The sequence below is a fragment of the Neokomagataea anthophila genome, assembly GCF_018122595.1.
Lineage (GTDB): Bacteria > Pseudomonadota > Alphaproteobacteria > Acetobacterales > Acetobacteraceae > Gluconobacter > Gluconobacter anthophilus.
Genome location: NZ_JAGRQH010000002.1, coordinates 113,161 through 343,846, shown reverse-complemented (window position 1 = coordinate 343,846; position 230,686 = coordinate 113,161). Strand labels below are relative to the sequence as shown.

The 230,686-nt window shown below is 53.3% G+C and carries 206 protein-coding genes, 6 tRNA genes, 1 other RNA gene and 1 pseudogene (2 of these 214 running past the window's edge); 139 read left to right on the top strand and 75 right to left on the bottom strand.

Annotated elements, in window-relative coordinates; all coding sequences use genetic code 11:
• Both KB213_RS04455 and KB213_RS04450 read left to right on the top strand, forming a co-directional pair.
• A protein-coding gene (locus tag KB213_RS04455; protein WP_211680958.1) for an autotransporter assembly complex protein TamA crosses the window boundary here: on the top strand, window positions 1-1,235 show its 3' portion. The gene continues 763 nt to the left of window position 1, outside the view; 1,235 of the gene's 1,998 nt are visible here — the last part of the coding sequence; the start codon falls outside the window, past its left edge; its stop codon occupies window positions 1,233-1,235.
• A complete protein-coding gene (locus tag KB213_RS04450) occupies window positions 1,199-5,440 on the top strand; it encodes a translocation/assembly module TamB domain-containing protein (RefSeq protein WP_249110217.1) in 4,242 nt (1,413 codons plus the stop codon). The genes KB213_RS04455 and KB213_RS04450 overlap by 37 nt, the downstream gene beginning before the upstream one ends.
• Window positions 5,441-5,531: 91 nt before the next feature.
• Here KB213_RS04450 and KB213_RS04445 read toward each other — a convergent pair whose 3' ends face one another.
• Window positions 5,532-6,095, bottom strand: coding sequence for a GNAT family N-acetyltransferase (locus KB213_RS04445; RefSeq protein ID WP_211680806.1), 564 nt, complete (start codon window positions 6,093-6,095; stop codon window positions 5,532-5,534).
• Between the two features lie 112 nt (window positions 6,096-6,207).
• On the opposite strand from KB213_RS04445, the gene KB213_RS04440 reads away from it, so the two are divergent.
• Complete coding sequence (locus KB213_RS04440) at window positions 6,208-6,687, top strand: YaiI/YqxD family protein (RefSeq protein WP_211680805.1); 480 nt, start codon at window positions 6,208-6,210, stop codon at window positions 6,685-6,687.
• Window positions 6,688-6,773: 86 nt separating this feature from the next.
• Window positions 6,774-7,133 (top strand): thiol-disulfide oxidoreductase DCC family protein, encoded by a 360-nt coding sequence (locus tag KB213_RS04435; RefSeq protein ID WP_249110216.1) that lies wholly within the window; start codon window positions 6,774-6,776, stop codon window positions 7,131-7,133.
• Here KB213_RS04435 and KB213_RS04430 read toward each other — a convergent pair.
• The 7 genes from KB213_RS04430 to KB213_RS04400 all read right to left on the bottom strand — a co-directional run bounded on the left by KB213_RS04430 (window position 7,125) and on the right by KB213_RS04400 (window position 13,890).
• Entirely contained in the window at window positions 7,125-8,075 is a 951-nt protein-coding gene (locus KB213_RS04430) for a TIGR01777 family oxidoreductase (RefSeq protein ID WP_211680804.1), read from the bottom strand. The two genes, KB213_RS04435 and KB213_RS04430, sit on opposite strands and share 9 nt — an antisense overlap.
• 287 nt (window positions 8,076-8,362) lie before the next feature.
• Window positions 8,363-9,355 (bottom strand): DUF6624 domain-containing protein, encoded by a 993-nt coding sequence (locus KB213_RS04425; protein ID WP_211680803.1) that lies wholly within the window; start codon window positions 9,353-9,355, stop codon window positions 8,363-8,365.
• A gap of 59 nt (window positions 9,356-9,414) precedes the next feature.
• Complete coding sequence (locus KB213_RS04420) at window positions 9,415-11,025, bottom strand: tetratricopeptide repeat protein (protein ID WP_211680802.1); 1,611 nt, start codon at window positions 11,023-11,025, stop codon at window positions 9,415-9,417.
• Window positions 11,026-11,036: 11 nt separating this feature from the next.
• A complete protein-coding gene (locus KB213_RS04415) occupies window positions 11,037-11,402 on the bottom strand; it encodes a response regulator (protein ID WP_211680801.1) in 366 nt (121 codons plus the stop codon).
• A gap of 4 nt (window positions 11,403-11,406) precedes the next feature.
• The gene (locus KB213_RS04410; RefSeq protein WP_211680800.1) at window positions 11,407-12,207 is read right to left on the bottom strand and encodes an SDR family NAD(P)-dependent oxidoreductase; all 801 of its coding nucleotides are present in this window, start codon (window positions 12,205-12,207) and stop codon (window positions 11,407-11,409) included.
• Window positions 12,208-12,372: 165 nt separating this feature from the next.
• Window positions 12,373-12,960, bottom strand: coding sequence for a CarD family transcriptional regulator (locus KB213_RS04405; protein WP_211680799.1), 588 nt, complete (start codon window positions 12,958-12,960; stop codon window positions 12,373-12,375).
• A gap of 54 nt (window positions 12,961-13,014) precedes the next feature.
• Window positions 13,015-13,890, bottom strand: coding sequence for a bestrophin family protein (locus KB213_RS04400; RefSeq protein ID WP_211680798.1), 876 nt, complete (start codon window positions 13,888-13,890; stop codon window positions 13,015-13,017).
• A 106-nt stretch (window positions 13,891-13,996) separates the two neighbouring features.
• Here KB213_RS04400 and KB213_RS04395 point away from each other — a divergent pair, with 106 nt between their 5' ends.
• From KB213_RS04395 to KB213_RS04375, 5 genes are all read left to right on the top strand, one after another.
• Entirely contained in the window at window positions 13,997-15,112 is a 1,116-nt protein-coding gene (locus KB213_RS04395; protein ID WP_211680797.1) for an S-(hydroxymethyl)glutathione dehydrogenase/class III alcohol dehydrogenase, read from the top strand.
• Window positions 15,113-15,127: 15 nt separating this feature from the next.
• A complete protein-coding gene (gene fghA, locus KB213_RS04390; RefSeq protein WP_211680796.1) occupies window positions 15,128-15,985 on the top strand; it encodes an S-formylglutathione hydrolase in 858 nt (285 codons plus the stop codon).
• Entirely contained in the window at window positions 15,982-16,755 is a 774-nt protein-coding gene (locus tag KB213_RS04385) for a ribonuclease T2 family protein (RefSeq protein ID WP_211680795.1), read from the top strand. The genes fghA and KB213_RS04385 overlap by 4 nt, the downstream gene beginning before the upstream one ends.
• A 95-nt stretch (window positions 16,756-16,850) precedes the next feature.
• Entirely contained in the window at window positions 16,851-17,231 is a 381-nt protein-coding gene (gene copC / locus KB213_RS04380; protein WP_211680794.1) for a copper homeostasis periplasmic binding protein CopC, read from the top strand.
• Window positions 17,232-17,249: 18 nt separating this feature from the next.
• Window positions 17,250-18,149 carry a CopD family protein gene (locus KB213_RS04375; protein WP_211680793.1) on the top strand — a complete coding sequence of 300 codons (900 nt, stop codon included), beginning with the start codon at window positions 17,250-17,252 and terminating at the stop codon, window positions 18,147-18,149.
• Here the strand turns inward: KB213_RS04375 and hisI are convergent, their stop codons facing one another.
• Window positions 18,150-18,566, bottom strand: a complete 417-nt coding sequence (hisI, locus tag KB213_RS04370; protein WP_211680792.1) for a phosphoribosyl-AMP cyclohydrolase — start codon at window positions 18,564-18,566, stop codon at window positions 18,150-18,152.
• On the bottom strand, window positions 18,563-19,414 hold the full coding sequence (ygfZ, locus tag KB213_RS04365; RefSeq protein ID WP_211680791.1) for a CAF17-like 4Fe-4S cluster assembly/insertion protein YgfZ: 852 nt from the start codon (window positions 19,412-19,414) through the stop codon (window positions 18,563-18,565). Before ygfZ ends, hisI begins: the two co-directional genes overlap by 4 nt.
• Window positions 19,415-19,566: 152 nt before the next feature.
• Here ygfZ and KB213_RS04360 point away from each other — a divergent pair, with 152 nt between their 5' ends.
• From KB213_RS04360 to KB213_RS04335, 6 genes are read left to right on the top strand one after another with little or no spacing between them, the layout of a single operon-like run.
• Entirely contained in the window at window positions 19,567-21,873 is a 2,307-nt protein-coding gene (locus KB213_RS04360) for a cache domain-containing protein (protein WP_211680790.1), read from the top strand.
• Window positions 21,870-22,664: an MlaE family ABC transporter permease gene (locus tag KB213_RS04355; protein WP_211680789.1), complete on the top strand. Its 795-nt coding sequence runs from the start codon at window positions 21,870-21,872 to the stop codon at window positions 22,662-22,664. Before KB213_RS04360 ends, KB213_RS04355 begins: the two co-directional genes overlap by 4 nt.
• 1 nt (window position 22,665) lies before the next feature.
• Window positions 22,666-23,412 carry an ABC transporter ATP-binding protein gene (locus tag KB213_RS04350; protein ID WP_211680788.1) on the top strand — a complete coding sequence of 249 codons (747 nt, stop codon included), beginning with the start codon at window positions 22,666-22,668 and terminating at the stop codon, window positions 23,410-23,412.
• Window positions 23,412-24,368 (top strand): MlaD family protein, encoded by a 957-nt coding sequence (locus KB213_RS04345; protein WP_211680787.1) that lies wholly within the window; start codon window positions 23,412-23,414, stop codon window positions 24,366-24,368. Before KB213_RS04350 ends, KB213_RS04345 begins: the two co-directional genes overlap by 1 nt.
• Window positions 24,365-25,144 carry a hypothetical protein gene (locus KB213_RS04340; RefSeq protein ID WP_211680786.1) on the top strand — a complete coding sequence of 260 codons (780 nt, stop codon included), beginning with the start codon at window positions 24,365-24,367 and terminating at the stop codon, window positions 25,142-25,144. The genes KB213_RS04345 and KB213_RS04340 overlap by 4 nt, the downstream gene beginning before the upstream one ends.
• Before the next feature lie 44 nt (window positions 25,145-25,188).
• Window positions 25,189-26,778 (top strand): Na+/H+ antiporter, encoded by a 1,590-nt coding sequence (locus KB213_RS04335; RefSeq protein ID WP_211680785.1) that lies wholly within the window; start codon window positions 25,189-25,191, stop codon window positions 26,776-26,778.
• Window positions 26,779-26,959: 181 nt separating this feature from the next.
• Here KB213_RS04335 and KB213_RS04330 read toward each other — a convergent pair whose 3' ends face one another.
• The 4 genes from KB213_RS04330 to bioB all read right to left on the bottom strand — a co-directional run bounded on the left by KB213_RS04330 (window position 26,960) and on the right by bioB (window position 31,655).
• Window positions 26,960-28,261 (bottom strand): ABC transporter permease, encoded by a 1,302-nt coding sequence (locus KB213_RS04330; RefSeq protein WP_211680784.1) that lies wholly within the window; start codon window positions 28,259-28,261, stop codon window positions 26,960-26,962.
• Window position 28,262: 1 nt separating this feature from the next.
• On the bottom strand, window positions 28,263-29,192 hold the full coding sequence (locus KB213_RS04325; protein WP_211680783.1) for an ABC transporter ATP-binding protein: 930 nt from the start codon (window positions 29,190-29,192) through the stop codon (window positions 28,263-28,265).
• A 127-nt stretch (window positions 29,193-29,319) separates the two neighbouring features.
• Window positions 29,320-30,606 carry an Hsp70 family protein gene (locus KB213_RS04320; protein ID WP_211680952.1) on the bottom strand — a complete coding sequence of 429 codons (1,287 nt, stop codon included), beginning with the start codon at window positions 30,604-30,606 and terminating at the stop codon, window positions 29,320-29,322.
• A complete protein-coding gene (gene bioB / locus KB213_RS04315) occupies window positions 30,603-31,655 on the bottom strand; it encodes a biotin synthase BioB (RefSeq protein ID WP_211680951.1) in 1,053 nt (350 codons plus the stop codon). Before bioB ends, KB213_RS04320 begins: the two co-directional genes overlap by 4 nt.
• A 150-nt stretch (window positions 31,656-31,805) precedes the next feature.
• Here bioB and KB213_RS04310 point away from each other — a divergent pair, with 150 nt between their 5' ends.
• The 12 genes from KB213_RS04310 (at window position 31,806) to KB213_RS04255 (ending at window position 46,186) form a co-directional block, all read left to right on the top strand.
• Window positions 31,806-32,630, top strand: a complete 825-nt coding sequence (locus KB213_RS04310; RefSeq protein WP_211680782.1) for an acyl-ACP desaturase — start codon at window positions 31,806-31,808, stop codon at window positions 32,628-32,630.
• Between the two features lie 90 nt (window positions 32,631-32,720).
• Window positions 32,721-33,362: a Dabb family protein gene (locus KB213_RS04305; protein ID WP_211680781.1), complete on the top strand. Its 642-nt coding sequence runs from the start codon at window positions 32,721-32,723 to the stop codon at window positions 33,360-33,362.
• 104 nt (window positions 33,363-33,466) lie between these two features.
• Window positions 33,467-35,557, top strand: a complete 2,091-nt coding sequence (locus tag KB213_RS04300; protein WP_211680780.1) for a M13 family metallopeptidase — start codon at window positions 33,467-33,469, stop codon at window positions 35,555-35,557.
• A 90-nt stretch (window positions 35,558-35,647) separates the two neighbouring features.
• On the top strand, window positions 35,648-36,379 hold the full coding sequence (locus tag KB213_RS04295) for a glycine betaine ABC transporter substrate-binding protein (protein ID WP_211680779.1): 732 nt from the start codon (window positions 35,648-35,650) through the stop codon (window positions 36,377-36,379).
• Window positions 36,380-36,442: 63 nt separating this feature from the next.
• Window positions 36,443-37,324: a class I SAM-dependent methyltransferase gene (locus KB213_RS04290; protein WP_249110213.1), complete on the top strand. Its 882-nt coding sequence runs from the start codon at window positions 36,443-36,445 to the stop codon at window positions 37,322-37,324.
• 8 nt (window positions 37,325-37,332) lie between these two features.
• Entirely contained in the window at window positions 37,333-38,070 is a 738-nt protein-coding gene (locus KB213_RS04285) for a hypothetical protein (protein WP_211680778.1), read from the top strand.
• Between the two features lie 77 nt (window positions 38,071-38,147).
• Window positions 38,148-39,092 carry an ACP S-malonyltransferase gene (gene fabD, locus KB213_RS04280; RefSeq protein ID WP_211680777.1) on the top strand — a complete coding sequence of 315 codons (945 nt, stop codon included), beginning with the start codon at window positions 38,148-38,150 and terminating at the stop codon, window positions 39,090-39,092.
• Between the two features lie 12 nt (window positions 39,093-39,104).
• Complete coding sequence (gene fabG / locus KB213_RS04275) at window positions 39,105-39,845, top strand: 3-oxoacyl-[acyl-carrier-protein] reductase (protein WP_211680776.1); 741 nt, start codon at window positions 39,105-39,107, stop codon at window positions 39,843-39,845.
• Between the two features lie 271 nt (window positions 39,846-40,116).
• Window positions 40,117-40,356 (top strand): acyl carrier protein, encoded by a 240-nt coding sequence (locus KB213_RS04270; protein ID WP_068170659.1) that lies wholly within the window; start codon window positions 40,117-40,119, stop codon window positions 40,354-40,356.
• Window positions 40,357-40,514: 158 nt separating this feature from the next.
• Window positions 40,515-41,798 carry a beta-ketoacyl-ACP synthase II gene (fabF, locus tag KB213_RS04265; RefSeq protein WP_068170663.1) on the top strand — a complete coding sequence of 428 codons (1,284 nt, stop codon included), beginning with the start codon at window positions 40,515-40,517 and terminating at the stop codon, window positions 41,796-41,798.
• A 90-nt stretch (window positions 41,799-41,888) separates the two neighbouring features.
• Window positions 41,889-42,917 (top strand): endolytic transglycosylase MltG, encoded by a 1,029-nt coding sequence (mltG, locus tag KB213_RS04260; RefSeq protein WP_408903720.1) that lies wholly within the window; start codon window positions 41,889-41,891, stop codon window positions 42,915-42,917.
• Between the two features lie 383 nt (window positions 42,918-43,300).
• Entirely contained in the window at window positions 43,301-46,186 is a 2,886-nt protein-coding gene (locus KB213_RS04255; RefSeq protein ID WP_211680775.1) for a TonB-dependent receptor plug domain-containing protein, read from the top strand.
• A gap of 198 nt (window positions 46,187-46,384) precedes the next feature.
• Here the strand turns inward: KB213_RS04255 and KB213_RS04250 are convergent, their stop codons facing one another.
• Window positions 46,385-47,215, bottom strand: coding sequence for a lipid-binding SYLF domain-containing protein (locus KB213_RS04250; protein WP_211680774.1), 831 nt, complete (start codon window positions 47,213-47,215; stop codon window positions 46,385-46,387).
• A gap of 85 nt (window positions 47,216-47,300) precedes the next feature.
• The gene (locus KB213_RS04245; protein WP_211680773.1) at window positions 47,301-48,101 is read right to left on the bottom strand and encodes an inositol monophosphatase family protein; all 801 of its coding nucleotides are present in this window, start codon (window positions 48,099-48,101) and stop codon (window positions 47,301-47,303) included.
• Window positions 48,102-48,367: 266 nt separating this feature from the next.
• On the opposite strand from KB213_RS04245, the gene KB213_RS04240 reads away from it, so the two are divergent.
• A complete protein-coding gene (locus KB213_RS04240; protein ID WP_211680772.1) occupies window positions 48,368-49,258 on the top strand; it encodes a glucosamine inositolphosphorylceramide transferase family protein in 891 nt (296 codons plus the stop codon).
• A gap of 129 nt (window positions 49,259-49,387) precedes the next feature.
• Here KB213_RS04240 and KB213_RS04235 read toward each other — a convergent pair whose 3' ends face one another.
• The 6 genes from KB213_RS04235 to KB213_RS04210 are packed head-to-tail and all read right to left on the bottom strand — an operon-like array spanning window position 49,388 to window position 55,391.
• Window positions 49,388-50,473: a glycosyltransferase gene (locus KB213_RS04235; protein ID WP_211680771.1), complete on the bottom strand. Its 1,086-nt coding sequence runs from the start codon at window positions 50,471-50,473 to the stop codon at window positions 49,388-49,390.
• 7 nt (window positions 50,474-50,480) lie between these two features.
• Window positions 50,481-51,329 carry a nucleotidyltransferase family protein gene (locus KB213_RS04230; RefSeq protein WP_211680770.1) on the bottom strand — a complete coding sequence of 283 codons (849 nt, stop codon included), beginning with the start codon at window positions 51,327-51,329 and terminating at the stop codon, window positions 50,481-50,483.
• Window positions 51,326-52,141, bottom strand: coding sequence for a sterol desaturase family protein (locus KB213_RS04225; protein WP_211680769.1), 816 nt, complete (start codon window positions 52,139-52,141; stop codon window positions 51,326-51,328). The genes KB213_RS04230 and KB213_RS04225 overlap by 4 nt, the downstream gene beginning before the upstream one ends.
• A 2-nt stretch (window positions 52,142-52,143) precedes the next feature.
• A complete protein-coding gene (locus KB213_RS04220) occupies window positions 52,144-53,250 on the bottom strand; it encodes an LptF/LptG family permease (protein ID WP_249110212.1) in 1,107 nt (368 codons plus the stop codon).
• Between the two features lie 48 nt (window positions 53,251-53,298).
• Window positions 53,299-54,447, bottom strand: a complete 1,149-nt coding sequence (locus KB213_RS04215; protein WP_211680768.1) for an LptF/LptG family permease — start codon at window positions 54,445-54,447, stop codon at window positions 53,299-53,301.
• Window positions 54,444-55,391 (bottom strand): metallophosphoesterase family protein, encoded by a 948-nt coding sequence (locus KB213_RS04210; RefSeq protein ID WP_211680767.1) that lies wholly within the window; start codon window positions 55,389-55,391, stop codon window positions 54,444-54,446. Before KB213_RS04210 ends, KB213_RS04215 begins: the two co-directional genes overlap by 4 nt.
• A 207-nt stretch (window positions 55,392-55,598) precedes the next feature.
• On the opposite strand from KB213_RS04210, the gene KB213_RS04205 reads away from it, so the two are divergent.
• Both KB213_RS04205 and KB213_RS04200 read left to right on the top strand, forming a co-directional pair.
• Entirely contained in the window at window positions 55,599-56,546 is a 948-nt protein-coding gene (locus tag KB213_RS04205; RefSeq protein ID WP_211680766.1) for a diacylglycerol/lipid kinase family protein, read from the top strand.
• Window positions 56,539-57,480, top strand: a complete 942-nt coding sequence (locus KB213_RS04200; RefSeq protein WP_211680765.1) for a hypothetical protein — start codon at window positions 56,539-56,541, stop codon at window positions 57,478-57,480. The genes KB213_RS04205 and KB213_RS04200 overlap by 8 nt, the downstream gene beginning before the upstream one ends.
• 45 nt (window positions 57,481-57,525) lie before the next feature.
• Here KB213_RS04200 and KB213_RS04195 read toward each other — a convergent pair whose 3' ends face one another.
• Window positions 57,526-58,683, bottom strand: a complete 1,158-nt coding sequence (locus KB213_RS04195) for a glycosyltransferase family 2 protein (RefSeq protein ID WP_211680764.1) — start codon at window positions 58,681-58,683, stop codon at window positions 57,526-57,528.
• A 202-nt stretch (window positions 58,684-58,885) separates the two neighbouring features.
• Here KB213_RS04195 and KB213_RS04190 point away from each other — a divergent pair, with 202 nt between their 5' ends.
• On the top strand, window positions 58,886-59,827 hold the full coding sequence (locus tag KB213_RS04190) for a metallophosphoesterase family protein (RefSeq protein ID WP_211680763.1): 942 nt from the start codon (window positions 58,886-58,888) through the stop codon (window positions 59,825-59,827).
• On the opposite strand, the gene KB213_RS04185 is transcribed toward KB213_RS04190, so the two are convergent.
• Both KB213_RS04185 and KB213_RS04180 read right to left on the bottom strand, forming a co-directional pair.
• Entirely contained in the window at window positions 59,802-61,193 is a 1,392-nt protein-coding gene (locus KB213_RS04185) for a sodium:solute symporter family transporter (protein WP_211680762.1), read from the bottom strand. The two genes, KB213_RS04190 and KB213_RS04185, sit on opposite strands and share 26 nt — an antisense overlap.
• 178 nt (window positions 61,194-61,371) lie before the next feature.
• On the bottom strand, window positions 61,372-62,514 hold the full coding sequence (locus KB213_RS04180) for a P1 family peptidase (RefSeq protein ID WP_249110211.1): 1,143 nt from the start codon (window positions 62,512-62,514) through the stop codon (window positions 61,372-61,374).
• 296 nt (window positions 62,515-62,810) lie between these two features.
• Between KB213_RS04180 and KB213_RS04175 the strand changes: the two genes are divergently transcribed.
• A complete protein-coding gene (locus KB213_RS04175) occupies window positions 62,811-63,233 on the top strand; it encodes a hypothetical protein (RefSeq protein ID WP_249110210.1) in 423 nt (140 codons plus the stop codon).
• Window positions 63,234-63,276: 43 nt separating this feature from the next.
• Here the strand turns inward: KB213_RS04175 and clpA are convergent, their stop codons facing one another.
• Together clpA and clpS are read right to left on the bottom strand one after the other, a co-directional pair.
• Entirely contained in the window at window positions 63,277-65,589 is a 2,313-nt protein-coding gene (gene clpA / locus KB213_RS04170) for an ATP-dependent Clp protease ATP-binding subunit ClpA (protein ID WP_211680761.1), read from the bottom strand.
• 133 nt (window positions 65,590-65,722) lie between these two features.
• Window positions 65,723-66,250: an ATP-dependent Clp protease adapter ClpS gene (gene clpS, locus KB213_RS04165; RefSeq protein ID WP_249110209.1), complete on the bottom strand. Its 528-nt coding sequence runs from the start codon at window positions 66,248-66,250 to the stop codon at window positions 65,723-65,725.
• Between the two features lie 212 nt (window positions 66,251-66,462).
• Here clpS and KB213_RS04160 point away from each other — a divergent pair, with 212 nt between their 5' ends.
• The 9 genes from KB213_RS04160 to KB213_RS04120 all read left to right on the top strand — a co-directional run bounded on the left by KB213_RS04160 (window position 66,463) and on the right by KB213_RS04120 (window position 74,891).
• Window positions 66,463-67,533 carry a D-alanyl-D-alanine carboxypeptidase family protein gene (locus KB213_RS04160; protein ID WP_211680760.1) on the top strand — a complete coding sequence of 357 codons (1,071 nt, stop codon included), beginning with the start codon at window positions 66,463-66,465 and terminating at the stop codon, window positions 67,531-67,533.
• A gap of 85 nt (window positions 67,534-67,618) precedes the next feature.
• Entirely contained in the window at window positions 67,619-68,422 is an 804-nt protein-coding gene (gene map, locus KB213_RS04155; RefSeq protein WP_211680759.1) for a type I methionyl aminopeptidase, read from the top strand.
• On the top strand, window positions 68,422-70,272 hold the full coding sequence (gene ggt, locus KB213_RS04150) for a gamma-glutamyltransferase (protein ID WP_408903719.1): 1,851 nt from the start codon (window positions 68,422-68,424) through the stop codon (window positions 70,270-70,272). The genes map and ggt overlap by 1 nt, the downstream gene beginning before the upstream one ends.
• 69 nt (window positions 70,273-70,341) lie before the next feature.
• Window positions 70,342-70,438: signal recognition particle sRNA small type (gene ffs, locus KB213_RS04145), an RNA gene on the top strand.
• An 86-nt stretch (window positions 70,439-70,524) separates the two neighbouring features.
• Window positions 70,525-72,627, top strand: coding sequence for a DNA polymerase III subunit gamma/tau (locus KB213_RS04140; RefSeq protein WP_211680758.1), 2,103 nt, complete (start codon window positions 70,525-70,527; stop codon window positions 72,625-72,627).
• A gap of 20 nt (window positions 72,628-72,647) precedes the next feature.
• Window positions 72,648-72,971 (top strand): YbaB/EbfC family nucleoid-associated protein, encoded by a 324-nt coding sequence (locus tag KB213_RS04135; RefSeq protein ID WP_211680757.1) that lies wholly within the window; start codon window positions 72,648-72,650, stop codon window positions 72,969-72,971.
• Window positions 72,972-73,006: 35 nt separating this feature from the next.
• Window positions 73,007-73,606, top strand: coding sequence for a recombination mediator RecR (recR, locus tag KB213_RS04130; RefSeq protein WP_211680756.1), 600 nt, complete (start codon window positions 73,007-73,009; stop codon window positions 73,604-73,606).
• 17 nt (window positions 73,607-73,623) lie between these two features.
• Window positions 73,624-74,370, top strand: a complete 747-nt coding sequence (locus tag KB213_RS04125) for an SDR family oxidoreductase (protein WP_211680755.1) — start codon at window positions 73,624-73,626, stop codon at window positions 74,368-74,370.
• A gap of 11 nt (window positions 74,371-74,381) precedes the next feature.
• Window positions 74,382-74,891 (top strand): GNAT family N-acetyltransferase, encoded by a 510-nt coding sequence (locus KB213_RS04120; RefSeq protein WP_211680754.1) that lies wholly within the window; start codon window positions 74,382-74,384, stop codon window positions 74,889-74,891.
• Here KB213_RS04120 and KB213_RS04115 read toward each other — a convergent pair.
• Window positions 74,888-75,439 (bottom strand): chorismate--pyruvate lyase family protein, encoded by a 552-nt coding sequence (locus KB213_RS04115; protein ID WP_249110208.1) that lies wholly within the window; start codon window positions 75,437-75,439, stop codon window positions 74,888-74,890. The genes KB213_RS04120 and KB213_RS04115 overlap by 4 nt on opposite strands.
• Window positions 75,440-75,452: 13 nt before the next feature.
• A complete protein-coding gene (locus tag KB213_RS04110; protein ID WP_211680753.1) occupies window positions 75,453-75,782 on the bottom strand; it encodes an FYDLN acid domain-containing protein in 330 nt (109 codons plus the stop codon).
• Between the two features lie 160 nt (window positions 75,783-75,942).
• Here KB213_RS04110 and aroA point away from each other — a divergent pair, with 160 nt between their 5' ends.
• From aroA to KB213_RS04080, 6 genes are all read left to right on the top strand, one after another.
• The gene (aroA, locus tag KB213_RS04105) at window positions 75,943-77,277 is read left to right on the top strand and encodes a 3-phosphoshikimate 1-carboxyvinyltransferase (protein WP_408903711.1); all 1,335 of its coding nucleotides are present in this window, start codon (window positions 75,943-75,945) and stop codon (window positions 77,275-77,277) included.
• On the top strand, window positions 77,277-77,909 hold the full coding sequence (gene cmk / locus KB213_RS04100) for a (d)CMP kinase (protein ID WP_068169648.1): 633 nt from the start codon (window positions 77,277-77,279) through the stop codon (window positions 77,907-77,909). The genes aroA and cmk overlap by 1 nt, the downstream gene beginning before the upstream one ends.
• Before the next feature lie 268 nt (window positions 77,910-78,177).
• Window positions 78,178-79,887, top strand: a complete 1,710-nt coding sequence (gene rpsA / locus KB213_RS04095) for a 30S ribosomal protein S1 (RefSeq protein ID WP_068169650.1) — start codon at window positions 78,178-78,180, stop codon at window positions 79,885-79,887.
• A 225-nt stretch (window positions 79,888-80,112) separates the two neighbouring features.
• Window positions 80,113-83,460 (top strand): glycosyltransferase family protein, encoded by a 3,348-nt coding sequence (locus tag KB213_RS04090; RefSeq protein ID WP_211680932.1) that lies wholly within the window; start codon window positions 80,113-80,115, stop codon window positions 83,458-83,460.
• A gap of 19 nt (window positions 83,461-83,479) precedes the next feature.
• A complete protein-coding gene (locus tag KB213_RS04085; RefSeq protein ID WP_211680751.1) occupies window positions 83,480-86,467 on the top strand; it encodes a glycosyltransferase in 2,988 nt (995 codons plus the stop codon).
• Window positions 86,468-86,544: 77 nt separating this feature from the next.
• Window positions 86,545-87,570, top strand: a complete 1,026-nt coding sequence (locus KB213_RS04080; protein ID WP_211680750.1) for a CgeB family protein — start codon at window positions 86,545-86,547, stop codon at window positions 87,568-87,570.
• Window positions 87,571-87,689: 119 nt separating this feature from the next.
• On the opposite strand, the gene KB213_RS04075 is transcribed toward KB213_RS04080, so the two are convergent.
• Entirely contained in the window at window positions 87,690-90,377 is a 2,688-nt protein-coding gene (locus KB213_RS04075) for a M16 family metallopeptidase (RefSeq protein ID WP_211680749.1), read from the bottom strand.
• Between the two features lie 137 nt (window positions 90,378-90,514).
• Between KB213_RS04075 and KB213_RS04070 the strand changes: the two genes are divergently transcribed.
• From KB213_RS04070 to KB213_RS04055, 4 genes are read left to right on the top strand one after another with little or no spacing between them, the layout of a single operon-like run.
• Window positions 90,515-91,048 carry a hypothetical protein gene (locus tag KB213_RS04070; RefSeq protein WP_211680748.1) on the top strand — a complete coding sequence of 178 codons (534 nt, stop codon included), beginning with the start codon at window positions 90,515-90,517 and terminating at the stop codon, window positions 91,046-91,048.
• A gap of 20 nt (window positions 91,049-91,068) precedes the next feature.
• Window positions 91,069-92,121, top strand: coding sequence for a glycosyltransferase (locus tag KB213_RS04065; protein WP_211680747.1), 1,053 nt, complete (start codon window positions 91,069-91,071; stop codon window positions 92,119-92,121).
• Window positions 92,122-92,162: 41 nt separating this feature from the next.
• A complete protein-coding gene (locus KB213_RS04060; protein WP_211680746.1) occupies window positions 92,163-92,576 on the top strand; it encodes an MliC family protein in 414 nt (137 codons plus the stop codon).
• 38 nt (window positions 92,577-92,614) lie between these two features.
• On the top strand, window positions 92,615-93,274 hold the full coding sequence (locus KB213_RS04055) for an HAD family hydrolase (protein ID WP_211680745.1): 660 nt from the start codon (window positions 92,615-92,617) through the stop codon (window positions 93,272-93,274).
• Here the strand turns inward: KB213_RS04055 and KB213_RS04050 are convergent.
• A complete protein-coding gene (locus tag KB213_RS04050; RefSeq protein WP_211680744.1) occupies window positions 93,271-94,392 on the bottom strand; it encodes a LacI family DNA-binding transcriptional regulator in 1,122 nt (373 codons plus the stop codon). The genes KB213_RS04055 and KB213_RS04050 overlap by 4 nt on opposite strands.
• A 178-nt stretch (window positions 94,393-94,570) precedes the next feature.
• On the opposite strand from KB213_RS04050, the gene KB213_RS04045 reads away from it, so the two are divergent.
• The 4 genes and pseudogenes from KB213_RS04045 (at window position 94,571) to KB213_RS04030 (ending at window position 101,383) form a co-directional block, all read left to right on the top strand.
• Entirely contained in the window at window positions 94,571-95,482 is a 912-nt protein-coding gene (locus KB213_RS04045; protein ID WP_408903718.1) for an MBL fold metallo-hydrolase, read from the top strand.
• A gap of 199 nt (window positions 95,483-95,681) precedes the next feature.
• A complete protein-coding gene (locus KB213_RS04040; protein ID WP_211680742.1) occupies window positions 95,682-97,265 on the top strand; it encodes a Hint domain-containing protein in 1,584 nt (527 codons plus the stop codon).
• Window positions 97,266-97,303: 38 nt separating this feature from the next.
• Window positions 97,304-98,929: pseudogene (locus KB213_RS04035) on the top strand (glycoside hydrolase family 68 protein); the annotation flags it as partial.
• Window positions 98,930-99,127: 198 nt separating this feature from the next.
• Complete coding sequence (locus KB213_RS04030; protein WP_211680740.1) at window positions 99,128-101,383, top strand: TonB-dependent receptor; 2,256 nt, start codon at window positions 99,128-99,130, stop codon at window positions 101,381-101,383.
• 89 nt (window positions 101,384-101,472) lie between these two features.
• On the opposite strand, the gene KB213_RS04025 is transcribed toward KB213_RS04030, so the two are convergent.
• On the bottom strand, window positions 101,473-102,927 hold the full coding sequence (locus tag KB213_RS04025) for a SulP family inorganic anion transporter (protein ID WP_211680739.1): 1,455 nt from the start codon (window positions 102,925-102,927) through the stop codon (window positions 101,473-101,475).
• Between the two features lie 287 nt (window positions 102,928-103,214).
• On the opposite strand from KB213_RS04025, the gene KB213_RS04020 reads away from it, so the two are divergent.
• Window positions 103,215-103,290: transfer RNA gene (locus KB213_RS04020), tRNA-His, on the top strand.
• 208 nt (window positions 103,291-103,498) lie between these two features.
• Here the strand turns inward: KB213_RS04020 and KB213_RS04015 are convergent.
• The 5 genes from KB213_RS04015 to minC all read right to left on the bottom strand — a co-directional run bounded on the left by KB213_RS04015 (window position 103,499) and on the right by minC (window position 108,594).
• Window positions 103,499-105,892, bottom strand: a complete 2,394-nt coding sequence (locus KB213_RS04015) for a TonB-dependent receptor plug domain-containing protein (protein ID WP_211680930.1) — start codon at window positions 105,890-105,892, stop codon at window positions 103,499-103,501.
• A gap of 363 nt (window positions 105,893-106,255) precedes the next feature.
• A complete protein-coding gene (locus tag KB213_RS04010; RefSeq protein ID WP_211680738.1) occupies window positions 106,256-106,603 on the bottom strand; it encodes a YidB family protein in 348 nt (115 codons plus the stop codon).
• Window positions 106,604-106,645: 42 nt separating this feature from the next.
• Complete coding sequence (gene minE, locus KB213_RS04005; protein ID WP_211680737.1) at window positions 106,646-106,927, bottom strand: cell division topological specificity factor MinE; 282 nt, start codon at window positions 106,925-106,927, stop codon at window positions 106,646-106,648.
• On the bottom strand, window positions 106,924-107,739 hold the full coding sequence (gene minD, locus KB213_RS04000) for a septum site-determining protein MinD (protein WP_211680736.1): 816 nt from the start codon (window positions 107,737-107,739) through the stop codon (window positions 106,924-106,926). The genes minE and minD overlap by 4 nt, the downstream gene beginning before the upstream one ends.
• A 117-nt stretch (window positions 107,740-107,856) precedes the next feature.
• Complete coding sequence (gene minC / locus KB213_RS03995) at window positions 107,857-108,594, bottom strand: septum site-determining protein MinC (protein WP_211680735.1); 738 nt, start codon at window positions 108,592-108,594, stop codon at window positions 107,857-107,859.
• Between the two features lie 127 nt (window positions 108,595-108,721).
• On the opposite strand from minC, the gene fzlA reads away from it, so the two are divergent.
• From fzlA to KB213_RS03755, 48 genes are all read left to right on the top strand, one after another.
• Window positions 108,722-109,390, top strand: coding sequence for an FtsZ-binding protein FzlA (gene fzlA / locus KB213_RS03990; RefSeq protein WP_068169687.1), 669 nt, complete (start codon window positions 108,722-108,724; stop codon window positions 109,388-109,390).
• A 68-nt stretch (window positions 109,391-109,458) separates the two neighbouring features.
• Window positions 109,459-110,649 carry a BaiN/RdsA family NAD(P)/FAD-dependent oxidoreductase gene (locus tag KB213_RS03985; RefSeq protein WP_249110254.1) on the top strand — a complete coding sequence of 397 codons (1,191 nt, stop codon included), beginning with the start codon at window positions 109,459-109,461 and terminating at the stop codon, window positions 110,647-110,649.
• A 48-nt stretch (window positions 110,650-110,697) separates the two neighbouring features.
• Window positions 110,698-110,934 carry a hypothetical protein gene (locus tag KB213_RS03980; RefSeq protein WP_211680733.1) on the top strand — a complete coding sequence of 79 codons (237 nt, stop codon included), beginning with the start codon at window positions 110,698-110,700 and terminating at the stop codon, window positions 110,932-110,934.
• An 83-nt stretch (window positions 110,935-111,017) separates the two neighbouring features.
• On the top strand, window positions 111,018-112,202 hold the full coding sequence (locus KB213_RS03975) for a DNA recombination protein RmuC (protein WP_211680732.1): 1,185 nt from the start codon (window positions 111,018-111,020) through the stop codon (window positions 112,200-112,202).
• Window positions 112,203-112,256: 54 nt separating this feature from the next.
• A complete protein-coding gene (locus KB213_RS03970) occupies window positions 112,257-112,979 on the top strand; it encodes a response regulator transcription factor (protein ID WP_408903717.1) in 723 nt (240 codons plus the stop codon).
• Window positions 112,966-114,384 (top strand): HAMP domain-containing sensor histidine kinase, encoded by a 1,419-nt coding sequence (locus KB213_RS03965; RefSeq protein WP_211680731.1) that lies wholly within the window; start codon window positions 112,966-112,968, stop codon window positions 114,382-114,384. The genes KB213_RS03970 and KB213_RS03965 overlap by 14 nt, the downstream gene beginning before the upstream one ends.
• Window positions 114,385-114,584: 200 nt before the next feature.
• A complete protein-coding gene (locus KB213_RS03960; protein ID WP_211680730.1) occupies window positions 114,585-117,752 on the top strand; it encodes an efflux RND transporter permease subunit in 3,168 nt (1,055 codons plus the stop codon).
• On the top strand, window positions 117,749-119,014 hold the full coding sequence (locus tag KB213_RS03955; protein ID WP_408903710.1) for an efflux RND transporter periplasmic adaptor subunit: 1,266 nt from the start codon (window positions 117,749-117,751) through the stop codon (window positions 119,012-119,014). Before KB213_RS03960 ends, KB213_RS03955 begins: the two co-directional genes overlap by 4 nt.
• The gene (locus tag KB213_RS03950; RefSeq protein WP_068169699.1) at window positions 119,014-120,606 is read left to right on the top strand and encodes an efflux transporter outer membrane subunit; all 1,593 of its coding nucleotides are present in this window, start codon (window positions 119,014-119,016) and stop codon (window positions 120,604-120,606) included. Before KB213_RS03955 ends, KB213_RS03950 begins: the two co-directional genes overlap by 1 nt.
• 106 nt (window positions 120,607-120,712) lie before the next feature.
• Window positions 120,713-121,147 carry a 50S ribosomal protein L11 gene (gene rplK / locus KB213_RS03945; protein WP_068169702.1) on the top strand — a complete coding sequence of 145 codons (435 nt, stop codon included), beginning with the start codon at window positions 120,713-120,715 and terminating at the stop codon, window positions 121,145-121,147.
• Between the two features lie 4 nt (window positions 121,148-121,151).
• Window positions 121,152-121,844: a 50S ribosomal protein L1 gene (gene rplA, locus KB213_RS03940; protein ID WP_068169705.1), complete on the top strand. Its 693-nt coding sequence runs from the start codon at window positions 121,152-121,154 to the stop codon at window positions 121,842-121,844.
• Window positions 121,845-122,167: 323 nt separating this feature from the next.
• A complete protein-coding gene (gene rplJ / locus KB213_RS03935; protein ID WP_068169709.1) occupies window positions 122,168-122,692 on the top strand; it encodes a 50S ribosomal protein L10 in 525 nt (174 codons plus the stop codon).
• Between the two features lie 67 nt (window positions 122,693-122,759).
• Window positions 122,760-123,134, top strand: a complete 375-nt coding sequence (gene rplL, locus KB213_RS03930; RefSeq protein WP_211680729.1) for a 50S ribosomal protein L7/L12 — start codon at window positions 122,760-122,762, stop codon at window positions 123,132-123,134.
• A gap of 244 nt (window positions 123,135-123,378) precedes the next feature.
• On the top strand, window positions 123,379-127,551 hold the full coding sequence (rpoB, locus tag KB213_RS03925) for a DNA-directed RNA polymerase subunit beta (protein WP_211680728.1): 4,173 nt from the start codon (window positions 123,379-123,381) through the stop codon (window positions 127,549-127,551).
• Window positions 127,552-127,631: 80 nt separating this feature from the next.
• Entirely contained in the window at window positions 127,632-131,948 is a 4,317-nt protein-coding gene (gene rpoC / locus KB213_RS03920) for a DNA-directed RNA polymerase subunit beta' (protein WP_068169719.1), read from the top strand.
• A 390-nt stretch (window positions 131,949-132,338) separates the two neighbouring features.
• Window positions 132,339-132,710, top strand: a complete 372-nt coding sequence (gene rpsL / locus KB213_RS03915) for a 30S ribosomal protein S12 (RefSeq protein WP_010502158.1) — start codon at window positions 132,339-132,341, stop codon at window positions 132,708-132,710.
• Between the two features lie 12 nt (window positions 132,711-132,722).
• A complete protein-coding gene (gene rpsG / locus KB213_RS03910; protein WP_211680727.1) occupies window positions 132,723-133,199 on the top strand; it encodes a 30S ribosomal protein S7 in 477 nt (158 codons plus the stop codon).
• 114 nt (window positions 133,200-133,313) lie between these two features.
• Window positions 133,314-134,504: an elongation factor Tu gene (gene tuf, locus KB213_RS03905; protein ID WP_068169725.1), complete on the top strand. Its 1,191-nt coding sequence runs from the start codon at window positions 133,314-133,316 to the stop codon at window positions 134,502-134,504.
• 116 nt (window positions 134,505-134,620) lie between these two features.
• A complete protein-coding gene (rpsJ, locus tag KB213_RS03900; protein WP_007282720.1) occupies window positions 134,621-134,929 on the top strand; it encodes a 30S ribosomal protein S10 in 309 nt (102 codons plus the stop codon).
• A gap of 10 nt (window positions 134,930-134,939) precedes the next feature.
• Window positions 134,940-135,623: a 50S ribosomal protein L3 gene (gene rplC / locus KB213_RS03895; protein WP_068169728.1), complete on the top strand. Its 684-nt coding sequence runs from the start codon at window positions 134,940-134,942 to the stop codon at window positions 135,621-135,623.
• 11 nt (window positions 135,624-135,634) lie between these two features.
• Window positions 135,635-136,249, top strand: a complete 615-nt coding sequence (gene rplD / locus KB213_RS03890; RefSeq protein ID WP_068169730.1) for a 50S ribosomal protein L4 — start codon at window positions 135,635-135,637, stop codon at window positions 136,247-136,249.
• Complete coding sequence (locus tag KB213_RS03885; protein WP_068169733.1) at window positions 136,246-136,587, top strand: 50S ribosomal protein L23; 342 nt, start codon at window positions 136,246-136,248, stop codon at window positions 136,585-136,587. The genes rplD and KB213_RS03885 overlap by 4 nt, the downstream gene beginning before the upstream one ends.
• Before the next feature lie 16 nt (window positions 136,588-136,603).
• Window positions 136,604-137,434 (top strand): 50S ribosomal protein L2, encoded by an 831-nt coding sequence (gene rplB, locus KB213_RS03880; protein WP_068169736.1) that lies wholly within the window; start codon window positions 136,604-136,606, stop codon window positions 137,432-137,434.
• Between the two features lie 16 nt (window positions 137,435-137,450).
• A complete protein-coding gene (gene rpsS / locus KB213_RS03875) occupies window positions 137,451-137,729 on the top strand; it encodes a 30S ribosomal protein S19 (RefSeq protein ID WP_011251962.1) in 279 nt (92 codons plus the stop codon).
• A 2-nt stretch (window positions 137,730-137,731) separates the two neighbouring features.
• Complete coding sequence (gene rplV / locus KB213_RS03870) at window positions 137,732-138,139, top strand: 50S ribosomal protein L22 (protein WP_068169740.1); 408 nt, start codon at window positions 137,732-137,734, stop codon at window positions 138,137-138,139.
• A gap of 3 nt (window positions 138,140-138,142) precedes the next feature.
• Window positions 138,143-138,820, top strand: a complete 678-nt coding sequence (gene rpsC / locus KB213_RS03865) for a 30S ribosomal protein S3 (RefSeq protein ID WP_068169746.1) — start codon at window positions 138,143-138,145, stop codon at window positions 138,818-138,820.
• A gap of 52 nt (window positions 138,821-138,872) precedes the next feature.
• Window positions 138,873-139,289 carry a 50S ribosomal protein L16 gene (gene rplP, locus KB213_RS03860; protein WP_068169748.1) on the top strand — a complete coding sequence of 139 codons (417 nt, stop codon included), beginning with the start codon at window positions 138,873-138,875 and terminating at the stop codon, window positions 139,287-139,289.
• Between the two features lies 1 nt (window position 139,290).
• Complete coding sequence (gene rpmC / locus KB213_RS03855) at window positions 139,291-139,524, top strand: 50S ribosomal protein L29 (protein ID WP_068169753.1); 234 nt, start codon at window positions 139,291-139,293, stop codon at window positions 139,522-139,524.
• A gap of 13 nt (window positions 139,525-139,537) precedes the next feature.
• The gene (gene rpsQ / locus KB213_RS03850) at window positions 139,538-139,807 is read left to right on the top strand and encodes a 30S ribosomal protein S17 (protein ID WP_068169756.1); all 270 of its coding nucleotides are present in this window, start codon (window positions 139,538-139,540) and stop codon (window positions 139,805-139,807) included.
• A gap of 12 nt (window positions 139,808-139,819) precedes the next feature.
• On the top strand, window positions 139,820-140,188 hold the full coding sequence (rplN, locus tag KB213_RS03845) for a 50S ribosomal protein L14 (protein WP_007282731.1): 369 nt from the start codon (window positions 139,820-139,822) through the stop codon (window positions 140,186-140,188).
• Entirely contained in the window at window positions 140,188-140,508 is a 321-nt protein-coding gene (gene rplX / locus KB213_RS03840) for a 50S ribosomal protein L24 (protein ID WP_068169758.1), read from the top strand. The genes rplN and rplX overlap by 1 nt, the downstream gene beginning before the upstream one ends.
• A 10-nt stretch (window positions 140,509-140,518) precedes the next feature.
• Window positions 140,519-141,082, top strand: coding sequence for a 50S ribosomal protein L5 (gene rplE, locus KB213_RS03835; protein WP_068169760.1), 564 nt, complete (start codon window positions 140,519-140,521; stop codon window positions 141,080-141,082).
• A gap of 135 nt (window positions 141,083-141,217) precedes the next feature.
• The gene (gene rpsN, locus KB213_RS03830; RefSeq protein ID WP_068169763.1) at window positions 141,218-141,523 is read left to right on the top strand and encodes a 30S ribosomal protein S14; all 306 of its coding nucleotides are present in this window, start codon (window positions 141,218-141,220) and stop codon (window positions 141,521-141,523) included.
• 12 nt (window positions 141,524-141,535) lie between these two features.
• The gene (gene rpsH / locus KB213_RS03825; RefSeq protein ID WP_068169766.1) at window positions 141,536-141,934 is read left to right on the top strand and encodes a 30S ribosomal protein S8; all 399 of its coding nucleotides are present in this window, start codon (window positions 141,536-141,538) and stop codon (window positions 141,932-141,934) included.
• 10 nt (window positions 141,935-141,944) lie between these two features.
• On the top strand, window positions 141,945-142,481 hold the full coding sequence (gene rplF / locus KB213_RS03820) for a 50S ribosomal protein L6 (RefSeq protein ID WP_068169769.1): 537 nt from the start codon (window positions 141,945-141,947) through the stop codon (window positions 142,479-142,481).
• Entirely contained in the window at window positions 142,481-142,843 is a 363-nt protein-coding gene (gene rplR, locus KB213_RS03815) for a 50S ribosomal protein L18 (protein ID WP_068169770.1), read from the top strand. The genes rplF and rplR overlap by 1 nt, the downstream gene beginning before the upstream one ends.
• A 12-nt stretch (window positions 142,844-142,855) precedes the next feature.
• Window positions 142,856-143,428, top strand: a complete 573-nt coding sequence (gene rpsE, locus KB213_RS03810) for a 30S ribosomal protein S5 (RefSeq protein ID WP_068169772.1) — start codon at window positions 142,856-142,858, stop codon at window positions 143,426-143,428.
• The gene (rpmD, locus tag KB213_RS03805) at window positions 143,421-143,609 is read left to right on the top strand and encodes a 50S ribosomal protein L30 (protein ID WP_068169774.1); all 189 of its coding nucleotides are present in this window, start codon (window positions 143,421-143,423) and stop codon (window positions 143,607-143,609) included. Before rpsE ends, rpmD begins: the two co-directional genes overlap by 8 nt.
• Before the next feature lies 1 nt (window position 143,610).
• Complete coding sequence (gene rplO / locus KB213_RS03800) at window positions 143,611-144,096, top strand: 50S ribosomal protein L15 (protein WP_211680726.1); 486 nt, start codon at window positions 143,611-143,613, stop codon at window positions 144,094-144,096.
• 126 nt (window positions 144,097-144,222) lie between these two features.
• On the top strand, window positions 144,223-145,596 hold the full coding sequence (secY, locus tag KB213_RS03795) for a preprotein translocase subunit SecY (RefSeq protein WP_211680725.1): 1,374 nt from the start codon (window positions 144,223-144,225) through the stop codon (window positions 145,594-145,596).
• Window positions 145,593-146,171, top strand: a complete 579-nt coding sequence (locus KB213_RS03790; RefSeq protein ID WP_211680724.1) for an adenylate kinase — start codon at window positions 145,593-145,595, stop codon at window positions 146,169-146,171. The genes secY and KB213_RS03790 overlap by 4 nt, the downstream gene beginning before the upstream one ends.
• A 241-nt stretch (window positions 146,172-146,412) precedes the next feature.
• Complete coding sequence (rpsM, locus tag KB213_RS03785; RefSeq protein ID WP_068169788.1) at window positions 146,413-146,790, top strand: 30S ribosomal protein S13; 378 nt, start codon at window positions 146,413-146,415, stop codon at window positions 146,788-146,790.
• Between the two features lie 50 nt (window positions 146,791-146,840).
• Window positions 146,841-147,233 (top strand): 30S ribosomal protein S11, encoded by a 393-nt coding sequence (rpsK, locus tag KB213_RS03780; RefSeq protein WP_007282744.1) that lies wholly within the window; start codon window positions 146,841-146,843, stop codon window positions 147,231-147,233.
• Between the two features lie 130 nt (window positions 147,234-147,363).
• The gene (locus tag KB213_RS03775) at window positions 147,364-148,383 is read left to right on the top strand and encodes a DNA-directed RNA polymerase subunit alpha (RefSeq protein ID WP_211680723.1); all 1,020 of its coding nucleotides are present in this window, start codon (window positions 147,364-147,366) and stop codon (window positions 148,381-148,383) included.
• A gap of 27 nt (window positions 148,384-148,410) precedes the next feature.
• Window positions 148,411-148,830, top strand: a complete 420-nt coding sequence (gene rplQ / locus KB213_RS03770; RefSeq protein ID WP_068169795.1) for a 50S ribosomal protein L17 — start codon at window positions 148,411-148,413, stop codon at window positions 148,828-148,830.
• Between the two features lie 328 nt (window positions 148,831-149,158).
• Entirely contained in the window at window positions 149,159-150,469 is a 1,311-nt protein-coding gene (locus tag KB213_RS03765) for an MFS transporter (protein WP_211680722.1), read from the top strand.
• Between the two features lie 94 nt (window positions 150,470-150,563).
• Entirely contained in the window at window positions 150,564-150,758 is a 195-nt protein-coding gene (locus tag KB213_RS03760; protein ID WP_211680721.1) for a DUF883 C-terminal domain-containing protein, read from the top strand.
• Between the two features lie 47 nt (window positions 150,759-150,805).
• Complete coding sequence (locus KB213_RS03755) at window positions 150,806-150,976, top strand: DUF1328 domain-containing protein (RefSeq protein ID WP_211680720.1); 171 nt, start codon at window positions 150,806-150,808, stop codon at window positions 150,974-150,976.
• A gap of 72 nt (window positions 150,977-151,048) precedes the next feature.
• Here KB213_RS03755 and KB213_RS03750 read toward each other — a convergent pair whose 3' ends face one another.
• The 4 genes from KB213_RS03750 to KB213_RS03735 are packed head-to-tail and all read right to left on the bottom strand — an operon-like array spanning window position 151,049 to window position 160,349.
• Window positions 151,049-152,548: an efflux transporter outer membrane subunit gene (locus KB213_RS03750; RefSeq protein ID WP_211680719.1), complete on the bottom strand. Its 1,500-nt coding sequence runs from the start codon at window positions 152,546-152,548 to the stop codon at window positions 151,049-151,051.
• Window positions 152,545-155,829, bottom strand: a complete 3,285-nt coding sequence (locus KB213_RS03745) for an efflux RND transporter permease subunit (protein WP_211680718.1) — start codon at window positions 155,827-155,829, stop codon at window positions 152,545-152,547. The genes KB213_RS03750 and KB213_RS03745 overlap by 4 nt, the downstream gene beginning before the upstream one ends.
• A 2-nt stretch (window positions 155,830-155,831) precedes the next feature.
• On the bottom strand, window positions 155,832-159,011 hold the full coding sequence (locus tag KB213_RS03740) for an efflux RND transporter permease subunit (protein WP_211680717.1): 3,180 nt from the start codon (window positions 159,009-159,011) through the stop codon (window positions 155,832-155,834).
• Between the two features lie 39 nt (window positions 159,012-159,050).
• Window positions 159,051-160,349, bottom strand: a complete 1,299-nt coding sequence (locus KB213_RS03735; protein WP_211680716.1) for an efflux RND transporter periplasmic adaptor subunit — start codon at window positions 160,347-160,349, stop codon at window positions 159,051-159,053.
• 290 nt (window positions 160,350-160,639) lie between these two features.
• Here KB213_RS03735 and KB213_RS03730 point away from each other — a divergent pair, with 290 nt between their 5' ends.
• The 4 genes from KB213_RS03730 to KB213_RS03715 all read left to right on the top strand — a co-directional run bounded on the left by KB213_RS03730 (window position 160,640) and on the right by KB213_RS03715 (window position 163,502).
• Window positions 160,640-160,927, top strand: a complete 288-nt coding sequence (locus tag KB213_RS03730; protein WP_211680715.1) for a CsbD family protein — start codon at window positions 160,640-160,642, stop codon at window positions 160,925-160,927.
• 65 nt (window positions 160,928-160,992) lie between these two features.
• Window positions 160,993-161,628: a DUF4339 domain-containing protein gene (locus KB213_RS03725; RefSeq protein WP_211680714.1), complete on the top strand. Its 636-nt coding sequence runs from the start codon at window positions 160,993-160,995 to the stop codon at window positions 161,626-161,628.
• Between the two features lie 132 nt (window positions 161,629-161,760).
• A complete protein-coding gene (locus KB213_RS03720) occupies window positions 161,761-162,408 on the top strand; it encodes a ribonuclease HII (protein ID WP_211680713.1) in 648 nt (215 codons plus the stop codon).
• Window positions 162,405-163,502: a site-specific DNA-methyltransferase gene (locus KB213_RS03715; protein WP_211680712.1), complete on the top strand. Its 1,098-nt coding sequence runs from the start codon at window positions 162,405-162,407 to the stop codon at window positions 163,500-163,502. Before KB213_RS03720 ends, KB213_RS03715 begins: the two co-directional genes overlap by 4 nt.
• Window positions 163,503-163,810: 308 nt before the next feature.
• On the opposite strand, the gene KB213_RS03710 is transcribed toward KB213_RS03715, so the two are convergent.
• The 5 genes from KB213_RS03710 to KB213_RS03690 form a co-directional block, all read right to left on the bottom strand.
• Complete coding sequence (locus tag KB213_RS03710; protein WP_211680925.1) at window positions 163,811-164,437, bottom strand: ankyrin repeat domain-containing protein; 627 nt, start codon at window positions 164,435-164,437, stop codon at window positions 163,811-163,813.
• Window positions 164,438-164,509: 72 nt separating this feature from the next.
• Window positions 164,510-166,552, bottom strand: a complete 2,043-nt coding sequence (locus KB213_RS03705) for a VWA domain-containing protein (protein WP_211680924.1) — start codon at window positions 166,550-166,552, stop codon at window positions 164,510-164,512.
• A 2-nt stretch (window positions 166,553-166,554) separates the two neighbouring features.
• Window positions 166,555-169,320, bottom strand: coding sequence for a DUF4159 domain-containing protein (locus tag KB213_RS03700; protein WP_211680711.1), 2,766 nt, complete (start codon window positions 169,318-169,320; stop codon window positions 166,555-166,557).
• Window positions 169,317-170,294, bottom strand: coding sequence for a DUF58 domain-containing protein (locus KB213_RS03695; RefSeq protein WP_346266661.1), 978 nt, complete (start codon window positions 170,292-170,294; stop codon window positions 169,317-169,319). The genes KB213_RS03700 and KB213_RS03695 overlap by 4 nt, the downstream gene beginning before the upstream one ends.
• Before the next feature lie 21 nt (window positions 170,295-170,315).
• Window positions 170,316-171,314 (bottom strand): AAA family ATPase, encoded by a 999-nt coding sequence (locus KB213_RS03690; protein ID WP_249110205.1) that lies wholly within the window; start codon window positions 171,312-171,314, stop codon window positions 170,316-170,318.
• A 193-nt stretch (window positions 171,315-171,507) separates the two neighbouring features.
• Here KB213_RS03690 and KB213_RS03685 point away from each other — a divergent pair, with 193 nt between their 5' ends.
• The 3 genes from KB213_RS03685 (at window position 171,508) to KB213_RS03675 (ending at window position 175,171) form a co-directional block, all read left to right on the top strand.
• Window positions 171,508-172,035 (top strand): DUF1285 domain-containing protein, encoded by a 528-nt coding sequence (locus KB213_RS03685; RefSeq protein ID WP_211680922.1) that lies wholly within the window; start codon window positions 171,508-171,510, stop codon window positions 172,033-172,035.
• 61 nt (window positions 172,036-172,096) lie between these two features.
• Window positions 172,097-173,374, top strand: a complete 1,278-nt coding sequence (locus KB213_RS03680; protein WP_346266660.1) for a CCA tRNA nucleotidyltransferase — start codon at window positions 172,097-172,099, stop codon at window positions 173,372-173,374.
• A gap of 42 nt (window positions 173,375-173,416) precedes the next feature.
• Window positions 173,417-175,171: an ABC transporter ATP-binding protein gene (locus KB213_RS03675; RefSeq protein WP_211680709.1), complete on the top strand. Its 1,755-nt coding sequence runs from the start codon at window positions 173,417-173,419 to the stop codon at window positions 175,169-175,171.
• Here the strand turns inward: KB213_RS03675 and KB213_RS03670 are convergent.
• From KB213_RS03670 to gpmI, 5 genes are all read right to left on the bottom strand, one after another.
• On the bottom strand, window positions 175,129-175,641 hold the full coding sequence (locus KB213_RS03670) for an RNA pyrophosphohydrolase (RefSeq protein ID WP_211680708.1): 513 nt from the start codon (window positions 175,639-175,641) through the stop codon (window positions 175,129-175,131). The two genes, KB213_RS03675 and KB213_RS03670, sit on opposite strands and share 43 nt — an antisense overlap.
• 16 nt (window positions 175,642-175,657) lie before the next feature.
• Window positions 175,658-176,575, bottom strand: coding sequence for a divergent polysaccharide deacetylase family protein (locus tag KB213_RS03665; protein WP_211680707.1), 918 nt, complete (start codon window positions 176,573-176,575; stop codon window positions 175,658-175,660).
• A gap of 80 nt (window positions 176,576-176,655) precedes the next feature.
• On the bottom strand, window positions 176,656-178,110 hold the full coding sequence (locus KB213_RS03660) for a S41 family peptidase (RefSeq protein ID WP_211680706.1): 1,455 nt from the start codon (window positions 178,108-178,110) through the stop codon (window positions 176,656-176,658).
• A gap of 125 nt (window positions 178,111-178,235) precedes the next feature.
• The gene (locus KB213_RS13095) at window positions 178,236-179,609 is read right to left on the bottom strand and encodes a murein hydrolase activator EnvC family protein (protein WP_211680705.1); all 1,374 of its coding nucleotides are present in this window, start codon (window positions 179,607-179,609) and stop codon (window positions 178,236-178,238) included.
• Window positions 179,569-181,116 (bottom strand): 2,3-bisphosphoglycerate-independent phosphoglycerate mutase, encoded by a 1,548-nt coding sequence (gpmI, locus tag KB213_RS03650; RefSeq protein ID WP_211680704.1) that lies wholly within the window; start codon window positions 181,114-181,116, stop codon window positions 179,569-179,571. Before gpmI ends, KB213_RS13095 begins: the two co-directional genes overlap by 41 nt.
• A gap of 175 nt (window positions 181,117-181,291) precedes the next feature.
• Between gpmI and msrB the strand changes: the two genes are divergently transcribed.
• The 3 genes from msrB to KB213_RS03635 all read left to right on the top strand — a co-directional run bounded on the left by msrB (window position 181,292) and on the right by KB213_RS03635 (window position 183,971).
• Entirely contained in the window at window positions 181,292-181,696 is a 405-nt protein-coding gene (gene msrB / locus KB213_RS03645) for a peptide-methionine (R)-S-oxide reductase MsrB (RefSeq protein WP_211680703.1), read from the top strand.
• A gap of 142 nt (window positions 181,697-181,838) precedes the next feature.
• Window positions 181,839-182,477, top strand: a complete 639-nt coding sequence (gene upp / locus KB213_RS03640) for a uracil phosphoribosyltransferase (protein ID WP_211680702.1) — start codon at window positions 181,839-181,841, stop codon at window positions 182,475-182,477.
• A 201-nt stretch (window positions 182,478-182,678) separates the two neighbouring features.
• Window positions 182,679-183,971, top strand: a complete 1,293-nt coding sequence (locus KB213_RS03635; RefSeq protein WP_211680701.1) for an NAD(P)/FAD-dependent oxidoreductase — start codon at window positions 182,679-182,681, stop codon at window positions 183,969-183,971.
• Window positions 183,972-184,247: 276 nt separating this feature from the next.
• Here KB213_RS03635 and KB213_RS03630 read toward each other — a convergent pair.
• Window positions 184,248-184,337, bottom strand: a tRNA-Ser gene (locus KB213_RS03630).
• 221 nt (window positions 184,338-184,558) lie between these two features.
• Between KB213_RS03630 and KB213_RS03625 the strand changes: the two genes are divergently transcribed.
• From KB213_RS03625 to KB213_RS03565, 13 genes are all read left to right on the top strand, one after another.
• On the top strand, window positions 184,559-185,038 hold the full coding sequence (locus tag KB213_RS03625; protein ID WP_211680700.1) for a Spy/CpxP family protein refolding chaperone: 480 nt from the start codon (window positions 184,559-184,561) through the stop codon (window positions 185,036-185,038).
• Between the two features lie 137 nt (window positions 185,039-185,175).
• Window positions 185,176-186,594: a signal recognition particle protein gene (gene ffh, locus KB213_RS03620; RefSeq protein WP_068168740.1), complete on the top strand. Its 1,419-nt coding sequence runs from the start codon at window positions 185,176-185,178 to the stop codon at window positions 186,592-186,594.
• 41 nt (window positions 186,595-186,635) lie between these two features.
• Window positions 186,636-186,992, top strand: a complete 357-nt coding sequence (rpsP, locus tag KB213_RS03615) for a 30S ribosomal protein S16 (protein WP_068168742.1) — start codon at window positions 186,636-186,638, stop codon at window positions 186,990-186,992.
• A gap of 31 nt (window positions 186,993-187,023) precedes the next feature.
• The gene (gene rimM, locus KB213_RS03610) at window positions 187,024-187,581 is read left to right on the top strand and encodes a ribosome maturation factor RimM (protein ID WP_068168744.1); all 558 of its coding nucleotides are present in this window, start codon (window positions 187,024-187,026) and stop codon (window positions 187,579-187,581) included.
• Window positions 187,578-188,282: a tRNA (guanosine(37)-N1)-methyltransferase TrmD gene (trmD, locus tag KB213_RS03605; protein ID WP_068168747.1), complete on the top strand. Its 705-nt coding sequence runs from the start codon at window positions 187,578-187,580 to the stop codon at window positions 188,280-188,282. Before rimM ends, trmD begins: the two co-directional genes overlap by 4 nt.
• Before the next feature lie 24 nt (window positions 188,283-188,306).
• Window positions 188,307-188,687: a 50S ribosomal protein L19 gene (rplS, locus tag KB213_RS03600; protein ID WP_068168750.1), complete on the top strand. Its 381-nt coding sequence runs from the start codon at window positions 188,307-188,309 to the stop codon at window positions 188,685-188,687.
• Window positions 188,688-188,848: 161 nt separating this feature from the next.
• Window positions 188,849-190,303 carry a 3-isopropylmalate dehydratase large subunit gene (gene leuC / locus KB213_RS03595; RefSeq protein WP_211680699.1) on the top strand — a complete coding sequence of 485 codons (1,455 nt, stop codon included), beginning with the start codon at window positions 188,849-188,851 and terminating at the stop codon, window positions 190,301-190,303.
• A complete protein-coding gene (leuD, locus tag KB213_RS03590; protein ID WP_211680698.1) occupies window positions 190,303-190,929 on the top strand; it encodes a 3-isopropylmalate dehydratase small subunit in 627 nt (208 codons plus the stop codon). Before leuC ends, leuD begins: the two co-directional genes overlap by 1 nt.
• The gene (gene leuB, locus KB213_RS03585; RefSeq protein WP_211680697.1) at window positions 190,926-192,035 is read left to right on the top strand and encodes a 3-isopropylmalate dehydrogenase; all 1,110 of its coding nucleotides are present in this window, start codon (window positions 190,926-190,928) and stop codon (window positions 192,033-192,035) included. Before leuD ends, leuB begins: the two co-directional genes overlap by 4 nt.
• A gap of 81 nt (window positions 192,036-192,116) precedes the next feature.
• A complete protein-coding gene (locus tag KB213_RS03580; RefSeq protein ID WP_211680696.1) occupies window positions 192,117-193,319 on the top strand; it encodes a pyridoxal phosphate-dependent aminotransferase in 1,203 nt (400 codons plus the stop codon).
• Window positions 193,320-193,335: 16 nt separating this feature from the next.
• A complete protein-coding gene (locus tag KB213_RS03575; RefSeq protein WP_211680920.1) occupies window positions 193,336-194,538 on the top strand; it encodes a pyridoxal phosphate-dependent aminotransferase in 1,203 nt (400 codons plus the stop codon).
• A 593-nt stretch (window positions 194,539-195,131) separates the two neighbouring features.
• Window positions 195,132-196,820, top strand: coding sequence for a M3 family oligoendopeptidase (locus KB213_RS03570; protein WP_211680695.1), 1,689 nt, complete (start codon window positions 195,132-195,134; stop codon window positions 196,818-196,820).
• A gap of 52 nt (window positions 196,821-196,872) precedes the next feature.
• On the top strand, window positions 196,873-197,163 hold the full coding sequence (locus tag KB213_RS03565) for a hypothetical protein (RefSeq protein ID WP_211680694.1): 291 nt from the start codon (window positions 196,873-196,875) through the stop codon (window positions 197,161-197,163).
• Window positions 197,164-197,214: 51 nt separating this feature from the next.
• Here the strand turns inward: KB213_RS03565 and KB213_RS03560 are convergent, their stop codons facing one another.
• Window positions 197,215-197,721, bottom strand: coding sequence for a thioredoxin family protein (locus KB213_RS03560; protein ID WP_211680693.1), 507 nt, complete (start codon window positions 197,719-197,721; stop codon window positions 197,215-197,217).
• 120 nt (window positions 197,722-197,841) lie between these two features.
• Between KB213_RS03560 and KB213_RS03555 the strand changes: the two genes are divergently transcribed.
• Complete coding sequence (locus KB213_RS03555) at window positions 197,842-198,198, top strand: hypothetical protein (RefSeq protein WP_346266659.1); 357 nt, start codon at window positions 197,842-197,844, stop codon at window positions 198,196-198,198.
• On the opposite strand, the gene KB213_RS03550 is transcribed toward KB213_RS03555, so the two are convergent.
• Window positions 198,199-198,630, bottom strand: coding sequence for a DUF423 domain-containing protein (locus KB213_RS03550; protein ID WP_211680692.1), 432 nt, complete (start codon window positions 198,628-198,630; stop codon window positions 198,199-198,201).
• 109 nt (window positions 198,631-198,739) lie between these two features.
• Here KB213_RS03550 and KB213_RS03545 point away from each other — a divergent pair, with 109 nt between their 5' ends.
• From KB213_RS03545 to KB213_RS03535, 3 genes are all read left to right on the top strand, one after another.
• A complete protein-coding gene (locus KB213_RS03545) occupies window positions 198,740-199,336 on the top strand; it encodes a DUF4142 domain-containing protein (protein ID WP_211680691.1) in 597 nt (198 codons plus the stop codon).
• Between the two features lie 121 nt (window positions 199,337-199,457).
• Entirely contained in the window at window positions 199,458-200,027 is a 570-nt protein-coding gene (locus tag KB213_RS03540) for a cob(I)yrinic acid a,c-diamide adenosyltransferase (protein ID WP_211680690.1), read from the top strand.
• Between the two features lie 281 nt (window positions 200,028-200,308).
• Window positions 200,309-200,935 (top strand): hypothetical protein, encoded by a 627-nt coding sequence (locus tag KB213_RS03535; RefSeq protein ID WP_211680689.1) that lies wholly within the window; start codon window positions 200,309-200,311, stop codon window positions 200,933-200,935.
• 52 nt (window positions 200,936-200,987) lie between these two features.
• Here the strand turns inward: KB213_RS03535 and KB213_RS03530 are convergent, their stop codons facing one another.
• A complete protein-coding gene (locus KB213_RS03530) occupies window positions 200,988-202,895 on the bottom strand; it encodes an OPT family oligopeptide transporter (RefSeq protein ID WP_211680688.1) in 1,908 nt (635 codons plus the stop codon).
• A gap of 93 nt (window positions 202,896-202,988) precedes the next feature.
• Complete coding sequence (locus KB213_RS03525; RefSeq protein ID WP_211680687.1) at window positions 202,989-203,594, bottom strand: hypothetical protein; 606 nt, start codon at window positions 203,592-203,594, stop codon at window positions 202,989-202,991.
• Window positions 203,595-203,718: 124 nt separating this feature from the next.
• On the opposite strand from KB213_RS03525, the gene ispH reads away from it, so the two are divergent.
• The 5 genes from ispH to KB213_RS03500 all read left to right on the top strand — a co-directional run bounded on the left by ispH (window position 203,719) and on the right by KB213_RS03500 (window position 206,542).
• Window positions 203,719-204,738, top strand: coding sequence for a 4-hydroxy-3-methylbut-2-enyl diphosphate reductase (gene ispH / locus KB213_RS03520; RefSeq protein WP_211680686.1), 1,020 nt, complete (start codon window positions 203,719-203,721; stop codon window positions 204,736-204,738).
• Window positions 204,739-204,744: 6 nt separating this feature from the next.
• Complete coding sequence (locus tag KB213_RS03515) at window positions 204,745-205,704, top strand: homoserine kinase (protein WP_211680685.1); 960 nt, start codon at window positions 204,745-204,747, stop codon at window positions 205,702-205,704.
• Window positions 205,697-206,143, top strand: a complete 447-nt coding sequence (rnhA, locus tag KB213_RS03510) for a ribonuclease HI (protein WP_068168806.1) — start codon at window positions 205,697-205,699, stop codon at window positions 206,141-206,143. Before KB213_RS03515 ends, rnhA begins: the two co-directional genes overlap by 8 nt.
• Before the next feature lie 98 nt (window positions 206,144-206,241).
• Window positions 206,242-206,317: transfer RNA gene (locus KB213_RS03505), tRNA-Asn, on the top strand.
• A 149-nt stretch (window positions 206,318-206,466) separates the two neighbouring features.
• Window positions 206,467-206,542, top strand: a tRNA-Asn gene (locus tag KB213_RS03500).
• Between the two features lie 36 nt (window positions 206,543-206,578).
• Here KB213_RS03500 and KB213_RS03495 read toward each other — a convergent pair.
• Entirely contained in the window at window positions 206,579-207,799 is a 1,221-nt protein-coding gene (locus tag KB213_RS03495) for an MFS transporter (RefSeq protein ID WP_211680684.1), read from the bottom strand.
• A gap of 71 nt (window positions 207,800-207,870) precedes the next feature.
• Between KB213_RS03495 and gpt the strand changes: the two genes are divergently transcribed.
• The 3 genes from gpt to KB213_RS03480 all read left to right on the top strand — a co-directional run bounded on the left by gpt (window position 207,871) and on the right by KB213_RS03480 (window position 208,624).
• Window positions 207,871-208,377, top strand: a complete 507-nt coding sequence (gene gpt, locus KB213_RS03490; RefSeq protein WP_068168813.1) for a xanthine phosphoribosyltransferase — start codon at window positions 207,871-207,873, stop codon at window positions 208,375-208,377.
• Window positions 208,378-208,427: 50 nt separating this feature from the next.
• Window positions 208,428-208,504, top strand: a tRNA-Pro gene (locus KB213_RS03485).
• A gap of 43 nt (window positions 208,505-208,547) precedes the next feature.
• Window positions 208,548-208,624: transfer RNA gene (locus KB213_RS03480), tRNA-Arg, on the top strand.
• Window positions 208,625-208,768: 144 nt separating this feature from the next.
• On the opposite strand, the gene KB213_RS03475 is transcribed toward KB213_RS03480, so the two are convergent.
• The 18 genes from KB213_RS03475 to KB213_RS03390 form a co-directional block, all read right to left on the bottom strand.
• Window positions 208,769-210,217, bottom strand: coding sequence for a M1 family aminopeptidase (locus tag KB213_RS03475; RefSeq protein ID WP_211680683.1), 1,449 nt, complete (start codon window positions 210,215-210,217; stop codon window positions 208,769-208,771).
• Between the two features lie 81 nt (window positions 210,218-210,298).
• A complete protein-coding gene (locus KB213_RS03470; RefSeq protein ID WP_211680682.1) occupies window positions 210,299-210,880 on the bottom strand; it encodes a nicotinamidase in 582 nt (193 codons plus the stop codon).
• Window positions 210,881-212,245, bottom strand: coding sequence for a hemolysin family protein (locus tag KB213_RS03465; protein WP_211680681.1), 1,365 nt, complete (start codon window positions 212,243-212,245; stop codon window positions 210,881-210,883).
• Window positions 212,246-212,329: 84 nt separating this feature from the next.
• Entirely contained in the window at window positions 212,330-214,372 is a 2,043-nt protein-coding gene (ligA, locus tag KB213_RS03460; RefSeq protein WP_211680680.1) for an NAD-dependent DNA ligase LigA, read from the bottom strand.
• Window positions 214,369-216,093 (bottom strand): DNA repair protein RecN, encoded by a 1,725-nt coding sequence (recN, locus tag KB213_RS03455; protein ID WP_211680679.1) that lies wholly within the window; start codon window positions 216,091-216,093, stop codon window positions 214,369-214,371. Before recN ends, ligA begins: the two co-directional genes overlap by 4 nt.
• Window positions 216,094-216,138: 45 nt before the next feature.
• Window positions 216,139-217,041 (bottom strand): outer membrane protein assembly factor BamD, encoded by a 903-nt coding sequence (locus tag KB213_RS03450; protein ID WP_211680678.1) that lies wholly within the window; start codon window positions 217,039-217,041, stop codon window positions 216,139-216,141.
• A 67-nt stretch (window positions 217,042-217,108) separates the two neighbouring features.
• On the bottom strand, window positions 217,109-218,128 hold the full coding sequence (gene lpxC / locus KB213_RS03445; RefSeq protein ID WP_211680677.1) for a UDP-3-O-acyl-N-acetylglucosamine deacetylase: 1,020 nt from the start codon (window positions 218,126-218,128) through the stop codon (window positions 217,109-217,111).
• A gap of 112 nt (window positions 218,129-218,240) precedes the next feature.
• Entirely contained in the window at window positions 218,241-219,812 is a 1,572-nt protein-coding gene (gene ftsZ / locus KB213_RS03440; protein ID WP_211680676.1) for a cell division protein FtsZ, read from the bottom strand.
• A 61-nt stretch (window positions 219,813-219,873) separates the two neighbouring features.
• On the bottom strand, window positions 219,874-221,265 hold the full coding sequence (gene ftsA / locus KB213_RS03435) for a cell division protein FtsA (protein ID WP_211680675.1): 1,392 nt from the start codon (window positions 221,263-221,265) through the stop codon (window positions 219,874-219,876).
• Entirely contained in the window at window positions 221,262-222,212 is a 951-nt protein-coding gene (locus KB213_RS03430; protein ID WP_211680674.1) for a cell division protein FtsQ/DivIB, read from the bottom strand. The genes ftsA and KB213_RS03430 overlap by 4 nt, the downstream gene beginning before the upstream one ends.
• Window positions 222,212-223,123, bottom strand: coding sequence for a D-alanine--D-alanine ligase (locus KB213_RS03425; RefSeq protein ID WP_068168838.1), 912 nt, complete (start codon window positions 223,121-223,123; stop codon window positions 222,212-222,214). Before KB213_RS03425 ends, KB213_RS03430 begins: the two co-directional genes overlap by 1 nt.
• Window positions 223,120-224,079: a UDP-N-acetylmuramate dehydrogenase gene (gene murB, locus KB213_RS03420; RefSeq protein ID WP_211680673.1), complete on the bottom strand. Its 960-nt coding sequence runs from the start codon at window positions 224,077-224,079 to the stop codon at window positions 223,120-223,122. The genes KB213_RS03425 and murB overlap by 4 nt, the downstream gene beginning before the upstream one ends.
• Window positions 224,076-225,509 carry a UDP-N-acetylmuramate--L-alanine ligase gene (gene murC / locus KB213_RS03415; RefSeq protein ID WP_068168844.1) on the bottom strand — a complete coding sequence of 478 codons (1,434 nt, stop codon included), beginning with the start codon at window positions 225,507-225,509 and terminating at the stop codon, window positions 224,076-224,078. Before murC ends, murB begins: the two co-directional genes overlap by 4 nt.
• A 52-nt stretch (window positions 225,510-225,561) precedes the next feature.
• On the bottom strand, window positions 225,562-226,659 hold the full coding sequence (murG, locus tag KB213_RS03410) for an undecaprenyldiphospho-muramoylpentapeptide beta-N-acetylglucosaminyltransferase (RefSeq protein ID WP_211680672.1): 1,098 nt from the start codon (window positions 226,657-226,659) through the stop codon (window positions 225,562-225,564).
• The gene (locus KB213_RS03405) at window positions 226,656-227,867 is read right to left on the bottom strand and encodes an FtsW/RodA/SpoVE family cell cycle protein (protein ID WP_211680671.1); all 1,212 of its coding nucleotides are present in this window, start codon (window positions 227,865-227,867) and stop codon (window positions 226,656-226,658) included. The genes murG and KB213_RS03405 overlap by 4 nt, the downstream gene beginning before the upstream one ends.
• Window positions 227,868-227,870: 3 nt before the next feature.
• Window positions 227,871-229,211, bottom strand: coding sequence for a UDP-N-acetylmuramoyl-L-alanine--D-glutamate ligase (gene murD, locus KB213_RS03400; RefSeq protein ID WP_211680670.1), 1,341 nt, complete (start codon window positions 229,209-229,211; stop codon window positions 227,871-227,873).
• A complete protein-coding gene (gene mraY / locus KB213_RS03395; protein WP_211680669.1) occupies window positions 229,208-230,299 on the bottom strand; it encodes a phospho-N-acetylmuramoyl-pentapeptide-transferase in 1,092 nt (363 codons plus the stop codon). The genes murD and mraY overlap by 4 nt, the downstream gene beginning before the upstream one ends.
• 17 nt (window positions 230,300-230,316) lie before the next feature.
• Window positions 230,317-230,686, bottom strand: partial view of a UDP-N-acetylmuramoyl-tripeptide--D-alanyl-D-alanine ligase gene (locus tag KB213_RS03390; RefSeq protein WP_211680668.1) — the 3' end only. Its footprint extends 992 nt past the window's final position; 370 of the gene's 1,362 nt are visible here — the last part of the coding sequence; its start codon lies off the right edge, out of view; its stop codon occupies window positions 230,317-230,319.

Sequence of the window (230,686 nt, the reverse complement as noted above, 5' to 3'; positions counted from 1 at the left end):
TGACGCATGTGCGGGATTCATTTTTGCGTCGGCGTTTGACGTTGCATGAAGGGGATTTGTATCGCCCGTCCACCATTGAAGCTGCTCGGCAAGACTTGGCGAGTACAGGTGTTTTCTCAACGGTGCAGGTGCATGACGCACCGCCAATTGTGACGTTGGGTAGTGGTGTGAGCCGCGTGCAAGGTGTGGCGCAGGCAATGCCGATTGATTTTGATTTTACGGAAGGCAAGCGGCACACGCTGTCCGCACAAGCGGGTTATTCGACCGATCTTGGTGGACGTGCGGGTGTCAGTTGGACGCATCATAATCTGTTAGGGGCAGCGGAGCAGTTGAAGTTGACCGCGCTCGTGACGGGGCTGGGTGGGTCAGCTCAGCAGGGGCTTGGCTATGATGTGTATGCGGATTTCAACAAGCCCGATTTTTTGCGGCGTGATCAGACGTTGAGCCTGCGGGTTGAGGCCATCCGCCAGCTTTTATACTCGTATCGGCAGACGGCGTTTTTGGCGCGTGCTGGTTTGGGGCGGCATTTGGGGAAATACTGGTTTGTATCGGCTGGGTTGATGGGGATGCAGGAGCAGATTCAGCAATTTGGTGATACGCGGCATTATTTCATTGTTTCGGCTCCACTCTCAGCAACGTATGACAGCACTGAGCTGGTGAACCCGATTGACCCGGCCACACATGGTATTCGGGCATCTTTGACGGCGACGCCATCGGTGTCGTTAGAAAGCAATACGTCGTTCTTCACGATTTTGACGGCGCAGGCTTCGACGTATTTTGACTTTGCGCGCTTGGGTCTGACTAAGCCGGGGAGCTCTGTGCTGGCCGTGCGCGGGATTGTGGGGTCCGTTCAGGGGGCATCAACCTATCAGATACCGCCAGATCAGCGGCTTTATGCGGGTGGTCCTGCAACGATCCGAGGTTTCCGTTATCAAGGTGTGGGGCCGCAATATGGCAACACGAAATATGCGATTGGTGGCACCTCAATGGATGCGGGGGCGGTAGAGTTCCGCCAGCGTTTGCCCAAAAATCTAGGTTTTGCGGCCTTTATGGATGCAGGGCAGGTGGGTACGGGCTCACGGCCGGGGCAAGGAACGTTACGCGTGGGGTATGGCGCTGGGGTGCGCTATTTCACGCCCATTGGCCCGGTGCGTGTGGATGTTGCGCTGCCCGTTAATCGGCCCGCGCAAGGGGATAAATGGGAGTTGTATCTTGGCCTTGGGGAGACATTCTGATGGTGCAGTATCATGAACAGCAGAATGTTGCCCAAGGGAAGAAAACTGTGAAACGCTCAATTTTGCGGCGTGTGGCCAAGCTGTGTGCGTGGTTGTTTGGTGGCGCGCTGGGCGTTGTAATTTTGGCGCTGGTTATTGTGCTGGTGGGCATTAATACAGGTGCTGGAAAGAGGCTTTTAGAGCGTAAGATTACGCCACTGTCGGGTGGGATGGTGACGTTGTCGGGGTTGTCCGGGACGTTGCCGTTAAGCTTGGCGTTTGATCATCTGGATGTGCGGGATAAGCAGGGGGTTTGGCTCGCACTGGACCATTTTGATGTTCATTGGTCTCCGCTGAGTTTGTTGCATAAGACGCTTCATGTGGATGCTGTGCGGATCGGGCAGATTCAGGTGCGACGTGCGCCAGTATCTGACACGACAAAAGTGCAGGCGGACCAATCGGCGTCTTCCTCCGGCGGGCTGCCGAATTGGGGTGTGCAACTGGACCAGCTTGCGGTTGATCGGATTGTGCTGGGTGCGGCCTTTACGGGGCATGAGATGGCCTTTGATGTGCACGGCCATATGCGTGTGGACACGCTGGCCCCTGTGGGGGGCGGGTTAAGTGTGCAGAACCTGCCAGTTGTGGATGCGGGCTTGAAGGTCACGCGTTTGGATGCACCGGGTCAGGTTGAATTCACGCTGGGAACGCCTGCGCGGCAGATTAAGCTGCATGTGAACGCGCATGAAGAGGTGGGGGGTGCGCTCCAGACCATCGCTGGGCTGTCGGTTTTAGAGCCGCTGACGGTATCCATTGGGCTGGATGGACCGCGTGATGCGGCAGCGTTAGTGACGCATGCAGCGGCAGGACCTGCGCAGTTGGATGCGACAGGAACGCTCGATTTGCTCGCGAACCGGTTGAACCTTCATGTGAAGGGTAATGCGCCAGCCATGACATTACGCCCCGGTATAGGGTGGAATAGTATTGCGCTGGATACTGTGTTGCATGGGCCATTTAAGGGGCCTTCTGGGCAAGGTGTTTTGGAAGTTGATGCGCTTTCTGCGGCAGGAGCGGGTGTGGATCATCTCTCCATGCATTTTGATGGGCAGGAGAATGCCGATCAGGCGCAGAGCTTCGCGCATTTAACCGCGCATATTTTGGGTTTGCGGATACCGGGAGCGGACCCAACGCTGCTGGCGGGCGCACCCTTAGATGCCGATGTGATGGCGCATCCTTTCGCGCAAGGCCGCCCGGTGGATGTGCATGTGACGCATCCGTTATTTACGGTGGGTGTGAAGGCTGCACTGGACCCGGCGGTGCAGGCGCATATTGTGGCGTCTTTACCGGATTTGGCACCTTTGGCTCGGCTGGGCCATGTGGATTTAGCGGGGAAAGCCGGGCTTGAGGCAGATCTTGCTTTGCCCAAAACGGCGCAAGATGATGTGCATGTTCAAGGGCAAGGCACGCTTGATATTGCCGGGGGACAACCCCAAGCGCTGCACCTGATTGGGCATGATGGGCGGTTTGCCTTTGATGTAAGCCAATCAACAGCGCGTGGCGTGACGCTGAAGCATGTTGGGTTGGATGGGCGTGCTCTGCATGTCTTGTTGGATGGTGCGTTAGGGGCTGATGCCGCCAAGACGCTAAATGCGCATTTGGCGTTAGGTTTGCCAGATTTGGGGCAGGTGGCCCCGGCATTGCATGGGCATACGGATGTAAAGGCCGATGTGAACGGGCCGTTGGCTGATTTTGCCGTTAAGGCGGGGTTGGCAGGCGATATTGGTGCGAATGATGTTCCCGTAGGGCCGGTGGCCTTGGATGTGGAAGCGCAGCATCTTCCGGCCCATCCGCAAGCGCATATTTTAGGCCATGGGACGTTAGACCGTGCGCCATTTGCGTTGGATACGCAGGTGCGGCGTGATGATGCGGGTACGTTCTACGTCACGCTTGATCGTTTGGGCTGGAATAGTGTGAGCGGTAAGGGTGCTTTGCGCTTGCCCGCTGGTGCGAAAGTGCCGCTGGGAGATCTGGACCTTGCCGTACGGAACCTTGCCGATTTTCGACGGATTACGGGACAAAATATTGGTGGGCATGTGGTGTTAGCACTGCATACGACGGAAGCTGCCAATGCGCCTGCACGCGTTACGCTCGGTTTGGATGGTGCACTCTCTGCACCGCAGGCGACGGTACGGACGCTGACGTTAAATGGCTTTGTGGATGATCCAACAGGGACGCCGATCCCGAATTTGGCGTTAAACTTAGTCGGTTTGCGTGTGCATCAGGCGGCCGGAGATATGACGGGTGGCTTGAAGGCAACGGTGCAAGGGCCGCAAACGGCGCTGGATATTAAAGCCTCAGGTGCCTTCCAAAACGTCATGGGTGCGCCTGCGTCTTTGAACACGGTTGCGCGGTTGAATGTGCCGGATAAGAGCGTGCAGTTGATGCGTCTTGAGGCTTTGGCCAAGGGAGAGCGCCTTGCGGTTTCGGGGACGTCGCTGATCCGCTTTGGTGAACGTATGGGCGTTGATCATTTGCACATGACGGTTGCACCGGCTGGTGTGGCTCCTGCTGTTTTGGATGTGCGTGGTGAGATCAAGCCGCGCTTGGCTTTGGACGCGACGTTAGATCATCTGACGCCAGCATTGGCTAAGCCGTTTGCGCCGGATTTGAATGCTCGTGGTGTGATTTCGGCTAAAGCGCATGTGACGGGGACGCTGGCAGAGCCAAGCGGAACAGTGGCGGTGATGGCGCAGGGGCTTCATATGGCAACGGGACCAGCAGCGTCTTTGCCAGCGGCAAATGTGCAAGCGAATGCTGTTTTGGTAGGGAAAACAGCGCGGATCGATACGCGGTTTGATGCGGGGTCACGTATTGGGCTGACAGCGAATGGTACGGTGCCGCTTTCTCCAACAGGTGCGCTCGCTCTAGCCACAAAGGGGCATGTAGATCTTGATATTGCGAATGCCGTATTGGGTGCGCAAGGCATGGAGACCCACGGGCAGGTGGGGCTGGATATGCATATTGCGGGGACGGCCCAGCAACCGCGTGCCAGTGGTACGGTGCATGTTCAAAATGTGAGCTTTAACAGCTATGCTCAGGGTGTGTCTCTGAGCGGGATTAACGGTACGGTTGTGGCTGCGGGTGATACGTTGAATATTCAGCATATTCTGGCGCATGCTGGGCAGGGAACGATTGCGGTGGATGGATCCGTGGGCGTTTTCCGGCCGGGTTTGCCGGTTGAATTGGCGATTTTGTCCCAAAACGCGACGCCGATTTCGAGTGATCTCATCACGGCAACGATTAATACCAATTTGCGGATTCATGGGCAGGCGAAGACACGTTTGGATGTGGATGGGCATATTGGTTTGCCGGCTGTGACGGTGAATATCCCAGATTCCTTGCCAGCTTCTGTGCCGCAGCTTGATGTCATTCGTCCGGGCCAAAAAGTCACGCAAGCGACGAGTGCGCTGGTGATTGGGTTGGGTATTGATGTGAATTCACCGGGGCAGTTCTTGGTGCGTGGCCATGGGCTTGATGCGGAGATGGCTGGTAATTTGCATGTAGGCGGTGTGAGCACGGCGCCTGTTGTAACGGGTGGATTTGACTTGCGGCGAGGGAACTTCAACCTTGCGGGGATCAATCTGACGTTTACGCATGGACGTGTGGGCTTTAATGGCGCGGGCGTTAATCATCGTTTGGATCCGACCTTGGATTTCCGTGCGGACCGCAACGCGAAGGGCACGCTGGCTTCATTGTTGGTGAGTGGGTATGCGAGTGCGCCGAAGCTGGACTTCACGTCCGTACCGCATCAGCCACGTGATGAAGTTTTGGCCATTTTGTTGTTCGGTACGGATTCACATTCACTGTCCACAATGCAGCTGGCGGAGCTTGGCGCTGCGGTGGCTCAGCTTGCGGGTGGGTCCTCTTTCGACCCCATGGCAAAGGTCCGCAATGCTCTGGGCTTAGACCGTTTGGCGATTGGTGGCGGTGGTGGTGTGAATAATGGTGGCACAAGTGTTGAGGCCGGAAAATATGTCATGAAAGGCGTCTATGTTGGGGCCAAGCAGGCTATGTCTGGTACGGGTACGCAGGCGCAGGTTCAGGTGGATTTGACCAAGCGCTTGAAGCTCAACACGACGGTTGGTACCGGTGGACAGGTAACAGGCTTTACCACGCCGGAGAATGACCCTGGGTCCAGCGTGGGGTTGTCTTATGGGTATGATTATTGAGTGTGGTCGGGGAGGTCAGGTGTGACCTGCTGCGGAGTGAATAATTATTCTTATGCATCTCCGTGCGCAGGCCATGTACCGTAAGGCGGCGTTAGACGGAAAGAGCGAAGAGTTCTTTCCGCATGCGGATCAATGGAACCGTTACCCCATTGACGTCAGCTTCAACCGTTTCAACGGCTACGTAGCCTGATGCCGTGTAAAGGCGTTCGCCGCTGAGGGTGGCCATTAACTCAACACTGGTGAAACCATGCTTCCAGGCGGCGTCTTCACAGCACTTTAGAATTAACTGGCCTACACCCTGACGTATGAAGGCAGGGTCAGTGTACATGGCCCTAATTTTTCCAGGGTCACGCTGTGGGTCGAGCAGTGCGGGGTTACGTAAGTCTGAACTATGGTCCCCGCCATACAGTGTCAGGCGTTTGCTCCATCCGCCACACCCCGCAATGGTGCCGTTATGCTCTGCAATAAGATATGTGCCGTCTTGAACTAATTGTGTATCGAGCCCCATGAATGTGTGGCTTGCCGCGATTTGTTCTGGAGTCAGAAAGCCAGCCTGCAACGTATCTATGGATCGTTGTATTAAGGTTTGGAGCGCTGGTAGGTCGTTGGGTGTTGCCCATCGGGTAGTGTATTCGTGGTGAGTACCCATCATCATGACCTTGAGCTTATGGATACTTATAATCGATGGTGAATTATGAGTGCGTGTCAAGCTCAATGGTGTACGCGTTGGATTTGCGCTGCGGGCGTTACTGCGTCATTTTAGGGGAATGACTCGCATTTTTATTGATTCCGATGCCTGCCCCGTCAAAGATGAAGTGTACCGTGTGGCGGGGCGCTACAATGTGCATGTTTTCGTCGTGGCAAATAGAATGATTGCCTTGCCTTCGTCGCCCTTGATTGAGCGGATTGTGGTGGAGGCTGGGCCGGATGTGGCAGATGACTGGATCGCAGAACGTGCTGAGAGCCACGATATTGTGATTACGGCTGATATCCCTTTAGCCGCCCGGTGTGTTGAAAAAGGGGCTTATGTGCTTGAGCCTAAGGGGCGGATTTTGGACAGTGATGCGATTGGTATGGCTTTAGCGATGCGTAATCTCATGACGGATCTGCGCTCTGCTGGGATGATAACCCCAGGGGCGAGTAGTTTTGGCAAGGCAGATCGTTCACGCTTTCTCTCTGCGTTAGACACGCTCGTGGTGAAGGCACGTAAGCCAAAAATTACGCCTGTTATGCCCTCTTTTGAGTGAGGGTTGCAGGGGAGAGCAGACAGTTTGTAAGCGTGATGGGTTACGGAGAGGTTTGTTTGCAGGCGTGAGGCTAGGAGTGATGTGGTATGCAGCACATGGAGCGGTTAGTTCTTTGGTATGATGGCGGCTGCCCTTTATGTCTGCGCGAGATTGCCTTGATGCGCCGGTTAGACCGGGGCAAGCGCATTGATTTTGTTGACCTGATGGGGGCGTCAGGTGCTTGCCCTGTAGAGCGCGCGCTTATGCTGCAACGGCTACATGCACAAAAGGGGGACGTGCTGTATTCTGGTGCAGCGGCATTCGCAGCGATGTGGCGGGAAATACCGTTATTACGCTGGCTGGGACTTCTGGCGCAAAACCGTATTGTGTTGTGGGTGTTGGAGTGGGGGTATGGGCGTTTTTTAACGATACGTCCGTATTTACAGAAAATGTTGCGTTTAGGATGATGTGTCTCTGTGGTTTGTAGCGGTCAAGGCATTGCTGTGATGCGCTGAAAGGCAGTCTTGGAGTGCAGGGCTGATCTCTGGAAACGCCCAGTGATAGCCTAGTTCTTCGAGGCGCTTTGGACGAATTTGTTGGCTATTGAGCAGCATGCTCGACATTTCGCCAAGGGTAAGTTTTAGGGCCATCGCTGGGATATTGATTTTAGCTGGGCGGTGTAATGCGTGCGCTAAGGCTTGAGTGAAGTCTTGATTGCGAATGGTTTGTGGCGCGGTGGCATTATAGGGGCCGCGGCAGCTATCACTGTTTAAAAGAGTGTCATAGATCCGAATAATATCGTGCAGATGTACCCAAGGCATCCACTGAAGGCCATTTCCGATACATCCACCAAGCCCGAAGCGGAATGGCGGCACCATGCGCCGTAACATGCCACCATGGGCGGTGAGAACGGGGGCTGTCCTTACTGTTACGACGCGGGCTCCGTATTCTTGTGCTTGTAGAGCAGCATTTTCCCACGCGCTGCAAAGAGCGCTACCGAAATCGGTATTCTGTGCGGGGCTATCTTCTGTGATGAGGGTGTCGTGCTGGTTACCATACCAGCCAACGGCGGATGAGGATAAAAAAAGTGCAGGTTTGTGCTGTTGGTGCTTGAGGAACGCAACGAGTTTTTGTGTGAGGCTGATGCGGCTTTGCCATAAAATGGCGCGCCGTTTTTGTGTCCAGGGTCGGTCTGCGATAGGGGCCCCGGCGAGATTAACGACGGCGTCAAACCCGGGGGTAGAGTTGTGGAGAGTTTTAAGGTCTGATGTGCCGTGTGCGCCGGGGCATAATTGCGCCACACGCTCTGGGGTGCGGCTGAGAATGGTAATGTTATGGCCTTTCTCAAGCCAGTATGCGCTGAGTGAGCGGCCAATGAGCCCTGTGCCGCCTGTGATAAGAATATGCATAGGGTGCTCTCCGGAGACGGGGCGGGTGTTTTTATAAAAGGGTGGGGCTCTCTTGAGGTTCCGTCATATGCGAAAATATTAGAGCATTTTTTTATATGCGCGCGGGTGAGAATGCCTAAAGCGTTCGAGAAAAATATTTTTCATTATTTGAAAAAGTGATTTTTATTTCATATTGTAGGGAGTTATTTCTGTAGAGATATCTATAAAATCCGAATGTATTAGGGAGTTTATAGTATAGTGATGCATACGCCCAGATTATGGCTGTGCGTATGCGTTGTGTGAGGCGTTCAGCAATGTGGCGGTAGGTAGGTGATATATTTTGCCTCGGACGGTAGGTCCATTTCTGCGCGACGTGCGTCGAGTGTTTTGGGATTTTGTGCGCCGGCATCGAGTGAGCTTGGGGCGTAATGGTGGTTTTGGCAGGAGAGTTGAGAGCCGTAATGTTGCTCTCCTGTTGTGGCGAGCATGACGCGGTCATACATCAGAGCGTAGTCGGGTTTGGATGATTTTCCGGCTTTGGCTAACGGTTCGATTTGCCGCAATGTCATGACTTGAAGGGCGGGGTCATCATCGGCGTGTTGGATAAATAACCATAATGTATTAGCGGTATGCGGGCCTTCCTTGAGAATGCCGCTCCAGCCTTTTGTTTCGAGAACGTGTCGTGCCCAGCGCGTATTGTCCCGGTCAACAGTATTGAGTGTTAGAAAGACTCGGCCCATGAGGGCTTTTCTGATGTCAGGGTCGACGCCAGAGAGTTCTTGAAAATCGTTAAGCATTGGGGCGCGCCATACTTGATCTGGGATGACGCGGCGGGCGGTTTGGTCGATGATATCGTCGGATCGATGGAGAATGTTGGTGGCGTTAACAGCGGCATCAATGGCCATTTTATAGGCTTGGAAATAAGGAAGGCTGCGCTGATAGGCTGTTTGAAACTGCTCCCATGTTTTAAAATCTTTGATATTATAGCGTGCATAGTCCACTTGGCTGCAAATATGGTCTTGGTAGGTTTCTTTTTTGAGGTGGGTGGAAATTCCAATCTTTTTAAGGGCAGTTTCTTCAGTATAGGTTGCCTCTTGTGAGCATTGTTTGAGGTAGTCTGTGATGCTGCTCCAATTCTTTATTTGCTCAGGCGTGGCTCCGGGGAAAGCACCGCGGGCGAAGCTGTAATCGCTCGTATCCAATGTGCCATTTTTAATGAAGGGCGTAATACTTGGCGGCGGGGAGGCCGCGCAGAGGAAAATGGTGAGAGAGGATAAAAGAAGCGCTTTATATTTTGGCATGATCGAATCTTTTTCGATATATTTTGAATGTGAAATTATAAGTACATTTTATCAGAACATTATAGTGTAATGCTGGTAGCGCCTTCATGAACAGCGCGGGTGAGTAATTGAGCGACACGCTCGACAACATCGCCCCATTCTTGAAATGTGGTTTGCCGGACAATGCGCATATTGGGGTACCACGGGCTGTCTTCACGGTCTTGCAGCCAGCGCCAGCAATTTGTGGTGCGGTCCATCATAATGACGGGTTTGCCTAAAGCGCCAGCCAGATGAACCATGGATGTATCGACCGACACGACAATATCCAATGCGGAGACGAGGGCTGCTGTGTCATCCATGTCAAAGCATTGAGGCATATAATTGGTAATGTGTCCGGGGAAGTCAGGGAGTTGGTAGGCGGGTTCGTCTTTTTGCAGGGAATAGAACGAGATGCCCTGCAACGCAGCAAGGGGACTGAGAGCTTTGAGTGGCATGGAGCGTTTCCGGTCCAGCATGTAGGCGATGGAGTTTTCACTGCGTACGCCACCACCCCAGACAAGGCCAACTTTGAGTTTGGTGTCGTGCTGTAGAATCTTTTGCCACTGGGCGGATTTGTCGGTGTGTGTGGTGAGGTACGGCACGGGGGCACCCATGACGTCTCGTGTGGCTGAAAAGGCGCGGGGTAGGCTAATAAAGGGGCAGTGATAATCGTATTCGGGGGTATCACCGCCGACTTGCACAGTGTCTACGCCTTCAATGCGTTCGCACAATGGGGCTAATGTGCGTGTGCCCCAGATATGGACGCGTGCGCCAGTGCGGATGAGAGGCGGAATATAACGGAGATACATCAGTGTATCTCCCAAGCCTTCTTCTTGTGTGATGAGGATGCGTTTTCCGCTTAGGTCGAGCGTTGGTGTAATGCTGGGTAGTAAGCGATTTTGAGGCAGGCTGGTGTGACCGGGAAGGCCAAAGCGCCATTCATGCTCTGCCCAGCCTTGGGCCATGCGTCCGGCTTTTAGCATGGTGATGGAGTGGTTCAGCCGTAAGGCTGGTTCGTTTGGTGCGAGGGCAATAGCGCGTCGGTAAATATTGGCGGCTTCATCTAGTCGGCCGATATTCGTTAAGGTGCAGGCGAGGTTGCAGAGCGGGGTCCATTGGTCGGGCGCGCGCTTATGCAGTGTTTTGAGAATGGCGAGAGATTCATCAAAGCGGCCAGCTTCGGAATACACCATGGCCAAGGCATTGAGGGTATTATCGTTATTCGGCCGACGGTTTAGGCTTTCTTTGAGCAGGTGTTCCGCCTCGGTCAGGCGGTTCAGTTCCATAAGAACGGTGGCTTTGGCTTCAAGTAGGCGGATGTCTTCAGGAGTTAGCGCTATTGCGGCATCAAGCAGGTGGAGCAATTCGGGGCGAAGGCGCTGGGCAATGGCCTGTGGTAAGAATTGTGCGATGGCGTGAGGCCCGATGGTAGGGCTTGCATGAATGAAGGCTGTTGCTGCCGGGCTATATTGGCCTGAGAGAAAAAGAGCATGCCCTTTTAGGGCGTATGTTTCGGCTGTGGCGGGTATAGAGCCGAGCAATATCAGTGCTTGTTCAGAGTTTTTGGCTGCAAGTGCGTCGTGGCACTGAGTGATAAGTACATTATTATTCGGGTGCGATGCAGTAGACGTTGATGAATTATGGTCTGTCATGCAAGCACCGCTTAGGAAGATGGGTGTGTTAACGCGTTTATAGCGTTGAGTACATCCTCTAAAGCGTAAGGTTTGGTGATGTGTTTCGCAAGTGGTGAAGAAGTATCTGGTACGGCATTATGGCCACTTATGTACACAACGGGAAGCAATGGATGTTGGTTTCGTGCTGTTTTTACGATGTCCGCACCAGTGCCGTCGGCTAGGTAGTAATCTGTAATAAGGATCTCGAAAATGGGGCCATCTTTTAAGATGGCCTCCACTTCTTCAAGGCCGGAGGCTTCAGTGATGATGAAGTCTTCGCCCTCAAGGTACTCTGTTAAACAGAGCCGAATAATGAAGTCGTCCTCGACGACAAGTGCCGTACGAGAAGACATCATAATTTTACGAAGACCAGTTTTTTTCGAAGTCACCGAACAGTGTCAGGCCGCCATCAACAAAGAGTGTTTGGCCCGTAATGTAGGTGCTGTCTTCAGCGGCCAAGAAGGTGATGGCATCCGCGATTTCGCGGCTTTCACCCGGGCGCTTCATCGGGATATGTGATGAAACGTTCTTGTATTGCTCTGGGTCGTTGATCCAGGACATGTTGATCGGGGTGACGATCGCGCCAGGAGCAACGGCGTTTACGCGGATGCCGCGGCTTGCGTATTCGAGAGCCAGTGTGCGGACGATGTTGTCCACAGCACCCTTGGATGCTGAGTAGCCGAGGTAGTGTGGCTTTGGAATGATTTGGTGAACGGAAGAGTTCACGATGATCACGCCGTGAATGCCGTTTTCGAGCCAGTACTTAATGGCTTCGCGGCATGGCAGCATGACACCGGTGACGTTGACGGCCATAACGCCCTCAAAGTCTTCCAGCTTGATGTCTTCTGATGGAGACGCGATTTGGTAACCAGCGTTACAGACCAGAACGTCAAGGCCGCCCATGCTTTCGATGCTGCTTTGCATCAGGCGTTTTACGTCTGCTTCTTTAGAGATATCGCCTGTTGCGATAGCGTGGTCACCGACGGATGCCTTTGGCAGCTTATCGCGGACAGCAATGAGCTTGTCTTCTTTGCGGCCGTTCAGGGCAACCTGAGCGCCTTCTTCAGCGAAGCGTAGGGCAGTTGCTTCACCGATACCCTGAGATGCACCTGTGACAAGAACTTTCTTGCCGGCGAAACGATCTTTGTAAGGGGCGGGCATGGTTTACTCACCTCATCCTTCAGCGTGGTTGATGTCCAAAACGGAGCGAAACCGTGACGGCTCGTACGGTCAACGCAACATCTGCGAACAGGATGCTATGAAAACCGTACTGCCGTATAATTTCAACCGGCTTAGTCCATTTTTACGCCTAAGAGGTGAAAGAAATCAGGCTGCCTTCATGGTTTTGTTGAGGTCGTCCAGCACAGCGGCGGGGTCTTTATTCTCAAGAACCGCGACTTCTGCGACAAAACGCTCTTGGGCTGCTTCGAACAATTTGCGCTCGGAGAAGCTGCCGTCAAGGCTATCAACATTGCGGCGCAGGTCACGCAGCACTTCAGCAATCTGGATCAGATCACCAGAGTTGATCTTCTCTTGGTACGCGACGGCGCGGCGGGCCCACATGCCTTTGCTGACATGCGGCTTACCCTTGATGACCGTCATTGCTTTTTCAACAATGTCCCGCGTGACGATTTTACGCAGGCCTGCTTTGCGTGCTTTTGCCAGCGGGATACGCAACGTCATTTGGTTGCCGGGGAAGGAGATCTGGATCATCTCAATTGCGGTATCCGCAACTTCGACCGTGCCGATCTTATCGACACGTCCTACACCATGGGCAGCGTAAACGATGGAGTCACCTTCCTGAAACGGGTCAGAAACCTGTTCCGGGTCGGACTGGCGAGCGGTGTTCTCGGCAGCGGCACGTGCCATTTCGTCGGTCATGCCGCCCTTTTGGGGGGTCTTGAACGTATTCATAAGGTAAGCCTATAGCAGAAAATCCACCTTTTGTCCCGGTTTTTCGGTGAGGCATTATGGCTGGACGCCACGTTGGACCGTGAAGGCTGCGCCGGGTTGTTCTCCAATGGGTTGAAGGAGGTCACGTTCAATAGTGCGGGCCATTGTGGCCATGGGTAGTGCATGAACGGACGCGTTGAACGGTTCTTGTAGGTCACGGCCGCTACGATCCAGCATCTGGAACAAAACGCCTATAATGCTGGAGCCTAAAGGCGTGATCCAGCCGAGGGTTTGCACAGCGGAAAGTGGCAGGACGATGCAAAAGAGATGCGTGGCGATTTCTGGTAAGAGAGAATATTGCACAGGTAGTGGTGTGTTGCGGATACGCTCTAATCCGCCTTGTGCGTTGGCAATATCGGACAGGATGCGATCAACGGTACCATGCACAGCGCCATCAATATTATGCTTTACGACTTCGTCCCGAACGCCAAGACCAATGTGATATAAAAGGGCATTCGGAGCATTTGTGCAGGAAAAGACGGGGGCTTTCATGCTATCGGGTAGGAGGCGAGCCACGTCTTCGCCTGTTGCTTCACCTCTAAGGGCTGCACGTAAGACGTGTGGGTATGCAGCCATGGCGCGGGCAAGGTCAGGGCGACCACCGAGGAGTGAGGCGGCTTCACGGCCGAAAGAGCGGCAGTTATTGGTGATGGCGCCCCAAAGGGTGCGGCCTTCCCACCAGCGGGCGTAAGCGGCGTTATTGCGAATACCTAAAAAGAGCGCGAGTGCTGACCCCATGAGTGAGATGGGAAGGGTTGGTTGTTCCATCCAATCTTGATGGTACACTTGGAAAAGGATGACGACCACCAGATCCCATAAGGCGAGGATAATGAGGGGTGGTAAGGTTTCTTTGAAAAGTTGGATCAAGCCGTAGCGACGCTGAACAATCATAAGACCCCTCCTCAAGGGTGGCATTATGGTGTGTATGTTATCGGAAGAATTGAAGGTTTGGCTAACAGCAAAGTTTTGTTGGCCTGTATGAAAAGGTGACAGGATTATGGACGTAACGGCAGCAATCGCCCTGAAAGCTGGACAACCGCTTGAGGTTGATACCGTGCAGTTGGAAGGCCCGCGTGATGGTGAGGTCCTTGTCGAAATTAAAGCGACGGGGCTGTGCCATACGGATAAGTACACGCTTTCTGGTCAGGACCCAGAAGGGCTGTTCCCTGCCATTTTGGGCCATGAAGGTGCGGGAATTGTGCGTGAGGTTGGGGCCGGTGTGAAGCATCTGAAGCCGGGTGATCATGTGATCCCGCTCTACACGCCGGAGTGCCGGGAATGTAAGTCTTGCTTGTCACAAAAGACTAATCTTTGCACATCTATCCGGGCGACGCAGGGTAAGGGGCTGATGCCGGACGGGACATCACGTTTTTCTTACCGCGGTCAGCCTGTGTTGCATTACATGGGGTGTTCGACCTTCGCGAATTATACGGTTCTGCCGGAAATCGCTTTGGCGAAGATCCGTCCAGACGCGCCGTTCGATAAGGTCTGCTATATTGGGTGCGGTGTTACCACGGGTATTGGTGCTGTTTTGTTTACAGCGCAGGTTGAGGCGGGCGCGACGGTGGTTGTGTTCGGCTTGGGTGGCATTGGTCTGAATGTTATTCAAGGCGCGAAGATGGTTGGTGCAGGCCGGATCATCGGGGTGGATTTGAACCCAGAGCGTGCGGCGATTGCCCGTCAATTCGGCATGACCGATTTTGTAAATCCGAAAGATCTTGGGCCAAATGGCGATCTTGTTGGGCATATTATTGAGTTGACCGGTGGTGGTGCGGATTACACCTTTGAATGCGTTGGGAACGTGACGCTGATGCGTCAGGCGCTGGAATGTGCGCATCGTGGCTGGGGTGTATCCTGCGTCATTGGTGTGGCTGGGGCCGGTCAAGAGATTAGCACGCGTCCTTTCCAGTTGGTGACGGGCCGTCGTTGGATTGGTTCAGCTTTTGGTGGCGCACGTGGGCGTACGGATGTGCCGAAGATTGTGGATTGGTACATGGATGGCCGCATTAATATTGATAGTCTGATCACGCATAAGCTGCCGATTGAGCGGATTAATGAAGGCTTCGACATGATGGCACGGGGCGAAAGCATTCGTACCGTTGTTGAATTCTGATTGGCGGAGGCTGTTATGACCGCAACCTCAACGGTTGAGACATTAAAGCAGCAGAGTTGCTGCGGTGGGTCCGTTCGGCTTTTAAGCCATGCGTCTTCTGCACTGGGCTTGCCTGCGCAGTTTTCGGTGTTTTTGCCGAAAGAAGCTTTGGAGGGGCAGCGTGTGCCTGTGGTGCACGTGTTGGCTGGGTTAACCTGTAATCATGAGACGTTTTTGATCAAAGCGAATGCTGTGCGTTTTGCCGCGCAGCATGGTGTTGCTTTGGTCGCGCCAGATACGTCACCGCGTGGTGCGAATGTGCCTGAAGAGGATGAGCGTTATGATCTGGGGACGGGGGCTGGCTTTTATCTGAATGCTACGCAGGAACCGTGGCGGCGACACTACCAGATGGCGGCTTATGTGGGGGAAGAGCTTCCTGCTGTGACGGAGGCACTCTTTCACTTTGATGGTGAGCGCCGTGGGATTATGGGGCATTCTATGGGGGGGATGGGCGCGCTGGTTCAGGCGCTAACATTCCCTGAGCGTTGGAAAACCGTTTCTGCTTTTGCGCCGATTGCGCAGCCGAGCGTGATACCGTGGGGTGAGCGGGCTTTTACGGCGTATTTGGGTGAAGATCGTGCACAATGGCGCGCTTATGATCCATGCGCTTTGCTTGATGCAGGGCAGTGCCACCCGGGTACGGTTTTGGTTGATCAGGGTTTGCAAGATGAGTTCTTGGATATCTTAAATCCAGATGCTTTGGAGTGCGCGGCGAAGCGTGCGGGTCAGAGTTTGGTGCTTCGGAAGCATGATGCGTATGACCATTCCTATTGGTTCATACAAAGCATGATTGAAGATCATATGGCGCATCATGCGCGGGGACTTTTAGGATGAAATGGTTCGTTTATGCAGCTCTGCTGTTTCTGGCGGGGTGTGTTGGACAAAATACAGTGCCGAAAGAGGCATCTTTGACGCCCCATGAACATGGTGATTTTCGGCATGATACTTTAGCGCTGACATGGCAGCCGGGTTTTTGCTTGCCAGACAAGCCGGGGCATAATTGCCTTGCGGATCAACCGCGTACGCCGTTGATTGGTCTGCATGGTTTGTGGGCATCTGAGCCGTCCTCTTTAGAGGCGCAGGGTATTCCTGTTCAGAAATGGTGGATGCAGGGCTGTGCATTACTGGGTGAGGCCGATGGTGCGTTGACGCTTCGTCCTGAAACGGCAGCCGATTTGGCGGCTGTTATGCCGCATTTTGAGCACCCGTTAGTCGTGCATGAATATACGAAGCATGTGCAGTGTTTTGGTTATCCAGCGGATGATTTTTTTGTGACGGCGATGTCGCTACGTACGCGTTTTGAGGCGTCTGCCGCTGGGCGTTATTTGACGTCTTTGGCGGGCTCAAAAGTGCAGAGAGATGATGTTTTGGCGCAGATTCAGCATCTTTCTGGTGTGACGGCCGAGCGTGGTTTGCAGTTTCAGTGCAGTAAGCGGGCGGATGGCGCTGCCGTATTGAGTCAGATATGGATGACATTGGATCCACAAAAGCTGGATTCTTTCCCGCAGGCGGGGGCTTTTATGTCATCACCTTTTGACCAAAATTCGTGCCCTGCCAGTTTTATCGTGCCGAGTTGGTCTATGGTGCCGGAAGCTGTGCGTTAACGAAAATTAAAAAACACATTCGGCTTTAGTTGGTACAATTTTGACCTATTCCCTTTGTGCAGAGGGGAAGTTGTTGTTGGAAAGAGTAGAAAACGATGTTGAAAAAAATTGCTTTAATTGGGGCCACAGTTTTGACATTGGCGACAGCACCTGCTGTGCAAGCTCACGCAAAACTGCTTTCGGAAACGCCGGCGATTAATGCCAGCGGAGCAGCGCCAGCGAACATTACGCTCAATTTTTCTGAAAAATTGGCTCCTGCCTTTTCACGTGTGACGCTGAAAATGGTATCTATGCCGGGTATGGATATGCCGACGCCGCAAGACGTTCCGGTGAAGAGCAGTGTTTCTGCTGATGGTAAGTCCTTGGTGGCGGTTCCGGCGGAAGCATTGAGTGCGGGTAAGTATGTTGTGGAGTATCGTGCTGTTTCGACAGATACCCACCGCGTTAAAGGTGACTATCTGTTTACGGTTCAGTAATCTGATATGAGTGGGTGGATGGACTATTTTATACGTTTTGGCCTCTATACAGCGCTGACGATGTGCTTTGGAGGTTCATTTTTTCTATCCACCTATTTTGATGATGTTAAGGACAGTAAACACTTCCTTTCTATCAAATATATCTTTTCATTTTTTTGTGCGGCAGCATTGATTTTCTCAGTGTTGCAAATTGTTATGTTGACCGTAACGATGGAAGATATTGCTTTGTCAGATATTTCTCTGGAAGCAATATTTTTCCTTTTGCAGCAAGGTGGTTACGATGTCTTGTTTACTTTGCGTTTTGTGGCGCTAGGCGCCGTTCTTTTTCTCTCTTTGCGTAAGCCTTCGTCAAAAGCGAACTGGTTCGCAGGTGCCTGTCTGTCTGGAATTTCGCTCATCACAATGGTGTGGTTAGGGCATGCGGCATCTTATGAGGTGAGTATTGGGTGGATGTTGTTGGTTGTGGACGCGATCCATATATTAACGGCAGCAGCGTGGGGTGGATCTCTTTTTGCTTTTTGTTGGTTGATTTTTGGTAATAAAGAAGCAGTCGTTTCCGAACGGATTTTAAAAAAGTTTTCGATTATTGGTTATGTGATTGTTGTCTTGATGTTGCTTACCGGGGCTGCGAACACATACTTTATGGTTGGTGGGGATATTGCAGATTATCTCCATCCTGATTTTTACGTTATTCTCATTTATATGAAATTAATTGCTTTTAGCATGATGTTGCTCTTTGCCTCTTTGAATCATTTTGTGCTTACTCCCCGCTTGGGAAGGGGGCTAGATGATGGCAGAGCAACGGAAGTGGCTGTGAGGCGTCTGCGTATCAGTGTGTTGTCTGAATATGTGTTCTATCTGGTGATTATGGCGCTGGTAGCGGTTGTGGGGGTGCAAAGCCCCACGCCGGATATGTGATTAGGATTTTGTTTGATAGAGAATATCGGGTGAAATCTCAGGGGCGCTGGTGTCTTGTAGGCCAGTTGGTGTGACACCGTGATAAAAGCAACTCCGTCGTCCTGTGTGGCAAGCCACGCCTGTTTGCTCAACAATAACGAGAAGAGCGTCTTGATCGCAGTCTAGGCGGGCTTCGAGCAGGCGTTGGCGTTGACCGGAGGTTTCTCCTTTGCGCCAGAGTTTTTGGCGGCTGCGGGACCAATAGCAGACTTGGCCGGTTAATAATGTTTCGGTTACGGCGTCTTTGTTCATCCATGCCAGCATCAGGATTTCTCCATCAGGGGCTTGGGCAATGGCCGCGATGAGGCCGTCTTTATCGTACTGTATGGCGTCACAGATAGTGTTGATGCGTTCGATTGGCGGGGGGGTGTAGCTCATGGTGATGGAGTTTCTTCTTGTGTGGATTGGGGACGTAATTCTGCGGGGAACCAATTGGGCCAGACAACCTGTACCGTTTCGCCATTGAGGGTAAGGGCGTCGCTGGACCATGCTTCACGGCGGAGCAGGGCGAGGGCCGTGGTTGCGTGATGGGAGCGTAATTCGCCAACATCTTTTCCGTTGAGCAGGATAGGGCCTGGGGTGGAAAAGGCTGTGCTGGGGCCGGTGATAGGTAGGATGCGGCGCTTGAGTACAGCGCGGTAATGGGTACGGGCGGTGAGCTCTTGCCCCATATAGCAGCCTTTGGAGAACGAAACGCCGTGGAGCACGTCCATATTCGCTTCAAGTGCTAATGTTTTTTCGGCTTCAAAATCGGTCCAGTCGGGGAGGCCGAGTGAGAGGCGACGGATGAGATAGGCCTGCGGTGTTTCGCCCATTATGTCACAGTCTGGAGTGATCAGTGCGCGCCATCCCGCTTGCTCTGTCCTTGGGTCTGGGGACGAGATGCTGTGTGGTGGTGGGGAGGTCCCGTCTGGGCCTGTGATGACACGGAAATCTGTTGTTAGGATACGAACATCAGCGCGAAGGCGGAACCGGGAGAGGCGCTTTGTTAAAGTTTCGGCATGCTCAGCCGGGCAGTCCATGAGCAGGCGTGGGGTTTCTTGTGTGGTGTCTTCATATAAGAAGAATTCACTAAGCCAGCGTCCCTGTGGTGTGAGGACGGCGCTCCATAGCGCATGACCTTGTGAGACGAGGGTCACATCGTTGCTCACCAAGCCTTGCAGGAAGGTGATGCGGTCTTGTCCTTCGAAGGCGAGGACGGCGCGGTCTGAGAGAAAGCCTGTCATAAGAATAAGACGTAGCGGATCGCTTCTGCGTCCGGCAAGTCATGAAGCGGTGAGGGGTGCTTGCGTGCTGTTCATCGGCGGGGAATAGTACAGCGATTATCTGTGATAGGGTGCGTTATTGCCCTTAAGCGTTAAGTAGAGCGATTCTTGACATGCCAGCGTCCGAAATTATTGACCCGACGAGTAACCCGGCAAGGAACCGCAAGCGGATTCTGCAATTTGTTGGGCCAGTTTTAGGCGTTATTTTGGTCATTGGCGGTATCGTCGCGATTAGTTTGCACAACTACCAGACTATGCGCGGTGGTGTGATTTCGCTCTCTCGTGATTTATTGCGCAGTCAGCAGCGTTATGTGACGGAAGAAGTGGAGCATTACCTTGCCCCGGCGTCAGATAGTGCCAGTATTGCGCCAGATATGTTTGATATTCCGGTTGATGCGAGTTCGCCCGACACATTTATGCTGTATGGCCGTTCGATGTTGGCGCATTTGCCGCAGGTGGATAGTTTTTATCTGGCGAATGATAAAGGCGAGTTTTGGATGGTCATTCGCCATAAGGGTGCTTATGATCAGACGCATCTGCAGGTTGAAAATGGGCAGAGTGTTTATCGCCATACTTATGTTGATCAAGCTGGGAACTGGTTAGGGACAGGCGCAGACCCAGGAGATCAAGGGACGTTTCGGCAGAGGCCATGGTTCGCGGGAGCAATGGCTAAGGCCGACCATCAATTGTATTGGACGGACCCTTACGCTTACTTGGCAACGCATCAGTTTATTATCACGGCGTCTATCCCGTTTACGACGAGTGACGGGCACCGGAATGTGTTCGCAATTAATATCTCTTTGAATCGTCTGACGGAATTTTTGAATTCCTTGCAGGTTGGTAAGAGCGGGCAGGCTGTGATTGTGGACCTGCAGGGACATGTCATTGCCGGACATAACGTTGCAGCTTTGTCGCAGAAGGACGGGTTTGATCCATCGCACCTTCTTTTGGACCCTGTGACGCAGCCCGTTTTTACGCGGGCTTTGAATGTGTATCGGGTCAATGGCTCAGGGGCCGGATTGGTACATGCCCGGAATAAGAATTACGTCACGATTGCATCGGCGTTGCCGATGGTGCACCGCGATTGGGTTTTGCTGCTTAATGCGCCGGAAAATGATTTCTCTGATTTTGCGCAAAGTGCGCGGCGGCGTAATTTAGGCTTTTCGTTGATTGTGGTGGCCTTAGCGCTGTTATTGGCTGTTGGCGTGATTTTTCAGGGGCGGCGAGTTGAGCAAATACGCGGTCTGTTGGAGCGAGCGCGGCATCGTGTGAAGTCTGAAAATGCTGCATTGTTGAGCTTGGCGCGTACACCAGATTTATTTTCGGCGGAGCATGATGTTCCAGCTTTGACAGAGATTTTAGCGCAACGAACATTGGCGCGGCGTGTGAGTGTGTGGCGCTTCCTGTCCGGCGGAGAGAGGCTGATCTCAGAGGACACCTTTGAGGCGGAGCATGATGTGCATGGGGCGGGCTTTACGCTTTCCCGTGCTGAGCATGATGAGTTTTTCTCTATGCTGTTGGAGGGGCATGAGTTTACGGTTGATGATGCTGGACGTGATGAAAAAACACGTAATTTCCAAAGGCTCTTTATGCGGCCTTTTGGTACGGCGTCATTGCATGCTTATCCCATCATTGCGAATGGGCATATTGTTGGTTGCATGATGTTGGAAGATGCTCGGTTAGCGCAGGGAGCGGAGCATATTATCGCGGTTGTCGGCGCGATTACTGGGTTGCGCTTTGTGCAGGCAGCGGAGGAAGAGGCGCAGCAGGGTATTTCGTTACCTCTGCATGATGATCATAAGGCGCAAACGCGTTTTGACGAAGGTTTTTTACTGTCCCCTGCAGGGCAGATGTCTTCTGTGCCGAGTGGTATTTATCCAGCTGTTCCGGTGGCAGTGATTTCGTTTGCAGAAACTTTTTCGGCGGACCGTAAAGCGGTAGAGCGCAGTATTGCGCTGGTCTCTGAGATTGGGGCCGTTATTCAGCGTATTGCGCAGGATGCGGGTCTCTTTTCAGTACAAGTGGTGAGTAATCGCATTGTTTTGATTGGCGGGTGCCGACAGGAGGTGGATGCTGTTGCGGCTATTCGCCTCGCGGATGCGGCTATTTTGATCCGTGAAGCCTGTTATGTGCGTCTGGCTCAGGCGGATATGGACCCTGTGTTCCGTATCGGTTTGGATATGGGGCCATTGGCGGTAGCTCAGTTGGGTAATGCGCCTTCAGTATTGAATTTTTGGGGGCGTGCGATTGTGGCGGCAGAGCGTTTGGCGCTGACTGCGCCAGATGCGGGTACCATTCAAGTGTCAGAAGATGCTTATACGGTGTTGAGGGAGCAATTTTTATTCCGTTCGCGTGGCATGTTCTTTGTGCCGGGGCGTGGGGCTGTACAAAGCTTTACGTTGGCGGGGCGCCGGGAATGATGCGTGTGCGGCGTATGTTGGCGGCAATTGGGCGGTTCACGCGTGGGCAAGCGCGTTTTTCGCTTATGGCGTTTGGTACGGGGTGGGGAGTGCTGCGTGAAGCTGTGATCCCGTCAACGTGGCGCCGGACGGTACGTATTGAATTTTGGAAAACGTTACAGCAAGCCACAAAGGGCGCACTGGTGAGTGTGCTGGTGACGGCGGCGTTGACGGGATTTGGTATTGTTGCGCAAGCGGTATATTGGCTTGGCTTTGCTGGGATCGCGCAAATGACCGGGTCTATTTTGTCGACCGTTCTGGTGCGTGAAATTGCGCCGATTTTGGTGGGTGTCATTTTGCTCGGGCGTTCAGGGATGTTGACGCTGACGGAGTTGGGCACTTTAACGATTGGCGGTGAAATGCGGGTCCTGAAAGGGATGGGTGTTGACCCGTTTTTGGCATTTATTCTGCCGCGTAGCTTAGCCATGATGGTGAGCGGTTTTACGCTTGGTATTGTGTTTAGTATTGCCGCGTTATTGGTGGGGTACATCGTCTGCCGGGTGGAGGGTGTGCTCAGTATGCCGGTCTGGACATTTTTTGATCAGGTTGTCAGTTCGGTGCATGCGGTTGATTATTTGTCTATTCCCGGCCGATTAATTTTAAGTGCTTTCGCGATTGGGATTACCTCGTGTTTGACGGGGGTGGATGCAACGGCAGATGATGACTTGGCCGCGTTATTGCCGCGAGGCTTTGCGCGGGGGATGCTGGCCGTTATGGGCATTAATGTGTTGTTCAGCGTGATGGTGGGATGAGATGAGCCGCAATGACGCAACGCAAAATGAAAGTACCGGGCGGGCTCATAGGACTGTTGGGCTGGACCCTGTTTTAGAACTGCAAGATGCGCGCCCGCGGTTTGAGGATGGGGGCTTGGCCGCGGTTCGGTATAATCTGCGTCTGAACCCGGGGGATTTGGTGCTGGTTGAGTGCCCAGACGCGCAGCAGGCATCACTTTTTGCAGATTTATGTGTTGGATTATTGCCTCTGGCGGCGGGGCATGTTCGCTGTATGGGGATGGATTGGCAAAGCCTTGATGAGCGGCGGCGTGCGGCGTTGCGTGGGCGTATTGGGCGTATGGTGGTTAATGGGGGGTGGGTTGATCTGCACGGGACCGATCTCAACATCCTCTGGCCGCATATGCACCATACACGTGTACCGACCGAAGTTTTAGCGCGGCGCGCGATTGAGTTGGGTATTCATTTTGGTCTGCCCGGTTTGCCCGTCAGTGTGCCGTCTAAATTATCAGGGTTAGATCGTTGTCGTGCGGATTGTGTCCGTGCCTTTTTGGGCGAACCTGCGTTGTTATTGTTAGAAAACCCGTTGGATGATGTGCCACTGTCTCTGTTGTTGGCCTTTTTATCGTCTTTGACGGAAGCGCGTGACCGGGGGGCAGCGATTGTGTGGATTACGCGAGGGGCATTCCCGGCGGGTGTCGGGCGGATTGAGGCGACATCGCGTTGGCGCCTGCATGACGATGGTCTTTTCTTGAAACGAGGTGCGTGATGTTTCGCCAGCGTCATACCGAAAATACGAAAATTTTGTATCGTAACCGTTATGCGGATGAGTGGGTTGGCCTGCTTGTTCTGATCTCGATCGCATTGTTCATCGCTGCGGTGGCTGAAGCTGGGGTTTTGAAGCAGTGGCTGACCCCTGAGCGCACTGTGCATTTTGTTTTGCCCGAAAGCGGTGTGGCGGGATTAGCCGTTGGGGATGATATCGAGGTGATGGGTGTGCGTGCTGGTTCTGTGCGGCGTGTCGATATGAATGCAACGGGCCGGATGTATGCTGAGGGTGAAATAGAACCGCAATTCGCCGCCTTTGTGCGGCAGGATAGTCAGGCTTTGATCCGGCATCGTTTTGTGGTGGCGGGGGCGAGTTATATCGCGATTACACGGGGGCAGGGCGCGGATTTAGATTGGGGTTATGCGGTGCTGACGGCAGGAGTGGAGCCTAACCCGGCGGATGTTGTGGCGCAGACGGTCAATGAAGTGCGCGCTCAGCTTGGTCCGATGCTGCACAATGTGCGTGATATTACGGCGCAGGTTGATGGCATGTTGGTTGATTTGCGCGCTGGGAAGGGGAGTGTTGGCGGTCTTATTGCCAAGGATGATACGCTCCGCCGTGCGGATCAAATGCTAGATGACGTGCATGTTTTGCTGACGAACATGAAGCCGATTGAAGGGCAGCTAGGGGGGGTGATGCAGCAGGCCAACCGTACTTTAGCCAATGCACGAGCCACGACGGATGCGCTGCGTAAGAGCATGCCACAAATCCAGCAGACGATTGGTCATGCGAATGATACGACGGCCGAATTGCCGGGTATGATTGTACAAGCGCAGGCAACGGCAGATTCATTGCGTAAATTGATGGAACAGCTACGCGGCTTGTGGATTTTAGGGGGGCATGGCAGCACGGGTGAAGGGCAGCAGCGCCTTCCAGCACAGGCGGTACGGCCATGAGATATTGGACACTTTTAGGGGCCTTATGTTTCGGTGCGTGCGCTTCTCATTCAGGCAGCGTGCCATTGCCGGATGAGCTGTATCAAACGGCGATGTCGACAGGGAAAAGTGCTTTTGAGCTTGGGCATCCTGAAGAAGCAGAGCGGCAATATCAGCAAGCTTTTCGCCGCGCGGTTGTGCGTGATGATATTGCGGCCTTGCATGATGCAGGGTTTAATTTAGCGACAACACAGCTTGAGCAGCATAAGCCAGCATTGGCATTAAAAACTTTGGATCAGCTTGGGGAAGCTTTGTTGTTGAGACAACAAGCCGCGTCTGCTGATCTGGCTTTGGTGCGTGCTGCGGCATTGTTGCAAATGGGGCGCGCTGGGCAGGCTTTATCGGCGGCACGAGGCGCGCAAGAAACAGGTATTGCCGAAGACCGGGTGCGTGCTGGTTATTTGGTTGGGCGTGCTGCGTTTTTGTTGAAGAAGCCAATGGTCGTGATGCAGGAAGCTTCTGCTTTATGCTCTGTTAAAGGGGTGGGGCAAAGCGCTGCAGATTGTCTTGATCTGCGGGTGCGCCACGCTCTTTTGCAGGGGGAAGGGCGTGCTGCTTTGCCGCAGGCAATGGCGTTAGTGGGGCAGCGGCGGGATGCACGTGACTATGATGGAATGCGAGATGCGCTGTCTTTGGCCGCAGATGCGGCGAGCCAAGCTGGTGATGTTGTGCAGGCGCGTTCTTTAAAACAGCGCTCCTTGGCCAGTCAGGCAGCGGCGGGGCGTGATGGCCCCTAAATGAAGGGGGGATTATTGAGTTATAGGGTGATGCGGGGGCGGTAATGTCAGACACGGCACGCTACGAGTTCTTTTTATTTTTATTAACGGTGACGCTGGTGTTGGAGCTGGCAGCTCGTAAGTTGAAATTGCCGCCTGCTGCGGCCTTTATTTTAGGTGGAATTGGCCTTGCTCTCTTACCCGGGGCGCCAAGCATTACATTCGACCCTGAACTTGTGATGTTGGTGTTTTTGCCACCACTCTTGATGAGTAGCGCATGGTTTACTGCATGGCGTGAATTTCGGCAGAATTTGGCAGGTATTTTGCTGATGGCCGTGGGGGCTACGGTGTTCACGACGGCCGCTGTGGGTTGGGCGGCGCATCTTTTAGTACCGTCTTTGCCTTTGGCGGCATGCTTTGCACTGGGAGCGATTGTTTCGCCACCAGATTCCGTAGCGGCAGAAGCAGCCTTAGAGCGTTTGTCGTTGCCGGGACGATTAACGTCTCTCCTGCAAGGTGAAAGCTTGTTGAATGACGCAGCAGGGTTGGTTCTGTTTCGCTTTGCGGTTGTTGCCGCACTGACGGGTGTGTTTAGCCCGATAGAAGCTCTAACGACGTTTTGTGCTGTTTCAGTCGGTGGTGTTCTCGCTGGGTTAGCGGTTGGGTTTATTGGGCGGTTTGCTATCCGGCGTTTGAAAAACAGCGATATGATCATCACGGCAACGGTTCTTCTGGCAGAAGCAGCCTATATTGGGGCAGATGTTCTTCATGTGTCTGGTGTGCTGTCGACCGTTGTGGCGGGGTTGGTTTTAGGGTGGCACCAGCATACGGATTTTGATGCCGCAACGCGTATTCGGGCACAGGCTTTTTGGAAGGTTCTGGTGTTTTTGCTGGAATCTGTTTTGTTTATTTTGATTGGGTTATCGCTTCGTGGGGTGTGGACGCGCTTCCATGGGGCAGAAGACATTTTGCACCACTTCATTTACCCCACGGCGGGCATGGTGGCGGTGATGATCGTCTCACGCTTTGTTTGGCTTTATGGGTGGGATGGTGTGACGACGCTTTTGCGTATGCGCTGGCCTGAACGTTTTGAACGCCCTTCTTTGGGGGTTTCAACGATTATGGGCTGGGCGGGAATGCGTGGTGTGGTCACGCTGACGGCAGCTTTGTCTTTGCCAGAGAATTTCCCTGGGCATGATCTGGCACTGATGTGTGCTTTTGCTTCCATTTTGGTGACTGTTCTTGTGCAGGGCACGACCCTTGGGTCAATTGTGCATTGGCTAAAGGTGAGCGGTGATTCAGAGCTGAGCATGATGCGTGAGAATGAAAATAAAGCGTGGATTGCCGTTGCAGATGCCCAGTTGAAAGCCGTGGAAGAAGCATCACGTCGGGAGGACGGCACGGAACGTCATCCGCGGATGCTGGAGCAGTATCGGTATCGGGCAAAGATTGTGCGTGAGTATGCTGCGGATGTAGAGCAGTATCGTCCAGAAGAGGTTGCGCATTATGAGGCCCTCTTGCGGGCGATACAGGCGGGTCGGCAGGAGATTATTCGTTTGCATCACTCTGGAGAGATACATGATCGCACATTGCGCGAGATGGAGCATGCTTTGGATATGCAGGAAATTTTTGCACTAAGCCAAGTGGAGCCATAGAGCTGTAGTGCTGCAGGTTGGTGGGTGAGGCTCTTTGAGGGATGAGTGCGTGCCCTTGCCTTGTTTGAAGGGTTGAAGGCGGGGGGAGTATGTCTGCTCGTAAGTGTGTGATCTTTTAGCATATGGTATTGGGCGCTCCCCTCTTATCCTCATGGGGACCAGAGGGGAGCGCCCAGACAGTTTAAGCGTCTCGGTTTTTTATGGCGTGGAGGAGGGCGGTTTTCATGCCTTTCCAACCGGATGCCGCGCTGTAGTCTAAAATGGAGTGGCGGAAGAGGCGGTTAATTAGCGGGACAAGAATGGCGCAGACGACCAGCATTTCTCCGCCCTGTACGATGAGTTCCCAGAGAGGCGCAGAGTTGAGCTGTGAGAGGTTCAAAAATGGCGTCCATAGTGGGATCCAGCGGAGTTGTGAAATGCTCTGCGTGGCGACGCCTGCGACGGTTAATTGCAATAAAATTTCGACCGGGAGGATGAGGGCCATCAGGACGGGGGCCAGCATGCCTTGTGCTTCGCGCGTTGTGTCACAGCGTACACCAACGGCGAAAGCAATCATGGCCATTAATGTTGCGCCGGTCAGGAAGAAGAATGGTGCGCCGATTAAGACGCGTGGTGTGAGTAGTGAAGCGAGGATAGGCGCGGGTTCGACGCCGAATTGAGGGCCGAAATGCGTGAGCAAGCTGATGCCGGCTGTAATCCACGTACCAAAAAGAAGGCACAGAGACATCAGCGCGGCGAGGAGTTTGCCGAGCATGATGTGATCAACGCTGACGGAAGAAAGCAGAGCTTCGAGAAGCTTGCCTGACCGTTCTTCGACCAAGGCTTGTAACAGCCATTGTGTGGTGAAGATGGTTGAGATGAGCAGCATTAGGGCGAGGGCAGTTGGCCCGATATTCCGCAGCATGTCAGCGGAGAGGCCGTGTTCTGGCAGGTGTAGGCCGATGCTGGGGGTGGCACCATTAATCTGTACGGCGATCTCTGGAGAGAGGCCCGCATCTGTCATGCCTTTGATACGCATATCATGCGCTAATGTGGCTTTGATGATGGTGAGTATGGATCCGGGGGAATGGCTGACCCAGATTTGGACATGGGGGTCTTGTGGAAAGGCAGCCGGGATGGCGACGATGTAGCCTTTAAACGGATGTTGGACGCTTTTTTCCGGCGAAATATAAGGTTTTAAGAGAGATGCTAGGTGGTCTGGTTCTGCTGCGGTGAGGGCGGCAGGGGGCGGGGTGATCTGTACGGTGGGGTCATCTTTGCGGATGGCGTGTTCCAGCGTGGAGGCCACAGTGCCGCTTTTGTCGAGGATGATGGTTTGTTCTGGTGCGGTGTCATGGATCAGGTGCGGCATGACGCTTCCCATGAGGAGAGGGAAGAGCGGCACGAAGACCACGGTGAGCCAGAAGCTTTTGGTGCGCAGGGTTTGCTGGAAATCGCGTAGGGCGATGAGCCAGATATACCGTAAAGAGGTGCGTGAGAACATGTTAGGCCGCCTGTGCTGAGGATGATGCGGCGTCTCCCGCAATGTGGATGAAGGCGTCATGCAGGCTCGGTTTGGGCTGCTCAAAGCCTTTGAGTGGGATGGCGTTTTGGGTGCAGTGCAGGAGCATATTTTCAGCGCTTTGACCGGGGGCGAGGGTAACGGCCCATTGGCTCCAGCCATCGTCTTCCTGCATGACTGGCGTTGCTTGTATGATGCCGGGCAGGGATGATGGGTCTGTGCGGGTTGTTAGGGTGATGGTGTTGCTGATCTGATGGAGAGCTTCTGGCACGGTGCCGTGGAAGCGTGTTTCGCCTCGGGCGAGAATGAGGATGCGGTCACTCAGGCGCTCGGCATGTTGCATAATATGGGTGGAGAAGAGAACGGCGGCACCGTTTTGTGCGGCGTTGGTAATTTCATGTTCCAGCAAGGTTTGATTGATCGGGTCTAGCCCTGAGAAGGGTTCATCAAGGATGAGCAATTTGGGCTGATGAATAAGAGCCGTGCCGATTTGGACTTTCTGGGCCATGCCTTTGGAGAAGTCCGATACCTTTTTGTTGCTTTCAGCGGTAAGGCCGAAGCGCTTGAGAATGTCTTGTGCGCGGGTTCGGGCTTCGCGTTGGGATAGGTTTTTGAGGCGGCCAAAATAGATCAGCGTTTCGAGGGCTGTCATATTACGGTAGAGGCCGCGTTCTTCTGGCAGGAAACCAATATTGGCATGTTGCTCTTTCTGAGCAGGCTTTCCGAAGAGCGCAATGGTGCCGGTATCGGGCCGAATGATGTCGAGAATCATGCGGAGGGATGTTGTTTTCCCGGCGCCATTGCCGCCGAGGAATCCGAATATTTCACCGGGACTTACAGAAAAATTTAGGTCTTTTACGGCTTGTTTAGTTCCAAAATTTTTTGAAACATTTCTTATATCAAGAACTGTCATGATGACCTCAAATAACAGGTGTTATTTGATGAGACTTCAAAAAATACAGCGTTTTGTCAATGTAACGAATTCTAACGAATTGGCCATATCGGGTCATTTTTGGGAAGGGGTGAACCTTCCCAAAAATTTAAGCGGCCGCGTGGCTCGCTTCGATAAGGGCGAGGCCCTCGGCAACTGAGACAAACTCGGAGCCACTATCGATTTTGTCTTCACCGAAGCGGCGTGTGAAGAGTGCGCGTACGGCGGGTACAAAAGAAGTGCCACCCGTGAGGAAGACCCGGTCAATCACTGGGTTTCCGGCCTCGGTTAAGGCTGTCTGAATGGCATCATCCATGCGCGTGAGGTCTGTTGTGATCCAGCGTTCGAAATCATCACGGGTGATGGTTTCATTGAGGGTAAACTGCCCGTGGGAGAAAGACAGTGTTGTCTGCTCCGCGTGTGACAGGGCGGCTTTTGCCTCACTGACTGCGCGATGCAGACCTTGAGCCGCTTGGTCATCAATCAGCCGGTACAAATGGCGCAGCGCCTCAGGTGCGGAAGATGTTTTGGCAACATCTTCAATGGCCCGCAGAGTATGCGGTGTGCGCATCATGGAGAGGCGATGCCAGCGCCCAAGATCCAAGAACCACTCTGGCGGTACGGGGAGAGGCGCTCCTCCCATGACTTTGTAAGTGGCATTTCGTCCAAGAGCGGGAGCGACGGCATGCTCAATGATGCGTGCGTCAAACTGATCTCCAGCGATGCCGACGCCAGAATGGCCGAGTGTTTGAACTCGCTGTTCCTGCGTGGGGTCAAAGCGCATGATGGAGAAGTCACTCGTGCCGCCGCCAAAGTCACCGACGAGTACGGTGGCGGGGCGGTCAAGGCGCTGCATGAAGCGCCAGCCTGCGCCTTCTGGCTCTGGGACGATGCGCGGTTTGGGGAAGCCCGCCGTCATGAAGCTGTTTTCAAGGCGCGTAATGCCGAGGGCATCATTCGCGCGCTCACCCGCGAAGCGTACCGGGCGGCCAATGGTGACGCTGGTCTGCTCAGGGGTGTATCCGGCTTTGTCCATGAGGATGCGTAGGAAGCGCGCGATGAGGTCTTCCAAACGCATGGTTTTCCCGAACAGGCGCGTCTCTTGGAAGGATGCCTGTGCGAGGTAGCTTTTCATGGACATGATGAGGCGGCTTTCGGATGGGTCATCCAAATAGGCCTCAATCGCGTCTTGTCCGATGGCTTCCGCCATAATGCGGCGACAGCCCTCTGTGTCTTGCCAGAGGCACAGTAAGGTACGGCAGGTGTCGCGTTCTTCTCCGGTTTCGAAGCGCAAAGGTATCGGGTGTGCGCCGTCCTCAGTAGCGAGGACGATCACACTATTACTGGTCCCGAAATCAATGCCGAGCCGGACGGGCTTGGGTGATGACGTCGTCAGGAGACTGCCTCCACTTGCTTAGAGCAGTTGTGCTCTGCTGTGGCATGTTCCGGTACGGCGGGGCGCTTGCTGCCCATTTCGGATTCGTGCTGCACCATTGGTGTCATGCCGAGTGTGCTGAGCAACTGGCGGTCACGATGTTCTGCGGGGTTTGGTGTGGTGAGGAGTTTTTCACCGCAGAAGATGGAGTTTGCACCTGCGAGGAACGCGAGGGCGTGGGCTTCATCCGTCATGTTTTCACGGCCAGCCGCAAGGCGGACATGGCTCTTGGGCATCATGATGCGTGCCGCGGCGATGATGCGGATGAAGGTGATGGGATCGACTTCTTCCGCAGTGCTGAGAGGTGTGCCTTCAACGCGGACCAGCAGGTTGATGGGGACGCTTTCTGGATGCTTTGGCAGGTTTGCAAGCGTCATAAGGAGGCTTGCGCGGTCTGACAGGTCTTCACCCATGCCGACGATACCGCCACAGCAGACGTTGATCCCGGCGTCACGCACATTGGCGAGCGTATCGAGGCGTTCTTGATAGCTGCGGGTGGTGATGATCGCGCCGTAAAACTCTTCGGACGTATCAAGGTTGTGGTTGTAATAATCCAGACCGGCCTCTTTGAGGCGGGAGGTTTGGTCCGAATCCAGCATGCCTAACGTGACGCAGGTTTCGAGACCTAAAGATTTTACGCCCTCAATCATGGCGCAGACTTGTTCCATGTCCCGCTCTTTTGGGGAACGCCATGCAGCACCCATGCAGAATCGGCCTGCACCAGCAGCCTTAGCCGCGCGGGCTTCTTTCATGACAGCTTCTACAGCCATGAGGCGCTCTGCTTTGACGCCGTTTCCGTGGCGGGCGCTTTGAGGGCAATAGGCACAATCTTCCGGGCAACCGCCGGTTTTGATCGAAAGTAGCGTCGAAATCTGCACTTTTGTGGGATCAAAGTGCTGACGATGTGTTTCTTGTGCGCGGAACATCAACTCTGGGAAGGGAAGAGCGATAAGAGCTTCAACCTCTTCTTTCGTCCAGTCATGACGCAGGCCATCGGTATGGGCTGGCATTGGGGACGGAGGAGTCGTATCCGAAACAGGGGTGTTATGTAATGTCACAGTGTCATTCTCCGGCGTTGTTGAGACACACCTACCCAAAATCGCCCGGTCGTGTCATCAGATCGTCACGATTAAGAGCCGGAAAACGGACAAGGCAGAGTAATGAAGCATTGGCGTATCGAACAGATGGACTGGGATTCCTTCGATCCCTCCAAGGTTGACCCTGATATTATACCGCTTGTGAAGGCGGCTTCAGTCGTGGAACGGAATGCCCACGATTATACGACGTATTTGCAGCATGTCTTCGTTGGAGATGCAGATTTTAGTCAGGCGGCGGCAAATTGGTCCGTTGAAGAGATCCAGCATGGGGATGCCTTGGGGCGTTGGGCGATGCTGGCAGATTCTTCATGGGATTATTGGTCCGCGTTTGAGCGGTATCGTGAGAGTTTCAAGATTGATGTGGACGTTGATGCCTCTGTGCGTGGGTCACGCACGGGAGAGCTGATTGCGCGCTGTATGGTCGAAACGGGGACATCATCTTTTTATACCGCTCTGGCGGATGGTACGGATGAACCGCTGTTAAAGGCGATTTGTAAGCAGATTGCGGCGGATGAGTACCGGCATTTCAAGTTGTTTTATGACCATATGAATCGGTATTTGCAGCGCGAAAAGCTGAGCACGTGGGAGCGGACTAAGATTGCGCTTGGCCGTGTGACAGAGAGTGAGGATGATGAGCTCGCCTCTGCGTACTACACGACGAATATGTCATCCGATCAGCCGTATGACCATAAGCACTGCATTGCGGCGTATATGGCGAAGGCGATGGGGTATTATCAGCCGAAGCATATTGACCGTGTTACGGCGATGATTTTCAAAACCATTGGTTTTACGCCGCATTCACGTTGGCAGCGTTTGGCGGCAAACATGATGTACCGTTTGATTCGGTGGCGGCAGCGTGGGTTTGCCCGTAAAATGAACGCCGCCTAAAGTCGTTTTAAGACATAATATGACAAGACGCAGTGCGTGGTTCTGTGCGAGGGTACAGAGGCCATGCGGTGTTGTCTTGGAGGCTTTGTTATGTCCGTCATGTCATCTGTTGTGCGACCAGTGGTTCTGACAGCGATTGTGGGGCTGGTTGCATTTGGTTTGGCGCAGCCCGCAGAAGCGCAGGTGGACCCTTATTCTCTGCCGATTGCTTCTTCAGGGCCAATTGTTTTGCCGCCTCAGAGTTTGCCGCCTCAAATTGTGGCGACGCAAGAACTAGCGAAACAAGTTGGGTATGCACAATTTACCGCGCCGGGCTGGCGTGTCGGTACGGTGCGGCATGTGGTAATGCTGCGCTATAGGACTGCCGTGACGGAGCAGCAAAAAGCGGAAGTAACGGCACGGTTTTTGCGTTTAGTGCAAGATAGCCGCCGTGCGGATGGGCGCCCGGTTATTGAGAGTATTGAGACGGGTGCGCAGAATGACGGTAATGGCGGCATTTTTGATCAAATTTTCACACTGACGTTCCACTCAGAAGGAGACCGTAACTTCTTCGTGGGGGCGCCGATTGTGCCAGATACGGCTTTTACAGATCCAGCGCATGCGGCTTTCAAGGCATTTGCGGGACCGTTGATACGTCACATTTTGATTGCAGATTATGATGTGGGGGTGACGGTGCGATCATCGCCGCGTGCAGTGCATTATAGTGGAAAACATGATCGTTCATTGCACTAATTTTAAGATAAAATAGTGAAACTAGAGCCGGTTTCACTTTGACGTTTTATCGCGTTTGGTCTCAATATGAAACGAATACTCATTGTTTGAGGCCGAACACGATTATGACGCGACTTTCTTTTTGGCGTGCAGCACGTCTTTCTGTTGGTGTTAGTGCATTTGCGTTGGCAGCGCAGGCTGGGGTGGCGCATGCAGCGGATGCACAGCCTTATAAAAATGGTTGGGGCTTTGATGAGGCGGGCATGGATCGCCACGTTGTGCCAGGTAATAATTTCTTTGATTATGCCAATGGGACCTACATTAAAAACCTGAAAATCCCCGGTGATAGGGGTGGTTTTGGCCCGTTTTTCATCTTGTCTGAAGTGACGTTGGCGCGTCAGCAGGCTATTCTGAATGATGCGTTGAAACATGTTTCGGATGTGCCGAGTGACGATATTGGCAAGATTGGGACGTTTTACGCGTCTTATTTGGACCAAAAACACCTTGATGCTCTGGGTGCCAAGCCGCTGGAAAATGACCTGAAGGTTATTCAGGGCGTTAAGGACAGCAAAAGCTTGGCAGAAGCTTTCGGTTTGGCGGTAAAATCTCTGTTGTTTTCAACGTTCGCGTTTGGTGTTGAGCAAGATGAGAGCAATCCTGAGCGTTACACACTGGCACTTGATCAGGGGATGAGCATCGGGGTGTCAGGCGGCTTGGGGTTGCCTGATACGAGCTATTATTTTGACCCGAAGCTGGCGGATAAGAAGAAGGCTTATCAGGCGTATATCGCTAAGATTTTGACGCTGGAAGGCTGGGCTGATCCGGCCAAGAGCGCGCAAGCGGTTGTTGATCTTGAAACGGCGATTGCGAAGGTTGAGGTGCCGCGCGCCGATACGCGTGATACGATCAAGACGCATAACCCAATGACGGTTGAAAAGCTGAAGACAATTGCGCCTGATTTTGACTGGGACACGTTCTTACTGACGGCAGGTTTGCCGAAGGAAGGGCTGGATCAACGCGTGATCAACGTGCGTGAGCCAAAGGGTATCGCGGCGATTGCGTCTGTGCTGAAGGGCGCAGATTATAACACGGTACGTGCATGGTTGGCGTTCCGGTTGGGTGGTAACGCTGCAGGTTTGTTGTCACATGATTTTGGCGATGCTGCGTTTGATTTTAACGGCCGTGTTCTGTCTGGTATTAATCAGCAGTCACCGCGTTGGAAACGCGCTGTCGGTGCGACGAATGGTGCATTAGGATTCGCGATTGGTAAGCTGTACGTTGCAAAATACTTCCCGTCAGAAGCGCAGGCTCGTATTGAAAGCCTCGTGCAGGAAGTGAAGGCAGCGTTCCATCAGCGTTTGGAAAATAATCCGTGGATGGATGCAGATACGCGTAAAGCGGCTCTGATGAAGCTTGACCACTTTGCGATTCAGGTTGGTTACCCGAAGAAGTGGTGGGATTACAGCTCCTATGTTGTCCGCAAGGGCGACGTTTACGGGAACGCGGAGCGTGCGACGGCTTTTGGCTGGCAGCGTGATCTGAACAAGTTGGACAAGCCTGTTGACCGTGATGAGTGGGATATGACCCCACAAACGGTTAACGCGTATAATGACCCGACGATGAATGAAGTCGTGTTCCCGGCAGCAATTCTACAGGCGCCGTTCTTTGATCCAAAGGGCGATATGGCTGTGAATTATGGCGCTATTGGCGGCGTGATTGGCCATGAAATGAGCCATGGTTTTGACGATCAGGGCCGTCATTATGATGAGCATGGCCGTCTGCATGATTGGTGGAGCCCAGCTTCTACAGCAGCGTTTGAAAAGCTGGCAGCGCGTTTGGGTGCGCAGTTTGATGCGCAAGAGCCTCTGCCGGGTCTGCACATCAATGGCAAGATGACGATGGGTGAGAACATTGCCGATCTGGGTGGTTTGAACCTTGGTCTGCAAGCCTATCATAACTCGCTGCATGGCAAGCCAGATGAGAAGAAGCATGGCCTGACCGGTGATCAGCGTGTGTTCTTGGGTTGGGCGCAGGTCTGGCGTGAGAAGGATAAGCCGGATTCGCTGCGTCGTCAGGTTCTGTCGAACGAGCACTCCCCAGCAGAAGCGCGTGTGAACATGCCAGCGCATAACATTGACGCATGGTATGATGCGTTCGGTGTAAAAGCAGGTGACAAGCTGTATTTGACCCCGGATCAGCGCGTAAAAATCTGGTAAGGGCGTGACAAAACGGGGCGCGCGGCTTATCGACGCAGCGTGCCCCGGTGTTTTTGGAAGTCTGGGGCCCCATCTTTGCGGACGGACCCCATGACCCAGATGATCATCGGCCATTTGTACACGGCACTTCATGCAGGATGCGCGAGCGCGGTAGCGCGTGTGTTGGAAGCGCATGATGTGGAGGTCGATTTCCTGGATCTTGATCCGGATGATATTTCAGAAACATTAGAGAGCGGTGAAGTTGATTTGCTGGTCTCTGCGTGGTTCCCGCGTGATGAGGGGATTGTCCCAGCGGGTGCGCGGGTCATCGGGAATTTGTATCAACCACGTGCGACATTTGCTGCTCTGAGCGCATTGGGCGCGGTTAATACGTTGAGCGCTGCGCATGTGGAGCGTTTGCTGGTGACGGAAGAGGCGCGGGACGCACTGGATGGTGCTTTGAAGCGTTTGCCTGCTCTATCATCCTTGCCGCTGGAAGTGGTGGGAGAAGCGGCCCTTTTGGGACGTTTGGAAAAAGCCAAGGCCAATGGTGAGAAGGTTCTGGTCGCCGCTATGCAGCCTCATGCTGTTTTCCACAGCAATATCGTTACGTTGGTTGATGATCCTGAGGAGTTATTGGGCGGTGAATTATCTGCGCGGATGATTTTGACCGGACCGGCGGCGGCACGTGCGGATAGTGATCTGATCGATGAGTTGTCTGAAATGATGTTGGGCAACAAGGTGATGAGTGCATTGGATTATGCCATCGGGGTTGAAGAGCAAGACCCAGAGGAAGCAGCAGAGTCTTGGCAGCGTGGGCGGTTGATCCCACGGGATGCCTGATCAGCCCTTCTCATGATGGGGGAATGTCGTTAAAGAATCGTTATTCCCTCACAAGATGGTGCAATGATGAACCATTCTGAAACCACGGACGCCATATTTCAGGCTTTTGGTTCCGTCCGTGATGACGAATGGTTGCAGGTTCTTTTGAGTTCTTTGCACACCCCAGAGCAGAGGGGCGTTATGTTTCCGCCGTACCCTCCTGAGGGGGTGCAGCGTGAAATTCATGGGCACGCGCATGAAGTATCTCTGCATGAAGCGCATGTCTTCTATCGTGAAATTAAAGCGTATTGCGCTTATGCTGGGCGCCCCATTCGTTCTGACACAACGCTTTTAGATGTTGGGTGTGGCTGGGGGCGGATGGCGCGGTTATTCATGAAGGATATTCGCCCAGAGGCTTTGTTTGGCGTTGAGCAAACCGATCGTTTTTTAATGGCGGCACGACGGGCTAATCCTTGTCTTACGTTTTTCCATAACGGGTTTGCGCCAGCTGTTCCTTTGGCATCCGGCAGCGTCGATGTTGTGACGTCATGGTCTTATTTTGCGCATGTGAGCGAGTTTTTTGCAGATCAGTGGATGCGTGAAATTCATCGGGTGTTGAAGCCGGGTGGTATTGCGGTGATTACAACGCAAAGCCGTCGCTTTTTGGCATTTTGTGCTGAGCAGAGGTTGCGTCGAGCATCTGGGATGCGGTTGGAGCACCCTTGGCACGAAGCTTGTGCGGATAGTTTTACGGATGAAGCGCGTGCGAATGCGGCGTTTGATGCGGGGCATTTTTTGCATGCAGCCTCGGCGAAACCACCTTTGCCGCAAGCGCATTATGGTGAAGCGATTATCCCGCGGAATTATGTCTTGAAAGCATGGGGGGATTTGTTTCGCTTGGTGGAATATATGGACAATCCCAGTCGCTTGCCGCATGTTTTGATTGTGTTACAAAAAATGTCATAGAGGCTGCAATGAAACGTTGGTTGGCGGTTGCTTTGGGATGCTGTTTGGGGGCAGGAACAGCTTCTGCGGATGATACGATTGAAGTGTCAGGCCAGCGTGTTTACCAAGTGACGACGTATCAGCGTATGGTGCGGGTGTATGACCGGTTCCAAAAAATTCCAGAGCGAGCGCGGCATGGTTTGAGTTTGGTATTTGTGGGGGAAACCATGCCGGATCATGGTTTCCCATCCAGCGCAGGTATCGTTATTCATGCCGCGCAAGGCGATATTCCGCTCTATAGTGGTGAGGACCGGGAAATGCATTTCCCGATTACTGAAGTTTTGCGTGTGCAAAATCCGTCTGTGTTGCAAACAAAATCCTCGGACAAGACGGTCTATAATCATATTTCCTTGCAGCTTACTCCGCCAGACGCGACCCGTTTTACGGATGATGACGCGCGGCAGTGGTTGGTGCAGGTGAATGACTGTGTGGAGGATTTGACAGGGGTTATCCTAGCAGTCCTCATGCCGGATGCGCATAAAATACAGGTTGCGGTGGCGCCTCGGTCCCGCTTGGAAATGGTGCAGGGCGGTGTGGTGCGTCTTCTGGTCGAAAATGGGGGCGCTACACCTTATCTCTACACTTTTAAACCGCAAGACTTTGCACGGGATGTGCTGTTTCAGGCCAGTCAACCTGTGCGTTGGGTGCGGGTTCTGGCTCCGGGGGATGCGCGGACCTATTTCGAGCAGGAAAAAACGTCTCGTTAAGATGACGAGATTTGACAGAAGCGCCGTGAAGCAGCATCACCACAGAAGCATTTTAGGTACGCCACAAAGGGGTTTTGATGTCCGTTCACGCTTTTGTCTTTCCCGGTCAGGGCAGTCAGTCCGTTGGTATGGGGCAGGCGCTGTATGATGCCTTCCCAATAGCACGCGCCGTTTTCCAGGAAGTGGACGATGCATTGGGTGAGCATCTTTCACGTTTGATGTTTGAGGGTGATGCTGATGAGCTCACCCGTACCGAGAACACGCAGCCAGCGCTTTTCGCGGTGTCTTTAGCAACGGTACGTGCGTTGGAAGCTGAGGGTGGTTTTGCCTTGGCAGATAAGGCTGCGTTGGTTGCGGGGCATTCTTTGGGTGAATATTCCGCTTTAGCAGCAGCCGGTACGTTGGGCATTGCGGATGGTGCGCGTTTGTTGCGTTTGCGCGGGCAGGCCATGCAGCGTGCTGTTCCGGCAGGTGAGGGCGGAATGGCTGCTCTTCTCGGTGTTGAAGCCGCGTTGGCGCAAGAAATTTGTGCTGAGGCAGCTCAGGGAGAAACGCTGGAAATTGCGAATGATAATGGCGGTGGCCAGATCGTCGTTTCTGGTAAGATGGCGGCTGTGGACCGGGCCATTGCGCTGGCTAAAGAAAAGGGCATTAAGCGCGCTGTGAAGCTTCCGGTCTCTGCGCCATTTCACTCTTCTCTGATGGCCCCTGCGGCGCGCGAGATGGAAGAAGCTCTGGCGGGCGCTACGCTGAACGCGCCGCGTATTCCTGTAGTGGCGAATGTCACAGCAGCGAAGGTCACGGATGCTGCAACGATCCGTGACCTGTTGGTGCGTCAGGTGACGGGGACGGTGCGCTGGCGTGAGACGGTTCAGTCTTTCGCTGAAATGGGCATTACGAACATGCATGAGTTGGGTGCGGGCAAGGTGCTTTGTGGTCTTGCGCGACGCATTGCCCCAGACCTCAAAGCAGATAACGCTGGTACACCAGCGGAACTCGAAGCACTGCTCAAAGCTCTTTAAGGATTTAAGATTATGTTTTCACTGACAGGTAAGGTCGCGCTTATTACAGGCGCAACGGGTGGTATTGGTGCGGCAATCGCACGTAAGCTGCATGCACAGGGTGCTACGGTTGTTTTGAGCGGCACGCGTGAAGCAGTATTGACGGAACTGGCGCAGTCTTTGGCTGAGCGCGCGCATATTGCTGTTGCGAACCTTTCGGACCCAGCGGATGCAGATGCTCTGGTGGGTAAGGCAGAAGAGGTTGCCGGTGCACCGTTGGATATTTTGGTAAACAATGCGGGTTTGACGCGTGACCAACTGGCAATCCGTATGAAGGATAGCGATTGGTCACAGGTCATGACAGTTGATCTGGAGAGCCCGTTCCGTCTGGCGCGTGCGGCACTGAAGGGCATGCTGCGCCGTCGTGCGGGTCGTATTATTTCGATTGCTTCCATCGTCGGTACGACGGGGAATGCGGGGCAGGCCAATTATGCGGCTGCGAAGGCTGGTATGGTTGGTATGAGCAAGTCTCTCGCTCAAGAAGCAGGGCCACGTGGCGTTACGGTAAACGTGGTTGCGCCGGGCTTCATTGAAACACCGATGACGGATGTTTTGTCTGACAGCCTGCGTGAAAAAATGGTGGGGTCCATCCCATTGGGCCGTATGGGCGCACCGGATGATATTGCATCGGCTGTTGTCTATCTGGCATCAAATGAAGCGGGCTGGGTCACTGGTTCAACGCTGCACGTTAACGGCGGTATGTCGATGGTTTAAACGGTTTGTCATGCTCTGAAATGGGGCAGATTCTGACAGAAGCTTGGCCCAAGGGGCAAAGCGTGCTAATGCGCGCGCTGCTTTGCCCGGTCTGTTTTGGGTCAGCCTGTTGGGAGAGGACCTCCCCTTTTCAGGCGGACAGTCGTTCAGCCCGGGGTTAACGTCGCTTCGGGCGGTGTGCAGGCTCTGTGTGTTTTGTTTGGCAGGACGCGCAGAAGGCTGTAGCAAAGAGTTGATACAACGCCCGGATGGGCAACAAGGAACGGACACAATGAGCGATATCGCTGATAAGGTGAAGAAGATCGTCGTAGAACATCTCGGCGTTGAAGAAAGCAAAGTCACGTCAGACGCGTCTTTCATTGACGATCTGGGTGCAGACAGCCTCGACACGGTTGAGCTGGTTATGGCTTTCGAAGAAGCTTTTTCTGTTGAGATTCCTGAAGACGCTGCTGAGAAGATCGGCACCGTTAAGGATGCGATCGACTACATCGAAAAGCAAAAGGCTGCTTAAGGCTTTTTTGCCTGATGCGATACGCAGGGGGTTGTGCTGTGTTGCCAATTTGGGCCGGCAAACCTTCTGTCTGCACCGTGTTTGAAGTGCTATATATGGTGCTTCAGGCACGCGGGTGCAGTTTGAAGACGAATTTACCAGCATAACGAGGGGCATCGATGAACGGCAGTGCAACTAACGGACGGCGCATCGTCGTAACCGGAATCGGTGTGGTGAGTCCGCTGGCTGTTGGCGCTGAAGCGACGTGGAAACGTCTGCTCGCGGGGCAGTCTGGCATTGGACGTATCACGCATTTTGACCCCTCTGAATTGCCAGCGCAGGTCGCTGGTGAAGTGCCGGTTGGGCCGACAGCAGAAGGCGGTTTGACGCTTTCTGACTGGGTTGCCGTTAAAGACCAAAAGAAGATGGATCGCTTTATCCATCTCGGCTTGGCAGCTGCTATTCAGGCTGTGCAGGATTCTGGCTGGACACCAGAGAGCGAAGAAGACCGTTGCGCGACTGGCGTGATGATCGGCTCTGGTATTGGTGGCTTGCAGACGATTTATGATGGTGCGTTGACCGTAGCGAGCGGTAAGGCTCGCCGTTTGTCTCCGTTCTTTATCCCAGCATCCTTGATCAATCTGGTGTCTGGCCATCTTTCTATCCGTTATGGCTTTAAGGGGCCGAACCATGCTGCGGTTACAGCATGTGCGACGGGTGTTCATGCTATTGGTGATGCCGCACGTTTAATCCATTACGGTGATGCGGATGTGATGGTTGCTGGTGGCGCGGAAGCTGCTATCTGCTCATTGGGTATTGCTGGGTTTAGCTCTGCACGTGCGCTTTCTACAGGTTCGAATGATGCGCCGGAGAAGGCGTCTCGCCCTTGGGATAAAGACCGTGATGGCTTTGTCATGGGTGAAGGTGCTGGTGTTGTTGTTCTGGAAGAACTGGAACACGCAAAGGCACGTGGCGCTAAGATTTACGGTGAAATTGGTGGTTATGGCCTGTCGGGCGATGCACATCACATTACATCACCAGCAGAAGGTCATGAGGGTGCATTCCGCGCCATGAAGGCTGCTCTGCGTAATAGCGGTTTGGATGCGAGCCAGATCGATTACGTGAATGCACATGGTACATCCACAATGGCGGATGACCTTGAGTTGGATGCGGTTGAGCGCTTCTTTGGTGACCACGCTAAGAATCTGGCGATGTCCTCCACGAAGTCCGCTATTGGGCATTTGCTTGGTGCGGCGGGTGCTGTGGAAGCTATTTTTTGCTTGCAGGCCATTCGTGACAATGTTGCACCGCCAACATTGAACCTCGATAACCCTGCACGTGAAAGCGTGATTGATCGTGTGGCGCATGAGGCGCAGCAACGTAAGATCAATGTTGCGCTGTCAAACAGCTTTGGTTTTGGCGGCACGAATGCCAGCATTATCCTGAAGCGGTTTGAAGGCTAAAAGGGCGATACGGTGCGTGATCATCAAACGCCCGTAACATCAGATACAGCCGATGCTGAGAAGCATGCGGCTGATGATTTTCAACCGCCTGTGCCTGAGGGCGCAGAGGTTGAGGATGAATCCCCTCCACGTTTAAGTTTGCCGCCCGGTTTTGGGCGCAAACTAGCGTGGTTGGCACTACCTTTTACCCTGATGGCTTCGGCGGTTGCAGGCTATGGGCATTATACGGACCCCGGTCCATCGCCTGAAGCGCATGTTGTTGTTGTTCCGCATGGTGGTATTGGCCAGGTTTCTGCAACGTTGCAGGGTGCTGGTGTTCTCTCTCCGACATGGTCATCAAGGTTATTTTTTCGTGTTGCTACGTTGGTAACGCGTGCTGATGGCCCTGTGCACTCTGCGGAATTTGCGTTTCCAGCGCGTGTTTCTGTCGCCCATATTCTCACAATTTTGCGGCACGGCCATCCGGTTGAGCATATGGTCACCGTCCCAGAAGGGTTGACGGTGAAGCGTATGGAAGTGCTTCTGCAACAGGCCTCTTTTTTGACGGGCGATACCCCTCCTTTATCAGAGGGGCAATTATTCCCTGAGACGCTAGCTTTGCCGTTAGGCACACCACGTTCTGCTGTTGTTGTTCGTTTGAGTCACCTCATGGATGAGCGTTTACAGCATGTTTGGGCGGGGAGAGACGTTGCTGCGCTTGATGGTGTGATACGGTCGCCGCAGGAGTTGTTGATTTTAGCTTCCCTGATTGAGCGGGAGACAGCAGAACCTTCTGAGCGTCCCTTAGTAGCGCGTGTGTTTCTTAATCGTTTGCAGTTAGGGATGCGCTTACAGACAGATCCGAGTGTGATCTATGGGGTGAGTGAAGGGATGGGGGTGTTAAGCCGACCGTTAGAGCATGATGATTTGCTGACGGATGGGCCGTATAACACTTATCTGCATGCGGGCTTGCCGCCTGGTCCAATTTGTTCCCCGAGTTTGACTTCTTTAGAGGCTGCGGCTCACCCCGCAACTAGCAAGGCGCTTTATTTTGTGGCGAATGGGCATGGCGGTCATCGTTTTGCGGAGACGCTTGATGAACACAACCGAAATGTACAGCATTTGAGAGATGGAAATTAGTCTCTCGGCGTATTTTTTGTTCGATGTTTTTTGATCCTTATTCCGATTCTTACATGTTTATTTTTTCAACTATGTGAAAAATACGGAAAGTAGCATTTCAAAACGCTATAATTTTTTTTTAAAATAATTGTATCAAAGTGTTTCTTCTATTTTTCTCGATGGCGGCATGGAATATGAAATATGATTTAAGTATTTGATATATAAATATATTTTATAAACTATAGAGAGGATAAAATTTGAAATATTTTCTTTTATATCAATGAGTTGTGTCGTAGCGGCCACAGGTTAGGTGCTTGCTGAGAGCATAGCTGCAATGCGTATGGAAAATGACTGGAGAAGTGCGGATAACAGTGAGCAATCACATAGATGCTTTGGGAAAACGAATGTCGTCTTCTGTTACACGCCAGCTTTTGTGCGCCTCCATCTTAGCCAGTAGCGCTTTGACTGTTGTGCCTGTTTATGCCGCTTCGTCTCATGACGCAGTGCATCCTCATGGTGATACAAAGCCAGTCGAGCATAACAACATTACGGCACCGGCTGTAATTTCTGCTCGTCACACTGTATTGCGCCCCACGGCAGTGGAAGCTGCGGCAGGGAAGGATGAGCGCTTGGTGGTAACGGGGTCCGCCTTGGCATCATCACGCAATGTCAGTGCTAACCCTGTGCAGATTGTAACCTCCAAGCAAATTCAGCAGACCGGTGCGACAACGCTGAATGACTTCTTGTCTCGTCTGCCTTCCGTCGGTTCTAGCGGTACGACGAACTCCCAGACCAATGGTACAGGCGGTGTCGCGTGTACTGATTTGCGTAATCTGGGCAGCAAGCGTGTTTTGGTACTTATTGATGGTAAGCGTGCTTCTATGAATGGTAGCAGCAGTTGCATTGATATGAATGCTATCCCGGTGCAGCAGATTGCGAGCATCGAAATCCTGAAGGATGGTGGTTCAGAGCTATATGGTGCTGATGCTGTCTCTGGTGTTATTAACATTAAGCTGCGTCATGACTTGAATGATGCGAACATCACGGTGCGTGGTGGGATTACGGGTCATGGTGACAACCAGACGGGTTTGATTTCTGGCTATAAAGGTTGGAATTTTGACCATGATAAGGGCAACCTGACGCTCTTCGGCTCCTACATGACGCAAGGTGGCGTGATGCAGCGGGACCGGGCATGGGCGAACCCTGTACAGTTGACGAACTCACCAGGTGGGGCCAGCGCTAATGTGTTTGGTTCGGGTTATTCCGATATTGCTCGTGTGCGCGGCAGTGGCGTTAATGTTGGTGTGGCGCCAAATGGTTCGGTGTTGGGTAAGTGGAATGGCACTTATCGTTACCCGTATGGGCAGCATCAAAGCCTGATAAATCAGTTGCAAAGCTCCAATCTGTCGGGTGATATTCATTACGAAATTAATCGTCATTTCAATGTGTATGCGAATGTTCTGTATTCGCATCGTACAAGCTCCACGTTTATGGCTGCAGAGCCTTTTAATGGTGCTGTTCCATTAAGCACTTTGCCGTCTGTTCTGATGGTTCCAGCAAATGACCCGCGCAACACGTTTGGTAAGGATGTGAGCATTGTTCGTCGTTTGACGGAATTTGGTGATCGGCGTTCAGAAACAGCATCTGACACGGTGACATCTAAGTTCGGTGTGAATGGTGATGTGGCGTATGGCTGGCAGTATGATGCGTCATACACCTATGGGGCGAACCGCACGAATGCGAAGACGCTGAACATTGGTTCTTATGCCAATTTGTTGAATGCTTACGGCCTGCGTCAGGTGACGCCGGGTAATTCAGGCAGTGCGTTGGCGTATGATCCGTCTGTTTGCCCAAGCTTGGGGTGCTCTTCTCCGTTCAAGGCTCTCTCCCCGCAGGCTGCGGCTTATGCAAATGCAAATGTGAATACGAACTCCGTATATTTGCTGCGTGACTGGAACCTGCGTTTCCATAACAATAATGTTGTTTATATGCCGTGGGCTAATGGCGGTGCGCTTGGTTTGGCCATGGGGATGGAGCACCGTGGCGAACAGTTAAGCAATGTGCCTGATGCTTTGATCCAAAGTGGGCAGAGCTTGACCAACACGGTGCATGCGACAGGTGGCGGTTATCATGTGGCAGAAGGGTATCTCGAAGGACAGTTAACGTTATTGCATAATGCTTTTATGGCAAAAGATTTGACGGTTGATGGTCAAGGGCGGGTGTCTGGCTATAGCAGTAATCTTGGGGTCGCTAAAATTTGGAAAGGGGCTGTGAGTTGGTCGCCAGTGAGCGACATACGTTTTCGTGGTACGCTAGGGACGTCTGTCAGGCAACCTAATGTTTATGAACAGTATGGTGGACAAAGTATTTCGTATAATACGGCTAATGATCCATGTGATATGAATCAGGTGAATACGTATGGAGTTATGTCTTCTGTCGTAGTTATGAATTGTGCTCGTCAGGGTATTAACACGAAGAGTTTCACGCAGGCAGGTACGGGACAAATACCGACGGTTAGTGGCAGTAGGGGTGGTCTTCATCCCGAGGAGGGGCGTGCTTATACTTTTGGAGCAGTTATTACGCCTCGCTGGTTGTCAGGTTTATTACTTTCGGCTGAGTTTTGGAATTATTCAATTAGTCACATGATTGATACCAAAAAAACACAGTATATTTTGAATAATTGTTTTAATGGTAGCGATCCATCTCTTTGCTCTCAAATAGAACGGTCAGGTGATGGGCAAATTCGGTCTGTATCAGCTTATTATGAAAATTTAGGCGCGCTACATACGAGCGGTGTCGACTTTGACTTTGATTACCGTCACCACATTACAAGTCGTGACATTGTGTCTGTGTCGAACAACTTCCAATATCTGTTGAACTACAAGCAGCAGTTTGTACCAGGTGGTGCATTTAGTGATTTCACAGGCGCGCTGTTGTACACGAATGGCTCTGGTAACCCGCGTGTTCGTAACTACACGACGCTGGGTTGGACCCATGGCGCTTTGACGGTGAATTATATGCTGCAATTCACAGGTGGTATGCGTTGGAATGATTCAACACAGTGGGCTGATGCAGCAAGCTCTGGTCGTTATAAGACGCCAATGATGATCCAGCAGGATCTGAGTGCTTCTTATCATCTTGATCGTTGGACGTTCTCCGGTGGTATTCAGAATATCACGAACAAGAAGCCACCTTTCGTTGCCAGTGGCACGGATAATAGTGTTGGCGCCGTCTATGGTGGGTTTTACCCAGGGCGTTACATGTTCTTGCAGGCTGGTTTGAGCCTCTAAGGCGCATGAGGGTGTGATGGGGCGTTTGGCGCTCCATCCGTCTGGTTATAAAAAACGGGAAAGAGGTTTGTTCCTCTTTCCCGTTTTTTTTGTGCTTTGACGGAGCCTTGAGGGAGGCTCCCGTTTATAGTCACGCTCGTATTTGTTGTGTGGTTGGTTACCCGAGTTGGAGCCGCACGGAGTGGATGGGGCCTTGTTTTATTTCAGTGGTGAGAGGCTTTGGCTCTGGATGTTGCGGGCGTTATTGACGGTGCTGTTATAGGCGCTGGTGCCGTCATTGAGTGTGTCTTGTACGGTGGCTGTTGTGGCACGTGCTGTGGCGGCAACGGGTGTTTGTGCCACGTTCATGAGAGCACGGCGTAGTGGATCAGCCGCAGTATTATTGACCCGCATGGTAATGACGATGTCTTCTGGGCCAACGGTTTGGTTATAATAGGCACGATTTGCACCGCTATCGACCGTGAGCTTAGAGCCGCCCAAGGCTGCGCCTGCGTACAAACCTTGGTTCTTTTGTGCGGCATAAATATCGGTGTTGCGTGCGCCTGCGGTACTGGCTTCTGCACCCGTACCGATTGTGGCGAAGGATGCTGAGGCTGAGGCGTCAAACTTGAACTGGCTATCCAGCAGGGCTTGGATGCCGTGTTGTGACATCACAAAGAACATCATTTCTGAACTTTGGATACCGACCTGTATGCCCAAAGAACCTGTGCTGAGGCGGTAAAAAGCAGGGTCAGACCATGAGCCGCGTGCATCGCGGGTGAGGAGGACGCAGCGCCCGCCAGAACCACCAATGCCGAAGGACATATTCAGGACAGAAGGGCAGACCATGACGGCTTTAGCTTGGGACAGAAGCTGCTGTGAGCGAGACTGAGGGGTTGTGCCGCTAAAGAGGTCTTGTACGGCAAGAGTGGCTCGGTCGATGGTGAGTTGCTGTTCAGTGGCCGTCGTTTGTGTGGTGCCAGAGCATGCGGTGATTGCAAGGGGGGCAGCTGTGAGAAGAAGGGCGCGCAGAAGGCCGGAGCGTGTCATGGAAGTCACCTGTTGAATTCAGATTTGTTCAGTTGTTTGGCATGATGTTGTAAGAATGCGGCCAAATATGGCCGCATAATAGGCACTACAGTGGAACGTTTACGGCTTTGGAAACGGTCTCGGCGATGCCCGGTGCTGTGGCAAGGATAGTGGCACCACCGGTAAGGCCGCCTGTTTGCAAGAAGGGAGAGACGCGGGCGCCAGCTTCTTCCAGCAAGACAAGTGCTGCGGCGACATCCCAGAGGCGAATGACAATTTCAAGGTAACCGTCACTGCGTCCACATGCGACATCTGCGAGGGCGAGTGCACCGGAGCCGCCGGAGCGCGGCATGGCACCGAGGCCGACGATGGCGCTGATTTTTTCTTCAAAAACGGGTTGTGGCACACGGCAAGACCAACCCATTTCGATCATGGCTTCGGCCGGGTCTTGTGTCGGTGCGGCTTTGATAGGTTTACCATTGAGGAAAGCGCCACGGCCACGCTGTGCGGTGAAGATTTCTCCCAAGGCTGGTGCATCGATGATGCCAGCAACGGGTGTGTCGCCCTCTAACAGCCCTAATGAGACGCACCAGCGGTCACGGCCACGGGCAAAATTGGACGTGCCATCAATGGGGTCTACAACCCAGCGATACTTCCCTTGGCGGGTGACGCCGCCTTCTTCACCTTGGAAGCCGTCTTCAGGGAAGAGGGCTTGGATGCGTTGGCTGACCAGCGCTTCTACCGCGCCATCGGCTTCGGTGAGGTAGTCTTGGCGGCCTTTCATGGTGCCGCTTGGGCCGCCGGGAGCGGGGCGCATGGAGAGTGCTAAGGTTGCAGCATCTCGCACGATGGAACGAGCAGCTTCAAGGCGAAGAGCGATGGGGTCATGTTGGACGGGGTCAGTCATGGCATGCTCCTTTGGGCAAGGGAGGTTTGATGCGTGGAGGATGTATCTCAGCGCATAAACGTTTTTGCGGCTGTATTGAGGCTTTGTGGATCAAAAATATGGTGCGTCTATGGTTAGGCACAGCATAAACCTTATGCCGAGATACGGCATAGCGTGTGATCATGATTTGCTGTTCGTGCGGGCCTGTTGTATCGGCGCAGAGAAGCGTCATGAACGCATCATGCCTTGAAGTGTTTGGCACGTCTGCCCCTTAAGAGTGAGATTTTATGCCTTTTTTCCGCACGGATCACTGGCGGAGCGCCATTTTGCATGCACCGTTGAATGTGCTTTTAACGCGAGAGCATTGGGACGACGTGCCGGTGACGTTATTGCCGTCGGATGGGGATCATCGTTTCCTTGCAGATCCGTTCGGGTTTTGGCGTGATGATACGCTCTATGTGTTCGTTGAAGCCTTTGATTATCGTGACGCCAAGGGCGTGATTGATGTGCTGGTGTATGACCAGAGCTTTACGTTGCAGGAGCGTTTTCGGGCGTTAGAGACACCGTGGCATTTGTCTTACCCGTATGTTTTTGAGCATGATGGGGTGATGTATATGCTTCCGGAAGCAAGTGGATCTGGGCGGTTAACGTTGTACCGTGCGACGCAATTTCCGCTTGGCTGGGAGGTTGTACCTGAGTTTGATTTCCCACAGGCCGCAGTGGATGCGACGCCTCTTTTCCATGAGGGGCGTTGGTGGTTATTTTGGAACCCTCCCGGTACAAAAGATGAGCGGCAGAGTGTCTTGGCACTTTCTACGGCGGATAGCCTTGTGGGGCCGTGGCAGTATAGGGGGATTATCCATCAGGATCGTGCGGGGGCGAGGCCGGGGGGGACACCTGTTGTGGTGGCTGATGGCGTTATTTTACCGGTGCAGGACTGCCGTGGGACGTATGGTCGGGGCATTCGTTTGTTGAAGATTGTAGGTTTTGAGGATGAAACAGTGCGGGTTGTCCCGCAACAACATGTAGGGATTCCGCGGGCGCTGAAGGCGCATTATCCGGATGGTATGCATACGCTGTCGGCTGTTGGGGATGTAACGTTGCTCGATGTGAAGCGGGTGGGGTTAGGACCGAAGCGGGATGTGATGAATCTACGCCGTAAGGTGTTCGGGCGTTAAGCGTTTATTGTCGGGCTTAATCCGCCGATTGGTTCATGGCGCGTCAAAGATGTTGCGCTTGAAGGTTCGTACATACTGGAGGGGCCGTGAGAGCTATTACGCACGTTCATTGGCATGCGTGCGCTAGTGCTAAACTCCCGGCGTGTTGAGGCCCGGGATTGCTGTGAGAATAGCCCGCCCATGTTCAGCGAAAGCAGCTGGGCCGAAGCGTTTCATCACGCGGGAGCGCGACCGTGTGCCCATTGTGCCGAGGCGCTCCGGGGTGCGGAGTAGGGTGGCTAAAGCCGCGGCGAGGGCGCCCGCATCGTTGAAGGGAATGATGAGGCCAGACACGCCGTCTTCGACGCTACGCGGGATTTCACCAGCGGGTGTGGTGATGATGGGGAGGGCACAGGCCATGGCTTCATGGGCTGCCACGCATAACCCTTCCCAATGGGAGGTTTGGAGATACAGGTGCAGCGTGGAGAGAAAATCTAACGGTGCCTCGCAGTGCCCGTAGAACGAGACGGGTAGGTTGTAGCGTGCGGCACGTTCTTCCAGTGCGGCTCGTTCGGGGCCATCTCCGGCGAAGGTCATGTGAAAGGCGGGAAGGTCTTTCATGGGTTGTAAGAGCGCGAGTGCATCACACAGCATGTCATACCCTTTGACGCTGTGCAGACGTCCAAGAGAGCCAATTTGAATGATTTCGCCCTCTTGCCAAAGACGTGCTGTTGGCGCGTTAGGTGGTGCGCGGAAGATGGGCCAGCACATGAGGTTATCGTGAAGGCGTAAGCGGCGCTTTGCGAAGCGTGCGACGGTTTCAGAGTCGGCAACCCATAGGAGGGTATCGCGGCAGAGGGCGCGTAGGAGCCATGCGTTGATGGTTTTGAGGCGAGCGGAGTGTTGCCAGTGAACGGTCGGGACGTTCAGAGATTTAGCGATAAGCTGGCCGAGCAGCGTGGCGCGGGTCAGAGAGGTCCAGACTAGGTCTGGTTGGTATGCTTTAAGTTCACGTTTGAGCCAGAAATATGCGGCTAAGTGATCATTTTTTTTGCCAGACCGAACGCGGACGGGAATACCTGCGCGCTGGAGTAGTGGAATTGCTAAACCGTCACGGCGTTCAAGCCCGAAAACCATGACGCTGGCACCATGCTCTTGTATGAGGTGGACAATGTCTGGGATGGGGCTTTGTGCGCCGCCGCATTCGAGCGAATTGATGACGTAAGCAATTTTCATAGGGGTATCACGGCGCTGGAGAATGTGTTGGGTGCGTGGCGAGGATTTGCTCGACCAAGGTAAGGTCTGCGGGTTTATCAACGTCCACAGCAGCATGGCCATCTGACAAGGGTATGAAACATATGCGAGCGCCAGTTAAAGCTTCAATGCGTTTGCAGAGGGTTGTGGAGTCTAGTCTGCGGAAGAGTGCGCGCAGGAGGATGCCTAGTCCGAGGGTGCGGGCCATACGCAAAGGTTTTTTACGGTCTTGCTGGAGGCGCTTCCAAAGTGTGATGACGTCATGGGCTTTGGGTGAGCCGAGCCAGAAGAGGTTACATCCGGAAAAAGTGATGTCCGAGAGGCGGATATAAGTGCGTTTTGTGCCGGGAACGTCGCGCTCAATGGTGTGGCGCAGTGCGATGCCAACGGCAACGTCAGCGTTTTGTGTTTGAGTCAGAAACTCCAAGATCCAGTCGGGTTGGAGTAGGGCGTGATCTGCGGTCGTGACGAGGCAGGGGGTACCGATGGTCTTGAGGGCATCGGCCACGCTTTCGCTCAGGGATGTGCGTGCTTGGTGCGTTGTAATGCTTTCTATGTGGTCGGCGTAATGTTCGAGTAAGGGGGTGATGAGGCCCGGCTGTTCAATGCTGACGGTGATAGGGCCGAGGCAAGGGAAGGATGTTTGGGTGAGGGCATCCAGCACGCGGCACAGCATGGGCCGCCCTCCAACGGGGAGGAGGGCTTTATGTGAGACATTGCCGAGGCGGGCGAGGGGGTCTTGGGCACCATCGCGGGAGCCGGCAAGAACAAGAACCTGCGGCGGGGTGAGTAGTGTTATATTGCCTCGGGGTTCTGCAAGAGCGGAAATCGTGCTCATATGGCGGCTTCGGGGTTGTTTTTCTTAGCAGCACGGGCGCCGTCGGGGCGGTCCTTAGGCGGAGACCCAGTCAGCTTCATGACCCATGGATAGCGTGAGGCTTCGTCAATCGTATAACCAAGATTGAACACATGCTGAGAACGCGGGCGTTCACGGGCATCACGGTAAAAGCTGCCGAAAATACGGTCGGGCAGATAGTTGGTGATGCCGTAATTACCGTCTTCGTGGTGGAAGTGGTGCAGGACGTGGAGTTGCTTGATATGCGCGACCCATTTCCAGCGGGGCTTATAGGCCAAGTGCTGGATGCAGTGGAAGAACTCGTAAATGCAGGTCATGACCAGTGAGGTTGTAAAGGCCGAAAACAATCCTCCGAGGCCGCCAATGGCCGCGCCAACGGGCATGGTGATGATGGCCATGGTGGGGACGGTATTGAGTGGTGATCCGAACAAGACATCCAGCAGGTGCGGGTCTTGGTGGTGGTCAAAGTGGATGCGCTTCCACACGGAGGAGGTCCAGCGATTCCGATAGAGCCATTTGCCGTGCAGGATGAAGCGGTGAATGAGGTACCACGCTGTTGGGTAGATCGCGATGACGGCCGGAATGGGGATGAGCGTCTGTAGTGCTCCGGTCCAGAAATGGATGGTGAGCACTGCGGAGATGATGATGAGTGCGAAATAGAGCAGGATGCTGGGATAGGTGAGGTAAGCCATCCAGAGTTGAGGCAAGGTCATTTTGCCCAAGTCAAAGCTACGACCTGTGCGTAAAGAAGCAGTGTTACGCCAGAAGCGTAAGCCTGAACGAGGGGTGGACATACTTACTTTTCCTCCATCCGCAGTACCCAGGTGATACCCAATAAAATGCCTGGTAGTGGTCCTGACATAACGGCCAGTGCAGCCGGGAGTGTTCCGGCATTACCCAGGGCGTTAATCAGGCCCTGCAGAATTACGAGGGCTAGACCTGCTGCCAGTACGTAAACTGGAAGAGGGGTTCTGAGCCCGGTTCTGGGAGGGATATAGATCACTGGCAGCGCTAATAGAAGCATTGTTGCCATGTCTATTGGTAAAATCAGCGGTGAGAAAAGTGCCATGCGGTAAGTAGGACGCGGTAAACTGGCGGGAGCACCATTATGCAAAATCGCAAGAATCTGCCCAGGTGTCAGGAATGGTTGATCTTGTGTGAGGCGGATAATGACGTTTGGTGCGATGGGTAGAGAGAGTGTGCCGCCATTGCTGCGCTGGGCGGCAGAGTGATCGGCGTTGAGGATGAGGGAGCGGTTCCCTTCTTCCTCCCAGTGGTTATTGAGGTAATGCAGAGTCGTTGCGTGTTGGGTGCTGGTGAGTTGCCCATGTGCATCACGGTTATACAGGGTGACGTTACTGAGTGTGTGGCCGCTCTCTGAGATGTCACCGATGCGGATGAGTGTTCCGCCCATGCGGAACCATAAGGGGTGCGCGTTCTCATCATGGCTTTGGGTTGGTGTGGTTTTGTTCCACCATAGGGTGAGGGCACCTTCACTGGCGGGGACGACCCAATATTGTGTAATCATGCCGCCGAACCCGACGATGAACACTGTGGGTAGAAGTAGGCGATAGAGGCCCACGGTAGAGAGACCTGCTGCGCGTAGGGCTGCCATTTCGCTGGAAAGGGCTGTTTGGGTCAAAAAGAAAAGAGCGCCGATGAGAAAGGCGAGAGGAAGAATTTCTGTACTTAAGGCGGGTAGGTGCAGGAGGGCGAAAGTCACAATGCCTTTCAGGCCTAAATGCCGGTTGAGAATGGGGGTTGTTTTTTCCAGCAGCGCTAAAAGTTCCAGCAGTGAGACTAAGACCGCGCCGCAGAGCATGACACGCCCGAGCAGCGCGCGGTTGAGGTGCCGAAGCAAAACAGTGCGTGTTGTGCGGTGGGTGGTTGTCATGCGGCTCATGTGGAGTAGGTCTCGGTCATCATGGTAGGGTGTCTCATGGCGGGGGCGTTATGCTTTGTGCAGGAGGCGGCGGCGCCATGATCCGCGTGAGCGCCGCAGGAGTGTGGCAAGGCAGGCACCGCAGAAGAGTGCTTCCGGTGTCCATATAGCAAGCCAGATGGGGAGTTTGCCTAAAGATGCGAGGGAATGTCCAAACATAAGGATTTGGTCGAACCCAACCAAAATGCCAGAGACGGCTAACAGTCCCCAGATGGACCGGCGGCGTTTTCCGCTGATGGCGAGGGCGACGGCGAGTGGGGGGATAAATGGAATGGCGAGAGCGCGAGCCATGCGGAAGTCGAATTCTGCCCGCAATGTACGGTATTCAATACCATGGACGCCGTAGCGGAGGTCTTTGGCGAGTTCAAAGAGGGTGAGTTCACGTTCATCGGCACCGCGTGAGCGGAAGGTTGTGTCGTGCTCTTGGCGTTCGATAATGCGCAGTGCGTGGCCAAAATGGGTGACGTGAGGAGCCGTATCGGGCGCAGTTTCTGGGGGCTCATCCACGATTTGACCGTTCCATAGGTCAAGCTCTGTACGGTGATGTGCTTGTGAGACGGTTAAAAGACCGTGTTCTGCCGTGATGATATGGACGGTGCCGTGATCGGTGACTTCACGGATGAAGATATGGCCAAGTGTGGAGCCGCCATGGCGGACTTTATCCGCCGTCATCATGGCTTTGTTGGAGGTCGAGGCGAACATGCCAGCCTGTAGGTGGGGTGCCCAGCCTGTATGTTCTGCTACGTAAAAACCGGCCCGGTAATCATAGCGTGCGACGGGTTGAATATAGCCGTAGAGCAGAATACTGGCGAAACCGAGGCCGCATCCAATGAGCATGAAGGGGCGACTGACGCGTATGAGGGAGATCCGCGCGGCCCGGATAGCATCAATCTCATTATTATCGCTCATGCCCCGAATGGTCAGGAAGACAGCGATGCAAAGAGATGCGGGCAGAGCGATGCCGAAATAATGCGGCAAAAGGTCAGTTAACAGCGCGATACAGGTTGATAGAGAGCTTCCTGCGGAGGCGAGATAGTCAAATAATGTCAGTAGGCGCTCTAGCAAGAGGGCAACGAGCATAGCGCCGAGGGCCACGAGGAAGGGTGGCACCATTTGGCGTAGCAAGTAGCGGTCGAGCGTACGGAGTTTGGGGTTCATGCGTGCCCTCTTTCCCATGAAGCGTGTTCGGTCACGCCGGTATGGGGGCCTTTAAAAGAGGGCCAGTGCCTTTGGAGGGCGATGGTCCAGCTTTTATGTGTTGGGTGTGTCTTAGGTGTGATGGTGAGTTGGTTCCAGCAGGCTTGGCGGTGTGGGCGTGGGTCATGCAAGGAGGCAGAGGCAACTCCAAGAAGTGGAATGGTGGAGCCGGGAATGCAGGTTAGTGTGGCATTATGTGAATGGCCGTGCAGGACGATTTCTGCGCCCTCTTGGCGTAAAATATCAATGACCGGTTTCATGTCATGCAAAGCTTTGCGCCAAGGGACGAGCCCTTTACGAGGCGGATGATGGATCATCACAACACGGCATAAACCGGCGTCACGGGTACGTTTCAAGAGAGCGGCTAGGCGCTGGCGTTGCAGGGTGCCAACGCGGCCGCATGCCATGAAGGGTGGGGTGGGTACGCCACTATCGACGCCAATAATGGCGACATCGCCGTATTGCCGCACATAGGGGTATTGCTCGCTGGACCAATGCTTCCATTGATCTCGCCCGACGGCGGCTGGCTGTGCGATCATGGCGTCATGATTGCCGGGGATGACGAATGCTGGTGCCGGAAGGTTTTCGAGCCATTCGGAGGCATGTGAAAATTCTGCGGGGGTACCAAAATTTGTCAGATCACCACTGACTAAAATGGCGTCTATGGCGTGGTGCGCAATGTCTTGCACGATTGCGTCACAGAGTGGGGCTTGATGTACGTGCTGGCGGTGTTTGTACCAAGAGAGAAGGCTAAGGGCGCGTTTATTGAGCGCTATGTGCCATGGCACGGGTGGCGGTGGGAGGTGAGGGTCTGAAATATGGGCGAGTGTGACGGAACGCTGCTTTACGTTGGGAGCGTGGGGTGGCGCAGTGCGGGAAGTGGTTGATGTATCCGGGTGAGGCATAGGGGAGCGTTCGGTCAGTAGGGGGTTAGGTTTATAGTTTGTAACTCAGCGTGTAGTCCTACAGGCTGTGCTGTGCTAGACCCTCGGCATTGGAAACCCCATTCCGCCTTGTTGAGTGATGGGCTGAAGCGTTCATTAAAATCGTCGCTTAGTCCAGATTTTCCGTGGGCGGACCCCTTTGTTTTAGACAGAAGATCGTCTCGCTCTGTGCGCTTTGCCCTGATTCATAATGCTCGTAGTCGCCGCAATAATCATAGCGGAACAGGCTTCGCTGCTGCTGCCGAATCCCTTTTAGGGGAAAATTTTGTTCCGTCGGATAGCCGTGAAGGCACGACAGATCGTTTGCGTCTTTTGCGGGATCGTGGGGTGCGGACGATTGCGATCGATGGTGGTGATGGAACGGTTAGTACGGCACTGACGGCGATTGCGCGTGTTTATCCGGAAAATGATTTACCGGATATCGCGGTGTTTGCGTCTGGTAATACGAACCTTATTGCGAATGATGTTGGGTTTGGTCTACGCGGTTTTCAGGCCTTGCGGCGTTTGCGGGAAGGGGCCATGCGTTCAAGTGTACGCACGCCGATACGTCTGACATGGCCGGAGAGTGATCGTTTGCCGGTACTGGGTCTTTTTGGTGGCTGTGCCGGGTATGCGCGTGCGGTGCGTATTGCGCATGCTCCTCAAATCGTTCGGTTTGCACCTCATGATTTGGCTGTCGGTGTGACGGTCTTAGGGGCCGTGGGGAGTTTGGTGTTCCGTCGAAGCCGTGAGCGGTGGTTGGCTGGGGATCCACTACAGATCACGACGAATGGCCGGGCTTATGGTGGGGAAAGCTTTATGTTCCTCGTCACCGGTCTTTCGCAGCTATCCCGCGGAATTTGGCCATTTTGGGATGCTGAGCCTGATGCGCGTGGCGTGCGTTACTTAGATGTTAGTGCCAAGCCGGGGTCATTGGCACGCGCGGCGGCGGCTTTGTTGACGGGGCGTGCTCCCCGCTGGCTGCGGCGTCACCCGGATTATGATAGTGGCCGAACGGATCACATGATGCTCGAAACAACGAGTGATTTTGTGTTGGATGGTGAAGTGTTTAGCCCCACCGCATCACGGATGTTGCAACTGCAAAGTGGCCCAGCTTTCCGGTTCCTTCATGCTTGATGCTCTTGAAAAAGCACTGGTGCCAGAACTGACGGCGCCGGTTTCTGCTGCAGTGCGGTCTTTTGCTGCGTCTGTGGCGCGGGAAATGCCTGCTCCGCCTTTAGGGGTTTTGTTTTACGGCTCAATGCTCCGTAAGGCCGATCCTGATGGTATTTTAGACTTTTACGTCGTGACCGAGACAGGGCGTGATGTGCCTGGTGGTGTCGCTATACGCGTGGCGAACTGTCTTTTGCCGCCGAATGTATTTTATTCTGAGCACCGTTATGAAGGGCAAGTGTATCGCGCGAAAATTGCCGTTTTGTCGCGTAAGCAATTTATGGCCCGGACGGGGCCGCGTTCAACGGATACGACGTTATGGGCTCGGTTTTGTCAGCCTGTGCGATTGGTATGGGTGCGCGATGTTGATGCAGCAGATTATGTACTTAACCTGATTGCACGTTGCGTGACGACGGCAGCATTTTGGGCGGGGTCTTTGGCTGCGCCCGGACAAAGACAGCCTGCCATAGCGTATTGGGACGGACTTTTCGCACGGACATATGGGTCTGAGTTGCGTGTTGAATCGTCAGCGCGCTCCAAGCGTTTGATTGAGGGGGCGGAAGAGCGCTTTGCTCAGCTTTTGCCCTTGGCGTGGCAGCGGGCGGGTTTAAGTTTTACTTATAAAGAGTCAAATTACGCCGTGTTGTTTTCGGAACGGCAGTGTCAGCGTGCTTTGACACAATGGGCAAGCGCGCGCCGTTTTGGGAAAATTTTGAATGTGCTGCGCCTAGTAAAGGCTGCGTTCACGTTCAAGGATGGTGCGGCGTATTTGGCGTGGAAAATACAGCGTCATACGGGCATTGATCTGGCGCTATCGCCGTTTGAGCAGCGGCACCCTTTACTGTGCTTGCCTGCGTTGTTGTGGCGCTATCGCCGGGCGCGTTCACTACCTTCGTGATCTTACGAGGTTGGTAATATTTTACTGTGAGGGTTTTTATAAATTTTAAAATTTTGTTGTAAATGTTTCCCAGTCACTTGGTATTTGTCGCGAACATTCAACATGTCTATTTTTATTTAAGTCACAGCATAAGAAAAGATTGTTATGCATAAAATTTAATTTATCATTGTATGTGTATATAGCTTCAAATATGGTCGCTTCTGCGGCGTGTTTTGTGGTTTTTATTGCGTTGTTGGTATCAATTTCTATCCATGTTAGAGAATTATCGTTATTGTCGTAAAATCCCAGTCGGGCTGAGCGCCCTTGAATAAAGGCATTAATGACCGGAGTATTGATGTTTGGTGTGGCCTGTGCAGTTATTGTGGCTGTGTCATTGTGCCATACAAGTATATATTCTTCGAAATTTGAAAGTGGCCATTGTGCAGTGCCTTCTTCGGGAAGGTATGTTGCGATTTCGCTCCGGAAAATGGCGAGTTCTGCGTCATTGCGCCAGCAGGGGCGGTAGATAGGTTCATTTTTTAAGTTAAGGAAAATGCTGCTGTTGTGCGTGATGCCGCTCCAGTCTGGTGCTTTGTCGAGGCAGGTAACTTCAAGATCACTTTTTATCAGATAAGAATAAAAAGTGCCGTCAGGGGATTGGGTGCCCCCAAAACCGGCACGTATAAAGCGATGGGTGTGCTCTACATGCTCGAAGCCGTAACTGCGAAAGCGTGTATCTAAATATCCGACATAGTTTAAGGCGCGCTGTGTAAAGGCTTCGCATTGCCCGGTCAGATGCTGGAAGATATAAGGATCTGCGGGGGAGCCAGAACCTGAAATAATATGTGACTTATCCCAATGGTTAGGAAATAAATTAATGTGCCCCCAGCGCTGAGCGGCATCGATCCATGCGCGTTCCCAGCCAAGTGATGTGGGGAAGCAATCATCTTCCAATATGATAATAACATCACATTTTATTATTTCTTTTAGGTAAAAAATAACCCTATTTTTATTCCAGGCTATTCCTCTATTGCTTCCGTTGATGGTTTGTATGCCCATTGTGTGCAGTATATCAATTGTACCATCAGAGGATCCGTCATCTGCAATAATGAGAGAAAAAGGTGTTTCAGTATATTTCTTTATGTGTTGTATAGTATTTGTTACTATAGATTTTCTATTATATGTGATAACTCCGATGCCCAATTTTATATTATCATATTTCATGAATCTTACTATATCTCTAGTGGGTTAATTGATGTAATGTGCTATAATATATTTATATTAAAGGTCCCAAAAATTATTGTCAATAATAATGTTTTCGTGAAATTGTAATATAATTTACACTTTATATGTTGTGTAGTGTTGGATGTTCATTTGTGTGAATTGATGAAATATCACGGTAAAGATTTGGTGGGGCAGAAGATCTATGTCTATTTTGTCGCGGCGTCATATTTTGGGTGGAGCTGGTGCTCTGGCTGGAGTTTCTCTTGTGCGTGGCCAGGATATGCAGGCGCGTTCAACGGCAGTCCATGAAGCCTTTTCGTTTGTATTTATGACGGACACACATTTACAGCCTGAGCTTGATGCGACCAAGGGCTGTCAGATGGCGTTCCGCGCGATTAATAAAGAACGTGCAGATTTCGTAGTGCAGGGGGGCGATCATGTTTTTGATGCTCTTGGGGTTTCAAAAGAACGTGCCAATAAACTGATTGATTTATATGAAATGACCGAGCAGGTCATTGGGAAGAAAATTTACCATACGATTGGTAATCATGATTGCTTTGGGGTTTATGAACAGAGCGGTGCGTCTTTATCGGACCCAGAGTTTGGTAAAAATTACTTCCGACGTATCTATGGTCAGACATATTATACGTTCGTACATAAAGGTGTGAATTTTATTGTTTTAGATTCCATTGGTATTACAGATGATCGGAAATATGAAGGGCGTTATGATGCTGTTCAATTGGCGTGGCTCAAGGTAACGTTGGATGCGTTGCCCGCAGGGGCGCCTATTATCGTTGTAACGCATATTCCGATGGTAACAGCTTTCGGAACTTATACGGATCTGGATCATACAAAGCTGCGTCCATCAGCATTATGTACGGTAAATACACGTGATGTTTTAGCGCTTTTGCACGGTCATAATGTTTTAGCAGTCTTACAAGGGCATACGCATGTTTTGGAACATGTGGAGTTGAATGGTGTGCCTTATATTACGGGGGGGGCTATTTGCGGCAACTGGTGGCACGGTGAGCATTTGGGCACACCTGAAGGCTATATGGTTGTGCATGTTGATCAAGGCTCTGTGCGTACTGAATATAAGACCTATGGTTTTCAGACTGTTAGCCCGCAGCAGACGGCTTTTTAAAGTATTGCCATACGTATGAACTGATAAGAATTAGTCCGTTTACGATGAGGCCGGGAGTGGCTGGGTGAAAACCGTATACACTTCCGGCATATTCGTAAGTGCTGATGGAAACGAAAAGGCCACTGAAGAGCGCGGTGGCAATGATTCTGCTTGTAAATGGCCAGTTAAAGACAATGCTGAAAATGCCGGGAATAAGCTGGGCGAGCCCCATGTAGAAAAAGACGTTGAGGCTTGTCATGCGTAATCCTGGTAGGGAGGCGCTTGCTAGGGAAACGATGAGATAGAGCGCGATCACGCCGCGGCCAACGTGCTTTTGGTTGGTATTGGAAAGGTGTGGCACGACATTGCGCGCTATAATTGCGGCGATGGAGAGGCAAACAGCTCCGAGCCACACTAAGCCTGTGAGTGCGATGCCTGCCATAATGATGCCGATGGCCCAAGGTGGTAGGAAGTGTTGTGTAATCACTAAGAGAATATTATCGGACTTATAATCGCCGAGGTTATGCGTTAGTCCGAAGCTGCCAATGGCAAATAAAAGTGGGAAGAGTAAAAGGTAAAGAGGCATCCAGCATTGTGCGCGCCGGATAGCTTCAGCGCTGCGTGCTGAGAAGGCTGCTGATGCAGCGTGGGGTACAATGCAAAAAGCGACAGCTTGGATCAGTATGGTGCTGAGAATGAATGTGTTTGGATGGCTTGCATGAGATGTTGTGGCAATGTGGTCTAGGGCCGTTTTTAGTGAAAGGGTTGGGTGGTCTGCCCAGTGGTAAAATGCTGCTCCAGAAACAGTACAGACAATAAGAATAATGAGTGCGTCTTTGAGGCAAGAAATGAGAGCGGCTCCGCGTAATCCAGAAATCGCGACGAAGAGAAATGCAATTCCGGCACAGAGTAACCCTATGAGAGCGTTTGGGAGTGTGGGAGCTAAAAGTTTTAAGGCACTGATCAGGCCTAAAAATTGTGTAGTGCCTAGGGGGAGGATCAGTACGGTCAGGAGTAATGCAACGGCTTTTTCGAGTGCGGGGCTCTTAAAATGAGCACGGAAAAGGTCTGGCAGGGTGATTGCGCTGTATTGCTGTCCGAGTGCATGTAATTTGGGGTACAGGATAAAACCAACAGGAAAGGCGAGGAGGATATAGCCTGTGAGCCACACGGCGGTGTCCGTGCCATGCGCGACAATGCCTCCCGGCAGTCCCATGACAGAGCCAATGGTGTAGGTCTCACCGACCGAAAGAACGAGAAAGAGGGCTGTACCTAACTGCCCTTGCGCTGCGAAGAAGGAGCGCGGATCTGTGGTGTTGTTATGGCTCTGTGAGAGTGGGATGAGCGCAAGAGCGCATAAGAGGACTAAGCAAAAGCTGAAGATCATGATCGGGGTGCACGGTTGGCAAATAGTAAAGTGCTGGGAATAATAAAAATGCCGCTGAAGAGCCAAATGATGTGTAGGGGAATACCCAGTAGCGTATATGGCTCAGCGTGCAAGATGATGAGTACGCTGAGCCAGAGTAAGGGCAGGGCTACGAGAGCAATATAGTTCTGGCGAGAGTTCACAGATTGGACCATGGTTGTGTGGTCATGCCGGGAGGGCATGTCGCGAGATAAACGCCACGTGCGATAGCGCGTGCGAGAACATCTGCGGCAAGGGAGCCTATGCGAGTGACAAGAATACTGCGCTCTAATGATGTTGGGTCTGAAGGTGCGGCTTGTCGTGCAGTGGAAAGGGCGAACACGACGTCACCATCAAAAGGGGCGTGAACAGGTCGAATGGCACGGGCCATGCCGTCTTGCGCGATTATGGCGACGCGCTTGAGTTCATCATTCGTGAGTGTGACATCGGTTGCGATGCAGGCGAGGGTGGTGTTGGCGCGTGGCTGTGGGTTGAGTTTGGCGAGGCCCCAATCTTCGGGGGTAACTCTTGATTTCGGTGCGCCTAGGCCGCCAAATTCGTCTCCAATCTCGAACTCTCCGGCCCAAAAGCGCCGTCCGCCGGGAGCAATAACGGACCCTAATGAATTGCAGGCCACAATAGCACCAACGGTGATTCCGTCATGGGTAATGTAGGAGGCTGATCCAAGGCCGCCTTTTAATGCGCCTGCTGTTGCGCCATATCCTGCGCCATGTGTGCCGAGTGGGAAGCTATCAGATGCGCGGGACGCAGCGGCGATGCCGAGTGTATGATATGGAGGGTTTTCTCCCCAGTTTTTATCGCCGCCGGTGGCAAGGTCATAGAGGGCGGCTGTTGGTACGATCGGCGCAGGTGGTACGGTCGCACTAGGGTGGAATGAAAAGCCGCGACCACGTGCGCCGAGCCATGCTGCGGCGCCATCTCCTGATGCGAGGCCGTAAACAGACCCACCGGAAAGAACGATAGCGTCCACTGTGTGGACCAAATTCCCGAGGGTGAGTGTGTCTGTCTCACGGGTGGCTGGGCCGCCGCCACGCACATCGACTGCGGCGACGGCGGGTGCGTCGGGCAGAATCACATTGACGCCGGTACAATTTGAAGGTGCATCAGCGTAGCCCACTTTAAGGCCTGGGACGTCTGTAATGAGGTTGCGTGGGCCGACGGTGCCATGCGGGACTGTCGGCGTTGCGAAAATATTGGGAGGCCGCATCATAAAAGCGGCGCTTGCGCCCAGTATTGCGCGTCGTGTTGCTTTTATGGAGGGAGTTGAAGATGTGCGGCTCATGTTCATTTTTCGTTTTTGAAGAGGTGAAGTGCGCGATTCAGGCAGAGACTTCTGAGACACTTAGGGTGTGGTTCAGTTTTATCCTCAAACGTTGTCAGAGTAAAATATTATCTGGTGTGTCTGTATAGAGTATAATTGTGTCATTTTTTGTTTTTGATAAAAATGGTATTTGTTCTTGAATAATTTTAAATATTGTAAGTTATAATCTGGTTCCGTTTGTTGTTTTTGTATGAGGTATGATGATGTCTTCGGGAAAGAAGTATTTTAGGTACTCTCTTATTGGGGGTGTTGCGTTGATGTTCAGCGTGGGAGCAGCGCATGCGGCTTCAGAAACGATGCCTAGTGCCTGTGATAATGCGCAATTTCTGCGTGATCAGCAGAATTTCTTGCAAAATGGTGCGACGGGTGCAGATTTGCCAGAGCATATTTGTGGGCAAGTAGTTGCTGTGGCGCCGCGTGCGAAACAGACGCGTAGTGGTTGGCATGGTTTTTTTTATGTGAATGTGGGGGCTGGGGTATCGATCCGTATCGTATCTGATCTGGATCGCATGAATGCTCCGGCGTGGCCTTGGGTACATAAGCAAGATCAGGTTGAAGTGCAGGGGCGTTATTACTTTGATAACCTGCGTAGCCAAGGAATTGATTGGACGCATCACGGTACTGGGCGTTCATGGGCATGGGGTGGTTTCGTGGTCGTGAACGGCCAGCATTACGAGTGATATGGAAAGGCCCCGGGAGCATGTTGTCTCCCGGGGCGTAGGGTTAGTTCGTGGCCTCATTTTTTTGAGCGTCGGATTTGCTGTTATGGTTTTCAGCTTCGGTAATGTCGAAGGTGAGAGCTTTATTTTTGAGGCCGATAGAAACCGTTCCGCCTTGTGCTAGGCGGCCAAAGAGCAGTTCTTCGGCGAGTGGCTTTTTGATATTTTCCTGAATGACGCGGCCGAGGGGGCGCGCACCATACAAGCGGTCATATCCGCGTTCGGCCAACCATTCTTTCGCAGCGGATGAAATCTCAATGGTGACGTTGCGGTCTGCCAGTTGAGCTTCCAACTGGAGAATGAATTTCTCCACCACGCGCCCCACGGTTTCTGGCGTAAGGTTGGCGAAGGGAATAATGGCATCCAGTCGGTTGCGGAATTCTGGTGTGAAGAGGCGCTTGATGGCTTCTTCATCTTCGCCAGAACGAATGGTTCGTCCAAAGCCAACAGCTTCTTTGGACAAATCGGAGGCGCCAGCATTGGTTGTCATGATCAGAATGACGTTACGGAAATCAACTGTTTTGCCATTATGGTCTGTTAAGCGGCCATTATCCATGACTTGTAGTAAGATATTGAAAAGCTCGGGGTGTGCTTTTTCAATTTCATCAAGCAGAAGAACGGCGTGTGGGTGTTGGTCAATGGCGTCCGTTAAGAGGCCACCTTGATCAAAGCCAACATAGCCCGGAGGGGCACCCAGTAGGCGTGATATGGAGTGTCGCTCCATGTATTCAGACATATCAAAGCGAATTAACTCGACACCCAGTGAGGTCGCTAATTGGCGAGCAATTTCTGTCTTGCCGACGCCTGTTGGGCCAGAGAAGAGATAATTGCCAATGGGCTTCTCAGGCTCTCTGAGGCCGGCTCGGGAGAGTTTGATGGCTGATGACAGCGTTTCAATTGCGTTGTCTTGGCCAAAGACCATGTTGCGCAAATCACGCTCAAGAGTGCGCAGTGTTTCCCGGTCATCGGCGGAGACGCTTTTGGGTGGAATGCGCGCAATTTTTGCGATGGCATCTTCCACGTCTTTGATGGTTACGGTTTTTTTACGCTTGCTTTCAGGGATGAGCATACGAGCAGCCCCGACTTCATCAATAACGTCAATGGCTTTGTCGGGCAGCTTGCGGTCATGCACGTATTTTGCCGCGAGTTCGACCGCGCCGCGCAAGGCTTCATCTGTATAGCGGACGTTATGGAATTTTTCGTAGCTGCTTTTCAGGCCGCGCAAAATTTTGATGGCATCTTCTATGCTCGGTTCTGGTACATCAATTTTTTGGAAACGCCGGACCAAAGCACGGTCTTTTTCAAAGTGCTGTCTGAATTCTTTGTAGGTTGTAGAACCGATGCAACGCAGCGTGCCTGCGGCAAGAGCTGGCTTGAGCAGGTTTGATGCATCCATTGCGCCGCCGGATGTTGAACCAGCACCGATAACGGTATGGATTTCATCAATGAACAGGACAGCATTTGGAGTTTCGTCTAATTCTGTGACAACGGCTTTTAGGCGTTCTTCAAAATCCCCACGATAGCGTGTGCCAGCCAATAGGGCGCCCATATCGAGGGCGTAAATTGTGGCATCCTGTAGGACTTCTGGGACATCTTTTTCGATGATGCGCCGTGCGAGGCCTTCGGCAATGGCGGTTTTGCCGACGCCGGGATCACCAACGAACAGGGGGTTATTTTTGGTGCGGCGGCAGAGAATTTGGATGGTGCGTTCGATCTCTTGGTCGCGCCCGATCAGGGGGTCAATTTTTCCTGCTTCAGCGCGCGCATTGAGGTCAACGCAATAGGTTGCGAGGGCACCATCTTTGGTCTTCGTTTTGCGTTCTTCAGGTTCGCTATCGGTGTTTTTTTGACTGGTGGTGGAGGTTTTGCGGGCCCCGCGATCTGGGGCTTTGGCGATACCGTGTGAAATGAAGTTCACGGCGTCTAGGCGGGTCATATCCTGTAATTGCAGGAAGTAGACGGCATGACTTTCACGCTCTGCAAAGAGCGCGACGAGGACATTTGCGCCAGTGACATCATCGCGGCCTGTGCTCTGCACGTGAATGGCGGCACGTTGTATGACACGCTGGAAAGCGGCGGTCGGTTTAGGGTCAACACTACGCTCTGAGGATAGGCCTGAGAGGTCTTTGTCTAGGAATTCGGTGAGTTCTGAACGGAGTCGCTCCAGATCAACGCCGCATGCGTGAAAAACGCTGAGGGCATCTGGGTCTTCTGTTAGGCCAAGCAATAAATGCTCAAGCGTAGCGTATTCGTGTTTTCGGTCCCCGGCGAATGTGAGGGCGCGGTGAAGTGTCTGTTCGAGCATACGGGACAGCATGGGCGCTCCTCTCGGCCTCTCAACGAGAGAGGCATCTTGGCGCGATGTGGCTGTAGAAACGAGTCACAAACGCAGGCGTGGTAGGTCTTCCGGTTCCGGGTATGGAGTGGAGTGTTAGAGGGTGGAACCGGCGTTATTCTTTTTCAAGTGTGCATTGTAGTGGGTGCTGGTTTTTGCGTGCCAGATCCATGACATGAGCAACCTTGCTCTCGGCTACTTCATAAGTAAAGACACCACAGACGCCGACGCCGTGTTGGTGTACTTCGAGCATGATATCGGTTGCTTCATCGCGCGATTTTCCAAAAAAACGTTCGAGTACGTGCACAACGAACTCCATGGGTGTGTAGTCATCATTCAGCATGAGGACAGTAAACATGGAGGGCTTGCGCGTGCGGGTGCGCGGACGCACGACGACATCAATTTCGAACTCGGGTTCGCCATCTTCTCCAAGGGGAGGAGTGAGAGGGTCTGAAGTGCCCATCGCTGAGACGCGCGCTGCGCTGTCATTCAGGGGGAGGGTCTCAGGCAGAACAGGTGTGGGGCGCAATGTCGATAGAACCATGACGTTGAGAATATGGAGTGCTTCTATAGCCATGAGAAGGGGGGATTTGCATGATTTTATATGGCAAGGTGGAAAGAGGTAAGGTGTTGCTTTCACCATGTTTTCGCCACCTTCAGAAAATATTAAATAAATTCAGAAAAGGTCATGGACGTATGAGTGGGGCCACGCGTAGATAGTCGTGTGGTTATAAGGTGCTGTTTTGAAGCGCTTTATGTGTCGGTCGCGTTATCCGGCGGATGTCGGGGGCGTGGTTTCGTGCGTCTATGTATTAAGGCTCCGTGGTTACGGTTACGCTTAAAGGCTGCCAGGTAATGCGCTTCTCGTCCGGTTTATCTGCATTTTTTTCTGCTTTTCTTGTGCTTGGGTGCGTGTGCGCCGTGTTGGCGCCTTCAGGGCGTGCATGGGCACAATATCCGGGGCATATTTCGAGTTATGTTCTCGATGCGCAGACGGGTGATGTTCTGTCACAAAGCGATGCAGATTTGCAGCGTTATCCGGCATCTTTGACGAAGTTAATGACGCTGTATCTGACTTTTCGTGCCTCTCAAGCGCATCAAATTACTTTTGACGAGCAAGTACCTGTGTCGATTCATTGCTCGATTCAAAAGCCGTCTAAACTGGGTTTGGTGCCGGGTACGCGCTTGACTGTTGAGCAAGGGGTTTTGGCGCTGGTCACGAAATCGGCCAATGATGCTGCTTGTGCGTTGGGCGAATTTCTCGGTGGTGGTGATGAGGTACGGTTTGCACAACTTATGACGCAACAAGCGCGTGCGTTGGGTATGAATAATACGACATTCCGGAATGCTTCTGGTTTGCCAGATCCCGATCAAGTGACGACGGCGCATGATCTCGGCATTTTAGCGCGCCGTTTGATTAATGATTTTCCGGGCTATTACCATTATTTTGATGTGCCGCAGTTTTATTTCCATCGCCGTTTAATCCCGAACCATGATCCAATGTTGAAGATTTATTCTGGCGCGGATGGGTTGAAGACGGGTTATACGGATTTGGCGGGTCATAATTTGGTGACCTCTGCGATGCGTGGGAACACACGTTTGATTGGCGTGGTCATGGGGGCGCCAAGTAATACAAGCCGTTCTCTGGCGATGGCGGCTTTATTGGATCGTGGCTTTGCCGATAAAGGTTTGGCGCCAGAGCCTTTGATGCATCCGGCTGCGTCGCGTCCTGTCTTGGTGTTTGCTGGGCGCAGGGGGCGTGTGCGTGGGCGGCAGCTTGCTGCGACGCACCGTCCTGTCGAGGTGGCAGAAGTTTCAGCGCGGAAGCATGGTGCGCGAGGTGTACGCCATACTGGGAGCGTGCGGATGGTGAGTTTGCATGCTCAAGGGGCAGCACATCACGCCAAGCGGCATGTGCGCGGATAATGTTTATCAACTGATTGCAACGCTAGAACTTGCGGTTCCAATCGGATCGACGCATCTTATCGGCACGTAGTGTAAGAATAAGGTGATGAGCGCGATGGCCGGTGGGATTACAATTTATAACGCAGATGATTTTGTTGGTCTGCGTGCGGCAGGGCGTCTCGTTGCTGAAACCTTGGATATGATCGGGGATCATGTGCGCCCTGGTGTGACGACTGAAGAGTTGAACACGTTGGTGCATGAGTTCACCTTGGCACATGGGGCAACGCCGGCGCCTTTGAACTACCGTGGTTTCCCAAAGTCCTGCTGTATCTCCATTAATCATGTCGTGTGTCATGGTATTCCGGGTGGCAAGGTGCTGGCCGAAGGAGATATTTTGAACATTGATGTCACCTCCATTCTCGATGGTTGGTATGGTGACAGTTCCCGTATGTATATCGTCGGTAAGGCCCCAAAGAAGGCAGAGAAGCTGGTAGAGCTAACGTATCAGTCTTTGATGTTGGGTATTAAGGCGGTGCGCCCGGGCAATACATTGGGTGACATTGGCCATGCAATTCAGAGTTTTGCAGAACGGAACCGCTTATCCGTTGTGCGTGATTTCTGCGGGCATGGCATTGGGCGTGAATTCCATTCAGAGCCGAATATTTTGCATTATGGTAAGCCGGGCCAAGGCCGCGAGTTGGTGGCCGGAATGGTCTTTACCATTGAGCCAATGCTGAATCTGGGCCGCCCGGATGTGAAGATCCTTGATGATGGTTGGACGGCAGTTACACGTGATCGTTCTTTGTCTGCGCAGTTTGAGCATATGCTGGGCGTGACGGAAGATGGTTGTGAGATCTTTACGTTGTCCCCTCGTGGTTATACTTGCCCGCCTTATGGAGAAAAAGCATGATGGCTCTTTCATTGCGTTCAAAGGGTTTGGAGAGCCGCCGTAAGGCTCTGTTCTCTTCAGCGTTAGCCGTGGCATGTGCTGTCGCGCCATTTTCGTCGGTTTGGGCAGCAGGGGCGGCGTCTGTGGCTGCTATGCCGGCGGACCCCTTGGCGTTTGGTCCGGACCAAAAAGAAGCGGCGAAGCTCGTTGCAGCAAAGCATGGCATGGTGGTGTCCGCGCAGCACTTGGCATCAGAAGCGGGCGCTAAGGTGCTGGCTCAGGGTGGCAATGCTGTTGATGCGGCGGTGGCTGTTGGGTATGCGCTGGCTGTTGTTTATCCAGCTGCCGGGAATATCGGTGGTGGTGGGTTTATGACCATCCACCCAGCACATGGCAAAACGGTTTTTATTGATTTCCGTGAGCATGCACCAGGCCAAGCCCGGGAAGATATGTATCTGGACGCGTCAGGTAATGTGATTCCTGGTTTGTCTACCGAAGGCTGGAAAGCTGTTGCTGTGCCGGGAACGGCGGCTGGCTTAGATGAAATTCATCGTAAATGGGGCAAATTGAGCCGTGCTAAGGTGATGGCACCGGCTATTGCGTTGGCGCGTAATGGCTTTGTTCTGAACGAAGCAGATAGTAATCTGCTGGCGACGTCCACGCGCTATTTTCAAAAAGATATTTATGCGCAAAAAATCTTTTTGCGCCCGGACGGAACAGCGTTGCAGCCCGGGGATCGGCTGGTGCAGCGTGATTTGGCCAAAAGTTTGAGCCTTATTGCGCAAAAGGGGCCAGATGCTTTTTACCATGGGCCGATTGCGGATGAACTGGTGCGTGCCAGCCAAGAAGGTGGTGGCTTACTAACGAAGGCTGACTTTGCAGCGTATCATACGCGGACGTTGGAGCCTGTACGTTGTACCTATCGTGGGTATTTGGTGGAAACGTCTCCACCGCCGAGCGGTGGCGGTGTCGCGCTGTGTGAAATCCTGAATATTTTGTCGGGTTATGACATGACGCAGTTGGGCCTACATACGGCTCCTGCGGTGCAGCGCGAAGTTGAAGCCATGCGCCATGCCTATTCGGACCGTCGGGATCTTGGTGATCCAGCATTTGTACAAAACCCAATCGCGCATTTGACGGATCCGGCTTATGCGGCGGCTATTCGTGCGGCAACACCGACAGATCACGCTGTACCATCTGAAGATCTGCGCTCGAGCGAAGCGAAGCCAGTGGCTCCGCAGCCTGTACCCGCACCAGAGCATGAAAAGCATGAAACAACGCAGTTCTCTGTGATGGATCGTGAGGGAACGGCCATTTCGGCAACCTATACGCTGAATGGTTGGTTCGGCGCAGGTGTGATGGGGGGCCATACGGGTATTTGGATGAATGATGAGATGGATGATTTCTCATCAAAGCCGGGTGCCCCCAATATGTTTGGCATTGTCGGTTCTAAAGCGAATGCGATTGCGCCGGGTAAAACACCGCTTTCGTCAATGTCCCCAACAATTTTGTCAAAGGACGGCAAGGTTGTCATGGTGATTGGGAGCCCGGGTGGTTCACGCATCCCGACGATTACGCTTTCCGCGATTTTGGGCGTTGTGGATTATGGGCTGAATATTCGTGATGCGATTGATCTGCCGCGTATTCATGAGCAGTGGGAGCCGAGCGCCATTGAAATCGAAAATGGTGCGTTGAGTGCAGATGTGCAGAAAACCCTGCAGGCGGAAGGTTATGTTTTGTCGCCGCATCGTGTTTGGGGTGTTGCAGAAGGTATTCTGGCTGGGCATCCAACATTGAGTGCGCCGGTAACGGGACTGCTCTATGGTGCGGCTGATCCGCGTCACGGTGGTGGTGAAGCTGCAGGGCAATAAGCATTCTGTAAAAATGATGTGGAATAGGGGGTTGCCAGACCCCCTACTTCATGTGTTACACGGGCGGCGGAAGGTCGGCGCTGGACGGATGTGTCGCGAACTCGGTCAGGTCCGGAAGGAAGCAGCCGTAGTGAATTTCAGACGGGTCAGATGTTCGGCCTTCCACCCCTCCCCAAAAATGATGTTATTGCAAAATACAGAGCTGTTTCGGGCTTTCAGGGGTGGCGTGTGCGATGACCGCTACGGTTGTTCATGACAGAGATTGAAAACGATATTCCGTTACCGCCAGAGAGTGGTGGTGGGTTCTTTGGCGATGCACCCGTACAAAGTCCTGCGCCGTCTTTAGAGTCTAATGATTTGGCGGAACCTGAAAAAGTACTTCCCCCAAAAGATGATGTGTACCGGGTACTGGCTCGGAAATATCGGCCTCGTTCATTTGAAGATTTGATTGGGCAGGATACGCTGGTGCGTATTTTGCGGCGTGCATTCTCGCTTCAGCGCGTTGCCCATGCCTTTATGCTGACGGGTGTGCGTGGCGTTGGTAAAACGACGACGGCGCGGATTATCGCGCGTGCGCTGAATTGTGTTGGGGTTGATGGAAAAGGCGGGCCGACGGCGGATCCGTGCGGTGTGTGCCCAAATTGTACGGCGATTTTGGCAGATCGTCACCCTGACGTGTTGGAGATGGATGCGGCGTCACGTACGGGCGTAGATGACGTGCGTGAGATTATTGAAGCGACACGTTTTCGTCCGATGCAAGCACGTATGAAAGTCTTCATCATTGATGAAGTGCATATGTTGTCCCGTAATGCTTTCAATGCGCTGCTGAAAACGTTGGAAGAACCGCCTGCGCAAGTAACGTTCATTTTTGCTACGACGGAGCTACGGAAAGTGCCGGTGACGGTGCTATCGCGCTGTCAGCGGTTTGATTTGCGGCGTGTGCCGCAAGTGCAGTTGCAGGAGCATTTTGACCGTATTGCCCGTAAAGAGGGGGCAGAACTTTCAGCGGATGCGTTGGCGTTAATTGCGCGTGCGGCAGATGGTTCTGTGCGTGATGGCTTGTCTTTGCTGGATCAGGCGATTGCGCAGGGCGCGGCCGATTCGCAATCTGTGTCTGACATGCTGGGCTTGGCAGACCGTGGATTGGTGTTTGATTTACTCGAAGCTGTGATGGCAGGCCGCGTTGCGGAGGCCTTGGCTTTGACGGATCAAGCTTATGCACGTGGAGCTGATTTAGGCGTATTGCTGACGGATGTGCTGGATTTGGTGCATTTAGTGTCACGCTTGAAAGCCGTACCTGCCCTGCGTGAAACGCGTGAGTTGCCTGAAGCCGAGCGGGTGCGTGGTGGTGCACTGGCGGACCGTTTATCCGTCTCCGTTTTGGGGCGTACGTGGCAGATGCTCTTGAAGGGCGTTGGAGAGGTTGAGCAAGCGCCAGATCGTCGTCAAGCTGCTGAGATGATCCTTATTCGCTTGTGTCATGCGGCTCTTTTACCAACGCCTGATCGGTTGATCCGGCAATTAACGGAGGCTGCTCCTGAGGCGGGGGGCTCTGGTCGTGCCGGGGGAGGTAGTCCTGCTGGGAGCGCAGCCCCTCATGGTGGGATCGGTGGGCATTCAGCTCCTGTTCAGCGCGTGGACGCTCCTTCGCAAGGGTATGATCAGGGGCCAAGAGCACAGTCATCGTCTTCAACGGGCGCGCCGTTGAAGTTGGTGGCAAATGGCGGGCAGGTTATTGATCCGCATTATGCTGGTCAGCGCGTGCAAGAGTTGACACCGGCACAACGCCCGGTGGCGGTTGAGATGCCGGTGCGTGAAGCTGCGCCGGTTGAGCAGGATGAGGCCCCCCACGACGAGAGAGCTGCCTCTGACGATGCAGTGCCTTTACCGCCGCGGACGTGGCGTGAGATGGTGGCTTTAGCGCGTGGGCGTGAGCCGTTATTGCATGGCATGTTGCGTAATGCGGTGCATGTGGTGCGTTTTGCACCACCGGTAGTGGAGATACGCTCTGACGACCCTAAGGCGCGTGTAGAGCGGAGTTTACAGGCTTTATTGGATCATCTTTTTCCGAAAACGTGGCGTGTGTCTACGTCAACGGAAGAAGGGGAGCCTACTCTGGATGAGCAAGGCGCAGAGATTGTAGCTCTGAACCAAGCTGAGGTTGAATCCCATCCGCTTGTCCAAGCGATTTTGATGGCTTTCCCCGGTGCTAAAATTGGGGAAGTGCAGGATCATGGTTTGGATGATTATGGATTGCCGCCAGAAGAGGTGACGTCTTTGGTGGATAATGAGCCACCGGATCTGGAATTTGCGCCACTGGATGCAGATCTTCTGGATGAAGATGATATCTACTGAGTAACACAGGAGCAAACGCTATGAAGAATCTTGCTGGATTGATGAAGCAAGCAAGCCAAATGCAGTCTCGGATGCAGGACGCGCAGAAGGAACTGGCGAATCTGGTTGTTGATGGCAGTGCTGGTGCTGGTTTGGTGACGGTGCAGCTAACCGGTAAGGGTGAAATGCGTAATTTGCGTATTGATCCAAAACTGGCTGAGCCAAGCGATATGGAAACGCTTCAGGACCTGATCGTTGCGGCTTATACGGATGCGAAGGCGAAGGCTGAGGCGGCAAGCTCTGAAGTGATGCGTGGTGTTACGGGTGGGATTGATCTGCCGCCCGGTCTGAACCTGCCGTTCTAATGCGGGTGTGAGGGTCTGTATCCGGTGAATGCACTGTGAACGGTACGACAGAAATCGAGCAATTGATCACAATGTTCGCGCGTTTGCCGGGGCTTGGGCCGCGGTCGGCGCGTCGTGCTGTGTTGAATCTTTTGCGGCAACCAGAGGCACGGATGTTGCCTTTGGCGCGGCAGATTGAGCGCACGGCGCAGAGTGTGCGGACGTGCACGCAATGCGGAAATCTGGATACGGTTGACCCTTGCCATTTATGCACGGACCCATTGCGTGATGGGTCCGTGGTGTGTGTAGTCGAGACAGTGGGGGATTTGTGGGCGTTGGAGCGCGCCACGGTGCATCGTGGTCTCTATCAGGTTCTCGGTGGGACGCTGTCTGCCTTGGCTGGGTTCGGGCCGGATGATTTGAATGTACAGCCGTTAATGCGCCGTATAGAGGCGGGTGGTGTATCAGAGGTCATTTTGGCGCTTGGCGCTACGGTAGAAGGCGCGACGACTGCACATTGGTTACAGGAAAAATTGTCCGTTTATGGTGTGTCTGTCAGTCGTGTTGGGCATGGTGTCCCGATGGGCGGTGCGCTGGATGGATTGGATGATGGTACATTAGCAGCTGCTCTTATGGCGCGTAGGTCTTTAGGGTGATGTTGGGGGCGGGGGCTATGTTACCAATCTCGACAAAAATGCCACGCGTGGCGCTTGTGACGGGGGGCGCGCGGCGTATTGGGCGTGCGCTGGTTGAGATGTTGGCCCAAGAGGGCTTTTCCGTTGCAATTCATTGCCGAGAAAGTGTGCAAGAGGCTGAGACGCTGCTGGCCCAGATTGGTGGCCGTGGCTGCGTTGTGCAGGCGGATCTGGCCTGTGAGGCAGATGTCAGTGGTCTGGTGGCGAAGGTCCACAATACGCTGGGGCCTATAGGGGTATTGGTCAATAATGCCTCGGTCTTTACGCGTGATGAGGTTGGTGATGTAACGCGCGAAAGTTGGGACCGTCACCTTGAGCCGAATTTACGGGCACCGTTTGTGTTGGTGCAAGATATGGCAGCGTTTTTACCGGATGATGCTGAAGGAATGGTACTGAACCTTCTAGATCAGCGCGTGTGGAATCTGACGCCGCATTTTGTGACATATACTCTGTCTAAATCAGGGCTATGGACGTTGACGCAGAGTTTGGCTCTCGCATTGGCGCCACGCTTGCGTGTGAATGCTATTGGCCCGGGGCCTGTTTTGCCTGCTGTAGGGCAGTCTGATGAGCATTTTCAGGCGATGTGTGATCGTACGCCGTTAGGGCGTGGCTCTTCGCCGGATGAGATAGCCGCCGCGGCACGGATGCTGCTTGCTTTGCCATCGGTTACGGGGCAGATGTTAGCGCTGGATGGTGGTCAGCACTTAAACTGGTCTCCGCGGTAACGTATGGCGTTATGCTGAGTCCTGTGGTCTTGCGTAAGGTGGTTGCCGGTGACTGTGATGCGTTGGTGGCGGCGAATTGCGCGAATAAGCAGTTTCATGCGCCATGGGCGACACCGTTTTGTGACGAAGCGGGTTTTCGGCAGTGGTTTGCTGTTTGTTCTTCGGACAGTGCCGTAGGTTACGTTGCGTTTGAGCGGCAGACGGGTCAGGTGATTGGCGTTTTGACGTTAAGCCAGATTGTGTACGGCAATTTCTGTAATGCTTATTTGGGGTATTATGGGATGCAGGCGGTGTGTGGTCGGGGCCTTATGACGGAAGCGGTGCGACTGGCCTTGGCGCGTGCCTTCGGGGATTTGGGTTTGCATAGGGTTGAAGCCAATGTGCAGCCTGACAATCAGCGTTCGATTGCACTGCTTCATCGCTTAGGGTTTCAAAAAGAAGGCTTTTCGCCGCAGTATCTACGGATTGCCGGTGCGTGGCGGGATCATGAACGGTGGGCGATCCGGCGTGATATGCTTTAGCGGTAGTTAATGGTAGCGCTGGGAAAGTAGTCTTCGATGACGAGCGAGATCGGCGCATGATCGCTGGCGCGGCGTAGAACGGCACGATTTTCGAGCAGATAAGCTGATGTTGCTGGCATAGCTGTGCTGCTGATGGTGGTTCTTGAAAAATGTGTGTCTTGAACGGCGCGACCAAATGGGGTGGTGCTATGCTCAAGGCGGGTATTCATCTCCGCGGTGAGGCGTGCAGGAACGTACCAATTCCATGCATCGGACAGGGGGATGTCGTTGCAGAGGAGTTGAACGTGGCGCAGCTTAAGTGCGGTGGGTGGTGTAAGTTCTAAGCGTTGAATGATATCGGCTGTGGGAGCAGGCGAGTCACCAATTGTGACGCTGTGAACGTGAATGGGGGATGGGCAGAAGCTCTGGAGCGTTGCTGTGGCGCTAGGGCGGCTGGCAAGACGTTCTTGGAGGTTCTGGGTATCAGTGTGCCGTGAAGAAACGGCGCATCCGCTCAGCAGTGCAAGCATTAAGCCTGCACATGCTGAGGGAAGAACGTAACGGAGCAAAGGAGTGCTGCTCTTAGTTATCGTCGCGGTCGTCTTTGTCTGTTGGGACTTCGATGTCGTTTGACAGATCATCGTCATCATCCAGATCATCATCGCTTTCGATAACATCATCGGCATCATCATCTGTGTCCAGATCGACGTCGACGTCATTTTCGTGCTCGTTTTGAGCTGCGTTTGGATCTTTTTCTTCAGGGAGCGGCTCATCGTTTTGTTTCAAACGACCGATATCGCTCGGTTGGGTACCACCGCATTTGGGGCAAATCGCGGGGACGCGGTTCAAGTCATAAAAGCGGACACCACAATCAACGCATGTCCGTTTTAGACCGAGTTCGGGTTTTGCCATGTTGCGCAAGCCTACCAATGCCACGGAATTAGAGAAGGGCGGCCATGCCAGCTTGAGCGGAGCCTGTCAATGTTTTTAGGGTTTTTTAGGTGATTCGTTTGGGAAGAATGGGGAATTTTCATGCATAAACGGTAATTGACAGTATCCGGCTCTGGGCGGCATGAACGAAACTATGAATCAGCGACCTTTGACCGTTTCTCGTGCGTTATCAGGCTTGCAGGGTACGACCCGCGTGCCTGGCGATAAATCCATCAGCCACCGCTCACTTATGTTTGCAGCGCTTGCAACGGGGCAAACGCGTGTGAGTGGCCTCCTTGAAGGGGAGGATGTGTTGCGCACTGCGGATGCAATGCGGGCTTTGGGTGCGACGATCACGCAGGACGGTGATGTTTGGGTTATTGATGGGCGGGGTGTCAGTGCCCTGTCAGAACCTGAAGATGTGCTTGATATGGGGAATTCAGGGACGGCGGCTCGGCTTTTATCGGGTATTCTGGCGACGCAACCTTTCTTGAGTGTGATGACGGGAGATGCCTCACTGCGTTCACGCCCAATGCGCCGGGTAACGGTGCCGTTGAGTGAAACCGGTGCTGTGTTTGAGGCGCGTGAAGGTGGCCGTTTGCCGATGGCTATTCGTGGCACGTGTGGGGCTAAGCCATTAACGTACCGCTTGCCTGTCGCATCTGCTCAAGTGAAGTCTGCTGTTTTGTTGGCTGGGTTGAACGCTCAGGGGCAAACGGTTGTTGAAGAGCCTGTGGCGACGCGGGATCACACGGAAAATATGCTGCGTCACTTTGGCGTGCCAGTTGCCGTTGATGTGATGACAGATGGTGGGCGCCGTATTGCCTTAACTGGGCCTGCTCACTTGAGCGCACGCGATGTCGTGGTGCCGGGGGATCCATCTTCCGCGGCTTTCCCGATTGTTGCAGCGCTGTTGGTGCCGGGCTCTGATGTTTTGATTACGGGTGTCGGTCTCAATGTTTTGCGCACGGGGTTATTCCAAACTTTGCGCGAGATGGGGGGAGATCTTGAGGTTTTGAATGAGCGCATTGAAGGTGGGGAACCGGTTGGTGATCTGCGTGTGCGCTATTCGGCGTTGCGTGGTGTGGCTGTGCCGCCAGAACGTGCGCCTTCTATGATTGATGAATACCCTGTTCTGGCGGTTGCATGTGCATTTGCAGAAGGGGAATCGCGTTTGCAAGGGTTGGAAGAGCTGCGCGTTAAGGAGAGTGATCGTCTTGCTGCGACGGTTGCTCTGTTGGACGTGAATGGTGCTGCGACCACGGTAGAAGGTGATGATTTGATCGTTCATGGCTTGAACGGTGAGTTGGGTGGAGGGCATGTGACGACTCATATGGACCATCGCTTGGCTATGAGTGCTGTTGTGTTTGGTTTGGCGGCGCATAAGCCGGTTTCCGTGGATGATACGGCGTTTATTGAAACCAGTTTCCCGGGTTTTGTAGAATTGATGAACGCTCTGGGGGCAGGAATTCGCTGATGTCCGGTGGGTTTGTTATCGCGGTTGATGGGCCGGCGGCAGCTGGTAAGGGGACGTTAGCGCGGGCTCTGGCAGAGGCTTATGGATTGCCGTATTTGGATACGGGTTTGTTGTACCGTGCTGTTGCGCGGCGTGTGCTCAATGCAGGCGGAGACCCACAGAATGCTGCGGAGGACATGGCGCAACATCTGACGGCCGAAGATTTGCAGCGCAATGATCTGCGTGTTCCTGAAGTGGATCGTGCGGCGTCTATGGTTGCATCGCAGCCTGCTGTGCGTGCGGCTCTTCTGGAGCGCCAGCGTGTTTTTGGGCGTACGGGTGGGGCCGTTGTCGATGGGCGTGATATCGGGACGGTCGTATTTCCGGACGCGCCTGTTAAGCTGTTTATTACGGCGTCAGCCAAGACACGTGCATTGCGTCGTTATCATCAGATGCATGCAGATATGCCGCTGGAAGGTGAAGCGTTGCGCCATGCGGTGGCAGAGATTGAAAGCCGGGATCAAAGAGACTCGGAGCGTGATGTTGCGCCGTTACGGGCGGCAGATGATGCCTTCACGATTGATACGGATGATTTGACGGCGGCTGAGGTTTTTCAAAAAGCGTGTGATTACATTGCGCAGCGTCGTAAGTAACGTCCTCTCATCCTGATTGGGGAGTGGAAAAAGCACTTTTTGATTGACATTGACTGTGTCAAGGGTGTCTTTGCTTGCTCTGAAGGCAAGGCACCGTAAAGGTTTGCTTTCCTCTTATGTGTGCATGGCAGGCATAGGGGTATTTTGGATCACCGACCCGTTTGATGCTTTTAGGGCCGACGGGGAGACGTCACACGCATAACAACTTCATGTGTGGCGCAAGCATGGATTTCCAGCGTATTGCGGAAATCTGGGAATATTAGACTACATGGCTTCTGCCACTCTGATGAACTCGGTTGCACACGGCACCGAAGATTTTGCTGCCCTTCTCGACGAGACACTGGGTCGCGACACTGGTTTTGAAGGCTCCGTTGTTACGGGTCGTGTTATTCGTCTGTCTGACGAGTTCGCGATTGTTGACGTTGGCCTGAAGAGCGAAGGCCGCGTAGCGCTGAAGGAATTCGGTCCTCCGGGTGCCGCTCCTGACGTGAAGCCTGGCGATGTTATCGAGCTGTACGTTGAGCGTTACGAAGATCGTGATGGTTCCATCGTTCTGTCACGCGAGAAGGCTCGTCGTGAAGAAGCATGGACGGCTCTGGAGCGTGCATTCGGCAACAACCAGCGCGTGAACGGCACGATTTATGGTCGTGTTAAGGGTGGCTTCACGGTTGACCTCGGTGGCGCAATGGCGTTCTTGCCGGGCAGCCAAGTGGACATCCGTCCGGTTCGTGACGTTGGGCCGCTGATGGGGCAGCCACAGCCGTTCCAGATCCTGAAGATGGATCGTGCACGTGGTAACATCGTTGTGTCACGTCGTGCCGTTCTTGAAGAGACCCGTGCTGAGCAGCGTTCTGAGCTGATCCAGGGCCTGAAGGAAGGCATGATCCTTGACGGCGTTGTCAAGAACATCACCGATTACGGTGCGTTCGTTGACCTCGGCGGCGTTGACGGCCTGCTGCACGTTACGGATATCGCTTGGAAGCGCATCAACCACCCATCTGAAGCTCTTCAGATCGGTCAGCCGGTTCGCGTTCAGGTTATTCGCTTCAACTCTGACACGCAGCGTATCTCCCTTGGCATGAAGCAGCTTGAAGCTGATCCATGGGAAAATGTTGCTGTTAAGTACCCAGCAAGTGCTCGTTACACGGGTCGCGTCACGAACATCACCGATTACGGTGCATTCGTTGAGCTGGAGCCAGGTGTTGAAGGTCTGGTACACGTTTCTGAAATGTCTTGGACAAAGAAGAACGTACATCCGGGCAAGATCGTTGCTACTTCTCAGGAAGTCGACGTTATGGTTCTCGATGTGGACAGCTCAAAGCGCCGCATCTCTCTGGGCCTGAAGCAGGTTCAGCGCAATCCTTGGGAGCAATTCCAAGAAGAGAACAAAGTCGGTTCCGTCATCGAAGGCGAAATCCGCAACATCACCGAGTTCGGTCTGTTCATCGGTCTCTCCGCAGACATCGACGGCATGGTTCACATGTCCGACCTGTCTTGGGACGAAGCTGGCGAAGCAGCCATGGCGAACTACGAGAAGGGCCAGGTCGTTAAGGCTAAGGTTCTCGACGTGGACGCTGAGAAAGAGCGCATTTCGCTCGGTATCAAGCAGCTTCAGGAAGATCCAGCCGCTGACACGCTCGCACGCGTTCAGAAGGGTGCAATCGTAACCTGTGTTGTGACCGCAGTTCAGACGAACGGCATCGAAGTGAAGGTTGACGAAGTCCTGAACGGCTTCATCCGCCGCGCAGAACTGGCTCGTGACAAGGCAGAGCAACGCCCAGAGCGTTTCGCTGTTGGCGAGAAGGTTGATGCGAAGGTCGTTGCTGTTGAGCGTGCATCACGCAAGCTGGCTCTGACGATCCGTGGCCGTGAGGTCGAGGAAGACAAGCAAGCTATTACGGAATACGGTTCATCTGATTCCGGCGCATCACTGGGTGATATCCTGGGTGCAGCAATCCGTCGCCGTACTACGGATTGATGGAAAAATAATGCCTCTTTTATTTGAGGTGTTATGAAAAGGGTCGCTTCGGCGGCCCTTTTTTTTATTTATTCTAAATCATGAGGGTATGCGAACGGCGTTTTTGCTGTTTTAATGACTGAGCTAGAAATTATCATAACGTCGAGTGCAGTGCGCACGAAGTGTACTGTATGTCGTGAGTCTTGATTCTAAATTGGGGGTGGGCGTAAGGCGCTCAATTGCTTGATGGCGGTCATTTATAATACAAACTTTACGCATAACCCCAATTCGTACCTTACTCTTGCGATAGAGCGCGCTGCGAAGTCTCTATTTGGGCGTGATGACGTTGTTGTTGCAGACAACATGTCTTTGGCGGGTATAGCAGCATCAGGTGCTCATGATGTTCTGATCTGCATTGATGCGCAGCGTATTCACTTGCCGCTGCTGCGTCGTATTCGTCCAGCATTCAAAACGATGATTTTGTGGACGTTTGAAGACCCCTTCATGCGGGATTTCAACGTTGAAAATGCTGGCCTGTTTGACTTCGTTTTCACGAATGATCCGTCTTGTGCGGAGTATTATAATGGCAAAGGCCATTACCTGCCGTTGGCAGCCAGTACATCGATTCATGAACGTAAAGTACTGACGGCCAATGAACTTGAGTATGATATTTTCTTTGCGGGCACGATGTGGCCAAACCGTGTCGAGACGTTGCGCCGAGTGATTGCGGCGTTCCCTGATGCGCGTTTGAAGCTGATTTGCCCGGGTAACGAGTACCTGCCGCCATTGCCGGCAGACTTGGCAGCTTTGGCTATTCAGCGTCCAGTCAGCCATGAAGCATTTATTGATTTTGCGAATGTCAGTGCCGTGACGCTGACCATGTTTCGTGATTATGCAAGTCATGGTGATGTAAGCCAAGCGACTGCTCCTGGGCCGCGTTTCTTTGAGCTTGGTCTGGCTGGTACAGCGCAAGTTGTTGAAGCGCCGGAAAGCATGGCGAGTGAGCATTTCGAAACAGTTGATGGCGTAAGCCTTGCACGTGACCCCGATGGGGTTGTTGCTGCTGTTGCCCGCCTTTTGGAGAGCAAGAGTGTACGGCGTAAAGCCGCTCAGGCTGCGCAAAAGTCTGTCTTGCAGCACCACTTGTATGAAAATCGCTTGCGGAAAATGCAAGAAATCACGGGGGCAGATTTTGGCCGTCGTACCGATAGTATCGTTCCTGTTGAGCGTCGTCGCCGTTTGCGCGTTTTGATGTGCACGCACTCCACGATTCATGAGCAGGCTTGGGGAGGTGTTGAGGTCTATCAACAAGCGCTGTGCTCAATGCTGGGGCGTGATGTTGAGTTTTTCTACTGGCTGCGTCGTGGTGGTTCGTGCTGGATGACAACGGCAAGCGGTCAGGAGCTTGATCGCTTTGAAGTCCCAGAAGCAGGGTGGCAGGATGTCATGTGTGATGGGGCCGAGGAAATGGCCTTCTCGAGTGTTATTGGGCAATATAATATTGATGTTGTCCACTTCCAGCACCTTGGGCACCATGCCTTGTCCTTGCCGATTATTGCTAAAGCAAGCGGCGCTGGTGTTGTGTTCTCTGCGCATGATTTCTGGCTGGTTTCGTCGCGCTATAACCTGTTGAACCATGAACTGCGTTATGTAGAGGACGAAGTCCGTTCTGTATTGGCTGCGGATGTTACCCTTAAAGCTGCAGAGAATGTTGAATACGGTGGTGAGCAGACACGCCGTGCATTTATTGCGAAGATGTTGCGTTCGGTCGACGCGATCATGTTCGGTACGCAGCACTCCCGCGATCTGACACATGATATTTACCCGATCTTGGATCAAAAGGTCAGTTTGATTACGGGTATTCCAAGCCCTGAGAATACAGTGCCAGTTGTGCCAAAGGCCTATAAGTCTTTGGAAGGGCGTCCATTAGGGGTGGCTATTGTTGGTAACTTCCTTCGTACGAAGGGCGCTGACACCATTCTAAGCTTGATCGAAATTGCCCACCCTGATCACTTCCACTTCCATATTTTTGGGTACGTCCACCCAGAATATGAAGCAGTTCTTAACTCAGTGCCGCGCTCAAATGTCACGGTGTATGGCCGTTATGATATGGGTGAGATTGATGCGCTGAAGGTTGCAGATGTTGCATTGAACCTCTCTATCTGGCCTGAGACATATTGTATTTCTCTGTCAGAAGCATGGCAGAATGGTCTTCTTCCGATTGTGACCGATGTAGGGGCTTTGGGAGACCGTGTTGAAGACGGTGTGAACGGCTTTAAGGTGCCGATTAACCGTCCGAGCATGGTGCTGGAGCGTTTGGAAATGCTCCGTTCATCCGAAGCACTGCGTCGTAAGATGATGGCGAATATTGGGCCGCATCTTTTGACAAATGCGACAGAATATTCGCGTGATCTGTTGCAGTTATACCGTGATATAGCGCCACGGCGTGATATGGGGGTCTCTGACCTGCGTATTGATGCTGGGCAAGTGCATCTGTTGCCGCATAATAATTGGCGTCATCAGGCCCCACCACGTCATATTTTTGATCCTCCGACGCAGCGTGATCTCTCGATTGAGTTGCCAATTGAGGTTAATGATTGGTTCTCGATCCAAGGTGCGGAATGTTACGTTGATGATATTTGTCATCATGTTTTCCGGCCGGGTGTTGAGATTGATTTTGACAGTGCGAACGAGTTCCATATTCGTGGGTGGTTCTTGTTGCCGGGAATTTCTACAGCAGGGCGTATGCTGGCTGTTCTTATCGGTGAAGCGCCGGATAGCCCTACGATTTACGTTGAGTGCCAACGGGAGACGCGCAGCGATATTGCAAAATTATTTGCAGATTCTCCGCGCCGTTCTGGTTTCTCAGGGCGTGCAGCATTGCGCGGAAAATGGTGTGAAGGTCGTTTCCGCGTTGGTTTGATCAACGTACTTCAGGGGCAGGGTGCGTTTCAATTAACACCGTATCAGATCGAGGTTGAAGGCGGTCAGATTACGGAAATTGAGCGTGTATCTCCTTCTAATGGACAAATTCTCACTGACTTTGAGCGGGTTGCGCATAATGATGGCGTACTGCGTGGCATTAAGTTGGCCTCGGCTCAAAAAGAAGGCCTACATTCGCACGGGGAAGGACGTTTAGAGCAGTTTATCGACGATTTTACGGGAGTTGTCGGAGAGCCACTCCGTGAGGTTGAAGCTGAAGGTGTTCTGCATATTCGTGGTTGGGCTTTCTTAAAGGGCTTGCAGCGTGCAGGGCAAATGTATGTTGCCTTGGTACAGCCTGAGCGTGGTGAAATTGTTCTGTCAGCATTGAACCGTTGTGTTCGGCATGATGTGGCCGTCGTTCATGAAGATGCACCTTTGTGTGCAGGTTTTGAGGGCACATTTGACCCGAAGCGTGGCTATGCTCTGGTTTTGGAAGGGCGTTATCAAGTTGCGCTCTTGAACGTTGCCGGTGAAGTCTTTGGGACTTATGTAACTGATTTGGCCGTGAACTTTAGTAAGGGTAAAATTCAGTCTACAATCCGAGAGGGTTTGTCTCAGGAAGATGCTCGGCATGTCGATGCGCTTCTTAATCAGCGGGCTATGTCCTGAACATTAAGGGCACGACGTAATGCCGGGTGAACAAAGCGAAGTTATTTCTAATGTGAAGATACGTCAGCCTTGCTGGCGTATCTTTGATGCCAAGTGGTATTTACTGCGATACCCTGAGGCTGAAGAATGGATGAAAAAAGAAGGCATAGGGGATGCCGAAGAGTTTTATAATCAGTTTGGTCGTAAATATGGTCATTCGCCAAACCGATATTTTGATGAGGTATGGTATCTAAGCTTTTATCCAGATGTGCATAAGGCTGTTATTGAAGGGCATTATGAATCTGGGTTTGCCCATTATTGTTCTGCTGGTTACGTCCATAATTCGGGTCATTGGCTTTTTGATGAGCTCGAATATCGACGTCGTTATCATGAACTGACGCAGCGAGCACTCGAAGAGCAGGGTTTTTTAAATGGTTATGATCACTATTTAGAAGTTGGCTCTCAGCGCAATTATATTGGTCATCGTTTTTTTGATTTGGAATTGTGCCGTCAGTTAGCGCTCCACTTTCCAGATTATTTTTCGGCGAACGACAATTTATTTTCGTCTTGGTTGGTACTGCCAGCGTCAGTGGCTAATGCGGGGCGTGTGTCGTGGTATTTTGACCCAGTTTGGTATTTAAATCGTTATCCGTCTGTTCAGAAGGATATTGATGAGGGGCGTTATAGTAGTGCTCTGCATCATTATATGACGAATGATAGAGCACGGCATTACGATCCATTAGAGTTCTTTTCTGAGGATGAGTATGCAGAACTCTATCCAGACCTGAAGGCTGCCTTAGACCAAGGCGTTTTTCGGAATGGTTATGATCATTTCGTTAAATTTGGTGCAAATGAAGGCCGCTCGCCTGGTAAAAATTTGAGCATGGATGCTTATAAATCACGTCCACAAGTGCGACGTGATTTGCACAATAAGCTCTTTGATACACCCTTTACGCATTATGTTGCCGGGCGTGTGACGCCTGACTCGCAAGCGGCGTTAGCAGGTATCGCTGAGATTGATGAGGTGCAAGCAAAGGTTGTGTTTGAGCGCGAAGCTGAAGCACAATTGCCGATGCTGGTACGACGCCGTTTGGACTTCACATATTCTGGCTTGCCGGAAATCAGTGTGATTATGGTCATGTATAATAAGATTGCATTGACCATGCAGGCTTTGGCGTCATTGCGAGCGAATTATTCGGGCGCAATTCAAGTGATTATTGTGGACTCAGGTTCTCATGATCAGAGTCGTCAATTAGCGCAGTTTGTACGAGGGGTTAAACTTTTACGGTATCGATATAATATTGGATACCTTGAAGGGTGTAATGCGGGTCTTGCCGAGGTTGAAGCCCCGTTTGTTTTGTATTTGAATAATGATATTCGCCTAGCACCGGATGCGTTGCGTTTGTCCTTGAAGCGTATTCGGTCGGAAGCGAATATTGGTGCTGTTGGCGCAAAGATTATTCGGACCAATATGCACTTGCAAGAGGCAGGTTCGGTCGTGTGGCGTGATGGTGGTACGTATGGCTACCTGCGTGACGCGGATCCGAATGTGCCGGAAGCGAATTTTATTCGTGATGTTGATTACTGTTCAGCGGCGTTTATCGTTGTCAGGTCATCGTTACTGCGCCGTTTGTCAGGATATGATCCGCGTTTCCGGCCAGCATATTTCGAAGATGCCGATTTGTGCGTTCGTATCATTAAAGCGGGTTTCCGGGTTGTTTATGATCCAACAGTGGTGATTGAACATTTGGAGTTCGGCAGTTCGGGTGCATCAGGATCATTGGCTTTGATGCAAGCGAATTTGAAAGCCTTTGCTCGGGCACATCCGGATTTCTTGCGGAATCAACAGCCCCCACATTTGCGCAATGCCGTTCATGCGCGTGAGCGTCGACGGGATGAGAAACGGATTTTGTTCATTGAAGATCGTCTGCCGCTTCGGCGCTTAGGGTCTGGCTATGTTCGATCCAATGATGTGGTGCGGGAGATGGCAGCATTAGGATACCATGTTACGGTTTTCCCAATGTTGCCGCGTGAGCAGAGCGTTCTGGATATTTTTGGAGATTTTCCAGAAACGGTTGAGTTGCTGCCAGACCTGCATGTGGCGGATTTTGCAGAGTTTATTCAAGAACGCACAGGGTATTATGACCTTCTGTGGGTAGGGCGTACGCATAATATGGTGCGCTTGCTTCCGATCTTGAATGAAACTAGCCGTTATCTTCCTGCGGGTGGTGCGGTTCTGGATACGGAAGTTATTGCAACACCACGGACGTTGGGACGTTTGGAAGTGTTGGACTTGCCGCGTGCTGAGCAAGACTTTGATGAGATGTTGCAAGAAGAATTGGATGCAGCTCATTTTTGTCAGCGTATTGTAACTGTTACCGAGAATGACGCGTCTTTGGTGCGTCGTGCTGGGTATGATAATGTGTCCGTGCTTGGGCATGAAATGCGCCCTAAACCAACACCTGCGGGCTTTGAAGAACGGCGTGATATCCTGTTCTTAGGGGCTTTGCATGATGCTGGATCACCAAACCATGATAGTCTTGAGTGGTTTGTGGAAGAAGTGCTGCCACATTTGGATGGCGTATTACCTGCAGATGTGAAGTTCAGCATCGCTGGGTTTATTAGCCCATCTGTCGATATGAGCCCGTTTGCATTGCATCCACGAGTTGATATTGTTGGAGCCGTACATGATTTGGGGCCGCTTTTTGATCGGCACCGAGTATTTGTAGCGCCGACACGTTTTGCGGGTGGTTTGCCGTTTAAGGTGCAAGAAGCTGCAAGTTTAGGTGTGCCTATGGTGGTGACATCTTTGTTGGCCTCTCAGGTTGGCTGGGAGAACGGCAAGCAGTTGCTTCATGCTGGGGGCGACGATGCGAAGTCTTTTGCAGATGCTATTGTGCGTTTGTATCAAGATGGTGAATTGTGGGCTCGTCTACGTAATGAAGCTTTATCATCGATTCGAGAAGAATGTTCGCCTGCAAAGTTCAGACGTGACCTCGATCAGATTATACAGACTTGTATTGTCTGATCAGATCAGGCTTTCATTGAACTGGTAGGTTAATGCCGTTTCGCGATAGCGAACTATTTGAGGAAACAGGTGAAGTAATGTCGGAAACCGTGATTGAACGTCCTGACGAAACGGCAGCATTGGCCTCTGGTATGTCGGGTCGTGTTCTTGTTTGCAGTGGTGGGCGTTATGAAAGCCAAGCCAATGCGCAGATCCGTGAGTCCATCATGGATGGTTGGGCTGCATGCTTTGGTGAAGATAACGTAACAGCCGTTCATATTTCTGCTGCTGCGGCTTCAGTGGCGGTTTTGAAGCCGACGATTGTGTTCGCAATTGGCTCTTATCTTCCAGAAAGTACGTATTTCGGTGAAGTGTGCCGTGAAGCGCGTAAGATTGGTGCTGTAACAGTTTTCTGGGCAACGGAAGATCCCTACGAGCAAGATGCGAATTACCGCGTAGCGGATGATTTTGACATTGTTTTCTCCTGTGATCGTTGGGGCCATAATTTCTATCAGCGTGACCGGGTGTTCCACCTTCCGCTGGCTGCTAGCCCTAAGCTGCATTACATGCCGATTGATGAAACGGTGGAAAAGACGATTGATGTTCTTTTCTGTGGCGTTGCTTTCACGAGCCGTAAGGATATTGTCCGCAATTTGCTGCCGGTTCTGCGCGATCTGAACATTAAGATCATTGGTCCGGGTTGGGGTGAGTTGGGGATTGGTTTCTCTGATGCGCGTATTGAGAAAAACCAACTGGTTGAACTGTATCGTCGTTCTAAGCTGGTGTTGAACTTGGGTCGTTCGCTGCACTTTGAAAATAAGCGCTTCGTTATTGCACCTTCAACGCCGGGGCCGCGTACTTTTGAAGCGGCATTGGCAGGTGCTTTCCAAGTGTTTCATGAAGATACGCATGAAATCCGCCGCTATTTCCGTGCAGATGAAATTCCAACCTTCTCAAACCGTAAGGATTTTGAGAAGCTGGTTCAGACATATCTGAACGATGACGCGAAGCGTTTAAGCATGGCCCGTAAGGCGCAAGAACGTACGAATAATGAGCATTTGTACAAGCATCGTATTGAGCAAGCTTTGGCTGTATTGAAGTCTGAAGGCTTGATTGGCGGCTAACCCCATTATTTGCTTTCGGGCATGAGGGATTAAAAAAGGCGAGGAGCGTAAGCTTCTCGCCTTTTTTATTGTTGGGGTGAGGGAAGTGTCAGGGAGTAACGCTCCCTGACATGGTTGGATTATTGTGGGGCAGGCCCGAGAACAGCTTGAGCCAAGTCATGAGGGCGAATCCACTGTGCGAAGGCAGCCTGAACTTGTTCGGGGGTCATCGTGTAAATGGCTTTTGCCATAACGTTGGGGGTGTCCAACGGGCGGCCAAGGTTACTAAGGCTGAGAATATTCGACGCTAGCCCACCGAAGCTGGAGCGTTCGACAGGGAGGTCTCGTAGGAGTGCTGCTTTAGCGAGGTTGAGTGTATCCGTTGAGACGGGCTTCGTACGCATGGTCTCAACATCTTGCAGTGCATGTTCACGCGCTTTGGAGACTTTGCTTGGGTCTGATCCGAACGAAATCGAGAACGTTCCGCGTGTGCGTGAGTAATTAAAGCCGCTGCCTACACCGTAAACATAGCCGGTTTTTACGCGCAGGTCTTGCATGAGAAGTGATGAGAAGCCGTCACCCAAGATAGCATTGCCGACAGTAAGCGCATAATGCTGTGGGTCATTAATATTGAGGCCAATAGTCTCAGAGAGATGGACTTCATCTTGTGAGCGTCCGGGGTCGGCAACGTTAATTTGGGAGGCTTTGCTGAGTGGGATTGTTGGGAAGTCTAACTGAGGGGTTGGGCCGTGAGCGGTCCAACCGCCAAAGGCTTTTTCAATTTCTGTGCGAGCGGCTTCCGGGGTGATATCACCAATCACGACAATGGTGGCGAGGTCAGGGCGGTAATTGGCGGCGTAGTAGTTTTGTACGTCTGACAACGTAATGCCCATGATGCTTTGAGGTGTTGCTTCACGCAGCGTTGGGTCATTGGCTGGTACGAGGGCTGCGTCGCGTGCACGCCCAAACTTGTACCCGGGCGATTGGAGGAGGCCAGAAGTTGCTTGTGCCGCTTGTACTTGTTGGATGCGGAATGCTTGAGCGGGGAAGGCTGGTGTTAGCTCATGCTCAGCTAAGAGGCTTAAGGCTTTGGGGAACGCATCCGTTAAAGAAGAAAGGCTGAATGACGCTCCGGCACTTTCGCTCGCGGCGAGGTCATCAAAGGCACGGGCGAGAGCAAGGCGGTCATGCTGTTTGGAGCCGAAAAGGAAGAGGGATCCAGTGAGACCGGCAACACCTTCTTTGCCTTTAGGCTGTTGGAGGTCTGCGTTTTGGCGGATCATTCCTTGCAGCACGATGGTGTGGCTAACATGTTCAGGTTGGACGATTAAGCGTAGTCCGTTGGGGAGCGTGTAGGCGGTTGGAATGGGGGCCTCTGGGGGGAGTGTTACGCGGGAGAGAGCTTCTGTGGCCCAGCTTGGGAGGTCCACTTTCCCTGAGGGAGGGGACGAAAATGATTCTGTACCGCCGAAGCCTTTTTCCCCCGTGGGAGCGCCCTTTTTACTCGGGGTCAGGGTTGCGGTGAGCATATGGTTTGGATCCAGCACGGTGCGTGCAAGCTCATCGACTTGCGCTTTACTGACGTTTTTGAAGGCCGCAATTATGTCTTGCGGGCTGTTCAGGTGATTAAATGTCAGTGCTTGTGACCATGTGCTGGCCAAGCCTGAGATGCTATTAGCGTTAAATTCGAGGGAAGCGATTTCGTTGAGCCGTGCAGCTTCGATCAGTTCCTCAGGAATGCCATTTTTGCGGTAATTTTCGAGGATAGCCGCCATGGCCTTGCGGAGTGGCTCCGGGTTGGCTGTTGGTGGGAGTGCTGCATAGCTGAATGCGAGGCCCGCTTGTGGGTTGGGGTCGTATTCAATCCCTGTGTCGAGTGCCTTGCCTGCGGGGACGAGGCCGAAGAAGTCAGCCCGGTGGCTGCTTAAAGCGTCAACCAAGAGGATGAAGGCGGCGTAGTTTTTGTCTCGTGCGCCGGGAGCTTGCCATGCATTCACCAAGATGGTGGCCGGGAGGTCCGTGTCCAGCTTGATGGATTGAGATGTGATGGGCGTTGGGGAGACGGTTGGGCGTGTGGGCAGTGTAATCGCGGGGATTTTGCCAAAGGCTGCTTCGACTTGGGCTAAAGCATCTTTTGGGTTTACGTCACCTGTGATGACAAGAGTAGCGTTATTGGGGCCGTACCAGTGGTCATAAAAATCACGTAGCGTTTTGGCTGTGGTTTTATCAAAAGAGGGGCGTGAGCCGAGGGCATCTTCTTCATAAGGGGTGTTTTTGAACAGAATACCGTTGATTTGCGCGAACATACGGTAGAACGGGCTGGAGAGATCACGAGAGACTTCTTGCTCAATCGCGCCTTTTTCATGTGCCCATTCTTTGTCGGTAATGTTCAGGCCACGCATACGGCCAGCTTCAATTTGTAGTGGGACGTTGAGATCAGCAGCAGGAGCGCTGAAGTAATATTGAGTGACGTCCGTGGTCGTGTCGGCATTATCATTATTGCCGAGTTGCGCGCTGATGGTTGAAAGCTGGTCCCGTGAGAGAGTTTTCGCCCCGTTGAACATCATGTGTTCGAGTGCATGCGCTGTGCCAGAGAAACCCTTGGGTGCGTTGACCGAGCCGGTCTCATAATTGATCATCGTTTGCACGACTGGAGCGAGCGGGTCGCGGATGATGACAACGTGTAAGCCGTTAGAAAGCGTAGCACGTGTGACGTTGCTTTCCTGTGTTGTGGTTTGTGCCTGTGCGGGAGCACTGCTGAGAATAGGTGCGGTTAAAATAGATGCTGCCATGAGGGCAGAGCGTGAGAGACGGGTAAAGTTGAGCATAGAGTAAGATTCCTAGAAATATGTTGTAACAGTGACGTTAGCGTTACGTTTCTGAGACTGTCTAGTCGTGTTGTTTTTAATAAGGCCGTGAGTGAAAAAGATGTGCGTGCCACGCGGGAGTGCAGTAAGAACGGGTTATGACTCTTGGTGAACGTCTTACTCGTTGGGATGGCTGGTTGATTGACCATCTGTTCCAACCCGTTGCAGATCGGCTCCCTTATGAAAGGGCAGCTATTCAGTTGGGTATGAGCTTTCAGCTCGGTTCGCTGATGTTGACTGCGTTGGCCTTATTTTTGCCGATTGTGCTGTTTGGTGCCTCTTTCTCTGCGGTGATGGATTCTGGCCTTATATGGCTGATGAATTTTGCATTTTTCATGGGCATGAAGCGTAGCGCGCCTTTGGTTCGTCCCGGAATGATGAATCCATTGCGGCCTATGCTTATGGCGCAGCGTCTGATCGCTATTGGGTTTGTTGTGTATCAGGGCTGGTGGTGTATTGGCGCTTATGGTTCTATTTTTGAGCTGGCCATTATTATGCTGCTTTCGCAGGTGACGTTTGTGCTGGGCCTGTATTTTGTAGCGTGCCAACCGAAGCCGCCGCGTGCACGTTTTGCTCACAGCACTGGGTCCGTGATTGATGGGCCGTGGCAGACAAGTGGACAGATCCGCTGATTCACCGAAAGAATGATTGTATGGTCGAGGGGCATCAGCGTTTGCATATTTTGCATGCGCTATCGACCCGCGAGTTTGCCGGTACGGAACGGCACGTCGCCCAATTAACAGAACTCCAAGCACAAGAGCATGATGTTACGCTTCTCTTGGAGCGTAACACCCGTGATCCGCGTACAGGTGGGGATATTACGGAGCATTTGGCGCCATCTGTACGCGTGATCCGTGCTGGGCGTTTGGGGTATTTGTGGCGCTTAGCAGCTCTTTGGCGCTCGGGGCGTTATGATATTGTGCATACGCATTTGGGGAGAGCCTCAGCTCGTGTCAGTTGGTTGCGGCGTTTGGGGCTTGGTGGGTGCGCACCGATTATTGCGACATTGCACACACGCTATCGTGCCCGCAGTTATGGTGTACACGATGGCCTAGTGTGTATTGCCCAATGGCAAATGGACACATTGCCGCGCGAAAAGAGACGGTGTGCCGCTTTAGTGCCCAATTGGACGGCCTTAACCGTTTCATCCCAGGAGCGTGAGGCTCAGAGGATGCGCATGCGTACTTTTTTGGACTTGCCTGAAAGCGCATTTCTTGTGGTCGGCGCTGGGCGCATGGTCCCAGAAAAAGGTTTTTCTCGTCTTATAAAAGCGTGGCGTGATGGAGGGTTTGGGGGCGCTACCACTTTGGTTTTGATCGGAGATGGACCAGAGCGCGAGGCTTTGGAGGCTCAGGCACGAGGTGCATCGGAGATTCGCTTTTTGGGGTATCGTACGGATATGCCCGCGTTATTGGCTGCGTTTGATGGCTTTGTTTTACCCTCAGATCATGAGCCGTTTGGTTTGGTCTTATTAGAAGCAATGGCGGCGGGACTGCCTGTATGTGCCACGGCTGCCGGTGGGGTGCTTGATATTTTGTCGGACGAGCCGGAAAGCCTTGTGCAGCCTGTTTCGGTAGAGGCTTTGATAGAGGGGCTGCAAAGGTTACGGGCGTCCGTAGTGTCGGAGCGCGATATGACCATGTGGAGGCCGGAGGTTCAAGTAAAACGGCTTGACGATTTTTACAGAGCTTTGACACACTCTTGATGCCTTACGGAAGTAAGCTGCACTGAATGAGGAGATGTAATGTGGGATACTGTGCGCGTTTTAGCATGATGTGTGCATTAGGTTTGGGGCTTTTCGTAGCACCGCCTATGCTGCAGGCCGCTACGGTTAGCAGCACTCTGCAAATTCCGTTATCGTTTAAGAGTACTCAGAAGGTTGTGGTCCAGCGTGTTCGTTATAAATGCGCGGAGCAGCCTGCGGCATTGCGTTCAGTTTTGCCGAAGGGTGTCTTTAGTGCGGCTTATATTAATTTGGATGATATAAGTTTGCTTGCGGTAAGCATTCAAAACAAGACGCAAGTTTTTGCGAATGTTGTGTCTGCCAGCGGTGCAAAATATGCCGCGGGTTCCTATGAGTGGTGGGAAGACCATGGGGAAGTTAGCTTCTCAGGTGTGGAGCAGGGCAAAGCTCTTTTGACGTGTAAAGAAGTCCATTAATCGTTCTTTTTAGGCGCCGCTTTTAGGGTAAGAGTTTTATGCCACACGATATTTTTTTGCTTGATTATGATGGCACTTTAGCGGAAACGCGTCCTGCCATTTTGTCGTGTTTGTCTCTTGCTTTTGAAGCGGTGCAAGAGCCTGCACCGAGTATAGAGGCTTTAAAAGAGCAATTGTCACGAGGTGGAACGTTAGCGACCTTGTTTCAGGCTTTTGTGCCTCAGAGTGATGCTTTAAAAGCGCAGGCTTTTGAGCGGGCCTATCGTGCGCGTTATTTAGATGAAGATGAACGCAAGACGGTCCTGTTTGATGGGGTCGTGCCGGTTTTGGAAGCTTTGAAGGCGAAAAATGTCCATCTAGCTGTTTTGAGCAACAAGCATGCGCCGACAGTCTTAGCGAGTATTCAGCGCTTTCAGCTAGGGCATTTTTTTGATGGTGTGATTGGTTCAGAGGTAGGGCAGCCTGTAAAGCCTGATATTCGGGTGATGGAAGAGCGGGTACGTCTTTTATATCCTGAGGCCGCCTTGGAGCGTTTTGTCATGGTTGGTGATACGACGGCAGATCTTTTATTTGCGCGACGTGCAGGCTTGGCATCGTGCTGGGCGCGTTATGGGCATGGCCATACAGAACAGTGTCTTGAGCAGCAGCCGGACTACGTGATGGATGATGTGAAGGGTTTGTTGGCCCTACCTGTTTAGGTGGAGGGGGCAGGGCCGGTGCTGTCACGTTGAATGACTTGTGTATCGAGAATAACATTTTGCCGGGCTTCTTTTAATAATAACAATCGGGCGGCTTCAATGCCTTTTTGAGTGTGGGGCTGTCGGATTGTGCTGAGGCCAGCCGTTTCGGCAGCGGGGATGTCGTCAAAGCCAAAAACAGAGAGGTCCTGTGGAATGTTGAGGCCTGTGCTTCGTACGGCCCGCATGGCGCCAATGGCGATACGGTCGCTCATGGCAAGTATAGCTGTTGGACGAGATGAGCTTTGCAAGAGATAGTGTGCACCTTCTGCGCCAGCTGCCTCTGAGTTTACAGGGATTTCCCAGCACGGAACATGATTCGGTTCTATGCCCGCTTTTTGTAGCGTTGAAAGATAGCCTTCCAAGCGCATGGCAATGGTGCTGTGGGCAATATTAGCGCGGCGTTTGGGGGTAAGTGGGCCGCAGTAATTATCATGAGCTGTTTTTAACGACAGGATGCCGAAGCGCCTATGGCCGAGATCAAGTAATTTTTGGGCTGCTTGTGCTGCGGCGGCGCAGTCATCTATGCCGACAAAGGAAATATTGTCGAGGCGTGGTTGATCGATAACGATAAGGGGTACGTTGCGTTGTTGGGCCATAATGGCGCAGCGGTTATCTGGAGCCATGGAGTATAAAATATATCCATCTACGGCAGCGTGGCCGAGTGATACAGGTGCTTCATTGTCACGTAAATTATCGCCGGCTGAGATGAGTGCGAGATCTGAATTGCGGCGCGTACAACTTTCTGCGACGCCCTGTAGAACAGACACAATCGCGGGGTCGGTAAAGGCGTAAGGTAGTTCTTCGCTAAAAAGAAAGCCGATTGCCCCTGCGCGGCCGGTTGCGAGTTGTTTGGCGGCGGGATCTGGGCCGGTATATCCAAGCTCTTGGGCAACGGCGAATATGCGTTCTCTCAGTGTGGAAGAGAGTTGATTGGGACGAATATAGGCGTTCGATACTGTTGTGTGAGAGACATTTAATCGTGCAGCGACGTCTTTGAGCGTAACTTTGCGCCGGGAATGAATACGGCCTTGCGTGATGTGGGGGCGGGGGGAGGGAAGTGAGCCGGGTGGTTTCATGTTTTGTCTCTTAACATAATCGGAAAGAGTCGTAATTCGGCATCTTTCGGTATGTTGGTCTTATTTGGGTTTATAATACTGTAAGTGATATGTTTTTGAGAGGGCGCAAATGTATGAGGCGCCATGTGATTAAGCTGTATGGCGTTGAGGGAAGGCGGAAGCAATGAGTGATAGAGTAATGCAAGCAGCTGTCATGCACCTTGAGCAGGCGCGTGCACCCGGGGCTGCTCGTCCTGTCATTAAAGCGTTCTTTGATGAGGCAACAAATACCATCAGCTATGTTGTGCATTGTCCGGTCACATTGCAGGCTGTCATCATTGATTCGGTTTTGGATTATGACGCTGCGGCGGGGCGGACCTCATATACTTCAGCGCAGGCAATTGTCGATTATGTGACGTCTAGCGGCTTAGATGTACAATGGCAGCTTGAAACGCATGTTCATGCGGATCATTTGTCTGCGGCTCCCTGGCTGCAGGAGCAGTTGGGTGGGCGTTTAGGTATCGGCGCTGAAATTATCCGTGTTCAGAACGTCTTTGGGAAGATTTTTAATGCGGGTTCTTGCTTTGTGCGGGATGGGTCGCAGTTTGATGCTTTGTTTGAAGATGGAAATGAATTTTCGGTTGGGAAGTTGGCGGTAATGACGCTGCACCTGCCTGGTCATACGCCTGCGGATATTGCTTACCTTATTGGTGACGCGGTGTTTGTGGGAGACACGATTTTTATGCCTGACTTTGGAACGGCGCGTGCAGATTTCCCCGGCGGTGATGCTGGGCAGCTTTATCGTTCCATTCAGAGGTTGTTGAGCTTGCCGCCGGAGACGAGGTTATTTTTATGCCATGATTATAAAGCACCGGGACGTGATGAGTATTGCTGGCAGACAACGGTTGGTGAGGAGCGTTCTGCAAATATTCATGTACAAGACGGCGTAGATGAGCAGGCGTTTATAAAAATGCGTACCACTCGTGATGCGGGTTTAGCGATGCCAAAGCTTTTGATGCCGTCGGTTCAGGTTAATATGCGCGGCGGTACTTTTCCAGAACCGGAGGATGATGGCGTTAGTTACATTAAGATACCGTTGAATAGAGTATGATAATATTGCGTGCAGAAATATAGTAATTTATTTTTGTGCGCATATTTACTTTGTATAGTAATTTTATTTTGTTTTTGGATGTTAAACTATATAAAATTTCCGAAAATAACTTGCTAAATGGTTAATAAAATAGTTGTGTGTTTTTTTGTTTCAAGATACAGCGGAAAGGCGTAGATATTTATTTTATGGTGTGAGTTAAATGACAACAATAAATTCAAGTGGTAATTTTGAAACAACGCAAGGGATTGTTTGGGATTTAACTATTGATGGAAACGGTACTTCTACGCCTGTGGAGGTAACATTTGACCCGTCTCAGGGCGATGGTGTAAATACGGATATTAACATTGGAACCATGACTATAAATGGTGGCTCTATTGTTAATATGTATACAAATGTAAATAATATATCTATATCAAGTATTAATTTGAATGGTGGAACTCTTGTTATTGATCCAGCGATTGTGGATGGCGCTTCGAATGCGGCATTAACGATTAATGTTGGTGATGCAGGCGGTAAGCTATTAATTGCTCAGACCGCCGATACAAGTGCAACAATACCTATTGTTTTTAAGAATGGTATACCGGGTAACTTTGTGAGTGGTTTTATAGGTGCCACGAGTGTAACTGCTCAATACCTTCCTGCATTGGGAGGGACTATTTTAACTGCGAATGATGGTCGTACGGTTATTGGGGCTGGAAATCCATATAATTTGCCTGCCGATGGTAGTCCTGAGACGTATACCAAGGTTGGTCCAGATGGCGTTATTCTGGCATGTTTTCTTGCGGGAACAATGATCGCAACTCCGGAAGGAGCGCGGGCGATTGAGCAGATCATTGTTGGGGACACAGTTCTTGCTCAGGTTGAAGGGCAGTGGGTCTCGCGCAAGGTGGTTGCGTTGAAAGCGGCGCATGTCTGTGCGGTGGGTGTGCCGTCTGATATGAGTGGTCACCCAGTGCGTATTCAGCGTGGCGCTGTAGCGCCATCGGTGCCTGATCGTGATTTGTTGGTTACGTCAGAACATTGCTTTCTTTTTGAAGGCAAATTCGTGCCAGTTCGTATGTTGGTGAATGGTAGCACTATTCGTTATGATGGCGATATTACCTCTTATACTCATTATCATATTGAGTTGGATCATCACTCGGTTATTGTTGCCAACAATATGTTAACTGAGAGTTTCCTTGATACGCATTCTCGTATTTCTTCTTCTGAGGCCGGGCATAATGTTGTGTGTTTGCGCCCTCAATATTTATCATGGGAGAAGCATGCTGCTGCCCCACTAGGCACTGATCAGGGGTTTGTTGAGGCAATTTTTCGTAAAATTTGTGAGCGTTTACCTGCGGCTGAGAGTGAGGCTGTCGAAGCAAGTGCGGCCTTGTCGGGGTTATGGTTGGAGACTGAAGCGGGGGAGCGGTTCGTGCCATGCCGTCAGGTAGGGGGGCGTACAGTGTTTATTGTGCCAGCTCATGTGCATCAGCTGTATTTGTGTTCATCTGCTGTGCGGCCTTGTGATGTTATTGGGCCGTATGTTGATGATCGTCGCACTTTGGGTGCATTGGTTAAGTCTATTCATGTATTCGGGGATCATGTGGCTCAACGAAAACTGTTGGGGCCGTCTGAATTATGTGGTGATGGATGGCTTGAAGATGGACACTTGCTGAGTTGGACCAACGGTCGAGCTTATCTAGATGTTGGGGCGGATATGTCAAAACATTCATATGTTTTGAGTGTGGATGCAACTACATTGCAGGAAATGGCAGCCCTTGAGCAGGCGAATGCCGCGTAGTCAAGTAGTATAAACTATATAAAGTGGAGTTATCTATTATGGACTGGCGTAAGAATATTCGTTTTGTTGCAGTTGCAAGTGTTATGGCTTCTCTGGTGGGAGTGGGGCATGCTGCAAGTGGTGGGGTTCTTGTTGATACGAACCCGCCGCAGATTCCTGGTGTCATGCCAGGTAAAGTGATGCCCGCACATATTCCTTTGGAAAATGGTTTTCCTCAGCCTACAGTTCACACGGGTGTTGCCCATGATGTGAATGAGAATTATACGGCGCGATGGACCCGCGCAGATGCGCGGCAAATTAAAGCCATGTCTAACCCCAATGTAGCGGATGGGCAGAATTCGATGCCGGCGTCTTTGACGATGCCGGCGATTTCGTCTGATTTCCCAGTTACGAATGATCAAGTTTGGATTTGGGATACGTGGCCGCTGACTGATGCATCTGGAAATCAGTATAGTTATAATGGCTGGGATGTGATTTTTTGTCTAACATTCCCGAGAAATACGGGGTTAAGTTTTGATGAGCGTCATTCTCACGCTAGAATAGGTTATTTTTATCGTCGGTCGGGTATTCCGGCGAGTCAGCGCCCTCAAAATGGTGGTTGGATTTATGGTGGTTTAGTGTTCCCGGAGGGGGCGAGCGCAGCGGTATACGCAGGGCAGAATTTTACAAATAATGCGCAGTGGTCAGGGTCAATGCGTATGTTTAAGGCTAATAGTAACCAGATTACGGCGTTTTATACAGACATGGCCTTTAATCTTTCTAATGGGCTTTATAATACGCCTATCCCTAAGGGAGCAAATGTTACGCCACCAAAAGCAATTATCACAAAGGCTGATGGCCAAATCCACTCAGATAGTACTCATGTGTGGTTTACGGGCTTTGATAAGCATATTCCACTACTCCAGCCTGATGGGGTTTATTATCAAACGGGTGAACAAAATCAGTATTTTTCATTTCGTGACCCATACACTTTTACAGATCCAGCACATCCGGGTCAGACGTTTATGGTGTTTGCAGGAAATTCCTCTGGGGTGCGTGGGGAAACCCCCTGTGATGCTGCTGATTTAGGGTATCGTGATGGTGATAAATATGCCGAGACTGTTTCGGATGTGAATGGTTCAGGTTCTATTTTCCAGCGTGCTAATATTGGCTTGGCGGTTGCAACTAAAGCTGATCTTTCGGAATGGAAATTTTTACCACCACTTGTTTCGGCAAATTGTGTGAATGATCAGCTTGAACGTCCACAAATGTCCATTCAAGATGGTATTTATTATTTAATGACCATTAGTCATAGAACGACATTTTCATCTGGTATTGATGGGCCAGATGGTGAATATGCCTTTGTTGGTCAGGGTATTCGCAGTGATTTTATACCATTAAATGCAGGGAGTGGCTTGTTGCTGGGGAATCCGACAGACTTGAATACGGCAGCTGGAGCTGATTTCCTATTAAACCCGCAGCAAAATCCAAACACATTTCAATCTTACTCACATTATTACATGCCCAATGGTTTGGTTACCTCCTTTATTGACGCTATTGGTGATAAACGCGGTGGTGATCTGGCGCCGACGGTGCAGCTTGAGTTGCATGGTGTGTGGTCAGAGCTGAATGCGGCGTATGGGAATAATGGTTTGGGCGCGTATGGTGATATTACGCCTAATCGTTTTATTCTGGATTGGAAGAACGCTGCACTAGACGCTTCTAAGTAATCGATAACACGGCATTTGAGCTCTTGATGCCACCTGTGACGTTTTTGTCGCAGGTGGCATTTTTGTATGCGGCAGCTTTCAGTCACACTTGTAACGTTATGATATAACATACATAAAGAGGGGATAAGTTTATTTTACCCTTAAGGGGCTATTATGCTGTCTTCTCTCATTTTGCGCGGTGTTGCGCTGTCATTGTTATCGACTACGGCGCTATGCTCGGCTGTGTATGCTCAGGATGTGAGCAATGCTCATGAGGGAGATGGGCGTACGAATTTTGGTTCTGTAGACCATCAAAAGAATGTTTCGGTATCGGAAACAAGCCGTGCAGGCGAAGATGATGTGGTTGTTAACGCTCATCTTGAGCAGGCTCGTGCGGCTCTGCAGCCTGCTACTGGCGCAACGACATATCGTTTTTCACGTCAAAATATTGAAGCAAATCCCGGCGGTGATAATGCACCGATGACATCGTTGTTAATTCAGGCTCCAGGTGTGGCGCTTGATAGTTACGGGCAAATTCACGTTCGTGGGGACCATAACGAAGTACAGTTTCGCCTTGATGGCGTAGCGTTGCCGGAAGGCACAAGTGTGTTCGGACAGGCGTTGATGACGCGTTTTGCGCATGATTTGTCGCTGACGACTGGTGCGCTGCCAAGTGAGTACGGGTTTTTGCAGGCCGGTGTGATTGATATCACGACGAAAAATGGCTTTGCGGATGCTGGTGGTGATATTTCGGTTTATGGCGGTGCGCGTGATTACTTCCAGCCATCGGTGCAGTATGGTGGCCATAAGGGGAAGTGGGACTGGTTTGCTACGGCAGATTTCGTTCATAATCGTGTTGGTATTGAGAACACGGAGCCGCACTTCAATGCTTTGCATGATCTGACGAACCAGTATCATTTCTTAGGTCATGCACGGTATACGGTTGATGCTGATACGCGTATTAGTCTGACCGCTGGTGTTTCAAATGCTGAATATCAGTTGCCTAACAATCCGGGGCAGCAGCGGCAATTTGCGGACCCGAATTTTTTGAGCAGTTCGTTGTCTCAGAAAGTATATGGCAGTGTTGATAGTGCCGGACTGAATGAGCATCAGAAAGAAATTACGGATTTTGGGATTTTATCCCTGCAAAAAGAGCTTGGGCGCCTTAGCGTTCAAAGCTCAATTGTGACGCGTTATAGCTCTTTGCGTTACACGCCCGATCCGTTGGGGGATCTGGTGTATAATGGTATTGCGCAAAATGCGGCGCGTGGCGTGTTTTCAACGGGTAATCAGACGGATGCGACGTGGCGGGTTTCATCCGCGCATACGGTGCGCTTCGGTTATCAAACCTATGTTGAGCGCAATATTTCCAAAACAGATTCTAGTGTTTATCCGCAGACTGGGCAGGATGATAGCGGGAATCCTATATACGGGAATACACCTGTTGGTATTCACTCAGGGACTGGGCGTACCGGTTGGACTTATGGTCTGTACGCACAGGATGAGTGGCACCCGCTGCATAATCTGACGGTGAATTATGGCCTGCGTTTTGATGGTGTGGATGAATATACGCACGCTAAGCAGGTCAGCCCTCGGTTGAACATTGTTTATCAACCATGGAAGGGGGGCGTGATTCATGCGGGTTATTCGCGTTATTTCACGCCGCCGCCGTTTGAGTTGGTTGGTGGCACGTCACTTTTACCATTTGCCAATACTTCTGCTGCGCCTGGTACGTTCCAAAATGATACACCGCGGGCAGAGCGCGATCATTATTTTGATGCGGGTATCTCACAAACCATTCTGCCAGGTTGGCATGCATCCTTTGATGCTTATGTGAAGCTCGCCAAGAATATGATTGATGAAGGGCAGTTTGGCTCGCCTGTTCTGCTGTCGGTTTTCAATTATCGCCGTGGGCAAGTGCATGGTTATGAGTTCACGACAGATTATACGCGTGGGCCTTTCAGCGTGTACGGCAATATGTCGTGGTCGCGGGCTATGGGTAAGGACATTGTGTCTGCGCAGTGGAATTTCTCACCTGATGACTTGTCTTATATCCAAAACCGTTGGATCCATTTGGATCACGATCAACGTTGGACAGCATCTGCTGGGGGAAGCTACACGGCCTTTAATCGCTCATCGCATCCGCTCCGTATGTCTGCGTCCATGGTGTATGGTAGTGGTCTGCGTGCCGATGGTGTTGTGCCGAATGGTGCTTCGGTGCCGCAATATGCGACGTTTAATCTCTCATTTGTACAGTCGTTCCAAAATCTCTTTCACAGCCGTTTCTTTAAGACGACGCAGTTACGTGTGGATGTGACCAATCTCTTTGATCGTACATATTTGCTGCGTGATGGGTCCGGTATTGGTGTTGGTGCTCCGCAATATGGTCTGCGTAGGACGATTTTAACGGGTATTGATCAGCGTTTCTAATGCGCGGGAAAAAGGCATATTGCATGCCTGTTGTGTATTGAATGATAAAAAAAGGGGCGGATTATTCCGCCCCTTTTTTGTGATTGTGATTACATGGCTAGAAGTTTGTGTTCCGATTGCGAGGCAATGATGCTGTGCCGTTCTTTTTGTAAGCCGATCACTTGAACGGGCAGGTTGTGCGTTTCGAGTTTATTGACCACATTTTCGAGTGCTTGCACTGAGGTGATGTCCCAGAAATGTGCTTGGGTCAGGTCTAAAACGACGTTTTGGGCGTGGCTGTGATAGTCGATTGCTTCTGATAGGCCACTTGCTGAAGCGAAGAACATTTGTCCGTGCACATGGTATGTGTCGGTTGAGCCATCTGTTGTTTTGTTGATGGAAAGCATTGCGGCTGCGCGCCAAGCAAAGAACACCCCATAAAGAAGAACACCAACAAGCACGCCCGCCGCAAGATCATGCGTTAGGACGACGACAGCAACAGTGACGAGCATGGTAAGGCTGGAGAGCTTTGGCTGGCGGGCCAGTTCACGGAAGCTGCCCCATGCGAAGGTGCTTGCTGAGACCATGATCATGATGGCCACAAGGGCTGCCATTGGTACTTGGGCGACCCAAGGGTGTAGTAAGACCATGAGGATGAGCAAGAATGCGCCAGCGGTGAAGGTCGAGAGGCGACCGCGCCCACCGTAGCGTAAGTTGCCAACAGTCTGGCCAATCATGCCGCAGCCAGCGATGCCACCAAAAGCACCAACGAGAATGTTGGAAATCCCGAGGCCTGTGCACTCTGCGTGCTGGTTGCCATGCGTGTCTGTTTCATCATCGACCACTGTAGCGGTCATCATAGATTCCAGCAGGCCGACGGACGCCATAGCCAGTGCATAGGGGAAAACAATGGAGAATGTGTCCCATGTTAATGCGACATGCGGCCATGTGAGCTGTGGTAGTCCTGTAGGTAGGTCGCCGAGATCATGTACCGTACGGACGGGCATGGGGTGTAGCATCGTAATTGCGGTGAGAATGATGATGCAGATGAGTGGGGAGGGGATGGCTGTGGAGATTTTAGGGGCCAGATAAATAATGGCCAAGCCAAGGGCAATGAGGCCGTAAGTTGGTAAGCCAGCCCCAACGATTTGCGGGATCTGCGCTGAAAAAATGAGAATGGCAAGTGCGTTTACAAAGCCCGTACGGACCTCTGTGGGAACAAAGCGCATGACAGATTCAAAGCGCAAAAGCCCGAAAACAATTTGTAAGGCGCCCGCCATTAGGGTGGCGATGAGCATCATATCAACGCCGTGGCGGTGGACGAGAGGGGCAGCAACCAAAGCAACGGAGCCCGCTGCGCCAGAAATCATGCCAGGACGACCGCCGAAGATGGCGATGGATACCGAGATGACAAAAGAAGCAAACAGCGAGACTGCGGGAGAAACGCCTGCGATATAGGAGAATGCAATGACTTCTGGGATAAGGGCGAAGGTTCCGACCATGCCGGCCAGCACTTCGCGCAGCGGGTTTTCTGCCCACTGTTGACGATAACGTGCAAAGTTCATGAAGTTACGTGTCCTCTCTGTTTAGTCTCGTGTTGTCCACTTATGGAAACGGTTGAAAAGGGTGCGACGTATTCGGGCCCGGCGCGGCAATTCTGATCGGAGTGTAACGCGAGAGTGTGGAAGAATGAACCCTTCTTTCCATGTGCGCTTTTGCGCTCAGGGGTGGTGGGAGCTTATTTTCTGGAGTTAAACGCGCTTTTTTTGAAAAAATTGCATTTTTAAGAAAAAACTTCGAAAAGGGGCTAGACGCCTTCTCACGAATTTCCTATACATCCCCTCGCTGTGTGGCGGATGTAGCTCAGTTGGTAGAGCGCCGGTTTGTGGTTCCGGTTGTCGCGGGTTCGATCCCCGTCATTCGCCCCAGCAAACTTTCCCTAAAAATAAAATACTCTCTTATATTCAGTGAATAGAACCAGTTTTTTGGTTCTGTAGCTTGAATTTTTATAGAGCTCTTCTTGTGGAAAATTGTAGCAGTGTGTGCTCCTTATTGTTTGAAAAGGGCACAAAAAAACGCGCCTTGTAGCGCGTTTTTTTTATGTATTGGCTCAGAAACGTCTGAGCCAATGGTAGCTTAGAAGCGTGCAGAAACGTCGAGGTAGTAGTAGCCGCCCGTAATGCCAAGTTGGTTGGTGCTCATGTAATATTGTGGAGCGCCGAGGTAGCGGTTGTTGTTTGGAATGCGTGATGGATACGCGGCAAAAATGTTATTTCCGCCGAGTGTGGCACTCCAGTTGGGATTAATATTATAGGTAACGGAAGCATTTGTCGTCCATTTGGGTGTGTTCTGGAACTGACGGTACACATTGGTCAAGCCAACGAGAGGACCTGAATAATAGGTCAACTGAGATGTTGTTTGGCCGTAGCGGATTTCATGTACGGAGACATTCCATTTGTTTTGTGGGGAATGCCATGTGCCGCCAAAGATGAGTTTTGAGCGTGGATACGCCGTTGTGATGTAGGCAATATACTGTGCGCTCAGCAGGGGATCGCCATTGGTTGCGGTGGATTGGTGGCGAAGGCGTGTACGGTTGAGGTTCAGGGCGGCATCCCAATCAACCTGTCCGTATTGTCCAAGCGCTGTATTATATGTCGCGGTGAGGTCTAGCCCTTGAGTGCGGGTGGTCGCGACATTGGCAAACCAGTGTGTTGAGAGTTGGCTGGCTGGCCAGTTTTGTGCGGCAGAAGAGATGGGGAAGTTGTCTTGGACCAATGCGTTATAGGCATTGATGCCATAGACATTTCCGCCCGGTTGAATGCGGTCCCGTAGGTCAATTTGATAGATATCTGCGGTGACATGCAGTTTATGAATTGGCTCGGCGATAATGCCGCCTTCAGCACTTGTCGAGTATTCTGGCGTTAGGGCGGAGGCTCCGTTGTTCAAAGCGCCGGGAGAGTTAACGGCAATCAGGCCGCGTGCGGCGTTTAGAGAGACTGCCAGTGCGGAATAATGCTGTTGTGCAAGCGTTGGTGCGTGGAAGCCTGTGCTGAAGGTTCCGCGAATGGCAAGGCGTGGGTTAAAGTCATAGCGTGTGGCGATTTTGCCTGTGCGTGCATCACCAACATCTGTGTAATGCTCAGTACGCCCGGCGAGATCAACCTGCCATTGTTTGGTCAGGTGTGTGGCTATGTCGATATAGCCTGACACAACATCACGGTTCCAATTGCCTGCGTTGAGGGCGGAGGTGCCGGGAATGGCGTCAGAGCCTGTGCCTGCCGTGCTATCGGCAGAGCCGGTGCCGATGGAATAGGACTCATAGCGGTAGGATGCGCCGCCTGCGATGTTGATGCTGTGAGGCCAGAAGGAAAGATTGACCTTGCGGGAGAGGTCAAAGCTATTGGTCCACTGGGAGTCGTTATATCCTTGAGCATTGCTAAAGCTCGTGGGAGTACGGCCTGTTGCTTTTAAGACAGCAGTATTGGTGGTGCTGAGAGCATCAAAGCGGTCAAAATCACGGCCATAAACGGATGATAGATCCCAGTTCCAGCCTGCGAAAACGCCTTTTAAACCTGCGGTGAGTTCGAAGTCATTTTCCTCCAGCGCCATGATGGGGGTGTAGCCATTGGGGTAGAGGGCCGCATAGGCTGGATAAGATTTGAGAGAACTCGCGAGGCGGTTGTTCTGGTAAGATTCTGCATGCCGGTGTGCATAGGTTGCTGAACCATATGCTTGAATGTCTGCCGTTAGGTCATAACCGGCATTGAGCGCGATGCTTTCGCGGGTTTGTTCGGGTTGGCTCAGAATGGGGTTGCTGTATGTTCCAGTACGGTTATCCGCTGCGGAACGGTAAGCATGGTCTTGGTGAACAAAATCACCGCCAATATGTAGGAATCCGCGATCACCAAGGTGGAATCCTCCGTCTAAATAGACGCCTTGTTGGAAGCCGTCACCTTGGCTGGTTATGCCCGTATTCGAGCGGATATTGAGGCCATGCGCCTGCTTTTTGAGAATAATATTCACGACCCCAGCAATGGCGTCTGAGCCGTACTGAGCAGATGCACCATCACGCAGGACTTCAACATGGTCGATCATGGACATGGGGATCATGTCGATATCAACGGGGGTTGCGCCTTGGGTTGGGCCGGGGTCTGCGTAAATATTTGCTGTAGTGTGGCGGCGCTTACCGTCAACTAAAACGAGTGTTTCGTTAGGGTTGAGGCCGCGTAGGGAGATAGTGTCTGTCAACGCGCCGGCATCAAAACCTGCTGTTGGAACGGTTAGGGATGGTAGGAGCAGAGAGAGTGCGTCGCGTAGGGTGGGTTGCCCCGTACTGGTGATTTGGCGGTTGGACACGACGTCAAGCGGGGAGAGGGAATCACGGGCTTTTTTGCCGAATTCACGCGTGCCTGTGACGATGACCGCTTCACTGCCGCCGGCAACTTCTGGTGCTGGTGCTGAAATGTGGGTGGTGCGGTGTTTGGTATGAGGTTGTGTTTTGGTCGTTTCTTGGGCGTGAGCACCGGACATGGGAATGAGAAGAGTGGTGCTGAGCAGTGCGCCAAGCAGGGCTGGAGAAACACCTTGTTTCTTCCGATGAACTTGTATGTGCTTCACGTTATAACGTCCATATATCGTTATTATTGTTGCATGGACATTAGAGTGCGTTTTAAGGTCGTCAATAGTACGACAAGGAATGCTGTATCATTCATTGTGTGAAGTGTTGAAAAAAGCACACTAATAAAAGGTTATTTTTTCATCCTAGGCGTTAAATTTATTACGTTTGAATATTTGTTTGGGTTTCATAATAATATGCTTCAAGCATAAAAAAAGCTGGCTCCTTAGAAAAAAGGAACCAGCTTTTCAAAGCTTTTGGCGTTTTGCAGAGAGCAATTATGCGCTTTCTTGCGTGCCTGTATGCTTGTCCACTGCTGCGGGCAGGAATTGCGCAAGTGCTGGTAGGATGGTTTCTGCTGGTAGGCCTGTTTTGGACACGATGGTTTGGATTTGCGTGTCGGTCAGTAGGTTGCGCAGTTCGTCGGTTGAGATCGGCAGGTTTTCGCCATTGCCAATCCATGACTGAATTTTTTCTTCCAAGCCGGCATTGCGTGCTTGAGAGATCAGCATATCGATGCCTTGTCCCTTAAGCATATCACCAATCTGGCCGCCGAATTTATCAGCTAATTGGCCGCCGAGTGCGCCAGCTGCTTGGTTTAGAAGGTTACCGAGAAAGCCGCTCATAAGTATTCTCCGTTCGAAGGGTGGTACGATATGTGTTAAAGCTTAGAAAACTTTCTTAAGTTTCCCATCTTGTGGCACTTCGATGTCGATTTCGAGCATGGAAACAGAATTGCCACGATCAACTTTGATTTGAACCTTCTCTTGATCAACGGCGACGTGGCGGCTGATCACCTCCAAAATTTCTTTGTGGAGCTGTTTGATGAGGTCAGATTCCCCTTCGCCGTCTCCGCCACGCTCATGGGCGAGGAGGATTTGCAGGCGGTCTTTCGCGACAGCACTGGTCGATTTGGGGCGGCGGGTTAAGAGATTGCTAAGAAAACTCATGCGCCCCTCCGCTTGAAGAGCCATTCGAAGAGGCCACGTTTTTCAACAGGGACGGAGACTTCCAGTTCTTCACCGGACAGGCGGCGTGCGGCTTCTTGATAAGCGCGGGCTGGAAGGCTGTCGGGGGAAGCTAGCGTGACGGGTGAGCCTACATTGGAGGCTTTGAGCACGTCTTCGCTTTCTGGCACGATCCCAACGAGCGGAATGGACAGAATTTCGAGAACGTCTTCTACGCTGAGCATTTCTTTGCGTGCTGCGCGTGCTGGGTCGTAGCGGGTCAGAAGAAGGTGCTTTTCAATCTTCTCGCCGCGTTCTGCACGAGCGGTTTTGCTGTCGAGTAGGCCGATGATCCGATCAGAGTCACGTACGGAGCTGACTTCTGGGTTTGTCACGATCACGGCAGCATCGGCGTGGTGCATGGCTAATTGTGCGCCGCGTTCAATGCCTGCCGGACTATCGCAGATAATCCAGTCAAATTTTTCACGCAGCTCTTCGATGACTTTAGCAACGCCCTCGGAGGTCAGGGCATCTTTGTCGCGTGTTTGAGAAGCGGGAAGGATGGAAAGTGTTTCGCAGCGTTTGTCACGAATGAGGGCCTGAGCTAGTCGGGCATCGCCTTGCACGACGTTAATTAAGTCAAAAACAACGCGACGTTCAGCACCCATCACAAGGTCAAGATTACGTAGACCGACGTCAAAGTCGACAACGACAACATTTTGCCCGCTTCGTGCGAGGGCGGCCCCGAGAGCTGCGGTCGAAGTTGTTTTGCCGACCCCGCCCTTGCCCGAGGTGACAACCAGAACCTTGGCCATGAATACTCCAGCTTTAAAAACAGCGATGCGAACATCGTTTTTGGGCGATAAACCTACCGTATATCTTATGAAATTTTACAGAGATACGGCAACAGAGGAAAATGAGAGCCCGTTAAATTATAGTGTACGCAGTGTAATGTGATCATTCACTAAGAGGGCATAAGCAGATTGACCGAGAAAGGTTGCCTCGAGTTCATCTGCTGTGGTGTAAAACCCGTCAATGGCTAGTAGTTCTGCTTCCATCTTTTGAGCAAAAATGCGGGCATGCGCGTGTTCCATTATGCCGGCAATGGCGCGGCCGCGTAGGGCGCCATAAATATGAATGGAGCCTGCGGCAATAATTTCTGCACCGGATGACACAGCGCCTAGTACCACGACGTCTCCGTCAAGGTTTTGGATGCGTTGGCCGGAACGTACGGCGTCTTCAACAATGAGTGTTTTCCCCGGTTGTGTCGTTGGGGGGATTGTTGATTCTTGTGTGGGGGCGTCGGGGAGCTCCACTGGGCCAGAGGGTTTTCCGCCATCGAGAGCCGCGGGCCAGTCCCATGAAGCAACAGCCGGCCAAGTGGGGTCGCCACCTTCAATGCCGATAATGCGCAGGCCGCGTTCGATGAGTGCGTTTTGAAAATTAGATAAATCGGGCGTGTCTGACGAAAGAAGGCCGAGATCTAGGATAATGGGTTTGCCATTGAAGAGCGTGCCAGAACGGGCGATCTGTTGGTCAAGGCCGTTTAGCCAGTGATTGAGTGGTGCTTCTGGGGAGAGGACAAGCGCGAGGAAGGAGCGCCCACGTGCACGGATTCGGAGTGCAGGAGTGGTCTCGGTTTTTGGAGGAGGGGACTGGGGCTGGGACATCGCTGAATCGTGCGCCTGACAATCGGAGTAGGAAAAACGTCGTTGCTTCACACTGCCAGATGAAGACTGTGCTGATAAAGTGCACACAGTGATTTCCTCCGAACCGGAAGTGGTCTAGTAAAGACGTATGCGTATTCTGCATCACCTTCCACTGTCGCCGCAATGCCGGCTGGTTCGTCTCGCTCTAAGTGAGAAGCGTTTGCCATTTGACCTAGCTGTTGAGCGGGTATGGGAACAGCGCGAAGATTTTCTAACGTTGAACCCCGCAGGTGAAGTGCCTGTTCTGGTCGAGGAAAACGGACTTGCTGTTCCGGGTGGGCGCGTTATTTGCGAGTATCTGGATGAGGCGTATCCAGATACTCCATTAATGGGTCGGACGTTGGCGGAGCGCGTGGAAGTTCGCCGTCTGTTGGATTGGTTTGAAACACGCTTTGCGGCGGAAGTGACCCAGAATCTGTTGGGTGAGAAAGTCGATAAGCGTTTGCATGGCCGAGGGCATCCAGATGGAAATGCGCTGCGGGCAGGCTATGGTGGCTTACGTTTCCACCTCGATTATATCAGTTGGTTGGCAGAAACGCGCTCATGGTTGGCTGGGAAGTCCATCAGTATTGCTGATTTTGCTGCAGCGGCTCATTTGTCGTCCTTGGACTTCATCGGGGATATTACGTGGTCTAAGGCGCCAGCTGCTAAAGAATGGTATGCTCGGGTAAAGTCACGCCCGTGTTTCCGTGGGCTTCTGTCGGATCGTATGAGCGGTATTGTGCCGCCTGCGCATTATGCGAATTTGGATTTTTAAGACCTTTGACTCAACATTCTTCTTCCCAATATGACGCCGTTATATTGGGCGCAGGTGCTGCGGGCCTGATGGCCGCAACCGTTGCTGCGCGTGGTGGTTCGCGTGTTTTGGTGCTGGACCATGGTGCAGAACCGGGGCGTAAAATCCTCATTTCGGGTGGTGGTCGGTGTAACTTCACCCATTTGGAAACGAAGCCAGAGTGCTTCTTGTCTAATAATAAGCATTTTGCACGTTCAGCATTGGCGCGGTTCACTGCTAAAGACTTTTTGGCCATGGTCGAGCGGCATCGTATTGCGTGGCATGAAAAGGCGCGTGGGCAGTTATTTTGCGATGGTTCAGCACGCCAAATTGTGGCGATGTTGATGCAAGAAGCAGAGGCTGCTCATGTCGAATTTGGCTTTGGCGTTAAGATTGACCAAGTGCAGCGTAATGACGCGGAGTTCCGGGTTCTGACGTCTGAAGGTGAGATTACGGCGCAGTCTGTTGTGCTGGCTACGGGGGGACTATCAATCCCGAAGCTGGGTGCTAGTGATCTCTCTTTACGCGTTGCGAAGAGCTTTGGTCTTTCATCAACTGCGACAGATCCTGCGCTTGTGCCGCTATGTATAGCGGAAAGCGATCCGGCATTGGCGGGTGTATCTGTGCCTGTTATCGCCTCGGCTCAGAATGAGCGGACGGGACGCAAGGCGGTGCGCTTTGAAGACGGGTTAGTCTTCACTCACCGTGGTATCTCGGGGCCTGCAGTACTGCAAATCTCATCGTATTGGGATCGTAATGCGCCGGTCATGTTTAACCTCGCGCCGGGTCGTGATCTGTTGGCTGACTTTCAGGCCTTAAAGGTTTCACGACCGCGTGCAAAGCCTCCTGCACTCTTGGAGTTCCTGCCGACGCGTTTGGCGCGCTCTATTGTGGATGGCTTCCCGCAAGAGATGATGCGTACCGAGCTGGCAAATGTACCGGATCGTGTTTTGAAGGCATTGGCAGAGCGCGTTGGGCAGTGGAGTGTGATGCCTTCAGGGACTGAAGGTTATGCCAAGGCTGAGGTCATGCGCGGGGGTATTGATACGAAGCATTTATCGTCTCAGACGATGGAAGCGCGAAAAGTGCCCGGTCTTTTTGTTATTGGTGAAGCAGTTGATGTGACGGGTTGGCTGGGTGGACACAACTTCCAATGGGCGTGGTCTAGTGGCGTCGCCGCTGGGCGTGGAATAGTGGCGCGCGCTCAAGCGAATGCTACGGTGCCGGATATTATGCCATAAGAGTGTCGTAGGTGCGCTTTATGGTGCATGTATCATGCGGAGGTCGTTATGTTTCGTGCCATACAATACGGTGCTCTTGTGGTCTTGGGATGTGCGTCTTGCCTGTTGTTGGGAGCGTGTGACGGGGGCGGGGTGTTCGGTCCGGGTGCGCCTATGGTCGTCAATGGTGCAGGGTGCCAAGCGGGCATTTATACTTGCAAGCCTCCGATGAAGGTGCCGTTTGCTGTGCCGTGTTCATGTACGCAAGGTCGTATGATGGATGCTGGAAACGCCGGACAGCGGTAAGGCGGCTGTCGGGTTGTTTTCTTTATGTTCTTCTCTAGGGTGGTGGGTCGGAAGCGGCTTATTATAACGTTAGAGTAGTCAGTATGATTTCCATGCTCCCATGGATTGTTGCGTTTATTTCTTTGGTAATTGCTGTTTTGGCGTTGACGAAAAACGGACGGCAGCAAGATTTTACGCCCTTTTTTGATCGTGAAGCAGATGAGCGCGCACGAGATGCAGATTATCAGCGCCAGCACCTCGTGGATATTGAGCGGGCGCTTTCTGGGCGTTTAGATGCGCTGCGTTTAGAAACAACAGAGCGTTTGGCCGCAGTAACGCAGCGCGTGGGGCAAGATCAGGCAGATAATCGCTTGTTATTGTCAGAAGCGCTGCGGAATATGTCAGATGGGCAAGCGCGGCAAATTGAGCGTATTCGTCTTGCCGTGAATGAGCAATTGCATGGTGCTGTTGAAAAGCAAATGCAAACAAGCTTTCAGCGTGTGGTTGAGCAGTTTGGCTTAATGCAAAAAGCTTTGGGTGAAGTGTCGAGTGTGACCGCGCAGATCGGAGACCTAAAGCGTTTATTCTCTAATGTGAAATCCCGAGGTGGTTGGGGGGAAGCGCAGTGTCGCGCTCTGTTAGACGATGTTTTGCCTGAAGGCAGCTATGAAACAAATTTTCGGGTAGGGGAGGGGCTGGAAAGTGTTGAATTTGCAGTCCGTATGCCTGTGCGGAGTGAAGCGCCACCTTATTTGCCGATTGATAGTAAATTTCCAACGGAGGCGTATGAGCGTTTGTTAAACGCGGCAGAAGCTTCTGATGTGATGGGTGAGAAGGCCGCCCGCCGTGAGTTGGAAGTCGTGATTAAAGCAGAAGCGCGGAAGATTGCTTCTAAGTATATTCGTCCACCCGTTACGGTAGAATTCGCCGTTTTATATGTGCCTACGGATGGGCTTTACACTGAAATTTCTCGGATGCCGGGTGTTATTGATGAAATAGGACGCCTGCACCGTGTGTTGATCATGGGACCTTCTTTATTGCCGGCTATGTTGCGTACGGTGCATCTAGGTTATGTTACTTTGGCCCTTGAGGAGCGGACGGAAACCATAGCTTCTCTTTTGGGCACGACGCGACAAGAAATGTTGCGTATGGACGAAGTGTTGGAAAAGTTGCAGCGTAATGCTGGAACGATGGGCAGTACGATTGAAGAAGCCCGGCGTCGCACACGGGTTCTGGGGCGTAAATTGCGTGCGCTTGACGGAACTGAGATGAGTGATGCTGAAGGTTAACCCCGTTTTTAATGGGAACTTCAAGCGTTACGGCTCATGTGGGGAGGTATGATGATGTCTGCTGAAAGTCATGAGGCGGTACTCCGCCAATCCGAACCTGCGATCCGGCTGCTGCTGATCGAGGACGATGATAGCATCGCGACGGAAGTTGTCGCGGAATTGGAGGCGCGTGGTTACGGCGTAACGCGTGCGAGCACTGGGTTAGAGGGCGTGGATGAAGCGATCTCTCGCCGTTATGATCTGATGGTAGTAGATCGTATGCTGCCAGAGCTTGACGGTCTGAGCGTGATTGAGCGCCTACGGCGTGAGCAGATTATGACGCCTGTCTTGGTTCTGTCCGCGTTGTCGGCGGTAGATGACCGTGTTAATGGTTTGAAGGCGGGTGGTGATGATTACCTGACGAAGCCTTTCGCCATGGAAGAGTTGGCCGCACGCCTTGAAGCATTGCTGCGCCGTCCGACTGACAGTCGTGAAACGGTTTTGCGGGTTGGCCCGATTGAGATGGACCTGATTGAACGCAAGGTCTTTCGTGAAGGGCGTGAAGTTGACTTGTTGCCGCGTGAGTTCCGTTTGTTGGAATATATGATGCGCCGCCCCGGAGCTGTTTTGACGCGGACCATGCTCTTGGAAGATGTGTGGAACTATCGCTTTGTACCGCAGACCAATCTGGTGGATGTGCATATCGGTAAGCTGCGCCGCAAGATTGATGTGCCGGGTGAGGCGCCGTTGATTCAAAGTATCCGTGGCGCTGGGTTCAGTTTGCGTGTTCCAAACTGATATTTTTCGGACGGCGACGTTCCGGCTGACGCTGGCTTTCGTCGTCGCCATTATCGCGGGCGTTTTGCTCCAGTTTATGCTCGTTTACGGGCAAATGGCGAATTATGAGCGCGCCCGCTCAACAGATTTTTTGAAGCGTGAAGCTGACCTTCTGGTGCAAGAAACACCGGAAGAATTAGAAGACGCTGTGCGTGATCGTACGAAGACCGATCTGCGCGTTATTCTGAACGGCGCTGCGTTGTTTGACCTAACGCATCAGCCGATTGTGGGTGATATTCATACTTGGCCGGAGGGGCTAGAAGTCTCCCCGGAAGCGCAGCGTTTATGGGTTGTGCCGCGTAAAGATCGTCCGTTTGAAATGCGTTTCATGGCCGTACGGGTGCCTGATCGTGATGGTCATCCAGATGGACGTGTTTTGGTTCTGGCACGGTCCATGCATATGGCGGATGAACTGCGTTATATTACGAAGCGTTCGGCATTGATGTCGGTGGTGCCGATTGTTTTATTTGCGCTATTAGCTGGTGTTTTCTTGAGTCACCGTGCTTTGGCGCGTGTGAAAGAAATGCGTGAAGCCATTGTGCGGATTATGGGCGGAGATTTGCAAGAACGCCTTCCGGTGGGGCGTGAGCGTGACGATATTGAACGCCTCGCCAGTGCGGTAAACCGGATGTTGGATCGTTTGGAGCATTTGCTCGACGAGATTCGTGATGTTGGCAATGATATTGCCCATGATTTGCGGACACCTTTGGCGCGTGTGCGGGCCGCACTGGAGCGCGTAACGGGCTCGGATGATGTAGATCATCTCAATGCAGTGATTCAGCGTGCGACGCAGGATCTTGACCAGTGCTTTTCAATTATCACTGCCTTGCTAAGGATTGGTGAGCTTGAGAATGGTCGGCGTCGTGCAGGTTTTGCGATGACGGATTTAACGGAAGTCGCTGCCGGTATTGTTGATTTGTATGAGCCGATCGCAGAGACGCAGGGCATAATTCTCCGTCAGGAAGGGCTTACATCAAAAGCATTGCTCTATGGGGATGCGGACTTGTTGAGCGAAGTTCTGGCAAATTTGGTCGATAACGCCATTAAATTTACCCCTGAGGGTGGTGAAGTCGGGCTCTGTGTTGAGCGTATGGTTGATGGCAAGATTTCGGTACAAGTTTCTGACACAGGGATAGGTATTCCTGAGCAGGAGCGTGGTGCTGTACTTGGGCGTTTTTATCGTTCTGATAAAAGCCGTCATATTCCGGGTAGTGGTTTGGGTTTAAGTCTCGTTTCTGCCATTTTAGATCTTCATGGCGCGACTCTGAGCATTGCGGCTCATAAAGAGGGGCTTACTTTGCCCGGCTCTGTCTTTACGATGACTTTTGATGCTTTTGTTGAGGGGGCGTCAGAAAATAGCGCATAAGTGACATGATATTTTCGTGAAACTAGGGGTTTAGCAAAGAACTAAATTCAATTTTGCTTGTGGCATTGTGTTCTTGCGATATGTCTGAGGGGCTTGTGTAAGGAGAGCCCGTTGAGACGGATCATGAATGACGTGATATTCGCCTTAGGCCAATCAAAAGGGATGCACTCCCAGTTTGGTCTATGGAAGGTCAAAGCCGTATGAACGCGATTGTTGTTACCGCGCTAAAGCGGCCCTATACCTTTGTCGTCTTGTCGATCATGATTTTGATCTTCGGCGTCAAGGCTATTATTGCAACGCCGACAGACGTTTTTCCTTCTATTAAAATCCCCATTGTTGCTGTCGTGTGGGCATATACGGGCTTGATGCCTGAAGATATGTCCGGCCGTATGGTCTATTATTATGAGCGTTCGCTAACAGCGACTGTGAGTAATATTGAGCATATTGAAAGCTCATCATATTACGGCCGCGGTATTGTTCGTGTCTTCTTCCAGCCGGGGACAGACACCGCCGTTGCACAGACGCAAATTACATCTGTGTCGCAAACTGTTATTAAACAGATGCCGACGGGAGCAACGCCACCGCTGATTTTGGCGTTGGACGCATCTTCAGTCCCGGTTTTAACGCTGCAAGTGAATAATTCGAGCATGTCGGGCTCGGAAATTTATAACATGGCGTCAAACTTGATCCGGCCTGAACTGGTGTCTGTACCTGGTGCTGCCATTCCAAACCCGTATGGTGGTTTGGCGCCAGATATCATGGTCGATATTGATCCGGTAAAGCTGCTGGCGCACCGTTTGTCGCCTGAAGATGTGGCGAATGCATTGAACCGTCAAAACATCGTGCTGCCTGCCGGTGACCAGAAGGTTGGTGGTTTTGACTGGATGGTGAAAACCAACTCAGCACCGATCGATCTGTCTAGCTTTAACCGTATGCCGATTAAGCAGGTCGGGAATTCAGTGATCTATCTGCGCGATGTGGCGTGGGTGCACAGAGGTGGTCCGCCGCAGATTAATGCGGTTTTGGTGAAAGGCCATCAGTCGGTTCTCATCGTCATTCTCAAAAGCGGCGATGCGTCTACCTTATCTGTCGTGAGTGGCGTGAAAAAGCTTTTGCCACAGGTTCTGTCTACCCTGCCCGCAGGGACTAGCATGAACATTTTGACGGATGCTTCTGGCTTCGTGAAGGATTCCGTTTTTGATGTTCTGCGAGAAATGGTCACGGCGGCTATTTTGACCAGCTTGACGGTTCTGCTTTTCCTTGGGTCGTGGCGCTCCACAGTGATTGTGGCTACGTCTATTCCCTTGGCGATGTTGTGCTCGATCATTGGGCTTAGCATAGCAGGGCAGTCGATCAATGTGATGACGCTGGGTGGTTTGGCTTTGGCTGTCGGTATCCTCGTGGATGATGCGACGGTGATGATCGAAAACATCGACGCGCATTTGGACACCGGAAAAGAGCTGGAAGACGCGATTATTGATGCGGCTAATCAGATTGTCATTCCGACATTCGTTTCGACGACCTGTATTTGTATTGTGTGGCTACCGTTGTTTGAATTGACCGGCATTTCCGGTTGGTTGTTCATGCCTATGGCTGAAGCCATTATCTTTGCGATGATTGCGTCATTCATCTTGTCACGAACCCTCGTGCCCACGATGGCGAATTGGTTGTTGCCAGCTCAAGTTGCTGCACATCGTGACCCTGCACACGCACATCGTGAACCGGGGTTCTTTGGACGTTTCCAGCGCGGGTTTGAGCGGCGTTTCATGGCGTTCCGCAAGGCATATCAGGGTCTTTTGGCGGGCTTGATCCAAATTCGTGGCCGCTTTGTAACGCTGTTTTTATTGGCGGCGTTGGCATCTCTTGGTTTGCTCTTTTTCGTGGGGCAAGATTTCTTCCCTGAGATTAAGTCGGGCACCATTCAAATGCATATGCGCGCCCCGATCGGCACGCGTATTGAAGAGACTGGTAAAATTGCCGGTCTGGTTGAGCAGCGTATGCACAGCCTGTTGCCGGGACAGATTGCGAATGTTGTGAACAACTGTGGCTTGCCATTCAGTCAACTGAACCAAGCTATGGTGCCGTCTCCAACGACCGGGGCGCAGGATTGCGACATCACCTTGCAATTGCGGAATGGTGAAAGTCCAATTTCAGAGTACCGGCAAACCCTGCGTCGTGGTTTGAGTGACGCATTCCCGGGCACTATCTTTACGTTCCAACCGGGTGATTTGACGGCAAAGATCCTAAACTTCGGTCTGCCATCTCCGATTGATGTGCAAATCGTTGGACGTGATCTGCAAAAGAACTTCACGTTCGCTACGCAAGTCGCGCAAAAGCTACGGCATGTTCCGGGTATTACGGATGTGTCGGTGCAAGAGCCGATGACTCAGCCGACATTGTTGGTCAATAACCGCCGTAGCTTTGCTTTGGGCACGGGTATTACGCAGCGTGACGTTGCGTTGAATGCCTTGGTCACATTGTCTGGTAGCGCGCAGGTTGGGCAGACATATTACCTTAACGCTCAGGGCACATCGCAACTGATTGACGTGCAAACACCAGCGAATTACCTGCAAACGCTGAACGACTTGGAGATTGTGCCGATTGATAAGGGGGATGGTAATCCGCTGAATCAAAACCCACAGCTCTTGGGGGCTCTGTCTGACATTGTTCAGTCGGGTACGCCAGCAGAAGTCGCGCATTATAATATTATGCCAGTGGTGGATATTTACGCGGCACCTGAAGGTGTTGATCTGGGTAGTCTATCACGCGCGGTTGATCGTGTAGTGGCTGAGGAGCGTAAACACTTGCCGCATGGTGCGACGATGGTGGTGCGCGGCCAGGCTGTGACCATGAATGATGCGTATGTGCAGCTTCTCACGGGTTTGGCGCTTTCTATCGCGTTGGTTTACCTCATTATCGTCGTGAATTTTCAATCATGGTTGGACCCTTTTGTGATTATCACAGCGTTACCGGGTGCCTTGGGGGGGATCGCTTGGTCGCTCTTCTTAACGCATACGGCAATGTCTGTTCCTGCTTTGACAGGTGCGATTATGTGTATGGGGACTGCGACGGCGAACGCCATCTTGGTCGTGTCCTTTGCGCGTGAGCAGTTGGATAAGCACGGAGATCCGCTCAAAGCCGCTTTGGAAGCGGGCTATGAGCGTATTCGTCCTGTGATGATGACGGCGCTTGCCATGATGATCGGGATGATCCCGATGTCGATTAGTAACTCTGATAACGCTCCGCTGGGTAAAGCCGTAATCGGTGGGTTGTTGGTAGCAACCATTGCTACGTTGCTCTTTGTGCCCTGTGTTTTTGCTCTGTTACATTATAAACGGCCGACCGCGCCGGAAGGAGACCACGCGTGAACCAGTCTACGCAACAAGGCTCAGGCGTGTTCGGGCCACGAGGAAAGCTCATTCTTGTCATTGTCGTCTTGATCGCTCTGGTCATCGCGATTTGGGGTATTCTTGGGCGCATGGCCGATCACGCGCGTGTGGCGCGTGAGACGGAGGAAGTCTCTGCGCCGCCGGTATCATTGATTATGCCGCAAGCCGGCCCGAAGACCCGTGAGGTTGACCTCCCGGCGAACTTGGCTGCGTGGTATGAGGCGCCGATTTATGCTCAAGTCTCTGGCTACGTGAAAATGTGGTACAAAGACTATGGCGCGCATGTGAAGCAGGGGGACTTGCTGGCAGAGATCAATACGCCAAGTATTGATGCCCAATACGCAGCAGCTAAGGCACATTATAACGTGGTTCTAGCACGTTATAAGCTGGCGGTTATCACGACCAACCGTTGGACAGCCCTGAAAAACACGCAAGCTGTTTCCCGGCAGGAAGTAGACGTTCAGGCGGCGAATGCGGCAGCGCAAAAAGCTGAGTTGGAAGCCGCAGAGCATGACGTTGATCGTTTCCAAGCGTTGGAAGACTTTAAACGGATTGTCGCGCCGTTTGATGGGATTGTCACCTCGCGCTTGGTCAACGTTGGTGACTATGTGAATGCTGGCGGTGGTAATGTGAACTCACGCGGTGCAGCGTCCGAATTGTTCTCGGTGGCGGACACGCACCGCATGCGTGTTTTCGTTTCTGTTCCGCAGGATTTCGCGAGCGTTATTTCACCGAAAATTACGGCGCAGTTGACGGTGCCACAATATCCGGGCCGCCATTTTTTGGCGACTTATCTTGCTTCAGCAAATGCGTTTAACGCGGCAACCCGTACGGTGACGACGGAGCTGAGCATTGGCAATGATGAGAACCTGTTGTGGCCGAACTCTTATGCAACTGCGCATATTACGGCACCAGGTGACCCAAATATTCTGATTGTTCCAGAAAGCGCTCTGCTGTTCCGGGCACAGGGGATGCAAATAGCGAAGGTCATCGATGGGCATATTCATCTGATGTCTGTAACGGTAGGTACGAATTTCGGTACGACGGTACAGGTGTTGAGCGGTATTTCCGCGCATGATCAGATCGTGGCGAACCCAACTGCGGATATGCTTGAGGGCGATCAGGTCCGCGTTGTGAACTCTACGCCGGGTTATAACGCGCCGACAAAGGCGCAAATTGAAGAAGACCACCGGGCAGAGCGTGAGCATGATGCGAACCCAGCAGAGGCGAGTAGCCGGTGATGCGCAAGGTAAAAGAGGCGCGCTTTTGGCGTGATAAGTATGGGGCACGCGGCATTTCATTAGCTGCGGCTCTGACCTTGGGGTTAAGTGCGTGTGACTTGGCTCCGCAATACCAACCGCAAACTTTTCTGTACCCAGATGGGTGGCATGGCAAAGGCATTATGGTGGATGCACGGCCAGCCGATTCAACATTGCCCGGAAATTGGTGGTCAGTTTTCCATGATCCCATTTTGAATGGCCTTGAAGAGCGGATGCTGAACGTTAACCCGGACCTGCAAGCCGCAGCTGAGTCATTTACGCAAGCACGTGATATGGCGCGTGAGGCGGAAAGTCAGCTTTATCCGCAACTCGTGGGTAGTGGGCATATGAGTGATAACAAGGGGTCTCTGGGCCGCTTGTTTAATAACCGGGAGAGTTCCTCATTCGCTTATGAATCGAATGAGGCTTATAGCGGTGCAGCTACGTGGGAGCCGGATTTCTGGAGTAAGATCCGTAACTCAACGCGGATGGAAAAGAACCTCGCACAGGCGACAGCAGCTGATTACGCGCAGGCCAAGCTCAGCCTAGAGGCAGAGCTCGCCAGTGATTACGTGACTTTGCGCGGTCTCGATGCGCAGAATGAAGTGTATAGTGACTCCATTCGGTATTTCCAGACGGCAGTAGAAATTACACGCTTGCGTCAAGAAGGCGCTATTGGTGCGGGGCTCGATGTCTCTCGTGCTGAAAACCAGCTTTATTCTGCGATGTCGTCTCAGTCGCGGATTGTGGCGCAACGGCAAGTGATTGAGAATGCAATGGCGGTGTTGTTGAACACAGCGCCTGCAGCTTTTCATATTGCGCCGGTGAATGACGTACGGCTGCATTTTGGTGTTGTGCCGATTAATGCGGGTGTGCCTTCAACATTGCTTCAGAGGCGGCCAGATATTGCTGCGGCTGAACGCCGGATGGCCGCAGCCTCACGGGCTATTGGTGTGTCCCGGGCTGCTTTTTATCCGGATATCTCTATTAGTGCGAGCGGTGGTTTTGAGAATGCCGGGTTCGACCTTGGTGGTATCTCAAATGCGTTTTGGCGCATTGCGGTGCAGGCTGTTGAACCAGCCTTTACGGGTGGTTTACGTCGGGCTGCGTTGCAGCGGGCATGGTCTCAGTATCGCCAGAGTGTAGATGAATATCGTTCTACGGTGTTGTCTGCATTTGGGGATGTGGAGAATGGCCTGACCCAGACGGTGCAATATCGTACGGCGCAAGAGCAAGAAGGTAAGGCTGTTGATGCGGCATTACGCACTCAACATATGACTATGTCACTCTATACGGGTGGTTTGTCGAACTATCTTGATGCCTTGGTTGCTCAGCAAGATGCTTTGCAGGCGCGTTTGTCACTAGTTCGTGTGCAGACGGCTCAGGTTCAGGCGAGTGTTCGTTTGATGCGGGCGCTTGGTGGTGGTTGGCAGGCAGATTCTTTGCCAAAGATGGGACAAATTAACCCATTTGGTGTGCTGCAATATAACAACTTGCGGACACCCAAAGCTGTTGGTGGTGTGGAAAATCATGATACACCTCAACAGAATGATCTAAGGGGGTTGACCCACTAGGGTAATATAGTCTAGGGGACCCCCTCAATTCGAACGCGGGAGGAGTTGCGTTAAGCGACTCCGTACCACCGCGGTTCGGGAACGCAATATTAGGGGAGTCCCGGATATGGCCAAAAAAGTTGTTGGCTACATCAAGCTGCAGATCCCGGCGGGTAAAGCTAATCCGTCACCACCAGTCGGTCCAGCACTGGGTCAACGCGGTCTGAACATCATGCAGTTCTGCAAAGAGTTCAACGCGAAGACGCAAGGTCTTGAGCCAGGTATGCCAATCCCGGTGGTTATCACCGCGTATGCAGACCGTACGTTCAGCTTCATCACGAAGACGCCACCAAACACCTACTTCCTTTTGAAAGCTGCAAAGATTTCTAAGGGTAGCCAGACGGTTGGTAAGGCTGCTTCAGTTGGTTCCGTAACGACGGCTCAATTGCGTGAAATCGCTGAGACGAAGTTCAAGGACATGAACGCTAACGACATTGATGGTGCAGTTCGCATGCTTGCGGGTTCTGCTAAGTCAATCGGTCTCGATGTGGTGGAGGGCTGATATCATGGCGAAGAACAAGCGTCTGACGGCTGCTCAAGCTACTGTTGAGCGTAACAAGCCTTATGCACTTTCTGAAGCTGTTGCTTTGGTTAAGGGTAATGCAAAGGCAAAGTTCGACGAAACAATCGAAGTTTCTTTGAATCTTGGTATCGACCCACGTCACGCTGACCAAATGGTCCGTGGTCTGATTTCCCTGCCGCATGGTACGGGTAAGACGTTGCGTGTTGGCGTATTCGCACGTGGTGCTAAGGCTGAAGAAGCTTTGGCTGCTGGTGCGGAAGTTGTTGGTGCAGAAGATCTGGCTGAAAAGATTCAAGCTGGTGAAATCGCATTCGATCGCTGCATTGCGACGCCTGACATGATGGCTCTGGTTGGTCGTCTTGGTAAGATCCTTGGTCCACGTGGCCTGATGCCGAACCCACGTCTCGGTACGGTAACGATGGATGTTAAGGGTGCGATCACGGCTGCTAAGTCCGGTCAGGTTGAATACCGCGCTGAAAAAGCTGGTATTATCCATGCTGGTGTTGGTAAGGCTTCTTTCGACGAAGCAAAGCTGGTTGAGAATATCAACGCTCTGGTTGATGCTGTTCAAAAGGCGCGTCCAACTGGTGCGAAGGGTACCTACCTGAAGAAGGCTGCTCTGTCTTCTACGATGGGCCCGGGCGTCCGTGTGGATGTTTCCAGCTTCCAGGCGTAATTTTCGCCTGAGTTTGCCGAGGGGGTTTTCTCCCTCGGTTTAGAATGACGCCGCACTTCGGTGTGGTGGCGTAGGGGGCGATGCTTTCGGGTGTTGCTTCCCAACCTGTCCAAGATCGCGCGTGATATTTCGCTCAGCGAGGTGTCCTAAAGGGCGTAAAGCCGCGAGCGTCAGATGGGGCGTCAGTGTCTAATGTAGTTTAGGCTGCAATGCACTTGGAACGCTCTTGGCTGGACAGGCGAGCGGAGTAGTTTTGCTTTTAAGTGGGGCTACTCCATGGGTAACCGGGTCTGATTTCGATCAGACTGACGAGGAGACTGGTTTTGGACCGCACGGAAAAACGGGCCTTTGTCTCGTTCCTCGCCGAGGTGTTCGCAAGCACGTCAATGGTAGTCGTCACCCAGAATAAGGGTTTGACGGTTGCTGATGTGACGGAATTGCGTCGCCAGATTCGGGCTGTAGGGGCGACATATAAGGTTGCGAAGAACCGGCTGGCCAGCCGCGCTCTGGATGGGACCCAATTCGACGGTATCGTACCTCTGCTGAAGGGTCCGACTGCGCTTGCGTGGTCTGAAGATCCAGTGGCAGTGGCGAAGGTTATCGTTGAGTTCGCCAAGAAGAACGAAAAGTTGGTAGTGCTCGGTGGCGCTCTCGGCTCCCAGACGCTGGACGTCAACGGGGTCAAGGCTCTTGCCGAACTGCCGTCGCTTGATGAGCTGCGTGCAAAGCTGGTTGGTATGATCCAAACGCCAGCTACGCGTATCGCAGGTATCACTCAAGCGCCGGCTGGCCAACTTGCTCGCGTTCTTGGCGCCTATGCCGAGACCGGCGACACGGAAGCCGCCTAAGAGTTGGATCTACGCTGCGGCGTAAATCCTTTACCACGACATTAGTGCATTACACAGGAAGAAAACCATGGCCGATCTGGCAAAGATTGTTGAAGAGCTGTCAGCTCTGACCGTTCTCGAAGCTGCTGAACTGTCCAAGCTTCTCGAAGAGAAGTGGGGCGTTTCTGCTGCTGCTCCAGTTGCTGCTGCTGCTGCTGCTCCAGCTGCTGCTGCTGCTGCTGCTGAAGAAAAGACCGAATTTGACGTTGTCCTGGCATCTGCTGGCGACAAGAAGATCAACGTCATTAAGGAAATCCGTGGCATCACGGGCCTGGGTCTGAAGGAAGCTAAGGACCTGGTCGAAGGCGCACCGAAGACCGTTAAGGAAGGCGCGTCTAAGGACGAAGCTGAAAAGATCAAGGCCGCTCTTGAAGCAGCTGGTGCAAAGGTCGAAGTTAAGTAATTAACTCGACTGGATCGCTCTCCTCTTGGGGGGGGGTGATTTCTGCGAAAGCAGACGGACGGGGCGGGAATCGCATGCGGTTCCCGCCCGATTTGCCGTTGGCGAAAACTTCGCGTATAGTGCGCGACTCGCCACGTTAATGATAACCAGTTTGGTCCGGTCGTTCCGGTCGCCCGTCAGGGAAGTGGGTTTTCCTGACTTCTATCCGGGCGCCCCGAAGGTCTGGTGCAGAGGGCAATAATAGATGAACGCGATCGCCAAATCGTTCACGGGACGCAAGAGGATCCGCAAAAGTTTCGGGCGTATCCCCGAAATCGCGCCGATGCCCAATCTGATCGATGTGCAGCGCGCTTCGTATGAAGCGTTCCTGCAGATGAACGTGAGTCCTGATGCGCGGCAAGAAGCCGGGCTTCAAGAAGTGTTCCGTTCGGTCTTCCCGATCAACGATTTTGCGGGCCGTGGACGTCTGGATTTCGTTTCCTACGAATTCGAAGAGCCGAAATACGACGTCGAAGAATGTATTCAACGTGGCCTGACATTTGCGGCTCCGTTGAAGGTGATCCTGCGTCTGACGACGTGGGATATCGATGAAGATACAGGATCACGCTCCATTCATGATTTGAAGGAGCAGCCGGTTTACATGGGCGACATGCCGCTCATGACCGATAATGGTACCTTCATCATCAATGGCACAGAGCGTGTCATTGTTTCTCAAATGCATCGTAGCCCGGGCGTGTTCTTTGATCACGACAAGGGTAAGACGCATTCTTCTGGTAAATATCTTTTCGCAGCACGTGTGATCCCTTACCGTGGTTCATGGCTCGACTTCGAGTTCGATGCCAAGGACCTGATCTACGTTCGTATCGATCGTAAGCGTAAGCTGCCTGTCACCACGTTGCTTTATGCGCTGGCTGGTGAGAATTATATCGCGCAGCGCGCAGCAAAAGAAGCAGACGGCGGTGATGTTGATTCGCTCGACATCGCGGGTATGGATCAGGATGAAATCCTGAACTACTTCTACGGAATGGTGCCGTTCACCCGTCAGGGTGATTCTTGGGCGCGTCCGTTCGAGCCAGAAGCGTTCCGTGGTTTGAAGCTGCTGAGCCCGCTGGTTGACGCTGATACCGGTGAAGTTGTTGCTGAAGCTGATGCTAAGCTGACGGGCCGTATGGTTCGTAAGATTGCTGAAAAGACCCGCGTTGTGCAGGTTGGCCGTTTGGATGTGCTTGGTCGCTTCCTTGCGTATGACTTGGTGAACGAGAATACGGGTGAAATCTACGGCGAAGCAGGCGATGAACTGACGGAAGACCGTCTTGCAGCGCTGGAAGAGCAGGGCATCACGGAACTGCCGACACTGGCTGTTGATGGTTCGCATGGTCCCTGGATCCGTAATACGCTGGCTGCTGATAAGAACACGAGCCGTGACGAAGCGTTGATTGATATCTACCGCGTCATGCGCCCAGGTGAGCCGCCGACCAAGGAAACGGCAGAAGCCATGTTCCATGGTCTCTTCTTTGCATCTGACCGCTATGATCTGTCATCGGTTGGTCGTGTGAAGATGAACATGCGTCTGGATGTTGAAACGCCGGATACGCTGCGTGTTCTGCGTAAAGAAGATATTCTGCGCACGATTAAGATCATGTGCGACCTGAAGGATGGTCGTGGTCAGATCGACGATATTGATAACTTGGGTAACCGTCGTGTTCGTTCAGTGGGCGAATTGATGGAAAACCAGTATCGCGTTGGTCTGCTCCGTATGGAGCGCGCTATCCGTGAGCGTATGGGCTCTGTCGACATTGATACGGTCATGCCGCATGACTTGATTAATGCGAAGCCAGCCGCTGCTGCTGTGCGTGAGTTCTTCGGTTCGTCACAGCTTAGCCAGTTTATGGACCAAACTAACCCACTCTCTGAAGTGACGCATAAGCGTCGTCTTTCAGCGCTTGGTCCGGGTGGTTTGACACGTGAACGCGCAGGCTTTGAAGTTCGTGACGTTCATCCAACGCATTATGGTCGTATCTGCCCAATCGAAACGCCTGAAGGCCCGAACATTGGTCTGATTAACTCACTTTCGACTTACGCGAAGGTGAATAAATACGGCTTCATCGAAACGCCTTACCGTCTGGTTAAGGACGGCGTTCTGCAGGACGGCTGGAAGTATCTTTCTGCGATGCAGGAAGAGAAGCTGGTCGTTGCTCAGGCTGATGCAAAGCAGGATGCTGATGGTCAACTGACGGATGAACTGGTTTCCGTTCGTAAGTCTGGTGACTTCCGCGTGGTTCCGCCGGAACAAGTTACCGCTTGTGACGTTTCGCCGAAGCAGTTGGTGTCTGTTGCTGCTGCGTTGATTCCGTTCCTTGAGAACGATGACGCGAACCGCGCACTGATGGGCGCGAACATGCAACGTCAGGCTGTGCCGCTGGTACGTGCGGATGCACCGCTAGTTGGTACGGGTATGGAATCCGCTGTGGCGCGCGATTCTGGTGCGACCATCGTTGCAAAGCGTAAAGGTGTCATCGATCAAATCGATGGTGCGCGTATCGTTGTCCGCGTAACGGATGATGCAGGTTCAACGCAGGGTGTCGATATTTATCGTCTGCGTAAGTACATGCGTTCAAACCAGTCCACCTGCATTAACCAACGTCCGTTGGTGAAGGTTGGTGACACGGTTCATGCTGGCGATATTATCGCTGATGGTCCGTCTACTGATCTGGGTGATCTGGCACTTGGCCGTAACGTGCTCGTCGCGTTTATGCCATGGAACGGTTACAACTTTGAGGATTCCATCCTCATTTCCGAGCGCATCGCGCGTGATGACGTCTTTACCTCGATCCATATCGAGGAATTTGAGGTCATGGCTCGTGATACCAAGCTTGGCCAAGAAGAAATCACGCGTGACATTCCGAATGTCGGTGAAGAAGCTCTGCGTAACCTCGACGAGGCCGGTATCGTCTATGTCGGTGCAGAAGTTAATCCGGGTGATATTCTGGTCGGTAAGGTAACACCGAAGGGTGAAAGCCCGATGACGCCAGAAGAGAAGCTTCTGCGCGCTATCTTTGGTGAAAAGGCTTCGGATGTTCGTGATACGTCTCTGAAGTTGCCGCCTGGAACGAGTGGTACCATTGTTGACGTCCGCGTCTTCTCGCGTCGTGGCGTGGATAAAGACGAACGTGCGATGGCAATCGAACGCTCTGAAATTGAGCGTTTGACGAAGGATCGTGACGACGAACGCGGCATTCAAGAGCGCAGCTTCTATAACCGTCTACGTGAGCGTCTGGTTGGTCAAACGGCAGGTTCTGGCTTCAAGGGTATCCGTACGGGTACGCCGATTACGGCTGAACTGCTTGACGAGCACCAGAAGGTGACGTGGCGTAACATCGTTGTATCTTCTGACGAAGTTACAGCGGAGTTGGAAACGCTGCGCGCTGAGTTCGATGAAGCGGTTCGTCGTATCAATGCACGCTTTGACAACAAGGTTGAGAAGCTGCAGCGTGGTGATGAGCTGCCACCGGGCGTAATGAAGATGGTTAAGGTCTTCGTTGCTGTGAAGCGTAAGCTTCAGCCAGGTGATAAGATGGCGGGTCGTCACGGGAATAAGGGTGTTGTATCCCGCGTTGTTCCTGTGGAAGACATGCCATTCTTGGAGAACGGTCAGGCGGTCGATATCGTTCTGAACCCGCTCGGCGTGCCGTCACGAATGAATATCGGGCAGATCCTTGAAACCCATCTGGGTTGGGCTTGTGCGAATATCGGCGCCAGCATCGGCGAAATGGTCGATGAATATCAGCGTACGGGTGAGCGTAAGCAAGATCTGTTGGATCGTCTGCGTGAAGTTTATGGCGATGCTGTTTTCGAGCAGGATGTCGCTACGCTTCCGAATGAGCAGTTGGTTGAACTCGCGAATAACCTTCGCAAGGGCTTGCCAATCGCAACGCCAGTCTTCGACGGTGCGTCCATTCCGGATATTGAAGACATGCTGGCAAAAGCTGGTGTGGATACATCCGGTCAGTCTCAGCTGATTGATGGTCGTACAGGTGAGCCGTTCGAGCGTAAGACGACGGTTGGCTACATCTATATGTTGAAGCTGCATCACCTTGTGGACGATAAAATCCACGCACGTTCGATCGGTCCATACTCGCTTGTTACGCAGCAGCCGCTGGGTGGTAAGGCACAGTTTGGTGGGCAGCGTTTTGGTGAGATGGAGGTCTGGGCACTGGAAGCATACGGTGCGGCTTACACCTTGCAAGAAATGCTAACGGTGAAGTCGGATGACGTTTCTGGTCGTACCAAGGTTTATGAAGCTATCGTGCGTGAGCAAGATGACTTCGAAGCGGGTATCCCGGAGAGCTTCAACGTTCTGATCAAGGAGCTGAAGTCGCTCGGCTTGAATGTCGAGCTGGAGCAGGGGGAATCCTGATCCGTGCTTCGTAGCTTCACTTCACGATACAATTTTGACCTGTCCGCGGGAAACCGCGGCGCAGATTGGGGTTTCGGCGCATGAACGAACTCATGAAGATTCTCGGTCAGACCGGCCAGTCCTTGACCTTTGATCACATCAAGATCCAGCTCGCTTCGAGCGAGCAGATCCGCTCTTGGTCTTTTGGTGAGATTAAAAAGCCAGAGACGATCAACTACCGTACATTTAAGCCAGAGCGGGATGGTCTGTTCTGTGCGCGTATTTTTGGTCCTATTAAGGACTACGAATGCTTGTGCGGTAAGTATAAGCGGATGAAATTCCGCGGCATCGTCTGTGAGAAGTGCGGTGTTGAGGTTACGCTGGCGAAGGTTCGTCGTGAGCGTATGGGCCATATTGAGTTGGCCTCACCTGTTGCGCATATCTGGTTCCTGAAGTCCTTGCCGAGCCGCATTGCTACAATGCTGGATCTGCCGCTGAAGGACGTTGAGCCCGTTCTGTATTTCGAGCGCTTTTTGGTGCTGGATAAGGGCGTCTGTGATTCTGATCAGATCGAGTCCTATAAGCACGGTAAGAAGCGTGACCAGTATCTTCTGGACGAAATTCGCTGTGAAGATCTGCTCGACGAATACCCAGATGCGGGTATTGAAGTTGGGATCGGTGCGGAAGCCATCAAGAAGGCTCTTTCCAGCTATGACTGGGGTATCCCGAATGATGAAGAACGCGCACTAAGCCTCGCAGCTCAGGAGCAGGGTCGTCCGGATCCGTTCGACTATGACGCAGAAGTCATGGAAGGCGACTCCGAAAAGACGATGATGCGTAAGAAGTTGCGTAAGGCAACGTCTGAAGCTGCTCGTAAGAAGCTGGTTAAGCGTCTGAAGCTGGTTGAATCCTTCGTTGAGAGTGGTTCACGCCCGGATTGGATGATCATGGACATCGTTCCAGTGATCCCGCCGGAACTACGCCCGCTAGTACCGCTGGATGGTGGTCGTTTTGCAACGTCTGATCTGAACGATCTGTACCGCCGCGTTATCAACCGTAACAACCGTTTGAAGCGTCTGATCGAACTTCGTGCACCGGATATTATTGTCCGTAACGAAAAGCGTATGTTGCAGGAAGCTGTTGATGCGCTGTTCGATAACGGCCGTCGTGGTCGTGCGATTACGGGTGCGAATAAGCGTCCTCTGAAGTCTCTTTCAGATATGCTGAAGGGTAAGCAGGGCCGTTTCCGTCAAAACCTTCTTGGTAAGCGTGTTGACTACTCTGGCCGTTCCGTCATCGTGGTGGGACCAGAGTTGAAGCTGCATCAGTGTGGTCTTCCGAAGAAGATGGCGCTGGAGCTCTTCAAGCCGTTCATCTACTCCAAGCTTGAGAAGTATGGTCACGCGACAACCATTAAAGCTGCAAAGCGTATGGTTGAGAAAGAGCGTCCGGAAGTCTGGGATATCCTTGAAGAGGTTATCCGCGAACATCCCGTGATGCTGAACCGTGCACCGACGCTCCACCGTTTGGGTATCCAAGCGTTCGAGCCGACGTTGATCGAAGGTAAGGCGATTCAGCTGCATCCGTTGGTCTGTACAGCGTTTAACGCTGACTTCGACGGTGACCAAATGGCTGTTCACGTGCCGCTGTCGCTGGAAGCTCAGCTTGAAGCACGCGTGTTGATGATGTCCACCAACAACATCCTCAGCCCGGCTAACGGTAAGCCGATTATCGTGCCGTCTCAGGATATTGTCTTGGGTCTGTACTATCTGAGCCTTGAAGTGCCTGAATACCGTGCGACGCCGGATGAACCGGTGATCGAAGGGGATAAGGTTGTTAAGGCAGGGCCACCGGCTTATTCAGATGTGTCTGAAATTGAGAGCGCCATGCTGGCGGGCTCGTTGCAGTTGCACGATAAGATTCGTCTGCGTCTGAATACGGTTGATGCTGATGGTAATAAGATCCGTGAAACGATCTTGACGACGCCGGGTCGTGCTTTGATTGCACAGATTCTGCCACGCCATCCGCTGGTCCCATTCAGCTTGATCAATAAGCAATTGACGAAGAAGAACGTGTCTGACGTGATTGACACGGTTTATCGTCATTGTGGTCAGAAAGAAGCGGTGATCTTCTGTGACCGTTTGATGGCTCTTGGTTTCCGTCACGCTGCGCGTGCTGGTATTTCCTTCGGTAAGGATGACATGATCATCCCAGCTGAGAAGGCGACGCTGGTTTCGCATACGGCTGACGAAGTCAAGGAATTCGAACAGCAGTATCAGGATGGTCTGATTACAGCTGGCGAGCGCTACAATAAGGTGGTTGATGCTTGGTCGCGTTGCACGGATGAAGTGCAAGCTGCGATGCTGAAAGAAATTTCCAAGCAAGTCATCGGTAAGCCGACGAACTCTGTGTGGATGATGAGCCACTCCGGTGCTCGTGGGTCGCCAGCGCAGATGAAGCAGCTTGCGGGTATGCGTGGTCTGATGGTGAAGCCATCAGGTGAGATTATTGAGCAACCGATTATCGCAAACTTTAAAGAAGGTTTGTCGGTTCTCGATTACTTCACCTCAAGCCATGGTGCGCGTAAGGGCCTTGCTGACACCGCTCTGAAGACAGCTAACTCTGGTTATCTGACGCGTCGTCTGGTGGACGTTGCTCAAGACTGCATCATTGTTGAAAATGATTGTGGTACGGAGCGTGGCCTCACGGTTCGTGCGGTTATGGATAGCGGTGAAGTTGTTGCTTCGTTGTCTGAGCGTATTCTGGGCCGTACGATCTCCAAGGATGTTCTGCACCCTGTAACGCAGGAAGTCGTAGCGCCACGCAATGCGCTGGTAGATGAAGCTATGGCCGAAGCTATCGAGAAGGCAGGCGTTGAAAGCATCGAGATTCGCTCGGTTCTGACATGTGATAGCCGCGTTGGTATTTGTGGTCATTGCTATGGCCGCGATCTGGCGCGTGGTACCCCGGTCAACATTGGTGAAGCTGTAGGTGTTATTGCCGCGCAGTCCATCGGTGAGCCGGGCACGCAGCTGACCATGCGTACCTTCCATATTGGTGGTGCGGCGACGCGTGGTGCTGAGCAGTCCATGGTGGAAGCATCTCGTGATGGCGTGATTACGATTAAGAATCGTAACGTTGTCGAGAACTCACAAAAAGTTCCGGTCGTTATGTCCCGTAACTGTGAGCTTCTACTGAAGGACGAGAACGGTGTTGAGCGTGCTCGTTACCGTGTGCCTTACGGTGCGCGTTTGATGGTGGGTGAAGGTGAGACGGTTGCACGTGGCCAGAAGATGGCTGAGTGGGATCCGTACACCCTCCCAATCATCACGGAGCGTGCGGGTACGGTTGAGTATCTGGACCTGATCGATTCAATTACGCTTGTTGAGCGTATGGATGAAGTGACGGGCCTGAGCTCGAAGGTTGTCGTTGACTATAAGCAGGCAGCAAAGGGTGTAGATTTGCGCCCACGTCTGCAGCTTAAGGACGAAGCAGGTAACGTTGTTAAGCTGGTAAACGGCAATGACGCGCGTTACTTCCTGTCACCAGACTCGATTCTTTCGGTTGAGAATGGCGCTGTTGTTCATGCGGGTGACGTGTTGGCACGTATTCCGCGTGAAGGTTCTAAGACGCGTGACATTACCGGTGGTCTGCCGCGCGTGGCTGAACTCTTTGAAGCACGTAAGCCAAAAGATCATGCGATCATTGCTGAAGGTGATGGCCGTATTGAATTTGGTAAGGACTACAAGTCTAAGCGCTGTGTCATTGTGAAGAACGATGAGACGGATGAAGAGACACAGTACCTGATTCCTAAGGGCAAGCATGTTTCCGTTCAGGAAGGTGACTTTGTCCAAAAGGGTGACCCATTGGTCGATGGTCCTCGTGTGCCGCATGACATTCTAAAGGTTATGGGTATTGAGGCGCTGTCTGATTACTTGGTGAACGAAATTCAGGACGTTTATCGACTGCAGGGTGTGAAGATCAACGATAAGCACATTGAGGTGATTGTTCGCCAAATGCTGCAGAAGGTTGAGATTCTGGAGCCTGGTGATTCGACGTACCTGATTGGTGAGACGGTGGATCGTATTGAGTACGAGATTGAGAACCAACGTCTGATCGAAAATGGTGATACTCCTGCGAACGCTATGCCGGTCCTGCAGGGTATTACAAAGGCGTCGCTGCAAACGCAGTCCTTCATCTCGGCTGCATCCTTCCAGGAGACCACACGTGTCCTGACGGATGCTGCAACCTCCGGTAAGATCGATACATTGAACGGTCTGAAAGAAAACGTGATTGTTGGGCGCCTGATCCCTGCAGGAACGGGTAGCGTTATGAACCGTCTCCGTGGTATTGCAGCGAGCGAAGACCGTCGTCGAGTCGCACGACCGGCGACTGCAGTTGAAGATGCGGCAGAATAATCTGCTGCATTGCTTGTCCGTTCTTTAGAGAATGGGGGGTGTGGATTCGGATCTGATTTATTAGCGATTACGCTAGAATCGGTCCAATCTTCGCCGAAACACTTGACTTAGTGCGGAACCTTTTGTAGGTTCCGCGCCCTCGGCTACCCCCGCCTCTCGAGGCGAATTAAGCCGTCGAAGATAAAAGAATCGCTTGCGGTGCCGCTAATCTCCTTCGGGAGATGATTGCTAAGGCCGTAGGCACTTTTTAAGCCGTGAAAGTCGCATCAAGTGACTTTCGTGGCTTGATAAGCAGTAGGCAGGCGGGTAGCCCGCGTGTCGGTGAGAAATAGGTGAAGACAGGGAGTTTTGGCTCTCTGTCTGGAGCAAGACAAGGATTGGGAAGGGCGCATGCCGACCATCAACCAGTTGATCGCGAACGGCCGTGAGCCGGCCGCAAAGCGGAACAAGGTTCCTGCCCTGCAGGGCTGTCCCCAGAAGCGTGGCGTTTGCACGCGCGTCTACACGGTTACTCCGAAAAAGCCGAACTCCGCTCTGCGTAAGGTCGCCAAGGTGCGTCTGACCAACGGGTATGAGGTCGTGAGCTATATTCCGGGTGAAGGGCACAACCTGCAGGAGCATAGCGTTGTTCTTATCCGTGGTGGTCGTGTAAAGGACCTTCCCGGTGTGCGTTATCACATCCTGCGCGGCGTGCTTGACACGCAGGGTATCGCTAAGCGTCGTCAGCGTCGTTCGCTGTATGGCGCGAAGCGTCCGAAGTAAGAGGTATTTGGCATGAGTCGCCGTCACCGCGCTGTAAAGCGTGAAATCCTTCCTGATCCAAAATTCGGTGACGTTGTCATCACGCGCTTCATGAATGCGCTGATGTATGACGGCAAGAAGTCCACGGCAGAGGGCATCGTTTACGGTGCGCTTGAAGTTCTGCGTAGCCGTGGTGGATCTTCTGCTGATCCGGTTGCTATGTTCCACTCTGCGCTTGACAATGTGAAGCCGGCTGTTGAAGTCCGCTCACGTCGCGTCGGTGGTGCAACCTATCAGGTTCCTGTCGAAGTTCGTGCAGAACGTCGTCAGGCGCTGGCGATCCGCTGGCTTATCGATGCTTCTCGTAAGCGTGGTGAAAACACAATGTGTGATCGCCTCTCGAACGAACTGATGGATGCGGTGAACAACCGTGGTTCAGCAGTTAAGAAGCGCGAAGACACCCACCGTATGGCTGAAGCGAATAAAGCGTTCAGCCACTATCGCTGGTAAACAGAACCCGCTAAAGGGCTTCCGGCAGTGTCTCAGTTTTCTGAGGCACTCACTGGGAAGAACTTTTCAGTCTTACCCCCGCCTTATGGAAAGGTGGGGTTTTGGAGAGAGACGATGGCAAAGGCTAAATTCGAGCGGAATAAGCCGCATCTGAACATCGGCACCATTGGTCACGTTGACCATGGTAAGACGTCGCTGACGGCTGCGATCACCAAGACGCTGGCAAAAGCTGGTGGTGCTGAATTCCGCGCGTACGACATGATCGACGCGGCTCCGGAAGAGCGTGCTCGTGGTATCACCATTTCAACGGCTCACGTTGAGTATGAGACGGCTAACCGTCACTATGCTCACGTTGACTGTCCTGGTCACGCCGACTACGTGAAGAACATGATCACGGGTGCGGCGCAGATGGACGGCGCGATCCTGGTGGTTTCCGCTGCTGACGGCCCAATGCCGCAAACGCGTGAGCACATCCTGCTTGCACGTCAAGTTGGTGTTCCGGCTCTGGTAGTCTTCCTGAATAAGGTTGACCAAGTTGATGACGAAGAGCTTCTTGAGCTCGTCGAAATGGAAGTTCGTGAACTTCTGTCATCTTACCAGTTCCCTGGCGACGATATCCCCATCATCAAGGGTTCCGCTCTGGTAACTCTCGAAGACGGTGACGTTGCAATCGGTGAAGACCGCGTTAAAGAGCTGATGGATGCCGTTGATGCGTACATCCCGCAGCCAGAGCGTCCGGTTGACCGTCCGTTCCTGATGCCGATCGAAGACGTGTTCTCGATCTCAGGTCGTGGTACGGTGGTAACGGGTCGTGTTGAGCGTGGCGTGATCAACGTTGGTGACGAAGTTGAAATCGTTGGTCTTAAGGACACGACGAAGACGACCGTTACGGGTGTTGAAATGTTCCGTAAGCTGCTCGATCGTGGTGAAGCTGGTGATAACATTGGCGCACTGGTTCGTGGCACGAAGCGTGAAGACGTTGAGCGTGGTCAAGTTCTGGCAAAGCCAGGCTCCATTACGCCTCATAAGACCTTCAAGGCTGAAGCTTACATCCTGACGAAGGAAGAAGGTGGGCGTCATACGCCATTCTTCACGAATTACCGTCCTCAGTTCTACTTCCGTACGACTGACGTGACGGGCGTTGTTCAGCTTCCGGAAGGCACCGAAATGGTCATGCCGGGCGACAACGTTGCTATGGACGTGGAGCTGATCGCTCCTATCGCCATGGATGAAGGCCTGCGCTTCGCAATTCGCGAAGGTGGCCGTACCGTGGGTGCAGGCGTGGTTTCTTCCATTAGCGCCTAATCTCCTGCGTCTCGCCGTTGGCGGAAGGGCCCCGGTCGGATTATCCGGCCGGGGTTCCTTTCAGTCACGGCAGTAGCAGGACGACGCCCGAATTTTTGAGTTGGACGAATAAGACTATGGACAACCAGAACATCCGCATTCGCCTAAAGGCGTACGATCATCGCGTGCTGGACAACAGCACTAAAGAGATCGTAAACACGGCGAAGCGTACGGGTGCGCGGGTTCGGGGTCCGATCCCGCTGCCGACGCATATCGAACGGTTCACGGTGAACCGTTCTCCACACGTGGATAAGAAAAGCCGCGAACAGTTCGAAATTCGGACTCACCGCCGGCTGCTCGACATTGTTGAGCCGACCCCGCAGACCGTGGACGCCCTCATGAAGCTCGACCTCGCCGCTGGCGTTGATGTCGAGATCAAACTCTAAGGTCCAGACGATGCGTACCGGATTGATTGCAAAGAAGCTGGGTATGACCCGGCTGTTTAAGGATGATGGCACTCATGTGCCTGTAACGGTCCTTCATCTTGACAACGTTGAGGTGGTGGACGCTCGCACAAACGAGCGCGACGGCTATACAGCTGTTCAGCTTGGCTTGAGCAACGCAAAGGTGAAGAACGTCACCAAGGCCAATCGTGGTCATTTTGCGCGCGCTAAAGTTGAGCCGAAGAAGCATCTTGTGGAATTCCGCGTAGCGGAAGACGCAGTGCTTGAAGCTGGTACCAAGCTGTCAGCGGCTCACTTTGTTGTTGGGCAGAAAGTTGACGTTACGGGCCAGAGCAAAGGTAAAGGCTTTGCGGGCGTTATGAAACGTCACAACTTCGCAGGTCTTGAAGCCACGCACGGCGTGTCCATCAGTCACCGTTCTCACGGTTCTACAGGCCAACGCCAGGATCCTGGTAAGGTCTTTAAGGGCAAGAAGATGGCGGGTCATATGGGTGATGAGCGCGTTACGACGCTCAACCTTGAGATCGCGGCTGTCGACGAAGAACGCAACCTGTTGATGGTCAAGGGTGCGGTTCCAGGTGCGAAAGACAGCGTTGTGCTGATTCGCGATGCAATCAAGAAGGCTCGCCATGCCGATGCGCCGTACCCGGCAGCATCCGTGGCAGCCGCCGGTTGAGGACGAGGGGTATGCAGTACGATATCAAGACCCTCGATAACGGTAGCGCAGGTTCAATCACGCTTCCGGAAGAGATTTTCGCTGTAGCACCACGTGCCGACATTATGGCTCGTGTTGTTCACTGGCAGTTGGCAAAGCGCCGTGCAGGCACGCATCGTACCAAGGGTATGGGCGAAATTTCCGGCACGACGAAGAAGCCTTACCGCCAAAAAGGTACGGGTTCTGCACGTCAGGGCTCATTGCGTGCGCCGCAATTCCGTACGGGTGGTGTTGTTCATGGTCCGGTTGTCCGTGATCATGGCTATGACCTGCCTAAAAAGGTTCGTCGTCTTGGCCTGATCTCTGCGCTGTCGCAGAAGGCTGCTGATGGCAAGCTGATCGTGCTGGAAACAGCAAACGGCGTAAGCAAGACGCGTGAAGCTGCAGCAAAGCTGCAAGCTCTTGGCCTGACCTCTGCGCTGTTCGTGGATGGTACGGTTGATGAGCTGTTCGCTCGTGCAATTGCGAACCTGCCAAAGATTGACGTCATCCCGACGCTCGGGGCGAACGTCTATGACATTCTCAACCATGACGTGCTGGTTATCACGCGCGCTGGTCTTGAGGGGCTGAAGGAGCGCTTGGCATGACTTTACCTATCGTCATGAATGCTCGCAAAGCTGCTGAGAATCTCTCGCAGGAAGCGTTGTACGACGTGCTGCGTGCACCGTTGATCACGGAAAAGGCTACGCTTCTTTCAGAACGTAACCAGGTCGTGTTCAAGGTCGCGCTGACGGCGACGAAGCCACAGATCAAGGCCGCTGTTGAAAAGCTCTTCAACGTAAAGGTTTCTGGCGTAAGCACGCTGGTCCAGAAGGGCAAGATCAAGCGCGTCAAGGGGCGTCCCGGTCGTCGTTCCGACATCAAGAAGGCTTATGTTCAGCTCGCAGAAGGTCAATCCATTGACCTGACCGCAAAGCTGGGCTGAGGCGGGGTACACTACCATGGCATTGAAGCACTTTAATCCCACGACGCCGAGCACACGCGGCACCGTGCTGATTGACCGTAGCGAGCTCTGGAAGGGCAAGCCGGTCAAGCAGCTGACGGAAGGTAAGACGAAGTCTGGCGGCCGTAACAACCACGGTCGTACGACAGTTCGTTTCCGTGGCGGCGGGCACAAGCAGTCCTACCGTTATGTCGATTTCAAGCGTCGTAAGTTCGACGTTGCGGCAACGGTTGAACGTCTTGAGTACGATCCAAACCGTACAGCCTTTATCGCACTCATCAAGTATGATGATGGTGAACTGGCTTACATCCTGGCACCACAGCGTATTAAGGCTGGTGATCGTGTTGTTGCGGGTCACCGCACAGACGTAAAGCCGGGCAACGCTATGCCAATGGGCTCTATGCCGGTTGGTACGATCGTGCATAACATCGAGCTGAAGCAGGGCGCTGGTGGCAAGCTGGCACGTTCAGCTGGTACGTATGCGCAACTGGTCGGTAAGGACAACGGTTACGCCCAGATCAAGCTGCAGTCCGGTGAGCTGCGTCTTGTTCGTGGTGAGTGCATGGCAACTGTCGGCGCGGTTTCTAACCCCGACAACATGAACCAGCACATGGGTAAAGCCGGTCGTTCACGTTGGTTGGGCCGTCGTCCACACAACCGTGGCGTTGTCATGAACCCAGTTGATCACCCACATGGTGGTGGTGAAGGCCGCTCTTCCGGTGGTCGTCATCCGGTTACACCTTGGGGTGTACCGACAAAGGGTTACAAGACACGTGTTAACAAGAAGACGGACAGCCTGATTATCCGTCGCCGCAACCGCGGTAAGTAAGAGGGGGCACATAGAGATGGCACGTTCCGTCTGGAAGGGCCCGTTCGTTGACGGGTATCTGTTCGGCAAAGCTGAAGCATCACGTGCTTCAGGTCGTAATGAAGTGATCAAGATTTGGTCACGTCGTTCTACGATTCTGCCGCAGTTCGTCGGGCTGACGTTCGGCGTTTATAATGGTCACAAGTTCCTGCCAGTGCAGGTAACGGAGAACATGGTTGGTCACAAGTTCGGTGAATTCTCACCGACACGGACATATACCGGTCATGGCTCCGACAAGAAGTCGAAGCGGGGCTGAACATGAGCAAGCCGAAGCATATCCGCACGCTTGCGGACACGGAAGCGCAGGCAATTACGCGCAACATCCGCGTCAGCCCGCGCAAGCTTAACCTGGTTGCGGCAATGATCCGCAACCAGCCTGCTGACAAGGCAATTGCAGCATTGACGTTCTCACGTCGTCGCATTGCTCAGCAGGTTAAGAAGACGCTGGAAAGCGCCGTTGCTAACGCTGAAAACAACCATCAGTTGGACGTTGACCGTCTGGTGGTGAAGACAGCTGAAGTTGGCAAGTCCATTGTCATGAAGCGTTTTCATGCGCGTGGTCGTGGTCGTTCTGCACGAGTCGAAAAGTTCTTCAGCCATCTGAAGATCATTGTGGCTGAACGTGCGGAAGCACCGGAAACCGACAAAGAGCAGAAGGCAGCCTGATCAATGGGACATAAGGTCAATCCGATCGGGCTTCGGCTCGGCGTCAATCGTACTTGGGACAGCCGTTGGTATGCAGATGGCGACTATGCTCGTCTGCTCCATGAAGATCTGAAGCTGCGTACGCATCTGCGTCGTAAGCTTTCAGGTGCAGGCGTGTCTCGCGTGGTTATCGAGCGTCCGGCTAAGAAGCCGCGCGTTACGATCTATGCTGCTCGTCCGGGCGTTGTGATCGGCAAGAAGGGTCAGGACATCGATGCGCTCCGCAAGGAGCTCAGCCGTATGGCCAAGACCGACGTGGCGTTGAACATCGTTGAAATCCGCAAGCCGGAAATCGACGCAACGCTGGTTGCTGAAAACATTGCTCAGCAGCTCGAACGTCGTGTTGCTTTCCGTCGTGCGATGAAGCGTGCGATTCAGTCTGCTATGCGTCTTGGTGCGCAAGGCATTCGAATCACATGTTCTGGCCGTCTAGGCGGTGCAGAAATCGCTCGTGATGAAAAGTATCGTGAAGGTCGCGTGCCGCTGCACACTCTGCGTGCAGACATCGATTACGGTGTAGCTTCGGCTATGACGACTTACGGAACCTGCGGCGTGAAAGTGTGGATCTTCAAGGGTGAGATCCTGGCGCATGACCCAATGGCACAGGATCGTCGTGCCGCGGAGCAGGCTCCGCAACGTTGAGGTACGGGCGCAAGCCCGTAACTCCTTGCAGGTGCATTGAGGATTTAACAACATGCTTTCCCCAAAGCGGACAAAGTTTCGTAAGGCGCATAAGGGTCGCATCCACGGCCTCGCGAAAGGCGGAACAACACTGAACTTCGGAGCTTATGGTCTGAAGGCGCTGGAACCAGAACGGATCACGGCGCGTCAGATTGAGGCTTCACGTCGAGCCATTACTCGTGCAATGAAGCGTGCGGGTCGTGTGTGGATTCGCATTTTTCCGGATCTTCCAGTCTCGACAAAGCCGGCAGAAGTGCGTATGGGCTCCGGTAAGGGCTCACCAGAGTACTGGGCAGCACGCGTCAAGCCGGGTCGTATCCTGTTCGAGATCGAGGGTGTACCCCCCGAGGTTGCACGTCTGGCTCTGAGCCTGGGCGCTGCAAAGCTCCCGATCAAGACCAAGTTCGTTCAGCGTATCGGAGACGCGTGAGATGGCCGACACATATAAGCCTGCTGATCTGCGGGCGAAGAGTGAAGATGAGCTGAAAGCTCTTCTGATCGATCTCAAGCGTGAGCAGATCAACCAACGTTTCTCGGCTGCCACAGGGCAGTCGGAAAACACCAGCCGCGTTAAGGTCGTGCGTCGTGCGATTGCACGTATCAAGACGTTGGCTACACAGTCGAAGAACCGTGCGGGCGCAAAAACGTCCGCCGCAGAGTCCTGAGAGGAGACGGACGATGCCAAGGCGCGTCCTGACAGGTCGGGTCACGAGCGACAAGATGGACAAGACGGTTACCGTTCTTGTTGATCGTCGTGTGATGCACCCGCTCTATAAGAAGTTCATCCGCCGCTCTAAGAAGTATGCGGCTCATGATGAAGCCAATGTCTGCCAAATTGGTGATGTTGTTCGCATTGAAGAATGCGCACCCATCTCCAAGCGCAAGACATGGTCTGTCGTCGGTCGTAACGGAGAGGACCTGGTTCAGGCCTCTACCGTTAGCGCATAAGGGGGTAGGCACATGATTCATCCCGAGACCAACCTTGACGTAGCCGATAACTCCGGCGCGCGTCGGGTGCAGTGCATCAAGGTACTGGGCGGCTCCAAGCGGAAGACTGCCTCGGTCGGCGACATCATTGTCGTATCCGTCAAGGAAGCAATTCCTCGCGGTAAGGTGAAGAAGGGTGACGTGCATCAAGCCGTCATCGTTCGTACCTCTTACCCAGTGCGCCGTGCTGATGGTTCTGCTATTCGCTTTGATAAGAACGCTGCTGTTCTGATCAATAAGCAGCAAGAGCCAATCGGTACGCGTATCTTTGGCCCGGTGGTTCGTGAACTGCGTGCGCGCAAGTTCATGAAGATCATCTCGCTGGCTCCGGAGGTGCTATAATGGCTGCTCGTATTAAAAAGGGTGACCAGGTTCTGGTACTCTCTGGCAAGTCACGTGGCGTTCGCGGCGAAGTGCTTTCTGTTCTGCCGAAAGCTGAAAAAGCTGTCGTGCGGGGCGTAGCAGTTGCTAAGCGTCACACGAAGCCTAACCGCATGGGGAGCGAAGGCGGCATTATCGAACGTGAAATGCCGATTCACCTTTCCAACCTCAAGCTGGTTGATCCGAAAAGCGGCAAGCCGACTCGCGTTGGTTTCCGCGTTCTGGAAGACGGTCGCAAAGTTCGTGTTGCTAAGGCAACCGGCGAAGTGATCGAGGGCTGAGGAGCGCAAGATGACTGACAACACGTCCGTGCTGCCGCGTCTGCAGCAGCACTACGAAACGGTTCTGAAGAAAGAACTGCTTGAGCAGTTCAACTACGCGAACCCGATGCAGGTGCCTAAGCTCGAGAAAATCGTGCTGAATATGGGTGTTGGTGAAGCAGCTGGTGACCAGAAAAAACTGGACGCTGCTGTTGCTGAAATGACAGCAATTTCTGGGCAAAAGCCTGTGAAGACGCTGGCACGTAAGGCAATCGCTGGCTTTAAGATCCGTGAGGGTCTGCCCATTGGTTGTAAGGTGACCCTGCGTCGCGCACGTATGTACGAATTCCTCGATCGTCTGGTGACGATCGCGATGCCGCGCATCCGTGACTTCCGTGGTCTTCCGGCAAACAAGGGCTTTGATGGTCGTGGCAACTTTGCCATGGGCATCAAGGAACAGATCGTTTTTCCGGAAATCGAATACGACAAAATCGATGCCGTACGTGGTATGGACATCATTTTTGTGACCACGGCGAAGACTGATGCGGAAGCTAAAGCGTTGCTGAAGGCTTTCAAACTGCCTTTCCAAGGCTGATCGCATCATTTTTTCAGACCGATCGTGCCAAAAAATAGAGAATCGGCCTTCCATTGGGAGGCCGGTTTCCTATATAGAGGCGTCGATTGGAAAACCGTCGGGATTGGCCTGACAGGTTCCGGGAGAAAATTCGAGATGGCGAAGATCTCAGCGGTAAACCGCAACAACCGTCGTGCTGCTATGGCAAAGCGCGATAAGGCGAAGCGGACCGCGTTGAAAAATATTATCAAGGATCGCTCCTTGTCGGTCGAAGACCGCTTTGAAGCGACGCTGAAGCTGGCACAGTTGCCGCGTAACGGTGCGGAAACCCGCGTTCGTCTGCGCTGCAAATTGACGGGTCGCCCCCGTGCGAACTATCGCAAGTTCGAGCTTTGCCGTGTTGCTCTGCGTGATCTGGCTTCTACGGGTCAGATTCCTGGCATGGTTAAGTCGAGCTGGTAAGGGAGCGAATAAATGTCTCTGTCTGATCCGTTGGGTGATATGCTCACCCGGATCCGCAACGCGCAGCGTGCGCGTCATGCGGCCTGTGTTGCTCCTGCGTCAAAGCTGCGTGCAAGCGTCCTGGAAGCTCTGAAGCGTGAAGGCTACATCCGTGGTTTCTCTTCAGAAGAAGTCCGTAAGGGTGTTTCTCAGCTTCGTATCGAGCTGAAATACGTTGAAGGTCAGCCGGTTATTAAAGAGATCCACCGTGTCTCTAAGCCGGGCCGTCGCGTTTATTCGAAGATCAAGGAACTGCCGCGCGTTTACGCCGGTCTTGGTGTGTCGATCCTGTCCACTCCGCGTGGCGTCCTTTCGGACGTCGAGGCCCGCGCTACCAATGTTGGTGGCGAGGTCCTGTGCCGCGTCTTCTAAGGAGGATCGCATGTCTCGCGTAGGTAAGTATCCGGTAGAGGTTCCGTCAGGCGTTCAGGTTTCTCTGGCGAATGGCGTTATCACTGTGAAGGGTAAGCTCGGCGAACAGTCGATGCCAATTTCCCGTCACGTCGACGTAAAAGTCGTCGAGAACTCTGTTGAAGTCGCACCAGTTGGTCGCCGTTCGCGCGAAAACTGGACGATGTGGGGCACAACGCGCGCGTTGATTGCCAACATGATCAAGGGCGTTTCAACGGGCTTCTCCAAGGCTCTTGAAATTCAGGGTACGGGTTTCCGTGCTGCTGTTCAGGGCTCTAACTTGGTGATGAACCTCGGCTTTTCGCACGACGTTGTGTATCCGATTCCTGCTGGAATTAAGATCACGACGCCGCGTCCGACGGCTATCGTCGTCGAAGGCAATGACAAGCAGCGCGTTGGTCAGGTAGCTCTGGATATCCGTAGCTTCCGTCGTCCAGAGCCTTACAAGGGCAAGGGCGTTCGTTACGAGACCGAAGTTCTGCGTCGTAAGGAAGGTAAGAAGAAATAATGGCATCGCAGCAAGGATTGCAGGAACGCCGCCGTCAGCGGCTGCGCTTCCAGCTTCGTCGCAAGAGCGGCGGCCGGCCGCGTTTGTCGGTCTTCCGTTCCAGCAAGCACATTCACGCGCAGATCATCGACGATGCGCAGGGTCGTACGCTCGCCAGCGCTTCCACGCTGGAGAAGGACATCCGTTCAGCTGGCAAGACTGGTGCAGACGTTGGCGCAGCTTCCATTATTGGCAAGCTGATCGCAGAACGTGGTGTGGCAGCAGGCGTCAGCACTGTCGTGTTCGATCGCGGCTCTTATATGTATCATGGTCGGGTCAAGGCCCTGGCCGAGGCTGCCCGCGAGGGCGGGCTCTCGTTCTAAGGAGGATCACACATGGCACGTGAGCCAAGAGAAGGCGGCCGTGGTGGTCGTGAGCGTGAGCAGGGCGACGATCTGGTCGACAAGCTCGTAACGATCAACCGTGTTGCAAAGGTAGTAAAGGGCGGTCGTCGCTTTGCTTTTGCTGCACTGGTCGTTGTGGGAGACCAGAAGGGCCGTGTCGGTTACGGCGCTGGTAAGGCACGTGAAGTTCCGGAAGCTATTCGTAAGGCTACGGAACGTGCAAAGCGCACGATGATCCGCGTTCCTATGAAGGAAGGCCGCACGCTGCATCACGATCTGTTCGGTCACTACGGTGCTGGCAAGGTTGTGGTTCGTACGGCTGAAGCAGGTACCGGTATCATCGCTGGTGGTCCGATGCGTGCAGTCTTCGAAAGCTTGGGTATTAACGACGTTGTCGCTAAGAGCCTGGGTACGCGGAACCCGCACAACATGATCAAGGCAACATTTGCAGCGCTTGAAAAGGCCAGCAGCCCACGTCTGGTCGCGTCTCGTCGCGGCAAGAAGGCAGCTGAACTTTTCGGTAAGCGCGAGCAAGTCCAGACCGAGGAGGGTGCAAATGTCTGAGCAAGGCAAAACTCTTCAGGTCACGCAGATTGCTTCAGTGATCGGGCGTAAGCCTGGTCAAGCTGAAACGATCGTTGGGCTTGGTCTGCGCGGCATTGGTTCAACCCGTACACTGGAAGATACTCCAGCTGTACGTGGTATGATCCGCAAGGTTGCTCACCTTATCAAGGTGGAGGGCTGACATGAACTTGAATGAACTGCGTGACAACGAAGGCGCACGTTATCGCAAGAAGCGTCTTGGACGTGGCATCGGCTCTGGTAAGGGCAAGACCTCTGGTCGTGGTGTCAAGGGTCAGAAGGCACGTGAAGGCGTCTCGCTAAACGGCTTTGAGGGTGGTCAGCTTCCGCTGTACCGTCGTATGCCGAAGCGCGGCTTCGTGAACATCTTCCGTAAAGAATATGCTCCAGTAAACCTGGGTGCACTTTCTAAGGCAATTGAAGCTGGTAAGCTTGATGCCGCTGCGGTTGTGAACGAAGCAACGCTGCGTGCAGCTGGCCTCGTCAGTGGTAAGGTAGACGGTGTACGTCTGCTTGCTAAGGGCGAATTGAGCCAAAGCCTGACGATTGAAGTTGCTGGTGCTTCTGCTGCTGCTGTTGCAGCTGTTGAGAAGGCCGGTGGCAGCGTCAAGGTTGCAACGCCGAAAGCGGACGCTTCGGCTGAAGGCTAAGTTCACTAAACCTTTGCTATCGTTTTGTTCGTGAAATATGGGCAAAACGATAGTCTTGGTGGTGACAGGATAAGCAGCGTCCCGTACTTATGTGCGGCGACGCTGTTTTCGTGAAAGGACAGGTGGATGGCTTCCGCAGCAGAGCAGCTTGCCGCCAATCTCAATATGGGTTCCTTCGCTAAGGCGACTGAACTTAAGAAGCGCATCTGGTTCACCTTGATTGCGCTCGTTGTTTATCGCTTAGGAACGTATATCCCCGTTCCTGGTGTCGATGCGACGGTGATGGGGCAGCTATTGGCCCAGCATCAGGGCGGTATTTTGGGCATGTTTGATATGTTCACGGGGGGCGCTTTGGGGCGTATGACCGTGTTCGCATTGAACATTATGCCTTACATCAGCGCCTCGATTATTATTCAGCTGCTTTCGACGGCTGTGCCGTCAATGGATGCGTTGAAGAAAGAAGGAGAGGCAGGGCGTAAAAAGCTGAATGCTTATACGCGTTACCTGACCGTCTTGATCGCGCTTTTCCAGGCTTATGGGATTGCTGTTGGCCTTGAGAATATGACTTCTCATGGTGCCAGTGCCGTGGTGTCACCGGGCCTGTTCTTCATCATATCCTGTGTTGTAACGCTGGTTGGCGGTACAATGTTCCTGATGTGGATCGGGGAGCAAATTACCTCACGTGGTGTTGGTAATGGCATTTCGCTGATTATCTTCTCTGGCATTGTTGCGAACCTGCCGCATGCTCTTGCGAGTTTGTTTGAGTTGGGGCGTACGGGCGCCTTATCTCCTGTATTCGTGGTGATTTTTCTCGTGCTGGCCATTTTGGTTATCGCGTTCATCGTGTTTATGGAGCAAGCGCAACGCCGTGTGGTGATCCAGTACCCTAAGCGCCAGATGGGCAATCGTATGTTCGGTGGTGAATCGACGCATATGCCGCTGAAGGTGAATACGGCTGGTGTTATTCCACCAATCTTTGCATCTTCGGTTTTGCTAATTCCGGTTACGATTTCTGGTTTTGTGAGCAATCACAACATGCCGGGTTGGTTGGCGACTTTGGGGCAGCAATTGGGGCAGGGGCAGCCTTTATACATGGCATTTTATGCCGCTATGATTCTGTTCTTCTCCTATTTCTATGCAGCCGTTACGTTTAACCCAGAAGAGACTGCAGAAAATCTGCGTAAGCAGGGTGGTTTCATTCCGGGTGTGCGGCCAGGGGCAAGTACGTCACGCTACTTTGATCGCATCCTTTCTCGTCTGACGACGATTGGTGCTTTGTATCTTGTTGTTGTGTGTTTGCTGCCGCAGATTTTGATTAGCCGTTATAATGTGCCGTTTTATTTCGGCGGGACGAGCCTGATCATTATCGTGTCTGTGACTATTGATACCGTGACGCAAGTCCAGTCTCATTTGGTAGCGCATCAATATCAAGGTTTGATCCGTAAGCAGCGTGGGCGTGGCCCTCGCTCTGGTATGGCGGGAGGAATTCGTCGTCGATGAATATTATTCTTCTTGGCCCTCCGGGTGCCGGTAAAGGGACGCAGGCGAAGCGTCTGGAACAGAAATATGGCTTAAAGCAGATCTCTACGGGGGATATGCTGCGTGCTGAGGTGGCAGCGGGAACGACTATTGGTCGTGAAGCAAAAGCCATTATGGAGAAAGGGCAATTCGTTCCTGATCCGATCATCGTTGAGATGATTCAGAACCGTATTGGCCAAGCTGATTGTGCTCAAGGTTTCATTCTGGATGGTTTTCCTCGTACGGAAAGCCAAGCAGAAGCGCTGGATGCCATGTTAGCAAAGCGCAATTTGACGATTGATGCGGTTGTTCTTTTGGATGTTTCAGAAGAGCAATTGGTTGAACGTATTGCTGCGCGCACAACAGAAGACGGTACGCGTCGTAAAGACGATGAGCCAGAGGTTGTACGTTCCCGTCTGCAAGTTTATCGCGATCAGACAGCGCCGATCTTGCCGTATTATGAGCGTGAAGGTCGTTTGCGCCGTATTGATGGCATGCAATCCGTTGAGGCTGTTGGTGGCGCTTTGGATGCTCTTTTGGCTGGGATTGCACGTTAATTACGTGGAATAATGGCCGTAAAAGAGGAGAAAATGCCAATTATCACGAAGATGTGATCATTGGCATTTGACACTTAGGGGGTGGGCAGTATATTGCGCGCCCTCGACATCACTGCGGTTATGCCTTGTGATTCTCCGTTAGAATCGGTGAATCGACAGGTTTGGCGTATAAGTATGGTCCGGTTTCGACCGGTTTTTTATAGGTGGACGTGGCTGCGGTCGCGTCGATGGGAGAAGTAACGTGGCACGTATTGCCGGCGTAAATATTCCGACCAACAAGCGGGTGGTCATCAGCCTGCGCTATGTTTACGGCATTGGTCCGTCAACGGCGCAGTCAATTTGCACGAAGCTCGGTATCCCCGAAGCTAAGCGCGTTAACGAACTGTCAGACGACGAAATCGTAAAGATTCGTGAACTGATCGACAACGAATTGCGCGTTGAAGGTGATCTGCGCCGTGAAACGGCAATGAACATCAAGCGCCTGATGGATCTGGGTAGCTACCGTGGCCTGCGCCACCGTCGTAGCCTGCCAGTTCGTGGTCAGCGTACGCATACCAATGCACGTACCCGTAAGGGTAAGGCAGTGGCTATTGCTGGTAAGAAGAAGGCTACACGCTAATAGCGTTGGTCTTTTGACCCTTTTCTGAAACTTACAGGACGACCTCTCACATGGCTAAGGCCGCTGCACCACGTATTCGTAAGAAAGAGCGTAAAAACATCATCTCTGGTGTTGCTCACGTGCTTTCAACGTTCAACAACACCATGATCACGATCTCTGACGCGCAAGGCAATGCAATTGCATGGTCTTCTTCAGGCGCTCAGGGCTTCAAGGGGTCGCGTAAGTCTACGCCGTATGCTGCTCAGGTTGCTGCAGAAGATGCAGGCCGTAAAGCACGTGAACACGGCATGGAAACGCTTGAGATCGAAGTTTCGGGTCCAGGTTCGGGGCGTGAAAGTGCGCTGCGTGCATTGCAGGCTGTTGGCTTCACCATTACGTCTATTCGCGATATGACGCCGGTTCCCCATAACGGCTGTCGTCCGCGTAAGCGCCGCCGCGTTTAAGTGATGTCAGGCTGTCGATCCGGTGTGGTCGGCAGCCTTCGCAGTGATCGCATCTTCTTCCGCACAACCCGTGCGGGCCAGGTGCCGCCAATGATCGTTGGCGGGCTTCGTTGTTTGAAAGGCCACGACCTTGGTTCTCCAGAAAAACTGGCAGTCCCTCATCAAGCCCGAGAAGCTTGAAGTCGAACCCGGCCCGGTTGCTTCGCGCGTTGCCACCGTTGTGGCCGAGCCGTTGGAACGCGGTTTTGGTATGACGTTGGGTAATGCCCTGCGTCGTATTCTCCTGTCTTCCTTGCAGGGCGCAGCCGTGACGGCATTGCAGATCGATGGTGTTCTGCATGAGTTCTCGGCTGTTCCGGGTGTACGTGAAGACGTTACGGATATCGTGCTTAATGTTAAGCAACTTGCCCTGCGTATGCATGGTGAGGGGCCAAAACGCATGATCCTGACCGCAACCGGTCCGGGCGAAGTAACGGCAGGCCAGATTCAGGCTGGTCATGACATTGAAGTCATGAACCCTGATTTGGTAATCTGCACTCTTGATGATGGTGTGAAGCTCGGAATGGAGTTCACCGTCAACATGGGTAAGGGTTATGTTGCTGCTGCGGCTAACCGCCCTGAAGAAGCACCAATCGGGATGATCCCCATTGATGCTATCTACTCGCCGGTACGTCGCGTGTCGTACAAAGTTGAGCAGACGCGTGTTGGTCAGGTAACTGACTATGACAAGCTGCTGCTGACTGTTGAAACAAATGGGGCTGTTACGCCTGAAGATGCGCTGGCTGTTGCTGCGCGTATTCTGCAGGATCAGGTTCAGTTGTTCATCAACTTCGACGAGCCGCGCCCTGTTCAGCATGAAGAGCCGGAAGACGATCTTCCGTTCAACCGGAACTTGCTGCGTAAGGTTGACGAACTCGAGTTGTCGGTCCGCAGTGCAAACTGCCTCAAGAACGACAACATTGTGTATATCGGTGATCTGGTTCAGAAATCCGAGCAGGAAATGCTCCGGACGCCGAATTTCGGGCGCAAGTCGCTCAACGAGATCAAAGAAGTTCTCACCGGTATGGGGCTGTCGCTCGGCATGAGCGTTCCAGCCTGGCCGCCCGAGAACATCGAGGATCTGGCCAAGCGTCTCGACGAGACGTTCTGAGAACTTCTAAGGTAAGGAAAACTAGCAATGCGTCATGGAGTGAGCGGGCGTAAGCTCAACGTCACCTCGTCTCATCGCGCTGCCATGTTCCGTAACATGGCGGTAGCGCTCATCAAGCATGAGCAGATCACCACAACTCTGCCAAAGGCGAAGGAACTTCGCCCGGTTGCAGAAAAGTTGATTACGCTTGGTAAGCGTGGTGACCTGCATGCTCGTCGTCAAGCTTTTGCTCAATTGCGTGATGACGCAGTTGTCAGCAAGCTCTTCAGTGCAGTGGCAGAACGCTACAAGGCACGTGCAGGTGGTTACACCCGCGTTCTGAAGGCTGGCATGCGTTATGGTGATAACGCTGACATGGCTGTGATCGAGCTGGTCGATCGTGATGTTGATGCAAAGGGCAAGGACAGTGGTCCGAAGCCAGAAGTTGAGCAGGTTGACGCTGCTTAATCTTTGCAGATAGCAAAAGAGAGAAAGCCGGGGCATTTAGGTGCTCCGGCTTTTTTTTTGCTTCACTTTCGTGGTAAAATTTTGTATCTTTACGGCAACAGGTGCAGAAAATGTTCTCATTTTAGAGAACTTAAACGTTTTTTTCGTTGTGAAGCCTTATTTTAAGGTCGGTTTGAGAGACCCTTCGGGTTTCCGCTTTTTCTGTATCATTATCCTGAATAGGCTCGAGCACTCTCGTAGAGCCTGCAACGACGCGTCGCTTTCAATTCTTTTTCGGCAATGAGGTCGAAGGTAGAATCATGACGCGCCTTTTGTCTGGAGAGCATTAATGTCCGAATCTACCGCGAAAAGACGAGGTCTTGCGGAGATCCTAGGAATTCCACCGGCACTGTTCTGGGCTTTTGTCGGTCAGCTTTTGTTCATGGTCGGCGATGGTGTTGAGGCTGGTTACCTCGACACGTTCATGCTGCATAATGGGCATTCGCAAAATTTTGTGAATGAATTGTTCACCTTCTATGGTGTGACCGTGATGATTGCAGCGTGGTTCTCTGGGCCACTCTCTGATCTGATGGGGCCGAAAAAGGTGATGTGGATTGGTCTGGTCCTGTGGTCTGTTCTGGAGGTTGCGTTTTTGACCTTCGGTCTTGGTCCTAATAATGGTCCGATGATCCTGCTATTTTATACATTGCGTGGCTTTGCGTATCCGCTGTTTGCCTATGGTTTCTTGGTGTGGATTGCAGCAGCAACGCCTGCACCTATGCTGGGCTCAGCTGCGGGTTGGTTCTGGTTCTCATTCTCGGCAGGTTTGCCGACATTGGGTTCTCAGTTTGCGCGTTACACTATTCCTGCGATTGGTGAGCTGAACACGTTCTGGTGCTCTTTGGGGCTGGTGATTCTTGGTGGTTTGATTGCGTTGTTGTTTACGCATGAGCCGACGGGTAAGAAGCGTTTGCTGCCTGAGCATGTCTCAACCAAAGAAATTTTCTTTGGCTCGTTGAGCATTATGTGGCGTGAGCCGAAGACGTTGATCGCGGGTATCGTCCGTGTAATCGATACGTCTTCTGAGTATGCGTTTTTGGCTGTGATGCCGTCCTTCTTTGTGGATCATCTGCACTTCTCATTGGGGCAGTGGTTGGACATTCTGTCCATCATCTTCCTGAGCAATATCCTCTTTAACCTTGTTTCAGGGATGCTTGCGGACCGCTTGGGCCATCGTTTCATGGTTGCTGTGTTCGGCGGTGTTGGTGGCTTTGTCTCTATCCCGCTGTTCTATTATACGCCGATCTGGTTCCCGGGTAATTTCTGGGCAGTGGCTGCGGCTGGTGTTCTGTATGGTGCTGCGGTTGCGGCTTTCGTACCACTTTCTGGTTTGATGCCGCAGATTTGCCCGCGTGAGAAAGCGGCTGCTTTGTCCATCTTGGGCTTGGGTGCTGGTGCATCTACCTGGGTCGGTCCGGCGATTGTTTCTCTGTGCGGTGCCGTGTTCGGCCCAGGCATGAGCTATGTGATCTGGACGTTCGCTGGCATTTATCTGCTGTCCGCAGTGGGTACGATGGCACTGACGATTTCTCCGGAAGCACGTCGCTACACGGAAGAGATGGAAGCACGTGGTGAAAAAACGACGGTGGTCGGTCACTAACGTTTCCCATCGCTTTTGATGGTATAAGGAAGGCGGTCCTGCGGGGCCGCCTTTTTTTGTACTCTCGGTTCAGTCACAGAGGAGCAGGTGGGTTATGGCGTTAGAGACATGTGTTTCAGGAGAGGATAAGCAGCTTGAATCCCGTTCGTGCTGTCGTGGTATTCAGGCTGCACGGGATTTGTTGGAAGATTTAGTAATTGACCAGCCATGGCTTTGGATATTGCTTGCCGCTGGTTTAGGCGCTTTGATTGGTCGCTTTGTGTTTAAGCGCGGTAAAACTTCTGAATGAACCTAGCGTTCTGCCTCTACTAAACTTTTCCTGAAGGGGCATGTGTCATGATCAAATGGGCGATCATCTTTTTCTTGATCTCTGTTGTTGCGGGTGTCTTTGGCTTTACGGGCATTTCGGAAGCAGCAGCAGGTATTGCGAAGTTTCTGTTCGTTGTGTTTATCGTCCTGACTATTTTGGTCATTGTGCTGGGCTTGGCTGGGATCAGCATGCTCTGATTGGGCCAACATCACTCAATAAAAAAGGCGACCTTGTTAGGTCGCCTTTTTTTATGTGATTTGCCGTGCAGGTCAGGGAGTGGGCCGTGCACCATTTGTGTCTTTTTGAATGAAAGACGGCAGAAGGGGGTTATCAGTTTGGAGACCATCTTTACTCGGTACGCTCGTCGAGTTCCAGCCGCCACCGAGGTCTGTCAGGAGTTTGATTTCAGCGAGGAATTGCTGTTGGCGAATACTGAGTTGTGTTTGTTGGTACTGTAGCGCCGTTTGCTCTGAGGTGATGACGGTGGTGTAGATTTGGGTGCCAGCCAGATATTCATTGGTTGCGACACGCACGGCGCTTTGTGCGGTGGCTGTGGCTTGATTTTGCATCGTGAGTTGTTGGTCGAGGTAGTGCAGATTTGATAGTTGGTCTTCGGTGTCCTGCATGGCGGCAAGGACGGTTTGACGATAGGTGGCTACCGCATTGTCGTAGTCTGCTTCGGCACCACGAACCGCAGCAGAACGAGCGCCACCGTTAAAGATGGTTTCAGAGGCCGCAGCGCCTAGGCCCCATGTGCGTGTTGCCGTTTGAATGAGTTGTTGGATCGGGTTGCCGCTATAGCCGTAGCTTGCGGAAAGCGAAATCTCTGGATAATACGCGCCGATTTCGTAACCAATCTCAGCGTTATAGGCTTCCATGTTACGCTCGGCTTGAGCGACGTCAGGGCGGCGTTCAAGCAAGGTGGATGGTACGGCGACGGGTGCTGATGGTAGCGTATTGGGCAGTGGTGCGGCGGGGATGGTCACTTCGGCAGGTGTGCGCCCTGTTAGGACGGCAATGGCGTGTTCGTATTGGGCGCGCGCAACATGTGCGTTAGCTAGGCTCGCCTGTGTGGATTGAAGTTGGTAGCGTGCTTGTAGGGCGGCGGTTGGGTCTGAAACGCCAGCATCGAGTTGGTTTTGTACGATCTGTAGGTTGCGGGTGTAGAGTGCGACGTTGCGGGTGTAGAGATCAATCAGGCTGTCTTGATAGCGCAGGTCAAAATAATCCTGTGCGAGTTGAAGCTGGTAGGACAGACGCATTGCGGCAACGAGTGCAGCATCTGCTTGTGTGGCGGCGACTTGCTGCTCCACTTGGCGGCGGATGCGTCCCCAGACGTCAATCGTCCAACTTGCGGAAGGGCCTGTGCTCCATGTGTTGGAGGTGGCGGAACTGGCGCCGTTACGGTTGAATTTGAAGGAGCCGCTCAGGGTAGGGTAAAGTTGTGCGCGTACGGAATCAATCGTACTGGCGGCTTTACGGTATTGGGCTTCGTATTCCTTTAAGCTTTGATTGGATGTAGCAACGCGGTTTTCGAGTTCGTTCAAAGTGGCGTCATTGAAAATGGTCCACCAATCGCCTTTGGGCAGTTTGGCGAGGTCAGGCTGTGTTTTGCCCCAGCCTGCAGGTGGCGGGCTTTCTTTGAATTGGGAAGAGATAATCGCTTTGGGGCGTTTGTAATCAGGGCCAACCATGCAGCCACTGAGAGCGGGAACCGCCAAAGTGCCGAGTAAGAGGGCGCGCAGAGAGGAGAGGCGGAACGTTGTCATGGGGTTTTATGCTCCCGGTGTGAAGCGAAAGGCAGAAGAGAGAGGATGCGCTGTGGTAGGGTTTTTACCCATTGTCCGAAGCGCTCCAGAATGAGGAAAATAATGGGGGTTGTGTACAGGGTGAGCAATTGGCTCACCATGAGGCCCCCAAGAATGGCGATGCCAAGTGGGTGACGGAGCTCGCTGCCATAGCCGTTACCGAGGATAAGTGGCAGTGCTCCGAGGGCGGCTGCGAGGGATGTCATGAGGATGGGGCGGAAGCGTAGGAGGCTGGCCTCATGAATGGCTTCCAAGGCGGTTGCGCCTTTGCGTTGTGCTGCTAAGGCGAAATCAATCAGCATGATGGCATTTTTCTTCACGATACCGATCAGAAGGATTACGCCGATCATGGCCATGAGAGAGAAATCTTCTCCGGCGATGCGCAGGGCTAGGAGCGCGCCTACACCCGCTGAAGGCAGGGTGGAGAGAATGGTGAGGGGATGGATGAGGCTCTCATACAGAACGCCGAGCACAATATAGACAGCCGCTAAGGCAGCAAGGATGAGCAGAGGTTCATCGCTGGTGGATTTTTGAAAAGCGGCGGCATTTCCGGCGAAGCCACCTTGGATGGTGGGTGGCACGTGGAGTTTGGTCATAGCGGTTTGTATCGCGCTGACGGTTGGACCGAGTGCTGCGCCGGGGGCGAGGTTGAAGGAAATGGTGACGGCAACGGACTGGCCGTCATGGTTGATGGTAAGAGCAGTATTGGTCAGGCGCTGACGTGCAACATCCGAGAGGGGAACCATTGTTTCCGCATTTGTGGTTACGGCAGCGCCGGAGGATGCGCTGCGCCCGCCGGCGAGGGCATTGGCCTGTGAGTTGAGGTAAGAGCGCTCACTCTGAGAGAGGGTCGTGGAAGCACCGTATCGGACGCGGATATTGTTGGAAGATACGCCACCAGCAGCGGTGCCGCCTGAGATGCTGACCCACATTTGGTTCAGCATGGTGGGGGAGGTGGTGTATTCTGGGGCGACACCCATGACAACGCGGTATTGGTTGAGATTCTTATACATGATGGATGCAGCCCGTTGGCCGAATGCATCATAGAGAGCGTTGGAAATCAGCTGGGGGGTGATGCCGTAACGGGATTCTGTATCACGGGCGAGGGAGAGGGCAATGGCCTGTCCGCCCTGTTCGGCATCGGAGGAGACATCCATGATAGATGGGATGTGGGATAGGGCTTCGGTGATGCGGGGCGTCCAAGTGAAAAGCTCTTCGGCATCAGCTGATTTGAGGGTGTATTGATACGCGCCGTCACCGCTGCGGGCGCCGACGCGTACTCCACCTGCGGACATCAGGCGGAGTTGTGCACCTGGATGGTGGCCGAAATGTTGCGTGATGCGAGCTGTCATTTCAGCGATGGAATCTGAGCGGTCTTCTTTGGGTTTAAGCCCTATGAAGACGTTGGCAGAGTTGGAAGAGCGGCCACCGACACCGCCGATGACACCAGCGACGTCTGGGTCAGAAGCGATGCTGTGCATGGCGCGGGCGGTGGTGGCCTGCAGGGCGTGGAACGAAATGGACTGATCTGCGACGACACGGCCCATGACTTGCCCGGTATCTTCCGCGGGAAAGAAACCTTTGGGCATGCGGATGAACAAGGCACAGGCGAGAATAATGGTTGCAGGGAGAGAGAGGGCAACGAGCCGGCGGTGTTGTAAGCACCAGCCTAAAGAGGCGGCATAGCCCGCAGTGATCGCGTTGAGGATTGTTTCTAAAGCGCGATCTATAGCGGCAAGCGGGCCAGATTTTTGCTCATGCGTGTGTTGTTTGAGAACAAGCGCGCTGAGCATGGGCGTCAGGGTGAGGGAGAGGATCAGTGAGATGGCCAGTGTGACCACCATGGTCATGGCAAACTCATGAAAGAGGCGGCCTGCAATGCCTTCCATTAGAAAAATGGGAGCAAAGACAACCACTAAGGATACTGTGATGGACAGAACCGTGAAGGCGACTTCACTGGCGCCTAGTATGGCGGCTTTGACGCGTGAGTGGCCCATTTCGATATAACGCGCGATATTCTCTAGAACGACGATGGCATCGTCCACGACAAAGCCAGTGGCGATAGTGAGGGCCATCAGCGACATATTATCGAGTTGGTAATGCAGTAGCAGCATGGCCCCGAAAGTACCGATAATAGAGACTGGCACGACAATCGCGGGGATGAGAATGGCAGATGCGCTGCGAAGAAAGAGCAGGACAACGCCAATCACAAGAATGACCGCGATGATGAGGGTTTGCTGCGTTTCATTCAGGGAGGCGCGGATGGTTTTGGAGCGGTCAATGACGGGATGGAGTTCTGTGTCACCGGGGAGGGTAGCGCGGATGGCGGCCAAGCGTTGGTTAATACTATCCACGGTGTGAATGACGTTTGCTCCGCCTTGAGCAAAGACGGTGCAAATAATAGCGCGTTGGCCGTTGAAAAACCCTGCTTGTCGGATGTCTTCAACGCTGTCTGTCACGGTTGAGACATCGGACAGGCGTACGGGCAAGGCGTTGCGGTAAGCGACGATCAGGTTTTGGTATTCAGCCGCTTTGGTCGCTTGGTCATTGGTGGCAATGGTGAGGCGTTGCCCGTGTGTGTCAATGAAGCCTTTGGGCGTGTGGGCATTGGCTGAGGCAAGGGCCGCCCGAATATCTTCGAAGCCAATGCCGTAGTGAAAAAGTTGAAACGGGCTGAGGTCCACACGGACGGCGGGGAGTGCACTGCCGCGGATATCGACTTCCCCGACGCCATCTACTTGGCTCAGTTGTTGGACCAGCACGTTACTAGCGTAATCGTACAAGGCTTCGGGGGTATGTGTGGTGGAGGTCAGGGCAAAGGCCATGACGGGTGGGCCGTTGGAGTTGGCTTTATTGTAAGAGGGGTTGCTGCGTAGTGTGGTGGGGAGGTCTTGGCGTGCGCCTTGCAAGGCTGATGCGACATCACGTGCGGCACCATTAATATCCCTCGAGAGATCAAATTGGAGGGTGACGCGGGTTTGGTTCACCATGGATTGAGACGTCATCTCGGTAACGCCAGAAATGGCACCGAGATGACGCTCGAGTGGTGCGGCCACTGTGCTGGCGATCTCCGAAGGAGAACCGCCGGGCTGAGAGGCGGTCACCACAATGACGGGGAAGTCCACATTCGGGAGGTCGGCAACTGGGAGGTTGAGATACCCCAATACCCCCCCGATCAGGATGGCTAGTGCCAGCAATGTGGTGCCGATTGGCCTAGAGACGAAGAGGTGGATAAAGCGCACGATTATGCCTGATGCGGTGCCGATGGGCGGTCATGGTGTTGTTCTTTGGTGAAGGCTGCGCTGACGCGGCGGCCGATCTTATCCATGAACAGGTAAATGACGGGTGTTGTGAACAGCGTCAGGAGTTGTGAGAGCATTAGGCCGCACACAATGGTGACGCCAAGCGGCTGGCGCAGTTCAGAACCGACACCACTGCCGAACATGAGGGGCAAGGCCCCAAAGAGTGCGGCCAATGTGGTCATGAGGATGGGGCGGAAGCGCAAGAGGGCAGCGCGGCGGATGGCCTCAAGGGGGGAGTTCCCGTCGGTGCGCTCGGCTTCGAGTGCGAAGTCGATCATCATGATGGCGTTTTTCTTCACGATACCGATGAGCAGGACGATGCCGATAATACCCATGACGTCGAGTGGCATGCCGAAGAGTTCTAGCCCGACCAACGCGCCGATTGCAGCGGATGGCAGAGTGGAGAGAATGGTGATTGGGTGGATGAAGCTCTCATAGAGAATACCCAACACGATATAGACAGCGACTAATGCCGCCAGAACGAGCCAGACTTCATTGCCTAGAGAGTTTTGGAAAGCTGCAGCTGTTCCTTGGAAGGCAGTTTGGAAGGCTGGGGGCAGGTTGAGGTTAGCGCGTACGCGGTCAATAGCCGTGGTTGCTTCGCCCAAGGAGTGTCCTGCGGCCACGTTGAATGAGACGGTTGTGGAGGGGAACTGTCCATAATGGCTGATGAGCAACGGCATGAACTTATGTGTGACCGTCACCACTTGATTGAGGGGCACCAAACCTGCGGTTGGTGCGCGTGTTGGGCCTGAGGTACTGCCGCCCGCCTCTGAGGAAATACCGGGGAGGTAGAGACGGTTTAGGGAGTTGATATCGGTTTGGAGGGCAGGGTCTGCCTCTAGGATCACGCGATATTGGTTGGATTGCGTGTAGATCGTGCTGATTTGGCGTTGGCCGTAGCTGTCATAGAGCAGGTTATCCACCGTTTGTGGTGTGATGGAGTAACGTGCGCCTGTTGTACGGTCGAGCGTGACTTCAGCGGTGAGGCCTTCGGCCTGCAGATCTGACGTGACGTCTGCAAGAGCAGGCTCCTTTTGGAGGGCTGCAATGAATTTTGGGACCCATATTTGGAACGTGTCGTAATCGGGGTTTTCCAGAATGAACTGGTACTGTGTCGCTGATACGGAGGTATCCAAAGACAGATCTTGAATAGGCTGTGTGTACAGGCGGGCACCCGCGACTTGGCGGCCTTTATCACTCAGGCGGTCAAGAATGGTTTGCAAGCTGGAACTGCGCTGTTCGCGTGGTTTGAGGTTGATGAGGAAACGCCCGACATTGAGCGTCATGTTCTGCCCATCGATACCAACGAATGATGAAATGCTGGCAACGTCTGGATCCGTGAGGATGACACGGCCAAGCTCTGCCTGACGTTCTTTCATGCCGTCAAAGGAAATGGTCTGAGGCATGACGGAAATGCCTTGTACCACGCCTGTATCTTGTGTGGGGAAGAAGCCTTTGGGGATGTTGATGGCTAGAACAGCCGTAAGAATAATTGTGCCCAAAGTGGCTAGAAGGGTCAGCCCACGGAAGCGCAGGACGACATCCAGCCAGCGGCCATAACCGCGGATGAGTGCGTTGATCCCGCGTTCTGTGGTGTCAGACAGGCGGCCCCAGATTCCTTTGTTTTGTGAGGGTGCATGTGTGTCTGTGAGAATGCGGGCGCACATCATCGGGACGAGGGTAATGGAGACGACGGCTGAGATGGCGATGGTGATGGACAAGGTCATGGCGAATTCATGGAACAAACGCCCGACCACGTCTTGCATGAAGAGCAGAGGGATCAGCACCGCAATGAGGGAGACGGTAAGGGAGATAATGGTAAAGCCAATTTCCCCCGCGCCTTTGATGGCGGCTGTGTAGCGGTCTTCGCCTTCTTCTACGTAACGTGCGATGTTTTCAATGACGACAATGGCGTCATCCACGACGAAGCCTGTCGCGATGGTGAGCGACATGAGTGAGAGGTTATCCAGCGAGAAGCCGAGCAGATACATGGCGGCTAAGGTGCCGACCAGTGACAACGGTACGGACAGGCTGGGGATAATAGTGGCGGGGATATTCCGTAAGAAAACAAAAATCACACCCACGACGAGCAGCATGGCGAGGCCAAGTTCTACTTCAACATCCGAGACAGAGGCGCGGATGGTTGTGGTGCGGTTGGTCAGTGGGGTGATGTCGATCCCCGGTGGAAGATCACGTTTGAGTTGTGGCAGAACGCGCAGTACGTTGTCGACGACGGAGATAACGTTGGCGCCGGGCTGACGTTGAATGTTCAGCACGAGGGCTGGGTTGCGGTTTGACCAAGCGGCGAGTTGAGTGTTTTCAGCGCCTTCTACGACTTTGGCGACGTCCCGCAGGCGGATTGGACCGTTATTTTGATAGGCGATGACTTGGTCCATAAGCTGTTGGACTGAAGAAATCTGACCATCAATGCGGAGTGTTGTGGCCCGTTTGGGGCCGTCAAACGTGCCTGTTGGTGAGTTGATGTTAACGGTGCCGATAATGGTCCGGAGGGTATCAATAGCGATACCATAGGAGGTCAGTTTCGGGATGTTGACCTGAACACGATAGGCCTTGCGGTTGCCGCCAGAAAGGCTCACGAGGCCGACGCCGGAGATCTGGCTGATTTTTTGCTCAAGGCGTGTGTTGACGTAGTCTTCTACCTCAGGGAGGGGTAAGACTTTGGATGTAATGCCTAAGGTCAGAACGGGTGTGTCTGCCGGGTTGACCTTCGCGTAGATTGGTGGGGCTGGCAGGTCAGATGGCAGAAGAGACTGAGCATTATTGATGGCCGCTTGGACCTCTTGCTCAGCAACATCCATGGCCATATCTAGGCCGAAACGCAGCGTGACGACCGATGCCCCCCCTGAGGATTGGGAAGACATTTGTTGCAGCCCGGACATTTCGCCCAGCTGGGTTTCCAGCGGGGCGGTGACCGAGGTGGCCATCACGTCTGGGCCGGCGCCGGGATAGAAGGTCGATACCGTAATCGTTGGGTACTCGACCTGCGGCAAGGCCGAGACCGGGAGGAAATGGAAACCGAGCAGGCCGCTCAGCAGAATAGCGAACATCAGGAGGCTGGTAGCCACCGGACGTTCGATGAACAGGCGGGACGGGTTCACGGTCGGTCTGTTCCCCGGAAAACGGTCATGGGAGGATGATTAGTTGCGGTGGTGAGCGTGGGCGGTGGTGCCGGTCTCAGCCTGTGAGGATGTGGTCTCAGCTGGGATCGAGACTTTCGCACCAGGTCGGAGATGGTTCACGCCGTCAGTCACGACGCGGTCACCTTCTTTTACGCCGGTGAGAATGACGGTTTGATTAATATCAGCCGCGCCAATTTGAATGGGCGCTTCACGGACGGTCATATCGGACTGGACGAGGTAAACGAACTGTCCGTTCGGGCCGGTTTGGATGGCATTGGCTGGGACCAACAGGGCGTTATGCTGCGTATCGATCAGCAAATGTGGGTTCACGAACTGGTTCGGGAAGAGGCGTTCATCATCATTGTTGAAGATGGCACGCATACGGACGACGCCAGTTGCTGTGTCAATTTGGCTATCCAGTGCTTTGACGGTTCCTGTGGCGATGTTGTGCAGATTGTCACTATCCCATGCTTCGACAGGAAGTTCGTGCACGGCATGCAGACGCTCAACCACTTGGCCTAGGGTTCGTTGTGGCACGGCAAGAATCACCGAAATGGGCTGCATTTGGGTGAGGATTGTCAAACCACCGCTTTGGCCAGCGGAGACGAAATTTCCTTTATCGAGTACACGAATACCAACGCGACCATCGACAGGCGCGGTGATGTGGCAGTACATGACGTTGAGTTCTGCTGTGCGCACATTGGCTTGGTCGAGGGCGACGGTGCCTTCAAGCTGCTGGACAACGAATTCTTGGTCACGGGCTGTCATGGCAGAGGTTGAGTTCTGGCGGATCAGCTTTTGGTAACGTGCGTTATCGACGCGAGCTTTTTCTAGCTGGGCCGTATCGGCTGCGAGTGTACCACGGGCTTGGGCCAGAGTTGCCTCATACGGGCGAGGGTCGATCAATTCGAGGACATCACCCTTATGAACGTATTGGCCTTCTCGATAATAGACATCAAGGATATGCCCGGTGACGCGCGGGGTGATGGTGACGTTGGTGATAGGGACCACGGTGCCGGTTGTTTGCAAGACAATAGGCATATCTCCGCGATGCACGGTCGCGACGGCTACGGGTATTACGTTGGTATTGGCAGCGCTGTCGGTGCTGTTTGGGGTATGGCCAGCAGAGGCGTGATGCATGCCACCATGCTGGTTAGGGCGTAAAACAGCGAAAAGAATCAGAAGAACGATCAGTACAATGACGAGGCGTATGAGCCATCGTAGTGGTCCCTTCTTCTTCGGAGATGGAGGAAGGGGCCCCGAACCTGAGTGGCTTTGGGTAAGGCGGTCGTGCTGATCGGCCGTCTGCTCGTCCATGCTGTGGTATCTTTCCCGTATCACTAGGCCGCCAAGAGGGCAGCGTTTAAAATTCGTTCTGTATGCTTAACCTTATACTGCACGTTATTGTGACGTGCCATGACAAGACCTTAAATCCTGTTCAGGTTTTTAGAACTGTGTTAAGATGACACATTCCGTAATAATTCGTTTCAATAAAAGCCCCACTTGTTCCAAGCTCAAAAGAGACACATATGTTTTTGCAACCTATGGTTTGGCAGCCCGTTTTGGAGCTAATCGAATCATAGTTTCATTCAGTAGGAGTGCATAGCATGACGGATACAACGGCAACGAAGGCTGAAGGTCTGCTTGACGAAGCTAAGGGCAAAGTTAAGGACGCTGTTGGCGGCCTTACGGGCGATGCCAAAACGCAAGCTGAAGGTAAGTTTGATCAAGTTTCTGGTTTGGCTCAGCAAGAATTCGCTGATCTGTACGACGAAGGTGAAACGAAGCTCGAAGCTGCTACGGCATTCGTGCAGGATCGTCCGTTGGTGTCGGTTGTGATCGCGGCTTTTGTTGGTATTCTGATCGGCGCATTGGCCTTTGGTCGTAAGGGCTAATCAGCCACCCGCTTTTGCGGAGAGTGTGTTAAAAGCCTTCTGGAGTGATCCGGGAGGCTTTTTTTGTGAAGTGGTATTACGCATTTGAAGGGCAGCAGGTTGGCCCGATAACGACAGAGCAACTTAAATATTTGGCTGAGTCTGGTACGATTACACCGGAGACTTTGGTGTGGCGGCAAGGCTTTGGGGAGCAGTGGCGCCCTGCGGCTCAAGCCGGTATTATTTTCACAACGAACCAAGGCCACGTTGTGGCGCAAAAGTCAGTTCAAGAAACATGGGCATGGGTTTTTGTGATGGTGCCTTGGCTCTTGAATCAAAGTTTTCTGATCATCTCGACCTGGCAGCATTGGACGCCGTTGCAGGAGGGGAAGGTCGCTTTACCATTGATACTTGTTATCATTGCTGTGTCGGTCATGGCTTTTATGGCGGATCGGACGGCTTTGCGTGTAGGTGGCTACCAGCCGCCGAGTGGGTGGTGGTTTCTTTTTCCGCCGGGTTATTGTTGGGCGCGCTGGCGTGTCGTGGGGCGCGGTAAGGCTTTATTGGCCGTTTGTATTTTGGCTTTTTTAGTGAGCTTTGGGGTTGGCCTTGAGCGTACCGCCAACAATCCAGCGTATATGAACGCCTCACACTCTTCTGCTACGCATTCGGCACCGGATCAGAGCGGCACGGCGGAGGGGGATGATCAAGAAAACCTCTGAGCAGGTGTGATTCAAAAGCCCTTGACTCATTAAAAAATTACCGAAAACGAAAATTTCACTTCCCTTTCGATTCGGCATGATTCAAAACGATTCTCGATTCGCACGTATTTGATGAAGGGGCGGGAAGCGAGAATGCCGGATTATTTGCTAGAAGCAGCCCATGGAGGCGTCGTCGCGGGTGTTGACGAAGTCGGTCGTGGGCCTTTGGCGGGTCCGGTCGTTGCTGCCGCTGTTATTTTTCGGGGGACACCGCCCGAAGCGCTGTGTGAGCTTTTGGATGATTCCAAGAAGCTGACAGCGCGCCGTCGTGATGCTGCTTATGCTGCTCTGTGCCGTTCACCTGAGGTGACGTACGGGATTGGTGCAGCTTCTGTGACGGAAATCGAAAACATCAATATTTCTAAAGCGTGTCATTTGGCGATGCGGCGTGCGGTGGAGCGTTTAGGGCGCTTGCCGGACCTCGCATTGGTGGATGGTAAGCACGCGCCAGACATGCCTTGCCCTGTGAAAATGGTTGTAGGGGGGGATGGTATCAGCTTGTCGATTGCGGCTGCGTCTATCGTGGCGAAGGTCGTGCGGGATCGGCTGATGGTGCGTTTGGCGGATCGCTACAGCGTCTATGGCTGGGAGCGTAACGCAGGCTACGGCACTGTGGTCCACAAGGCGGGATTAAGAGATTACGGCGTAACACCGCATCATCGGCGGGGTTTCGCACCGATACGGGCCATGGTGGAGGCCTCACACATGATTTCAGGTAAAGCAGGGGAAGTCGCAGCATGAACAAAAGCCCAGAAGGACGTCCTGTGGATGAAATCATCCGTGGTGAGTGCGTTGAAACAATGCGCGGTTTGGCGGATGGCAGTGTTGACTGTGTTTTTGCTGACCCTCCGTATAATTTGCAATTGCGTGGTGAGTTGCGCCGTCCGGACGAAACTGTGGTGGATGGGGTTGATGATGCTTGGGACAAGTTCTCAGATTATGAAGCCTATGATCACTTTACGAGGGAATGGCTGAGTGAAGCACGCCGGGTTATGCATAAAGACGGCACGATCTGGGTGATTGGTTCGTACCATAACATTTTCCGTTTGGGCGCGATTTTGCAGGATCTGGGCTTCTGGATTTTGAACGATATTGTGTGGCGTAAGTCCAACCCGATGCCGAATTTCCGGGGCCGTCGTTTTACAAATGCACATGAGACGTTGATCTGGGCGGCGCGTAGTCCGCAGAGCCGCTATCGCTTTAATTATCAGGCGATGAAGGCGTTAAATGATGATTTGCAAATGCGCTCTGATTGGTATTTGCCAATTTGCACGGGTCATGAGCGCCTGAAGAATGAGCATGGTTTGAAGCTTCACCCGACGCAAAAGCCTGAGAGCTTGTTGCACCGTGTACTCGTGGCATCCACGAATTCGGGCGATACGGTTCTAGACCCGTTTTGTGGTAGTGGGACGACGCCTGCTGTAGCCAAGCGCCTTGGGCGTCGTTACATCGGCATTGAGCGTCATCCGGATTATGTAAAAGCCGCGCGTGAGCGTGCTGAGCGTGAAGTGCCGTTGGCGTCTGAGCATTTGGCGGTGACGCCTGCGAAGCGCGATATGCCACGCGTTCCATTTGGTAGCTTTGTAGAAACGGGTGTTTTGCCGGCTGGGACTGTGCTGCATGATCGTCAGCAGCGTTTAACGGCGACGGTTGCGCCTGATGGAACGCTTGTTTCGGGCAATCAGCGTGGTTCTATCCATAAGTTGGGGGCTGCCTTGACGGGTGCGCCGTCCTGCAATGGTTGGACGTTCTGGTACTTTGAGCGTGATGGCCAGTGGGAACAGTTGGATCTATTGCGCCAAGAAAGTGCGATGCTGCGCGCAGCGGCGGGGTAAATAATGTGCAGCCCGCTGTTATGCAGCGGGCGCCGCGCTACTCTGATGTATAGTGTCCCAAAGTTTTTGGGCTGCGCTGATCTGATGCCGTCCGGTTTAATGGTTTGCGGCTGAACTGAGAGAGCTTTCTTTTCAACGCAGTATAATTTTTCTCGATAGAGTAGCGATGCAAGAGCATCGCCTGCATATGCGCTTATGCTTTGTTGCGCTCTGGACGCTGTTCTTTATGAGAAGCGTTAAGCCGAGGCGACGCATCGCCTGTACTTTATAGCCACCTTTAAAGATCGCATAAGGTACAGGTTTATATTTTAGCGGTGGCCAAAGCCTAAGAAGCCGATGGATGTGTCAGGGGTGCCGCCACGCGTATCATAAGGTGATGCAGGTTGAGCTTTAGCCTTGGCGTTAGAACGGGTCATGGTGGCTGTGCCGCCAATCGTCATATGTGGCGTGCCAGAGCTATCATCAATGCCGCTATCGGATAGGTTTGTGGTGATGCGACCATCTGGATTGTAGGTCCGCATGGAGAGCAGCAGGAACATGATGTCGTTGCGGTTGAGATCAATCGCCATATCCAATGGTGTTTGATCAAGGACGTTATGCCCGCCCATATCGGCACCCCGGTTTAGCGCCTCTTTGGCGGCATTGAGGGAGCCACGATTGATGGCGTCAAACAATGCTGTTGTGGGGTTTACATCCGCGCGGGCATGGCCGGCATCGTCATCGGAGCCTTCGGCGCCGGGAAGGGCGGATGGTGGAGCCGCACGTTTGGCAGCCTTACGGGCTTCCGCCTTTTTGGCAGAATCTTCCGCTTCTTGCTGTGCCTCAGCCTCATCAGCGTCCTGCGCGTGGGCAGAATGCCACGGCACGAGAATGGCAGGTGTCGTGGCCAGGCAGGCGACGAACAGCAGACGGGAAAAACGGTTCAAAGCACGCATGGGGTGATTATAGGCTAGCTCACGGCTCTGTGCGAGTCTTCGTATGTATGAAAGCGTGTCTTTCATGCGTTCTTAACGTCCTTCACGCCACCAACCGATGCCAAGGCACAGCAGGAAGAGGGGCAGAATGGCCCAGCCGGGGAAAAGAGAGTGGTGTTGGGCTGTTTCGGTATTGGCTTCCATGCGCTGAGGGAGGCGAATACCGCTGGTCTCCGAATCGTAATTCCGTGTGGTGGTGAGGCTGAGTGTGGGGATGCCTTGCCCAACCCAGCGAAGCGCGCCGCCTGTTGAGCGGGTAAGGGGACCAATCTTTTCAGCTGTTGTGCGTAAATCTTGGAGTTCGAGGCTGTCATTTTGTGCAGGGCTTGCAAATGCGGTCAGGCCGTCTTGATGAATCGTCCAAATACCGCTGCCGGAAATGGGTAGATGGCCGTGCCAGATATGGTCTGTTTCGGTCAGGGGTAAGGGCAGTGTTTGCCCATCAGGGGTAGTGACCATGGCTTGTGAGGATACAGTGGCTTGGCCAATTGCGTGTCGCTCAATGAGGAGGTCATGATTTTCAATATGTGCGGTGAGGCGATTTTCTTCGAGTTCTGGCTCTTTCATAAGCCAGTGAGCTAAGCGGCGAAGCAGTTCTGCCTGTGGGCCACCGCCACCTTCATTGCGGGACCAGAGCCATAACTGGTCAGAAAGGAGAAGGGCTACGCGGCCTTGGTCAACATGATCGAGCAGTAAGAGGGGCGTGCCGTTTGGACCATTCATGAGGTCTTCGCCGTGTGTCTCGTCTGCGTGTAGGGCGCGATACCATGGGCCCCAATTGGGATTAAGCCCTTCCGTTACGGGATGGAGGTGGCCGAGGGGGGCTAAACTCGCTTTGAAGGAGCCGGTTAATAGGCCGTTATCAGGGACATGGGCTGGGAGGATTTGGGACAGCGGTGAATCTTGAAGTGTGCCCGTTTGTACAAATTCGGGCCCTGCGGTGACGAGGAGGCCCCCACCATGGCGCACATAATTGGCGATATTGGTGATGTAGCGCTCTGGCAGGATGTGCGTGTTGGAGAAGCTGTCCAGAATGATCAGGTCAAAGCTATTGATCTTGTTTTGGAACAATTCCTTGATGGGGAAAGGGATCAAAGCAAGATCGGAGAGTGGGGTGTTATCGTCACTCGTGGGAGAGCGCAGAATGGTGAAGTGGACGAGATCAACCGATGGGTCTGCTTTGAGTAGACGTCGCCAGACGCGTTCGCTTTGATTCGGTACGCCGGAGACGAGCAAAACGCGCAGGCGGTCCCGCACGCCACGAATACGCACGACATCACTATTATTGGCTGTTGAGGCTTCACCTTCGAGGGGCGGGGTAGAGAGGGCGATGAGTGTTTCGCCTGCCTGTTGGATTGGGAAGGTGATGTCCTGTGGTGTGCCGGTTTGAATGGTTTGGATTTTGGGAGGTGTGTCGCCCATGCGAATGGTGAGCGTGGTGCTGCTGTTGGATGTCGTGCCTAGGTCATCCACCTCGACGCGAATGGTGGCATTTTGTCCGGTGATCGCAAAGGGCGGTGCACTGAGGATACGCAGGCGACGGTCTGTTTCTTCGCCTTTACCTGTGAGGAGCAAGTGAAGTGGTAGAGTGTGGCCTGAGGATTCTTTGAAGCGGTCAGGCAGGGTTGTGGGAACGTCATGGTCCATACCGTCCGTGACCATGAGTGCACCGGCAAAATGGCCACTAGGAATATCGGCCTGTTGGAGCGCTTGAAAAAGGCGCGTGCCGTTATGACCATCTCCGCTGACATCAATGCGGTGCAGAGTCAGGTTCGGGAGTTTTGTGGCGTCGTTTTGGAGGTGTTGTGCGGTGCGTTCTGCAAGGGATGTCCGGTTGCCGACAGTCATGGACGGAGAGTGGTCCACGATAAGCAAGGCATCTTCTGCAGTAGGGTGTGGGACGAGGTGTTCGGTCTGGGGAGAGGCAATCCATAGTAGTAGAAGCAGAAAGCCGAGGCCGCGCCAGAAGATACCGCGTAATCGGCCGATGATGCCCCAAACGGTGATGCCGATAGCGCAGGCGGCGAGGGCAAGTAGGAGGCTAGTCGGCAGAAGGGGGGAGAAGCTGATGCTCATAATCATGGGGTATCATCTCCGTCTGTATCGTCTGACGGATTATTAGTGGACGTGTCACTTTGGCCGAGGCGGCGCAGCATCTCCGGGTAATGGGCCTGATCGCTTTTGTAATTCCCTGTAAGGGCATAGACGATCATGTTGAGACCGAAGCGATAAGCGATAGTGCGTTGGTCATCGCCGCCGGGAATGGTCGCGTAGGGGTGGTTTCCGGTGTTATCGATGGCCCATGCATAGGCCCAGCCTGCATTGCCGATGATGACGGGAGAGACGCCGTCATTCGCTTCATCTCCTGTTTGTGCAACGTAAACGGATTGCCCTGCAATGCGCCCCGGATAGCTGCCGTGCATGAGGTAGAAAGTGTGGCTCAGCACATGTTGGTCGTTCAGCTTGGCGAGGGGAGGCACCATAAGGCCATCAGTCGCTCGTTTGAGGGCATCACGGATGGCATTCTTGTGGCCGGGGTCAATGTCGGTGCCTGCACCGAGCTCATCAATGAGCAGGATGCCGCCATGTTCCATAAAGTTGTTGAGAGCTTTGGTGCGGGTGGGGTCTGCTTGAATATCGGTGGTGATAGGCCAGTATAGTAGAGGGTAGAATGCTAAATCATCACGGCCGGGTTGGACGCCGATAGGGCCGCCTAGCAAGGCAGAACTGCGGGTACTGGTGTAGTCCGATAAACCCTGAAGCCCCATACGGGAGACGTTATCAATGTCGGGGTTGCCGGTTTCGATATAGGCGAGGTGCGTTTCTAAGGCACCGGCAGGTGCGTTTGTCGCGGTTGTATCGTCATCTGCCTGCGCTAGCGGGTGTGATGCGGCACTGAGTGTGAAGGTCAGTGCTAAAAGGGTGGCACGGCGGCGGAGCAAGCCCCGGCGGTACAGTGAAAGCAGCATATCGATGATGAGCACACCAAGCCCAGCTATGAAGGCGAAGGGGGCAAGGGGGGTGTGCGTTTGTAAGCCATGAGGCGTGATCGGGGTGCCAAAGAGTGGCGCTGCGCTCAGAGTGGGAGCGTTATCTCCTAGATTGAGGGCATGGGTTCCATGGATGGGGCCATACAGTCCGGCTGGATGGTGGACTGTTACAGAGGTGGTGGAGAGGGTGGCTATCGTGAGGGGTTGTGCCGCTGGAGGTGGTGCTATGAGTGTACCAAATGCATCGAACGCCCGCCATAACGGCAAGGTACCAGTATCGGTCTGTGCAATGCCGGCAGAGCGGGCAATGAGGCGCTCAAGCATAGAAGGGAACAGCCCTGAAAGCGGAAGGTTGGACCAGTCTGGTGAGGCGGTGACGTGAAAGAGGATGATCTCTCCGTTGCCGTAATTTTGCTCGGTTACGAGAGGCGTTCCGTCTTTGAGGGCGGCCCAGACATGGCTGCTGAGATCTGGCGTTGGTTGGGCGAGGACTTGTTTGGTGATGGTGACGTCCGTTGGGATTGGTAGGCCATAAAAAGGAGAGTTGGGAGCAAATGCCGCGAGTGTTTGTGGTTTGCCCCAAGACATAGGGCCGCCGAGTTGGCGGAGGCCGTTCATGAGGGGTACGGCAATCAGGGGATCGATAGGCTGAGCGGTGTTTGGCTCAGTGTTTGGAGATGATGTTGAGGCCTGTGCGGCGAGGCCAGGTCCCGCGAAGCGAATGAGTGTGCCGCCCTGTTTGACCCACGCCAAGACGTGTTCACGCGTGCTGTCACCGCTCAAGGCGCCATCTGTGGCGATGAGGACTGAGAGTGGTGTTGTTGGGAGTGCCGTGCTCGGTACGCTGTGGCGCTCAGCAATGGTATCAAGAGCTTGGTTGAGGAAGAAGGCGGATCCAGTTAGGGGCGTGGCATCTCCCGGTGTGGGGAGTACGCCAACGGGGCGGCGGTGGCCAGTATCCCCCAGATGGTACTGACCGGCTAAGCCATCGTCACCATCAAGGGTAAAACGATCGAGTTGGTGGCGGAGTGCCGGGGCAAGTGACAAGGCTGTGCTTGTTTGGGAGGGGAGCATGAATTTGGCGAGTGTGCCACCTTGTTCGGTTAGGGCGTGGAGGGTGAAGATGCGCTGGGCACATGTGGCAGGTTGGAGAATAGACGCATGCTGTGTGTGGTCTGTTGTCCTCTGAACGGAGAGAAGAGCAATGTCACATAATGGCCAGCGGAGATCTGCCTGCGTGGCGTAGGGCGCGATGCTGCCGAGCAATGCGTGGTCTTGTGGTGTGGCGATCCCGTCTGAAATGAGTAACAGGCTCTCAGTGGGGTGAGGGTGTGCAGGCAGGCGCGTGATCAGCGCAGCGCGGTCAATAGGCCAAGGCTGCGGCTGAAGATGGTGGAGCATATCGCTCCATTCTTGTGGGCTGTCGGGGTGGAAGGGCTGCGGTAAAAAGCCATCTGCCGTAGGGGCGGAGCGTAGAAGTGTGACGCGGTGATGGTGCAGGAGTGCTGCATTCCCAGCGGCTTCGGCTGCGGTGATACGTGCGGCCCAATGTGGCGTAGAAGTCCAGCCGTCATCCAGAATAATGGTGAGGTCTTGCGCGTTTTGGAGAGGCGGGTGACCGGGCAGGATCGGGCGCGCTAATCCAAAAATAATGAGTGCTACGGCACAGAGGCGAAGTAGGAAAAGCCATAATGGGGAACGCGCTGCGTCCTGATGGTTGGGCGTTAAACGCTCTAAAATGATGAGTGATGGAAAGCGTTGTGTGCGTGGGGCGGGTGGGGTTGCGCGGATGAGCCACCACAGCGCGGGGAGAGCTACAAGGCCAAGTAAGAGAGCGGGAGCGAGGAAAATCATCGGGCGCCCTCAAGGGCTGAGTGGAGAGTAAGAAGCGCAGGTAGCGGGTTTTCATCTGTTGTGTGCAGGATGAAGGGGGCACGCAGTGCGGCGGCATGGTGCTGTAGGGTGGTGAGATGTGTGCTCATGGCCTGCTGATAGCGAGGGCCGAGGCTTTCAAACGCGGGTAGTGTGACGGAGCCACCTTCGAGGCCATCAAAGCGGATGCGCCCTTGTTCGTGGGGCTGCTGTTCAGCGGGGTCTAGAATACAGAGAAAAACGAGGCGCCCTGCGTAATGGGCATGTTCTTCGCACCACTGTTTGAGTTGTGCTTCGTCCCATAAGAAATCACTGATGACAAGGACGGCGGCACCGGGCGGGGCCGATGTGACATCAGGCAAAGCGTTGAGTGCTGGGGTGTTGATGAGAGTGGTTGCAAGCTGTGGCAGGGCTGTATGTCCTGATAAGCTGCGGCCTGACGCATTTCCGGTGAGGGGCGTAATGCGTTCCCCCCCTTTGAGGGCTGCGCCAGCAAGAGCAAGGGCGCAAAGATGGGCGCGCTCGGTCTTTGTGGGTAAATGTGGCTGCGAACGCCATGTCATAGACGCGGAAGGGTCACACCATAGGGCGAGGTGATGGGGGGTATCCTGTTCACGCTCACGGACCCAAAAAGTATTGTCCGTTGTGCTGCGGGCCGATTGCCGCCAGTCAATAGCGGATGCGGGTTCCCCTTGGTGGTAGGGACGGAACTGCCAGAAATTATCGCCCGCTCCGCTTCGCCTGCGGCCGTGCTGGCCAGCGTCTAAACTTTGGGCGAGGTTTAGCGCTGCCAGAAGCAAGGCTTCTAATGCTGTTTGTGCGCTGTCATCGGCGTGTGCGTGCTGGTCAGTCTGGGGCGTTGCGCGTGCTGTCTGAGCATGAGGCGCGCGCATGATGCGATTGAACTGTTGGCGCAGAGCGGACAGGCTAAAGCGGGAGGGGGGCGGTTGCGTCACGATATGATCTGGCGTTGCGTTTTAGAGAACCATTTCAACTTGGCGGCGGATGAGGGCGTTGATGTCTGTACCGCGTGCACGGGCACTGAAATCAAGGCCAATACGATGGGCTAAGATGGGCTCTGCCAAGGCTGCAACGTCATCAAGGCTGGGGGACAGGCGACCGGTCAGGAGGGCGCGTGCGCGGGTGGCAATCATAAGTGCTTGTGCTGCGCGTGGGCCGGGGCCGTATGCGATGGCGTTGCGGATATCTGCGCTGGCCGCGGCGTCTTCTGGGCGAAGGCTGCGTGTTAAGGCGAGAATAGCGTCCACAATGCGTTCACCGATGGGGAGTTGGCGGACCAGCTCTTGGGCTGCGATGAGGTCATCTTGTGAGAGAAGTGGTTGTGCTTCTTTTGGTGTACTGCCCGTTGTTTGCAGCAGCATTTGGCGCTCAGCCTCGCGCGGGGGATAGTCCAGTGTGATGCGGAGCATAAAGCGGTCAAGTTGCGCTTCGGGCAGAGGGTATGTGCCTTCTTGCTCAATAGGGTTTTGTGTGGCGAGGACGTGGAACGGCTTAGGGAGCGGGTAATCTTTGCCTGCTTGTGTGACGCGGTGTTCTGCCATGGCTTGCAGCAGGGCGGATTGGGTACGGGGGCTGGCGCGGTTGATCTCATCCGCGAGGACTAATTGCCCGAAGATGGGGCCGGGGAGGAAGCGGAAGTTACGCCGTCCCTCTGCATCCTGCTCCAAAACCTCTGCCCCGGTAATGTCAGAAGGCATGAGATCGGGAGTGAATTGGATGCGGCTGGCGTCCAAGCTCAGGACGCGTGAGGTCGTATTGACCAAAAGGGTCTTGCCGAGGCCGGGCGCACCCATCAAAAGGGCGTGACCACCGGAGAGGATCGTGATGAGCACCTGCTCAATGACCGCCTCTTGACCGAGGACAATGTCACCAATCGCTGCTTGTGTTGCAGCAAGGCGTGGTGCCAATGCTTCAGCGTATTGGGAGATGTGGGCGGTATCTGGCGTAGTAGCCATGTGAGAAGAGACGTTCATTGCAGAGGGGACATCGTTCTGTTCGCGCATCTCGCTAGTGTGACAGGTGTGGGGGTTTCATCAAGGCTCGATTGTACCCAAGTTGTGGTTGGAGAGAATTTTTTAAGGATGATCGGAGGAAAAATTGAACGGAAACGGCAGTTTTGAGCATCCGGTTGCTGCTGAGTTGGGGTGTATGACGTCAGAAAATGCTCCGCAGGGAGCGCATGTGCGGCGTTTACCGTTTTTGATCCGTCGGGATGGGGCGTGGCTGTATCGTGGTTCCCCCGTGACGCGTAAGGCGATGGTGTGTTTGTTCGCCTCAATGTTGATACGGGATGCTGAGGGCCAGTACATGCTGCGCAATCCGATGGAAGAGGGGGTGATTGAGGTGGAAGACGCTCCCTTCATCATTACGCAGCTTGATTTCAAAGGGTGTTGTGGGCGGCAACAGACGTTGTGTATGCGCACGAATATGGATGAAGTAATTTGTATTGGGCCAGAACACCCCATTACGTGCGATTGGGACCGGCCTACGGCGGAATGTGCGGCTGTGCCTTATGTCCATGTGCGTGATGGTGAAGGCGCGTATCCTTTGCAGGCGCGGATTAGCAGGTCTGTCTATTTTGAGTTGGCTGCTTTGGCAGTGCCGGGGCATGTGAATGGGCAGCCATGTCTTGGTGTTTGGAGCCGGGATCAATTTTTCCCATTATCGCGTTCCTGACCGGAACGTATAGAAGCGTGTGGATGAAGCACGTGAGTACAACACAGCGAGGTGGTGCGTGGTGACAACAAAGCGGGAAGCGGCGGGGTTATTATCGGCATTACCGCAGGATACGGGCCGGGATGGCTTGGCGCGGATTTGGTCAGTTCTGCCAGAGGCGCGTTTGGTTGGTGGGTGCGTCAGAGACTTATTGTGCGGGCGGGCGCTGCATGATTTTGACCTTGCTGCACCAGAAGTTCCTGATGTTGTCCTGCGGATTTTGAAGCAAGCAGGTATCCGTGCCGTGCCGACGGGATTGGAGCATGGAACCGTAACGGCAGTTGTGAACCGTGTGCCGTATGAAATCACGACGTTGCGGCGCGATGCGCAAACGGATGGGCGGCATGCTGTTGTCGAATGGACGTCTGATTGGGCGGAGGATGCCGCGCGGCGTGACTTTACGATCAATGCGATGTCGCTCGACCAGCATGATTGTTTGCATGATTATTTTGGCGGACAGGAAGATCTAACCGCTGGGCGTGTGCGGTTTGTCGGTAATGCGGGGCAGCGTATTGAAGAGGATGCTTTGCGCGCCCTGCGGTTCTTTCGTTTTGAAGCCCGATATGGTGCGGGGCTGCCCGATCATGCGGCTCTGACGGCTATTACGGAACGGGCTTCTTTGGTCGCGTCTTTATCCGTTGAGCGTGTTGCGTCTGAACTGCTGCGTATTCTGGCAGGGCCGGATGTGGTGCGGATTATTCGTCTGATGCATGAGGCCGGGGTATGGGCGCAATGTGGCCCGGTGGAGGATGCCGGCTTTGACGTGTTGACGGGCGTTGGTGCGACGGAAGCGGGGCTGCGTTGTGGGCTACCCGCGGGGGTTACCTTTTTAGAGGCTTTGTTGAGGAGTGGTGCGCCAGCACAGGCGTTGTTGCGCTTGCGTGCTTTATGCGGGGAGTGGAGCGAAGTCTTGGCCCGACACCTCAAGCTCTCCAATGCGGAGAAACAGCACCTCAAGCTCTTGGGCGAATCGTCACCTGATCTGCTGCCAACAATGGATGATGATGCTGTGCGTCGTGCGCGTTTTGTCCAAGATATGACGGTTTTGCTGGAGCGGAGTTGGCTGCTGCAAGCGCAGTGTCTGGGCTCAGTTTCGGCGGAGTGGGATGGGTTACGGAAGCGTTTGGCGGATATGCCTCAACCGGTTTTCCCACTTTCTGGGCGGGATGCGCGTGAGGCTGGGATTGAACCGGGGCCGAGTATGGGGGTGTGGCTACGTACTGGTCAGGCGTGGTGGCTGGAGCAGGGATGTCGTCCGGATCGGGATGCGTGTTTGGTTTATTTGCGCGCGAAGGCGTGAAGCGATTTCACCCTTTGGCCAAGGCCTGCTAAATAGGCGCTTATGAATGCAAAATCAGCGCTTGATACGAATAGTCAGCTTTTAATTCGCCGCATTTGGCGGGATGAAATGCGGCACCATAAACGGCAGATCTGTGCGGTTTTGGTGTTGACGGTTTTGATGGCAGGGCTGACGGCCTTGTATCCGGTGGTCATTAAGCGTGCGGTGGATATGTTCGCGGCACATGACCCGCGCATCTTGTACCAAGTTCCCGCGCTGGTGGTGTTGGTCACAGGTCTGAAAGCGGCCTCCCAGTACGGGCAGACGGTGGCGGTACAGAGTTTAATTTTGACCGTTATTCGTGGCCTTCAGGCGCGGATGTTCGCGCATACTTTGCAGACGGATATTGCACGTATTGAACGTGATGCTCCCGCACAATGGGCAACACGTTTTACGACGGATGCAATTTCTATTCGTGAAGCGATGGTGCGTGCCGTGAATGCGCTGGGTGATGGTGTGACCGTTGTGGGTTTGGTCGCGGCGATGATCTGGGCAGACTGGGAATTAAGCCTGATTGCGTTGGTTTTGTACCCGATTGCTGTGGTGCCGATTCAGAAGCTAGGTAAGCGCATCCGTCGGGCATCGGGCGGGATGCAAGAGCAAATCGGCGCGACGTCTGCATTGCTGAATGAAAGCTTTGCCTTGGCGCGTCAGGTGCGGATTTACCGCATGGAAGAGCGTGAACAAGCGCGAGTGGATCAGTCTCTCTCCTTGTTACATATGGCGTTTTTGCAGATTGCCAAGGGCCGTGCGCGTGTTGATCCAGTGTTGGAAGTTTTAGGCGGTACGGCAGTTGCTGTGGTGCTTGGTTTTGCTGGGTGGCGCGCTGCGATGGGCGGAGCCACGCTGGGTGATTTTACAGCGTTTATTACGGCACTATTGACGGCGGCGCGGCCTATTCGTGCTTTAGGGTCGCTCAATACGGCCTTGCAGGAAGGACTTGCAGGGTTGGCGCGGACATTCGCTGTCATTGATGAACCGCCAGCGGTGTCAGAGCGCGTGAATGCGCTGTCTGTCCCATCGGGGCATGGCCGTTTGGCGTTCGAAAACGTGGCGTATCGTTATGACGATGGGCGTGAGGGATTGCGCGGTGTGTCCTTCACGGTGGAGCCGGGTGAGACGGTGGCGCTGGTTGGGCCGAGTGGGGCTGGTAAGTCCACGGCCTTGTCATTGATCCCGCGTTTGCATGATGTGAGTGCGGGAAAAATTGCCCTTGAAGGGGTTGATTTGCGGGATTTGAGCCTTGCCTCTTTGCGTGATTCTATCGCGTTTGTGAGCCAAGATACCACGCTCTTTGATCTCTCGTTGCGTGAGAATATTTGGGTTGGTCGGCCGACGGCCAGTTCTGATGAGGTTGAGCGCGCTTGCCAAATGGCCGCGATTGATTTTGCAGATGCCTTGCCTGAGGGATTGGACACTCGCGTTGGGCCAGGAGGGCAGCGTTTATCCGGTGGGCAGAGGCAGCGTGTTGCTCTTGCGCGGGCGTTGCTGCGTGATCCGCGGGTGCTTCTATTAGATGAAGCGACGAGCGCTTTGGATTCCGATAGTGAAGCGCGTGTTCAAGAGGCGCTGGCAACGTTGCGCAAAGGACGGACGACGCTGATCGTCGCGCATCGCCTCTCTACAGTGCAATCTGCGGATAAGATTATTGTGTTGGATAAAGGTATGGCGGTGGAGTGTGGAAGTCACGCCGAACTGATCCGGCGTGATGGGCTTTATGCGCGGCTGGTGCGGAGCCAGCTGCTGGAGGCAGCTTGAAAAAGTGCTTCCAACTCGGGGAGTAATGCAGCGTAGAGCTCTGCTTTGAAGCCGAGATTACGCTGTAAAAGCTCCTGTGGGGGGAGCCATTCCCATGCGCTGAACTCGGCGGGTTCGTGGAGGTCGAGTTTGATGTCTGTGTCATCGCCCTCAAAGCCAAAAACAAACCATTTTTGCGTTTGCCCGCGATAGCGCCCTTTAAAGGCTTTACCGAGCAATTCTCGTGGAAGATCATAGCTAATCCAGTCTGCTCGTTCAGCCAGAAGAGTGGCTTTGCTGCAGCCGGTTTCCTCCCATAATTCGCGCAAGGCAGCCGTTTGGGGATCTTCGTTTTCATCAATGCCGCCTTGTGGGCACTGCCAAACGCTACCGGGTAGATCGCTGCGTTGTGCCACGAAAAGTTCGCCCTTACGATTGAAGAGCGCGATGCCGACATTGCGGCGGTATGGTAGGTCTGCGTAATCAACCATGAGTGTCTCGCTGGATTTAATGTGTGGACAGAGGTGGTGGGGTATCGGCCAAAGCTGACAGTGGCATGAGATAGAAATGTTGTGCGGTGGCGCTGTGCAGCCATGCGATAAGGCTATGGAGCGCGGCAGGGGTGATGGGGGTGATCACGAGTATGATCGCACCATGGAGGGGCGTTGAGGGTATGAGCGTCTTAAGAGATTGCGTGAAGTCTTCTGGTGCTGTGTCACCATTGATGCATTGTGTGGCGGTGATGCCGCGCGTGGGACGATCAGATGTTGCTTGCTCATTCAGGTAGAGCAGGCCGTGCCGTGTTATGGTTTGCGCGATATCATGAAATTCTTGCGATTGTAGGTAGCTATTATCAGTTTGATTACAGCCGGAGCCTGTAATGTCCGTCATCCCTGTAATGCCTTGGCTGCGTGAGAGCCACCAACTCAGTTTTTGTTGCTCATGAGCTGGGCTTTCGCCTGTGCCAAGTGTGCGTGAGCCAGTATCGGTATGGTCCGGGTCGCTGCTTCTCATTGGGAGCGACATATAGACTTCATGCTGCGCAGCACGGGCTGGCGCAATGGCTTTGGAGAGCGGCTCTAGATAAGGAGAGATGCCTAATCCCACTTCTGAAGGAAGGGTCTGGAGAGCTTCTTGGCTGAGTTGAGCACCATAGCCGTAGCCTGCCAAGAAAATAGCGAGAGGAATGCGCTGTTCGAGCTTGGCTTTCTCTAGGAGCGATGGTGTTGGGGCTTGTGGGAGAGCAGTGGGGTGTTCTGGCTCATGCGTGTGAACGGAGGAAGGTGCGGTGCCGGTGCTGCTGGGGTGATGATACACGGGCGCGCGTGCCACTGGTGGTGTGGTGGGCATGTAATGAATAGTAAGTGCCAGTGCACCACTGATAAGCGTGACGCCCCCCCAGAACAGTACGAGCATCTTACCCATGAGGGGAAGGCGTCCCCAGAGGGACGCCTTCTTATGGACAGGGTGCTGATTTTCGAGCGGCTGCATCACGCTAATGGTGTTTAGTGTGTGCCGCTGGGTTTATGAGCGGGAGTGTCGTGTTTATCCGGTGCTGTAGCTGTGGTCAGTTCTGTGGGAACTGGGACGCCGGCAAGAGCACTCAGTACTTTAAGGCCCTGCTGTAGTTGGAAATCTGTTGCAGGTTTTGCAGGGTCAAAAGCAGGCCAGTTTGCGGGTGGAGCCTTTGGGATCGATTTGGCAATTGGGGGCAGATCCGTACGTGGCTGGGCCACTGTGCGATTGCCGCCAATATTGGTGAGGATATGGGAGAGGTCCGCCTCACGGTATTCAAAACTGTCGTCATCATGCGTTTCCGCTACGGGGATATCAGGCGTAATGCCTAAGCCCTGAATGGAGCGGCCTGATGGTGTGTAATAGCGTGCGGTTGTGAGACGAATGGCGCCTTGATCACCAACAGGAATCAAGGTTTGTACGGAGCCTTTACCAAAGGTTTTTTCGCCCAGAATAATCGCGCGGTGGTGGTCTTTGAGGGCCCCGGATACGATTTCACTGGCGGAGGCGGAACCACCATTGGTCAGGACCACGATGGGCAGGCCGTCGGTAATATCGGTACCGCGTGCATCCCAGCGCTGGTTATTTTCAGGGTGACGTCCGCGGATAGAGACGATTTCACCATCTTTGATGAAGTCATTAGATACGGCGATTGCTTGATCCAGCTTGCCGCCGGGGTTGGAGCGCAGGTCAAGAATTAAACCTGTGAGTTTGCCACCGGGTGCGCGTGTTTTCGCTTCTGCTTGCAACTTGCGATACGCAGTGTGCATGGCATTTTCGAGGTCATCATCAAATTCGGTCAGGCGGATATAGGCCGTGCTGCCATACAGGGCGGAACGGACAATCTGAACGTGGATGATCTCACGCTTTAGGTCAAAATTAAGTGTTTTGCCGGTTTTAGGGCGTACGATGGTGAGGCTGATGGGCGTGCCAGCATCACCGCGCATTTTACGAACAGCCTGGTCCAGTGTCAGGCCATCAATGCTTTTATGGTCCACCATGGTGATGAAATCACCTGGTTGGATACCGGCTTTGGCAGCGGGTGTATCATCGATGGGTGAGACCACGCGGACATGGCCGGATTCATCTTGAACTTGTAGGCCAAGACCACCGAATTTTCCGGAGATCTCGGTCTGCATGTCTTTGAATTGATCCGCTGTCATATAAGACGAGTGTGGGTCGAGATTGCCCACCATACCGTCCAGCGCGTTATTGATCAGGTCTTTGTCAGAGACTGGGTGCACGTATTCGGATTTAACGACGTCCATGACCGTGCCGAATAGTGTAAGCAGGCGAACGGTTTCGGCGCTGTTATCGTGTGATGTGTCACGCGCTAATGCGGATGAAACGTTGGTGACGTGGCCTAATGTGTGCAGGGCGGTTGGGCCGAGAACGGCGCCGGCGAGGAACGCGGTGCCCAGCAGCATGCCTTTTCGGAACGTCATGTCATCTCCAGTCTTGGGCCTTGCGTTTCTTCCGCGTGCATCCGGCGGAAGTATAACCCGGGAAAGCTTGTTGAAGTGTTAAGGGACTGTATCGTGTCTGGCGCAATCCGCAAACCGGAGAGATGTTATAGGAAGGGTAAGGGGCTAATTGTACGTGTGTCTCGGTGTAGCTGTACGAAGAGATGCGGTGCTTCAGACGGCATTTGCCCCAGTATGGCGGCTTGTTTGACGGAACTGCCCGGGGTGACGCTGATGGAACCAAGGCCCGCTAGGACAAACCGATAATCGCTTCCGCAATGTAGAATGAGCATTTGGCCAAAGGAGCGGAATGGCCCTGCAAACTCGATTTGCCCAGAGCACGGGGCATGAACGGCTGCAAGCGGTGCGGGGGCATAGGTTACACCTGTTGCTGGTCCCGCTTCTGTTTCTTGGCCCCAAGAGGTGATGATGGGGCCGGTAACCGGAGCATGTCCGCCACCTGTATGTGGCGCTTCGCCGGGGGAGAGGGTTTTGACGCGCGCTCGTGCGGCACGGGCCTGTGCAAGCTGATGGGCACGGGCTAAGCGGCGCGCCTCAGCTTCTAAGGCAGCGCGTGCGTGGGCTTCTTGCATGGCTAACGCGGCAACAGCGTTGCTGAGGGCGGCTGCGTTTTGTTGGGCCTCGTGTAGGCTGCGTTGTGCGTCAGCCGCAGATTGTTGGGAATGGGCTGATTGTATAACGGCCCGCCGTGAGCGTGTGGCGGCGAGTGTTGCTTGTCGGGTTTGGGAGCGGCGGAGTGTATCGAGTTCGGCTTCGCGGTCTGTCAATGTTTGGGACAATGTCCCGAGCTGTGTTTGTTGTGCGCGCAGCGTATCGGCCCGATTATGAGTGAGGCGTGTCATCCCGTCTAAAATGGCTAGGGTTGTGGCTGCACGGGGAGCGGATTGTGGCGCGGTGAACAGCGCAGCATTAGGGCTTTGGGAAACGTGCAATAACACGGGTAGAAAAGTAGCAAGGGCACGGTTTTGCGTGGAAATGGCCTGCCGCAAATGGGTGCGTTGGGCCTGTAGGGAAGTGATTTCGCCTTCAAGGTTTTGGATGCGGCGTTGCGTGCTATTGAGTGCAGCTTGTTTGGTTCGGCTTTGTTGCGCATAGGTTTTAGCGCGTGTTTGGTCCTGTACTGCTACGTTCTGCGCTGCACGTGCTGCTTGTTGTTGTGCTGCAATTGCTTCGGATGCGGCTTTTTCCTTCGCTTCCAAAGCCTTGCGTGCGGCAATGGCTTGAGCGAGGGCACGTTGTCCAGCGGTGGGAGGAGCTGCAGGAGTTTTGTGGTGCGGCGCTTTATGATGATGAGCGTCAGCATACGTTTTACTGGAAGAGAGAGCCCCTCCCAGTAAAAGCGTGCCAATCAGCAAGCCATGATTGAGGCCGCGCCGAAAAGGGGAGGCCCTTAATGGCGCGGCTTGATAATGGGCAGCGTTAGACGGTTTCAAGGTGATCGGAGGTAATGAGAGATTCACCAGTCATAGCCTCAGGCTGTGGAATGTTGAGAAGAGCCAGAAGCGTCGGTGCTAGATCAGCCAAGCGCCCATCATGGATGGTATGGCCGTGGGCATGGGCCAAGATCACCGGTACGATGTTGAGCGTATGGGCTGTATGTGGCCCGCCGGTTTCTGGGTCACGCATGGTTTCACAATTGCCATGGTCTGCTGTGACAAGGAGACTGCCACCAGCGCGCTGAATAGCAGCGTCAATCTTGCCGAGGCCCGTATCAACGGTTTCACATGCTTTGATGGCGGCAGGGAGTGAGCCTGTGTGCCCGACCATGTCTGGGTTTGCAAAATTGAGCACCAGAAGGTCAAACTTGCCGGAATCAATGGCCGCGACAACTTTTTCTGTCAGCTCGGGGGCGGACATTTCTGGCTGCAAGTCATAAGTGGCCACTTTAGGGGAAGGCACGAGGATGCGCTCCTCTCCTTCAAACTGCACTTCGCGGCCACCGTTTAGGAAGTATGTGACGTGCGGGAATTTCTCAGTTTCTGCAGCGCGGAGTTGTGTTTTTCCTGCTTTGGAGACCACTTCGCCCAGAAGATCATGCAGCGGTATTTTGGGGAATAGTACGTTGGTGTAAGGGGCGAGCGCATCTGAGTAGCGGGACATGGTTGCTACGGATGCGAATTTGACCACACGTCCACGGTCGTAACCGTCAAATTGGGGCTGTAGGAGTACATCAAGCAACTGACGGATGCGGTCTGCGCGGTAATTGCAGGACAGAATGCCGTCTCCGTCTTTCATGCCCTGATAATCGCCTAGAACATGTGGGAGCACGAATTCATCGGTCTTGTCTTCAGCATAGCTGGCTTCCAGAACGCTGAGAGCATCCTTGCCTTTTGGACCTTCGCCGTCACGCATGGCAGAGATGGCGAGGCCAACGCGTTCCCAGCGGTTATCGCGGTCCAAAGCGTAGTAGCGGCCGCTGATGGTGGCGACTGTGACGCTTTTGGGAAGGGCTTCTAAAATCTCGGTGATGTATTCTTTGCCTGATTGTGGGGCTGTATCGCGGCCATCACTGAACAGATGAACAGCAACGGGGATGCCAGCCTCGCTCACAATTTTGGCAAGGGCGATGAGATGCGCTTGATGGGCATGAACGCCGCCCGGAGAGGCTAGCCCCATGAGGTGGCATGTACCGCCAGATTGTTTGAGCGCATCAATGAAGGTGAGAAGCGTCTCATTTTTAGCAAGAGATCCATCGCGGACAGCCCGGCTAATGCGGGGTAGATCTTGCATGACCACGCGGCCCGCGCCGATGTTGAGATGGCCAACTTCAGAATTGCCCATTTGACCTTCTGGAAGGCCGACATCTTCGCCGCAGGCTTTGAGGAAAGCATGAGGGTTTTCAGCCCATAGGCGGTCAAAAGTAGGCGTCTTAGCCAGACGGACGGCATTGTCGGCGTTATCTTCACGCCAGCCAAAGCCATCAAGAATGACGAGCATAGCTGGACGACGGGGTGTAGATGCGGACATGGCAAATCTCCGATTTGCGCGGCGTCTGGGTAAGGCACCGTGACTTTTCTGTTGCGCGCGCATAATGCCACTTTTTTGCATAAATGCGAACGGGGGAATGTGCCCCTCTGATAGGATATGGGGGTGAAACCCTATATGATGTCAGTCAATTACCTGTGTGTAGAGGAATGATGTCATGGGGCAAGAGCAAGAAAATAGTTGTGGCCCTACGGGGTGTGGCGTGGGGTTGACGCCTGAACAGCGCCGTATTCTGCGTGAACATGGGACAGAGCGGCCGGGGTCTAGTCCTCTTAATGATGAAAAGAGGGAAGGGCTATATGCCTGTGCCGGGTGTGGGCATGTGCTGTTTGAGTCGGCTTATAAGTATGACAGCGGCAGCGGTTGGCCATCGTTTTTTGCGGTGCGTGATGGGGTGCTCGGCACTACGGAAGATATGCGGTTTGGTATGTTACGGACAGAAGTGCACTGTGGTGAGTGTAAGGGGCATTTGGGGCATCTGTTCCCAGATGGCCCACCACCGACGGGGCTGAGGTATTGTATTAACGGCCTTGCCTTGGAGTTCCGCCCCAAGGAGCCTTAAAGGCATACAAAATGTGACGAGTCGTTGTGTAGGATGAGGAAGGGGGGTATCTTTCCTTATCTTTTATATGTGTGCCTGTTTGTTTTGATAGGCTGCGTGCTGCGCTTGTGTCATCGGGGCGTAGCCGTTTTGGAGAGTATTCATGAGTGTGTCCCCCATCGTTCTTACGCATCCACTCGTTCGTCATAAGCTAACGCGTCTGCGTGACAAGACGACATCGACTGCGGGTTTTCGTCGTTTAACCCGTGAGTTAAGCTTGTTGTTGGCGTATGAGGCAACACGTGATTTGGCGTTGGTGCCTCGGGAAATTTGTGCGCCGAGCGGTCCAATGGTGGGAGAAGAGTTGGACGGTAAGAAGCTGTGCTTCGTATCGATTTTGCGGGCTGGGAATGGTTTGCTGGATGGGATGTTGGATCTCGTACCATCTGCGCGTGTTGGTCATATTGGTTTGAAGCGGGATCATGACACGCTGGAGGTCAGTGAATACTATTTCAATATGCCAAGCGACGTGCCGGGCCGTACCTGCATTGTGTTGGACCCTATGTTGGCCACGGGTCATTCGGCTGCGGCTGCCATTACGCGTGTAAAAGAAGAAGGGGCGCGTGATATTGTTTTCGCGTGCTTGCTGGCAGCGCCAGAAGGTGTGGCTCATATGAACGAAAAGCACCCTGATGTACGTATTGTGACGTGCTCGCTTGATCAGAAATTAGATGAGAATGGCTACATCGTGCCTGGTTTGGGGGATGCGGGTGATCGCTTATTTGGTACGCGTGAACGTTAATTTGTAATCTATACCTTACCCGCCCCGTTATGTTGGGGCGGGTTTTATGCGCTGTTATGGCGTGCATAATATTTTTGAAAATCTGAGCTGAAACACAAATCCGTTAACACTGTGCGGCTCATGATCTGTTGATCTCATCTTTTGAAGATCTGGGCGTAGTCTTCCTGCGATGCAGCGTAGGCAGATGAAGGCCGTAAGAAGATGTCAGATCGCTTTGAGGTTTTGATTGTTGGTGGTGGGGTAGCGGGGCTTTCTCTCGCGACGCAACTTGGCAAAAGCTTAGGAAAGCGAAAAAAAGCACGCATTACGCTGATTGATAAAAGTTTTTCTCATGTCTGGAAGCCGATGTTGCACCGTTTTGCAGCGGGTACGGGCATAGGAGAAAATGATCGGATCAGCTTTATCACGCATGCGAGCGGGCATCATTTTGAATTTTGGCCTGGTGAGGTCGTGTCGATTGACCGTGCACGGCAGCGTGTGGTTCTCAGTGCGTTTCATGCTCCAGATCAATCTCTGATCTTGGAAAGCCGGAGCATGCATTATGATGCGTTGGTTCTGGCGGTGGGCAGTTGTGCGAATGATTTTGGGACGCCGGGCGTTAAAGAGCATTGCTTGTGTATTGATAACCTCGTGGAAGCGAATGCTTTTAACGAGAAGTTTCGTATGGAGTTGATTCGCTCTTTTGCGAACAGCACAGAACTCGATATTGCTATTGTAGGTGGTGGCGCAACGGGAACGCAACTCGCAGCAGAACTGCATAAAGCGCTGGATATTTTTGACCCTTACAGTCTGCATGCCTTTGGGCGCGTTCCGCCGAGGTTACATATTACGCTTTTGCAGTCGGGGGAGCGTATTCTCCCAGCCTTTCCGGAGGCTGTGTCACATGCGGCGCAAAGTGAGCTAGAGCGTTTGGGAGTAACGGTTCGAACGTCATCGCGCGTTGCTGCCGCGGATGCGACGGGCTTTACGTTAAAAGATGGGACCTACGTGAAGGCTCCGTTACGGGTGTGGGCTGCGGGAGTTAAAGCGCCGGACGTGACCCAATCTTATGGCGGGCTGGCGTTGAATAAGGCGGGACAAATTTTGGTTAATGCCAATTTAAGCGTCAAAGATGATCCTCATATTTTTGCGTTAGGAGATTGCTCGTTTATTGAGGGGGATCCGTTGCCGGCAACGGCGCAAGTTGCGCGTCAGCAGGCTAATCATTTGGCGCGTTATTTCCCGGCTTGGGTTGAGCGGGGGCGCGCTGTGCCGTCCTGTGTATTTCGGAATAAAGGCGCGATTGTTGCCTTGGGTAAATATAATGGCTGGACGGCATTCCCCGGAGGTACGGTATGGGGAGGAGGGTTGTCTCATGGTCTGGCTGCACGTCTGGGGCATTTACTGCTCTATAGGCAGCATCAGGTGGCGTTATATGGCTTTTTTCGCGGAATGATGTCGTTTTGTTCAGATTGGATGGAAGGACGTATACGTCCTTCGGTACGTCTGGATTGAGGGGCGGAGATGGTATGGGCGGACGGTAATCAGTGTATAGAGGAGGGGGCGTATGGTTGGGTGTGAGCTGTGGCTTCCGTGTGGAGTGGGTAATAGCGCAGAGCTCTGAAATTAAAGTATAAAGCGCTGAGGTGCATTTTGCAGGCACGGTGTGACGGCTGGCGTATATGTTGGAATTGAGCGTTTTACGGTATCTCGCATTGGGCTATACGAGATGAAATAAATCGCGTCTTTGATCTCAACTGCTGTAAGATATTGTATTTTTAGGGAAATATATGGCGGAGAGGGTGGGATTCGAACCCACGGTACGCTCTCACGTACGGCGGTTTTCAAGACCGCTGCCTTAAACCACTCGGCCACCTCTCCTCATGATGTTCAAATTCATGAACGTCATGTCTGGAGCGTCTTGAAGCGCATAATGCCATCTCTCGTCAAGGGGGATAATGCGATTATTTTGGGTGGGGATTACTTTTTGACACTCTAACCCCGGAGTTTCGTAACATTTTTTTTGGCATGCTCCTGTTTGGGTCGAGGGTTAGCTTCGGCGTGACATGTAATGTTCTCGTGAGCGAGGTCTAATAAATCTTATGAAATCTATGCGATTGGCTCTTCGTGTGTTGGGTGTGTTCGCGGTTGCGGTGCCTGGCGTGATGTTGGCGCAACCTGCTGTGCATTTTGGTGGTATGCCGCCTTTGCCGGTTCCGCCAGGTGTCGTTTTGAATGATGCGCAAAAAGCGCAAGTGAAGGCGTTGCTGCATAATGATCATGCGGTAGATCATGAGCGGCATCAGAAGCTTGATGCTTTGCGCCATCAAATTATGGATGGTTTGACGGTCGAAGGGGCGTTGGACCGTGAGCATCTTGCGCAATTAAGTGCGCAGGAAGCGGCGCTGCATGCTGAGGAAGCGCAGGGGCGTTTGGCAGTGCAAGAGAAGATACATGATCTTTTGACGCCTGAGCAGCAGCATCAGGCATCGGTGACTGCGCATAAGTTGCATGAGTTGCATGAGCAGATTGATGCGTTGACTGGACGTCCGCCGGAGCCGCCCGTTGGTGAGCAGCCATAAGAGCGAATCTACTGCGGAGAATCCCCTATTTGCTTGACCTTGAGTAGGGAAAGCGATAGGGGAGGTTTCGTTTTCGGACACGCCACACCGCGAAGGCTCGCGCAGTGGCGCTTTTTTGTTGCGATAAGGTAGTCCCGTTGTTCGATCGTCTTTCAGGCAAGATGTCCGGTGTTCTCGAAGGTCTCTCCCGTAATGGGAAGCTCTCTGAGGACGATGTTACGGAAGCAATGCGTGAGGTCCGCCTCGCTATGTTGGAAGCGGATGTTGCGTTGCCAGTGGTGCGCAGCTTCGTCAACAATGTGCGTGAGCGTGCTGTTGGGCAGGAAGTGCTGGAGAGTGTGTCTCCGGGGCAGGTTGTTGCAAAGATCGTTAACGACGCATTGATTGATGCGTTGGGCGGTGCCGGTGCAACGCCGTTAAACTTATCTGCCTCTGCTCCTGTGCCGATTTTGATGGTTGGCTTGCAGGGTTCTGGTAAGACGACGACATCCGGCAAAATTGCGCTGCGTCTTTCTTCGCGTGAGCGTAAGAAGGTGCTTCTGGCGAGTTTGGACGTGCAGCGTCCTGCTGCGCAGTTGCAGTTGCAACAGCTTGCTGAACGCGTGAATGCAAGTACTGGTCTGGTGACATCTTTGCCAATCGTAGCGGGGCAAAGCCCTGTTGAGATTGCTCAGCGTGCGCTCGATGTTGGACGTCGTGAAGGGTATGACATTGTCATCCTCGATACGGCTGGCCGTTTGTCGATCGATGAAGCGCTGATGGAAGAAGTTCGTCAGATCCGCGCTGTATCGAACCCAGCGGAAACGCTGTTGGTTGCGGATGCAATGACGGGGCAGGATGCCGTGAACACCGCGCAGGCCTTTAATGAGGCTGTCGGGATCACGGGTGTTGTGATGAGCCGTATGGATGGTGATGCACGTGGTGGTGCTGTCCTGTCCATGAAGGCCATTACGGGTGCGCCGATCAAGTTTACCGGTGCTGGCGAAAAGCTGGAAGCACTGAATGAGTTTCACCCAGAACGCGTCGCTGGACGTATTTTGGGATTGGGTGACGTCGCTGGTCTCGTTGAAAAAGCGTCTGAGACGCTGGATCATGAGGAAGGCGAGCGCGTTGCTAAAAAGATGCTCGCGGGTAAGTTCGACCTCGACGACTATGTGTCTCAGATCAACCAGATCAACCGTATGGGTTCGATTTCGGGGATTTTGGGCATGTTGCCGGGTATGGGCAAGCTCAAGGATATGCTGGGTGATAAGGAAATCGATCAGTCGATTTTCGTCCGTCACAAAGCAATCATTTCGTCCATGACGAAAAAAGAGCGCAAAACACCCGCGATCATTAAAGCTTCGCGCAAGAAGCGGATCGCGGCTGGTTCCGGTACCAGCGTGCAGGAGGTTAATCGCCTTCTCAAGCAGTTTGACGACATGTCCACTATGATGAAGCGCATCAGCAAAATGGGCCTTGGTGGCCTGATGCGCGGCATGGGTGGCGCAGGTGGTCTTGCGGATATGATGAAGGGTATGCCGGGTGGCCCCGGTGGTCGTCCGCCTTTCCGTTGATCCGTTTTTAGTAGTTTTTGGTTTTCTTTCAGGAGTTATTCATGAGCCTCAAGATTCGCCTTTCGCGCGCTGGCGCTAAGAAGCGTCCTTACTACCACATCGTTGTTGCTGACAGCCGTAGCCCACGCGATGGCCGTTTCATCGAGAAGGTTGGTGCGTACAACCCAATGCTGCCGTCTGATCACGCTGATCGTATCAAGCTGAACGACGAGCGCATCAAGCACTGGCTGTCCAATGGTGCACAGGTCACAGACCGTGTTGCACGTTTCCTTGGTAACGCAGGTCTGGCTCCTAAGCCTGTCTTCCGTGACCAGCCGAAGAAGTCTGCTCCGAAGGCTAAGGCTCAAGAGCGCGCTAAGGAAGCTGCTGAAGCCGCTGCCGCAGCTGCTGCAGCTTAATTTAGCATTTATCGAACCGGTGAGCTGATCCGTGGCCCGTTTCAAATCTGATACTGATGTTCTGGTTGCGACCGTTGGTCGGCCGCATGGTGTGCGGGGCCTTGTGCGCCTGCACGCTGCGACGGATGAACCGGAATCAGTAGAGGCGTTGAATCCTTTGCATGATGAGCAAGGGGTGGTCTGGAATGTACGCTGGGTTTCGCCTGGGGTGGCGGCGTTAGAAGATGGGCAAGGGAATGCTTTGCCGGATCGGAGCGCTGCTGAGCGGTTGGTGAACCGCCGTTTATATGTTGCACGAGAGGATTTGCCTGAAGCTGAGGAAGACGAATTTTACCATGCTGATTTGATCGGCTTGGAAGCGTTTTCGGGTGAGGGTGAGTCGTTTGGTGTCGTGACGGTGGTTCATGATTACGGGGCTGGTGTCAGTCTTGAAATTGTACCCGCTCAGACAGGAAAAACCCTGATCGTGCCGTTCACACGGGCATGTGTGCCTGAAGTCGATTTCGCAGCGCAGCGTTTGCTCGTTGTGCCTCCGCATGAAATCGAAGTTGAAGGCACGCTTGAGGGTGAGGTCCAGATACGCTCATGACGTGGCGTGCGGATATCCTGACCTTGTTCCCGGATATGTTTCCGGGGCCGCTCGGCTTTTCCCTTGCAGGGCGAGCTTTAGAGCGTGGGCAGTGGTCTTGCACGGCGCATGATTTGCGCAGTCATGGGCGTGGGCGCCATCGTGCGGTGGATGATACCCCGTTTGGTGGCGGGGCTGGTATGGTCATGCGACCGGATGTTCTAGATGCAGCGCTTGACGCGTTGCCGGAGCGTGAAGGTCGCCCGATTATTTATCCGACCCCTCGTGGGAGAAGGTTGGCTCATCAGGACGTTACACGTTTTGCTGCGGGCAAGGGTGTGGTTGTGCTGTGTGGCCGCTTCGAAGGGATAGATGAGCGGGTGCTGGAAAAACACAATATCGAACAGTTTTGTATGGGCGATGTTGTGTTATCTGGCGGTGAAATCCCAGCTCTTACTCTCTTAGATGCCTGTGTGCGCCTTTTGCCGGGCGTTATGGGGTGTGAGGCAAGTGGGCAAGACGAGAGTTTTGCTGATGGCTTGTTGGAGTACCCTCAGTATACGAAGCCAGCGAATTGGGATGGGCGGGATGTTCCGCCAGTTCTGCTCTCTGGCCACCATGCTGCCATTGCTCAATGGCGGCATGAACAATCTCTTGCCGTCACACGTGAGCGCAGACCGGACCTCTGGGACGCGTATCAGATACGGCAGCCGGTTCATTGAGTTTTTGTTTTCAGGAGTTTGGTCATGAACACTATTCAGCAGTATGAGGCACGCGAAATCGAGCGTCTTTCTAACGCTCGTGCGGTCCCAGAATTCATCGCAGGTGACACGGTTCGCGTTGGCGTCCGCGTTGTTGAAGGCACGCGTGAGCGTGTACAGAACTTTGAAGGCGTTGTTATTGCGCGTTCAAACAAGGGTCTGAGCAGCAACTTCACGGTTCGTAAGATTTCGAACGGTGAAGGTGTGGAGCGTGTGTTCCCGCTGTATGCGCCTTCTATCGCAAGCATCGACGTTGTGCGTCGTGGTAAGGTACGTCGTGCGAAGCTGTACTACCTGCGTGGTCGCTCAGGTAAGTCTGCGCGTATTGCAGAACGCCCACGTGACGTTGTGAAGACAGCTTCCTAATCTTAGGTAACAAAAACTAAGATTAAGCCTTTTAGGCTTGCCTTTTCTTGCAATAGATGCTCTCTCTGCGCAAGAAAATGAAGATGCCCGCCCGTCATACGGCGGGCATTGTCTTTGTGGCAGCCCCATCATGGGGCCCAAAGCGCCGGAGATAGAGAGCTATGTGTGCAGGTTTTGCGCCGCGAACGTTATTTGACAAGATCTGGGATGATCATGTCGTTGAGCGGCTCGAGGACGGAACGTGCATCCTATATATTGATCGGCATCTCGTCCATGAAGTGACGAGTCCTCAAGCGTTTGAGGGTTTGCGTTTGGCAGGGCGTCGTGTACGCCGGCCAGATGCCACGGTGGCTGTTGTGGATCATAATGTCCCGACATCTGACCGTTCCCAGCCGATTGAAGAAGCGGATAGCCGCTTGCAGATCGAAACGCTGGAGAAGAATGTCGCTGAATTTGGCGTTCCTTATTTTCCATTGCTCTCTGCCTCTCAAGGCATTGTTCATGTGGTCGGGCCAGAGCAGGGGATTTCTCTGCCGGGTATGACGATTGTGTGTGGTGACAGCCATACGTCTACGCATGGTGCCTTGGGCTCCTTGGCGTTTGGTATTGGTACCTCTGAAGTTGAGCATGTTCTGGCAACGCAGACATTGCTGCAAAAGCCAGCGAAGAATATGCGCGTCCGTGTGGAGGGCGCAGTTGGTCCGGGCGTGACCGCCAAGGATATTATGCTGGCCATTATTGGTCATATTGGTACAGCTGGCGGCACGGGGCATGTGATTGAATTTGCCGGCTCGGCCATTCGTGGGCTGGATATGGCTGGGCGTATGACGCTGTGCAATATGTCCATCGAAGCAGGGGCTAAGGCCGGTTTGGTCGCGCCGGATGAGACGACGTTTGCTTATGTAAAGGGGCGCCGTTTTGCGCCTAAAGGGGACGATTTCGAGCAGGCATGTGCGTACTGGCGCAGCCTAGCGAGTGATGACGGCGCGGAGTTTGATCGTGAAGTCGTGCTGCGTGCGGAAGATATTGTACCGTCTGTGACATGGGGCACCAGCCCGCAGGATGTTCTGCCGATTGATGGTGTGGTGCCGATGCCTTCAGATTATAAAGATCCCGCGCAAGCGGCGCAGGTGCAGCGCGCTCTGGATTATATGGGGCTGACGGCCGGGCAGAAGATTGCCGGTACGAAGGTTGATGTTGTGTTTATTGGGTCCTGCACGAATAGCCGTCTTGAGGATCTGCGCGCAGCAGCTGCTGTGGTGAAAGATCGCCATGTGGCTGAAAATGTGCGTGCTATGATTGTGCCGGGTTCGGGTTTGGTCAAGCAGGCGGCGGAAGCTGAGGGCTTGGATCGTATTTTCCGTGATGCGGGTTTTGAGTGGCGCGAGGCGGGCTGCTCTATGTGCTTGGGGATGAACCCTGATCGTCTGACGCCGCAGCAGCGTTGTGCCTCAACGTCCAATCGTAATTTTGAAGGTCGGCAAGGTCCGGATGGGCGGACGCATCTGTGCTCTCCCGCTATGGCGGCCGCCGCAGCGGTGACGGGTGAGTTGTGTGATGTGCGCACGTTAATGGGTTTGATGTCCGGCTCGGATGCCGTGCGGGAGGCAGTGTAATGGACAAGTTTACGGAACTGACGGCCATTGCGGCTCCGATGCCGAATGAAAACATCGACACGGATCAGATTATCCCGGCGCGCTTCTTGAAGACGATTCAACGTACGGGGCTTGGGCGTAGTGCTTTTGCCGCGCAGCGTTATGATGCGGATGGGAATGAGAAGCCTGATTTTGTTCTCAACCAGGAGCCGTATCGTCAGGCTGAAATTTTGATCACCTATGATAACCTTGGTTGTGGTTCATCTCGTGAGCATGCGCCTTGGGCTTTGTTGGACTTTGGGTTTCGCTGCGTGATCGCGCCGAGCTTTGCGGATATTTTCTTCAATAATTGCTTCAAGAACGGCATTTTACCGATCCGTTTCCCGCGTGAGATTTGTGATCTGCTAATGGATGATGCGCGGCAGGGTGCGAATGCGCGTTTGACCGTTAACTTGGCTGAGCAGGTGGTTATTCGCCCTGATGGGGAGAAGATCCCGTTTGAGGTTGACCCGTTCCGGAAGCATTTATTGATCGAGGGGCTGGACGATATTGGCCAGACCTTGGCACATGATCAGAAGATTACGCGCTTTGAAAGCAGTGAGAAACGCAGCTGGGTGCCGTCTGTGGATATGGGAGCAGGTCAATGAGTGAAGCGTCAAAACTGCTGGTTCTGGCGGGTGATGGTATTGGCCCGGAAGTTATGCGCGAAGTGGCGCGTATTGTGCACTGGCTGGAGCGTCATCGCGGCTTGAAGCTGGAGATTACGGAAGAATTGGTCGGTGCGGCGTCTTTGGCGGTACATGGCGTGCCGATCCGCGATGAAGTGATTGCGCTGGCGAAGCAGTCAGACGCTGTGCTGTTCGGTTCGGTTGGTGATCCGGCGTGGGGTCATGTTGGCTTTGATAAGCGCCCGGAAGTGGCGATTTTGAAACTGCGTAAAGAGCTGGAACTGTTCGCTAATTTGCGTCCAGCGCAGCTTTTTGATGCGCTGTTAAGTGCCTCGGCCTTGAAGCCAGAAGTGGTGCGTGGCCTTGATCTCATGATCGTGCGTGAGACGGTTGGTGGCATCTATTTTGGTGAGCCACGCGGTATTGAAACGCTTGAAGACGGCTCTCGCCGTGGGATTAACACGGAAGTTTACACGACGGCTGAGATCGAGCGTGTGGCGCGTGTGGCTTTTGATTTGGCGCGCAAGCGTGACAACCGGGTATGCTCGGTTGAGAAGTGCAATGTCATGGAAAGCGGCCTTCTGTGGAAGGAAGTCGTGACGGATTTGCATGCGCGTGAATATGCGGATGTTGAACTGTCTCATATGCTGGCCGATAATTGCGCGATGCAGTTGGTCCGTGACCCGAAGCAGTTTGATGTGATCGTAACGGGCAATTTGTTTGGTGATATTTTGTCCGATCTTGCGTCAATGTTGACGGGGTCTTTGGGCATGTTGCCATCGGCCACGCTTGGTATTGTGCGTGACGATGGAAAGCGCAATGCGCTGTATGAGCCGATCCATGGAAGTGCACCGGATATTGCGGGCCGTGGTATTGCGAACCCGCTGGCGCAGATTCTTTCCTTTGCTATGCTGCTGCGTTACTCGCTGGGTCGTAGTGAGGATGCTGAATTGATTGAAAAGGCCGTTTCTAATGTGCTGGCGAGTGGCCTGCGTACGGCAGACATCATGTCGGAGGGCATGGCGCGCGTTGGCACGGAGATGATGGGCGAAGCGGTCCTTCGTGAAATGGACAAGCTGGCTTAACGCATTACTGTCCCCCATGAGCCCTGTGGCGGTTCATGGGGGATTTTTTTATCTTTATGGTTTGTGGCTGGAACTGAGAGTATGTCCATCATCGCCGAGCGCTTACAGCGTGTTACCCCGAGTCAAACGGTTGCCATTACGCAAAAAGCGCGTGAGCTACGTGCTGCAGGGAAGGATATTATTAGCCTTTCCGCAGGCGAGCCGGATTTTGATACGCCTGACTTTGTAAAAGAGGCGGCGATCCGCGCCATTCAGGCCGGCGAGACAAAATATACGGATGTTGCTGGCACAGCGCCTTTACGGAAGGCCGTCGCGGAGTGGTTGAACCGTGATTTCGGGCTGGATTATACAGCGGACGAAATCTGTGTTTCGACCGGCGGTAAGCAGGTGATTTATAACGTGATGGCAGCCACGCTGAATGCGGGAGATGAGGTCATCATTCCTGCGCCAGCATGGGTGTCTTATCCGGATATTGTGAAGCTTGCGGATGGTGAGCCTATTTTGGTGCAAACTGCGCCGGAGAATGGTTTTCGCATGACGGCAGAGCAGCTTCGTGCGGCGATTACGCCGAAGACGAAGTGGCTAATGCTGAATTCACCCAGCAATCCGACCGGGGCGGTGTATCGTGAAGAGCATTTGCGTGCGTTGACCGATGTGTTGTTGGAGCATCCGCATGTGTGGGTGTTGACCGATGACATGTATGCGAAGTTGATTTACGGCAGTGATACTGCGCAGACGGTTGTGCAGGTTGAGCCGCGTTTGCGTGAGCGTACAGTCACGATGAATGGCGTGTCCAAAGCCTATGCCATGACGGGCTGGCGTATTGGGGTTTCGGCGGCACCGGCGGCGTTTACGAAGCAATTGGTGAAGTTGCAGGGGCAGAGCACGAGCAACACATGTTCCATCGCGCAGGCTGCAGCTTTGGCAGCGGTGACAGGGCCACAGGACTTCATTGCAGAAATGGTGTCGGTTTATAAAGAGCGGCGTGATGTGGTGGTGGGCATGCTGAATGATGCTCCCGGTTTGTCCTGCCAGATGCCGGAGGGGGCATTTTATGCGTTCCCGTCTGTCGCCGGGGTTTTGGGTAAGACGACGCCTAAGGGTGTTGTGCTGGACACGGACGAGGCTTTTGTGACCGCGCTGCTGGATGAGACAGGCGTGGCGGCTGTGCATGGTAGTGCATTTTTGACGCCGGGTTATTTCCGTGTGTCCTATGCGACGAGCACGGAGCTTCTGCGTGAAGCGTGCACGCGTATTCAAAGTTTTTGCCGTAGTCTTGTTTGATCTGGAGCCTGCTAAGATGTTTCGTCCTGCTGCACGTATCGCGACTTTGCCTAAGCCAGCGACCATTGCCATGGCGGCAAAAGCCCGTGAACTGCGTGCGGCGGGAGCCAATGTTATTTCACTCGCCTTGGGGCAACCTGATTTTGCATCCCCTGCGGTTGCTGTTGAGGCGGCTTATGCGGCGGGGTTAGCAGGTGATACGGGGTATCCACCGATCCCCGGTCAGAAGGCGCTGATCGAAGCCATTCAGGCGAAGTTGTTGCGGGATAATGGGGTCACGGCTGCGGCGAATCAGATCATGGTGGCCAATGGCGGCAAGCAGGTCATTTTCAACGCGTTCATGGCGACCATTGATGCAGGGGATGAGGTTGTTGTTCCTGCGCCGTATTGGGTGAGTTATCCGCTTATTGCACAAATGTTTGGTGGGCGGAGTGTTGAAGTGCCTTGCCGGGAGGAAGATGGGTTTCGTCCTGATCCGGAGGAAATTCGTGCGGCCATTACATCGAAAACACGTTGGTTAGTTCTGAATTTTCCGAATAACCCAAGCGGTGCCATTTTAGAGCGTGCAGATCTTGAGGCGCTGGCCGAAGTGCTGCGGGCTGCGCCTCATGTCATGGTGATGTGTGACGAGATTTATGAGCATCTGACCTTTGATGGGCGTCAGCATGTCTCGCTCTTGTCGGTCGCGCCGGATTTGGCTGATCGTGTTCTGATCGTGAATGGGGTGGCGAAAGCCTACGCGATGACGGGGTGGCGCGTTGGTTTTGCGTGTGGTCCAGCTCCGTTAATTGCGGCGATGATTGCGGTGCAGGGCAATGCAACGTCTGGTGTGTGCACGCTGGCGCAGGCTGGCGCTGTTGCTGCGTTGAATGATGGCGGCGATGGTATTGCTCTCATGCGTGAGACCTATGAGCAGCGACGCAATACAGTTGTGGCTGCGTTGAGAGCAATTCCCGGCTTAAGTTGTGCGATGCCGCAGGGGGCGTTTTATGCCTATCCGGGTATTGCGGCTCTGCTTGGTGGGACGAGCGGGCAGGGGCGGGTTTTGTCCGATGATGTGGCTTTTGCGGAAGCGTTGTTAGAAGAAGCCCATGTGGCCACGGTGCCGGGGGCAGCTTTTGGGTTGGGGCCGCATTTACGTTTGTCCTTTGCTGCGTCGGATGATGATTTAGCTGAGGCATGCCGACGGATTGAGGCTTTTGTTCGCGCTATTCGTTAGGTTCAGGGCGTATTAATGCGAATGGGATATGTCGCTTTCAGTTTCCATGAGGAGACTAAATGTGAGTGATCTGTACTTGGCTGACGGACGAGTAGATATGCTGGGCTGTGTTTTCCTAAGAGCGACGATGATCCGTCGCTGATGATCGTTGGGTGCCGAGCAAAGTTATCTTCGTCACCGCATGTCCCGAAAGAGTGTGGGCCGTGCAAGACACTCTAGTACTCCATGGAAGTGGTGGAGTGACGTAGGTGTTTTTTTGCGGAGGGATGGAAGGGCTGGCTTTTCCACGGACTTCTGCACGACTGACTTGAATAAAGCTCATTGGATTGGCGGGTTAATAAGGGTTGCGGCTAGCCTGATCGACGTACGAAAGGCGCATGGCTACCAATGTTATGACATGGCCGCCCCTTTGTTTAATGAGTTGCTGAAGGTTCAATGGCTATTCATCAAGGTGATGATGTCGATGGATTGAGGAGCGTTTCTTAGGAAAAAGGTATCTGCTCTTAAGGCCTGTTTGTTGTTGGGTAAGAATATACGCTTTTACATGTGGAGAGGGCGTGACGTTTGGCGTCTGCGGTGGCAGGGTTTCTGTCATGAAAACGGATATATCTTCTTTCTCGGCTCTTTCATTCCTCCGTCCTGACGAGGCATCGTTGCAAGCGCAGTATGATGCCGTTTCTGCATCACTGGATGCGGGGCGCCTAGAGGATGCGTTGTCTCACTTTGATCAGGGGCGACGTGTCTATGAAGCCTGGGCGTCTTATGTGCATTTGCAGTTTTCGCGGCATACGCAAGATGAACACGCTCAGGCAGAGCGTGATTATGCGGATAAGCTTGGTCCGGTCGCGGCAGATTATGAAACGCGGTTGAAGAATCGTTTTTTGAACGAGGTGGATCGTGCTGCTCTGGAGGCTGTGCTGACGCCGCATGTCATTGCGCTATGGGAAGCGGATGCGACGGTTTTTGCGCCAGAAATTAGCGCAGATTTGGAAGAAGAAGCGCGGTTGACGGGCGAATACACAGCCTTATTAGCCGGTGCGAAGATCGTCTTCCGTGGAGAGACATATAATTTATCGGGCTTGGTGCCTTATGCACAGTCTTTGGATCGTGAAACGCGGCATGAAGCTGAGCGTGCGCGTTGGGGGTTCTTCGCGGAGAATGGCGCTAAGCTTGATGACATATATGGCAGGTTGGTCACGCTGCGGGACCGGATGGCGACGACATTAGGGTTCAAGAACTTTATTGAGCTTGGTTACCGCCGCATGCGCCGGACGGATTATGGGCCGGAGCAGGTTGCGGCGTTTCGTGAAAAAATCCGGGTACATGTGACGCCTTTGGTGCAGGCAATTTTGGAGCGCCGTCGTTTGCAGATGGGGTGGGACCGTGTGCAAGCGTGGGATGAGGCGTTGATTGACCCGAAGGGTAATCCGGGGCCTGCGGGGGAGCATGATGTGTTGGTTGCACGGGCGGAAGAGATGTTCCGTGCGCTTGATGCATCCGGTGATATGGCTGCGTTTTACGCTATGATGCGTGATCAGGGGTATTTGGACTTAAAGAACCGTGATGGGAAAGCGGGGGGTGGTTTTTGTACGTCGTTCCCAACGGAAGGTGTGCCGTATATTTTTGCCAATTTTAATGGGACGCATAATGATATTGGCGTGTTTACCCATGAGATGGGGCATGCGTATCAAAATTGGAAAAGCCGTGATTTGCCATGGGTCGATCAGGCATGGCCGACGATGGAAGCGGCGGAAATTCACTCGATGGGGTTGGAGTTTCTGACATGGCCGGAAATTGGTGGCTTGGTCGAAGACGGGGCGGCAGATCGTTACCGCGCCATGCATTTGATTGATGCGCTGTCGTTTTTTCCATATGGCGCATGCGTTGATCACTTCCAGCATGAGGTTTATGCAAATCCGACAATGTCTGCGGCAGAGCGCCATGCCTCATGGGCGCGTCTGGAAAAAGAGTATATGCCGTGGCGCGATTGGGGTGATTTAGCGTATCCGGCAGCAGGTGGCCGTTGGCAGGCACAGCTGCATATCTATCGCTTGCCGTTTTATTACATCGATTACGCTTTGGCGCAGTGTTGTGCGTTGCAGCTTTGGTTAGGGTCACGGCAGGATCAAGAGGGTACTTTGGCGGTTTATCGTCAGCTTTGTGCTGAGGGTGGTTCTAAGCCTTTTGCCGCTTTGGTTTCTGATGCTGGGTTGGTATCTCCCTTTGCAGAGGGGGCGTTGACCGATGTCGTACGCGAAGCGGAGAAAGTATTGCTTTCTTAGGGGGCGTGGTGTGTGTGGCTGATTAAACTCTTTTATGTGTGTTTGGGAGTTTATGAAGTACAATTATGCACATGCTATTGTCGTGTTTGTTTTGGCTACGTCATGCTGCAGCGCGCATACTCCGTCATTCAGTCATGTGTCTGAACATGCGCTTGATGTAATGTGCGATATTAGCGTGGCTGGCCATCTTGAAAATTGTACGATTTTGTCACCCACAGACCCAAAAACGGCCCAAAATATGTTGGGTTTTTTGAAAACGCTACGGTATGGGCCGGCTATTGTTCATGGTGTGGCTGTCCGTCAGTATCATCACACAATGCACGTGACTTATACAAAAGGCTGAACATCGTATGGCCTCTCTGCTTCAGCGTATGAAGCAGAGAGGTATCTTTGATTAACCGCGCTGATTCCACGAGGAAATCAGGTCCAATGTTGCTTGTGGAGACATAGTGCGTGCATTGCCGAGCGCGAGTGAAGCATCGCCGTTGAGTGGTTTACCTGCTGGGGTGAGGACAATTACGGTTGGGATAGCTTTGACCTTTACGCCGTATTTAAGGGCGATATCCATGTTGTGGGTAAAGCGATCTACGTTGACCGGCACGATCACGAACTGGCTTTCAAGCCAGCCTTGCGCGTCAGGAAGGGCAAAGACACCGGCGAGCATGCGGCAATCTGGGCACCAGTTGGCGCCAAAGTCTAAGAGGACTTTACGGCCTGTTTTTTTGGCCGTTGCAAAAGCTTCTTTGACCTGAACGGATGCTAAAGAAGAATCAGGGTAGGGGGCTGCAATTGGCGCAGCAGATGTTTCACTGACCTGCGGTGCAGCTTTTGTCTCAGCAGCGGCGAATGGCGCGGTGAGGATGGTGCCGATAGCGGCGGCAGCGATGAGTATTTTGCGCATTGCATGACCTTCGATGAAAGAGAACGCCTTATTGAAAAGGAGTTTTCTTTGATGATGGGGATGATCATGGCAGAACGCTAGAGGAAAGCGCAAATCTGTTTTGAATGAAAAGGTATCTTGGTGAAGCAATCACTTGCGAAACAAAAAAAAGGTCGCTCTTCGGTGGATCCGACGCATGGGCAGGGGGCGGCGCCAGAAGTGAGTATGGCGACAACACTTTTGAGGACGTTAAGCCTAACGGGGATGACGTTTGCTTTTATTCTGGTGATTCGCTTTTGGGGGCCAGCAACGCAGGTTATGCAACATGTGGCGGGAAGCATGGCGTGGCAGCGTTTGACGGCTTTGTTCCATATTGAGACCGGATTGGGGCGTGAGCAGTTTATTTTTGTTGGGATAGTCGTCTTTTGCTTCGTGTTGGCGTTGGTCATTCAAACGTTGGTTTTATGGGGATTACACTTCCGCAAAAAGCGCGGGTGATTAGATGCGCCGTTTGTGTGTGGCGGCGGCGAGGGCTGTTATCAGCCATCCGAGGATCAGGAGTGTGCCACCATAGGGCGCAATACGCGCGATTGAGAGTGAGCCGACATGCAGATCTTTCAGCGCAAACAGTATGACGGGTACGACAAAGAGCAGCGTCCCTCCGGTGAAAGAATAGCCTGCTAAACGGCCAAATCTGGGGGTGAGCAGGTGGTGCCCTATGGCCAAGCCGCAAAGGGCTAGGGCGTGCCACATCAGCATATCAGCGGCATTATGCAGGGCTGTTGGGCCGGTTGGTACGGCATAATCTTTAAGGGGTAGGTGTGCGGAGATTGCCCCAAGAATGACGCCGCATGCCCCAAACAGGCTTCCTATGATGAGGAACGGACGCGGGTTAAATCCTGCATGCGGGGGAACAGGGTATCTCTTCATACGTTTTGCTTAGCATGCTTCTGGCTGTTCTGAGAATAATCACGTGCGTGAGCTGCGGTCAGGGCGTGTTATATGATGACGTCTTTATAGAGTGTTAGGGAGTGATTTCATGAAGGCTGTAACAGGTTTGACCGCATTGGCATCAGTGGCACTGATGATGGGTTTGTCAGCTTGTGGGGTGGATGCGCCGCCGCCACCTCCGCTGCCGTCTTCTAGTCCTGCTGTCAGCCCTTTGAGCACGCAGGATGTGGCTCTGCTTCAGCAATTGGACACGTTGGACCAGCAGCAGGGTGCGCTTGCCGCTCTTGCGGTAACACATAGTAATAGTGATGTTGTGAAAGCTTTTGCTGCCACAGTTGCATCGGATCATGCGACGAACCGTAAGGCGATTGCGCAGATTGCGACGAGCGCCAATTTGAAGACGAGCGCGGGGTTAAGTGCGGCGGATCAGGCGCATATTGCGGCTGTTGGGCGTTTATATGGCACGGCGTATGATCGTGTATTCTTGCGAGAAGTTGTGAGTGCAACGACGCCAACGCTGGCATCTGCGTTGAAAACGGTCGCTGCGGGATCGGGTAATGGGAATGTGAAGACGTTGGCTTCCGATAGCACGGCGTTACTTCAAAACCATACGAACCAAGCGCGCGATTTGATGGGTGAGCGTACGATTCGTCATCACCGTTTGCATGTTGGTAGCCATCAATAAAGCGTAGCGTCAGGGTTCTCCCGGGCACTTAGCAGAGTGGTAGTGGTGGGCTTGGCCGGGTTACCCGTCAGGCCCGCTTCTGTTTTGTGGTATCTATAGAGACGTATATGCGAGGTGTAGCATGGTCATTCGGATTGATCGGGTTGTAACGCGTGGTGGTGATCGTGGGCAGACTTCTTTGGGTGATGGTCAGCGGGTTTCGAAGGCTGATGCTCGCGTTGAAGCGATGGGTGCCGTTGATGAATTGAATGCTCAGATTGGTATGCTGGAGTATTTATGTCGTGTTGAGTGTGGCGATACGGCGGGGGCGGGTACGCTGCGTAGTATTCAGGGTGGGCTTTTTGATTTAGGGGCTGATATTTGTATGCCGCCTAATAGTGACAAGCAGCGTGATCCCGTATTGTCGGCAGAATCTGTGTTGTGGTTAGAGAAAGAAATTGCAGAACTAGGCAAAGATTTGCCGGCTTTAACGAGCTTTATTTTGCCAGGTGGCGGGCGAGTGGCGGCTCAGGCACATATTGTTCGAACCGTTGCGCGGCGTGCGGAAAGACGGGTTGTGGCCTTGGAAGGGAACCTGGATGTTGGGGTGCGTTTTTTGAACCGCTTGTCTGATTACTTTTTCCAGTATGCCCGTAAAGCGAATGATAATGGGGCGTGCGATATTTTATGGCAGCCACGGCAATGGTCATGACTTTTTGTCTGTTCTTGTTTTAGTTTGATAGCGGAAAGTTTATGATTGAGTTGTAGACTCTAGTGGTGACATTCATATTTTTTTTTGCTAAATGACGTTTTGCAAGAGTGCTGGTTTGATCAGGTGGCCAGCGCCGTGACTTCTGAAAATTCCGCCGGAACGTTCTCTGAAGCAAAGCGAAGCTTTTGCAGGGAAGTGTATTTCGAGGAGCCGAATTTATTCGGCTATAGTATTGATGAAGTCATGATTAGACACCTTATTTTGATAGAAAAAAGTGTATAATGCAGGACGATCAGCAGGTAAGCGAAGATAAACTGCGAGAAGCCTTGGCCCGTTTAGGGGCTGGTTCTGGTAAAAGTTCAAATAAACCATCTAGACCTGTTCAGCAAACACCTGAACGCCGTCGTCGTTTTGTGCGGGACGGACAGGTTGTTGTAGAGCATCAATCAACTGGCCGCCCAATGAGTGGCCGGATGCAGGCTGTACGTGCGGCAGGTGGTCCGGAAGAGCACGAAGAGATTGAGCGTTTACGCCAATCTGTAAAGCGTGAGCAGCGCCGTTGTGAAGAAGTTGAGCGCCATGTAGGTGACCTTAAAGGGCAGTTACGGACGTTTGAAACACGTGAAGCGCATACAAAGCTGCAAATCGCTGATTTAACGAAGGCGCTGCGTGATGCGCAGGATCATATTCAGGCTTTGAAGTCTGATTTACATCGTGCGCGTGAAGAAGCCGCTGAAGCGTCACGTCGTTCGCCGCGTCCTGTTGGGCGGCCACGTAAGCATCCATTGCCTGAGAATGCAGTGCCGCGTTCGACTGGCCGTGTGGTAGAAGCCGCTGTGGATATGGGGGCGTCAGTGACGGCCTATGATACGGATACTGCGGAACCTGTGCAGTGGTGGAAAGACTGAAGTCTTCGCACCACTGTCGTAGAGTTTAGTTTTGTGCACGCTCTTCCTGGTATCAGGAAGAGCGTGTTTCTTTTTGGCGCAGTGTTTTTACAAACCATAGGATGACTATGGTGAATGCTATGGTGCCCAGCCATGGTTGCATGGTGGTAGGGATTGGTAAGGCTAAGGCATCTGGGTTGCCTGTGCCGCCTGCAATGGCAGCAATCACAACGCCAATAATACTTTCGCCGACAATAAAGCCCGAGGCAATCATGGTGCCTTTTTCTTGCGCGTGATGGCGCAATATGTGGCCGAGAATTGCTCCAACGGTAATGGTGACGGAGACTTCTGGCGGAAGGTATAGTCCGAGACCAACGGCGAGGGGTGGGAGTGCAAGGCTCTTTTTGCGGAGCCCGAGATCTGCGAGGACGAGTGCGATGCCAATGCCGGCACCAATTTCGAGCATTTTCCAATCAAGTGTATGGTTCATGATGCCGGTTGCAATGGCGGACATGAGGGCTGGCTGTGGGGCAGCTAAGACTTGATCGGGGTGCATCCCGGCATGTGGCAGGGGGGCGTTGGCAAAGCCATAGGCCTGATACAAGGTTTGTAAAACCCATGGGATAATAAAAGCACCAGCCACGCAGCCGATTAAGAGGGCGACTTCTTGGCGCCATGGTGTTGCACCGACTAATTGGCCGGTTTTGAGGTCTTGTAAGTTGTCATTTGAAATCGCAGCAGATGCTGTAATCGCGGAGAGAATAAACAAGCCGAACCCAATGGCGATGGGGCGTTGGGCTGCCGTTAGCAGGCCTGTATGTTCCAAGAAGGTCATCATCAATGTGATGAGAATAATGGCAATGATGCCAATTCCGGAAATAGGGGATGAGGACGAGCCAATAATGCCGGCCATATAGCCGCACGCACTCGCGACGAGAAAGCCGATGATAAAGCAAGTGCCAATGCCGAGCAGCACGAGTGTGATGAGGGCGGTATCATGTGCCATGACCGGCCAAAGAAAGTGCGTGAACAGGCCGGCGAGTGTAATGGCGAGGAGAATGGCAAGCCCATTGATAAGGCGTGGTGGTAGGTCTGTATCTGTGGGGTCTTGTGTGGAGCTTCCTGTGCCGATGAGGGCTTCACGGATACCCCGCATGACGGGTTTTGCTAAGGAAATCAGTGTCCACAAGGCCGCAATAGCAATAACGCCGGCACCGATAAAACGTACTTTATGGAGCCATAGGCCGCTTGCTTCGGTGAGTGGATGGGCGTTGGGGTAGAGGTGGCCGAGATATGGCACAAGCACGCCCCATGCGAGGACGACGCCAATTAACATGGCGATGCCCCCGGCAAGGCCGACAAGGTAGCCGGTGCCGAGTAGGGCAAGAGAGAAGCTGCCGCTGAGGCGAAAGGCCGATGCACCGATGCTGCCAGCAAGAGTGAAGCCATCCGATAGAATGCGTAAACCGCCTGTGAGAAATGCGACGAGTGCTGAGACGGTGCTGCCTTGGATGAGGGCGCGGAGGTTTTGGGCATCGCCTTCGGGGGATGAGGCTTTGAGAATTTCGGCGCAGGCTTTGCCTTCTGGGTAGGGAAGGGTGGAGCGGGAAACGAGCGCACGGCGCAGCGGAATGGTAAAGACAACGCCGGTCATGCCGCCGGCAAGTGTGAGGAGTAATGTCTGGAAATAGGGAAATTCGTGCCAGTACCCAACCATAATGAGGCTGGGGAGGGCCGCAAAGACGCAGGATAGGGTGCCAGCGGCTGAGGCCTGCGTTTGGACCAGGTTATTTTCCAAGATGCTGCTATTGCCGAGAATACGCAGCACGACCATGGAAATGATGGTGGCGGGAATAGAAGATGCAAATGTCAGGCCGATTTTAAGGCCGAGATAGACATTGGCCGCTGTGAAAATCACCGTAATGAGGGTGCCAAGAATAACCCCACGGAGGGTTAGTTCGCGGCTTGATGGAGGCAGCATGCCAATGTCCTGTCGTTGTCGTAATAATGCATGTGTTGGCAAAACGGGCCGCTAAGGCGGCCCGATCTGGTGGAGTGAATTTTATGCCAGTGGTTACTGGCTGTTGCTGCGGAAGGCAGAAGGGCGTGGGTGTTTACGATTATAATCCAGCTCATCATGCGTCAGTTGTAGGCCGACTTCGAGCGTATAAGGATTTTCCTGCAAATTATCTGACGCTGGCAGATCAATCAGGCGGAGCTCTGTTTTGGCAGTCTGCGTGCTGACGTTCGGTGCCATGGTAAAGCTATCGTTGAAGGTTTTTTTATCAACGATCTTGCCGTTCTGCATGATAGCAATGAAGTACGGTATTGAGACTTGGTCCTGCGTTGCAGCGGGGCCACGTTCAATAAAGAAGGAAAGGCCAACGCGGGTACGGACCATTTTTTGTTTGTCTGGGCCATCGGGGCCGCGGCTACAATCACCAGAAAGGGCGGTGATTTGGACGTGGCCGCTGAGATTGCGCAGGTCCTGATCTTTCCCGGTATAGGCAAAGCGGTCTGCTGTGCCGGTCGGGATGTCAGTACGTGGGCAAGCCGGGGCAAAAAGGCTTGGATTGGATTCGTCTTCACAGCCTGTCAGAGTGACCATTGCTGTGGTGAGAGCCAGTATGGTGCCAACCATAATGGTTCCTGAGAGTGTGGGGCGCCGGAGGAAAGGCATCTTCGGTTCATTCTCCCAGAAACGTGAAGAGGGATAATAACAAGTGGGCAAGGCGTTGCGATAGAACGCAATCCAGACGATACTGCATCCTAACATATCGAACTACGCCCTTTTGGGGAACACCATGTCAGATCAGACTTTTCTCGCTCCTGAACGTGCTGCTGAGCACGTCTCCTCCACCGAACAGCGGACGCTGCGGGTTTTGCTCGCGGGGCCACGCGGCTTTTGCGCGGGTGTTGACCGCGCTATTCGCGTTGTCGAGGAAGCGTTGCGCCGCTATGGCGCACCCGTTTATGTGCGTCATGAAATTGTTCATAACCGCACGGTTGTGGAAGGGCTTGAGGCCAAGGGTGCTATTTTCGTTGAGGAACTGGATGAAGTTCCTGCCGATGGGCATGTCGTTTTCTCGGCGCATGGCGTGCCAAAAGCGGTCCCGGCTGAGGCTGAGCGCCGTAACCTTCTGTATTTGGATGCTACGTGTCCGCTGGTGTCTAAAGTCCATCGTGAGGCGGAGCGTCACTTCGCGGGTGGTGGTCCAGAGCAGCGCCATATCCTTATGATCGGCCATGCGGGACACCCGGAAGTTGTGGGTACGATGGGGCAATTGCCTCAGGGTGCTGTCACGCTCATCAATGATGCGGATGAAGCGCGCAGCGTGCAGCCGGAAGATCCGGGCCGCTTGGCTTTTATCACGCAGACGACCCTGTCCGTTGATGATACGGCAGAAATCGTTGATATTTTACGGACACGTTTCCCGGATATTGAAGGGCCGCGCCGTGAAGATATTTGTTATGCGACGACGAATCGTCAGGAAGCTGTGAAGGCGATTGCGCCGGAAAGTGATCTGGTCATCGTAATCGGCTCCCCGAACTCGTCGAACTCGCAGCGTCTGCGGGAAGTGGCGGAGCGTTCTGGTGCGCGCCGTGCCCTGTTGGTGCCGAAATTGGCGGATCTCGATTGGTCCGTTCTGGAAGGCGTAGAAACGCTGGGGATTAGTGCCGGGGCATCCGCGCCAGAAACGCTGGTGCAGGAGATGGTTGTTGCGTTGTCTGAGCATTTTGTTCTTCAGATTGAAGAGCGCATTGTGAAGAAAGAAAACGTGAGCTTCCGTTTGCCGGGGCCATTGGCGACAAGCGCTGATTGATTATCCATGGCGGTTTATACGGAGTTCTCGGAGGAGGCGTTAAAGCGCTTCCTCTTGGAGTATGACCTTGGGGCGTTGGTTTCGTTTCAAGGGATTGCGGAAGGTGTTGAGAATAGTAACTTTCTGCTGAATGTGAGCAGCGGGACGTATATTCTCACGCTCTTTGAAAAGCGCATGAAGGCCGATGAACTGCCGTGGTTCTTAGGCTTGATGCAGCATTTATCACGGGCGGGGGTAGTGTGTCCTTTGCCGGTTGATGGTGTGGATGGGCAGGCCTTACGTTCGCTGGCAGGGCGGCCTGCTGTCATCACAACGTTCCTTCAGGGGAAGGGAGTGAAAGAACTCACCCCCGATTTCTGTCAGCAAGTTGGGCGTGCAATGGCGACCTTGCACCGGGCCGGTCAATCCTATGAACCGCAGCGGTCTAATGCTCTGTCGGCAGATGCATGGGGGCCTTTACTGGCGCGTTGTGGTTCTTTCGGTGATTCGTTGGGTGTGGGGTTTGGCGACGAAGTCGCTTCAGCCTTAGAAAAAGTGATTCCGCATTGGCCACAAATGGGCTCTTTGCCGACGGGGCAAATCCACGCAGATTTATTCCCAGATAATGTGTTTTTTCAAGCTGACACCTTGTCTGGGCTAATCGATTTTTATTTCGCCTGCACGGATATTTTGGCTTACGATTTGGCCATTGGGCTGAATGCTTGGTGCTTTGAAGAGCATGAGGGGCAGGTAGTATATCGTCCAGAATGTGCGGCAGCCTTTATTGCGGGGTATGAGCAGATACGTCCATTGGAACGTGCTGAGCGGGATGTTTTGCCAGTGCTTTGCCAAGGTGCCGCGTTGCGTTTTGTGTTAACGCGTTTGTACGATTGGATTAATACGCCAGAAGATGCGTTGGTCGTTCGGAAAGATCCGCGCCCTTATATGCAGCGTTTTCAGCAGTTTTTTAAGGCGGGTCATGTCTGACGTTCAGGATAATATTGTCGATATTTGGACCGATGGTGGCTGCAAGCCTAATCCGGGGCCTGGTGGCTGGGGCGTTTTGTTGAGCTATCGCGGTAAAGAGCGTGAAATGAAGGGCGGAGACCCGGAAACCACGAACAATCGGATGGAATTGACCGCTGCAGCAGAAGCGCTGGAGACGTTAACGCGCCCCTGCAAGGTACGCCTGCATACGGATAGTGAGTATCTGAAAAACGGTATTACGCGCTGGCATACAGGGTGGGTGCGTCGGAAGTGGCGCAATGCTGCGGGTGATCCTGTTGCGAATATGGATTTGTGGCAGCGTATCCTAACGGCAGCAAAGCCGCATGAGATTGAGTGGCTGTGGGTTAAGGGGCACTCGGGTGATGAATATAATGACCGTGTTGACCGTTTAGCGACGGAGGGGCGAGAAGAGCTCTGAGTTTTCGCTCTATAATATGGAGCGTATTAAAAAATTCAAAAAATGACGGAAAGGGGGTTTACGCCTCCCGGTCATTTGGGTAAACACCATCTCGCTGGTCCCGAATAGCTCAGTTGGTAGAGCAAGCGACTGTTAATCGCTGGGTCGTAGGTTCGAGTCCTACTTCGGGAGCCAGCCTTTTTCCTTTTAAAAATAGACTTGTGGTGTTTTAAGGTGCTTCGGCGCCTTTTTTTGTTTTCAACAGGCGCAGGTACCTTTTTGAGAAAAAATGCAAAAAGGGGGTTTACGGCTCTCGGCTGTTTGGGTAAACACCACCTCGCTGATCCCGAATAGCTCAGTTGGTAGAGCAAGCGACTGTTAATCGCTGGGTCGTAGGTTCGAGTCCTACTTCGGGAGCCAGCCTTTTTCCTTTTAAAATAGTAGTCTTTAGCCAGATTACTCTGGCTTTATTTCCTCTAGTCTGTCGAGTGACCACAGGCGTGGGAAAAGTGGTATCCATGCTGCTGCCACAAGGATGGTGCCAATGCCACCGGTAATGACGGCGGCCTCAGGTCCTATAGCTGCACCTATCATACCGCTTTCAAATTCTCCCAATTGATTGCTTGAGCCAATAAATAAGGTGTTCACGGCAGAAACGCGGCCACGCATGGCGTCTGACGTGGCTAATTGTACGAGTGATGATCGGACGACCATGCTGATCACATCGGCTGCGCCGAGTGTGATGAGGGCGAGGATAGAAACCCAAATCGTATGCGAGCCTCCAAAAATGATGGTCGCGACGCCAAAGACGAAAACCGATAAATACATGGACATGCCGCTGCGTCGGCCCAGAGGGTAACGGGCGAGCCATAGCGACATGCCAAGGGCGCCAATGGCTGGAGCCGCGCGGAGTAGGCCGAGTCCCATAGGACCTGCGTGGAGAATGCTTTCGGCATAAACGGGGAGCATGGCTGTAGCGCCACCGAGTAAGACGGCAAACAGGTCCATGGAAATTGCGCCGAGCAGGTCTCTACGTGTGCTTAAGAATGCGAGGCCCGCAAAGACAGAACTCAGTGTGACGGGGTCTTTACTGGCAGCGCGTGTCCTGAGGCGGATGTTGGATGTGCTGATAAAGGCTGCAAGGAAAAGTGCGCTGGTAATACCGTAACTCACAGCGGGTCCAAGGCCATAGAGTAGGCCACCCAAGCTGGGGCCTGCAATGGACGCGACCATAAAGAGGGATGTGACGAGCGATTGTGCTTGCGGCAGTAAAGCCGCGGGGGTGAGGGAGGGAAGGAAGGCTTGTTGGCAAGGCATTTCGAAGCTGCGCAATGTGCCAAGCATAACGCCTAGAGCGTAAATTCCAGCTGGATGTAGTGCGTGGCAGAGCGTGGCAATCGTCATAGCCAGCAAGGTGAGAGCTTCAAGGGCCTGACAGATTTGAACGACGCGCTGTCTATTAAAGCGATCCGCGACATGCCCGGAGATAAAGGTGAGGGGCACCATCGGTAGGAATTGGGCAAGGCCGATATAGCCGAGAGCCGCGACGCTATGCGTCATGTCATAAAGGTGCCACCCGATGGCCACAGCAAGGGTGGATGAGGCGAGTTGGCTGCATAGGCGCGAGAATGCGAGGCTACGGAACCCGGGGATCGTTTTGAAGAGAGACAGTGACATGTTTTCATCATAGTGTTTTTTCTTCAGGAAGCCGATTGCAAATCGGTGTCATGGAGGGCAGAGGAAGGCGCATGACTACTACACAGACACCACAAACCGTTCATTATGCGACCGTAACCTGGGATCAGCTGCACCGGGATGCGCGTTTGCTTGCTTCTAACCTTATGCAGGCTCATGGGCCATTTCGCGGCATCGTTGCCATTACGCGCGGTGGTTTGATCCCCGCGGCGATCTTGGGGCGTGAATTGGGCTGCCGTTTGATCGAGAGCGTTTCGGTCGTCACTTATGCAGCTGAAGAAGGCACGCAGGGCGAGCCAAAGGTCATTAAGTCGCCAGATGCGGCTGGTGATGGCGAAGGCTTTTTGATCGTTGATGATCTTGTTGATTCAGGGGTTACTGCACGTGTTGTGCGTGAGATGCTGCCAAAGGCTGTTTTTGCATGCTTATACGCAAAGCCAGACGGTAAGCCTTTGACGGATCATTATGTGACTGAGGTGTCTCAGGACACATGGGTATTGTTCCCGTGGGATACGGCGCCTCTTTTTGTGCCCCCCCTGGCAAAAAGTGAAAAAAAGTAAAAATACCCCCTTGCGCCCCGAACTGGTTAGGCCTATACACAGCCTCAGTTCGGGGCGTGGCGCAGCCTGGTAGCGCGCTTGTTTTGGGTACAAGAGGCCCCCGGTTCGAGTCCGGGCGCCCCGACCACTAGGAAGCACAGCTTCCTGATTTTGGATGCTGTTGCAACTGTGCGCCCTTAGCTCAGTTGGATAGAGCAACAGCCTTCTAAGCTGTGGGTCGCTGGTTCGAATCCAGCAGGGCGCACCAAAAAACAACTCCCATTTTAATGCACATTAATTGATTTTCGTACAATAGGCGAAAATTTTTATAATGGTTTATTTTCGTGAATTTCTCGTTTGAGATATTAGTCGTTTTGCGGTTGCGTTAAGAACGTACGAGCACGAATGGGCGTTATCTTGGAGAAATGATGTTCTTGGGTTGGCTAGACGGTGTCGTCGATTGTGAAGCTACTCCGAACACCCAATCGTTAAAAATTTGGTGCAAATCGCGCCCGCTGGCTGTTTCCATATCTTTTTCAAAATCTATGCTTGTTACTGTACCGCCAGCATGGGCGCGGGTGTAGCGGCGTATGCCAGACCAGAAGGCTGTGTCACCCAGAGTGGTACGTAAATAATCCATAAAAAGCGCGCCTTTGCTGTATTGAACAGCGCGGCGGATGCCGAGTGTGGGGTAATCTCCATTCCAAGCGAGCGGCTTATCAAAGCCTTTGTTTCTTGCCTTCTCCAATCGTTGCCGCGCGAGGTTAAGTTCCGCATTATAGGCGGCTTGTCCGTAGAGATGCTCCTTCCAGACGGCTGTTATGAAGGTCGTAATGCCTTCATTGAGCCAAAAATCTTGGAGCGTTGCACAGGTTATGAGATTACCCCACCATTGATGGGTGAGTTCATGAATAATGACCCAGTCTTGGGCGGGGTCATTATTCGTTGTCGGTAACTCGTCCATGCCAATGACAGAGTAAGTTGCGGCTTCTTGTGCTTCGTCTCCTTTGACTAGGAGTTGGCTATATTCAGCAACAGGAAGGGGAATGCCTGCTTTTTCGGATAAGAAATGAACCATTTCGTTCGTGCTGGCTAGGCGTCGTTTTAATTCTTCTGCTTCAGCGATATCGCTGAGATAAGTTAACTTGGTCAGTCCGACTTGGTTGGTAACGCTGGCGAAGTGCCCGATAGCAAATCCGTAGAGGTAAGCTGAATATGGTCGGGGTGACTTCCAAAGATGCACTTCGCTACCGTCTGGCTCTATCTGTTTTGATAGTAAGCGGCCAACTGAAAGTGTGTTCATTCCAGATGAAACACGTAGCTTGAGGGAGAAGTCTGCTTTGTCGCCAAATGCATCTTGTCGACAGACCATCCAGTCACAGGCAAAGTAGCTCGTGTAGAGAGCTGTAGCTGAACGTGCGAGGCCACGTGCGGGGTGGCCATGGTAAATGAGCTCAAGTTTTACAGTGTGCCCACGTGGTATTGGGGTAGGCAGGTTAAATGTAAGATTGTCGCCAGTTTGTGTTGAGGATAGAGGTATGCCATCGAGTAAAGCGCTCTCGATTGTCAGGGCATTACGGGTAAAGTCCAAGCGCTGGAGAGCATTACTAACGGCATGTAAAAGAATGGTCTCATGTCCAGAGACGGTTTCGTTCTGGATATCAGGCGTAAGGGTTAGGGTATAACTGGTAACATCAAAATTTGTATTTGGTGTTGTTTTTGCAAAGATATGATTTGCAGATATTAGACCGTTGAAGCTGATGATTGCTGTTAATATAGAGAGGCATCGACGTGAGGCAGGACGTCTGTGCAGATGGTTCTTGAAATCTGGATAAAAACACCATGCAAAATAAAAAATCATAACATCACGTGTTCCATATTTTATGAAAATCACTGCAGATGGGCTATGAGTTGTCGTGTTAGAATGAGAATATACGGCTGTTTATGGTGTATTTGTGGCTGTTGCCGTAGCGAGAGTGACGCCTTGTTTGGTAAGGTTGTTTAGGAGTGGTGATGGATCGTCCTGAAGTCCTTGTACGGCATCGGTATAAAGCGTGACGTGAAAGCCGCATTCTAGGGCATCATGAATGGTCGCGTTGACGCAAACATCTAAGGCTAAGCCGCAAATATGCAGGTGCGTGATCTTTAAGCCTTTGAGTAAGTTTTCTAAGCCTGTTGTGTGAAGGCGGTTATTATCAAAAAATGCGGAATAACTATCACAATGAGGGTCTAGGCCCTTATGTACGATGTGATGGATGGTGCCGGTGTGTAGGTTTGGAGGGAATGCGGCTCCCGCTGTGCCTGCAATACAGTGTGCAGGCCAGTCACCGCTTTGCTCTTTGAAAGAACAGTGCTGGGGCGGGTGCCAATCTTTGGTTGCGATGACGGTGTCCCAAGGCTGTGCGAGTAAAGCATTGATGGGTTGAATGATGATATCACCGCGGGGAACGGCTAAGGTGCCGCCGGGTAAAAAATCATTTTGCACATCAATAATAATCAGAGCAGAGCGTTCTGAAGCTGACATTTACGGGCGCTCCTTGATGGCATTGAGGCGTGTCACGAGGAGTTGGTTAATACGGAAGCCATCAACATCGACCACTTCGAAGCGGCAACCAGCGGCATCGACTCTGTCGGTCTTGCGCGCCATACGGCGCAAGCGGTTCATGACGAAGCCGCCAATAGTATCGAAGTTCTGTGCATCATCGAAAACGGGGATATCGAGTTCACGGATGACATCTCCGATGGGGGCAGCCCCGTCAATGAGCCAAGAATTATCATCGCGCCGGACAATAGCTTGTTCTTCAAAGGGGCTGACGAGGCCATCCATGAGGGCGCCCATGATATCTTTATAAGTAATGAGGCCGACAACGAGGCCATATTCGTTAACAATGAGAGCAAAGCCTGCACCGTTGACGTCAAACTGCGCTAATGTTTCCCAAAGGTTTAGCGTGTCTGGCAATGACAAAACATCACGGCGCATTTTGAAAATTTGATTGGTGCCTGGCGTGGGGAGTTCCGTGTCTTGAGGCTTATCAACCACCGCAACTAGTACGTCTTCGGCACGAATAGAACCGATGACATGGTCTAGATCACCATTACATAAAGGGTACCGTGAATAGGGGCGTACGCGGACTTTATCGCGCTGTGTTTCTGGTGTTTCTTGGACGTCCAGATAAACAATTTCATCACGTGGTGTCATCGCGGAGGTGACAGAGCGATCTTGCAGGCCGAGCACGTTCTGAATCATCTGGTGCTCTTCTTCGAGCAAGATGCCAGAGGCTGTGCCAGCGGCAAGAATAGCGCGTAGATCTTCTGGTGTGACGGGCTCAACCGTCGCCGTTGCCGGAATTTTTAAGAAACGCAGTAGAGCATCTGAGATTTTGGAAAAGACCCAGACAGCCGGATACAGGACCTTGAGGGCAATGGCCGGGAACCAGCCAACCTTTAGGGCGATGCGGTCTGGCGCGTTCATAGCGATACGTTTGGGCAGTAAGTCTGCAAAAAGAACAAACAAGCCCGTGATGAGAATAAACCCGAGCGCGGCACCGAGCTGATCAGACAAGGTACTAGACAGGCCACAGGCTTTTAAGGCGGCGGCAAGTGGTGCGCTCAGCATTGAATCGCTGATGATACCGCCTAAGACACCAACGGCATTCAAGCAGATTTGTAGGACTGTAATGACCTGCCCACTATTCCGGCGGAGCTTTAAGAAGGCAATCGCCCGTGGATCCCCGGCATCTGCTTTTGAGCGCAGGCGGACGTCTCGCGCTGCGGCAAAGGAAATCTCTGAAAGAGAGATAAGGATTGATACGCCAATAAGAATAATGGTGGCGATCAGGCCGAGGATGAACAGGCCGACATGCGGCTGCGAAAGAGTGGGGCTAGGCATAGGGCCCCTTATATAACGTGGTTTCTAAAAAAGATGGTTGTTTTTGTGTCGCAGGCCTTCAGATTAGCGGTTAAGGGCAGGGAATTAGATCCCTGCGAGGTCTCGCCAGCCTTGTTCATCGAGCGTTTCAAGGCCAAGATCTGCGGCTTTTTTAGCTTTTGATCCGGCTTTTTCTCCGAGCACGACCAAAGATGTTTTTTTTGAGACACTGTCGGTCACTTGTGCGCCGAGGCGTTCAGCAATCGCTTTTGCCTCTGGGCGGGTCATGGTGGTTAGAGTGCCTGTGAAGACAATAGTTTTTCCAGAAAGATGTCCCTCAGTTGGAGCCGCTTCTGGTGTGATCTCATGGAGGGCGCTGCGGAGGTCATCGAGCGTTTCGACGTTATGAGGTTCCCCGAAAAAGGCGACGAGTTCTTCAGCGATGGCATCACCAATACCCATAATGGCGCCGAGGGTCGCGCGCTCTTCGGTGTCGGGGCGTGCGGCAATCATAGTGTCGCGCCATTGTTCGAAGGTTTTGAAATGCCGGGCCAACATTTGTGCATTACGCTCCCCGATTCGGCGTATGCCCAGACCGAAGATGAGGCGAGAGAGTGCGATGGTGCGGCGCTCTTCAATCGCGCGTTGCATATTGTCAAAGGATTGGGGGCCCCAGCCATCAAGCGCCAAGATTTCGTCTTTGCGTTCTTCAAGGCGGAAGATATCGCCGGGGCGTGTGATAAAGCCGCGCCGGTGAAAGTCTCGGATGCTTCGTTCTCCGAGGCCGTCAATATCGAAGGCATTGCGTGACACCATGTGAATGAGGCGTTCGACCGCTTGTGCTTCACAGGTTAAGCCGCCAGTGCAGCGTCTTACGGCTTCGCCAGTTGGGCGTTCTGCATGGGATCCACAGACGGGGCAGTGGTCTGGGAAGATAAAAGCAGGGCCGCGTTCCGTATCGGGGGAAGGATCAACTGGGCCTAGAATTTGGGGGATGACGTCTCCAGCGCGTTGAAGTCGGACTTTATCCCCAATGCGTACATCTTTACGGGCAATTTCATCTTCATTGTGCAGGGTGGCTTTAGAAACAAGTACACCGCCGACATTGATCGGCTCAAGATGAGCAACGGGGGTTAAGGCACCCGTACGTCCGACTTGGATTTCGATGGAGCGTAGGATGGTGATAGCTTGTTCTGCGGGAAATTTCCACGCTATGGCCCATCGTGGTGCACGGCCGATAAAACCGAGGCGCTCTTGCAAAGCAACGTCGTTGAGTTTGAAGACAATGCCGTCAATATCGTAACCGAGTAGGGCGCGTTCTTCGGCCAAGTGCTGGACGTAGGTGGGGATCTCGGATGGGTGATCCAGTCGTTTGGAAAGGGGATTCACGGGGAAGCCCCAGCGCTCCAGTGTTTTGAGATAATCTTCATGCGTATTGCTGACCGCAGCGGAGCGGTGGCCGAGGGCGTAGGCAAAAAGAGAGAGCGGGCGTGTACGTGTGATGTTTGGATCAAGCTGCCGTAAAGACCCTGCGGCGGCATTGCGTGGGTTGGCGAACAGGCGTGCGCCGCGGGCCTCTTGCTGTTCATTGAGCGCGAGAAATGCGTCTTTGCTTAAAAAAACTTCGCCACGAATTTCGAGCAAGTCAGGAGCATCATCGGGGAGTGTATCGGGGATGGCGCTAATGGTACGTAAATTGGCGGTAACGTCTTCGCCTTCTAGCCCATCACCGCGTGTTGTGCCGCGTAAAAAACGTCTATTTTCATAGGTCAAGCTAATGGAGAGGCCATCAATTTTTGGCTCTGCCATAAAAGAGAGGCTATTGGCCTCGGTTTCTGACAAGCCAAGAAAACGCCCGGCACGTGTCACGAATGCTGAGAATTCTTCCTCGTTAAAAACGTTATCGAGAGAAAGCATTGGAACAAGGTGGCGATATTTGCCAAAGGCACTATCAGGAGCGGCGCCGACGCGCGTACTGACGCTATTTTCGTTTTTGAGGCTCGGCTCTTGTTCTTCGAGCGCCTGTAATTCGCGGCGGGCAGCATCATATTCCGCATCATTCACTAACGGCGCATCGTCGTGGTGGTAAGCTGTATCCCATTGAGCAATCAGTGCTTCGAGTTCTGCGTGGCGATGGGCGTTGGTCATGATACAGGTTCCAGCAGGCTGTCTGCTGCAGCGCGGGCAGCATCGGTGACGACATCCCCTGCCAGCATGCGTGCAATTTCTTCGCGGCGTTGTGTGTGTGACAACGGCTCTGCGGTGGTTTCGGTTCGGTTGTCTGTAATGCGTTTGGCAATACGTAAGTGATGGTCACCACGCGCGGCAACCTGTGGGCTGTGCGTTACGACTAAGACTTGCCCACTCTCGGCGACCTTGTGCAGACGGTCCCCAATGGCGGAAGCCGTGGCACCGCCAACGCCGGAATCCACTTCATCAAAAACAAGCGTGCCGACGGCACTACGTTCTGCCAAGACGACTTTGAGAGCCAGCATGAGGCGCGATAGTTCACCGCCTGATGCGACTTTGGCGAGGGCCCCAGCGGGCTGGCCGGGGTTGGCTGCAATGCGAAACGCAACGTGTTCCATGCCGGTGCGGGACCAGCGTGCAGGGGCCAAGTTGGTCAGTACAACGCTAAAGCGGGCGCGTTCCAGTTTGACCGGTTTGAGTTCACGGTGGACGGCTTTTTCGAGGAGTTGTGCGGCTTTTTTACGCGCTGCTGAGAGTTCGCCCCCCATGTGCTCAAAGCGTATTTGTGCGTCTTTTAGGGCGTGTTGCAGGCGGGTGAGTTCTGCTGTGCTGTTGTCGAGTGTCTCGAGTTTGTGGCGGAGCGTATTGAGAAAGGAAGGAAGTTCTGCAACGGAAATATTGTGTTTGCGTGCTTCGGCTCTTAGGGCAAACAGACGTTCTTCTGTTTCTTCCAGCAGGCGTGGGTCAGCCATCGTGTCTGCTGCGAGGCGGGATAAGGATGTTTCCGCTTCGGCCAAGGCTTCTTCGGCGCGGTCTAGCGCTTCAAGAGCGGCTTGGGCTTGCTGTGCATGGGCCGTAGTGCTCGCCCCCTCTTGTTCGTTTTCGCTGAGAGGGGAAAGGCGTTGAAGCGCACGACTGGCGGAGCGTAGAGCCGTGGCAGGTGTAGCGGAGCGGCGGTCACGCGGGGTAAGCTCTGCAAGAGCTGCTGCGACCGCTTCTTGGCGCCGTTCGTCATGTTGTAATGAGATTCGTAAGGCGGCGAGCTCGTTTTCCTCGCCTTCTATTGGGGCAAGGCTTTCTAGGTCATTGACGGTAGCTCGAAGCCATTCTTCTTCACGCGTTGCTTCGGTGAGTGCGCGTTGTGCGGTCTCTAATGCTTTGTGTGCATCGGCCCATTCGGTATGAGCTTTGGCAACTTTTTTGCGCAAAGTCATCGGCACGCCGAATGTATCGAGCAAGTCTAGGTGGCAGGTTTCATCTGCGAGGCCCATTTGCTCATGCTGCCCCTGAATTTCCACGAGTTGGGACGCGATGTTGCGCAGCAATGTGATGCTGATCGGCTGGTCGCAAACATAAGCACGGGAGCGGCCGTCCGGTAGGACGACGCGCCGAAGTGTTAGGAGATCATGCTGAGGATCAAAGCCAAGGCTGTGCTCTGTTAAAAGAGCAAAGACGGGGTGATCAAAGGGTAAGTCAAAGGTGGCAGCCACACTCGCTTGTGTCGCGCCGGAGCGAATGAGGCCCGCGCTTGCGCGCTCGCCCAATGTGAGGCCCAGACTATCCAAAAGAATGGATTTACCTGCGCCAGTTTCGCCTGTGAGAACGGTCAGGCCCTGATGCAGGGCGAGATCCAGTTTCTCGATCAGGACGACGTCGCGGATCGAAAGATGTGTCAGCATGACGCCGGTATCAGTGTTGCTGCAGCGCGTGGGGCGCGCTGCATATTAGAAAACGCTGTGCCAAGCGCGGGAGAAGAAACCACGCTGTGCATCGGTTTTTTGTTTGCTTGCAACGGGTGTCTTCATGTCATTGGACAGGAGGCCCGCATCGCGCATATCGGCATAAGCGTCATGGTACCATGTGCTGTCGGGATAGTTGTATCCCAGCACGGAGGCGGTTTGTTGCGCTTGGTCCTTCAGGCCGAGAGCGAGATAAACTTCCACCAAACGTTCCAGCGCTTCGGCTGTATGGTTGGTTGTTTGGAAGTCTTGAACAACGCGCTGATAGCGGGTCATGGCAGCTTCATAATTGTGTTGCTGTTGGTACCAACGGCCGACCAGCATTTCTTTACCGGCAAGGTGATCACGGCAAAGGTCAATTTTCAGCTGAGCATCACGAGCGTAAGACGTTTGTGGGAAGCGCGTAACGACTTCTTCCAACGCATTGAGCGCTTCAACAGTGCCTTGCTGGTCACGCTGTACGTCTGCAATTTGCTCATAATAGCACAGTGCACGCAGATAGAATGCGTAGGCTGCGTCGGGGCTCGTCGGATGCAACTGCAGGTAACGTTCGAGTTGTTGAACGGAAAGAGCGTATTCCCCTTGTAGGTAGTAGGAATACCCTTCCATTAACTCGGCATTACCGGTGAAGCCGGAATAAGGGTAATTTTGCTGCAACAGCTCAAACTCACCCGAGGCGAGTTGGTAACGGCCTGAGTGCAGTGCGTCGATCCCGTAATTATATAATGTCTCGGCATCGGCTGCTTTGGGAATCGCAGCCGGTCCGTCTTTGTGTGAAAACAAAGAACAGCCAGACAGAAGCAGCGCAGCGCCAATCATGGCCGCGCTGCGGGGGAACCTACGCTCTGTGAGCGTGAGAGAAAAACGACGCTGTGTGCTGTTGGTCATACCTGCTCTTCCCGTGGAGAGTGTCTTATATCACGGGATCGCGCTGACGAAAGACCCGTAAGCTGCCTTAAGCGGCAACATAAGAGGGTTGAGTGCTTTTCGTGGGGCGTGTTGTGGCGATTGGTTGCAAACGCCAGTTGCGCTGGTCGGCAAAAACAGCCCGTAAAAGTTGATTGTTAATGCGGTGACCAGATTTATGCCCGATGAAGCCCCCTTGGATAGGGCGGCCTGCGCAATAGAGGTCACCAACGGCATCCAGCAGTTTATGGCGTGCAAATTCGCGCTCAATGCGTAAGCCTGCGGGATTGATGACGCTCTGCCCATCAACCACGACGGCATTGTCTAAAGAGCCGCCACGGGCAAGGCCAATGCTTTGTAAATGCTCAATATCGGAACGGTTTACAAAGGTGCGGCAGAAAGAAAGCTCATTGATAAAGCGATCGGCTGTAAGTTGGATGGCATAGCGTTGAGTGCCGATCGCTTCAGCGGAAAAGCTCAATGAAATTGCAAGTGCAAGCCCCTGGTGGGCGGGCCGAAGCTCTGCGAAAGCGCCGTTATCATCCTCAACGCGGACGGGGCGGAGAATTTCGATTGTGCGGCGCGGAGCCTCTAATATGCGGGTGCCTGCGCACTGAATGAGAAAGCAAAATTCTGCCGAGGAGCCGTCTAAAACAGGCATTTCGGGGCCAGAAACCGCGATGATGGCATTATCAATGCTGAGTGCGGAAAGGGCGGCCATGAGATGTTCGATTGTTGCCACGCGGACTTCGGGGTTTTCATCCCAAGCGACCACAGTTGAAAGGCGCGTATCAATAATCGTGTCAGGACGGACAGGAAATGCCGGTGTTTCGGGGAGGTCCGTGCGCAGAAAGCAGATACCCGTATGTGCCGGGGCTGGGCGCAGCTCTAATGTGACGGTCACACCACTATGGAGCGCAATGCCGCGGCAGGTAATGGCATTGGCGAGAGTGGTTTGTCGGGCTGGTGGCGTGCTTTGAACTGATGCGGGTGTATCAGACGTAAGAAAAGACGGCAGAAGAGAAAGGTCTGTCGCTGTTTTTGCGTCTTGAAATCCTGTCACCTGCATCTGTCCCTTTACTGTGGTTCCGGGCGATGAACGCTCGGTCAGTGTCTCATATAAGGGCAGATGCAGGGCAGGCTCCAGTCAATGATTATTGCCGTATATTACGCAGTATGTTTCAGCGGCGGAGATAGGTTGGGATATCCAACGTGCCATCGTCAGGCGAATCGGATGGGCGTGGACGCTCAGGTTGCGGCTCGTGGCGTGCTTGTTGAGGTTGTGTGTGCTCAGGTGCTGATGGCTCGGTGCGTTGTGCGGGAGCCGGTGGAGCAGCAGGGCGGCTGCGGAACGCGCCCGTGACCAAACCGAACAGGCTGCGCGGTTGTGCTTCCGTTTGTGGCTGCTGGGGAGCGTTCGTAAAGAGCGCAGAGTGATGTGAGCGGTTTTGTTGCTCTTGTTGGGGCGCGGCTTGTGGGGCCGGGTGCTGTGTATGTGCAGGCTGAGCCGGAGCGGAATGCGCTTCATGCTGCGGGTTGTAGGGTTGTTCCGCTGGTGGTGGAGCCGTGTGTTGGTGCGCGGCCTGCGGGTCTATATTAAAATTTGGCCGTGCACCTCCGGCATAGGTTGAGCCTGGTGCGTAAGAGCCAGGCGCACGCTGTGCAGCAGGCTGAGGTGCTGCGCTTGCTGGTGCGGGGTTTTGGGCCGGAGCGGCTTGTGTGTTCTGTGTCGGTGTTTCTTGGCTTGCTGCTGTTGCGTTATGTGCCGCTTGTGCATCAAGGCCAGTGGCTACGACGGAAACGCGGATACGGCCATTCAGGCTCTCATCAATGAGGGCACCGAAGATGATATTTGCGTCTTCAGTGACTTCTTCGCGGATGCGGTCAGCAGCTGCATTGACTTCATATAGGGTAAGATCTTCACCACCCGTAATATTAATCAACAGGCCGCGCGCGCCTGCCATAGAAGCATCTTCCAACAATGGGTTGGAAATAGCACGCTCAGCGGCAGCAATGGCGCGGTCTTCGGCATCATCGGCACTGGAGGCTTCGCCTGTGCCCATCATGGCTTTGCCCATGTTTTCCATGACAGCTTTGACATCGGCAAAGTCGAGGTTGATCAGGCCGGGTGAGACCATAAGGTCTGTAATGCCGCGAACGCCCATATTGAGGACGTTGTCAGCCATTTGGAAGGCTTCACGGAAGGTCGTATTTTGATTGGCGGAGTTAAAGAGGTTTTGGTTCGGAATGACGATGAGGGTATCAACGTGCTTCTGAAGTTCGGCAATGCCACTATCAGCCAGTGTAGCGCGGCGGCGCCCTTCGAAGTTGAAAGGTTTGGAAACGACGCCAACGGTTAGAATGCCGCGTTCGCGGGCCATGCGTGCAACAACGGGAGCAGCACCCGTGCCCGTGCCGCCGCCCATGCCTGCGGTAATGAAGATGAGATTTGCACCTTCTAGTTGGCGATCAATCTCTTGTGCTGCTTCTTCTGCAGCTTCACGGCCAATTTCCGGCTTGGCACCTGCACCGAGACCACGGGTCAGGTGTGGGCCGAGTTGCACCCGGCGCTCAGATTTGGAATGGGCAAGCTGCTGCGCATCCGTATTGGCAACAACGAACTCGACGCCTTTGAGGTCGGAGGCGATCATGTTGTTGACCGCATTGGTGCCGGCTCCACCGACGCCAATCACGGTAATCCGTGGAGCGAGTTCGACATGCGAATTAGGGGTCGGGGTCAGGTTCAGTGTCATGCTCGGATCCAGAACTTCAGTAAAAGGCGCCAGTAGCGGAAGTTATACACAAATCTTTAGCCTATCCGCGATCACGGATGAAGCCTACAAGACGTTGGAAAAGGGTATTTGGTACTGTTTCTGTAACAGGAGCATTGCCGAAACTGCGGTCAGCGCCAGCAGCCCATGCTAAAAGTCCAGAAGCAGTCGAGAAACCAGCAGATGCTGCGTCATTTTCAGGCAAGCCATGGACGTTTAATGGCCGACCTAAACGAACGGAGCGCCCGAGGATGCGGCTCGCAACGGGGACGAGGCCTTCCATTAAGGAAGCGCCCCCTGTCAAAACGACTCGGGTATTTGCCATTCCGCCAAGACCGGAAGTGTCGAGGGCGTTACGAACTAACTCGAGTGTTTCGGCGATACGGGGCTCAATGAAGCCGACCACTTTGGCGCGTGGAATGCGTGCTAAGCGGTTAGGGCCTTCACCGATTAAAGGAATGGAAAGCATCTCGCGTTGGTCATCAGAGCCAAGCTGAGCGGCGCCGTACAGTGTTTTCAGTCGCTCTGCGGTATCAAGTGATGTTGAGAGCGCACTGGCAACATCTCGTGTGACGTGAAGCCCACCCACAGGAATTTGTGCCACATGCAGCAGGCGCCCTTCCATGAAAACAGAAAGAGACGTGGTGCCTCCCCCCATTTCAACAACCGTAACACCGAGATCACGCTCTTCATCGCTGAGAACGGATAAGGCAGAGGCAAATGGGCTGGAGACTAAGCCATCAAGGCGAAGTTCAGCACGTTGCAGGACCGTATCTAGAGTGCGCAGGGCACTAGAGTGCATGTCTACGACATGGAAGCGGGCTGATAACTCCGTGCATTGATGGCCACGTGGGTCCGTTACGCCAGCCATGCCGTCAACTAAATATCCCAAAGGCAGGTTGTGGATAATGGACCGCCCCTCAGCCCAAGCGAGTGCCTTGGCTTCTGTGCGGAGTTGATTAACATCATGCGCGGTGACCTCACGCCCGCCGATGGGGAGGCGAACGTCGATCCAGCGGCTTGCTGGGTGGCCACAAGAGAGATTGACGGTCAGGGCATCCATACGCTTTTCAGCGGCATCTTCGGCTTGACCAACGGTGGCGCGGACTGCGGCTTCAGCCTCTCGGATATCTACAATCGAGCCTGAACGAATGCCATGGGAGCGGCGCCAGCCATGCCCTAGGATACTGAGACTGCCATCGGCTTCACCCCGTCCGATGAAACAAGTCATCTTGGTGCTGCCAATATCCAGTACGCCAAAGGTACCAGAGCGCCACGCTGGGGTTGGGCGTGTCTCTTCGGGGGGAAGTGTAAGAACGCCGCGCGTGTCACGACTGTGTGCAACGGTATGTTCAGGGGTAGAAAGGGCGCGCCCGCGGAGGCCGCCTCTACGCCGGAAAAAAGAATGCTCGGAGCCGGGGATAAGATCGGTCATTGCGGCTTTGTCTGACTGTCGCCATTTGTGGCGGTAGGCTGTGCAGGAAGGGGCGGCTGATGAATGACCATGCGGTCCGGCAGGCGCATATCGATAGAAACGACAGGGCGGTCCAGTAGTTTCATAGTGTTTTGAAATTGTTCAAGACGTGCAAAAGCAGGTTTTTCTTCGTCTTCTGGAAGCAATACTGTGGTGCCATTACGCAGAACAGCATCCCATCTGCGCTCTCCAACGCGTACAAAGGCCGTTATACGGTTTTGTATGTCTGGGAAGGGTGTCAGTGCATCCAGCAAGTCTGCCGCGGCACTATTGGCTCCGTCGCCTACGATGAGTGGTAACGTGCGTAGCATTTGTGGGTCTTGCCCGACAATGCCTTGGTCTGAGACGGTGTCTCCCGCACGATTGATGAGCGAGAAGTGGTCGTGATTTTGCCATACGGCGACAGGCACGCGCTCCGTCAAGTTGACAATGACGGTATCGGGAATGCGGCGTTCTACCGTGGCTTGCTCGACTAATGGCAGGGCATTTACCCGTGCGCGGGCGGCTTCAACGGAGAAACCAAAAAGAGGCTGCCCGACGGATGTTCCTAACGCATTTTCAACCGCTTGCTGGCTCGTGATATGGCGGCCATTGACGATAATATGGTGAATGGGCAGCGGCTCCATCGCCACGAGGCGCGCGCGTAACGGAGCAAAACGTTCTTCCGATGCGGTGATGTGCAGAAGGTGCACGGCGCCGCCTGCGAGCAAGAGTACAGTGAAAATGACAAATCCCGGGCGGATGAAGCGCTTGAAGCGCCGTAAGGCAAGCTTCAGACGGGAAGGGCGGTCTTCACTGGGGAGGTATGGCCTGTCATGCGTTCGGTCGATATGTGGCGCATCATGGCCTCGCCAAGGATCTGGCGAAGATGGCGGTATAATCGGACCGTGGCGCGGATCACGCTGCATTAGTGCTTCAATGCCTCATTGATCATCCAGTCGCAGAGTTCTGGGTATGAAATGCCACAATATGCTGCTTGTTCTGGCAGAAGTGATGTCGGTGTCAGGCCAGGTTGGGTGTTGACCTCAAGAATAATCAGTTGATCTTGCGTGTCATCATAGCGAAAATCTGTCCGGCTTGCGCCACGGCAGCCGAGGACTTGATGGGCGCGCAGGGCAATATCAAGGGCTTTTTCTGTCACGGCTAAAGGCACATCAGCGGGGAGGACGTGTCGGGAGCCACCAGCTTTGTACTTGGCGTCAAAATCATAAAAACCAGCATTCTCGGCAGGAAGAATATCGGTCAAAGCTAAGGCGCGGTCCCCCATGACGGCGGTGGTGAGTTCTCGGCCGGGAATGAATTGCTCGACTAGTGCTTCGGTGCCAAAGCGCCAGTTGCGTGCGATTTCAGCGCGGCGGTTATCGCCTTCACGGATGATCTCGACGCCGACGGATGACCCTTCTGCAATAGGTTTGACGACATAAGGGGTGGGGAGCGGGTCAGCGGCCTCAAGTTCGGTCATGGAAACAACTTTGCCCGGTGCAACGGGTAGGCCAGCTGATGCGAGCAGGAGACGTGTGGCCTCTTTATTCATCGCTACGGCAGAGGCACGAATACCGGAATGGGTGTAAGGCAGACCAAGCCATTCGAGAACACCTTGGATCGCTCCATCTTCTCCCAACGGCCCGTGTAGGGCATTGAAGACCACATCCGGTTTGGCAGCACGTAGGGCTTGTATGGTTACAATTAAGTCAGGCCCGACATCTACGGGGGTGACATCATGGCCTTTTTCACGCAGCGCCGTGATAGCAGCTTCGCCGCTGACAAGGCTGACTGGGCGTTCGCTGGAGGTGCCGCCGTAGAGAACCGCAACCTTCATGATGTCTGTCCTTCTTGTGCCGCGCTATCTTGTCTTGCATTGGTGTGGCGGCCAATGCGCTTAATTTCCCAGTGGAGGTCTACGCCGCTATGGGCCAAGACGCGTTGGCGCACGGTTTCGCCGAGGGTTTCAAGGTCTGTGCTGGTGGCGGTGCCGAGATTGAGCATGAAATTGCAGTGTTTCTCGCTCATTTGCGCACCGCCTTGGATCAGGCCACGGCAACCGGCTTCATCAATCAGTGCCCATGCTTTGTGACCATCCGGGTTGCGGAAGGTTGAGCCGCCCGTGCGGGCACGAACGGGTTGAGAGGCCTCACGTGAGGCTTTGATCTCATCCATGCGTTGGCGAATATGGGCAGAGTCCCCGGGGGTAGCTCGCAAACGTGCGCGCAGAACCACGGAGCGTTCGGGTAATGCGGCGTAGCGATAGGCGAAGGCGAGGTCCGCTGCCGTGAGGCGTTGGACTGTGCCATCGGGGCGCATAATCTCGGCCCAATCTAGAACCGTGGCAATATCGGAACCATAGGCACCAGCATTCATGCGGACTGCGCCGCCAATGGAGCCGGGAATGCCGCTTAAGAATGCCAAACCATCAAGGCTAGCGGATGCCGCATGTTCGGCCACGGTGATGTCGAGTGCTGCGGCACCGGCGATAACGCCGTCTTGTTCAACGATGACATCAGCAAAGCCACGGGCCAATTTGACGACAACACCCTCAAGCCCGCCATCGCGCACGATGACGTTAGAACATGCGCCCAGAAGGGTGAGGGGCGTTGTGTCTGGCAGGTTGCGCAGAAGTGTTGCGAGGTCGTCTTGGTCTTCAGGGACGAAGAGCCAATCGGCGGAGCCGCCGGTTCGGAACCAGCAGCGTGGCCCGAGGGGCGCGTCCGCTTTGAGGCGGCCACGCAGGTTTTGTGCAAAAGCGGGGAGAGGTGCGGTGCTATCAGGCGCCGTCATGCCGGATTGGCCTTTTGTGGGGTGGTGTTAAGGGCAGCAAGCTGTTCTGGCAGAGTTTGTGCCCATTGTGTGATCGTGCCTGCGCCAAGGCACACAACGTAATCACCAGGCTTAGCAATCGCGTTGATCATTTCGGGCAAGAGGTCCGGGCTGGGGAGAGGCACGGCGGAACGATGGCCGTTATCGCGCAGCCCTTCGACCAAGGCATCGCGGTCTGCACCGTCAATGGGGCTTTCCCCCGCAGCATGGACATCAGCAACAATCACAGTATCAGCATCGTTCATACAAGTGCAGAATTCGTTAAAAAGTCCCTTAAGACGTGAATAACGATGTGGCTGTACCACGGCAATAACGTTTTTTGCATCGGCTTGGCGTGCGGCTTTGAGTACGGCGGCGATTTCAACCGGGTGATGGCCGTAATCATCAATAATCGTGATGCCATTATGCTCGCCAGTTTTTGTAAAGCGGCGTTTGACGCCACGGAAAGAGGCGAGACCAGACGCGATTACAGAATCGCTAATTTCCATTTCAAGCGCGACAGCAACGGAAGCGAGAGCATTCAAGACGTTATGGTGGCCCAGCATCGGAATCCGGAACGGTCCTGCGCGGCGGCTTCGGTTGCGCGTACGATTGGTGACGACGACCTCAAAGGTGGAGCCACGTTTGTCCATGACCACCTTTTCTGCGCGGACATCGGCTTGTGGGCTGAAGCCATAGGTAATGACGCGGTGGTCTGACAGGCGCGGGATCATTTGCTGAACTTGTGGGTGATCCACGCAGAGCACGGCAAAGCCGTAGAATGGAATGTTGGACACGAACTGGTCATAGCCTGCCTGCATGGCGGCTTCGGTGCCCCAATGGTCTAGATGCTCTGGGTCCATATTGGTGACAACGGCAATGACGGCAGGAAGGCGCAGGAAGGAGCCATCGCTCTCATCCGCTTCCACAACCATCCAGTCACCAGAACCCATGCGTGTATTGGTGCCGTAGGCTTCGATAATGCCGCCATTGATCACGGTTGGGTCGAGGCGGGCTTGCTCTAAAACGCACGCAACAAGACTGGTGGTGGTGGTTTTGCCATGTGTGCCACCAATCGCGATGGACCAGCGTAGGCGCATCAGTTCCGCCAACATTTCAGCGCGGCGTACAACGGGGATCAGTTTGGCGCGTGCTGCGACGACTTCTGGATTGTCACGCTTTACGGCTGTGGAGGTAACAACGACCTGTGCATCGCCAAGGTTATTGGCATCATGACCAATATGGATGGTGATGCCCGCTTGGCGCAGTCTTTGAACATTGGCGCTTTCTGCAATGTCAGAACCCTGCACTTTATAACCAAGCATGTGCAAAACTTCAGCAATACCGGACATGCCGATACCGCCGATACCGACGAAGTGGAGGGTTCCGATGTTAAGAGGCAGCGCGCGCATGGGAGGCAATACTTTCAGGTCGTCTAAGGGGCGGTGGTCAGGAAGGAAAAAGTTAGGTTGGTAGTGAGGCGATAATGAGGTCAGCAACACGGGCAGCGGCATGGGGCGTGGCAAAAGATTGCGCGGCTTTTGCTGCTGCGCTGAGTTGTTCTGGGTGTGTAAGTAACGTCATTAAACGTTCCGTCAACAGGCTTGGTGTGAGGCTTGGTTGCCGGACCATCCATGCACCTCCTGCGCGTTCAAGGGCTTGGGCGTTCGCGCCTTGTTCGTCAGATGCTGCAATGGGAAGGGGGACGAGGAGGGATGGACGCCCTGCCATAGCCAATTCCGCTACGGAAGAACCGCCAGCCCGACCGATGACCAGATGCGCATCTTTCAGGCGTTCGGGTACGTCATGAAAAAAGGAGGCGACGTGACAGGAGACGCCGGATTGTGTGTAGAGCGCTTTCACGGTGTCTAAATCGTTCCCTCTGACTTGTTGGGTAACGTGTAGACGGGTGCGAAGTTCGTCTGGCAAGGCGGCAATGGCTTGCGGGACGAGCGTTGAGAAGACGGAGGCCCCGAGTGATCCGCCCCAGACCAGAAGATTAATCTTGTCTGTTGGTGGTGTGTAGGGCGTGCCGAATAGCGCCTCAATGCCGGGGCGTACAGGCATGCCGGTTTGTCTATGGGCAACATCAGAGGGAAGGCGAGCAACGCTTTCGTAGGATGTGGCAATGACTGGATTAAAGCGTGCGATGAGTGCATTCGCCTGACCTAAAACGGCATTACCTTCATGAATGACCATGACTGGGCGTTTGGAGGCTGGAAGCAGGCGGGCCGCGAGGAGTGGTGGGATGGAGGGATATCCACCGAAGCCGATAACTGCGGCTGCATTCAAAGTGGAGAGGTGTTTACGGGCTGTGATGATGCCGCGTAGCAAAGCTGTACCCCCACGGATTTTGGCACCAAGGCCTTTGCCTGCAATGCCTGCGCCATCGAGAACATATTGGGGGCGATCTGCGAACAGGCCTGTCTCTCGGCGGCCGTGGCGGGCATCCGTCATGAGGATGAGTTCATAACCACGTTCAGCGAGAACCGTGGAGACGGCTTCTGCGGGGAAAAAATGTCCGCCAGTTCCACCAGCAGCAATAACGATGGGGCGTGTCATGACCTACGTCCTTCGATCAAAGGGGCCTCTTGGAGAGGTACGTCGTTTAATGGGGCATTTGCCGTCTGGATGACTTTGCCTTGTTTCGTATGATGGCGGGTAAGGGCAAGGACCATACCCATAGTCAGCGCAACGGACATGGCTGAACTACCACCATAAGAGATGAAAGGTAGTGTCATGCCTTTGGTGGGGATGAGGTGAAGCGTCGATCCCATATTCACGAAGGCTTGCAGGCCAAAACCCGTTACGAGACCGGATGCGGCAATGATGATGAAAGGGTCATCTTCGCGCATGGCTTTGAGCAGGGTGCGTAAAACGATGGTGCCAAAGACGGCGATGATGCCAACACAAAGCACGAGGCCATATTCTTCCCCAGCAACGGCAAACACAAAGTCTGCATGGGCATCTGGCAGCATGTCTTTCACGCGGCCTTCTCCCGGACCGCGTCCTGTGAGGCCACCATTACCGAATGCCCGCAGAGCAGTATCAATTTGGTAATGATCGCCGACATCAGGGTGCAAGAAGCGTTGAACACGTGAGCGGACATGGGGGAAGCTGATATAGGCCATGCCAAAGGCCACCACCATGGAGGCCACGCAGCCTGTGACCCAATAGAGCGGTAAGCCATCCACAAATAATTGGGTCATGAAGACCATGGTGATGACCGACAGCATGCCGATATCGGGCTGGGATTTGAGCAGGGCCAGAATGATGCCGAAGCCGATAAAGGCCAGCAGCATGCCGGGGAATGCGATATTGCCACGGAGAACTACGCGGCGCCGAGCGGAGAGCAGCCATGCGGTGACGACTGCAAAGCATGGCTTGAGAAACTCAGAGGGTTGTACGGACATGACTGGAAGAGAAATCCAGCGCCGGGCGCCCTTAATTTCCATGCCGTGCACAAGGGTCATGGCTGTGGCGCCGAGAGCGACAATGCCGCCGATCAAGGCAAGGTCACGTATCGCACGGCGTGATAGGGTGGAGGTGATCAGGACGATCAGCCCGGCCAAGGTGAGGAAAGCCACTTGCTTGAAAATGAACATATCCCGCGATGCGCCGATACGGGACGCAACAGCCGGGCTCGCGGCAAGCATAAGGATATAACCCAAGCCGATGAGGATACCGACACAGCCGAGCGTGACCCGGTCTAGGTTACGCCACCAGCGGCTGGCAGCGCGTGTATCAATGCGGGATAGCTCCCTTTTCATGGCTTAAATGATCTCGCCTTCATGAGAGGGGGATATGTTTTTTGCAAGGGCTGCGCAGGCTTGTTCGAACTGTGTGCCGCGGTCTTCAAAGCTACGAAACTGGTCAAAGCTCGCACAAGCTGGGGACAGTAAAACGGTTGGAACGCTTTGCTCACGCGCCGCGGCATACGCGTCCGGCACAGCGCGGTCGAGTGTCTGGCTGATCGTGTAGGGCACGCTGTGTTCGTCCAATGTTTGGGCGAGGAGCGGGGCATCATGCCCGATCAGAATGGCATGAGAGACGCGGTTGAGCCATGGGCTTAGGCTGCTGATGCCGCCAGACTTTGCCTGACCGCCAGCGATCCAAATAACGCGTGGGTAGGCATCCAGTGCTTTGGCGGTCGCTTCGGCATTGGTGGCTTTGCTGTCATTGACGAAGGTAACGCCATGCAAGGTACGAATGGCCTGTAAGCGATGTGCGAGGCCCGGAAATGTGGCGAGGCCACCGCGGATCAGATCGTCGCTGAGGCCAAGATGTTTGGCCATAGCCCAGACCGTGGCGATGTTTTGTCGGTTATGTTGCCCTGGGAGTGCGGGCGCAGAAAAAGGCGGTAATGCTTCTGGCGCGAGGCGATGCGTGGGGATGCCACGTTGTTCAACCTCGTGCGTGATGGTGCGGCAATACGTATCGTCTTGGCTGATCACGGCGAGGTCATCAGCGGTCATGCGGTCAAAGACATGCGTTTTTGCGGTGGCATATCCGGCCATGTCCCCGTGGCGGTCCAGATGGTCAGGGGTGAGGTTGAGCAGGCACGCGGTATCAGCGTGGAACGTCTGTAGCCGTTCCAGCATATAAGACGACATTTCGATAACATAGACGCCATCATCGCTGAGTAAAGGTAGCGCGAGAGACGCTGTGCCGAGATTGCCACCAGCGGCGCATGGGCGCCCTGCTTGGGTCAGAATATGGGCAAGCAAAGCCGTCGTCGTGGATTTACCGTTCGTGCCGGTAATGGCGGCGAAACGTGCTTTTGAGCCAGTACGGCGCACAGCTTGGAATAAGAGGTCTGCATCCGACAGAATGGGGATGCCAGCTTCTTGCGCTAAAAGTGCTGCGGGGTGTGGCTGCGGGAGATGATGGGGAATACCCGGAGAGAGCACAAGTGCCGTGATGCCATCGAGTGACGTGATGGGCGCGACGGTGAGGCGCTCATGTTCCGGAAGGGATGGGTTTTTATCATCCCATGCTTGCACGCTCGCCCCCATAGACAGCAGCGCTGCGGCAACGGCTGCACCGTTACGGCCGAGGCCTAGAATGGCGAATTTTTCGCCCGCGAAGAGGGTGGAGGGGAAGGAGTTGCTCATCGGAGTTTCAACGTGGCCAGGCCGCACAGGCCGAGTACGATGGAGACAATCCAAAAGCGGATCACGATGGTGGGTTCTTGCCAGCCTTTTTTCTCAAAATGGTGGTGCAATGGGGCCATGAGGAAAACGCGGCGGCCCGTACGGCGGAACCAGAAAACCTGAATAACAACGGAGAGCGTTTCCGCAACGAACACACCACCGACAAGGCACAAAACCAATTCATGTTTGACAGCAACGGCGATGGAGCCGAGTGCCCCACCGAGGGAGAGCGACCCTGTATCGCCCATGAAAACAGCTGCCGGGGGAGCGTTGAACCATAGGAAGCCGAGGCCCGCTCCAATGAGGGCTGAGCAGAAGACGGCGAGTTCACCTGTGCCGGGAACGGGGTGCAGTTGCAGGTAATCGGCAAAGACATGATTGCCGACGAGGTAAGCGATCAGCGCAAAGACCAACGATGCGATGACGACGGGAACAATGGCGAGGCCATCAAGCCCATCGGTGAAGTTCACAGCATTACCGAAGCCGGTAATGGTGATCATGGCAAAGAGTGGGAAGGCATATCCCAAAGGTAGCAGGAGGTCTTTTACGAAGGGAAAGGCGACGGCGTTGCGGATTTCCGGCGGTGTTAAATGTTGCAGCCAGATACCCGCCAAAAGAGAGGCGGCAAATTCACAGCCAAGGCGCATGCGTTTGGAGACGCCTTTGGTGTTGCGACGTGAGAGTTTCAAATAATCATCTGCAAAGCCGACCGCACCGAATGCAGCGGTTGTGAGCATAACGCCCCATACGAAACCATTGGTGAGGTCTGCCCAAAGCAGGGTCGAGGTGAAGAGAGCAATGAGAATAAGCATGCCGCCCATGGTGGGGGTACCTGCTTTTTCAATGATATGGCGCTCTGGGCCGAGGCTGCGGATGGGCTGGCCACCGCGCTGGATGCGTTTGAGTTGGGCGATGAAAGGTCGGCCCAGCACAAGAGAAATGACCAAAGCCGTGAGGCAGGCCCCGCCGGAGCGGAAGGTCAAATAATGGAACAGATTTGCCAGACCGCCATGCGAGGGCGCGTGCGAGGCGATCAAATTAAAGAGCATCGAGCGGGTACCGTTTCTTAAGCGTGGTCAAGGAAAGTGACGAGGTCGCGCATCCGGCTGCCATTACTGCCTTTGACTAATAAAAAGTCGCCGGGTTTTAGGTAAGCGCGTAGCAGCGGTGCAAGTTGCCGCGAATCGGGGGCATAATTCCCCTGTAATTCGGGCGGAAGTGCGTCATAAAGGGCGCGCATATGTGGCCCACAGCAGAAGGCGATCGCTTTTGCCGCGATCACGGCCTCGGCCAGTGTGCGGTGTTCGTCTTCTGCAAAAATGCCGAGTTCAAGAATATCGCCGAGGGCGACGACGTGACGCTTGGCAGGCAGGAGGCTGAGTGTTTCTAATGTGGCGCGCATGCTGGTGCTGGAGGCATTATAGCTTTCATCCAGC

Excerpts from the sequence above, each read along its gene's own strand:
- KB213_RS04450 (WP_249110217.1), top strand. The coding sequence starts at position 1,199 with ATGGGAGTTGTATCTTGGCCTTGGGGAGACATTCTGATGGTGCAGTAT.
- KB213_RS04445 (WP_211680806.1), bottom strand. The coding sequence starts at position 6,095 with ATGATGATGGGTACTCACCACGAATACACTACCCGATGGGCAACACCC.
- KB213_RS04440 (WP_211680805.1), top strand. The coding sequence starts at position 6,208 with ATGACTCGCATTTTTATTGATTCCGATGCCTGCCCCGTCAAAGATGAA.
- KB213_RS04435 (WP_249110216.1), top strand. The coding sequence starts at position 6,774 with ATGCAGCACATGGAGCGGTTAGTTCTTTGGTATGATGGCGGCTGCCCT.
- KB213_RS04430 (WP_211680804.1), bottom strand. The coding sequence starts at position 8,075 with ATGCATATTCTTATCACAGGCGGCACAGGGCTCATTGGCCGCTCACTC.
- KB213_RS04425 (WP_211680803.1), bottom strand. The coding sequence starts at position 9,355 with ATGCCAAAATATAAAGCGCTTCTTTTATCCTCTCTCACCATTTTCCTC.
- KB213_RS04420 (WP_211680802.1), bottom strand. The coding sequence starts at position 11,025 with ATGACAGACCATAATTCATCAACGTCTACTGCATCGCACCCGAATAAT.
- KB213_RS04415 (WP_211680801.1), bottom strand. The coding sequence starts at position 11,402 with ATGATGTCTTCTCGTACGGCACTTGTCGTCGAGGACGACTTCATTATT.
- KB213_RS04410 (WP_211680800.1), bottom strand. The coding sequence starts at position 12,207 with ATGCCCGCCCCTTACAAAGATCGTTTCGCCGGCAAGAAAGTTCTTGTC.
- KB213_RS04405 (WP_211680799.1), bottom strand. The coding sequence starts at position 12,960 with ATGAATACGTTCAAGACCCCCCAAAAGGGCGGCATGACCGACGAAATG.
- KB213_RS04400 (WP_211680798.1), bottom strand. The coding sequence starts at position 13,890 with ATGATTGTTCAGCGTCGCTACGGCTTGATCCAACTTTTCAAAGAAACC.
- KB213_RS04395 (WP_211680797.1), top strand. The coding sequence starts at position 13,997 with ATGGACGTAACGGCAGCAATCGCCCTGAAAGCTGGACAACCGCTTGAG.
- fghA (WP_211680796.1), top strand. The coding sequence starts at position 15,128 with ATGACCGCAACCTCAACGGTTGAGACATTAAAGCAGCAGAGTTGCTGC.
- KB213_RS04385 (WP_211680795.1), top strand. The coding sequence starts at position 15,982 with ATGAAATGGTTCGTTTATGCAGCTCTGCTGTTTCTGGCGGGGTGTGTT.
- copC (WP_211680794.1), top strand. The coding sequence starts at position 16,851 with ATGTTGAAAAAAATTGCTTTAATTGGGGCCACAGTTTTGACATTGGCG.
- KB213_RS04375 (WP_211680793.1), top strand. The coding sequence starts at position 17,250 with ATGGACTATTTTATACGTTTTGGCCTCTATACAGCGCTGACGATGTGC.
- hisI (WP_211680792.1), bottom strand. The coding sequence starts at position 18,566 with ATGAGCTACACCCCCCCGCCAATCGAACGCATCAACACTATCTGTGAC.
- ygfZ (WP_211680791.1), bottom strand. The coding sequence starts at position 19,414 with ATGACAGGCTTTCTCTCAGACCGCGCCGTCCTCGCCTTCGAAGGACAA.
- KB213_RS04360 (WP_211680790.1), top strand. The coding sequence starts at position 19,567 with ATGCCAGCGTCCGAAATTATTGACCCGACGAGTAACCCGGCAAGGAAC.
- KB213_RS04355 (WP_211680789.1), top strand. The coding sequence starts at position 21,870 with ATGATGCGTGTGCGGCGTATGTTGGCGGCAATTGGGCGGTTCACGCGT.
- KB213_RS04350 (WP_211680788.1), top strand. The coding sequence starts at position 22,666 with ATGAGCCGCAATGACGCAACGCAAAATGAAAGTACCGGGCGGGCTCAT.
- KB213_RS04345 (WP_211680787.1), top strand. The coding sequence starts at position 23,412 with ATGTTTCGCCAGCGTCATACCGAAAATACGAAAATTTTGTATCGTAAC.
- KB213_RS04340 (WP_211680786.1), top strand. The coding sequence starts at position 24,365 with ATGAGATATTGGACACTTTTAGGGGCCTTATGTTTCGGTGCGTGCGCT.
- KB213_RS04335 (WP_211680785.1), top strand. The coding sequence starts at position 25,189 with ATGTCAGACACGGCACGCTACGAGTTCTTTTTATTTTTATTAACGGTG.
- KB213_RS04330 (WP_211680784.1), bottom strand. The coding sequence starts at position 28,261 with ATGTTCTCACGCACCTCTTTACGGTATATCTGGCTCATCGCCCTACGC.
- KB213_RS04325 (WP_211680783.1), bottom strand. The coding sequence starts at position 29,192 with ATGACAGTTCTTGATATAAGAAATGTTTCAAAAAATTTTGGAACTAAA.
- bioB (WP_211680951.1), bottom strand. The coding sequence starts at position 31,655 with ATGCCAGCCCATACCGATGGCCTGCGTCATGACTGGACGAAAGAAGAG.
- KB213_RS04310 (WP_211680782.1), top strand. The coding sequence starts at position 31,806 with ATGAAGCATTGGCGTATCGAACAGATGGACTGGGATTCCTTCGATCCC.
- KB213_RS04305 (WP_211680781.1), top strand. The coding sequence starts at position 32,721 with ATGTCCGTCATGTCATCTGTTGTGCGACCAGTGGTTCTGACAGCGATT.
- KB213_RS04300 (WP_211680780.1), top strand. The coding sequence starts at position 33,467 with ATGACGCGACTTTCTTTTTGGCGTGCAGCACGTCTTTCTGTTGGTGTT.
- KB213_RS04295 (WP_211680779.1), top strand. The coding sequence starts at position 35,648 with ATGACCCAGATGATCATCGGCCATTTGTACACGGCACTTCATGCAGGA.
- KB213_RS04290 (WP_249110213.1), top strand. The coding sequence starts at position 36,443 with ATGATGAACCATTCTGAAACCACGGACGCCATATTTCAGGCTTTTGGT.
- KB213_RS04285 (WP_211680778.1), top strand. The coding sequence starts at position 37,333 with ATGAAACGTTGGTTGGCGGTTGCTTTGGGATGCTGTTTGGGGGCAGGA.
- fabD (WP_211680777.1), top strand. The coding sequence starts at position 38,148 with ATGTCCGTTCACGCTTTTGTCTTTCCCGGTCAGGGCAGTCAGTCCGTT.
- fabG (WP_211680776.1), top strand. The coding sequence starts at position 39,105 with ATGTTTTCACTGACAGGTAAGGTCGCGCTTATTACAGGCGCAACGGGT.
- KB213_RS04270 (WP_068170659.1), top strand. The coding sequence starts at position 40,117 with ATGAGCGATATCGCTGATAAGGTGAAGAAGATCGTCGTAGAACATCTC.
- fabF (WP_068170663.1), top strand. The coding sequence starts at position 40,515 with ATGAACGGCAGTGCAACTAACGGACGGCGCATCGTCGTAACCGGAATC.
- KB213_RS04255 (WP_211680775.1), top strand. The coding sequence starts at position 43,301 with ATGTCGTCTTCTGTTACACGCCAGCTTTTGTGCGCCTCCATCTTAGCC.
- KB213_RS04250 (WP_211680774.1), bottom strand. The coding sequence starts at position 47,215 with ATGACACGCTCCGGCCTTCTGCGCGCCCTTCTTCTCACAGCTGCCCCC.
- KB213_RS04245 (WP_211680773.1), bottom strand. The coding sequence starts at position 48,101 with ATGACTGACCCCGTCCAACATGACCCCATCGCTCTTCGCCTTGAAGCT.
- KB213_RS04240 (WP_211680772.1), top strand. The coding sequence starts at position 48,368 with ATGCCTTTTTTCCGCACGGATCACTGGCGGAGCGCCATTTTGCATGCA.
- KB213_RS04235 (WP_211680771.1), bottom strand. The coding sequence starts at position 50,473 with ATGAAAATTGCTTACGTCATCAATTCGCTCGAATGCGGCGGCGCACAA.
- KB213_RS04230 (WP_211680770.1), bottom strand. The coding sequence starts at position 51,329 with ATGAGCACGATTTCCGCTCTTGCAGAACCCCGAGGCAATATAACACTA.
- KB213_RS04225 (WP_211680769.1), bottom strand. The coding sequence starts at position 52,141 with ATGTCCACCCCTCGTTCAGGCTTACGCTTCTGGCGTAACACTGCTTCT.
- KB213_RS04220 (WP_249110212.1), bottom strand. The coding sequence starts at position 53,250 with ATGAGCCGCATGACAACCACCCACCGCACAACACGCACTGTTTTGCTT.
- KB213_RS04215 (WP_211680768.1), bottom strand. The coding sequence starts at position 54,447 with ATGAACCCCAAACTCCGTACGCTCGACCGCTACTTGCTACGCCAAATG.
- KB213_RS04210 (WP_211680767.1), bottom strand. The coding sequence starts at position 55,391 with ATGCCTCACCCGGATACATCAACCACTTCCCGCACTGCGCCACCCCAC.
- KB213_RS04200 (WP_211680765.1), top strand. The coding sequence starts at position 56,539 with ATGCTTGATGCTCTTGAAAAAGCACTGGTGCCAGAACTGACGGCGCCG.
- KB213_RS04195 (WP_211680764.1), bottom strand. The coding sequence starts at position 58,683 with ATGAAATATGATAATATAAAATTGGGCATCGGAGTTATCACATATAAT.
- KB213_RS04190 (WP_211680763.1), top strand. The coding sequence starts at position 58,886 with ATGTCTATTTTGTCGCGGCGTCATATTTTGGGTGGAGCTGGTGCTCTG.
- KB213_RS04185 (WP_211680762.1), bottom strand. The coding sequence starts at position 61,193 with ATGATCTTCAGCTTTTGCTTAGTCCTCTTATGCGCTCTTGCGCTCATC.
- KB213_RS04180 (WP_249110211.1), bottom strand. The coding sequence starts at position 62,514 with ATGAGCCGCACATCTTCAACTCCCTCCATAAAAGCAACACGACGCGCA.
- KB213_RS04175 (WP_249110210.1), top strand. The coding sequence starts at position 62,811 with ATGTTCAGCGTGGGAGCAGCGCATGCGGCTTCAGAAACGATGCCTAGT.
- clpA (WP_211680761.1), bottom strand. The coding sequence starts at position 65,589 with ATGCTGTCCCGTATGCTCGAACAGACACTTCACCGCGCCCTCACATTC.
- clpS (WP_249110209.1), bottom strand. The coding sequence starts at position 66,250 with ATGGTGAAAGCAACACCTTACCTCTTTCCACCTTGCCATATAAAATCA.
- KB213_RS04160 (WP_211680760.1), top strand. The coding sequence starts at position 66,463 with ATGCGCTTCTCGTCCGGTTTATCTGCATTTTTTTCTGCTTTTCTTGTG.
- map (WP_211680759.1), top strand. The coding sequence starts at position 67,619 with ATGAGCGCGATGGCCGGTGGGATTACAATTTATAACGCAGATGATTTT.
- ggt (WP_408903719.1), top strand. The coding sequence starts at position 68,422 with ATGGCTCTTTCATTGCGTTCAAAGGGTTTGGAGAGCCGCCGTAAGGCT.
- KB213_RS04140 (WP_211680758.1), top strand. The coding sequence starts at position 70,525 with ATGACAGAGATTGAAAACGATATTCCGTTACCGCCAGAGAGTGGTGGT.
- KB213_RS04135 (WP_211680757.1), top strand. The coding sequence starts at position 72,648 with ATGAAGAATCTTGCTGGATTGATGAAGCAAGCAAGCCAAATGCAGTCT.
- KB213_RS04125 (WP_211680755.1), top strand. The coding sequence starts at position 73,624 with ATGTTACCAATCTCGACAAAAATGCCACGCGTGGCGCTTGTGACGGGG.
- KB213_RS04120 (WP_211680754.1), top strand. The coding sequence starts at position 74,382 with ATGCTGAGTCCTGTGGTCTTGCGTAAGGTGGTTGCCGGTGACTGTGAT.
- KB213_RS04110 (WP_211680753.1), bottom strand. The coding sequence starts at position 75,782 with ATGGCAAAACCCGAACTCGGTCTAAAACGGACATGCGTTGATTGTGGT.
- aroA (WP_408903711.1), top strand. The coding sequence starts at position 75,943 with ATGAACGAAACTATGAATCAGCGACCTTTGACCGTTTCTCGTGCGTTA.
- cmk (WP_068169648.1), top strand. The coding sequence starts at position 77,277 with ATGTCCGGTGGGTTTGTTATCGCGGTTGATGGGCCGGCGGCAGCTGGT.
- rpsA (WP_068169650.1), top strand. The coding sequence starts at position 78,178 with ATGGCTTCTGCCACTCTGATGAACTCGGTTGCACACGGCACCGAAGAT.
- KB213_RS04090 (WP_211680932.1), top strand. The coding sequence starts at position 80,113 with ATGGCGGTCATTTATAATACAAACTTTACGCATAACCCCAATTCGTAC.
- KB213_RS04085 (WP_211680751.1), top strand. The coding sequence starts at position 83,480 with ATGCCGGGTGAACAAAGCGAAGTTATTTCTAATGTGAAGATACGTCAG.
- KB213_RS04080 (WP_211680750.1), top strand. The coding sequence starts at position 86,545 with ATGTCGGAAACCGTGATTGAACGTCCTGACGAAACGGCAGCATTGGCC.
- KB213_RS04075 (WP_211680749.1), bottom strand. The coding sequence starts at position 90,377 with ATGCTCAACTTTACCCGTCTCTCACGCTCTGCCCTCATGGCAGCATCT.
- KB213_RS04070 (WP_211680748.1), top strand. The coding sequence starts at position 90,515 with ATGACTCTTGGTGAACGTCTTACTCGTTGGGATGGCTGGTTGATTGAC.
- KB213_RS04065 (WP_211680747.1), top strand. The coding sequence starts at position 91,069 with ATGGTCGAGGGGCATCAGCGTTTGCATATTTTGCATGCGCTATCGACC.
- KB213_RS04055 (WP_211680745.1), top strand. The coding sequence starts at position 92,615 with ATGCCACACGATATTTTTTTGCTTGATTATGATGGCACTTTAGCGGAA.
- KB213_RS04050 (WP_211680744.1), bottom strand. The coding sequence starts at position 94,392 with ATGAAACCACCCGGCTCACTTCCCTCCCCCCGCCCCCACATCACGCAA.
- KB213_RS04045 (WP_408903718.1), top strand. The coding sequence starts at position 94,571 with ATGCAAGCAGCTGTCATGCACCTTGAGCAGGCGCGTGCACCCGGGGCT.
- KB213_RS04040 (WP_211680742.1), top strand. The coding sequence starts at position 95,682 with ATGACAACAATAAATTCAAGTGGTAATTTTGAAACAACGCAAGGGATT.
- KB213_RS04030 (WP_211680740.1), top strand. The coding sequence starts at position 99,128 with ATGCTGTCTTCTCTCATTTTGCGCGGTGTTGCGCTGTCATTGTTATCG.
- KB213_RS04025 (WP_211680739.1), bottom strand. The coding sequence starts at position 102,927 with ATGAACTTTGCACGTTATCGTCAACAGTGGGCAGAAAACCCGCTGCGC.
- KB213_RS04015 (WP_211680930.1), bottom strand. The coding sequence starts at position 105,892 with ATGTCCGGTGCTCACGCCCAAGAAACGACCAAAACACAACCTCATACC.
- KB213_RS04010 (WP_211680738.1), bottom strand. The coding sequence starts at position 106,603 with ATGAGCGGCTTTCTCGGTAACCTTCTAAACCAAGCAGCTGGCGCACTC.
- minE (WP_211680737.1), bottom strand. The coding sequence starts at position 106,927 with ATGAGTTTTCTTAGCAATCTCTTAACCCGCCGCCCCAAATCGACCAGT.
- minD (WP_211680736.1), bottom strand. The coding sequence starts at position 107,739 with ATGGCCAAGGTTCTGGTTGTCACCTCGGGCAAGGGCGGGGTCGGCAAA.
- minC (WP_211680735.1), bottom strand. The coding sequence starts at position 108,594 with ATGTCCCAGCCCCAGTCCCCTCCTCCAAAAACCGAGACCACTCCTGCA.
- fzlA (WP_068169687.1), top strand. The coding sequence starts at position 108,722 with ATGCGTATTCTGCATCACCTTCCACTGTCGCCGCAATGCCGGCTGGTT.
- KB213_RS03985 (WP_249110254.1), top strand. The coding sequence starts at position 109,459 with ATGGCCGCAACCGTTGCTGCGCGTGGTGGTTCGCGTGTTTTGGTGCTG.
- KB213_RS03980 (WP_211680733.1), top strand. The coding sequence starts at position 110,698 with ATGTTTCGTGCCATACAATACGGTGCTCTTGTGGTCTTGGGATGTGCG.
- KB213_RS03975 (WP_211680732.1), top strand. The coding sequence starts at position 111,018 with ATGATTTCCATGCTCCCATGGATTGTTGCGTTTATTTCTTTGGTAATT.
- KB213_RS03970 (WP_408903717.1), top strand. The coding sequence starts at position 112,257 with ATGTCTGCTGAAAGTCATGAGGCGGTACTCCGCCAATCCGAACCTGCG.
- KB213_RS03960 (WP_211680730.1), top strand. The coding sequence starts at position 114,585 with ATGAACGCGATTGTTGTTACCGCGCTAAAGCGGCCCTATACCTTTGTC.
- KB213_RS03950 (WP_068169699.1), top strand. The coding sequence starts at position 119,014 with ATGCGCAAGGTAAAAGAGGCGCGCTTTTGGCGTGATAAGTATGGGGCA.
- rplK (WP_068169702.1), top strand. The coding sequence starts at position 120,713 with ATGGCCAAAAAAGTTGTTGGCTACATCAAGCTGCAGATCCCGGCGGGT.
- rplA (WP_068169705.1), top strand. The coding sequence starts at position 121,152 with ATGGCGAAGAACAAGCGTCTGACGGCTGCTCAAGCTACTGTTGAGCGT.
- rplL (WP_211680729.1), top strand. The coding sequence starts at position 122,760 with ATGGCCGATCTGGCAAAGATTGTTGAAGAGCTGTCAGCTCTGACCGTT.
- rpoB (WP_211680728.1), top strand. The coding sequence starts at position 123,379 with ATGAACGCGATCGCCAAATCGTTCACGGGACGCAAGAGGATCCGCAAA.
- rpoC (WP_068169719.1), top strand. The coding sequence starts at position 127,632 with ATGAACGAACTCATGAAGATTCTCGGTCAGACCGGCCAGTCCTTGACC.
- rpsL (WP_010502158.1), top strand. The coding sequence starts at position 132,339 with ATGCCGACCATCAACCAGTTGATCGCGAACGGCCGTGAGCCGGCCGCA.
- rpsG (WP_211680727.1), top strand. The coding sequence starts at position 132,723 with ATGAGTCGCCGTCACCGCGCTGTAAAGCGTGAAATCCTTCCTGATCCA.
- tuf (WP_068169725.1), top strand. The coding sequence starts at position 133,314 with ATGGCAAAGGCTAAATTCGAGCGGAATAAGCCGCATCTGAACATCGGC.
- rpsJ (WP_007282720.1), top strand. The coding sequence starts at position 134,621 with ATGGACAACCAGAACATCCGCATTCGCCTAAAGGCGTACGATCATCGC.
- rplC (WP_068169728.1), top strand. The coding sequence starts at position 134,940 with ATGCGTACCGGATTGATTGCAAAGAAGCTGGGTATGACCCGGCTGTTT.
- rplD (WP_068169730.1), top strand. The coding sequence starts at position 135,635 with ATGCAGTACGATATCAAGACCCTCGATAACGGTAGCGCAGGTTCAATC.
- KB213_RS03885 (WP_068169733.1), top strand. The coding sequence starts at position 136,246 with ATGACTTTACCTATCGTCATGAATGCTCGCAAAGCTGCTGAGAATCTC.
- rplB (WP_068169736.1), top strand. The coding sequence starts at position 136,604 with ATGGCATTGAAGCACTTTAATCCCACGACGCCGAGCACACGCGGCACC.
- rpsS (WP_011251962.1), top strand. The coding sequence starts at position 137,451 with ATGGCACGTTCCGTCTGGAAGGGCCCGTTCGTTGACGGGTATCTGTTC.
- rplV (WP_068169740.1), top strand. The coding sequence starts at position 137,732 with ATGAGCAAGCCGAAGCATATCCGCACGCTTGCGGACACGGAAGCGCAG.
- rpsC (WP_068169746.1), top strand. The coding sequence starts at position 138,143 with ATGGGACATAAGGTCAATCCGATCGGGCTTCGGCTCGGCGTCAATCGT.
- rplP (WP_068169748.1), top strand. The coding sequence starts at position 138,873 with ATGCTTTCCCCAAAGCGGACAAAGTTTCGTAAGGCGCATAAGGGTCGC.
- rpmC (WP_068169753.1), top strand. The coding sequence starts at position 139,291 with ATGGCCGACACATATAAGCCTGCTGATCTGCGGGCGAAGAGTGAAGAT.
- rpsQ (WP_068169756.1), top strand. The coding sequence starts at position 139,538 with ATGCCAAGGCGCGTCCTGACAGGTCGGGTCACGAGCGACAAGATGGAC.
- rplN (WP_007282731.1), top strand. The coding sequence starts at position 139,820 with ATGATTCATCCCGAGACCAACCTTGACGTAGCCGATAACTCCGGCGCG.
- rplX (WP_068169758.1), top strand. The coding sequence starts at position 140,188 with ATGGCTGCTCGTATTAAAAAGGGTGACCAGGTTCTGGTACTCTCTGGC.
- rplE (WP_068169760.1), top strand. The coding sequence starts at position 140,519 with ATGACTGACAACACGTCCGTGCTGCCGCGTCTGCAGCAGCACTACGAA.
- rpsN (WP_068169763.1), top strand. The coding sequence starts at position 141,218 with ATGGCGAAGATCTCAGCGGTAAACCGCAACAACCGTCGTGCTGCTATG.
- rpsH (WP_068169766.1), top strand. The coding sequence starts at position 141,536 with ATGTCTCTGTCTGATCCGTTGGGTGATATGCTCACCCGGATCCGCAAC.
- rplF (WP_068169769.1), top strand. The coding sequence starts at position 141,945 with ATGTCTCGCGTAGGTAAGTATCCGGTAGAGGTTCCGTCAGGCGTTCAG.
- rplR (WP_068169770.1), top strand. The coding sequence starts at position 142,481 with ATGGCATCGCAGCAAGGATTGCAGGAACGCCGCCGTCAGCGGCTGCGC.
- rpsE (WP_068169772.1), top strand. The coding sequence starts at position 142,856 with ATGGCACGTGAGCCAAGAGAAGGCGGCCGTGGTGGTCGTGAGCGTGAG.
- rpmD (WP_068169774.1), top strand. The coding sequence starts at position 143,421 with ATGTCTGAGCAAGGCAAAACTCTTCAGGTCACGCAGATTGCTTCAGTG.
- rplO (WP_211680726.1), top strand. The coding sequence starts at position 143,611 with ATGAACTTGAATGAACTGCGTGACAACGAAGGCGCACGTTATCGCAAG.
- secY (WP_211680725.1), top strand. The coding sequence starts at position 144,223 with ATGGCTTCCGCAGCAGAGCAGCTTGCCGCCAATCTCAATATGGGTTCC.
- KB213_RS03790 (WP_211680724.1), top strand. The coding sequence starts at position 145,593 with ATGAATATTATTCTTCTTGGCCCTCCGGGTGCCGGTAAAGGGACGCAG.
- rpsK (WP_007282744.1), top strand. The coding sequence starts at position 146,841 with ATGGCTAAGGCCGCTGCACCACGTATTCGTAAGAAAGAGCGTAAAAAC.
- rplQ (WP_068169795.1), top strand. The coding sequence starts at position 148,411 with ATGCGTCATGGAGTGAGCGGGCGTAAGCTCAACGTCACCTCGTCTCAT.
- KB213_RS03765 (WP_211680722.1), top strand. The coding sequence starts at position 149,159 with ATGTCCGAATCTACCGCGAAAAGACGAGGTCTTGCGGAGATCCTAGGA.
- KB213_RS03760 (WP_211680721.1), top strand. The coding sequence starts at position 150,564 with ATGGCGTTAGAGACATGTGTTTCAGGAGAGGATAAGCAGCTTGAATCC.
- KB213_RS03755 (WP_211680720.1), top strand. The coding sequence starts at position 150,806 with ATGATCAAATGGGCGATCATCTTTTTCTTGATCTCTGTTGTTGCGGGT.
- KB213_RS03750 (WP_211680719.1), bottom strand. The coding sequence starts at position 152,548 with ATGACAACGTTCCGCCTCTCCTCTCTGCGCGCCCTCTTACTCGGCACT.
- KB213_RS03735 (WP_211680716.1), bottom strand. The coding sequence starts at position 160,349 with ATGGACGAGCAGACGGCCGATCAGCACGACCGCCTTACCCAAAGCCAC.
- KB213_RS03730 (WP_211680715.1), top strand. The coding sequence starts at position 160,640 with ATGACGGATACAACGGCAACGAAGGCTGAAGGTCTGCTTGACGAAGCT.
- KB213_RS03720 (WP_211680713.1), top strand. The coding sequence starts at position 161,761 with ATGCCGGATTATTTGCTAGAAGCAGCCCATGGAGGCGTCGTCGCGGGT.
- KB213_RS03715 (WP_211680712.1), top strand. The coding sequence starts at position 162,405 with ATGAACAAAAGCCCAGAAGGACGTCCTGTGGATGAAATCATCCGTGGT.
- KB213_RS03710 (WP_211680925.1), bottom strand. The coding sequence starts at position 164,437 with ATGCGTGCTTTGAACCGTTTTTCCCGTCTGCTGTTCGTCGCCTGCCTG.
- KB213_RS03705 (WP_211680924.1), bottom strand. The coding sequence starts at position 166,552 with ATGAGCATCAGCTTCTCCCCCCTTCTGCCGACTAGCCTCCTACTTGCC.
- KB213_RS03700 (WP_211680711.1), bottom strand. The coding sequence starts at position 169,320 with ATGATTTTCCTCGCTCCCGCTCTCTTACTTGGCCTTGTAGCTCTCCCC.
- KB213_RS03690 (WP_249110205.1), bottom strand. The coding sequence starts at position 171,314 with ATGGCTACTACGCCAGATACCGCCCACATCTCCCAATACGCTGAAGCA.
- KB213_RS03685 (WP_211680922.1), top strand. The coding sequence starts at position 171,508 with ATGACGTCAGAAAATGCTCCGCAGGGAGCGCATGTGCGGCGTTTACCG.
- KB213_RS03675 (WP_211680709.1), top strand. The coding sequence starts at position 173,417 with ATGAATGCAAAATCAGCGCTTGATACGAATAGTCAGCTTTTAATTCGC.
- KB213_RS03670 (WP_211680708.1), bottom strand. The coding sequence starts at position 175,641 with ATGGTTGATTACGCAGACCTACCATACCGCCGCAATGTCGGCATCGCG.
- KB213_RS03665 (WP_211680707.1), bottom strand. The coding sequence starts at position 176,575 with ATGGGTAAGATGCTCGTACTGTTCTGGGGGGGCGTCACGCTTATCAGT.
- KB213_RS03660 (WP_211680706.1), bottom strand. The coding sequence starts at position 178,110 with ATGACGTTCCGAAAAGGCATGCTGCTGGGCACCGCGTTCCTCGCCGGC.
- gpmI (WP_211680704.1), bottom strand. The coding sequence starts at position 181,116 with ATGTCCGCATCTACACCCCGTCGTCCAGCTATGCTCGTCATTCTTGAT.
- msrB (WP_211680703.1), top strand. The coding sequence starts at position 181,292 with ATGGGGCAAGAGCAAGAAAATAGTTGTGGCCCTACGGGGTGTGGCGTG.
- upp (WP_211680702.1), top strand. The coding sequence starts at position 181,839 with ATGAGTGTGTCCCCCATCGTTCTTACGCATCCACTCGTTCGTCATAAG.
- KB213_RS03635 (WP_211680701.1), top strand. The coding sequence starts at position 182,679 with ATGTCAGATCGCTTTGAGGTTTTGATTGTTGGTGGTGGGGTAGCGGGG.
- KB213_RS03625 (WP_211680700.1), top strand. The coding sequence starts at position 184,559 with ATGAAATCTATGCGATTGGCTCTTCGTGTGTTGGGTGTGTTCGCGGTT.
- rpsP (WP_068168742.1), top strand. The coding sequence starts at position 186,636 with ATGAGCCTCAAGATTCGCCTTTCGCGCGCTGGCGCTAAGAAGCGTCCT.
- trmD (WP_068168747.1), top strand. The coding sequence starts at position 187,578 with ATGACGTGGCGTGCGGATATCCTGACCTTGTTCCCGGATATGTTTCCG.
- rplS (WP_068168750.1), top strand. The coding sequence starts at position 188,307 with ATGAACACTATTCAGCAGTATGAGGCACGCGAAATCGAGCGTCTTTCT.
- leuC (WP_211680699.1), top strand. The coding sequence starts at position 188,849 with ATGTGTGCAGGTTTTGCGCCGCGAACGTTATTTGACAAGATCTGGGAT.
- leuD (WP_211680698.1), top strand. The coding sequence starts at position 190,303 with ATGGACAAGTTTACGGAACTGACGGCCATTGCGGCTCCGATGCCGAAT.
- leuB (WP_211680697.1), top strand. The coding sequence starts at position 190,926 with ATGAGTGAAGCGTCAAAACTGCTGGTTCTGGCGGGTGATGGTATTGGC.
- KB213_RS03580 (WP_211680696.1), top strand. The coding sequence starts at position 192,117 with ATGTCCATCATCGCCGAGCGCTTACAGCGTGTTACCCCGAGTCAAACG.
- KB213_RS03575 (WP_211680920.1), top strand. The coding sequence starts at position 193,336 with ATGTTTCGTCCTGCTGCACGTATCGCGACTTTGCCTAAGCCAGCGACC.
- KB213_RS03570 (WP_211680695.1), top strand. The coding sequence starts at position 195,132 with ATGAAAACGGATATATCTTCTTTCTCGGCTCTTTCATTCCTCCGTCCT.
- KB213_RS03565 (WP_211680694.1), top strand. The coding sequence starts at position 196,873 with ATGAAGTACAATTATGCACATGCTATTGTCGTGTTTGTTTTGGCTACG.
- KB213_RS03560 (WP_211680693.1), bottom strand. The coding sequence starts at position 197,721 with ATGCGCAAAATACTCATCGCTGCCGCCGCTATCGGCACCATCCTCACC.
- KB213_RS03550 (WP_211680692.1), bottom strand. The coding sequence starts at position 198,630 with ATGAAGAGATACCCTGTTCCCCCGCATGCAGGATTTAACCCGCGTCCG.
- KB213_RS03545 (WP_211680691.1), top strand. The coding sequence starts at position 198,740 with ATGAAGGCTGTAACAGGTTTGACCGCATTGGCATCAGTGGCACTGATG.
- KB213_RS03540 (WP_211680690.1), top strand. The coding sequence starts at position 199,458 with ATGGTCATTCGGATTGATCGGGTTGTAACGCGTGGTGGTGATCGTGGG.
- KB213_RS03535 (WP_211680689.1), top strand. The coding sequence starts at position 200,309 with ATGCAGGACGATCAGCAGGTAAGCGAAGATAAACTGCGAGAAGCCTTG.
- KB213_RS03530 (WP_211680688.1), bottom strand. The coding sequence starts at position 202,895 with ATGCTGCCTCCATCAAGCCGCGAACTAACCCTCCGTGGGGTTATTCTT.
- KB213_RS03525 (WP_211680687.1), bottom strand. The coding sequence starts at position 203,594 with ATGCCTTTCCTCCGGCGCCCCACACTCTCAGGAACCATTATGGTTGGC.
- ispH (WP_211680686.1), top strand. The coding sequence starts at position 203,719 with ATGTCAGATCAGACTTTTCTCGCTCCTGAACGTGCTGCTGAGCACGTC.
- KB213_RS03515 (WP_211680685.1), top strand. The coding sequence starts at position 204,745 with ATGGCGGTTTATACGGAGTTCTCGGAGGAGGCGTTAAAGCGCTTCCTC.
- rnhA (WP_068168806.1), top strand. The coding sequence starts at position 205,697 with ATGTCTGACGTTCAGGATAATATTGTCGATATTTGGACCGATGGTGGC.
- KB213_RS03495 (WP_211680684.1), bottom strand. The coding sequence starts at position 207,799 with ATGTCACTGTCTCTCTTCAAAACGATCCCCGGGTTCCGTAGCCTCGCA.
- gpt (WP_068168813.1), top strand. The coding sequence starts at position 207,871 with ATGACTACTACACAGACACCACAAACCGTTCATTATGCGACCGTAACC.
- KB213_RS03475 (WP_211680683.1), bottom strand. The coding sequence starts at position 210,217 with ATGATTTTTTATTTTGCATGGTGTTTTTATCCAGATTTCAAGAACCAT.
- KB213_RS03470 (WP_211680682.1), bottom strand. The coding sequence starts at position 210,880 with ATGTCAGCTTCAGAACGCTCTGCTCTGATTATTATTGATGTGCAAAAT.
- KB213_RS03465 (WP_211680681.1), bottom strand. The coding sequence starts at position 212,245 with ATGCCTAGCCCCACTCTTTCGCAGCCGCATGTCGGCCTGTTCATCCTC.
- ligA (WP_211680680.1), bottom strand. The coding sequence starts at position 214,372 with ATGACCAACGCCCATCGCCACGCAGAACTCGAAGCACTGATTGCTCAA.
- recN (WP_211680679.1), bottom strand. The coding sequence starts at position 216,093 with ATGCTGACACATCTTTCGATCCGCGACGTCGTCCTGATCGAGAAACTG.
- KB213_RS03450 (WP_211680678.1), bottom strand. The coding sequence starts at position 217,041 with ATGACCAACAGCACACAGCGTCGTTTTTCTCTCACGCTCACAGAGCGT.
- lpxC (WP_211680677.1), bottom strand. The coding sequence starts at position 218,128 with ATGCAGGTGACAGGATTTCAAGACGCAAAAACAGCGACAGACCTTTCT.
- ftsZ (WP_211680676.1), bottom strand. The coding sequence starts at position 219,812 with ATGACACTGAACCTGACCCCGACCCCTAATTCGCATGTCGAACTCGCT.
- ftsA (WP_211680675.1), bottom strand. The coding sequence starts at position 221,265 with ATGACCGATCTTATCCCCGGCTCCGAGCATTCTTTTTTCCGGCGTAGA.
- KB213_RS03430 (WP_211680674.1), bottom strand. The coding sequence starts at position 222,212 with ATGCAGCGTGATCCGCGCCACGGTCCGATTATACCGCCATCTTCGCCA.
- KB213_RS03425 (WP_068168838.1), bottom strand. The coding sequence starts at position 223,123 with ATGAAGGTTGCGGTTCTCTACGGCGGCACCTCCAGCGAACGCCCAGTC.
- murB (WP_211680673.1), bottom strand. The coding sequence starts at position 224,079 with ATGACGGCGCCTGATAGCACCGCACCTCTCCCCGCTTTTGCACAAAAC.
- murC (WP_068168844.1), bottom strand. The coding sequence starts at position 225,509 with ATGCGCGCGCTGCCTCTTAACATCGGAACCCTCCACTTCGTCGGTATC.
- murG (WP_211680672.1), bottom strand. The coding sequence starts at position 226,659 with ATGACACGCCCCATCGTTATTGCTGCTGGTGGAACTGGCGGACATTTT.
- KB213_RS03405 (WP_211680671.1), bottom strand. The coding sequence starts at position 227,867 with ATGAAAAGGGAGCTATCCCGCATTGATACACGCGCTGCCAGCCGCTGG.
- murD (WP_211680670.1), bottom strand. The coding sequence starts at position 229,211 with ATGAGCAACTCCTTCCCCTCCACCCTCTTCGCGGGCGAAAAATTCGCC.
- mraY (WP_211680669.1), bottom strand. The coding sequence starts at position 230,299 with ATGCTCTTTAATTTGATCGCCTCGCACGCGCCCTCGCATGGCGGTCTG.